At 69.0% G+C, this 226,399-nt stretch carries 238 protein-coding genes and 1 pseudogene (2 of these 239 only partly in view); 98 read left to right on the forward strand and 141 right to left on the reverse strand.

All coding sequences use genetic code 11. The features are described 5' to 3' along the window. On the forward strand, positions 1-189 hold the end of the coding sequence (locus NTM_RS23690) for an NAD-binding protein (RefSeq protein WP_179963983.1). 486 nt of this gene lie to the left of the window's left edge; 189 of the gene's 675 nt are visible here — the last part of the coding sequence; its start codon lies beyond the left edge, outside the window; it ends in the stop codon at positions 187-189. Positions 190-208: 19 nt separating this feature from the next. Beyond that, positions 209-877 carry a potassium channel family protein gene (locus NTM_RS23695; protein WP_104861435.1) on the forward strand — a complete coding sequence of 223 codons (669 nt, stop codon included), beginning with the start codon at positions 209-211 and terminating at the stop codon, positions 875-877. Here NTM_RS23695 and NTM_RS23700 read toward each other — a convergent pair. Then, complete coding sequence (locus NTM_RS23700; protein ID WP_163768394.1) at positions 874-1,584, reverse strand: DUF3159 domain-containing protein; 711 nt, start codon at positions 1,582-1,584, stop codon at positions 874-876. The genes NTM_RS23695 and NTM_RS23700 overlap by 4 nt on opposite strands. Continuing rightward, positions 1,581-1,952 carry an OB-fold nucleic acid binding domain-containing protein gene (locus tag NTM_RS23705; protein ID WP_104861433.1) on the reverse strand — a complete coding sequence of 124 codons (372 nt, stop codon included), beginning with the start codon at positions 1,950-1,952 and terminating at the stop codon, positions 1,581-1,583. The genes NTM_RS23700 and NTM_RS23705 overlap by 4 nt, the downstream gene beginning before the upstream one ends. Before the next feature lie 143 nt (positions 1,953-2,095). On the opposite strand from NTM_RS23705, the gene NTM_RS23710 reads away from it, so the two are divergent. After that, on the forward strand, positions 2,096-2,815 hold the full coding sequence (locus tag NTM_RS23710; RefSeq protein WP_163768396.1) for an alpha/beta hydrolase: 720 nt from the start codon (positions 2,096-2,098) through the stop codon (positions 2,813-2,815). A gap of 3 nt (positions 2,816-2,818) precedes the next feature. Here NTM_RS23710 and NTM_RS23715 read toward each other — a convergent pair whose 3' ends face one another. Together NTM_RS23715 and dut are read right to left on the reverse strand one after the other, a co-directional pair. Next, the gene (locus tag NTM_RS23715; protein ID WP_163768399.1) at positions 2,819-3,562 is read right to left on the reverse strand and encodes a DUF3710 domain-containing protein; all 744 of its coding nucleotides are present in this window, start codon (positions 3,560-3,562) and stop codon (positions 2,819-2,821) included. A 29-nt stretch (positions 3,563-3,591) separates the two neighbouring features. Next, entirely contained in the window at positions 3,592-4,056 is a 465-nt protein-coding gene (gene dut, locus NTM_RS23720; protein WP_104861430.1) for a dUTP diphosphatase, read from the reverse strand. A 25-nt stretch (positions 4,057-4,081) separates the two neighbouring features. On the opposite strand from dut, the gene NTM_RS23725 reads away from it, so the two are divergent. Continuing rightward, positions 4,082-4,564: a DUF3093 domain-containing protein gene (locus NTM_RS23725; protein ID WP_083146295.1), complete on the forward strand. Its 483-nt coding sequence runs from the start codon at positions 4,082-4,084 to the stop codon at positions 4,562-4,564. 28 nt (positions 4,565-4,592) lie between these two features. Here NTM_RS23725 and NTM_RS23730 read toward each other — a convergent pair whose 3' ends face one another. After that, positions 4,593-4,895, reverse strand: coding sequence for a DUF4193 domain-containing protein (locus NTM_RS23730; RefSeq protein ID WP_003933994.1), 303 nt, complete (start codon positions 4,893-4,895; stop codon positions 4,593-4,595). A 175-nt stretch (positions 4,896-5,070) separates the two neighbouring features. Here NTM_RS23730 and cei point away from each other — a divergent pair, with 175 nt between their 5' ends. After that, positions 5,071-5,727, forward strand: a complete 657-nt coding sequence (gene cei, locus NTM_RS23735; protein ID WP_161499444.1) for an envelope integrity protein Cei — start codon at positions 5,071-5,073, stop codon at positions 5,725-5,727. Between the two features lie 15 nt (positions 5,728-5,742). On the opposite strand, the gene NTM_RS23740 is transcribed toward cei, so the two are convergent. Further along, complete coding sequence (locus NTM_RS23740) at positions 5,743-6,612, reverse strand: inositol monophosphatase family protein (protein ID WP_163768402.1); 870 nt, start codon at positions 6,610-6,612, stop codon at positions 5,743-5,745. Positions 6,613-6,720: 108 nt separating this feature from the next. Between NTM_RS23740 and ppgK the strand changes: the two genes are divergently transcribed. The 3 genes from ppgK to NTM_RS23755 all read left to right on the forward strand — a co-directional run bounded on the left by ppgK (position 6,721) and on the right by NTM_RS23755 (position 10,327). Then, positions 6,721-7,536 (forward strand): polyphosphate--glucose phosphotransferase, encoded by an 816-nt coding sequence (ppgK, locus tag NTM_RS23745; protein ID WP_163768405.1) that lies wholly within the window; start codon positions 6,721-6,723, stop codon positions 7,534-7,536. A 220-nt stretch (positions 7,537-7,756) separates the two neighbouring features. Then, positions 7,757-9,160: an RNA polymerase sigma factor gene (locus NTM_RS23750; RefSeq protein ID WP_232079824.1), complete on the forward strand. Its 1,404-nt coding sequence runs from the start codon at positions 7,757-7,759 to the stop codon at positions 9,158-9,160. Positions 9,161-9,199: 39 nt separating this feature from the next. Beyond that, complete coding sequence (locus tag NTM_RS23755; RefSeq protein WP_163768411.1) at positions 9,200-10,327, forward strand: methyltransferase; 1,128 nt, start codon at positions 9,200-9,202, stop codon at positions 10,325-10,327. Positions 10,328-10,333: 6 nt separating this feature from the next. Here NTM_RS23755 and NTM_RS23760 read toward each other — a convergent pair whose 3' ends face one another. Together NTM_RS23760 and NTM_RS23765 are read right to left on the reverse strand one after the other, a co-directional pair. After that, on the reverse strand, positions 10,334-11,116 hold the full coding sequence (locus NTM_RS23760; RefSeq protein WP_104861424.1) for a hypothetical protein: 783 nt from the start codon (positions 11,114-11,116) through the stop codon (positions 10,334-10,336). Between the two features lie 87 nt (positions 11,117-11,203). After that, positions 11,204-11,563, reverse strand: coding sequence for a DUF952 domain-containing protein (locus NTM_RS23765; RefSeq protein WP_163768413.1), 360 nt, complete (start codon positions 11,561-11,563; stop codon positions 11,204-11,206). Positions 11,564-11,696: 133 nt separating this feature from the next. Here NTM_RS23765 and NTM_RS23770 point away from each other — a divergent pair, with 133 nt between their 5' ends. Together NTM_RS23770 and NTM_RS23775 are read left to right on the forward strand one after the other, a co-directional pair. Next, positions 11,697-11,888, forward strand: a complete 192-nt coding sequence (locus NTM_RS23770) for a DUF7455 domain-containing protein (RefSeq protein ID WP_083146903.1) — start codon at positions 11,697-11,699, stop codon at positions 11,886-11,888. 29 nt (positions 11,889-11,917) lie between these two features. After that, entirely contained in the window at positions 11,918-12,892 is a 975-nt protein-coding gene (locus NTM_RS23775; RefSeq protein WP_104861422.1) for a YihY/virulence factor BrkB family protein, read from the forward strand. Here the strand turns inward: NTM_RS23775 and NTM_RS23780 are convergent. Next, positions 12,882-13,118, reverse strand: a complete 237-nt coding sequence (locus tag NTM_RS23780) for a DUF3039 domain-containing protein (RefSeq protein ID WP_083146905.1) — start codon at positions 13,116-13,118, stop codon at positions 12,882-12,884. The genes NTM_RS23775 and NTM_RS23780 overlap by 11 nt on opposite strands. A 106-nt stretch (positions 13,119-13,224) precedes the next feature. Here NTM_RS23780 and NTM_RS23785 point away from each other — a divergent pair, with 106 nt between their 5' ends. From NTM_RS23785 to NTM_RS23795, 3 genes are all read left to right on the forward strand, one after another. Then, on the forward strand, positions 13,225-13,623 hold the full coding sequence (locus NTM_RS23785) for a DUF3099 domain-containing protein (RefSeq protein WP_104861421.1): 399 nt from the start codon (positions 13,225-13,227) through the stop codon (positions 13,621-13,623). Positions 13,624-13,770: 147 nt separating this feature from the next. Beyond that, positions 13,771-14,730, forward strand: a complete 960-nt coding sequence (locus NTM_RS23790; RefSeq protein ID WP_104861420.1) for a sigma-70 family RNA polymerase sigma factor — start codon at positions 13,771-13,773, stop codon at positions 14,728-14,730. A 145-nt stretch (positions 14,731-14,875) separates the two neighbouring features. Next, the gene (locus tag NTM_RS23795; protein WP_083146908.1) at positions 14,876-15,568 is read left to right on the forward strand and encodes an iron-dependent transcriptional repressor DtxR; all 693 of its coding nucleotides are present in this window, start codon (positions 14,876-14,878) and stop codon (positions 15,566-15,568) included. A gap of 4 nt (positions 15,569-15,572) precedes the next feature. On the opposite strand, the gene NTM_RS23800 is transcribed toward NTM_RS23795, so the two are convergent. Together NTM_RS23800 and NTM_RS23805 are read right to left on the reverse strand one after the other, a co-directional pair. After that, a complete protein-coding gene (locus NTM_RS23800) occupies positions 15,573-16,631 on the reverse strand; it encodes a DUF4192 domain-containing protein (protein ID WP_163768416.1) in 1,059 nt (352 codons plus the stop codon). A gap of 122 nt (positions 16,632-16,753) precedes the next feature. Next, on the reverse strand, positions 16,754-17,536 hold the full coding sequence (locus NTM_RS23805) for a trypsin-like serine peptidase (RefSeq protein ID WP_104861419.1): 783 nt from the start codon (positions 17,534-17,536) through the stop codon (positions 16,754-16,756). Between the two features lie 212 nt (positions 17,537-17,748). On the opposite strand from NTM_RS23805, the gene NTM_RS23810 reads away from it, so the two are divergent. From NTM_RS23810 to NTM_RS23820, 3 genes are all read left to right on the forward strand, one after another. Beyond that, positions 17,749-18,741 (forward strand): proteasome assembly chaperone family protein, encoded by a 993-nt coding sequence (locus NTM_RS23810; RefSeq protein ID WP_104861418.1) that lies wholly within the window; start codon positions 17,749-17,751, stop codon positions 18,739-18,741. 69 nt (positions 18,742-18,810) lie between these two features. After that, positions 18,811-19,833 (forward strand): alpha/beta fold hydrolase, encoded by a 1,023-nt coding sequence (locus NTM_RS23815; protein ID WP_104861417.1) that lies wholly within the window; start codon positions 18,811-18,813, stop codon positions 19,831-19,833. Positions 19,834-19,868: 35 nt separating this feature from the next. After that, complete coding sequence (locus tag NTM_RS23820; RefSeq protein WP_104861416.1) at positions 19,869-20,558, forward strand: PhzF family protein; 690 nt, start codon at positions 19,869-19,871, stop codon at positions 20,556-20,558. Between the two features lie 5 nt (positions 20,559-20,563). Here the strand turns inward: NTM_RS23820 and nrdR are convergent, their stop codons facing one another. Both nrdR and NTM_RS23830 read right to left on the reverse strand, forming a co-directional pair. After that, positions 20,564-21,028 carry a transcriptional regulator NrdR gene (gene nrdR / locus NTM_RS23825; RefSeq protein ID WP_104861415.1) on the reverse strand — a complete coding sequence of 155 codons (465 nt, stop codon included), beginning with the start codon at positions 21,026-21,028 and terminating at the stop codon, positions 20,564-20,566. A gap of 164 nt (positions 21,029-21,192) precedes the next feature. Beyond that, positions 21,193-21,660 carry a LysM peptidoglycan-binding domain-containing protein gene (locus tag NTM_RS23830; RefSeq protein WP_104861577.1) on the reverse strand — a complete coding sequence of 156 codons (468 nt, stop codon included), beginning with the start codon at positions 21,658-21,660 and terminating at the stop codon, positions 21,193-21,195. A gap of 210 nt (positions 21,661-21,870) precedes the next feature. On the opposite strand from NTM_RS23830, the gene lexA reads away from it, so the two are divergent. Further along, positions 21,871-22,569 (forward strand): transcriptional repressor LexA, encoded by a 699-nt coding sequence (gene lexA, locus NTM_RS23835; protein ID WP_104861414.1) that lies wholly within the window; start codon positions 21,871-21,873, stop codon positions 22,567-22,569. Positions 22,570-22,578: 9 nt separating this feature from the next. On the opposite strand, the gene NTM_RS23840 is transcribed toward lexA, so the two are convergent. After that, complete coding sequence (locus tag NTM_RS23840) at positions 22,579-24,756, reverse strand: LGFP repeat-containing protein (protein WP_163768419.1); 2,178 nt, start codon at positions 24,754-24,756, stop codon at positions 22,579-22,581. A 175-nt stretch (positions 24,757-24,931) separates the two neighbouring features. Here NTM_RS23840 and NTM_RS23845 point away from each other — a divergent pair, with 175 nt between their 5' ends. After that, the gene (locus tag NTM_RS23845; protein WP_163768422.1) at positions 24,932-27,220 is read left to right on the forward strand and encodes a molybdopterin guanine dinucleotide-containing S/N-oxide reductase; all 2,289 of its coding nucleotides are present in this window, start codon (positions 24,932-24,934) and stop codon (positions 27,218-27,220) included. Here the strand turns inward: NTM_RS23845 and NTM_RS23850 are convergent. The 6 genes from NTM_RS23850 to NTM_RS23875 form a co-directional block, all read right to left on the reverse strand. After that, a complete protein-coding gene (locus NTM_RS23850; protein ID WP_435405132.1) occupies positions 27,193-28,566 on the reverse strand; it encodes a DEAD/DEAH box helicase in 1,374 nt (457 codons plus the stop codon). The genes NTM_RS23845 and NTM_RS23850 overlap by 28 nt on opposite strands. 220 nt (positions 28,567-28,786) lie before the next feature. Beyond that, positions 28,787-30,199, reverse strand: a complete 1,413-nt coding sequence (gene hflX / locus NTM_RS23855) for a GTPase HflX (RefSeq protein ID WP_197746369.1) — start codon at positions 30,197-30,199, stop codon at positions 28,787-28,789. Positions 30,200-30,274: 75 nt separating this feature from the next. Then, positions 30,275-31,144 carry a diaminopimelate epimerase gene (gene dapF / locus NTM_RS23860; protein WP_163768427.1) on the reverse strand — a complete coding sequence of 290 codons (870 nt, stop codon included), beginning with the start codon at positions 31,142-31,144 and terminating at the stop codon, positions 30,275-30,277. Positions 31,145-31,148: 4 nt separating this feature from the next. Beyond that, a complete protein-coding gene (gene miaA, locus NTM_RS23865) occupies positions 31,149-32,075 on the reverse strand; it encodes a tRNA (adenosine(37)-N6)-dimethylallyltransferase MiaA (RefSeq protein WP_179963984.1) in 927 nt (308 codons plus the stop codon). Beyond that, positions 32,072-32,761 (reverse strand): class III extradiol ring-cleavage dioxygenase family protein, encoded by a 690-nt coding sequence (locus NTM_RS23870; RefSeq protein WP_104861575.1) that lies wholly within the window; start codon positions 32,759-32,761, stop codon positions 32,072-32,074. Before NTM_RS23870 ends, miaA begins: the two co-directional genes overlap by 4 nt. Before the next feature lie 13 nt (positions 32,762-32,774). After that, on the reverse strand, positions 32,775-33,656 hold the full coding sequence (locus NTM_RS23875) for a DMT family transporter (protein WP_163768430.1): 882 nt from the start codon (positions 33,654-33,656) through the stop codon (positions 32,775-32,777). 203 nt (positions 33,657-33,859) lie between these two features. Between NTM_RS23875 and NTM_RS23880 the strand changes: the two genes are divergently transcribed. Beyond that, complete coding sequence (locus tag NTM_RS23880; protein WP_163768433.1) at positions 33,860-35,272, forward strand: DUF349 domain-containing protein; 1,413 nt, start codon at positions 33,860-33,862, stop codon at positions 35,270-35,272. A gap of 26 nt (positions 35,273-35,298) precedes the next feature. Here NTM_RS23880 and NTM_RS23885 read toward each other — a convergent pair whose 3' ends face one another. Together NTM_RS23885 and NTM_RS23890 are read right to left on the reverse strand one after the other, a co-directional pair. Further along, a complete protein-coding gene (locus NTM_RS23885) occupies positions 35,299-35,940 on the reverse strand; it encodes an Rv2732c family membrane protein (protein WP_163768435.1) in 642 nt (213 codons plus the stop codon). Beyond that, positions 35,937-37,532: a MiaB/RimO family radical SAM methylthiotransferase gene (locus tag NTM_RS23890; protein WP_163769605.1), complete on the reverse strand. Its 1,596-nt coding sequence runs from the start codon at positions 37,530-37,532 to the stop codon at positions 35,937-35,939. Before NTM_RS23890 ends, NTM_RS23885 begins: the two co-directional genes overlap by 4 nt. A 163-nt stretch (positions 37,533-37,695) precedes the next feature. Between NTM_RS23890 and NTM_RS23895 the strand changes: the two genes are divergently transcribed. Genes NTM_RS23895 through NTM_RS23920 form a run of 6 tightly spaced genes read left to right on the forward strand, consistent with a single transcriptional unit; the run spans position 37,696 to position 41,602 of the window. Beyond that, the gene (locus NTM_RS23895; protein ID WP_104861406.1) at positions 37,696-38,424 is read left to right on the forward strand and encodes an amino acid ABC transporter ATP-binding protein; all 729 of its coding nucleotides are present in this window, start codon (positions 37,696-37,698) and stop codon (positions 38,422-38,424) included. Positions 38,425-38,465: 41 nt separating this feature from the next. Beyond that, positions 38,466-39,305, forward strand: a complete 840-nt coding sequence (locus NTM_RS23900) for a glutamate ABC transporter substrate-binding protein (RefSeq protein WP_104861405.1) — start codon at positions 38,466-38,468, stop codon at positions 39,303-39,305. Between the two features lie 26 nt (positions 39,306-39,331). Then, positions 39,332-40,012 carry an amino acid ABC transporter permease gene (locus NTM_RS23905; protein WP_104861404.1) on the forward strand — a complete coding sequence of 227 codons (681 nt, stop codon included), beginning with the start codon at positions 39,332-39,334 and terminating at the stop codon, positions 40,010-40,012. Next, complete coding sequence (locus tag NTM_RS23910) at positions 40,012-40,887, forward strand: amino acid ABC transporter permease (RefSeq protein ID WP_104861403.1); 876 nt, start codon at positions 40,012-40,014, stop codon at positions 40,885-40,887. The genes NTM_RS23905 and NTM_RS23910 overlap by 1 nt, the downstream gene beginning before the upstream one ends. A 26-nt stretch (positions 40,888-40,913) precedes the next feature. Next, a complete protein-coding gene (locus NTM_RS23915) occupies positions 40,914-41,306 on the forward strand; it encodes a DUF1622 domain-containing protein (RefSeq protein WP_163768438.1) in 393 nt (130 codons plus the stop codon). Then, positions 41,303-41,602, forward strand: a complete 300-nt coding sequence (locus tag NTM_RS23920) for a hypothetical protein (RefSeq protein ID WP_163768440.1) — start codon at positions 41,303-41,305, stop codon at positions 41,600-41,602. The genes NTM_RS23915 and NTM_RS23920 overlap by 4 nt, the downstream gene beginning before the upstream one ends. Here NTM_RS23920 and recX read toward each other — a convergent pair. The 4 genes from recX to NTM_RS23940 form a co-directional block, all read right to left on the reverse strand. After that, entirely contained in the window at positions 41,540-42,094 is a 555-nt protein-coding gene (recX, locus tag NTM_RS23925) for a recombination regulator RecX (RefSeq protein ID WP_163768444.1), read from the reverse strand. The two genes, NTM_RS23920 and recX, sit on opposite strands and share 63 nt — an antisense overlap. Beyond that, a complete protein-coding gene (gene recA, locus NTM_RS23930; protein ID WP_163768446.1) occupies positions 42,063-43,115 on the reverse strand; it encodes a recombinase RecA in 1,053 nt (350 codons plus the stop codon). The genes recX and recA overlap by 32 nt, the downstream gene beginning before the upstream one ends. A 179-nt stretch (positions 43,116-43,294) precedes the next feature. Then, entirely contained in the window at positions 43,295-43,768 is a 474-nt protein-coding gene (locus tag NTM_RS23935) for an OsmC family protein (protein WP_163768450.1), read from the reverse strand. Positions 43,769-43,778: 10 nt separating this feature from the next. Next, positions 43,779-43,973: a DUF3046 domain-containing protein gene (locus NTM_RS23940; protein WP_104861397.1), complete on the reverse strand. Its 195-nt coding sequence runs from the start codon at positions 43,971-43,973 to the stop codon at positions 43,779-43,781. Positions 43,974-44,116: 143 nt separating this feature from the next. On the opposite strand from NTM_RS23940, the gene NTM_RS23945 reads away from it, so the two are divergent. The 16 genes from NTM_RS23945 to NTM_RS24015 all read left to right on the forward strand — a co-directional run bounded on the left by NTM_RS23945 (position 44,117) and on the right by NTM_RS24015 (position 58,115). Further along, on the forward strand, positions 44,117-44,446 hold the full coding sequence (locus NTM_RS23945; RefSeq protein WP_104861396.1) for a hydrogenase maturation nickel metallochaperone HypA/HybF: 330 nt from the start codon (positions 44,117-44,119) through the stop codon (positions 44,444-44,446). 2 nt (positions 44,447-44,448) lie between these two features. Then, positions 44,449-45,201, forward strand: coding sequence for a hydrogenase nickel incorporation protein HypB (gene hypB / locus NTM_RS23950; RefSeq protein WP_163768454.1), 753 nt, complete (start codon positions 44,449-44,451; stop codon positions 45,199-45,201). A 107-nt stretch (positions 45,202-45,308) separates the two neighbouring features. Further along, a complete protein-coding gene (locus NTM_RS23955; RefSeq protein ID WP_104861394.1) occupies positions 45,309-46,364 on the forward strand; it encodes an NADH-quinone oxidoreductase subunit B family protein in 1,056 nt (351 codons plus the stop codon). 68 nt (positions 46,365-46,432) lie between these two features. Next, positions 46,433-48,229 carry a nickel-dependent hydrogenase large subunit gene (locus NTM_RS23960; RefSeq protein ID WP_163768459.1) on the forward strand — a complete coding sequence of 599 codons (1,797 nt, stop codon included), beginning with the start codon at positions 46,433-46,435 and terminating at the stop codon, positions 48,227-48,229. 3 nt (positions 48,230-48,232) lie between these two features. Further along, positions 48,233-49,126: a NifU-related iron-sulfur-binding protein gene (locus NTM_RS23965; protein ID WP_163768462.1), complete on the forward strand. Its 894-nt coding sequence runs from the start codon at positions 48,233-48,235 to the stop codon at positions 49,124-49,126. After that, positions 49,126-49,755, forward strand: a complete 630-nt coding sequence (locus tag NTM_RS23970) for a DUF5947 family protein (RefSeq protein WP_163768465.1) — start codon at positions 49,126-49,128, stop codon at positions 49,753-49,755. Before NTM_RS23965 ends, NTM_RS23970 begins: the two co-directional genes overlap by 1 nt. Next, entirely contained in the window at positions 49,752-50,390 is a 639-nt protein-coding gene (locus NTM_RS23975) for a DUF6084 family protein (RefSeq protein WP_104861390.1), read from the forward strand. Before NTM_RS23970 ends, NTM_RS23975 begins: the two co-directional genes overlap by 4 nt. Beyond that, positions 50,387-51,724, forward strand: a complete 1,338-nt coding sequence (locus NTM_RS23980) for a hypothetical protein (protein WP_163768467.1) — start codon at positions 50,387-50,389, stop codon at positions 51,722-51,724. Before NTM_RS23975 ends, NTM_RS23980 begins: the two co-directional genes overlap by 4 nt. Continuing rightward, a complete protein-coding gene (locus NTM_RS29140; protein ID WP_435405107.1) occupies positions 51,715-51,834 on the forward strand; it encodes a DUF6893 family small protein in 120 nt (39 codons plus the stop codon). Before NTM_RS23980 ends, NTM_RS29140 begins: the two co-directional genes overlap by 10 nt. A gap of 12 nt (positions 51,835-51,846) precedes the next feature. After that, positions 51,847-52,338, forward strand: coding sequence for a hydrogenase maturation protease (locus NTM_RS23985; RefSeq protein WP_104861388.1), 492 nt, complete (start codon positions 51,847-51,849; stop codon positions 52,336-52,338). A gap of 1 nt (position 52,339) precedes the next feature. After that, positions 52,340-52,594 carry a HypC/HybG/HupF family hydrogenase formation chaperone gene (locus NTM_RS23990; RefSeq protein ID WP_104861387.1) on the forward strand — a complete coding sequence of 85 codons (255 nt, stop codon included), beginning with the start codon at positions 52,340-52,342 and terminating at the stop codon, positions 52,592-52,594. After that, a complete protein-coding gene (gene hypF / locus NTM_RS23995; RefSeq protein ID WP_163768470.1) occupies positions 52,591-54,864 on the forward strand; it encodes a carbamoyltransferase HypF in 2,274 nt (757 codons plus the stop codon). Before NTM_RS23990 ends, hypF begins: the two co-directional genes overlap by 4 nt. Before the next feature lie 13 nt (positions 54,865-54,877). Further along, the gene (locus tag NTM_RS24000) at positions 54,878-55,192 is read left to right on the forward strand and encodes a HypC/HybG/HupF family hydrogenase formation chaperone (protein WP_104861385.1); all 315 of its coding nucleotides are present in this window, start codon (positions 54,878-54,880) and stop codon (positions 55,190-55,192) included. Continuing rightward, positions 55,189-56,289 (forward strand): hydrogenase formation protein HypD, encoded by a 1,101-nt coding sequence (hypD, locus tag NTM_RS24005; RefSeq protein ID WP_163768473.1) that lies wholly within the window; start codon positions 55,189-55,191, stop codon positions 56,287-56,289. Before NTM_RS24000 ends, hypD begins: the two co-directional genes overlap by 4 nt. 7 nt (positions 56,290-56,296) lie before the next feature. Beyond that, positions 56,297-57,364 carry a hydrogenase expression/formation protein HypE gene (gene hypE / locus NTM_RS24010; RefSeq protein WP_163769606.1) on the forward strand — a complete coding sequence of 356 codons (1,068 nt, stop codon included), beginning with the start codon at positions 56,297-56,299 and terminating at the stop codon, positions 57,362-57,364. 1 nt (position 57,365) lies between these two features. Next, on the forward strand, positions 57,366-58,115 hold the full coding sequence (locus NTM_RS24015; protein ID WP_163768475.1) for a DUF6390 family protein: 750 nt from the start codon (positions 57,366-57,368) through the stop codon (positions 58,113-58,115). A gap of 358 nt (positions 58,116-58,473) precedes the next feature. Here NTM_RS24015 and NTM_RS24020 read toward each other — a convergent pair whose 3' ends face one another. Then, positions 58,474-59,646, reverse strand: coding sequence for a glycosyltransferase (locus NTM_RS24020; protein WP_163768509.1), 1,173 nt, complete (start codon positions 59,644-59,646; stop codon positions 58,474-58,476). 43 nt (positions 59,647-59,689) lie between these two features. Here NTM_RS24020 and NTM_RS24025 point away from each other — a divergent pair, with 43 nt between their 5' ends. Further along, positions 59,690-60,160 (forward strand): limonene-1,2-epoxide hydrolase family protein, encoded by a 471-nt coding sequence (locus NTM_RS24025; protein ID WP_104861379.1) that lies wholly within the window; start codon positions 59,690-59,692, stop codon positions 60,158-60,160. Between the two features lie 4 nt (positions 60,161-60,164). On the opposite strand, the gene pspM is transcribed toward NTM_RS24025, so the two are convergent. The 4 genes from pspM to pgsA form a co-directional block, all read right to left on the reverse strand. Continuing rightward, on the reverse strand, positions 60,165-60,977 hold the full coding sequence (pspM, locus tag NTM_RS24030) for a phage shock envelope stress response protein PspM (protein WP_179963985.1): 813 nt from the start codon (positions 60,975-60,977) through the stop codon (positions 60,165-60,167). 33 nt (positions 60,978-61,010) lie between these two features. Next, a complete protein-coding gene (gene pspA / locus NTM_RS24035; RefSeq protein WP_163768515.1) occupies positions 61,011-61,841 on the reverse strand; it encodes a phage shock protein PspA in 831 nt (276 codons plus the stop codon). 130 nt (positions 61,842-61,971) lie between these two features. Then, positions 61,972-62,298, reverse strand: a complete 327-nt coding sequence (clgR, locus tag NTM_RS24040) for a transcriptional regulator ClgR (RefSeq protein WP_104861376.1) — start codon at positions 62,296-62,298, stop codon at positions 61,972-61,974. A gap of 96 nt (positions 62,299-62,394) precedes the next feature. Beyond that, positions 62,395-62,994, reverse strand: coding sequence for a CDP-diacylglycerol--glycerol-3-phosphate 3-phosphatidyltransferase (gene pgsA / locus NTM_RS24045; RefSeq protein ID WP_104861573.1), 600 nt, complete (start codon positions 62,992-62,994; stop codon positions 62,395-62,397). A 42-nt stretch (positions 62,995-63,036) separates the two neighbouring features. Here pgsA and NTM_RS24050 point away from each other — a divergent pair, with 42 nt between their 5' ends. Then, positions 63,037-63,558, forward strand: a complete 522-nt coding sequence (locus NTM_RS24050) for an amino-acid N-acetyltransferase (RefSeq protein WP_163768518.1) — start codon at positions 63,037-63,039, stop codon at positions 63,556-63,558. A gap of 21 nt (positions 63,559-63,579) precedes the next feature. Here the strand turns inward: NTM_RS24050 and NTM_RS24055 are convergent, their stop codons facing one another. Together NTM_RS24055 and NTM_RS24060 are read right to left on the reverse strand one after the other, a co-directional pair. Continuing rightward, complete coding sequence (locus NTM_RS24055; protein WP_163768521.1) at positions 63,580-64,632, reverse strand: type III polyketide synthase; 1,053 nt, start codon at positions 64,630-64,632, stop codon at positions 63,580-63,582. Then, positions 64,619-65,452 (reverse strand): UbiA family prenyltransferase, encoded by an 834-nt coding sequence (locus NTM_RS24060; RefSeq protein WP_104861374.1) that lies wholly within the window; start codon positions 65,450-65,452, stop codon positions 64,619-64,621. Before NTM_RS24060 ends, NTM_RS24055 begins: the two co-directional genes overlap by 14 nt. A 123-nt stretch (positions 65,453-65,575) precedes the next feature. On the opposite strand from NTM_RS24060, the gene NTM_RS24065 reads away from it, so the two are divergent. Further along, positions 65,576-66,616 carry a class I SAM-dependent methyltransferase gene (locus NTM_RS24065; protein ID WP_163768523.1) on the forward strand — a complete coding sequence of 347 codons (1,041 nt, stop codon included), beginning with the start codon at positions 65,576-65,578 and terminating at the stop codon, positions 66,614-66,616. Here the strand turns inward: NTM_RS24065 and NTM_RS24070 are convergent. Then, the gene (locus NTM_RS24070; RefSeq protein ID WP_179963986.1) at positions 66,613-69,171 is read right to left on the reverse strand and encodes an FtsK/SpoIIIE family DNA translocase; all 2,559 of its coding nucleotides are present in this window, start codon (positions 69,169-69,171) and stop codon (positions 66,613-66,615) included. The genes NTM_RS24065 and NTM_RS24070 overlap by 4 nt on opposite strands. Before the next feature lie 181 nt (positions 69,172-69,352). Here NTM_RS24070 and NTM_RS24075 point away from each other — a divergent pair, with 181 nt between their 5' ends. From NTM_RS24075 to NTM_RS24090, 4 genes are all read left to right on the forward strand, one after another. Next, entirely contained in the window at positions 69,353-69,667 is a 315-nt protein-coding gene (locus NTM_RS24075; protein WP_104861371.1) for a putative quinol monooxygenase, read from the forward strand. A 36-nt stretch (positions 69,668-69,703) separates the two neighbouring features. Next, positions 69,704-70,522 carry a mycofactocin-coupled SDR family oxidoreductase gene (locus tag NTM_RS24080; RefSeq protein WP_104861571.1) on the forward strand — a complete coding sequence of 273 codons (819 nt, stop codon included), beginning with the start codon at positions 69,704-69,706 and terminating at the stop codon, positions 70,520-70,522. After that, positions 70,519-71,391 (forward strand): SAM-dependent methyltransferase, encoded by an 873-nt coding sequence (locus tag NTM_RS24085; protein ID WP_163768528.1) that lies wholly within the window; start codon positions 70,519-70,521, stop codon positions 71,389-71,391. The genes NTM_RS24080 and NTM_RS24085 overlap by 4 nt, the downstream gene beginning before the upstream one ends. A 139-nt stretch (positions 71,392-71,530) precedes the next feature. Continuing rightward, positions 71,531-72,193, forward strand: coding sequence for a response regulator transcription factor (locus NTM_RS24090; protein WP_104861369.1), 663 nt, complete (start codon positions 71,531-71,533; stop codon positions 72,191-72,193). 412 nt (positions 72,194-72,605) lie between these two features. Here the strand turns inward: NTM_RS24090 and NTM_RS24095 are convergent, their stop codons facing one another. The 8 genes from NTM_RS24095 to NTM_RS24130 all read right to left on the reverse strand — a co-directional run bounded on the left by NTM_RS24095 (position 72,606) and on the right by NTM_RS24130 (position 80,575). Next, positions 72,606-74,282, reverse strand: a complete 1,677-nt coding sequence (locus tag NTM_RS24095) for a ribonuclease J (protein WP_163768531.1) — start codon at positions 74,280-74,282, stop codon at positions 72,606-72,608. A gap of 10 nt (positions 74,283-74,292) precedes the next feature. Then, positions 74,293-75,201, reverse strand: coding sequence for a 4-hydroxy-tetrahydrodipicolinate synthase (gene dapA / locus NTM_RS24100; protein WP_179963987.1), 909 nt, complete (start codon positions 75,199-75,201; stop codon positions 74,293-74,295). A gap of 43 nt (positions 75,202-75,244) precedes the next feature. Beyond that, a complete protein-coding gene (gene thyX / locus NTM_RS24105; RefSeq protein ID WP_163768534.1) occupies positions 75,245-75,997 on the reverse strand; it encodes an FAD-dependent thymidylate synthase in 753 nt (250 codons plus the stop codon). Between the two features lie 39 nt (positions 75,998-76,036). Then, positions 76,037-77,026, reverse strand: coding sequence for a GGDEF domain-containing protein (locus NTM_RS24110; RefSeq protein WP_232079825.1), 990 nt, complete (start codon positions 77,024-77,026; stop codon positions 76,037-76,039). A 145-nt stretch (positions 77,027-77,171) separates the two neighbouring features. Next, the gene (locus NTM_RS24115; protein ID WP_163768542.1) at positions 77,172-78,080 is read right to left on the reverse strand and encodes a haloalkane dehalogenase; all 909 of its coding nucleotides are present in this window, start codon (positions 78,078-78,080) and stop codon (positions 77,172-77,174) included. A gap of 4 nt (positions 78,081-78,084) precedes the next feature. Beyond that, positions 78,085-79,299, reverse strand: a complete 1,215-nt coding sequence (locus NTM_RS24120; protein WP_163768545.1) for a winged helix-turn-helix domain-containing protein — start codon at positions 79,297-79,299, stop codon at positions 78,085-78,087. Next, positions 79,296-79,778, reverse strand: a complete 483-nt coding sequence (locus NTM_RS24125; protein ID WP_163768548.1) for a dihydrofolate reductase — start codon at positions 79,776-79,778, stop codon at positions 79,296-79,298. Before NTM_RS24125 ends, NTM_RS24120 begins: the two co-directional genes overlap by 4 nt. Next, positions 79,775-80,575, reverse strand: a complete 801-nt coding sequence (locus NTM_RS24130) for a thymidylate synthase (RefSeq protein ID WP_104861570.1) — start codon at positions 80,573-80,575, stop codon at positions 79,775-79,777. Before NTM_RS24130 ends, NTM_RS24125 begins: the two co-directional genes overlap by 4 nt. Before the next feature lie 43 nt (positions 80,576-80,618). Between NTM_RS24130 and NTM_RS24135 the strand changes: the two genes are divergently transcribed. Then, complete coding sequence (locus NTM_RS24135; protein ID WP_104861361.1) at positions 80,619-81,353, forward strand: dienelactone hydrolase family protein; 735 nt, start codon at positions 80,619-80,621, stop codon at positions 81,351-81,353. Positions 81,354-81,372: 19 nt separating this feature from the next. On the opposite strand, the gene NTM_RS24140 is transcribed toward NTM_RS24135, so the two are convergent. From NTM_RS24140 to dapB, 4 genes are all read right to left on the reverse strand, one after another. Next, positions 81,373-81,837, reverse strand: a complete 465-nt coding sequence (locus tag NTM_RS24140) for a hypothetical protein (RefSeq protein WP_104861360.1) — start codon at positions 81,835-81,837, stop codon at positions 81,373-81,375. 74 nt (positions 81,838-81,911) lie between these two features. Then, complete coding sequence (locus NTM_RS24145) at positions 81,912-82,367, reverse strand: flavodoxin family protein (RefSeq protein WP_163768550.1); 456 nt, start codon at positions 82,365-82,367, stop codon at positions 81,912-81,914. Further along, positions 82,364-82,831 carry a tetratricopeptide repeat protein gene (locus NTM_RS24150; RefSeq protein ID WP_163768553.1) on the reverse strand — a complete coding sequence of 156 codons (468 nt, stop codon included), beginning with the start codon at positions 82,829-82,831 and terminating at the stop codon, positions 82,364-82,366. The genes NTM_RS24145 and NTM_RS24150 overlap by 4 nt, the downstream gene beginning before the upstream one ends. Then, positions 82,828-83,565 (reverse strand): 4-hydroxy-tetrahydrodipicolinate reductase, encoded by a 738-nt coding sequence (dapB, locus tag NTM_RS24155; RefSeq protein WP_104861357.1) that lies wholly within the window; start codon positions 83,563-83,565, stop codon positions 82,828-82,830. The genes NTM_RS24150 and dapB overlap by 4 nt, the downstream gene beginning before the upstream one ends. 167 nt (positions 83,566-83,732) lie before the next feature. Here dapB and NTM_RS24160 point away from each other — a divergent pair, with 167 nt between their 5' ends. Then, on the forward strand, positions 83,733-84,089 hold the full coding sequence (locus NTM_RS24160; protein WP_163769607.1) for a hypothetical protein: 357 nt from the start codon (positions 83,733-83,735) through the stop codon (positions 84,087-84,089). A 1-nt stretch (position 84,090) separates the two neighbouring features. On the opposite strand, the gene aldR is transcribed toward NTM_RS24160, so the two are convergent. Beyond that, positions 84,091-84,567, reverse strand: coding sequence for an HTH-type transcriptional regulator AldR (gene aldR / locus NTM_RS24165; protein ID WP_435405108.1), 477 nt, complete (start codon positions 84,565-84,567; stop codon positions 84,091-84,093). Positions 84,568-84,700: 133 nt separating this feature from the next. Here aldR and ald point away from each other — a divergent pair, with 133 nt between their 5' ends. Further along, on the forward strand, positions 84,701-85,816 hold the full coding sequence (gene ald, locus NTM_RS24170; protein ID WP_163768558.1) for an alanine dehydrogenase: 1,116 nt from the start codon (positions 84,701-84,703) through the stop codon (positions 85,814-85,816). Positions 85,817-85,824: 8 nt separating this feature from the next. Here ald and NTM_RS24175 read toward each other — a convergent pair whose 3' ends face one another. The 6 genes from NTM_RS24175 to NTM_RS24200 all read right to left on the reverse strand — a co-directional run bounded on the left by NTM_RS24175 (position 85,825) and on the right by NTM_RS24200 (position 92,468). Then, entirely contained in the window at positions 85,825-86,199 is a 375-nt protein-coding gene (locus NTM_RS24175; protein WP_163768560.1) for a YchJ family protein, read from the reverse strand. Next, a complete protein-coding gene (gene bla / locus NTM_RS24180) occupies positions 86,189-87,103 on the reverse strand; it encodes a class A beta-lactamase (protein WP_163768563.1) in 915 nt (304 codons plus the stop codon). The genes NTM_RS24175 and bla overlap by 11 nt, the downstream gene beginning before the upstream one ends. A gap of 18 nt (positions 87,104-87,121) precedes the next feature. Continuing rightward, on the reverse strand, positions 87,122-88,468 hold the full coding sequence (locus NTM_RS24185) for a M16 family metallopeptidase (protein ID WP_104861352.1): 1,347 nt from the start codon (positions 88,466-88,468) through the stop codon (positions 87,122-87,124). Next, positions 88,446-90,704, reverse strand: a complete 2,259-nt coding sequence (locus NTM_RS24190) for a polyribonucleotide nucleotidyltransferase (protein WP_104861351.1) — start codon at positions 90,702-90,704, stop codon at positions 88,446-88,448. The genes NTM_RS24185 and NTM_RS24190 overlap by 23 nt, the downstream gene beginning before the upstream one ends. A gap of 368 nt (positions 90,705-91,072) precedes the next feature. Then, positions 91,073-91,342 (reverse strand): 30S ribosomal protein S15, encoded by a 270-nt coding sequence (gene rpsO / locus NTM_RS24195; protein WP_083145738.1) that lies wholly within the window; start codon positions 91,340-91,342, stop codon positions 91,073-91,075. 151 nt (positions 91,343-91,493) lie between these two features. Next, positions 91,494-92,468, reverse strand: a complete 975-nt coding sequence (locus tag NTM_RS24200; protein ID WP_163768566.1) for a bifunctional riboflavin kinase/FAD synthetase — start codon at positions 92,466-92,468, stop codon at positions 91,494-91,496. A gap of 87 nt (positions 92,469-92,555) precedes the next feature. Between NTM_RS24200 and mntR the strand changes: the two genes are divergently transcribed. Both mntR and NTM_RS24210 read left to right on the forward strand, forming a co-directional pair. Continuing rightward, the gene (mntR, locus tag NTM_RS24205; RefSeq protein ID WP_163768568.1) at positions 92,556-93,263 is read left to right on the forward strand and encodes a manganese-binding transcriptional regulator MntR; all 708 of its coding nucleotides are present in this window, start codon (positions 92,556-92,558) and stop codon (positions 93,261-93,263) included. Positions 93,264-93,271: 8 nt separating this feature from the next. Beyond that, complete coding sequence (locus NTM_RS24210) at positions 93,272-93,703, forward strand: type II toxin-antitoxin system Rv0910 family toxin (RefSeq protein ID WP_163768571.1); 432 nt, start codon at positions 93,272-93,274, stop codon at positions 93,701-93,703. Positions 93,704-93,775: 72 nt separating this feature from the next. On the opposite strand, the gene truB is transcribed toward NTM_RS24210, so the two are convergent. Genes truB through pptH form a run of 3 tightly spaced genes read right to left on the reverse strand, consistent with a single transcriptional unit; the run spans position 93,776 to position 96,308 of the window. Continuing rightward, positions 93,776-94,666: a tRNA pseudouridine(55) synthase TruB gene (gene truB / locus NTM_RS24215; RefSeq protein ID WP_272955241.1), complete on the reverse strand. Its 891-nt coding sequence runs from the start codon at positions 94,664-94,666 to the stop codon at positions 93,776-93,778. A gap of 20 nt (positions 94,667-94,686) precedes the next feature. Then, positions 94,687-95,364: a 4'-phosphopantetheinyl transferase PptT gene (pptT, locus tag NTM_RS24220; protein WP_104861347.1), complete on the reverse strand. Its 678-nt coding sequence runs from the start codon at positions 95,362-95,364 to the stop codon at positions 94,687-94,689. Beyond that, positions 95,361-96,308 (reverse strand): ACP phosphodiesterase PptH, encoded by a 948-nt coding sequence (gene pptH / locus NTM_RS24225; RefSeq protein WP_083145733.1) that lies wholly within the window; start codon positions 96,306-96,308, stop codon positions 95,361-95,363. The genes pptT and pptH overlap by 4 nt, the downstream gene beginning before the upstream one ends. Before the next feature lie 141 nt (positions 96,309-96,449). Between pptH and NTM_RS24230 the strand changes: the two genes are divergently transcribed. Both NTM_RS24230 and NTM_RS24235 read left to right on the forward strand, forming a co-directional pair. Beyond that, entirely contained in the window at positions 96,450-97,034 is a 585-nt protein-coding gene (locus NTM_RS24230) for a DUF3558 domain-containing protein (RefSeq protein ID WP_104861346.1), read from the forward strand. A 16-nt stretch (positions 97,035-97,050) separates the two neighbouring features. Further along, entirely contained in the window at positions 97,051-98,667 is a 1,617-nt protein-coding gene (locus NTM_RS24235) for a CocE/NonD family hydrolase (protein WP_232079826.1), read from the forward strand. On the opposite strand, the gene NTM_RS24240 is transcribed toward NTM_RS24235, so the two are convergent. Together NTM_RS24240 and NTM_RS24245 are read right to left on the reverse strand one after the other, a co-directional pair. After that, positions 98,656-99,228 carry a DUF1802 family protein gene (locus NTM_RS24240; RefSeq protein ID WP_163768575.1) on the reverse strand — a complete coding sequence of 191 codons (573 nt, stop codon included), beginning with the start codon at positions 99,226-99,228 and terminating at the stop codon, positions 98,656-98,658. The genes NTM_RS24235 and NTM_RS24240 overlap by 12 nt on opposite strands. Next, positions 99,225-99,491 carry a DUF2277 domain-containing protein gene (locus tag NTM_RS24245; RefSeq protein ID WP_163768577.1) on the reverse strand — a complete coding sequence of 89 codons (267 nt, stop codon included), beginning with the start codon at positions 99,489-99,491 and terminating at the stop codon, positions 99,225-99,227. Before NTM_RS24245 ends, NTM_RS24240 begins: the two co-directional genes overlap by 4 nt. Before the next feature lie 46 nt (positions 99,492-99,537). Between NTM_RS24245 and NTM_RS24250 the strand changes: the two genes are divergently transcribed. Together NTM_RS24250 and NTM_RS24255 are read left to right on the forward strand one after the other, a co-directional pair. Continuing rightward, positions 99,538-100,311, forward strand: coding sequence for an enoyl-CoA hydratase (locus tag NTM_RS24250; RefSeq protein ID WP_163768581.1), 774 nt, complete (start codon positions 99,538-99,540; stop codon positions 100,309-100,311). A 128-nt stretch (positions 100,312-100,439) separates the two neighbouring features. Continuing rightward, positions 100,440-100,916 (forward strand): annotated as a pseudogene (locus NTM_RS24255) (class I SAM-dependent methyltransferase); the annotation flags it as partial. 163 nt (positions 100,917-101,079) lie between these two features. On the opposite strand, the gene NTM_RS24260 reads toward NTM_RS24255, so the two are convergent. The 7 genes from NTM_RS24260 to rimP form a co-directional block, all read right to left on the reverse strand. Then, the gene (locus tag NTM_RS24260) at positions 101,080-102,399 is read right to left on the reverse strand and encodes an MATE family efflux transporter (RefSeq protein WP_104861564.1); all 1,320 of its coding nucleotides are present in this window, start codon (positions 102,397-102,399) and stop codon (positions 101,080-101,082) included. Next, complete coding sequence (locus NTM_RS24265) at positions 102,392-103,357, reverse strand: DHH family phosphoesterase (protein ID WP_435405133.1); 966 nt, start codon at positions 103,355-103,357, stop codon at positions 102,392-102,394. Before NTM_RS24265 ends, NTM_RS24260 begins: the two co-directional genes overlap by 8 nt. A 19-nt stretch (positions 103,358-103,376) precedes the next feature. Continuing rightward, positions 103,377-103,865, reverse strand: coding sequence for a 30S ribosome-binding factor RbfA (gene rbfA, locus NTM_RS24270; RefSeq protein WP_104861342.1), 489 nt, complete (start codon positions 103,863-103,865; stop codon positions 103,377-103,379). Between the two features lie 101 nt (positions 103,866-103,966). Continuing rightward, a complete protein-coding gene (gene infB / locus NTM_RS24275) occupies positions 103,967-106,750 on the reverse strand; it encodes a translation initiation factor IF-2 (RefSeq protein ID WP_163768583.1) in 2,784 nt (927 codons plus the stop codon). 102 nt (positions 106,751-106,852) lie between these two features. Beyond that, a complete protein-coding gene (locus NTM_RS24280; protein WP_435405109.1) occupies positions 106,853-107,275 on the reverse strand; it encodes a YlxR family protein in 423 nt (140 codons plus the stop codon). After that, positions 107,253-108,317, reverse strand: coding sequence for a transcription termination factor NusA (nusA, locus tag NTM_RS24285; protein WP_104861340.1), 1,065 nt, complete (start codon positions 108,315-108,317; stop codon positions 107,253-107,255). The genes NTM_RS24280 and nusA overlap by 23 nt, the downstream gene beginning before the upstream one ends. A 2-nt stretch (positions 108,318-108,319) precedes the next feature. Further along, positions 108,320-108,844: a ribosome maturation factor RimP gene (gene rimP, locus NTM_RS24290; RefSeq protein ID WP_163768586.1), complete on the reverse strand. Its 525-nt coding sequence runs from the start codon at positions 108,842-108,844 to the stop codon at positions 108,320-108,322. A gap of 182 nt (positions 108,845-109,026) precedes the next feature. Between rimP and NTM_RS24295 the strand changes: the two genes are divergently transcribed. Both NTM_RS24295 and NTM_RS24300 read left to right on the forward strand, forming a co-directional pair. Next, positions 109,027-109,557, forward strand: coding sequence for a twin-arginine translocation signal domain-containing protein (locus tag NTM_RS24295; protein ID WP_163768588.1), 531 nt, complete (start codon positions 109,027-109,029; stop codon positions 109,555-109,557). Then, entirely contained in the window at positions 109,554-110,039 is a 486-nt protein-coding gene (locus NTM_RS24300) for a ferritin-like domain-containing protein (protein ID WP_163768590.1), read from the forward strand. Before NTM_RS24295 ends, NTM_RS24300 begins: the two co-directional genes overlap by 4 nt. Positions 110,040-110,042: 3 nt before the next feature. Here NTM_RS24300 and NTM_RS24305 read toward each other — a convergent pair whose 3' ends face one another. Together NTM_RS24305 and NTM_RS24310 are read right to left on the reverse strand one after the other, a co-directional pair. Then, the gene (locus tag NTM_RS24305) at positions 110,043-111,800 is read right to left on the reverse strand and encodes a proline--tRNA ligase (protein WP_104861337.1); all 1,758 of its coding nucleotides are present in this window, start codon (positions 111,798-111,800) and stop codon (positions 110,043-110,045) included. A 27-nt stretch (positions 111,801-111,827) separates the two neighbouring features. Further along, on the reverse strand, positions 111,828-112,667 hold the full coding sequence (locus NTM_RS24310) for an SDR family oxidoreductase (protein ID WP_163768593.1): 840 nt from the start codon (positions 112,665-112,667) through the stop codon (positions 111,828-111,830). 122 nt (positions 112,668-112,789) lie between these two features. Between NTM_RS24310 and NTM_RS24315 the strand changes: the two genes are divergently transcribed. After that, positions 112,790-113,698, forward strand: a complete 909-nt coding sequence (locus NTM_RS24315) for a LysR family transcriptional regulator (RefSeq protein WP_104861335.1) — start codon at positions 112,790-112,792, stop codon at positions 113,696-113,698. On the opposite strand, the gene NTM_RS24320 is transcribed toward NTM_RS24315, so the two are convergent. The 7 genes from NTM_RS24320 to mqo all read right to left on the reverse strand — a co-directional run bounded on the left by NTM_RS24320 (position 113,695) and on the right by mqo (position 122,593). Then, positions 113,695-115,323, reverse strand: a complete 1,629-nt coding sequence (locus NTM_RS24320) for an MFS transporter (protein ID WP_104861334.1) — start codon at positions 115,321-115,323, stop codon at positions 113,695-113,697. The two genes, NTM_RS24315 and NTM_RS24320, sit on opposite strands and share 4 nt — an antisense overlap. Positions 115,324-115,356: 33 nt before the next feature. Then, positions 115,357-116,592, reverse strand: a complete 1,236-nt coding sequence (gene cobA / locus NTM_RS24325; protein WP_163768595.1) for a uroporphyrinogen-III C-methyltransferase — start codon at positions 116,590-116,592, stop codon at positions 115,357-115,359. A gap of 9 nt (positions 116,593-116,601) precedes the next feature. Beyond that, positions 116,602-117,957: a cobyrinic acid a,c-diamide synthase CobB gene (locus NTM_RS24330; RefSeq protein ID WP_163768598.1), complete on the reverse strand. Its 1,356-nt coding sequence runs from the start codon at positions 117,955-117,957 to the stop codon at positions 116,602-116,604. 91 nt (positions 117,958-118,048) lie between these two features. Continuing rightward, complete coding sequence (gene cobO, locus NTM_RS24335) at positions 118,049-118,663, reverse strand: cob(I)yrinic acid a,c-diamide adenosyltransferase (protein ID WP_104861331.1); 615 nt, start codon at positions 118,661-118,663, stop codon at positions 118,049-118,051. A 12-nt stretch (positions 118,664-118,675) separates the two neighbouring features. Then, entirely contained in the window at positions 118,676-120,580 is a 1,905-nt protein-coding gene (locus tag NTM_RS24340) for a magnesium chelatase subunit D family protein (protein WP_232079827.1), read from the reverse strand. Then, the gene (locus tag NTM_RS24345; RefSeq protein WP_083145716.1) at positions 120,577-121,023 is read right to left on the reverse strand and encodes a GNAT family N-acetyltransferase; all 447 of its coding nucleotides are present in this window, start codon (positions 121,021-121,023) and stop codon (positions 120,577-120,579) included. The genes NTM_RS24340 and NTM_RS24345 overlap by 4 nt, the downstream gene beginning before the upstream one ends. 13 nt (positions 121,024-121,036) lie before the next feature. Beyond that, entirely contained in the window at positions 121,037-122,593 is a 1,557-nt protein-coding gene (gene mqo, locus NTM_RS24350) for a malate dehydrogenase (quinone) (protein ID WP_163768601.1), read from the reverse strand. 116 nt (positions 122,594-122,709) lie between these two features. Between mqo and NTM_RS24355 the strand changes: the two genes are divergently transcribed. After that, the gene (locus tag NTM_RS24355) at positions 122,710-123,738 is read left to right on the forward strand and encodes an alpha/beta hydrolase (protein ID WP_163768603.1); all 1,029 of its coding nucleotides are present in this window, start codon (positions 122,710-122,712) and stop codon (positions 123,736-123,738) included. Continuing rightward, positions 123,731-125,143 carry a mycothione reductase gene (mtr, locus tag NTM_RS24360; protein ID WP_104861328.1) on the forward strand — a complete coding sequence of 471 codons (1,413 nt, stop codon included), beginning with the start codon at positions 123,731-123,733 and terminating at the stop codon, positions 125,141-125,143. Before NTM_RS24355 ends, mtr begins: the two co-directional genes overlap by 8 nt. 24 nt (positions 125,144-125,167) lie before the next feature. Here the strand turns inward: mtr and NTM_RS24365 are convergent, their stop codons facing one another. Continuing rightward, positions 125,168-125,758, reverse strand: coding sequence for a sigma-70 family RNA polymerase sigma factor (locus tag NTM_RS24365; protein ID WP_163768606.1), 591 nt, complete (start codon positions 125,756-125,758; stop codon positions 125,168-125,170). A 148-nt stretch (positions 125,759-125,906) separates the two neighbouring features. Between NTM_RS24365 and NTM_RS24370 the strand changes: the two genes are divergently transcribed. Both NTM_RS24370 and NTM_RS24375 read left to right on the forward strand, forming a co-directional pair. Beyond that, positions 125,907-126,674 carry a response regulator transcription factor gene (locus NTM_RS24370; protein WP_163768609.1) on the forward strand — a complete coding sequence of 256 codons (768 nt, stop codon included), beginning with the start codon at positions 125,907-125,909 and terminating at the stop codon, positions 126,672-126,674. Beyond that, positions 126,671-128,176: a sensor histidine kinase gene (locus NTM_RS24375; RefSeq protein ID WP_163768612.1), complete on the forward strand. Its 1,506-nt coding sequence runs from the start codon at positions 126,671-126,673 to the stop codon at positions 128,174-128,176. The genes NTM_RS24370 and NTM_RS24375 overlap by 4 nt, the downstream gene beginning before the upstream one ends. Here NTM_RS24375 and NTM_RS24380 read toward each other — a convergent pair. The 12 genes from NTM_RS24380 to NTM_RS24435 all read right to left on the reverse strand — a co-directional run bounded on the left by NTM_RS24380 (position 128,127) and on the right by NTM_RS24435 (position 138,828). Beyond that, positions 128,127-128,909, reverse strand: coding sequence for an energy-coupling factor ABC transporter ATP-binding protein (locus NTM_RS24380; protein WP_163768614.1), 783 nt, complete (start codon positions 128,907-128,909; stop codon positions 128,127-128,129). The genes NTM_RS24375 and NTM_RS24380 overlap by 50 nt on opposite strands. Continuing rightward, positions 128,894-129,673, reverse strand: coding sequence for a cobalt ECF transporter T component CbiQ (cbiQ, locus tag NTM_RS24385; protein ID WP_163768617.1), 780 nt, complete (start codon positions 129,671-129,673; stop codon positions 128,894-128,896). The genes NTM_RS24380 and cbiQ overlap by 16 nt, the downstream gene beginning before the upstream one ends. Positions 129,674-129,675: 2 nt before the next feature. Beyond that, a complete protein-coding gene (locus NTM_RS24390) occupies positions 129,676-130,041 on the reverse strand; it encodes a PDGLE domain-containing protein (RefSeq protein ID WP_104861322.1) in 366 nt (121 codons plus the stop codon). Next, positions 130,038-130,745, reverse strand: a complete 708-nt coding sequence (locus tag NTM_RS24395) for an energy-coupling factor ABC transporter permease (RefSeq protein WP_104861321.1) — start codon at positions 130,743-130,745, stop codon at positions 130,038-130,040. Before NTM_RS24395 ends, NTM_RS24390 begins: the two co-directional genes overlap by 4 nt. Positions 130,746-130,799: 54 nt before the next feature. Then, a complete protein-coding gene (locus tag NTM_RS24400; RefSeq protein ID WP_163768620.1) occupies positions 130,800-131,765 on the reverse strand; it encodes an amidohydrolase family protein in 966 nt (321 codons plus the stop codon). A gap of 131 nt (positions 131,766-131,896) precedes the next feature. Next, positions 131,897-132,217 carry an ArsR/SmtB family transcription factor gene (locus NTM_RS24405; protein ID WP_420872533.1) on the reverse strand — a complete coding sequence of 107 codons (321 nt, stop codon included), beginning with the start codon at positions 132,215-132,217 and terminating at the stop codon, positions 131,897-131,899. 104 nt (positions 132,218-132,321) lie between these two features. Beyond that, the gene (locus NTM_RS24410) at positions 132,322-133,797 is read right to left on the reverse strand and encodes an HNH endonuclease signature motif containing protein (protein ID WP_163768623.1); all 1,476 of its coding nucleotides are present in this window, start codon (positions 133,795-133,797) and stop codon (positions 132,322-132,324) included. A 36-nt stretch (positions 133,798-133,833) separates the two neighbouring features. Further along, positions 133,834-134,550, reverse strand: a complete 717-nt coding sequence (locus NTM_RS24415; RefSeq protein ID WP_163768626.1) for a FadR/GntR family transcriptional regulator — start codon at positions 134,548-134,550, stop codon at positions 133,834-133,836. A 6-nt stretch (positions 134,551-134,556) separates the two neighbouring features. After that, a complete protein-coding gene (locus NTM_RS24420) occupies positions 134,557-135,330 on the reverse strand; it encodes a 3-oxoacyl-ACP reductase (RefSeq protein WP_163768628.1) in 774 nt (257 codons plus the stop codon). Continuing rightward, entirely contained in the window at positions 135,331-136,698 is a 1,368-nt protein-coding gene (locus NTM_RS24425) for an aldehyde dehydrogenase family protein (RefSeq protein ID WP_104861317.1), read from the reverse strand. Beyond that, entirely contained in the window at positions 136,695-137,447 is a 753-nt protein-coding gene (locus NTM_RS24430) for a gamma-glutamyl-gamma-aminobutyrate hydrolase family protein (RefSeq protein WP_435405134.1), read from the reverse strand. The genes NTM_RS24425 and NTM_RS24430 overlap by 4 nt, the downstream gene beginning before the upstream one ends. A 16-nt stretch (positions 137,448-137,463) precedes the next feature. Further along, entirely contained in the window at positions 137,464-138,828 is a 1,365-nt protein-coding gene (locus tag NTM_RS24435) for a glutamine synthetase family protein (RefSeq protein ID WP_179963989.1), read from the reverse strand. Positions 138,829-139,101: 273 nt separating this feature from the next. Here NTM_RS24435 and NTM_RS24440 point away from each other — a divergent pair, with 273 nt between their 5' ends. Together NTM_RS24440 and ngg are read left to right on the forward strand one after the other, a co-directional pair. After that, positions 139,102-140,907, forward strand: a complete 1,806-nt coding sequence (locus NTM_RS24440) for an N-acetylglutaminylglutamine amidotransferase (RefSeq protein ID WP_163768635.1) — start codon at positions 139,102-139,104, stop codon at positions 140,905-140,907. Next, a complete protein-coding gene (gene ngg / locus NTM_RS24445; protein WP_163768638.1) occupies positions 140,904-142,673 on the forward strand; it encodes an N-acetylglutaminylglutamine synthetase in 1,770 nt (589 codons plus the stop codon). Before NTM_RS24440 ends, ngg begins: the two co-directional genes overlap by 4 nt. Before the next feature lie 13 nt (positions 142,674-142,686). On the opposite strand, the gene NTM_RS24450 is transcribed toward ngg, so the two are convergent. The 3 genes from NTM_RS24450 to map all read right to left on the reverse strand — a co-directional run bounded on the left by NTM_RS24450 (position 142,687) and on the right by map (position 144,862). Beyond that, on the reverse strand, positions 142,687-143,250 hold the full coding sequence (locus NTM_RS24450; RefSeq protein ID WP_104861312.1) for an alpha/beta fold hydrolase: 564 nt from the start codon (positions 143,248-143,250) through the stop codon (positions 142,687-142,689). Between the two features lie 63 nt (positions 143,251-143,313). Further along, positions 143,314-143,985 carry a hypothetical protein gene (locus NTM_RS24455; RefSeq protein WP_163768641.1) on the reverse strand — a complete coding sequence of 224 codons (672 nt, stop codon included), beginning with the start codon at positions 143,983-143,985 and terminating at the stop codon, positions 143,314-143,316. A gap of 19 nt (positions 143,986-144,004) precedes the next feature. Continuing rightward, positions 144,005-144,862, reverse strand: a complete 858-nt coding sequence (map, locus tag NTM_RS24460) for a type I methionyl aminopeptidase (protein ID WP_163768643.1) — start codon at positions 144,860-144,862, stop codon at positions 144,005-144,007. 23 nt (positions 144,863-144,885) lie between these two features. Between map and NTM_RS24465 the strand changes: the two genes are divergently transcribed. Continuing rightward, positions 144,886-145,272, forward strand: coding sequence for a PaaI family thioesterase (locus NTM_RS24465; RefSeq protein ID WP_104861300.1), 387 nt, complete (start codon positions 144,886-144,888; stop codon positions 145,270-145,272). A gap of 9 nt (positions 145,273-145,281) precedes the next feature. On the opposite strand, the gene NTM_RS24470 is transcribed toward NTM_RS24465, so the two are convergent. Continuing rightward, a complete protein-coding gene (locus tag NTM_RS24470) occupies positions 145,282-145,884 on the reverse strand; it encodes a TetR family transcriptional regulator (RefSeq protein ID WP_104861299.1) in 603 nt (200 codons plus the stop codon). A 19-nt stretch (positions 145,885-145,903) separates the two neighbouring features. On the opposite strand from NTM_RS24470, the gene NTM_RS24475 reads away from it, so the two are divergent. Both NTM_RS24475 and NTM_RS24480 read left to right on the forward strand, forming a co-directional pair. Beyond that, the gene (locus tag NTM_RS24475; protein WP_104861559.1) at positions 145,904-146,995 is read left to right on the forward strand and encodes a DUF1214 domain-containing protein; all 1,092 of its coding nucleotides are present in this window, start codon (positions 145,904-145,906) and stop codon (positions 146,993-146,995) included. Continuing rightward, on the forward strand, positions 146,992-148,173 hold the full coding sequence (locus tag NTM_RS24480; protein WP_104861298.1) for a sulfotransferase family protein: 1,182 nt from the start codon (positions 146,992-146,994) through the stop codon (positions 148,171-148,173). Before NTM_RS24475 ends, NTM_RS24480 begins: the two co-directional genes overlap by 4 nt. On the opposite strand, the gene NTM_RS24485 is transcribed toward NTM_RS24480, so the two are convergent. The 7 genes from NTM_RS24485 to dxr all read right to left on the reverse strand — a co-directional run bounded on the left by NTM_RS24485 (position 148,166) and on the right by dxr (position 155,938). Beyond that, on the reverse strand, positions 148,166-148,771 hold the full coding sequence (locus NTM_RS24485) for a DUF1707 SHOCT-like domain-containing protein (protein ID WP_104861297.1): 606 nt from the start codon (positions 148,769-148,771) through the stop codon (positions 148,166-148,168). The two genes, NTM_RS24480 and NTM_RS24485, sit on opposite strands and share 8 nt — an antisense overlap. A gap of 61 nt (positions 148,772-148,832) precedes the next feature. Then, positions 148,833-150,647 (reverse strand): penicillin-binding transpeptidase domain-containing protein, encoded by a 1,815-nt coding sequence (locus tag NTM_RS24490; RefSeq protein ID WP_163768646.1) that lies wholly within the window; start codon positions 150,645-150,647, stop codon positions 148,833-148,835. An 82-nt stretch (positions 150,648-150,729) separates the two neighbouring features. Next, complete coding sequence (locus NTM_RS24495; RefSeq protein WP_104861295.1) at positions 150,730-151,389, reverse strand: GNAT family N-acetyltransferase; 660 nt, start codon at positions 151,387-151,389, stop codon at positions 150,730-150,732. Between the two features lie 25 nt (positions 151,390-151,414). Continuing rightward, positions 151,415-152,269 (reverse strand): GNAT family N-acetyltransferase, encoded by an 855-nt coding sequence (locus NTM_RS24500; protein ID WP_104861294.1) that lies wholly within the window; start codon positions 152,267-152,269, stop codon positions 151,415-151,417. A 54-nt stretch (positions 152,270-152,323) separates the two neighbouring features. Further along, a complete protein-coding gene (ispG, locus tag NTM_RS24505) occupies positions 152,324-153,499 on the reverse strand; it encodes a flavodoxin-dependent (E)-4-hydroxy-3-methylbut-2-enyl-diphosphate synthase (protein ID WP_104861293.1) in 1,176 nt (391 codons plus the stop codon). Positions 153,500-153,509: 10 nt separating this feature from the next. Then, positions 153,510-154,748 (reverse strand): M50 family metallopeptidase, encoded by a 1,239-nt coding sequence (locus tag NTM_RS24510; protein ID WP_104861292.1) that lies wholly within the window; start codon positions 154,746-154,748, stop codon positions 153,510-153,512. Between the two features lie 14 nt (positions 154,749-154,762). Then, positions 154,763-155,938 (reverse strand): 1-deoxy-D-xylulose-5-phosphate reductoisomerase, encoded by a 1,176-nt coding sequence (gene dxr / locus NTM_RS24515; protein ID WP_163768649.1) that lies wholly within the window; start codon positions 155,936-155,938, stop codon positions 154,763-154,765. Positions 155,939-156,098: 160 nt separating this feature from the next. On the opposite strand from dxr, the gene NTM_RS24520 reads away from it, so the two are divergent. Then, positions 156,099-156,785 (forward strand): fasciclin domain-containing protein, encoded by a 687-nt coding sequence (locus NTM_RS24520; RefSeq protein WP_104861290.1) that lies wholly within the window; start codon positions 156,099-156,101, stop codon positions 156,783-156,785. 29 nt (positions 156,786-156,814) lie between these two features. Beyond that, positions 156,815-157,396, forward strand: coding sequence for a fasciclin domain-containing protein (locus NTM_RS24525; RefSeq protein ID WP_104861558.1), 582 nt, complete (start codon positions 156,815-156,817; stop codon positions 157,394-157,396). Positions 157,397-157,416: 20 nt separating this feature from the next. Here the strand turns inward: NTM_RS24525 and puuE are convergent, their stop codons facing one another. Beyond that, a complete protein-coding gene (gene puuE, locus NTM_RS24530) occupies positions 157,417-158,343 on the reverse strand; it encodes an allantoinase PuuE (protein ID WP_232079829.1) in 927 nt (308 codons plus the stop codon). A gap of 128 nt (positions 158,344-158,471) precedes the next feature. Here puuE and NTM_RS24535 point away from each other — a divergent pair, with 128 nt between their 5' ends. Next, positions 158,472-159,815, forward strand: a complete 1,344-nt coding sequence (locus tag NTM_RS24535) for a cryptochrome/photolyase family protein (protein WP_163768653.1) — start codon at positions 158,472-158,474, stop codon at positions 159,813-159,815. 13 nt (positions 159,816-159,828) lie between these two features. Here NTM_RS24535 and NTM_RS24540 read toward each other — a convergent pair whose 3' ends face one another. Next, positions 159,829-160,677: a mycofactocin-coupled SDR family oxidoreductase gene (locus NTM_RS24540; protein ID WP_104861289.1), complete on the reverse strand. Its 849-nt coding sequence runs from the start codon at positions 160,675-160,677 to the stop codon at positions 159,829-159,831. Positions 160,678-160,790: 113 nt separating this feature from the next. Here NTM_RS24540 and NTM_RS24545 point away from each other — a divergent pair, with 113 nt between their 5' ends. Beyond that, complete coding sequence (locus tag NTM_RS24545) at positions 160,791-161,045, forward strand: DUF2631 domain-containing protein (protein WP_104861288.1); 255 nt, start codon at positions 160,791-160,793, stop codon at positions 161,043-161,045. Here NTM_RS24545 and NTM_RS24550 read toward each other — a convergent pair. Next, positions 161,042-161,632: a hypothetical protein gene (locus NTM_RS24550; protein ID WP_104861287.1), complete on the reverse strand. Its 591-nt coding sequence runs from the start codon at positions 161,630-161,632 to the stop codon at positions 161,042-161,044. The two genes, NTM_RS24545 and NTM_RS24550, sit on opposite strands and share 4 nt — an antisense overlap. 133 nt (positions 161,633-161,765) lie before the next feature. Next, positions 161,766-163,196: a WS/DGAT/MGAT family O-acyltransferase gene (locus NTM_RS24555; RefSeq protein WP_163769614.1), complete on the reverse strand. Its 1,431-nt coding sequence runs from the start codon at positions 163,194-163,196 to the stop codon at positions 161,766-161,768. A 156-nt stretch (positions 163,197-163,352) separates the two neighbouring features. Between NTM_RS24555 and NTM_RS24560 the strand changes: the two genes are divergently transcribed. Genes NTM_RS24560 through NTM_RS24575 form a run of 4 tightly spaced genes read left to right on the forward strand, consistent with a single transcriptional unit; the run spans position 163,353 to position 166,337 of the window. Further along, positions 163,353-164,024: a DUF427 domain-containing protein gene (locus NTM_RS24560; RefSeq protein WP_163768656.1), complete on the forward strand. Its 672-nt coding sequence runs from the start codon at positions 163,353-163,355 to the stop codon at positions 164,022-164,024. Continuing rightward, positions 164,021-164,509 carry an SRPBCC family protein gene (locus NTM_RS24565; protein WP_163768659.1) on the forward strand — a complete coding sequence of 163 codons (489 nt, stop codon included), beginning with the start codon at positions 164,021-164,023 and terminating at the stop codon, positions 164,507-164,509. Before NTM_RS24560 ends, NTM_RS24565 begins: the two co-directional genes overlap by 4 nt. 12 nt (positions 164,510-164,521) lie before the next feature. Then, positions 164,522-165,316 (forward strand): acyl-CoA thioesterase, encoded by a 795-nt coding sequence (locus NTM_RS24570; RefSeq protein ID WP_163768661.1) that lies wholly within the window; start codon positions 164,522-164,524, stop codon positions 165,314-165,316. A gap of 10 nt (positions 165,317-165,326) precedes the next feature. Further along, positions 165,327-166,337 carry an NADP-dependent oxidoreductase gene (locus tag NTM_RS24575; RefSeq protein ID WP_163768664.1) on the forward strand — a complete coding sequence of 337 codons (1,011 nt, stop codon included), beginning with the start codon at positions 165,327-165,329 and terminating at the stop codon, positions 166,335-166,337. On the opposite strand, the gene NTM_RS24580 is transcribed toward NTM_RS24575, so the two are convergent. Next, complete coding sequence (locus NTM_RS24580; RefSeq protein ID WP_163768667.1) at positions 166,327-167,244, reverse strand: LLM class F420-dependent oxidoreductase; 918 nt, start codon at positions 167,242-167,244, stop codon at positions 166,327-166,329. The genes NTM_RS24575 and NTM_RS24580 overlap by 11 nt on opposite strands. Before the next feature lie 84 nt (positions 167,245-167,328). Here NTM_RS24580 and NTM_RS24585 point away from each other — a divergent pair, with 84 nt between their 5' ends. Next, complete coding sequence (locus NTM_RS24585) at positions 167,329-168,261, forward strand: LLM class flavin-dependent oxidoreductase (RefSeq protein WP_163768671.1); 933 nt, start codon at positions 167,329-167,331, stop codon at positions 168,259-168,261. An 85-nt stretch (positions 168,262-168,346) separates the two neighbouring features. Continuing rightward, entirely contained in the window at positions 168,347-169,999 is a 1,653-nt protein-coding gene (locus tag NTM_RS24590; RefSeq protein ID WP_163768674.1) for an HNH endonuclease signature motif containing protein, read from the forward strand. On the opposite strand, the gene NTM_RS24595 is transcribed toward NTM_RS24590, so the two are convergent. Further along, positions 169,996-171,135 carry an acyl-CoA dehydrogenase family protein gene (locus NTM_RS24595; protein ID WP_163768677.1) on the reverse strand — a complete coding sequence of 380 codons (1,140 nt, stop codon included), beginning with the start codon at positions 171,133-171,135 and terminating at the stop codon, positions 169,996-169,998. The genes NTM_RS24590 and NTM_RS24595 overlap by 4 nt on opposite strands. Before the next feature lie 94 nt (positions 171,136-171,229). Between NTM_RS24595 and NTM_RS24600 the strand changes: the two genes are divergently transcribed. Next, a complete protein-coding gene (locus tag NTM_RS24600) occupies positions 171,230-171,715 on the forward strand; it encodes a polyketide cyclase (protein ID WP_104864790.1) in 486 nt (161 codons plus the stop codon). Here the strand turns inward: NTM_RS24600 and NTM_RS24605 are convergent. The 7 genes from NTM_RS24605 to NTM_RS24635 are packed head-to-tail and all read right to left on the reverse strand — an operon-like array spanning position 171,707 to position 178,511. Then, complete coding sequence (locus tag NTM_RS24605) at positions 171,707-172,636, reverse strand: alpha/beta hydrolase (RefSeq protein WP_170311996.1); 930 nt, start codon at positions 172,634-172,636, stop codon at positions 171,707-171,709. The genes NTM_RS24600 and NTM_RS24605 overlap by 9 nt on opposite strands. Then, the gene (locus NTM_RS24610) at positions 172,636-174,147 is read right to left on the reverse strand and encodes a flavin-containing monooxygenase (RefSeq protein ID WP_163769615.1); all 1,512 of its coding nucleotides are present in this window, start codon (positions 174,145-174,147) and stop codon (positions 172,636-172,638) included. The genes NTM_RS24605 and NTM_RS24610 overlap by 1 nt, the downstream gene beginning before the upstream one ends. Positions 174,148-174,155: 8 nt before the next feature. Continuing rightward, the gene (locus tag NTM_RS24615) at positions 174,156-174,881 is read right to left on the reverse strand and encodes an SDR family NAD(P)-dependent oxidoreductase (protein ID WP_163768683.1); all 726 of its coding nucleotides are present in this window, start codon (positions 174,879-174,881) and stop codon (positions 174,156-174,158) included. Continuing rightward, the gene (locus NTM_RS24620) at positions 174,881-175,636 is read right to left on the reverse strand and encodes an HpcH/HpaI aldolase family protein (RefSeq protein WP_163768686.1); all 756 of its coding nucleotides are present in this window, start codon (positions 175,634-175,636) and stop codon (positions 174,881-174,883) included. Before NTM_RS24620 ends, NTM_RS24615 begins: the two co-directional genes overlap by 1 nt. 1 nt (position 175,637) lies before the next feature. Continuing rightward, positions 175,638-176,606 carry a zinc-binding dehydrogenase gene (locus tag NTM_RS24625; RefSeq protein ID WP_163768689.1) on the reverse strand — a complete coding sequence of 323 codons (969 nt, stop codon included), beginning with the start codon at positions 176,604-176,606 and terminating at the stop codon, positions 175,638-175,640. 1 nt (position 176,607) lies between these two features. Then, positions 176,608-177,807 carry a cytochrome P450 gene (locus tag NTM_RS24630; RefSeq protein WP_170311997.1) on the reverse strand — a complete coding sequence of 400 codons (1,200 nt, stop codon included), beginning with the start codon at positions 177,805-177,807 and terminating at the stop codon, positions 176,608-176,610. After that, entirely contained in the window at positions 177,807-178,511 is a 705-nt protein-coding gene (locus tag NTM_RS24635; RefSeq protein WP_163769616.1) for an NIPSNAP family protein, read from the reverse strand. Before NTM_RS24635 ends, NTM_RS24630 begins: the two co-directional genes overlap by 1 nt. 75 nt (positions 178,512-178,586) lie before the next feature. Between NTM_RS24635 and NTM_RS24640 the strand changes: the two genes are divergently transcribed. Beyond that, positions 178,587-179,426 (forward strand): SMP-30/gluconolactonase/LRE family protein, encoded by an 840-nt coding sequence (locus tag NTM_RS24640; RefSeq protein ID WP_163768694.1) that lies wholly within the window; start codon positions 178,587-178,589, stop codon positions 179,424-179,426. Positions 179,427-179,448: 22 nt separating this feature from the next. Continuing rightward, positions 179,449-180,255, forward strand: coding sequence for a thioesterase family protein (locus tag NTM_RS24645; protein WP_104864783.1), 807 nt, complete (start codon positions 179,449-179,451; stop codon positions 180,253-180,255). Here the strand turns inward: NTM_RS24645 and NTM_RS24650 are convergent, their stop codons facing one another. Beyond that, positions 180,256-180,447, reverse strand: coding sequence for a ferredoxin (locus NTM_RS24650; protein ID WP_104864782.1), 192 nt, complete (start codon positions 180,445-180,447; stop codon positions 180,256-180,258). A 44-nt stretch (positions 180,448-180,491) separates the two neighbouring features. Here NTM_RS24650 and NTM_RS24655 point away from each other — a divergent pair, with 44 nt between their 5' ends. Then, positions 180,492-181,034, forward strand: coding sequence for a TetR/AcrR family transcriptional regulator (locus NTM_RS24655; RefSeq protein WP_104864781.1), 543 nt, complete (start codon positions 180,492-180,494; stop codon positions 181,032-181,034). Between the two features lie 10 nt (positions 181,035-181,044). Here the strand turns inward: NTM_RS24655 and NTM_RS24660 are convergent, their stop codons facing one another. After that, positions 181,045-182,235 carry a CaiB/BaiF CoA transferase family protein gene (locus NTM_RS24660; protein ID WP_163768697.1) on the reverse strand — a complete coding sequence of 397 codons (1,191 nt, stop codon included), beginning with the start codon at positions 182,233-182,235 and terminating at the stop codon, positions 181,045-181,047. 95 nt (positions 182,236-182,330) lie between these two features. On the opposite strand from NTM_RS24660, the gene NTM_RS24665 reads away from it, so the two are divergent. From NTM_RS24665 to NTM_RS24680, 4 genes are all read left to right on the forward strand, one after another. Next, positions 182,331-183,446, forward strand: coding sequence for a phosphotransferase (locus tag NTM_RS24665; protein ID WP_163768700.1), 1,116 nt, complete (start codon positions 182,331-182,333; stop codon positions 183,444-183,446). 97 nt (positions 183,447-183,543) lie between these two features. Then, positions 183,544-184,089, forward strand: a complete 546-nt coding sequence (locus NTM_RS24670; protein ID WP_104864778.1) for a TetR/AcrR family transcriptional regulator — start codon at positions 183,544-183,546, stop codon at positions 184,087-184,089. Positions 184,090-184,140: 51 nt separating this feature from the next. After that, positions 184,141-185,628, forward strand: a complete 1,488-nt coding sequence (locus NTM_RS24675) for an aldehyde dehydrogenase family protein (protein WP_163768703.1) — start codon at positions 184,141-184,143, stop codon at positions 185,626-185,628. Positions 185,629-185,632: 4 nt separating this feature from the next. Continuing rightward, entirely contained in the window at positions 185,633-186,064 is a 432-nt protein-coding gene (locus NTM_RS24680; RefSeq protein WP_163768706.1) for a nuclear transport factor 2 family protein, read from the forward strand. A 4-nt stretch (positions 186,065-186,068) separates the two neighbouring features. Here the strand turns inward: NTM_RS24680 and rlmN are convergent, their stop codons facing one another. Genes rlmN through pyrH form a run of 4 tightly spaced genes read right to left on the reverse strand, consistent with a single transcriptional unit; the run spans position 186,069 to position 189,413 of the window. Further along, on the reverse strand, positions 186,069-187,166 hold the full coding sequence (gene rlmN / locus NTM_RS24685) for a dual-specificity RNA methyltransferase RlmN (RefSeq protein WP_163768709.1): 1,098 nt from the start codon (positions 187,164-187,166) through the stop codon (positions 186,069-186,071). 33 nt (positions 187,167-187,199) lie between these two features. Beyond that, positions 187,200-188,078 carry a phosphatidate cytidylyltransferase gene (locus NTM_RS24690; protein ID WP_163768712.1) on the reverse strand — a complete coding sequence of 293 codons (879 nt, stop codon included), beginning with the start codon at positions 188,076-188,078 and terminating at the stop codon, positions 187,200-187,202. A 2-nt stretch (positions 188,079-188,080) separates the two neighbouring features. Beyond that, positions 188,081-188,638: a ribosome recycling factor gene (gene frr / locus NTM_RS24695; protein WP_104864774.1), complete on the reverse strand. Its 558-nt coding sequence runs from the start codon at positions 188,636-188,638 to the stop codon at positions 188,081-188,083. Positions 188,639-188,669: 31 nt separating this feature from the next. Continuing rightward, positions 188,670-189,413 (reverse strand): UMP kinase, encoded by a 744-nt coding sequence (gene pyrH, locus NTM_RS24700; protein WP_104864773.1) that lies wholly within the window; start codon positions 189,411-189,413, stop codon positions 188,670-188,672. Positions 189,414-189,646: 233 nt separating this feature from the next. On the opposite strand from pyrH, the gene NTM_RS24705 reads away from it, so the two are divergent. Next, positions 189,647-190,102, forward strand: a complete 456-nt coding sequence (locus NTM_RS24705; RefSeq protein WP_163768715.1) for a carboxymuconolactone decarboxylase family protein — start codon at positions 189,647-189,649, stop codon at positions 190,100-190,102. A gap of 19 nt (positions 190,103-190,121) precedes the next feature. Here NTM_RS24705 and NTM_RS24710 read toward each other — a convergent pair whose 3' ends face one another. The 9 genes from NTM_RS24710 to rpsB all read right to left on the reverse strand — a co-directional run bounded on the left by NTM_RS24710 (position 190,122) and on the right by rpsB (position 201,551). Then, positions 190,122-192,092, reverse strand: a complete 1,971-nt coding sequence (locus tag NTM_RS24710; RefSeq protein WP_163768718.1) for a primary-amine oxidase — start codon at positions 192,090-192,092, stop codon at positions 190,122-190,124. Beyond that, positions 192,089-193,600: an APC family permease gene (locus NTM_RS24715; RefSeq protein ID WP_163768721.1), complete on the reverse strand. Its 1,512-nt coding sequence runs from the start codon at positions 193,598-193,600 to the stop codon at positions 192,089-192,091. The genes NTM_RS24710 and NTM_RS24715 overlap by 4 nt, the downstream gene beginning before the upstream one ends. A 23-nt stretch (positions 193,601-193,623) precedes the next feature. Beyond that, complete coding sequence (locus NTM_RS24720; protein WP_104864770.1) at positions 193,624-194,349, reverse strand: ABC transporter ATP-binding protein; 726 nt, start codon at positions 194,347-194,349, stop codon at positions 193,624-193,626. A 2-nt stretch (positions 194,350-194,351) separates the two neighbouring features. Further along, positions 194,352-194,921 (reverse strand): ABC transporter permease, encoded by a 570-nt coding sequence (locus NTM_RS24725; protein WP_163769617.1) that lies wholly within the window; start codon positions 194,919-194,921, stop codon positions 194,352-194,354. 62 nt (positions 194,922-194,983) lie between these two features. After that, the gene (locus NTM_RS24730) at positions 194,984-196,159 is read right to left on the reverse strand and encodes an ABC transporter permease (RefSeq protein WP_163768724.1); all 1,176 of its coding nucleotides are present in this window, start codon (positions 196,157-196,159) and stop codon (positions 194,984-194,986) included. A gap of 413 nt (positions 196,160-196,572) precedes the next feature. After that, entirely contained in the window at positions 196,573-197,979 is a 1,407-nt protein-coding gene (locus tag NTM_RS24735; protein WP_163768727.1) for an amidase, read from the reverse strand. Positions 197,980-197,999: 20 nt separating this feature from the next. After that, positions 198,000-199,352, reverse strand: coding sequence for a sugar transferase (locus tag NTM_RS24740; protein ID WP_232079830.1), 1,353 nt, complete (start codon positions 199,350-199,352; stop codon positions 198,000-198,002). A 519-nt stretch (positions 199,353-199,871) separates the two neighbouring features. Continuing rightward, positions 199,872-200,699, reverse strand: a complete 828-nt coding sequence (gene tsf / locus NTM_RS24745; protein ID WP_104864765.1) for a translation elongation factor Ts — start codon at positions 200,697-200,699, stop codon at positions 199,872-199,874. 33 nt (positions 200,700-200,732) lie between these two features. Then, positions 200,733-201,551, reverse strand: coding sequence for a 30S ribosomal protein S2 (gene rpsB, locus NTM_RS24750; RefSeq protein WP_104864809.1), 819 nt, complete (start codon positions 201,549-201,551; stop codon positions 200,733-200,735). Between the two features lie 298 nt (positions 201,552-201,849). Between rpsB and NTM_RS24755 the strand changes: the two genes are divergently transcribed. Both NTM_RS24755 and NTM_RS24760 read left to right on the forward strand, forming a co-directional pair. Next, positions 201,850-202,338, forward strand: a complete 489-nt coding sequence (locus NTM_RS24755) for a M23 family metallopeptidase (protein WP_163768732.1) — start codon at positions 201,850-201,852, stop codon at positions 202,336-202,338. Positions 202,339-202,365: 27 nt separating this feature from the next. Next, positions 202,366-203,328 carry a TIGR03621 family F420-dependent LLM class oxidoreductase gene (locus tag NTM_RS24760; RefSeq protein ID WP_163768735.1) on the forward strand — a complete coding sequence of 321 codons (963 nt, stop codon included), beginning with the start codon at positions 202,366-202,368 and terminating at the stop codon, positions 203,326-203,328. Here NTM_RS24760 and NTM_RS24765 read toward each other — a convergent pair. From NTM_RS24765 to NTM_RS24795, 7 genes are read right to left on the reverse strand one after another with little or no spacing between them, the layout of a single operon-like run. Beyond that, complete coding sequence (locus tag NTM_RS24765) at positions 203,312-204,190, reverse strand: alpha/beta fold hydrolase (protein ID WP_163768739.1); 879 nt, start codon at positions 204,188-204,190, stop codon at positions 203,312-203,314. The two genes, NTM_RS24760 and NTM_RS24765, sit on opposite strands and share 17 nt — an antisense overlap. Continuing rightward, positions 204,187-205,089, reverse strand: a complete 903-nt coding sequence (locus NTM_RS24770; protein WP_163768742.1) for a tyrosine recombinase XerC — start codon at positions 205,087-205,089, stop codon at positions 204,187-204,189. Before NTM_RS24770 ends, NTM_RS24765 begins: the two co-directional genes overlap by 4 nt. Before the next feature lie 32 nt (positions 205,090-205,121). Continuing rightward, positions 205,122-206,282 (reverse strand): lactate 2-monooxygenase, encoded by a 1,161-nt coding sequence (locus tag NTM_RS24775; protein WP_163768745.1) that lies wholly within the window; start codon positions 206,280-206,282, stop codon positions 205,122-205,124. Positions 206,283-206,318: 36 nt separating this feature from the next. Then, complete coding sequence (locus NTM_RS24780) at positions 206,319-207,164, reverse strand: siderophore-interacting protein (protein WP_104864759.1); 846 nt, start codon at positions 207,162-207,164, stop codon at positions 206,319-206,321. A 33-nt stretch (positions 207,165-207,197) separates the two neighbouring features. Further along, positions 207,198-208,355 carry a DNA-processing protein DprA gene (gene dprA / locus NTM_RS24785; RefSeq protein WP_163768746.1) on the reverse strand — a complete coding sequence of 386 codons (1,158 nt, stop codon included), beginning with the start codon at positions 208,353-208,355 and terminating at the stop codon, positions 207,198-207,200. Further along, positions 208,355-209,863, reverse strand: a complete 1,509-nt coding sequence (locus NTM_RS24790; RefSeq protein ID WP_163768749.1) for a YifB family Mg chelatase-like AAA ATPase — start codon at positions 209,861-209,863, stop codon at positions 208,355-208,357. Before NTM_RS24790 ends, dprA begins: the two co-directional genes overlap by 1 nt. Beyond that, the gene (locus NTM_RS24795) at positions 209,863-210,234 is read right to left on the reverse strand and encodes a YraN family protein (protein WP_104864757.1); all 372 of its coding nucleotides are present in this window, start codon (positions 210,232-210,234) and stop codon (positions 209,863-209,865) included. Before NTM_RS24795 ends, NTM_RS24790 begins: the two co-directional genes overlap by 1 nt. Before the next feature lie 189 nt (positions 210,235-210,423). Here NTM_RS24795 and NTM_RS24800 point away from each other — a divergent pair, with 189 nt between their 5' ends. From NTM_RS24800 to NTM_RS24830, 7 genes are all read left to right on the forward strand, one after another. Next, positions 210,424-210,720 (forward strand): hypothetical protein, encoded by a 297-nt coding sequence (locus NTM_RS24800; protein ID WP_163768752.1) that lies wholly within the window; start codon positions 210,424-210,426, stop codon positions 210,718-210,720. A gap of 25 nt (positions 210,721-210,745) precedes the next feature. After that, positions 210,746-211,315: a hypothetical protein gene (locus NTM_RS24805; RefSeq protein ID WP_163768754.1), complete on the forward strand. Its 570-nt coding sequence runs from the start codon at positions 210,746-210,748 to the stop codon at positions 211,313-211,315. Continuing rightward, entirely contained in the window at positions 211,306-212,136 is an 831-nt protein-coding gene (locus NTM_RS24810; protein ID WP_163768756.1) for an HTTM domain-containing protein, read from the forward strand. Before NTM_RS24805 ends, NTM_RS24810 begins: the two co-directional genes overlap by 10 nt. A 126-nt stretch (positions 212,137-212,262) precedes the next feature. Then, positions 212,263-213,039, forward strand: coding sequence for an aquaporin Z (gene aqpZ / locus NTM_RS24815; protein ID WP_163768758.1), 777 nt, complete (start codon positions 212,263-212,265; stop codon positions 213,037-213,039). 315 nt (positions 213,040-213,354) lie between these two features. Beyond that, entirely contained in the window at positions 213,355-213,915 is a 561-nt protein-coding gene (locus tag NTM_RS24820; protein WP_161499480.1) for a DUF4344 domain-containing metallopeptidase, read from the forward strand. A gap of 100 nt (positions 213,916-214,015) precedes the next feature. After that, positions 214,016-214,861 carry a DUF1206 domain-containing protein gene (locus NTM_RS24825; protein WP_104864807.1) on the forward strand — a complete coding sequence of 282 codons (846 nt, stop codon included), beginning with the start codon at positions 214,016-214,018 and terminating at the stop codon, positions 214,859-214,861. A gap of 37 nt (positions 214,862-214,898) precedes the next feature. After that, positions 214,899-217,400 (forward strand): AMP-binding protein, encoded by a 2,502-nt coding sequence (locus NTM_RS24830; RefSeq protein ID WP_163768760.1) that lies wholly within the window; start codon positions 214,899-214,901, stop codon positions 217,398-217,400. Here the strand turns inward: NTM_RS24830 and NTM_RS24835 are convergent. From NTM_RS24835 to NTM_RS24855, 5 genes are read right to left on the reverse strand one after another with little or no spacing between them, the layout of a single operon-like run. Next, complete coding sequence (locus tag NTM_RS24835) at positions 217,355-218,167, reverse strand: acyl-CoA thioesterase (RefSeq protein WP_104864806.1); 813 nt, start codon at positions 218,165-218,167, stop codon at positions 217,355-217,357. The genes NTM_RS24830 and NTM_RS24835 overlap by 46 nt on opposite strands. An 8-nt stretch (positions 218,168-218,175) precedes the next feature. Continuing rightward, positions 218,176-219,384 carry a CoA transferase gene (locus tag NTM_RS24840; protein ID WP_163768762.1) on the reverse strand — a complete coding sequence of 403 codons (1,209 nt, stop codon included), beginning with the start codon at positions 219,382-219,384 and terminating at the stop codon, positions 218,176-218,178. Between the two features lie 23 nt (positions 219,385-219,407). After that, on the reverse strand, positions 219,408-220,181 hold the full coding sequence (locus tag NTM_RS24845) for an HAD-IIA family hydrolase (RefSeq protein ID WP_104864749.1): 774 nt from the start codon (positions 220,179-220,181) through the stop codon (positions 219,408-219,410). Positions 220,182-220,228: 47 nt separating this feature from the next. Next, a complete protein-coding gene (locus NTM_RS24850) occupies positions 220,229-221,422 on the reverse strand; it encodes a cytochrome P450 (RefSeq protein WP_163768764.1) in 1,194 nt (397 codons plus the stop codon). A 13-nt stretch (positions 221,423-221,435) separates the two neighbouring features. Further along, the gene (locus NTM_RS24855) at positions 221,436-222,224 is read right to left on the reverse strand and encodes a spirocyclase AveC family protein (RefSeq protein ID WP_104864747.1); all 789 of its coding nucleotides are present in this window, start codon (positions 222,222-222,224) and stop codon (positions 221,436-221,438) included. A gap of 151 nt (positions 222,225-222,375) precedes the next feature. Here NTM_RS24855 and NTM_RS24860 point away from each other — a divergent pair, with 151 nt between their 5' ends. Continuing rightward, positions 222,376-223,035 (forward strand): TetR/AcrR family transcriptional regulator, encoded by a 660-nt coding sequence (locus NTM_RS24860; protein ID WP_104864746.1) that lies wholly within the window; start codon positions 222,376-222,378, stop codon positions 223,033-223,035. 9 nt (positions 223,036-223,044) lie between these two features. Here the strand turns inward: NTM_RS24860 and NTM_RS24865 are convergent, their stop codons facing one another. The 3 genes in view from NTM_RS24865 to NTM_RS24875 are tightly spaced (at most 3 nt apart) and all read right to left on the reverse strand, a layout consistent with a single transcriptional unit that may run on beyond the window. Then, a complete protein-coding gene (locus tag NTM_RS24865; RefSeq protein ID WP_104864745.1) occupies positions 223,045-223,923 on the reverse strand; it encodes a mycofactocin-coupled SDR family oxidoreductase in 879 nt (292 codons plus the stop codon). Then, positions 223,920-225,203: a cytochrome P450 gene (locus NTM_RS24870; protein ID WP_163768766.1), complete on the reverse strand. Its 1,284-nt coding sequence runs from the start codon at positions 225,201-225,203 to the stop codon at positions 223,920-223,922. Before NTM_RS24870 ends, NTM_RS24865 begins: the two co-directional genes overlap by 4 nt. Before the next feature lie 3 nt (positions 225,204-225,206). Next, positions 225,207-226,399, reverse strand: the 3' portion of a protein-coding gene (locus NTM_RS24875) for a cytochrome P450 (protein ID WP_163768768.1). 28 nt of this gene lie beyond the right edge of the window; 1,193 of the gene's 1,221 nt are visible here — the last part of the coding sequence; its start codon lies beyond the right edge, outside the window — the gene reads right to left on this strand; its stop codon occupies positions 225,207-225,209.

Genomic DNA, 226,399 nt, shown 5'->3' on the forward strand with positions numbered 1-226,399 from the left:
CCCGAACTGGAGGCCGCCACCGCCGGGCGGGTCGCGTTCATGATCCGGTTCGGCGCGGGCCTGCTGCCCGACGCCAAGACCGTCATCCAGGCCGGCGACCAGGTCTACCTCGCCGCGATCTCCGGCCACATCGCCGAGGCGCTGGCCATCGCGGCGCTGCCGCCGGCCGAGGACGCGGAGGACCGATGACACGGGAGGTGACGGTCGCATGAAGGTCGCCATCGCCGGCGCGGGCGCAGTCGGACGCTCCATCGCCCGCGAACTCGTCGATGCCCACGAGGTCACGCTGCTGGAGCGCGATCCCGACCACATCGACGTCGACGCGATCCCGGCCGCGCACTGGCGCCTCGGGGACGCGTGCGAGCTCAGCCTGCTGGAGTCGGTGAACCTGCAGGACTTCGACGTGGTGATCGCCGCGACCGGCGACGACAAGGCCAACGTCGTGCTCAGCCTGCTGTCGAAGACGGAGTTCGCGGTCCCGCGGGTCGTCGCGCGGGTCAACGACCCCCGCAACGAATGGCTCTTCGACGAGGCCTGGGGTGTCGACGTCGCGGTGTCCACGCCACGGATGCTGGCGTCGCTGGTCGAGGAGGCGGTCTCGGTCGGAGACCTGGTGCGGCTGATGGAATTCCGCAAGGGGCAGGCCAACCTGGTCGAGATCACGCTGCCCGACGACACCCCGTGGGGCGGTAAGCCCGTCAAACGCCTGGAATTGCCGCGCGACGCGACACTGGTCACGATCCTGCGGGGTCCGCGGGTGATCGTGCCGGAGCGCGACGAGCCGCTGGAGGGCGGTGACGAGCTGCTGTTCGTGACAGCCGCCGAGGCCGAGGAGGACTTGCGCACGCTGCTGCTGAACCCGCAGCAGCGTTCCTAGGTCGTTCTGCGCGCCGCGTCGTCGGCTTCAGGGTCGGCCGCCTCAGAGTCGGCACTGGCGTCGAGGCCGGCCGCGCGGACGGCCCGCTGGGCCCGCCGGATGGCCAGGTAGGTCACCAGCGCGGCGACCGCCGTCAGCGGCCATCCCATCGCGATGCGGGCGACGCCGAGCCAGCCCGTCTGGTCCGCGTCGTACAGGTGGTGTTGCACGACGAAGCGGGCCGCGAACACCGCCACCCACACCAGCGTCGCCGCGTCGAACGCGAGCACCGCACCGCGGACCTCACGCCAGCGGCGGTCATGGGTGGCCACCCAGCCCCAGATGTAGCCGACCACCGGCCTGCGGATCACGACGGACAGCGCGAACACCACCGCCCAGAGCAGCGACGTCCAGATGCCCAGCAGGAAGTAGCCTTTCGAGGCGCCGACGAGGTAGGCGATGAGCGCGCTGATGCCGACACCGAAGAATCCGGACACGGCGGGCTGGACGGTGTCGCGGCGGTAGAGCCGCCAGATCAGGATCAGGGTTGCCACGCCCAGTGCCGCGCCGATGGCGGGCATCAGGCCGAATGCCGAGGAGACCGGGACGAACACCAGGACCGGCAGGGACGAGTAGATCAGGCCGCTGATGCCGCCCATCTGTTCCAGGACGGCCGCGCCTCGCGGCGGTGGGGTCTGGGTGCCCGGTTCGGTGCCGGGGTCGCTCACTTCTGAATCTCGTAGTGGGGGTTGTAGATCGCCTTCGAACCGTTGTCGAGCTTGCCGACCCGGCCGTGCACCTTCAGGGTGCGCCCTGACTCGATACCGGGGATGCGGCGCTGGCCGAGCCACACCAGCATCACCGAGTCGGTGCCGTCGAACAGTTCGGCCTTGACGCCGCCCGCGCAGCTCTTGCCGTTGCACTCGACGCTGCGCAGGGTGCCGATCATGGTGACTTCCTGCCCGCGTTGACAGTCGATCGCCTTCTGAGCGCCTGTGCTGGCCGCCTCGTCGCTGAGTTCCGCGACGTCGAATTGTTCCGGATCTTCGGTGAGCCGGCGGGTGAGCCGTCGAAGATATCCCTCGGCCGTAGCCATGGCCTCTCCACCTTCTGCCAAGCCTCTGTGGCTTCCCTTTGACCAACGCCACGGTAGACCTGTTGGTTCCGAAGTGCTAACTACGTCAGGGGTGTTGCGTGGGTCTCGGCGAGCGGGCTTCCCCGACCAGGCACGATCAAAACATGGCGGTCAATCTTCGCGGTGTCACCACGGTGCTGCTGCCCGGTACCGGATCCGACGACGACTTCGTCTACCGGGCGTTTTCCACAGCTTTGCACCAGGAAGGCGCGGTAGTGGTGGCGCCGCGACCGCAGCCCGACCGGTTGCTCGACGGCTATCGGGAGGAGCTGACCGACGCGTGGCTGGCCGGTGACCGCGCGCCGATCGCCGTCGGCGGAGTGTCGATCGGCGCCGCGGTGGCGGTGGAATGGGCGTTGCGCCACCCCGGCCACGCGCTCGCCGTGCTGGCGGCGCTGCCCGCCTGGACCGGCGAACCCGATACCGCCCCTGCGGCGCACGCCGCCCGATATTCGGCGGAGTTGCTGCGCCGCGACGGCCTGGTGTCGGCGACCGCGCAGATGCGGGCGAGCAGCCCGCGCTGGCTGGCCGACGAGCTGTCCCGGTCGTGGCTCGGGCAGTGGCCGTCGCTGCCGGACGCGATGGACGAGGCGGCGAGCTACACGGCGCCGACCGCCGTGCAGTTGGAGACGCTGACCGCCCCGCTGGGTGTGGTGTCGGCAACCGACGACGCGGTGCACCCGCTGGAGATCGGGGTCGAGTGGGCGTCCGCGGCGCCCTGCGGAGCACTGCGCACCGTCACGCTCGACGAGATCGGCGCGGACCCGGGCATCCTTGGAGCGATGAGCCTGGCCGCGTTGCGGGAGGCCCAGAGCCGGGCCTGACCGTCAGCCGCCGGTAATAGTCCTCAGCTGCTGCATCGCCGATCCCTCCGTGGTGCGGCGGGCATTCGGCTGCGGCGGCTCCTGCTGCTGCTGGGCGGCCATCTGCTGCTGCTGCGCGGCCGCGGCCTGCTGCTGCGCCGCGGCCAGCTGGGCGGCCATCGGCTCCGGCAGCTGCACCGGCAGCGGCGTACGCACCGGCAGCGGCGTATCGCCACGGCGTACCACGGTGTCGGCCAACGCATCTCGCGCCTGCTCGGACAATACGTCGATCTGCTCGAACGCACCGTTGACCACACAGCGGACCATCCAGCGGTAGCCGTCGACCCCGATGAACCGCACGACGGCGGATCCCTCACCGGCCGAGCCGACGACCTCGCGGCCCCACGGCCCGTCCTCGATGCTGACCTTCGGGGCGTCACGGCGCAGCGAGTCGGCCAGCTCCCCGGCAACCTCGCGCCACAGCCCGGCCGACTTCGGCGCGGCGTATGCGGCGATCGTGAAGCGCCCGTACGGCGTCACCACCCACACCGCGCTCGGTGTGCCCGCTTCGTTGAGTTCGACCTGAACCTGGCCGCCCTCGGGCATCGGAATCAGTACCGAGCCCAGGTCGAGCCGCGCGACCGCGGCATCCGCCGGGTCGTCGAAGTCCTCGATGTCGAACGGGCCTTCCAGCACCTCATCGGTGTCCACCGACGTCACCTCCTCGGGCATGTCCGCCCTCTCGCTCTCGCTCCGGTGTCTACCCATCGTTCTTCCTGGCGCGCTGTCGCCGCTACCTACAGACTGGCATGTCCGCCCGAGGACCCGTAGCCACCGTCGCCGCGAGTCGTATCGGCCAGCCCCGCCTCGTCGAACGAGGTGACCTCGACCAGCTCCGGCAGTTCGACGCGCTGCACCACCAGCTGCGCGATCCGGTCGCCGCGGCTGATGTGGATCGGGGCGGCGGGATCGAGGTTGATCAGGCACACCTTGAGCTCACCGCGGTAGCCCGCGTCGACGGTGCCCGGGCTGTTGACGATCGAAAGCCCAACGCGCGCAGCCAGTCCTGAGCGCGGATGAATGAGTCCCACCATGCCGTGCGGAATCGCCACCGCGACGCCGGTGGGTACCAGCGCCCGCTGCCCCGGGCCCAGTTCGACGTCCTGGGCGCTGTAGAGATCGACGCCCGCGTCGCCGTCATGCGCCCGGCTGGGCATCGGAAGGTCGCGGTCGAGACGAACGACCGCCAGAGAGGTGGACACGACGTCAGAGATTACTCTGAACCGCGTGTCCGAGACGCGCGCCACCGCCCAATCCGTCCGCTACCGCGAGCGATTGTGGGTGCCGCTGTGGTGGTGGCTGCCCGGCCTGGGCATGGCCGCGTTGATCGCGCTGGAGGTCGACCAGGGCGTGAGCGCGCTGCCGGACTGGCTGCCCTACGCCGTGCTGCTGCCTGTCGCCGCGGTCGTGCTGGTCGCGCTCGGCAGGACCGAGGTGCGCGTGGTGTCCGGTGGCGACGGCGCGGAAACGGAACTGTGGGTGGGCAACGCCCATCTGCCCGCCTCGGTGGTGTCGCGGTCGGCGGTGGTGCCCAAATCGGCGAAATCGGCGGCCCTGGGGCGCCAGCTGGACCCGGCCGCGTACGTGGTGCACAAGAGCTGGATCGGCCCGATGGTTCTGCTGGTTCTCGACGATCCGGATGACCCCACGCCGTACTGGTTGATCAGCGCGAGACATCCGGACAAGGTTCTCGCCGCGCTCATCAGCTAGCGCAGCGAGAACCCGGCGGAAGCCGCCGTCAGGCGGCGCAGTCGGTGCAGATCATCATGCCGTTCTTCTCGCTGGCGAGACGGCTGCGATGGTGCACCAAAAAGCAGCTCGAGCAGGTGAACTCGTCCGCCTGCTTGGGAATCACCCGGACCGAGAGCTCCTCACCGGAGAGATCGGCTCCCGGTAGTTCGAAGTTTTCCGCGGATTCGGATTCGTCGACGTCGACGACAGCTGACTGCGCTTCATTGCGCCGTGCCTTGAGTTCCTCTAGGGAATCCTCAGAGACGTCATCAGTCTCAGTGCGCCTTGGGGCGTCGTAGTCGGTGGCCATACCTGTCCCCTCCATGAAGCGTTGCAGCAGTGCTTTGTACCAGCGTCGAACGCTGCCGCCAAATGATTCGTGCCCGGAATGACACCCATTCTACTGTGATTTACATCACAGTACAGATCTCGATGGTTGTAGAGCCGGTCGGTGCCCTGGTGGGGCGGGCTCTAGAGTGCTGGACGTGGTCGCGCAAATCACCGAGGGCACGGCGTTCGACAAACACGGACGCCCGTTCCGCCGTCGCAATGTCATCCCCGGCATCGTGATGTTCGGGTGCCTGGCGGTCGCCGCCCTGATGGTCTGGATGATCGCGCTGTCGCGGCCACCCGAGGTGCCCCAGGCCGCGGTCTGCAACCCGCCGCCCGCACCCACCGAGCCCAACGCCCCGGTGCCCGACCTCGGCGAACAGGTCTCCCGGTCGACGATGCTCGACGTGACGCCGGCCAAACTGGCCGACACCAGGATCCGCGTGCTCAACGCCAGCGGCCAGGGCGGGCAGGCCGGCGCGGTCGCCGGTGAGCTTCGCGATCTCGGGTTCACCGATCCGGAGGCGGCCAACGACCCGATTTACGCCTCCGCGCGGCTGCAGTGCCAGGGCCAGATCCGGTTCGGTCCGGCCGGGCGGGCCGCGGCGGCCTCGCTGTGGCTCGTCGCGCCGTGCACGGAGCTGTTCCAGGACGGCCGTACCGACGACACCGTCGATCTGGCCATCGGCACCGACTTCACCGAGCTGACCCACAGCGACGACATCGACGCGGTGCTGTCGAGCCTGATGCCGGAGGCGACCCAGCCCGCCGATCCCGATCTGCTCGTCAAGGCCCACACCGGCACCTGCTGAGCTCAGCCGGCGCCGCTAGACGTCCAGCGCTCCGGCGCGCGCCAGCGCGGCCTCGAACTGCTCGCGGATCCCCGGCGCGGCCGCGACCATCCGGCCACCGCCCTGCGTCGATTCCGGGGGGCGAACCTGCGCGCCCGCCTCGGCGGCGATCAGCGCGGCTGCGGCCCAATCCCAGACGTGGACGTCGTCCTCGAAGTACGCGTCCAGCCGGCCTGCGGCCACCGAGCACAGATCCAGTGCGCACGAACCGATCCGGCGCAGATCCCGCACCTGCGGCAGCAGCTCCGCGATGATCTCGCCCTGACGCCGACGGTGCTCGCGGTCGTAGGAGAACCCGGTACCGACCAATGCGGTCGACAGATCGGCCGCATTGGAGCACCGCAGCTCGGTGACCACGTCGCCGTGCCGGACCCTGGCCCCGCCACCGAGCGCGGCGGAGTACACCGACCCGGCGGCGACGTCGGCGACCGCGCCCGCGACCGAGGCGCCGTCGCGCCGCACCCCGACCGACACCGCGTACGCGGGGATCCCGTACAGGAAGTTCACCGTGCCGTCGATCGGGTCGAGAACCCAGGTGAGCTGCCCGGGTGCGGCGCCGACGGCGCCGCCCTCCTCCTCACCGAGGATCGCGTCGCCGGGACGCAACTGCGCCAGCCGGTCGCGCAGCAGCCGCTCGGTCTCGGTGTCGACGACGGTCACCGGATCGGTCGAACTGCTCTTGACCCGTACCGCCCCGTCCGTGTCCGCCGAGCCCCGGCCGAACACCTCACCGCGACGGCGGCGCACGAACTCGGCGGCCTCGGTCGCGAGTTGCTCGGCCACCTCACGGAGCAGCGCGGGATCTGTGCCGGGGTTCGTATCGCTCACCGGTCCATCGCAGCACATCCGGGGGCCGGTGGGCGCCGCAGGGGATGCGCGACCGGCCCCCATGACAATTGGTCAGCCGATAGGGTTGGCATCGCGTTCGTCGCCCACCTGCGCAGAGGAGCCCGCATGACCGCCGACGAGTCATCGACCGCAGCTGCGGCCACCGAACCAGGGTCCACCGGTCACCGCCGAGCATTCGGGGTCGACGTCGGCGGCAGCGGCGTCAAGGGCGGCATCGTCGACCTCGACACCGGGGCGCTGATCGGCGAGCGGTTCAAACTGCTGACCCCGCAGCCGGCCACCCCGGAAGCTGTCGCGAAGACCATCGCCGAGGTCGTCCGGCACTTCGGCTGGACCGGCCCGCTCGGGGTCACCTACCCGGGCGTGGTCTCCGACGGGATCGTGCGCACCGCCGCGAACGTCGACAAGGCCTGGATCGGACGCAGCGCCAGGGACGTCATCTCCGCCGAGCTCGACGGGCAGCCGGTCACCGTGCTCAACGACGCCGACGCGGCGGGACTCGCCGAAGAGAAATTCGGTGCCGGACGCGACAACACCGGCGTGATCGTGCTGCTCACGTTCGGCACCGGGATCGGCTCGGCGGTGATCCACAACGGGGTGCTGTTGCCCAACACCGAGTTCGGCCACCTGGAGGTCGGCGGCAAGGAAGCCGAGCATCGCGCCGCGAGCTCGGTGAAGGAACGCAAGGAATGGACGTACGAGCGGTGGACCCGTGAGGTCACAAAAGTGCTGGTCGCCATCGAGAACGCGATCTGGCCGGACCTGTTCATCGCCGGTGGGGGGATCAGCCGCAAGGCCGACAAGTGGATTCCGCTACTGCAGAACCGGGTGCCCGTGGTCGCGGCCACGCTGCAGAACACCGCGGGCATCGTCGGTGCGGCGATGGCCGCCGAGTTCGACGTCACGGCAACCGGTAAGTAGTCGTTTCGGCGTGCTCGCACAGCGGTCAGATTTGCCGCTGTGGTCAGCCGCAACCCAGACTGTCGTTACAATGGTCGACGGCGGCCAACGACCAGACAGCGACGGGGAGATTCAGCCGACCCCGACATGACGCTTTGAGATCGACGCCGACAATCGACATAGCCGAACTTTCGGTGGCGCACGCGTGCGCGCCGAGACCCGCACGACCGAAAGGGTGTACGTGGCAGCGACCAAGGCAAGCCCGGCAACCGACGAGCCGGTGAAGCGCACCGCCGCCAAAGCCCCCGCCAAGAAGGCAGCCGCCAAGAAGGCGCCTGCGAAGAAGGCCGCCAAGGGCGCGCCCGCCAAGGCCACCAAGCCTCGCGCCAAGAAGGCCACCTCCGCCGAGCCCGGTGCCGTCGACGACGATCTGGCCACCGACGACGTCGAGGCCACCGAGGACATCGAACCCGGCGACGACCTGGTCGACGACGGCGACCTGGAACTCGACGACATCGAGGTCGAGGACGACGCCGCCGAGGAGTCCGACGACGACGCCGACGAGGGCGAGGCGGCGCCGAAGGCCGCGAAGGCGGCCAAGGCGACCGACGAGGACGACTCGCTGCCGGAGCCGTCCGAGAAGGACAAGGCCTCCGGCGACTTCGTCTGGGACGAAGAGGAGTCCGAGGCGCTGCGGCAGGCCCGCAAGGACGCCGAGCTCACCGCCTCGGCGGACTCGGTGCGCGCCTACCTCAAGCAGATCGGCAAGGTCGCGCTGCTCAACGCCGAGGAAGAGGTCGAGCTCGCCAAGCGCATCGAGGCCGGCCTGTACTGCACCCAGCTGATGGCCGAGATGGCCGAGCGCGGCGAGAAGCTCACCACCGCCCAGCGCCGCGACTACATGTGGATCTGCCGCGACGGTGACCGCGCGAAAAACCATCTGCTGGAGGCGAACCTGCGACTGGTGGTGTCGCTGGCCAAGCGCTACACCGGCCGCGGCATGGCGTTCCTGGACCTGATCCAGGAGGGCAACCTCGGCCTGATCCGCGCGGTCGAGAAGTTCGACTACACCAAGGGCTACAAGTTCTCCACCTATGCCACCTGGTGGATCCGTCAGGCCATCACCCGCGCGATGGCCGACCAGGCCCGCACCATCCGCATCCCGGTGCACATGGTCGAGGTCATCAACAAGCTCGGCCGCATCCAGCGTGAGCTGCTTCAGGACCTGGGCCGCGAGCCCACTCCCGAAGAGCTGGCCAAGGAGATGGACATCACGCCGGAGAAGGTGCTGGAGATCCAGCAGTACGCGCGTGAGCCGATCTCGCTGGACCAGACCATCGGCGACGAGGGCGATTCGCAGCTCGGCGATTTCATCGAGGACTCCGAGGCGGTCGTGGCCGTCGACGCGGTGTCGTTCACGTTGTTGCAGGATCAGCTGCAGTCGGTGCTGGAGACGCTGTCCGAGCGCGAGGCCGGCGTGGTCCGGCTGCGGTTCGGCCTCACCGACGGCCAGCCGCGCACCCTCGACGAGATCGGTCAGGTCTACGGCGTGACGCGCGAGCGCATCCGTCAGATCGAGAGCAAGACGATGTCGAAATTGCGCCACCCCAGCCGTTCTCAGGTGCTGCGCGACTACCTGGACTAGTCCAAGAATTAATTAAGGCGGCCGCCCTACGGTCGCCGCATGACACAGCAACTGGTCGCCGCACCCGCGTCGGCGCCGTCGGCACCGAAACGGGTTCCGCCCGCCCGGCTGATCCGTGCCCTGGATATCGCGCGGGCCGGGCTGGCCCGCATCCACCGCTCGATGGTTCCCGGGAACATCGCCCTGCTGGAACTCGCCACCGGCGCGTGGACCACCCAGGTGCTCTACGTCGCCGCCAAGCTCGGCATCCCGGACTGTCTGGCCTCGGGCCCGATGCGGGCCGCCGACGTCGCGGTGCGGGTGGGTGCCGATCCCGACGCCGTGCACCGGCTGCTGCGCGCGATGGCCAGCCGCGGGGCGCTGCGGGAGCGCCGCGACGGTCGCTTCGCCCTCACCGCCGTCGGTGACGCGTTGCGCTCCGACAGCGAGGGATCCCTGCGCGACATGGTGCTGTTCATCGGCCATCCGGCCCGCTGGGCGGACTGGGGCGCGCTGTCGTACTCGGTGCAGACCGGCCAACCCGCCGCCGACATGCTGCGCGGCATGCCGTTCTTCGAATACCTCGACACCGACCCGGAATTCGCGGCGGTGTTCAACGATGCGATGACCGCCGTCAGCGGCTTGTCCAACGAGATCGCCTTGCAGGCCTACGACTTCACCGCGGCCCGGCTGATCGTCGACGTCGGTGGTGGACACGGCGCGGTGCTGAGCCGCATCCTGCAGAGCGCGCCCGCGGCTGCAGGGGTCCTCTACGACCTGCCCGCTGTCGTGGCGGGAGCGCCGCCGCTGCTGACCGCGGCCGGTGTCGCCGACCGGTGCACGGTCACCGGCGGCTCGTTCCTGGACTCGGTGCCCTCGGGTGGCGACCTGTACGTGATGAAGAACGTCATCCACGACTGGAACGACGCGGACAGCGCGACGATCCTGCGCAACATCCGCGCCGCGATCGCCGACGGCGGAACCCTGCTGCTGTTGGAGATGGTGCTTCCGCCCCGGGCCACGTCGTTCATCGGGCACATGCTCGACCTGGAGATGCTGCTGATGCTGCACGGCAAGGAACGCACTCGAGCTCAGTACTCGGAATTGTTGCGCGCCAATGGTTTCGAGCTGCGCCGGGTGATCCCGACGGTGAGCCCGCTGTCACTCCTGGAGGCCCGCGCGATCTAGCCCGGGTCAGCGCTTCCGCTCGCGCACCTTGTAGGTCGACGGCCAGGACTCGCGGGTCTCGTCGCCGACGAGTGGCACGCCCTTGGAGCCGATCCTGATGTCGTAGGCCTCCTTGCCCGCGCCGACCTCACGGTTGGCGTGCTCGGTGGCCAGGTATATCAGCTGGTCGATCTCGGCTTCGGCGAACGCGACGAAGGTGGTCTTGCGGACGATCTCCTCCGCAGGCGGCACCATCCGGTCCGGCAGGATCCGCGTCAGCAACGCCGCGACGGCCAGCAGCGCGAACGGCACCACCCAGTAGCAGACGAACGACAGCGGCGTCTCGGTGTCCAGGATGGTCGCGTCGCCGTCCACGATCGGTGGAATCGCCGACGACAGCGTCATACCGGCGAACGCGGCGATCCAGATCCACGTCAGCACCGACGTGATGCGTTGGAAGGTCTCGTTCTCGATGACCTCCTTGGGCTGACCCACCACGGCGAACTCCCGGATGAAGGGTCGCCCGATGAGCGCACCGACCAACGCGACGACGAAGATGCCCGCATTGCTCAGCGGCTGCAGCCACTGCTCCATGAACGACGCGCTGACGGTGAAGGTGAGCACCGTGAGGATCGCGAACACGACGACGGCGCCGGCCTCCAGCGTGCGCCCCGGCGATCCGGAGACCCGCGCCGCGACCACCGCGGCCACGGACACCGCGAGTGCGATCAGCACGGCGGTGGGGAACGGGACGTTGCCGACGAGAACCCAGTAGACGAGCCACGGCGCGAAACCAAAGATGATGCCCACGGCAGGCAGTGTATTGAGTCACGCCGCGCCGTGGCAGCGTCCTATGTCACAAATGAGAATGCCACTCTTTACCCGCGGCGCCGCGGATCACGCGTCGAGCGGCGCGAATCGGCCGTCGTCGTCCGGCCGGTATGTGGTGACACTGATCACAGCTTCGGCAGGTAGAGAACCGTACAGATGTGGGAACACCATGCCATCGGGATCGGTCGGGACCCCCGGCTCCCAGCGGACAGGAGAGCCCACGCGTGCGGGATCGATGCGTAGCAGCACCAGATCGGAACGGCCGGCGTAGAGCCGGTTCGCCGGCAGGTGCACCTGCGCTGGACTCGACAGATGCACGAAACCGACGGTCCGCAGCGAGTCCGGTTCGTGAGATCCGGTGCGCTGGGCGGCAGCCCACTCCTGTTCGGTGCACAGGTGGACGAGGACGTCTGGCTGCGAACCCATTTGCGTGCACCCCTGTCTCGGTAACGCCGGCATCCGTGAGACACGACACACCGGTAAACCCCCGGGGAACAAGGCTGGATCCCCAAGCGTCTGACAGAGTAGATGTACGTCGCTACCACCCAATGGAGGTGCCATGACCGCAACGCTCACCAGCCCTGAATTGACCAAGGCTGATCGCTGCGACCGTTGTGGGGCCGCGGCCCGGGTACGGGCCAAGCTTCCCTCGGGTGGTGAGTTGCTGTTCTGCCAGCATCACGCCAACGAGCACGAGGCCAGGCTCATCGAGCTCGCCGCGGTCATCGAAGTGAGCCCGCTGCAGCCGTAGTCCCACCCATCGGCAATGCTGTTCTGGTCATGAGTGACCAGACAGCGTTGCCGCCGGGACGGCCTCCCGCGAAAGCCAGGCCATCGCGCCACCACATCCGGCACATCACCGCCCGAACGTTGGGCAAAAGCTGGGACGATTCGATTTTTTCCGAGTCGGCTCAGGCTGCCTTCTGGTGCGCGCTGTCACTGCCACCACTGCTGCTGGGCATGCTCGGCAGCCTCGCCTACATCGCCCCCCTGTTCGGCCCGGACACACTGCCGACCATCGAGAACCAGCTCATCAGCCTCGCGGGAAGGTTCTTCTCCCCCAACGTCGTCGGCGAGATCATCGAACCGACGGTGCGCGACATCGTCCAAGGCGCCCGGGGCGAGGTGGTCTCGCTCGGTTTCGTGATCTCGTTGTGGGCGGGCTCATCGGCGATCTCGGCGTTCGTCGACTCGATCACCGAAGCCCACGACCAGACACCGCTGCGACACCCGGTCCGGCAGCGCTTCTACGCGCTCGGCCTCTACGTGGTGATGCTGATCGGCGCCATCATCACCGCGCCGTTTCTGGCACTCGGTCCGCGCAAGGTCGCGGAGTTCATCCCCGACAGCTGGGACACCGGCCTGCGCTTCGCCTACTACCCAGTGCTGTTCGTCGCGCTGGTGATCGCGGTGAACATCCTCTACAGGGTGTCGCTTCCGAAACCGCTGCCGACGCACCGGCTTCTGCTCGGATCGGTGCTCGCCGCGGTCGTCTTCCTGATCGCGACCTGGGGCCTGCGGGTGTACCTGACGTGGATCACCAGCACCGGATACACGTACGGCGCGCTCGCGACGCCGATCGCTTTCCTGCTGTTCGCGTTCTTCCTCGGCTTCGCGATCATGATCGGCGCCGAACTGAATGCCGCCATCGAAGAGGAATGGCCCGCGCCCGACACCCACGCCACCCGGCTGCGGTTCTGGCTCAAGGCCAAAGCCGAATCACGCAACGGGAATGGCAGCGGCGCTACGTCTTGAGCTGTTCGTAGATCCGCTTGCAGTCGGGGCACACCGGGGAACCCGGCTTCGCCGAACGGGTCACCGGGAACACCTCGCCGCACAACGCGACGACGTGGGTGCCCATCACCGCGCTTTCGGCGATCTTGTCCTTCTTGACGTAGTGGAAGAACTTGGGAGTGTCGTTGTCAGTCCCGTCGTCGACGCGTTCGTCGGTGTCGGTGCGTTCGATCGTCTGGGTGTCCATGGCCCCTATTCTGCCTGGCCATCAATCGGTAAGAAACGCGATGGGCACACCTGCGCCGACATGTGGAACAGTGGAGGTATGAACGCCGGATTGAACCACTGATCTAGTGCGTGACTCCGAACTGAGTTTCGACGACGAGGGCCGCCCGGTTCTGATCACCCGGGCCGCGCTCGCCTACGAGGAACAGCACCGCCAACGGGTCCGGAAGTACCTGACGCTGATGGCGTTCCGGATCCCGGCACTGGTGCTGGCCGCCGTCGCCTACAGCATCTGGCACAACGGCTTGATCTCGCTGGCGATCATCGTGGTCTCGATCCCGTTGCCGTGGATGGCGGTGCTGATCGCCAACGACCGGCCGCCGCGCAGCGCCGAGGAGCCCCGCCGCTACGACGCACCCCGCAGGATCCCGTTGTTCCCGACGGCCGAGCGCCCCGCTATCGAGCAGCACCATCCCGGCGCGCCGCAACCAGGCAGCCGCGATGCGCGCGGTGAGACCGCCGGCTGAGCGGCTTCTGGGCCTATTCTCAGCACATTCTCAGGTCAGGGTCTGAAAACCGCAGATCAGGACGTGTGAACCTCCGAAAAGGTGGGAACTCTTTGCCCGCTCCGGGCGTTGTAGCTCGTGAAAGTTCCACCCGATCAGGAGGCCGTCATGGCAAATGCCACCACCAGCCGCATCGACCAAGATCTGGATGCTCAAAGCCCCGCCGCTGACCTGGTGCGCGTATACCTGAACGGCATCGGAAAGACCGCTCTGCTCAACGCCGCCGACGAAGTCGAGCTGGCCAAGCGGATCGAGGCCGGTCTCTACGCGCAGCATCTGCTGGCGACGAAGAAGCGATTGGGCGAAAACCGCAAGCGTGACCTCGCTGCGGTGGTTCGAGACGGTGAGGCGGCGCGGCGGCATCTGCTGGAGGCGAACCTCCGGCTGGTGGTGTCGCTGGCCAAGCGCTACACCGGGCGCGGTATGCCGCTGCTGGATCTGATCCAGGAGGGCAACCTGGGCCTGATCCGCGCGATGGAGAAGTTCGACTACGCCAAGGGATTCAAGTTCTCGACGTACGCGACGTGGTGGATCCGACAGGCCATCACCCGAGGCATGGCCGACCAGAGCCGCACCATCCGGCTGCCCGTCCACCTGGTCGAGCAGGTCAACAAGCTCGCGCGGATCAAACGCGAGATGCATCAGAACCTGGGCCGTGAGGCCACCGACGAGGAACTCGCCGAGGAATCCGGCATCCCGGTGGAGAAGATCACCGACCTGCTCGAGCACAGCCGCGACCCGGTGAGCCTCGACATGCCCGTCGGCAGCGACGAGGAGGCCCCGCTGGGCGACTTCATCGAAGACGCCGAGGCCATGTCGGCGGAGAACGCGGTGATCTCCGAGCTCCTGCACACCGACATCCGCTACGTGCTGGCCACGCTCGACGAGCGCGAGCAGCAGGTCATCCGGCTGCGCTTCGGCCTCGACGACGGCCAGCCGCGCACGCTCGACCAGATCGGCAAGCTGTTCGGGCTGTCCCGTGAGCGGGTCCGCCAGATCGAGCGCGAAGTTATGGCCAAGCTCCGCAACGGTGAGCGCGCCGACCGGCTCCGCTCCTACGCCAGCTGAGCGACCCGCCGGCATCGACTGCGAAAGGCCCGCCGAGAACTTCGGCGGGCCTTTTCCGTCGCCCGTGGTGTAACCCGTGTCGCGTCAGGAAGGACCGCTGTGGGCCTGCGCGGCCGGTAGACTCCTGTGGGACGGAGGGTGTGCAATGAACGATCTAGTCGATACCACCGAGATGTATCTGCGGACGATCTACGACCTCGAGGAAGAGGGCGTGATCCCACTGCGCGCGCGCATCGCGGAGCGTCTCGAGCAGAGTGGCCCCACCGTCAGCCAGACCGTCTCCCGGATGGAACGCGACGGCCTGCTTCACGTCGCCGGTGACCGGCATCTCGAACTGACCGACAAGGGCCGCGCGCTCGCGGTCGCGGTGATGCGCAAGCACCGGCTCGCCGAGCGCCTTCTCGTCGACGTCATCGGTCTGCCGTGGGAGGAAGTGCACGCCGAGGCCTGCCGCTGGGAGCACGTGATGAGCGTCGACGTCGAACGGCGCCTCGTGCAGGTCCTCAACAACCCCACCACCTCTCCGTTCGGCAATCCCATCCCGGGCCTGTCCGAGCTCGGTGTCGGCGACGATCTCAGCGACGAGGCACTGAGCCTGGTCCGGCTCACCGAACTACCCGCCGGCATGCCCGTCGCGGTGGTGGTGCGCCAGCTGACCGAGCACGTGCAGGGCGACGTCGAGCTGATCGCCCGGCTCAAGGACGCCGGCGTCGTGCCGAATGCCCGTGTGACGGTGGAGACCAACGACCACGGCGGCGTCATGATCGTCATCCCCGGCCACGAGCAGGTCGAGTTGCCGCACGAGATGGCCCACGCGGTCAAGGTCGAAAAGGTCTGATTCGCTAGCCTGCCCGCCGCCCGAACATCCGGCGCGCGGGCAGTTGCACGCCCAGCTGCTTGGCGAGCCGATAGCCGGTGGTTGCCAGTTCGCGGATCTGCTCGGGCCGCATCCCGGCCTGCAACGCCTGGTCGAGCATCGCGGCCATCCTGTTCGGTGCTCCCCGCAGTGCCGCGTCCAGCGAGATACCCGCGAGCGGGCCGTCACCGCGCGCATACGCCGAAAAGGCAAGCAAAACCAGCGCTTCCACCCGCCACGGCTCCGGCAGGGTGCGCGACAGCTCTGCCCACAGCGACTCGGCCGGCCCCGCACCGTCGCCGACCGCCAGCGCGTAGAGAGTGTCGCGCACCCGCGTGTCGGTCAACGCCCAGGCGAGCCGGCCGAGGTCGGTGTCGGTCAACGGCTCCCCCGCCTCGTAGCGCCGGGCGCAGGCCAGCGCGTGTTCGATGTCGCGGCGCGCCGCCGAGTCCGGCCGCATCCGGTCCGGCGGCCGCGCAGACCCGATGACGGTCTCCAGCATCGCGGTACGCGCGGGATCTCTGGTCGCGACGACCTCCACCAGATCCTCGCGCCGGGTGTAGAGCCGGCGACCGTCCAGTACCGCGGCCAGCGCCGTGGGCGACGCTGTCGGGTCGTCGACCACGCCCGACCGGCCACAGCCGTCCACGCAGTACCAGCGCGCCCCGGCCGCGACCTCGGGGACGACGTGGGCCGCCACCAATTCGACGCCGCGGCGCGCCAATTCGGCGCTCAGCGTCCGGGTCAGTCCGCGGTGCTCGTCGACGCACGACGGGCACCCGGCGCCCTCGTCGTCGACGACGACCGCGATCGCGATCTCAGCCCCCGACGCCGCGGCCAGCTCGGCCAGCTCACGAAGCCGCTGCGGCGACTGTTCGGACAGGTCGCCGCGCAGGACCGCGCCCAGCTCGCCGTCGGCGGCGGTGAGCACGACCAGTGAGGCCACCGGTATGAAGCCGAGAACCGCGGGCAGCGCCGCGATCAACGCGCCGGGACAGTCGAGCGAGGTGTCGGGATGATTTCCGGGGTGATGTGGTGAGGACATACCGCCAACCTCGCAACCGGTGCCGACGTCGGCGGCCCGACTGCTGCGCCGCGCCGCGCATCTGGGGATGAATTCGGATCTGGGGATGGCGACCGACACTCCCGGGCGCGGCCGCGGGTGCGTCAATTGCAGCCGTCGTCGAACGAGTCGGGTGGTGTGTCGCCGGGCCCGCCGGCTTCAGCCCTCGACAGCAGCAGGTCCAGCGCCGCGCCGAACGGCGGCGAGTAGGAGGTCTCCTCGACGCAGCCCCCGCCGTCGAGACCGCCGACCAGACCCGACACCGTGGATCCCGAGACCCACGGTGCGCCCGAGAATCCCGCGACCACCCCGTCGCAGTGCAGTTCAGGGAATCCCTCGCGCGCACCGGCTGTCGCGGCCGCGCATGCGACGGGCCCGCCCCCGACACCGGCCGGGTAGCCCGTCACCGTGAACTCACGTCCCGGCCCTGGCGCGGTACCCAGCCGGAACCCGCTGCCGACGACGGTGTCCAGCCGCGCTCCGTCGTCGCGGCTGACCCGCACGACCGCGAAGTCGGCCGCGGGATCCTGGTCGGTGACCCAGCGCGGGTCCAGGTACACGGCGTCGACGCGCCATCTGCCGGCGTCGCCGGCGTCCTCCTCCTCGGTGTAGCCGGGGACGAACGTGGTGTCCACGCCCTCGGCGACACAGTGCGCGGCGGTCAGGATCACATCCGCCGACGCCGCCAGCACCGCGCCGGTGCACACGTGCACGTCGTCGCCGATGAACAGGGCCCCGATGCGGGGATCGGGGCGGGCAGCCTGCGCCGTCGGCGGCGCAGGCGACGGTACCGCCGGTGGCGCCTCGGGACCGGCGCAACCGGCGAGCACGGTCAGCAGCGTGGCGCCGGCGATCAGCCGCAGTGCGGCGCGGAGGGCTCGTCGCATGTATCCATCGTGCCCGCGGCCTGTTTCCGCACGGTTGCGGCGGGGAATGCCGAACCACTGCGGAAATTCACGTCTGCGTGCGGGCGTTCGAACACATGGGTGACACCACACGCCATCCAGCGGCGGCCACGTCAGGGGCGTGCGGGACACTTGTGGTTCGCGGCCCCGGTCGAGCACCAGATCTGGGACGCGTCGAGGCGAGGAGACGAAAGATGGCAGACGAGGTTCACGATCCCGGTCAGCAGTATCAGCCGGAGCAGACCGGCATGTACGAGCTCGAGTTCCCCGGCCCGCAGCTGTCCGCCCCCGACGGCCGCGGCCCGGTCCTGATCCATGCCCTGGAGGGCTTCTCGGACGCCGGCCACGCCATCCGGCTGGCCAGCCAGCACCTGAAGAACACCCTCGACACCGAGCTGGTGGCGTCATTCGCCATCGACGAGCTGCTCGACTACCGGTCACGGCGTCCGTTGATGACGTTCAAGACCGACCACTTCACCCACTATGACGAGCCCGAACTGAAGTTGTACGCGCTGCGCGACACCGTCGGCACCCCGTTCCTGCTGCTGTCGGGCCTGGAGCCGGACCTGCGGTGGGAGCGTTTCATCACCGCGGTGCGGCTGCTCGCCGAGCGGCTCGGGGTGCGCCGGGTCATCGGTCTCGGGTCGATCCCGATGGCGGTGCCCCACACCAGGCCGATGACCCTGACCGCGCATTCGAACGACAAGGAGCTCATCGCCGAGCACCAGCCGTGGATCAGCGAGGTGCAGGTGCCCGGCAGCGCGTCGAATCTGCTGGAGTTCCGGATGGCGCAGCACGGCTACGAGGTGGTCGGTTTCACCGTGCACGTGCCGCACTACCTGGCGCAGACCGACTATCCGACCGCCGCCGAGACACTGCTCGTCGAGGTCGCCAGAAACGCTTCGCTGGAAATCCCGACCACCGACCTGACCACGGCGGCCGCTGCGGTGTTCGACAAGATCAACGAGCAGGTCGGCGCCAGTCCCGAGGTCGCTCAAGTGGTGGAGGCGTTGGAGCGACAGTACGATGCCTACGTTGCCGCACAGGAGAATCGATCTCTGCTCGCGCGCGACGAGGATCTGCCCAGCGGAGAGGAGCTCGGTGCCGAATTCGAGCGATTCCTCGCCCAGCAGGCCGGCGAGAAGAAGCGCAAGGACGGAGACGACAGCCCGCGCGACGGCGTCTGACGTCCTGCGGCACAGCGCCGGCCCGACGACGAGGCTGGCGTACATGACGAGTAGCCCGGGGCGTACGCGGTGAGCGAACGCAAACCCAACCTGCAGCCGGTGCGCGATCTCACCCCGACGCTGCAGTACCGCACCATCCACGGATACCGGCGCGCGTTCCGGATCGCCGGGTCCGGCCCGGCGATTCTGCTCATCCACGGCATCGGCGACAACTCCACGACGTGGAGCAGCGTGCAGACGCAACTGGCCCAACGGTTCACCGTGATCGCCCCCGACCTTCTCGGCCACGGCAAGTCCGACAAGCCTCGTGCCGACTATTCGGTGGCCGCGTACGCGAACGGCATGCGGGATCTGCTCAGCGTGCTGGGCATCGACAGCGTGACCGTGGTCGGCCATTCCCTCGGCGGCGGCGTCGCGATGCAGTTCGCCTACCAGTTCCCGCAGCTCGTGGAACGGCTGATCCTGGTCGGTGCCGGAGGTGTCACAAAAGACGTCAACATCGCGCTGCGGGTGGCGTCGTTGCCGCTGGGCAGTGAGGCGCTGGCGGTGTTGCGCCTGCCGATGGTGCTGCCCGCGCTGCGGCTGCTCGGACGGCTCGGCGCGCCGGTGCTGGGCTCGACGGGCGTCAGCCGCGACATCCCCGACATGCTGCGCATCCTTGCCGACCTGCCCGAGCCGACGGCGTCGTCGGCGTTCGCCCGCACCCTGCGCGCGGTGGTGGACTGGCGCGGCCAGGTGGTGACGATGCTGGACCGGTGTTATCTCACCCAGTCGGTGCCGGTGCAATTGATCTGGGGCAGCCACGATTCGGTGATCCCGATGAGCCACGCGGAGATGGCGCACGCCGCGATGCCCGGATCCCAGCTGGAGATCTTCGAGGGTTCGGGCCATTTCCCGTTCCACGACGACCCGGACCGGTTCGTCGAGCTCGTCGAGAAGTTCATCGATTCCACCGAGCCCGCCGTCTACGACCAGGACTTCCTGCGCGACCTGCTACGCACCGGCATCAGCGAGAACACGATCACCGGCGACGTCGACACCCGGGTCGCGGTGCTGGACGCGATGGGCTCGGACGAACGCAGCGCAACCTGACCAGGACGAACGTCCGGCCACGTAGCATCTGGCGCATGGCCATCGATGTGACGGTGCTTCGCGTATTCACTGACCAGGACGGCACATTCGGCAACCCGCTGGGCGTGGTGGACTCCGCCGCCGTCGACCCGCGGGATCGGCAGCGCATCGCCACCGAGCTCGGCTACAGCGAAACCATCTTCATCACTTTGCCTCCGGAGGGCACGCACAGCGCGCAGGCGCACATCCACACCCCGACCACGGAACTTCCGTTCGCCGGGCATCCGACGGTCGGGGCGGCATGGTGGCTCAGGGACCGCGGGATGCCGGTCAAGACGCTGCAGGTGCCCGCCGGAATCGTGCAGGTCACCTACCGCGGCGACGTGACCTCGGTCAGCGCCCGCGCCGATTGGGCACCCGCCTTCTCGATCCATGACGTAGCCACCGTCGATGAGCTCGCCGCTGCCGACCCCGACGACTATGACGACGACGGGGCCGAGCATTACCTGTGGACCTGGCTCGACAAGGAGGCCGGCACGATCCGGTCCCGGATGTTCGCACCGAGCCTGGGAATCCGTGAGGACGAGGCGACCGGGGCGGCCGCGGTACGCATCACCGAATACCTCAGTCAGGACCTGACCATCGTGCAGGGAAAGGGTTCGGTCATCGAGACGACCTGGACCCCGGAGGGTTGGGTGCAGGTCGCGGGCCGCGTGGTCGACGACGGCGTGCGGCAGATCGACTGACCCGCTCAGTTCGGGGCGGATACCTCGCGGTGCGCGCGCAGCGCCTGGATCTCGCGCTCGAAGTCCTCGGCCGAGGAGAACGAGCGGTACACCGACGCGAATCGTAGGTAGGCGACCTCGTCGAGATCGCGCAGCGGCCCGAGGATGGCCAGTCCCACTTCATGGGCGGGCACTTCCGGGGATCCGGTGGCCCGCACCGCATCCTCGACCTGCTGGGCGAGCAGATTGAGCGCGTCGTCGTCGACCTGGCGCCCCTGGCATGCGCGCCGGACCCCGCGGATCACCTTCTCGCGGCTGAACGGTTCGGTTACGCCGCTGCGTTTGACCACCGCGAGTACCGCGGTCTCCACCGTGGTGAACCTGCGACCGCACTCCGGGCAGGACCGGCGCCGGCGGATGGCCTGCCCCTCATCGGTTTCACGGGAGTCGACGACCCGGGAATCCGGGTGACGGCAGAACGGACAGTGCATCGCCGCTCCTTCCCCACGCCGACAGACAACGGTCTCGAACGTCTTCGAGCGTACCTGCGTCGCCCGCGGGCGGCCGAAGGCCGGACCCGATAACGCGTATCGCATCGGCGACATCCTCGAAGTGGTTGGGCAGCAGATTCTTTGGTTCCTGGGCCGCGGGCGGCTCAGGCCACCGGGGCGATCAGCGTCTGTCCGGCGTCCAGCGCCGCCGACTCCAGCTGGTTCAGTTCCCTTATCCGCGAGACGACCTCGGCGACCGGGGCATCGGGCGCCACCCGTCGCGCGACGTGCTGCAGCGACTCGCCGCTCTGCACCTGGACGACGGCGAGCCGACCCGGCATCTCCGTCTCCGCGGCCGTCGCGCCGCCGACCTGCGCGATCAGCCCGAGCCACAACGTGATCGCCCCGGCGACCAGCGCCAGCGCGACGGTGGTCAGCGGGGTGATCGGGCGACGCCGGTGCGGGGCCCGGGACACCAGGACCCCGGTTCCGCGATGGCGCACCGCCGCGCCGGCCGGGCGTCGGGAGGCCGGACGCCGCGACGCCCGGACCGGGCGGATCTGCCCGCCCGCGATCTGCAGCGGCGCGCGCTCGAACTCGTTCCAGATTTCGCGATCGTCGAGAATGGTCATGGCGTTGCCTTTCACTCCGGGTCATTCGCTCTTGTGTTCGAACTTTACTCGATCAGGTGTTCGATGAATAGAACACGTGATCGAACTGTTGCGAACGCTAGCGGCAGCCACCGACAAGTCCGGGTCGCGTTTCGGATCCGCCGCCTGGAGACCCGACACGCCTCGAACACATGTTTGATTAATCGTTGTCGCCGGGTTACATTCGGGCACATGAGCGACGACAGCAGTGACAGCACCGAAGGCCCCGGCGCTGGCCGCGGCCGTGATTCCGGCCTGACAGAGCGTCAGCGCACCATCCTCGACGTCATCCGCGCCTCGGTGACCCAGCGCGGCTATCCCCCGAGCATCAGAGAGATCGGTGACGCGGTCGGCCTGACGTCCACCTCATCGGTCGCACATCAACTGCGCACCCTGGAACGCAAGGGCTACCTGCGGCGTGACGCCAACCGGCCGCGCGCGGTCGACGTGCGCGGCGCCGACGAACAGGTGACCCCGATCGTGGCCACCGACGTCGCCGGGTCCGACGCGCTGCCGGAGCCGACCTTCGTCCCGGTCCTGGGCCGGATCGCCGCCGGCGGCCCGATCCTGGCCGAAGAGGCCGTCGAGGACGTGTTCCCGCTGCCGCGCGAACTGGTCGGCGAGGGGTCGCTGTTCCTGCTCAAGGTCGTCGGCGAATCGATGGTCGACGCGGCGATCTGCGACGGCGACTGGGTGGTCGTCCGGCAGCAGAGCGTCGCCGACAACGGCGACATCGTCGCGGCGATGATCGACGGCGAGGCCACCGTGAAGACCTTCAAGCGCACCAAGGGTCAGGTCTGGCTGATGCCGCACAACCCGGCGTTCGACCCGATTCCCGGTAACGACGCCCAGGTGCTGGGCAAGGTCGTCACCGTGATCCGCAAGATCTGAGACCGGGCGTCACTCGCCCCGGACGAACCCGTTCGTGATCGCGATCTCCTCGGTGGCGAACCACAATTCGACCGGCGCCTCGTGATAGTCGGCGCTGTCCGGCGTCCAGTACAGGCCGGTCTTGGTGTCGGCCTTGACCGGATAGCCCTCTGGCACCTCGTTCGGGTCGTCGAAGGGCATGTGCAACGCGGTGCCGAGCGGCATCGGCTCGTCGATGTCGATGCGTGCGTGGCGACCGGTGTCGGTCAACGCGTTGCGCGGCGCCACGAGCGGTTCGCGGTCGGCGTCGACCTCCGCATCGGCGAACGGGGCGCCCTGCGCTGACGGTGCGTCCTCGTAGGGTGCGTCCTCGAACGTTTCGACGTCGATGTAGGAGACCTCCTCGACGTAGACCGTGTCATCGGGGACCGCGTCATCGGAGAACTCGGCATCATCGGAGAACTCGGCGACATCACTGAATTCGGCGTCGTCGGGCACGTCAGGCGCCGTCAGCACGCGGGTCGGCGCCGTATCCACCGCATCGGGATCGGCGTCGGGATCCTCAGCGCCTTCGCGCTGCCCGACTTCGTCGCGCTCGACGCCATCCCCCTCGGCCGACTCGGCCTCGCTGCCCACCGGCGCACCCCAGAAGCCCATCGGCTCGGGCGTGAAGTCCTCGGCGGGCAACGACGCCGCCGACGGCGAGGCGGCAGTCAACGATCCCAGACCCTCACGGGCGTACCGATCGCCGAACAACGCATCCTCGGCACCGTCGTCGCCACCACGTGCGGTGTCCCCCGCAGGGGCGGGCGCGTCACCGCGACCCGAACCGGCGGAGGTGTCTTCGGCACCGGGGCGAGACCGCTTGTGCGACAGCGCGAGCCCGACCAGGCCCGCCAGCAGCACGAGCGGCACGATCGCCAGCAGCCACCACCGCTTCCACTTGCTGCCCGCGTTCTCGGAGTTCTCCGAGGCCTGCGGTGACGGCAGGGCCGCAGCGGGCGCCTCGGCGCCGGGCACCTCCACATCGCTGAGCTGCGAGGCCAGCGCGGCGGGTTCGGTGCTGAACTTCCTGCTGGAGGTGTCCCAGGAGATGACGCCGCCGCTGAAGCGCTGCGAGATCACATTGCCGCTCTCGTCCTGATCGGCGACCGGGGCGCCGAGCTCACCGGTGGCGCCACCGAGCTTCTCCCAGGCCGCGTTCATCGGCCCACGCACGATGAACGCACCGTGGTCCGGGGTCCAGAAGATCACCGGTTTGTCGGGCGCGGCGAACTCGCTCTTGCGGCTCGACGGTGCGAGTCCGCCGTCCTCCTCCCCGGTGACCGGGAAGCCGAGGTCGCCCTCGGGTCCGCCGACGCTCTCGTATTTCGCGAGCACCTGGCCGGTGACCACATTGGCGCCGGTGTCCGGGCTGTAGAAGATGGCTCCGTTGGCGAAGTCCTGGCCCATGCCGTCATCGCCGATCTCATACGGCTCGCCCTCGGCGGCGCCGAGCGGGCCCAGCGGCCCGCCCGCAGCGCGGCGTGCGGCATTGATGGCGACGATGGGATCGTCGGGGATCGTCAGGTCGCCCAACTGCCCGGCGAGCTCCGGCGGCACCGTGGTGAACGTCTTCGCGCGCGAGTCGTAGGAGATCTCGCCGTTGGTGAACTTCTGGGTCACCACGGCGCCGTTGTACGTCTCATCCTCGGCGGGCACCCCGAGTGCACCCGCGGAGCCGCCCAGCTTGTCCCACGCCGCGTTGATCGCACCGCGGACCACCCGGGCGCCGGTCGCCGGGGTCCAGAAGATCACCGGGTTGTCGGGCGCCGAGAACGTGCTGTTGCGGCTGTCGGGCGCGCGACCCGGGCCCTCGTCGATCTTCGGGAAGCCCAGATCGCCGTCGGCGGGCCCGCCCAGCGACTCGTACTTGTCCAGGATCGCGCCCTGCATGAAGTGGGCGCCGGTGGCGGGGGTGAAGAACATCTTTCCGCCGGCGAAGTTCTGCGCGAAGCCCTCGCCGGCCGGATACACGTCACCGTTTCGGGGACCGAGTGGTCCGGTGTCCCCGCCGCTGGCCTCCCAGGCGGCGGTGATGGAGTTGTTGGCGTCGACCTCGGGTTGGGCCACCGCGGCGGGTGCCAGCAGCAGCGCCGTGGCCACCCCCAACAACCCGACGGTCAACCGACCGACCACACGTAGGCGCAGCTTGGGCTGCCGGATCATTCATCCTCCCCGCGGTCGGTGACAGGTCCTTCGTTCCTCGTGCAAGTTTTCTTGCAAAAGGCTGAGAAAAGCTACCGCGTCCGTTCACTTTGCGTCAGTTGACGTCGATAACCAAGTCACCTCGCCGAATCGATCACAAAAGAAGTGCCCGGAGACCGTCCGTAGACTCGACCGCGTGGCGCCCTCGAAGACCAGCCTGACGCACTGGGGCGCGTTCACCGCGACCGTCCACGCAGGCGATATCGCCTCCGTCGCACCCTGGGCCGGTGACGCCGATCCGTCACCGGCACTGGCGAACCTGCCCGGTTCGGTCCGGCACCGGTCGCGGATCACCACCCCCGCGGTGCGCCGCGGTTGGCTCGACGACGGTGCCGGCCCCACCACACGCCGCGGCGCAGACGAGTTCGTCGCGGTGACGTGGGAGGAACTGGTCTCGCTGCTGGGCGACGAACTGCGCCGCGTCGCCGATCGCCATGGCAACGAGGCGATCTACGGCGGCTCCTACGGGTGGTCCAGCGCCGGCCGATTCCACCACGCCCAGAGCCAGGTGCACCGGTTCCTGAACTGCATTGGCGGCTACACGTATTCGCGTCACTCGTACAGCCTCGGCGCCACCGGTGTGATCATGCCGCGCGTCGTCGGCACCCACGACGATCTGTTCAAGCGATCCACCCAGTGGGACGTCATCGTCGAAAACACCGATCTGATCGTGTGTTTCGGCGGCCTGGCGCTGAAGAACACCGCTGTCAACGACGGCGGCACCACAGCCCACCCAGCGCGCCACGCGCTGAACAGGTTTCGGGACCGGGGCGGGACCATCGTGTCGTTCTCACCGTTGCGCGACGACGTCGAAGGCCCGTGCGACTGGTACGCCCCGGTGCCGGGCACCGATGTCGCGATCATGTTGGCGCTGGCGCACGTCCTGGCCACCGAAAAGCTGGCTGACCGCCGGTTCCTGGCCACGTACTGCACCGGATACGACCGCTTCGAGCGCTATCTGCTCGGCGTGGACGACGGGACACCGAAATCCCCGCAGTGGGCCGCGTCGTTGTGCGGGCTCGCCGCCGAGGAGCTGACGGCGCTCGCGCGCAGGATGGCCGCGGGCCGGACCCTGGTGACGGTGAGCTGGTCGCTGCAGCGGACCCGCTACGGCGAGCAGGCGCCCTGGATGGCGATGACGCTGGCCGCGATGCTCGGGCAGATCGGGTTGCCGGGTGGCGGGTTCGGGCACGGCTACGGCTCGATGAACGAGCCGGGGCTGGCCCCGATCCGGTGCGCACTCCCCCGGCTGCCGCAGGGCATCAACCCGGTGTCGACGTTCATCCCGGTCGCGGCGATCAGCGACATGCTGCTGCATCCGGGGGAACCGTTCGACTACAACGGCCTTCGGCTCACCTACCCGGACATCCGGCTGGTGTACTGGGCCGGCGGCAACCCGTTCCACCACCATCAGAACCTGCCCCGGCTGCGACGCGCGCTGTGCCGCCCCGACACCGTGGTGGTGCACGACCCGTACTGGACGGCGATGGCCAAGCACGCCGACATCGTCGTGCCGTCCACGACGTTCGCCGAGCGCGACGATCTGTCCGGGTCACGCAACGATCCGCTGCTGATGGCGATGCCGAAGCTGACCGAACCGTATGCGCAGGCGCGCGACGACTATGACACCTTCACCGCGCTGGCCCGCCACCTCGGGGTCGAGGATGCCTTCACCGAGGGCCGCACGTCCTGGCAGTGGTTACGCCACATCTACGAGAAGTGGAGGGTCACACTCGATTTCGAGGTGCCGACGTTCGACGACTTCTGGGCGGATGGACAGCTTCGGCTGCCCACCGACGACGGGCTGACGCTGCTGGCCGACTTCCGCGCCGACCCGGCGGCACACCGGCTCGCCACGCCGAGCGGCAGGATCGAGATCTTCTCCGCCGAGATCGACGGCTTCGGATACGACGACTGCAGGGGCCATCCGACGTGGTTCGAGCCCACCGAGTGGCTGGGCGGCCGGCGCGCGACGGACTATCCGCTGCACCTGGTGGCCAACCAGCCGGCGAACCGGCTGCACGGCCAACTCGACGGCGGCGCGGCCAGTCAGCGCTCGAAAGTCGCTGGGCGAGAGCCGATCCGAATGAACCCGCACGACGCGCACGAGCGCGGCGTGACCGCGGGCGATGTGGTCCGGGTGTACAACGACCGCGGCGCCTGCCTGGCGGGCGCGGTCCTCGACGACGGCGTGCGCCGCCACGTGGTGCAGTTGGCCACCGGGGCGTGGTTCGATCCTGCCGATCCCGCGGACCTGGATTCGATGTGCGTGCACGGCAATCCGAACGTGCTCACCGACGACGTCGGGACGTCGTCACTGGCCCACGGCTGCACCGGCGCCCATGTGCTGGTGCAGGTCGAGAAGTACACCGCGCAACCGCCCGCGGTACGCGCGCATCAGCCTCCGGTGCTGGCGCCGCGCTGAGCTTGGGCACCCTGGCGCGGCCGACGGCGCCGGGGACCACGCGACGTGCGGTCCTGGTGTCCACCCCGCGGAGCGCGGTGGTGGTCGGGACGCTTGGCGGCCGGTTTGGCCGCGGGCGCGACCGTCGGGGCCGGGGCGCGCAGCGGCGCGATCTCGCCGACGAGCGCGACCACCTCAGGGGAGTCGGCACGGACGTCGCGAGGACGAACCGAGATCCCGGCCTTGCGCAGCAGCGCCTGGGTGTCGCGGCGCTGTTCGGGCAGCACGACGGTCACGACGTCGCCGTCGCTGCCAGCGCGGGCGGTCCGGCCGGACCGGTGCAGGTAGGCCTTGTGCTCCATCGGCGGGTCGACGTGCACGACCAGCTCGACGTTGTCGACGTGCACACCGCGCGCGGCGATGTCGGTGGCGACCAGCACCCGGGCCTCGCCGCTGGAGAACGCCGCGAGGTTGCGCTCACGGGCCGGCTGGGACAGGTTTCCGTGCAGATCCACCGACGGCACACCGGCCTCGGTGAGCTGCTTGGCGAGCTTGCGCGCCTGATGCTTGGTGCGCATGAACAGGATCCGGCGTCCGGTGCCCGATGCGAGCCGGTGCACGAGATCCTTCTTCTCCTGCACACCACCGACATGGAACACGTGGTGGGTCATCTGCGCGGGCGCCTCGGCGGCCTCGTTGACCGAGTGCAGCACCGGGTTGTTCAGGAATCGGCGCACCAGCTTGTCCACCCCGTTGTCCAGGGTGGCCGAGAACAGCAGCCGCTGGCCGCCGTTCGGGGTCGCGGCCAGGATGCGGGTCACGCCGGGCAGGAAGCCGAGATCGGCCATGTGGTCGGCCTCGTCGAGCACGGTGACCGTGACGTTGTCGAGGCTGATCACCTTCTGCTGCATCAGATCTTCGAGGCGGCCCGGGCACGCGACGACGATGTCGACGCCGGCGCGCAGCGCGGAGACCTGCCTGCCCTGTGAGACACCGCCGTAGATGGTGGTGACACGCAGACCTGCTGCTGCCGCAAGGGGTTCCAGCGTCGCGGTGATCTGGGTGGCCAGCTCGCGGGTCGGCGCAAGCACCAGGCCGGTGGGCCGCGACGCCTGCCGGCGACCCCCGGACAGGGCGGCCACCAGCGGGATGGAGAACGCGAGAGTCTTTCCGCTGCCGGTCTTTCCGCGGCCGAGCACGTCACGCCCGGACAGCGAGTCGGGCAGCGTGGCCTCTTGGATCGGGAACGGTGCGGCGATGCCCTGCGCGGTCAGTGCGCGCACCAGCGGTGCGGGCACGCCGAGGTCGGCGAAGGTCGCCGTGGTGGACGACGCTGTGGCTGCCTGAGTGGCGGTTTCGGTGGAGATGATGGAGTCCTGTCTTTCACGGTCTTGTCGGGCAGCGTGTGCCCGGCAGCCGCGACGGAGGTCCGTCCAGCGGAAGTGCGCACACAATGGTGGCGATGGCGCCACACAAGAGCTGTTGGGTGTGTCGGCGGGTCTGAATGCGGGACCTACGTTGGCCGTGCACGGCCGACATCGGGTCCGACTCTACCGGACCGGGGTCCGAACGTCGCATTCACCCTGTTCAGAATGTCGCGAACTCGGCCAGGCCGGCCGCCAGCGCGATCGGCACCCGCGCTTTGATCCGGGTGCCCGCCTCCAGGTGGTCGACCGCGTCGACCCGCCCCTCGGCGTGCACACGGTTCACCAGATCGCCTCTGCTGTAGGGGATCGTGACGTCGATCACCGCGTCGCGCGGGGCGATCATCTCGGCCAACCGCGCCTGCAGCCGGTCGAGGCCCTCCCCGGTGTGCGCCGAGACGAACACCGCATCCGGCAACGCGCGCCGCAGCTGAGCCACCGCGAGATCGTCGGCGGCGTCAATCTTGTTGACCACCAACAACTCCGGCGGCAATGGCGCGTCTGAATCGGTGGCCACCTCGCGCAGCACGGTGCGTACCGCGTTGATCTGGGCGAGCGGGTTGGCGTCGGCGCCGTCGACGACATGCAGGAGCAGTTCGGCGTCGACGACCTCTTCCAGTGTCGAGCGGAACGCCTCGACGAGCTGGGTGGGCAGATGCCGCACGAACCCGACGGTGTCGGTCAGCACGAACTCCCGCCCGTCGGCGAGTTCGCCACGGCGCGTGGTGGGTTCGAGGGTGGCGAACAATGCGTTCTCCACCAGCACACCGGCGCCGGTGAGCGCGTTGAGCAGGCTGGACTTGCCTGCGTTGGTGTAGCCGACGATGGCGACCGACGGCACGTCACTGGCGAGCCTGCGGCTGCGCTGGGTGTCGCGGACCTGCTTCATGTCACGAATCTCGCGGCGCAGCTTCGACATCCGCTCACGGATGCGGCGCCGGTCGGTTTCGATCTTCGTCTCACCGGGTCCGCGGGTACCGACGCCGCCGCCCGCACCACCGGCGCGGCCGCCTGCCTGACGCGACATCGACTCGCCCCAGCCGCGCAGCCTCGGCAGCATGTACTCCATCTGTGCGAGTGACACCTGCGCCTTGCCCTCGCGGCTGGTGGCGTGCTGGGCGAAGATGTCGAGGATCAGTGCGGTGCGATCGATGACCTTGACCTTGACGACCTTCTCCAGCGCGTTGAGCTGAGCGGGGCTCAGTTCGCCGTCGCAGATCACGGTGTCGGCGCCGGTGGCGAGCACGATCTCGCGCAGTTCCACGGCCTTGCCGGAGCCGATGTAGGTCGACGGGTCGGGTTTGTCGCGGCGCTGGATCAGCCCTTCGAGTACCTCGGAGCCGGCGGTCTCGGCCAGGGCGGCCAGTTCGGCGAGGCTTTCGTCGGCGTCGGCGGCGGTGCCGTCGGTCCAGACGCCGACCAGCACCACGCGCTCGAGGCGCAGCTGCCGGTATTCGACCTCGGAGACGTCGTCGAGTTCGGTGGACAGCCCGGCGACACGGCGCAGCGCGGTACGGTCTTCCAGGGCCAGCTCGCCGACGCTGGGAGTGTTGTCGGGGAATTCGGGATGGGTCATAGGCGAATAAAGATTCGCACGAACATCACTTCTCATGCACCCCGATTAACGCGGCGGCCGTCGCGACCATTCCCGTCATGTCTGCGCCGCCCACCATCGGTCGGCGAGTTCGCCGCGGGCCACCAGCACCGACGGGCCGCGCAGATAGCTGTTGGCGTCGGTGATCGTGACGGTGACCTCACCGCCGGGGATACGCACCTGCAGCGCACCGGTCTGCGCGCCCTCGTGCGCCAGGGCCGCGACCGCCGCGGCCACCGTGCCGGTACCGCAGGACCTGGTCTCGCCGACTCCGCGCTCGTGCACCCGCATCGAGACCGCGCCGTCGCGAGGGGCGGTGAGCACCTCGACGTTGACCCCGTCGGGGAACTGCGCGGCGTCGAAACTCACCGGCGCCGCCACATCGAGCGCGATCAGCTCGTCGGGAGTCAGGGTGGCGTCGACACACGCCAGGTGCGGGTTCCCGACGTCGACGGCGAGCCCGGTGAACGTCCGGCCGCCGACGGTCGCAGCACCGGCGCCGTGCTGGTTCGCCTTGCCCATCTCGACGGTGACCTCGGCCGTGACGTCGTCGACCGAGTGCAGCACGACCGGCCGCGGGCCGGCCAGGGAGCCGACGACGAACTCGGCGCGCTGCTCCAGGCCGCTGGCGCGCAGGTAATGCGCGAATACCCGCACCCCGTTACCGCACATCTCGGCGACCGAACCGTCGGCGTTGCGGTAGTCCATGAACCAGTCGTCGGCGGCGACGCCGTCGGGCAGCCGCTCGAACACGCCCGCGGCCAGCGCCGCGCCGGCGGTGGTGACCCGCAGCAACCCGTCCGCGCCGAGCCCGCGCCGACGGTCGCACAGCGCGGCGACCGCACCGGGGGTCAGCGTCAGCGCTGCGGACAGGTCGGGCAGCACCACGAAGTCGTTCTGCGTGCCGTGCCCTTTGGCGAACTCCACCTGGTCAGGATACGGCGCGCAAGATGCGCAGGACGTCGTCGACCTTGCGGTCCGACCCACCGTCGAGCCAGTGGATGCGGTGATCACGGCGGAACCACGACCGCTGCCTGCGCACGTAGCGGCGGGTTCCGATGAAGGTGGGTTCGCGGGCGGCGCTGCCGTCGCCACCGGCGTCCAGGTCGGCCAACACCTGCGCGTAGCCGAGCGCGCGGGCCGCGGTGACGCCGTCGCGCAGCCCGCGCCCGAACAGCATCTGCACCTCCTCGACCAGGCCGCGCTCGAACATCAGGTCGGTGCGGCGCCGCAGTCGGTCGTCGAGAACCGCGGTGTCCCAGTCCAGTCCGATGATCACGGTGCCCCAGCGCGGCGCGCCGATGGTGGGCGCCGACGCGGCGAAGGGCCGGCCCGTGAGTTCCACGACCTCCAGCGCCCGCACGATGCGGCGGCCGTCGGTCGGCAGGATCGACGCCGCGGCGGCCGGGTCGACCGCTGCCAGCTCACCGTGCAGCGCGGCGACCCCGACCTCGGCGAGGCGTTGTTCCCAGCGTGCCCGCACCGCCGGGTCGGTGGCCGGGAAGGACCACTGATCCAGCAGCGACTGCACGTAGAGCATGGAACCGCCGACCATGACCGGCAGCGCGCCGCGCGCGGCGATGGCCTCGACGTCGGCGGCGGCGGCCTGCTGGTAGCGGGCCACGCTCGCGGTTTCGGTGACTTCGAGGACGTCGAGCTGGTGGTGTGGCAAGCCGTGCCGTTCGTGTACCGCGAGCTTCGCGGTGCCGATGTCCATACCGCGGTAGAGCTGCATCGCGTCGGCGTTGACCACCTCGACCGCGAGGTCACCGGCGAGCGCATCGGCCACTGCCAGCGCCAGATCCGACTTGCCGGTGCCGGTCGGGCCGACGATCGCCAGCGGACGCACCGCAGTCATGGCGTCCAGACGCCGACGAAGTAGCCGACGCCGTACGGGGCACCGCGGTAGAGCTCCTCGGCCCCCTGCGGCCGCGATCCGGTGAGCCCGGCCAGCACCTGGTAGGCGGGCCGCCCGAGGACACCGTCGGGCAGCTGGGTCAGCGCCGCCGGGTCGCCGGCGGCCAGCGCGTCGTCGAGCGCGGCCTGGACGGCCGGGGAGTGTTCGTCGTAGCCCCCGGGCGCGGCCGGGGTCAGCGTGTTGGCCCCGTCGGCGACGATCAGCACACCGACCGCGTCGGCGTCGGCGTCCAGCCGCTCACGCAGCGCCTTGCCGTGGTCGACCGCGGCGGCCGACGGCAGGTCGCCACGCAAGGTGTGCACCTCGACCGTCGCATCCGGGCGTGCCTGCCCGCGCAGCCAGCCGGCGATCAGCGCGCACAGCGGCAGCGCGACCGGGTCCGCGCCCGCGGCCTGCGGGGACAGCGCGACCCGGACGTCGACGCCGTAGCCGCCGAACGTTCCGGCCGCCGCCGGACCGTAGACGCCGTCGTCCTGCGCGACACCGACGGCGATCCACCGAGACGGCAGCCCGGCGGCCGCGGCGATCGCGGCGGACCGCGCATCCTCGGTCTCACCGGCCGCCGACGAGGCCAGTTCCGGGACCAGCAGCGGTGCCGACGGAACGATCGCAATGGCGCTCAGCACGGTCACCAACTAATCACACGGTCGTCGGGTCGTGGCTGCTCGCCTCGCCGCGGGCCAGGGCCGCGGTGGCCACCACCATCACGATCACCGAGACGACCAGGGTGACCCAACCGGTCTCCCCCGGATTGAGCGTCTCCCCCAGCACGACGACGCCGAGAATGCAGCCGACCATCGGTTCGACCACGGTCATCGTCGGCAGCGACGCGGTCAGCGCACCGGCCCGGAACGCGGCCTGCTGGGTGGAGGTGCCCAGCACCGCGACGATCACCCACGCGTACACCTCCGGGGTGCGGGCCAGCTCCAGTACGCCGGCGAGACTGGTCACGTCGAGCCGGTGCACCACGCCCTTGGTCAGCACCGCGAACACGCCCCACAGCGCGCCCGAGACGATGCCCATCGACACCGCGGCGGCCGGGCCCGACCACCGGCGCGCACCCCACAGGCACAGCGCCAGGATCGGGCCGAGCACGCACGCGACCCCGGCCCAGGTCTCCAGTGAGGCCCGCGAGGACCCCTCGGTGGGGTTGCCGACGGTGACGATCACAGCGACCGACGAGGCCAGCAGCACCGCCCACACCCATTCCCACCGGGTCACGCGTCGGTGTTCGAGCCGCGCGTGGATCGGCAGCGCGAACAGCAGCGACGTCACCAGCAGTGCCTGGACCAGCAGCACCGAACCGAACCCCAGCGCCGCCGCCTGGAAGACGAATCCGCCCGCGGCGATCCCGCTGCCCAGCCACCATGTGCGGTCCTTGAGCAGGCGCAGGAACAGCGCGAGGTGACCGACCGGTTCGTCGGTCACCTCGTGCGCCGTGCGCTGGTGGATCACGTCGCCGACGGCGATGAACAATGCGGCCAGCAGGGCCAGCAGTGCGGCGATGTCCGCCTGCGCCATCGGTGGTCTCCGTCCTGCGGTGGGAATTCCGGACAGAGCCTAGGCACCGGCGATGCCCAACGCGTGGGCGCAGCGCCGGGCAACCTGTTTCAATAAGGTCTGGGCAACCGTGTGCAACGGTTGGTCGACGACGAAACAGCTACCGGCGCCGCGATGCGCGGCACGTGCGTGGGTGACCGCGCGGAGGACACGAGGTAACGGATATGACGATCACAGAGTCGGGCGGATCCCAGGAAGCCGGCCAGCAGACTTCGGAGGCCGGGCAGGACACGTCAGCCCCGCAGACTCCGTCCGCCCCGCGCCCGAAACCGTCAGCGGCCGCCAGGCCCAAACCCGGACCCGTCCCGCGCCCGGGCGCCCGCCCGGCTGCTGCCGCGGTGGTCGCACCGCCGGTCACCGCGGTGCCCACCAGTGATCCGCACCGGTTCGGCCGCGTCGATCCCGACGGCACCGTCTGGTTGGTGACCGCCTCCGGTGAGCGCACCATCGGGTCCTGGCAGGCCGGCGACGCCGAGGCGGCGTACGCACACTTCGGCCGCCGGTTCGACGACCTGCAGACCGAGGTGGTGCTGCTGGAGACACGGCTGGCGTCGGGGTCCGGCGACGCGCGCAAGATCCGGTCGGCGGCCACGTCGCTGGCCGAGACACTTCCCGAGGCTCACGTGCTCGGCGACGTCGATGCACTCGCCGCCCGGCTGGCCGCGATCATCGAGCAGGCCGACAGCGCGACGCAGGAGGAGAAGGCCCGCCGCGAGGAGATCCGCGCCGCGAACACCGCCCGCAAGGAGGCGTTGGCCGCCGAGGCCGAGGACCTGGCCGCCAACGCGACGCAGTGGAAAGCCGCCGGCGACCGGATGCGGGCGATTCTCGACGAGTGGAAGACGATCACCGGGCTCGACCGCAAGGTCGACGACGCGCTGTGGAAGCGCTACTCGGCGGCCCGGGAGACGTTCAACCGCCGCCGCGGCTCCCACTTCGCCGAACTGGATCGCGAACGCGCGGGCGCCAAGCAGGCCAAGGAGGCGCTGTGCGAGCGCGCCGAGGAGCTGTGCGATTCCACGGAGTGGGGCCCGACCTCGGGTCTGTTCCGCGATCTGCTGGCCGAATGGAAGGCCGCGGGCCGGGCGTCCAAGGACGTCGACGATGCGTTGTGGCAGCGGTTCAAGGCCGCCCAGGACAAGTTCTTCTCGGCGCGCAACGCGGCCACCGCCGAGCGCGACGCGGAGTTCCGCGCCAACGCCGAGGCCAAGGAAGCGCTGCTGGCCGAGGCCGAGCGGATCGACACGTCCGATCTCGACGCGGCGCGGGCAGCGCTGCGGGCGATCGGCGACCGGTGGGACGCGATCGGGAAGGTGCCGCGGGAGCGCGCGGCCGACCTGGAGCGCAGGCTGCGGGCGGTCGAGAAGAAGATCCGCGACGCCCCGACCGGCGGTGTCGACCCGGAGGCCCAAGCCCGTGCCGACCAGTTCCGCGAGCGCGCCGAACAGTTCGAGCGGCAGGCGGAAAAGGCGGCGGCGGCCGGTAAGACCAAGGATGCCGAGAAGGCACGCGCGAGCGCCGAGCAGTGGCGTCAGTGGGCCGACGCGGCGGCGGACGCGGTCAGCCGCAAGCGCTGAGCGCTACTTCCGCACAGCGCCCAGCGCTACTTCGGCGCAGCGCCGGGCTCGTCGCCGCCCGGGGTGTCCCCGCCGGGCTTGTCACCGCCCGGCTTGTCGTCGATGAAGGTCTCCAGCAGACCCTTGCCGTGGTTCTCGGCCATGGCGCGGCGGCGATGTTCCTCGGCGGCCAGCTGCACCGCGGTACGCGCCGCGACCACGCGAGCCCAGTAGTAGCTGAGCACGATGACGGTCAGCCACGCCACGATCAGCCCGATCCCGGGCCCCGGATAGGGCTCGGGCGCGGTCTGGCGCGTCCACAGCGCCAGGATGCCCAGGAACGCCGCCACGGTGCACCCGGCCAGCGAGATCCAGGCCAGCGCCCACCGCCGGGTGAGCAGGGCCAGCATCGAGAAGCCGATGCCGAACACGACGGACAGGATCGTGAACACCCGGTGCGGCAGGATGACGCCGTTGTCGGCGGCGACCTGCGAACCGGTCAGCACGTCGAGACCCTTGGCCGAGCCGGTGTGCGGCAGCAGCAACGAGCCCAGCAGCACGAACACCAGCACCGCGATCACCAGCGCCCATCCGCCCGGGTCGATCTCGCGGGCCACCCGCTTCTCGGCCGCGTCGATGTCCCTCTTGAAGTTCTCGAATCCGTTCTCCGGAGCTCTGTCGCCGCTCATCGCGAACACCCCGACGCCACCGGCTCCGGCGCGGGTGCACCGACCGACGGAATCCCGAGTCCGACGCCCGTCTTGGGCTTGCGCCCGGCCGCGTGGGCGTCCCCGGCACGGGTGCGCCGGTGCTCCAGGACGCCGGCATCGGCGATCAGGTGATGCGGCGCCGCACCGGTCACGGTGGTCACGACGATGTCGCCGGGCCGGATCGCCTCGGCGTGTGCGCCCGGGGCGAAGTGCACGAGCCTGCCGTCGCGGGCCCGCCCCGACATCCGGGCGGTCGCCGCATCCTTGCGACCCTCCCCGGTGGCGACCAGTAGTTCTACGCGCCGGCCCACCTGGGCCGCGTTCTCTTCCAGGGAGATCCGCTCCTGCAACTCGATGAGTCGTTGATAACGTTCGGAGACAACAGCTTTCGGGACTTGATCGGCGAGATCAGCGGCGGGGGTGCCGGGCCTCTTCGAGTACTGGAACGTGAACGCGCCGGCGAACCGGGCCGCCTCGACGACATCGAGGGTGGCCTGGAAGTCCTCTTCGGTCTCGCCGGGGAAGCCGACGATCAGGTCCGTGGTGATCGCGGCGTGCGGGATCGCGGCCCGGACCCGGTCGATGATGCCCAGATAACGCTCGGCGCGGTAGGACCGACGCATCGCCCGCAGGATCCGGTCCGAACCGGACTGCAAGGGCATGTGCAGCGTCGGGCACACGTTGGGCGTCTCGGCCATCGCCTCGATCACGTCGTCGGTGAACTCGGCGGGGTGCGGGGAGGTGAATCGCACGCGTTCCAGCCCGTCGATGGTGCCGCATGCGCGCAGTAGCTTCGCGAACGCGCCACGGTCGCGGGGCAAGCGCTCGTCCCGGCCCGTCGGGTCCTCGCGCAAACGCTCGTCCCGGCCCGTCGGGTCCTCGCGCAAGCGCTCGTCCCGGCCCGTCGGGTCCTCGCGCAAGCGCTCGTCCGCGAACGACACGCCGTACGCGTTCACGTTCTGCCCGAGCAGCGTGATCTCCAGGACACCCTGGTCCACCAGGGTCTGCACCTCGGCGAGCACATCGCCGGGGCGGCGGTCGACCTCTTTGCCGCGCAGGGACGGCACGATGCAGAAGGTGCACGTGTTGTTGCAGCCGACCGAGATCGAAACCCAAGCGGCGTAAGCGGATTCGCGGCTGGCCGGCAGGGCCGACGGGAATTCGCGCAGCGCCTCTTCGATCTCGACCTGAGCGACCCGGTTGTGCCGGGCGCGGTCGAGCAAAGCGGGCAGCGAACCGATGTTGTGGGTACCGAAGACCACATCGACCCAGGGTGCCTTGCGCAACACCATGTCCCGGTCCTTCTGCGCAAGGCAGCCGCCGACGGCGATCTGCATGCGCGGGTCCGCGGCCTTGCGCGGTGCGAGGTGGCTGAGGTTGCCGTAGAGCTTGTTGTCGGCGTTTTCACGCACCGCGCACGTGTTGAACACGACGATGTCGGCGTCGGCACCCTCACCGGCGCGCTGATATCCGGCCTCCTCCAGCAGGCCCGCGAGCCGCTCGGAGTCGTGCACGTTCATCTGGCAGCCGTACGTGCGGACCTCGAAGGTGCGCACGCCCACCTGCTGCATCACCGGGGAAGTCACCGGACCATTCTACGAAGCGGAGGTCCCCGCCCCGAAATCGCGCGAATGGGCCCGACAGAATCACGATCACCGACTATCGGGCGAGGCGAGCGCGCGCTGGGTAAGGTCATCACGCATGGAGAGCCCCAGGGAGTCCCCTGCCGTGCCGATGATCTCTATGAAAGCGGTCAACAAGCACTTCGGCTCACTTCACGTTCTCAAGGACATCAACCTCGACGTCGGCAAAGGCCAGGTCGTCGTCGTGCTCGGGCCGTCGGGTTCGGGCAAGTCGACGCTGTGCCGCACCATCAACCGGCTGGAGACCATCGATTCGGGCACCATCGAGATCGACGGGCAGCGACTGCCCGCCGAGGGCCGCAAGCTCGCGCAGCTGCGCTCCGATGTGGGCATGGTGTTCCAGTCGTTCAACCTGTTCGCGCACAAGACGATCCTGGAGAACGTCACGCTCGCGCCGATGAAGGTGCGCAAGGCGTCCAAGGAAGAGTCCCGCGAGGCGGCGATGGCGCTACTGGAGCGCGTCGGGGTGGCCAACCAGGCCGAGAAGTATCCGGCCCAGCTTTCCGGCGGGCAGCAGCAGCGCGTCGCGATCGCGCGTTCGCTGGCGATGAACCCCAAGGTCATGTTGTTCGACGAGCCGACCAGTGCACTGGACCCGGAGATGATCAACGAGGTGCTGGCGGTGATGGCGGGTCTGGCCTCCGACGGCATGACGATGCTGGTGGTGACCCACGAGATGGGGTTCGCACGCCGGGCCGCCAACCGGGTGGTCTTCATGGCCGACGGCGCCGTCGTCGAGGACGCCGAACCTCACGAGTTCTTCGACAATCCCCGAAGCGACCGCGCCAAAGACTTTCTCGGCAAGATCCTGCACCACTGACTCAAAACCCCACCGGAGCTCGGCGAAAGGAAACCCACCCAATGTTCCCGAAGTCCATGTCCAAGCGCGTCATCGGTGCTCTCGCCGCGGCGGCTGTGCTGCCGCTCGCGATGACGGCGTGCGGCGGGGGTGACTCCGGAGGCGGAGGCACCGGCGGCGGCGACACGATCGTCATCGGCACCAAGTTCGACCAGCCGGGTCTGGGCCAGAAGAACCCCGACGGCACCATGAGCGGCTTCGACGTCGACGTCGCGACCTATGTCGCCGGCGAGCTCGGCTACACCCCGGACCAGATCGAGTGGAAGGAATCTCCGTCGGCGCAGCGCGAGAATCTGATCCAGAACGGTCAGGTCGACTTCATCGCGGCGACGTACTCGATCACCGACGCCCGCAAGGAGAAGGTGTCGTTCGCCGGGCCGTACCTGATCACCGGGCAGAGCCTGCTGGTGCGCTCGGACAACACCGACATCACCGGTGAGGCCTCGCTGGAGAACAACAAGATCCTGTGCTCGGTGTCGGGTTCGACCCCGGCCCAGAAGATCAAGGACAAGTACCAGGGCGTGCAGCTGCAGCAGTACGACACCTACTCGGCGTGCATCGACGCGCTGAAGAACGGCGCGGTGGACGCGGTCACCACCGACGAGGTGATCCTGGCCGGCTACGCCGCGCAGACCCCGGGCGCGTTCAAGATCGTCGGTGAGCCGTTCTCCGAGGAGCGCTACGGCATCGGCCTGAAGCGGGACGACGCCGAGCTGAAGACCAAGATCGACGACGCGCTGCAGAAGATGTTCGACAGCGGCGCCTGGAAGGAAGCGTTCGACAAGAACCTCGGCCCCGCCGGGATCACCGCCCCGGCTCCCCCGGCGCTCGACAAGAACTGAGCCGCGGATAGCCACCGGAGCCGCCCGTGGAGGTATTCACCGAGTATCGCGAGGAGATCTTCGCCGCGTTCTGGACGACCGTCCAGCTCACGGTTCTCTCGGCGATCGGTGCGTTGGTGCTCGGCACGGTGCTGGCCGCGATGCGGCTGGCCCCGGTGCCGATGCTCAACTGGATCGGCACCGCCTACGTCAACATCGTCCGCAACACCCCGCTGACGCTGATCATCCTGTTCTGCTCGTTCGGGTTGTCGCAGACACTGGGGTTGACGCTGGCCGACCGGCAGTCGGCGACGTTCATCGCCGACAGCGGGTTCCGGCTGGCCGTCCTCGGGTTGACGGTGTACACCGCGTCGTTCGTGTGTGAGACGGTCCGCGCCGGGGTGAACACCATCCCGCTCGGCCAGGCCGAGGCGGCCCGTTCGCTGGGGCTGTCGTTCGGGCAGAACCTTCGGATCGTGTTGCTGCCGCAGGCTTTCCGCGCGGTGGTGATCCCGCTGGGCTCGGTGCTGATCGCGCTGACCAAGAACACCACGATCGCGTCGGCGATCGGTGTCGCCGAGGCGGCGCTGCTGATGAAGGAGATGATCGAGAACACCGCGGCCGTGCTGGTGGTGGGCGGCATCTTCGCGCTCGGGTTCGTGATCCTCACTCTGCCGATGGGGCTGCTGTTCGGGTGGCTGGGTAAGCGATTGGCGGTGGCGCGCTAGTGGCGGGCTCAGTGCTCTTCGATGCGCCGGGGCCGCGCGCCATCGTGCGCAACCGGGTGATCTCCGTGGTCACCCTCGTCGCGCTCGCCGCGGTGATCTGGGTGGTGTACTCGCGGCTGAACAGCCGCGGCCAGCTGACCGCCGAGAAGTGGGAACCGTTCCTGACGCCGGACCTGTGGCGCACCTACGTCCTGCCGGGCATCGAGGGGACGCTGACGGCGGCGGCGGTGTCGATCGTGCTGGCGTTGGTGCTCGGCCTGGTGCTCGGCGTCGGGCGGCTGTCGACGCATACCGCGATCCGGTGGGTGTCATCGGTGGTGGTGGAGTTCTTCCGCGCGGTGCCGGTGCTGATCATGATGATCTTCGCGTACTTCCTGTACGCGTTCTACGACGTGTTCCCGTCCAAGCATCTGGCGCTGGCCGGTGTGATCACCGGTCTGACGCTGTACAACGGCGCGGTCATCGCCGAGATCGTCCGCGCCGGGGTGCACGCGCTGCCGCGCGGCCAGAGCGAGGCCGCTTCGGCTTTGGGACTGACGTGGGGCCAGACGATGCGGTCGATCCTGCTCCCGCAGGCCATCACCTCGATGCTTCCGGTACTGATCTCGCAGCTGGTGGTGGTGCTCAAGGACACCGCCCTCGGTTACCAGATCACGTTCGTCGAGATGGTGCGTCAGGGCACGGTGATCGGGTCGGCCTACGGCAACTACATCCCGGCGCTGATCGTGATCGCGTTGCTGATGATCGCATTGAACTTCTCGCTGTCGTGGTTCGCGACCTGGATCGAACGCAGGATGCGCCGCTCCCGCAAGGGGCCGTCCCCGATGGAGGCCGAGCCGATGGACATGATCCCCGACCGCAGCCGCGGCGTGTGACGCGCCCTGGTGATGCACCGTTACCGATGACCGAAACCCTGCGCGCATTCGAGATCCTGCCTGAGCACACGCTGCGCGAGATGGTCGACCTGATGGTCCGGCTGATCGAAGCCTGCGGCGCCGTGGTCATCATGATCGGCGCACTGGTCGCGATCGTGAAGTTCGCACTGGCGCTGGGCCGGCGCGATATCAATCAGTTCTCGTCGGTCCGGTTGACGATGGCCCGGTTCCTGGTGCTGGGCTTGGAGTTTCAGCTGGCCGCCGACGTACTGCGCACCGCGATCTCGCCGTCGTTCGAGGAGATCGGCAAGCTGGCCGCGATCGCGACCATCCGGACGTTGCTGAACTATTTCCTCAATCGCGAGATCGCCCAGGAACAGCGCGAGATCGAGGCGGCCAGGACTTCGCGCGCACCGTGAGCCTCATCGACACGCTGGCCGCAGCCCTGGTGCTGGTCGGCATCATGGTGGGGCTCGCCGGGTGGGCGCGGTTCCGTCAGCCGTTGGTGGGCCTCGGCCCGATGCTCGAGTTCTTCACCGCCGCCGGGCTGCTTCGACTGTCCACCGGGCTGACATGGCCGGCGATCGTCGGTGTCACCGCGCTGATCGTGATCCGGCGTCTGGTGGTCGCCCGCCTGACGGCGGACCTGACGTCAAACCCGGCGTCGTTCCCGTTCGTTCGCAAGCTCCGTCGTCACCACGTCGACAGCCAGTGACTGGCTGTAGCCGCGGCGGGCCAGCATCCCCACCAGCCGGCGGATCACCTTGTTCTCCGCATCCCGATCGCCCGGGTCACCGAGCTTCTCGCGGCGCAACTTGTCGCGGACGAGTTGTTCGGCACGGGCGCGTTCGGCGTCCGCGTCGATGTCGGCCAGCGCCGCGTCGATCACCTCGCCGTCGACGCCCTTCTTGCGTAACTCGGCGGCCAACGCGCGCTTGCCTTTTCCGGCGTTGAGCCGCCGTGACCGCACCCACTGCTCGGCAAAGTCCTCGTCGTCGACGAGACCTACCTGGGTCAACCGGTCGAGGACCGCGGCGCTGACGTCGTCGGGATATCCCCGCTTGGCCAACTGAGCCTCGAGCTCGGCCCGAGTCCTCGCCCGCGAGGTGAGCAGGCGCAGGCACACGGCCCGCGCCTGCTCAGCACGCTTATCGAAGTCGTCGCCTGCGGCGGGGTCAGAAGTCGACGGGAGCGGGAAGAGCGTCATCGGCTGCCTCATCGGTCAGCTGTGCCCCGATACCGAGCTTCTCTTTGATCTTCTTCTCGATCTCGTTGGCCACGTCGGGGTTCTGCAGCAGGAAGTTGCGTGCGTTCTCCTTACCCTGGCCGAGCTGCTCACCGTCGTAGGTGAACCAGGAGCCGGACTTGCGGATGAAGCCCTGCTCGACACCCATGTCGATGAGCGAGCCCTCCCGGCTGATGCCGCGGCCGTAGAGGATGTCGAACTCGGCCTGCTTGAACGGCGGCGACACCTTGTTCTTGACGACCTTGACGCGGGTCCGGTTGCCGACGGCGTCGGTACCGTCCTTCAGGGTCTCGATGCGGCGCACGTCCAGGCGCACCGACGCGTAGAACTTCAGCGCCTTACCGCCCGTCGTGGTCTCGGGCGACCCGAACATCACGCCGATCTTCTCGCGCAGCTGGTTGATGAAGATCGCGGTGGTGCCCGAATTGTTCAGCGCACCGGTCATCTTGCGCAGCGCCTGGCTCATCAGGCGGGCCTGCAGGCCGACGTGGCTGTCGCCCATCTCGCCCTCGATCTCGGCGCGCGGCACCAGCGCCGCGACCGAGTCGATGACGATGATGTCGATGGCACCCGAGCGCACCAGCATGTCGGCGATCTCCAGCGCCTGCTCACCGGTGTCGGGCTGGGAGACCAGCAACGCGTCGGTGTCCACGCCGAGCTTCTTGGCGTACTCGGGGTCGAGTGCGTGCTCGGCATCGATGAACGCGGCGATACCGCCCGCGGCCTGGGCGTTGGCGACGGCGTGCAGCGCGACGGTGGTCTTACCGGAGGATTCCGGACCGTAGATCTCGATGACGCGGCCGCGGGGCAATCCGCCGATACCGAGCGCGACGTCGAGGGAAATCGAGCCGGTGGGGATGACCGAGATCGGCGGGCGGACGTCCTCGCCGAGCCGCATCACCGATCCCTTGCCGAAACTCTTGTCGATCTGCGCGAGCGCGAGTTCGAGGGCTTTCTCGCGATCGGGGGCCTGCTGAGCCATGGTGATACCTCTCCGGTAGTCGTTGTTGACCGGTTCTCGGTCGGTTGGCCACGAGGCTAGGTGAGGCCTCCGACAAATCCCGACAAGTCCTTCGTGCGATGTACGCGGTCGAACTCCACCCACAGTAGACGAACAGGTGTTCGACTCAAGCGGACACGCCGACGACGCGCAGTTTTGAGCTACGCGGTCGCGGTGCGGATCGTCGCGTGGTGATGGATCGGGGTGTTCACCGACCGGGCGATGAAGCAGTAGTCCCCGACCCGGTGGTGCAACCGTTCGGCCAGTTCGGCGTCCCCGCCGGCCACGATCGTGACCACCGGGTTGAGCGTGACGCTCTCGAACCGCCCTGCCCCGCCGGGTTCTTCGACCATCACCGCGGTGGACCGGTCCTCGTACCCGATGACCGTGACGCCCGCCGCGGCGGCAAGGTGCAGGTACCACAGCATGTGGCACTGGGCGATCGACGCGACGTAGAGCTGCTCGGGGTTCCACCGCGCCGGGTCACCGCGGAACGCCGGGTCCGACGACGCGTCGATGGGCGCGCGCCCGTCCGCGCCGACCACGTGGTCGCGGGAGTAGGACCGGACGTCTTCGGTGCCGGTCCCCTGGTTTCCCGTCCAGGTCACGGACACCTCATAGGAGTGCCGGGTCATCGCGGCGCCCTCACCACTGATCCTTGGGGACGTCGAAATCCGCGCACAGCGCCCGCCAGACGTCACGGGGGTCGACGCCGTCCTCGATGGCCTGCGCGGGCGTACGGCCGCCGATGCTGGTGAGCACGTGGTCGACGAGCATCGACGACGCCCGCACCGCACCGAACTGCCCTTCGACGAGTTCCTGGAATTCCGTCAGCCGCACAGGCACAACTTACGCCGGGCCCACCACGGCGGCGTGGCACACCCGCACCGCGTCCGGGTCCGCGGACCCGGCTCTCCGCGCGTCCTGGACGCGCCGCGCACCCCGGTTCTATCGTGGATCAACCGCCACGGAAACGGACCGGCATGCACGAGATGGCGATCACCCAGAGTGTCGTCGATGCCGTCTGTGAGCACGCCGCCGGGCGCCGGGTGCACGGCGTCCGGCTGGAGGTCGGCGCCCTGTGCGCGGTGGTGCCGGATTCGATGCAGTTCTGCTTCGAGCTGGCCACCGAGGGCACCGCGGCAGCGGGCGCACGGCTGGACATCGACGTGCGCCCCGGGACCGGACACTGCCGGACCTGCGGCGACGACTTCGTCCTGGCGGACCTGATCCTGCTGTGCGGGTGCGGCAGCGCCGACATCGAGGTCACCGCCGGACGGGACATCCTGATCCGGTCGATGGAGGTGAGCTGACCATGTGTGCGACCTGCGGCTGCGGCGACGACGGAGCGACGGTCACCGTGCCCGGCGCCCCACCCGATAACCCGCATCCGCACCACCACCCACACCCACACACCGTCGAGCTGGAGCAGCGCGTGCTGGCCAAGAACGACGGCATCGCCGAACGCAACCGGCAATGGCTGGCGTACCGCCGGATCACCGCGCTGAACCTGACCAGTTCGCCCGGCGCGGGCAAGACCACCCTGCTGGAGCGCACCGTGCGCGAGCTGGGTGCCCGTCATCCGGTCGCCGTCATCGAGGGCGACCAGGAGACGCTGCTGGACGCCGAACGCATCCAGGCGACAGGGGCGCCCGCCGTCCAGATCAACACCGGGGCCGGGTGTCACCTCGACGCCCAGATGATCGCCGACGGACTGGCCGCGCTCGCGCCCGCCGAGCACTCGCTACTGTTCATCGAGAATGTCGGAAACCTGGTGTGCCCGGCCATGTTCGACCTCGGCGAGCAGGCCAAGGTGGTGGTCATTTCGGTGACCGAGGGCACCGACAAACCGCTGAAGTACCCGCACATGTTCGCCGCCGCCGGCTTGGTGCTGATCAACAAATCCGATCTGCTGCCGTACGTCGATTTCGACGTCGAACGGTGCGCCCGTCATGCGAGGTCGGTCAACCCCGGCGTCGAGGTCCTGGCGGTGTCGGCCAAGACCGGGGAGGGTACGGCGGACTGGTACCGCTGGCTCGAGGCCCAGACCCGGCCGGGACCCCGTTGACAACCGACATCGGAAGCGAGTAAACCGAACTCAGCGGCGCGCAAGTGGGCCGAGCGTCGACTCCGGCGCCGCAGGGGCCTCAGCCCGGCCCCGGAGAGCTGTGGCACATGCCGACCGAGGCAGCAGTCAAAGCAGAAGAGACGTTGATCCACATTCTGTGGATCAACGCCGGTTTGAGTTGTGACGGCGATTCGGTGGCGCTGACTGCCGCCACCCTCCCGAGCATCGAGGAGATCGCGCTCGGCGCGCTCCCGGGTCTGCCCAGGGTCGCCATCCACTGGCCCCTGATCGACTTCGAATGCGGACCCAACGGCGGCGCCGACGATTTCCTCGAGTGGTTCTTCAAGGCCGACAGAGGCGAACTGGAGCCGTTCGTGCTGGTCGTCGAGGGTTCCATCCCCAACGAGAAGATCAAGGACGAAGGCTACTGGTGCGGCTTCGGTAACGACCCCGCCACCGGCCAGCCCATCACCACCAGCGAGTGGCTGGACCGGCTCACGCCGAAGGCCACCATCGTGGTCGCGGCGGGGACGTGCGCGACCTACGGCGGCATCCACGCGATGGCGGGCAACCCCACCGGCGCGATGGGCGTGCCCGACTACCTCGGCTGGAACTGGAAGTCCAAGGCCGGTGTCCCGATCGTGTGCGTGCCTGGTTGTCCGGTGCAGCCGGACAACCTGTCGGAGACGCTGACCTACCTGCTCTACATGGCCACCGACCAGGCGCCGATGATCCCGCTCGACGACGCGTTGCGGCCCAAGTGGCTGTTCGGGGCGACGGTCCACGAGGGCTGCGACCGCGGCGGCTACTACGAACAGGGCGACTTCGCCACCGAGTATGGATCGCCGAAGTGCATCGTGAAACTGGGATGCTGGGGCCCGGTCGTGAAATGCAATGTGACCAAACGCGGTTGGATGGACGGCGTCGGCGGGTGTCCGAACGTCGGCGGTATCTGCATCGGCTGCACCATGCCCGGCTTCCCGGACAAGTTCATGCCGTTCATGGACGAACCGCCCGGCGGCAAGCTGTCGTCCACGGGCTCCGAGCTCTACGGCTCGGTGATCCGTACCCTGCGCCACATCACCGGCCGCACGCTCGACAAGGAGCCCCACTGGCGGCGCCGGGGCACAGAGCTGGCCACCGGAGTCACCCGCACCTGGTGACTGCGGCGGCCTCGTACGTCGCCACAAGTGTTGCACCGCTGAGCATCACAGGAGAAAGAAGAAGGCCGATGACCACGACCACGCCCAAACCGTCCTCTGCAGGGCGCGACCCAGGCCAGCTCGTGGAGATGGCGTGGGATCCGATCACCCGGATCGTCGGTAGTCTCGGCATCTACACCAAGATCGACTTCGAGAACCGGGAAGTGGTGGAGTGCCACAGCACGTCGTCGATCTTCCGCGGCTACTCGATCTTCATGAAGGGCAAGGATCCGCGCGACGCGCACTTCATCACCAGCCGCATCTGCGGTATCTGCGGGGACAACCACGCGACCTGCTCGTGTTACGCGCAGAACATGGCCTACGGCGTGCAGCCGCCGCACCTGGGCGAGTGGTTGATCAATCTTGGTGAAGCTGCGGAATACATGTTCGACCACAACATCTTCCAGGAGAATCTGGTCGCCGTCGACTACTGCGAGAAGATGGTCGCCGAGACCAATCCCAGCGTGCTGGCCAAGGCCGAGAACACCGCCGCGCCGCACGCCGACACGCACGGCCACCGCACGATCGCCGACATCATGCGGGCGCTCAACCCGTTCACCGGGGAGTTCTACCGGGAGGCACTTCAGGTCAGCCGGCTGACCCGGGAGATGTTCTGTCTCATGGAAGGCCGCCACGTCCACCCGTCGACGCTGTACCCGGGCGGGGTCGGCACCGTGGCGACCGTCCAGTTGATGACCGACTACATGACGCGGTTGATGCGCTACGTCGAGTTCATGAAGAAGGTCGTGCCGATGCACGACGACCTGTTCGATTTCTTCTACGAGGCGCTGCCCGGATACGAACAGGTGGGCCTGCGCCGCACCCTGCTGGGTTGCTGGGGGTCGTTCCAGGATCCCGAGGTATGCAACTTCTCGTACCGCGACATGGAGGCCTGGGGCCGCAAGATGTTCGTGACCCCCGGTGTGGTGGTCGACGGCAAACTGGTCACCACCTCGTTGGTGGACATCAATCTCGGTATCCGGATCTTGTTGGGGCACAGCTTCTATGAGGACTGGACCGACCAGGAGATGTTCGTCAAGACCGATCCGCTGGGCAACCCGGTGGACCGCCGCCACCCGTGGAACCAGCACACCAATCCCAAACCGCAGAAGCGGGACTTCGACGACGGCTACAGCTGGGTGATGTCGCCGCGGTGGTTCGACGGCAAGGACAACCTGGCGCTGGACACCGGCGGCGGCGCGCTGGCCCGGATGTGGTCGACGGCGCTGGCCGGGCTCGTCGACATCGGGTACGTGAAGTCGACCGGCCGCAGCGTCCAGATCAACCTGCCCAAGACCGCGCTGAAGGGACCGGTGGAGTTCGAGTGGACCATCCCGGTGCACGGCAGCAACACCTTGGAACGCAATCGGGCCCGCACCTACTTCCAGGCCTACGCCGCGGCGTGCGCGCTGCATTTCGCGGAGAAGGCGCTCGTCGAGATCCGGGCGGGACGGACCAAGACGTGGGAGCGTTTCGAGGTGCCCGACGAGGGCATCGGCTGCGGCTTCACCGAGGCGGTGCGCGGGGTGCTCTCGCACCACATGGTGATCCGCGACGGCAAGATCGCCAACTACCACCCCTATCCGCCGACGCCGTGGAACGCCAGCCCGCGGGACAGCTACGGCACGCCGGGCCCGTACGAGGACGCGGTGCAGGGCCTGCCGATCTTCGAAGAGAACGACCGAGATCACTTCAAGGGCATCGACATCATGCGCACGGTGCGCAGTTTCGACCCGTGCCTGCCGTGCGGGGTGCACATGTACCTCGGCGGGGGAAAGGAACTGGACCTGCTGCACTCCCCCACCCAGTCGGTGACCGGGGAATAGCGCATGGCCCCGCCGACGCCGCGACACGACGACGGCCGGTGGCGCGCGGCCGGCGAGCGCATGGAGACGCTGATCGACGGGATCGGGGCGAGCGGGGCGGCGGCGCGGGAGCGCGCGGAGGACCTGGTCCGGGAGATGACCGACCTGTACGGCGCCGCGCTCGAGCGGATGACCGACCTGGCAATGACCGCGGAACCCGAACTGGCGCAGGCGTTCGCCGACGACGAGCTGGTCGCCAGCCTGTTGCTCGTGCACGGCCTGCATCCGCACGGCGTCGAGCGTCGGGTCGCCGACGCGCTCGCGGGTGTGCGGCCGTATCTGGGCTCCCACGGCGGGGACGTCTGTCTGCTCGGGGTTTCCGACGGGGTGGTGCGGTTGCAACTGCTGGGCAGTTGCAAGAGCTGTCCGTCCTCCTCGGTGACGCTGGAACTGGCGGTCCAGGCCGCCGTCCGCGCGGCGGCGCCGGACATCGAGTCGATCGAGGTCGTGGCGGCCGAGCCCGAGCCCGAGCCGGCATCGGCGACGATCCCGGCGGATTCCCTGATGAGCCGGGTGCGCACGGTCTCCGCGCCGGCACGGTGGATTCCGGTTCCGCAACTGGCCGAGCTCGCCGAGGGCGAGGTCGGCGGGTTCCTCGTCGCGGACACACCGGCGCTGGCCTGCCGGGTCGGCGGGGCGGTGTTCGCCTACCGCGACCGGTGCCCGGCCTGCGCCGGTTCGCTGGCCGGGGCGGGGCTGATCGGGCCGGTGCTGCGCTGTGGCCGCTGCATGGCCGGATTCGACGTGGTGCACGCCGGTTGCGGCGTAGGCGGCGACGGGCATCTGCAGCCCATCCCGGTCCTGGAACGCGACGGCGTGCTCTGCCTGGCAGTGCCCGCGTCCGCGGAGGTGGTCTGATGCCAGGGACGTTCGACGTGCTGACCCGCATCCGAGCCGACCGGCCCGCCGAGCAACCCGCCGGTGAGCTTTGCGAGATGTGCGCCGAACAGGTAGGCGCCGAACACGGGCATGTGGTCGACATCGACGGCAGACGGCTGATGTGCGTCTGCCGGGGCTGCTATCTGTTGTTCACCGACGCGACCGCGACGTTGCGGTATCGCGCCGTGCCGGACCGCTATCTGGTCTTCCCGGAGTTCGCGTTGGACCGGGCGCTGTGGGAAAGCCTGCAGATTCCGGTCGGCCTGGCGTTCTTCCTGCACAACTCCGCACTGGGCCGCACGGTCGCGCTCTACCCCGGGCCGGCGGGCGCCACCGAGTCGGAGCTGGATCTGCAGGCGTGGAACGATGTTCGCGCCGCCGACCCCCGGGTCGACACTCTGGCCGCCGACACCGAAGCGGTGCTGGTGCGCACCGACGCGCCGCCGGCGCCGCGCGGGTACCTCGTCCCGGTCGACGCCTGCTACGAGTTCGTCGGACGGCTGCGCACGCTGTGGAAGGGATTCGACGGCGGTCAGGAGGCCCGGGATTTCGTCGACGGGTTCTTCACCCTCCTCGACGAACGCGCCGCGGTGGTGCCACGCCCATGACCGAGGTGCATTTCAGCGTCGTCGACATCGCCCCGGAACCCTATGCGGTGACACCGGTCCTGACCGCCCGCATCGCCATCTCCGCCGACGGCCCCGATCCAGTGCACGCCGTCGCGCTGCGCTGTCAGGTCCGGATAGAACCGCTGCGGCGCAGCTACTCTGAGGCCGAGGCGGACGGGCTGACCGATCTGTTCGGCACCCGCGACCGTTGGGCGGCGACTCAGCAGACGTTCCTGTGGCAGCACACGTCGGCGGTGGTGCCCGGGTTCAGCGGGGACACCGTCGCCGAACTGCCGCTGGAATGCACCTACGACTTCGAGGTCAAGGCGGCCAAGTATCTGCTCGCCCTCGACGGGGGCACGGTGCCGCTGCGATTCCTGTTCAGCGGCACAGTATTCGGGCGGGGCAGCCAGAACTTCAGCGTCCAGCAGGTGCCGTGGGACCGGGAGCAGCGTTTCGACATGCCGGTAGCGGTGTGGCGTGATCTCATCCGGCTGCACTACCCCGGCACCGGGTGGGTGCGCCTGACCCGGGAGGCCATCGACGCGCTGGCCGCCTACCGCTCCGCACGCGGACTGCTCGGCTTCGACGACGCGATCACCGAACTGCTCGCCTCGGCCGCGGAACTGCGATGAACACCGGATGGGAACGCGCCCGTGCCGTCGCAGACGCCGTGCTCTACGAGGGCTACCTGCTCTACCCCTACCGCGCCACCTCAGACAAGAACCGATCCCGTTGGCAATTCGGCGTTCTCGGCCCGCCCGGGGCCGAACAGGCCGGGCTCGGCGAGAACGCGTCGCTGAGTGCGCAGATCCTCATCGAGCGCAACGGTGAGCCGCGGCTGTCCGGGGTGGTGCGCTTCCTGCAGCTGCAACACCGCGCCGCACAGCGATACGCCGACGGCCGCCACCACGATGTGGAGGAGCTGCGGGCCGGCGCGCACCGGTGGCTGAGTTGGGACGAGGCGGTCGAATGCGAGATCACCCTCGATGCCGCGCCGGTGACGGGCCCTCCTCGCACCGTGGACATCTCGGTGCCGGGGGGCACCGATGTCGAAACCGTCACCGGTGGCAGGCTGGTACGGCAGCGCCGCGCGCTGCACGGACGGCTGGTCCTGAGCGCCGAACCCGACGAGTCCGCAGAAGGTCTGTTGCGACTGAACGTCGAGGTGCACAACACCGCGGCCACGGCGACCGACCGGGCCGAGGCCATCGCGACCTCGCTGATCGGGACGCATCTGCTGCTGGAGGTCACCGGCGGCGAATTCGTCTCGCTGCTGGAACCGCCCGACGAGGCTGCCGGCGCGGCCGCGCGGTGCCGTCAGCACCGGTGCTTCCCGGTCCTGGCCGGCCCACCCGGTGACCACCGCCTGGTGCTGGTCTCACCGATCATCCTCTACGACCATCCCGAGATCGCCGAACAGAGCCGCGGCGAGCTCTACGACTCCTGCGAGATCGACGAGATCCTGACCTTACGGGTGATGACGATGACCGACCAGGAGAAGGCGCAGGCCCGCGCGACCGATCCACTGGCGGCCCGGATCATCGACCGCTGCGACGCGATGTCGCCCGAGGCGATGCTCGAGCTGCACGGCGTGCTGCGCGATCCGCACGCCGAGGCGCCGTCGCCGATCCCGGAGATCCCCGCGGGCACGGACTGGTGGGATCCGGAGGCCGACAACGCCGTTCGTCCTGAACTGGACTCGGTACTGGTCGACGGCACCCGGGTGGCCCGGGGCAGCCGGGTCCGGCTGCACCCGTCGCGCCGCGCCGACGCCCAGGACCTCTTCTACGCCGACCGGACCGCGCGGGTGGCCTCGGTGCACGCCGACGTCGACGGCGGCACCCACATCGGCGTCATCCTCGACGACGACCCGGCCGCCGAGCTGCACGACTGGTACGGCCGCTACCTGTACTTCGCCCCGGATGAGGTGGAACCGCTGGCCGGAAGGAGTTCGCCATGGAGGTAATCGGTCGGATCACGGTGGGAGTGCTGGTCGTCGCGGCGGTGGTCGCGGTGCTGATCGGGGTGCAGTCGGTCCCCGACGTCCAGCGCTATCTGAAGATGCGCCGCATGTGAGCTGAGGCAGAACTGACCACGCCACGGATCCTGGTAGCCGGTATCGGCAACATCTTCCTCGGGGACGACGGCTTCGGCCCCGAGGTCATCCGCCGCGTCCCGGCCCGGCTCGCCGGACCGGACATCCGGTTGACCGACTACGGCATCCGGGGCATGCACCTGGCCTACGACCTGCTCGACGACTGGTCGGCGCTGGTGCTCGTCGACGCCGTCCCGGACCGCGGCGCACCGGGCACGCTGCACGTGTTCGAGGCCGACCCCCGGACCCTGTCCGCCCGGTCCGGTCTGGACGCGCACGCGATGGATCCCGGCGCGGTGTTCGCCGGCCTCACCGCGCTCGGCGGGTCGGCCCCGCGCACCGTCGTCGTCGGGTGCGAAGTAGCCGTCGTCGAGGACGGGATCGGCCTGTCGGCGCCCGTCGCGGCGGCGGTGCCCGCGGCCGCACGGATGGTCGAGGACGTGCTGGCCGTGCTGCGCGCGGAGCCTGCGGCGGAGGGAGTCTGACATGTGCCTGGGCATCCCGGGACGGGTCGTCGGCATGGTGGCCGGCTACGGCGACCAGCTCGCATGGGTCGACGTCGCAGGCCGGCAGCGCAAGGTCAACGTCGGCATGCTCCCCGAGGAACGCTTCGCGCCCGGGGACTGGGTGATCATCCACATGGGGTTCGTGGTCGAGAAGACCGACGCCGACGGTGCGGCGGCGGCGCTGGCGGGTCTGGAGCTGATGGGCCGGGGCGGGCCCGACGAGGACGCGCCGTGACCGGCCGGCGGCGGGTGCGCGTCGACGTGCGCGGTGTCGTGCAGGGCGTGGGGTTCCGGCCTTTCGTCTACACCCGCGCCACCGCGCTGGGATTGTCTGGCTCGGTGCGCAACGACAGCACCGGGGCCGTCGTCGAACTGGAGGGCGCCGCCGACGACATCGACGCATTCCTGGCCGGTCTGGGCGAGCATCCCCCACCACTGGCCGTCCTGGATTACGTTGCCGTGCAACATGTTCCGATCACCGGAGGTACCGGCTTCACGATCGCGGGCACGTCGCGCACCAGCGGTGGCCGCACGCTCGCCGCACCGGACGTCGCGATGTGCGCCGACTGTGCCGCCGAACTGCGCGATCCTGCGAACCGTCGCTACCGGCACCCGTTCGTCAATTGCACCAACTGCGGTCCGCGGTTCACCATCATCGCCGCGCTGCCCTACGACCGGTCCTCGACCACCATGGCGGATTTCCCGATGTGCCCCGACTGTGTCCGCGAGTACACCGACCCCGCCGACCGCCGGTTCCACGCCCAGCCGGTCTGCTGCCCGGGCTGCGGACCGACCCTGCGGTACCGCGGCAGCGACGGGCACGAGACGCCCTCGGCGGCCGGGTTGCGTGCGGCGCGGCGACTGTTGCGCGACGGCGGGGTGCTCGCGGTCAAGGGCATCGGCGGGTATCACCTCGCGTGCGACGCGGCCGACCCGGCGGCGGTGGCGGCACTGCGCGCCCGAAAACGCCGCGGCGACAAGCCGTTCGCCGTGATGGTGCCCGATCTGGCCGGCGCGCGCGCCGTCGCCGACGTCGACGACGCGTCCGCGGCGCTGCTGGACAGCCCGGCTCGACCGATCGTGCTGATGCCCAGCCTGTCGGGCGCCCCGGTGGCCGACGCGGTGGCGCCGGGCAACCCCGATCTGGGAGTGCTGCTGGCTTACACCCCGCTGCACACACTGCTGTTCGGGATCGACGGCGACGAGCCAGGCCCGCAGGTTCTGGTGATGACATCGGGCAACCTCGGCGGCGAACCGATCTGCTTCACCGACGATGCGGCGCGGGAACGCCTTTGCGGCCTGGCCGACGGCCTGCTGTGGCACGACCGGGCCATCCTGACCCCGTGTGACGACTCGGTGGTGCGCGCCGACACCCCCGTGCGGCGCTCCCGCGGCTACGCACCGCTGCCGATCGCGCTGCCGGTCGCGGTGCCGCCGACGCTGGCTGTCGGCGCCGACCTGAAGAACACCATGGCCGTCGCCGAGGGCCGGTACGCGTGGCTGAGCCAGCACATCGGCGACATGGACGACCTGGCCACGCTGTCCGCGTTCGACTCCGCGCAGCGGCACCTGGGCCGGCTCACCGCGGTCGAGCCCGAGGTGCTCGTCGCCGACGCGCACCCCCGGTACCGCTCGACGGCGTGGGCGCAGCGCCACGCGGCGGGTCGCCCGGTACGCCTCGTGCAGCACCATCACGCGCACATCGCCGCGGTGATGGCCGAGCACGGCCGCGACGGTTCGACCCCGGTGCTCGGATTCGCCTTCGACGGAACGGGTTACGGACCCGACGGGGCGATCTGGGGAGGCGAGCTCCTGCTGGCCGACTATAAGGGCTACCAGCGGCTGGCCCGGCTGCGCTACGTCCCGCTGGCCGGCGGCGACGTCAGCGTGCGGCGGCCCTACCGGATGGCGCTGGCGCACCTGTGGGCCGCGGGCCTGCCGTGGACGCCCGACCTGGCGCCGGTGCGGGCCTGCCCCGCCGACGAGCAACGGGTGCTGCGTCACCAGCTCGAGACGGGCCTGGGGTGCGCGCCGACATCGAGCATGGGCCGGCTGTTCGACGCGGTGTCAGCGCTGGCCGGGGTGCGCCAAAGCGTCGACCACGAGGCGCAGGCCGCGATCGAGCTCGAAGGACTGGCCCGCGGCAGCGACCCGGGCGGCGACGCGCGGTACCGGTTCGCCGTCGATGATGGAGATCCCACCGCGCTGATCGACCCCGCGCCGGTGCTCGGCGCGGTGGTCGACGACGTCCGCTCCGGGGTGAGCCCGGGCGTGATCGGTGCCCGCTTCCACCGCGCCGTCGCGGCGCTGATCCTCGACCTCGCCACCGCGAACGCCGGCTACACGGTGGCGCTGTCCGGCGGGGTGTTCCAGAACGCCCTGCTGCTGCGCACCACTCGGACCCTGTTGGGCGACCACGGGTTCGAGGTGATCACCCACCGCAGGGTTCCGCCGAACGACGCCGGCATCGCGCTGGGACAACTACTGGTGGGCAACGCCGTCTGAAAGGAGCAGGCCGATGTGTCTTGCGGTACCGGGCAGGATCGTCAGCATCGAGGAACGGGACGGCACGCTGATGTCGGTCGTCGATTTCGGCGGCGTCCGCAAGGACGTGTGTCTGCAGTACCTCCCCGACGCCGAGATCGGCCAGTACGTGGTGGTGCACGTCGGGTTCGCGATCCAGCGGCTCGACGAGGAGTCGGCGACGCGAACGCTGGCCGAGTTCGCCCATCTCGGCGTGCTCTCCGAGGAGTTCGGCGACGGCTTCGAGGCGGCTGCCCGGCAGGCCGGCGTCGCCAACCCGGCACGCAACGGGTCGGAGGTGAGCTCATGAGGTACCTGGACGAGTTCAGCAATCCGGAGCTGGCGAGGCGCTTGATCGACCAGATCAAGTCGGCCGCGACCCGGCGCTGGTCGATCATGGAAGTCTGTGGCGGCCAGACGCATTCGATCATCCGGCACGGCATCGACCAGCTGCTCCCGGACATCGTCGAGATGATCCACGGGCCGGGCTGCCCGGTCTGCGTCACCCCGCTGGAGGTGATCGACAAGGCACTGGAGATCGCGTCCCGCCCCGAGGTGATCTTCTGTTCGTTCGGCGACATGTTGCGGGTGCCGGGCAGCGAGAAGGACCTCTTCCGCGTCAAGAGCGAGGGCGGCGACGTCCGCGTGGTCTACTCGCCGCTGGACGCGCTGACCGTCGCCCGCGAGCACCCGGACAAGCAGGTGGTGTTCTTCGGCATCGGCTTCGAGACCACCGCGCCGGCCAACGCGATGACCGTGTACCAGGCCAGGCGGCTGGGCATCGAGAACTTCTCGCTGCTCGTCTCGCACGTGCTGGTGCCGCCGGCGATCGCGGCGATCATGGAATCCCCGTCGTGTCGCGTGCAGGCGTTCCTGGCCGCCGGCCACGTGTGCACGGTGATGGGCACCGACGAATACCCGCCGCTGTGCCGCAGATACGGCATCCCGATCGTGGTCACCGGGTTCGAACCGCTCGACATCCTCGAAGGCATCCGGCGCACAGTGGTGCAGCTCGAATCCGGCCGCCACGAACTGGAGAACGCCTATCGGCGAGCGGTGCAGGACGACGGTAATCCGGCCGCCAAGGCGATGCTGCTCGACGTGTTCGAGGTGACCGACCGGGCCTGGCGCGGCATCGGGGTGATCCCGGGCAGCGGCTGGCGGCTGTCGCAGGCCTACCGCGACTTCGACGCCGAGCAGCGGTTCGCCGTCACCGACATCCACACCGAGGAGTCCGCGGTGTGTCGCTCGGGCGAGGTGCTGCAGGGTCTGCTCAAACCGCACGAGTGTGCGGCGTTCGGCACCCGGTGCACGCCGCGGAACCCGTTGGGCGCCACCATGGTCTCGTCGGAGGGCGCGTGCGCGGCCTACTACCTGTACCGGCGCCTCGAGGTGACCCATGCCTGATCGACCCATGCCTGAGCCGCGGCCGGCTGTTGATCCGGCCGCGTGGGTATGCCCGGTCGCGCTGCGCGACGCGCCCAACATCGTGATGGGCCACGGAGGCGGCGGCGCGATGTCGGGAGAGCTCATCGAGCACCTGTTCCTGCCCGCGTTCGGGCCGGCGGCCGACGCCGGGCTCGGGGATTCGGCGGTCGTCGACATCGGCGGTGCCCGGCTGGCGTTCTCGACGGACTCCTTCGTCGTCAAACCGATGGTGTTTCCGGGTGGCACCATCGGCGATCTCGCAGTCAACGGGACCGTCAACGACCTCGCGATGGCCGGCGCGGTCCCCAAGGTGCTGTCGACGGCGTTCATCCTCGAGGAGGGCACCCCACTCGACGAACTTGCCCGCCTCGCCCAGGCCGTCGGGACCGCGGCGCTGGCGGCGGGGGTCAAACTGGTCACCGGCGACACCAAGGTCGTCGACTCCGGTCACGGCGACGGCGTGTACATCAACACCGCGGGTATCGGCCTGATCGACGAACGCACCGACATCCGCCCGCAGCGCGCCCGGCCGGGAGACGCGGTCATCGTCAGCGGTGACCTCGGCGTGCACGGGGTGGCCGTGCTGAGCTGCCGCGAAGGACTGGAGTTCGGCACCACGGTGGCCAGCGACACCGCTCCGCTGAACGGCCTGGTGGCCGCGATGATCGCCACCGGGGCCGACCTGCACGCGCTGCGCGACCCGACCCGGGGCGGGCTGGCCGCCACGCTCAACGAGATCGCCAGGGCCGCTGCGGTCGGAGTGTCGATCGACGAACGCGCGCTTCCGATTCCGTCGCAGGTGCGCGATGCGTGCAGCATGCTCGGCCTGGACCCGCTCTATGTCGCCAACGAGGGCAAACTCGTCGCGTTCGTGCCTGCCGAGGACGCCGAGCGGGTGCTCGCCGCGATGCACGCGCACCCACTGGGCGCCCACGCCGCGATGATCGGCAACTGCGTCGGCGATCACCCCGGCATGGTGGTGGCCCGGACGGCGCTGGGCGGCACCCGCGTGGTCGACCTGCCCATCGGCGAGCAGCTGCCCCGGATCTGCTGACGTGCCCCCGACAACCGGACACCCGGCCGGGCGCAGGCACACCGGCCACGCGCTGTTCGCGCGGTTCGCCTACCCGCCCAACGAACTCGGGTACTGCGGGCCGCAGGACACGCAGGCGCTGCTGGGCGGCGGTGACCGGATGGCGGCGGTGGCGCGGGAGTTCGACGGCGCGTGGCCGTACCTGCAGGCGATCGCCGACGCGACGGGCACCGCCGATCCGCTCGACGTCGACGTGGTGCGCAGCTACTGGGTGGGCGGCCCGTCGCTGGACGCGGTGGACGCGGTGACGCTGCTGGCACGGCTCCGGTCGGCGTTCGCCGGGCAGGTGACGGGCCTGCTCGGCGATTTGCCGGCCGCGGCGCCGGCGTCGGCGCACCACAGCTTCCACGTCCTGGTGGTGTACCCATGGGTGCGTTTCCTGGATCGGGACCCGGGCACCGCGCTGGGCGTGCTGCAGAACTGCCGGATCCGTTGGGGCACCGTGGTTTCGGTGGACAGTGAGCATGTGGTGCTGAACAGCCGGCCGCTGGCGCGCCACGACGGCGGCCTGACGCTGGCAGAGCCTGTCGCCGAGCGGGTGCGGTGGCGTCGCGGGGCGACGGCGCTGACCACCGCGCCCGAGGCCGGTGATGTCGTCGCCGCCCACTGGGACTGGGTGTGCGGACCGCTCACCGCCGCGGACACCGCGGCGCTGACGGCGGCGACGCAGGCCACGCTGACGCTGGTGAACGCGACCAGAAACCGATCATGAACTGCGAAAACGGCAGGCAGGACGGTTTCGGTGAGCACCGCCGGGGTACCCGCCCCGGCAGTCGTGGCCGTCCACACGGCGGCCGGTGAGGAGTGAGTCCCATGAACGCGAGCGGATCCCGCGACACCGGGTCAGATCAACCATCCGGCGGACCGACGAACCGGCCCTCTGGCGCGATCGAAGACGCCGAGTCGGTTCCCAGTCACGGCGAACCCGGCCAGCGAGATTTCGAGACAGGCTTCACGACGGACCCGCCGCGTGACGTCGAACCGGAAGTGCCGCCCTACGCCGGGCGCAAGGAATCGGCCGACTCGGGGCCGGACACCGAGCCGAAACACTGACCGAACGCCGGACGGAACTACGCCGGGGCCCCGATCGCGGCATGGCACACCTGTACCGGATCTCCGACCCCGGCCACACCGGCACCGGCCCGCCTGGCCGCCTCCCGGTAAGCCTGCGACCCCAGGACCTCGCGCACCGCGGCCACCAGCGCGTCGGCGGCCAGCGGCCGGACGAGCTGCGCACTACCTTGGCGCACAACGCGGTTGGCGATCTCCCACTGGTCTCCCCCGCCCGGGACGACGACCATCGGCACGCCGGCCAGCAGCGACTTCGCGACGGTGCCGTGCCCGCCGCCGCAGATCAGCAGATCCGCCCGGGCCAGCAGTTCGTCCTGGCGGCCGAGCCCGACGACCGCCCACGGCGGTACCTCGGCGTCGCCGGCGTCGAGCCGGGACACCACCACCCGGGCCCCCTCGGGGAGTGTCCGGCCGGGCACCAGCGCGCTGAGCGCCACCTCCGCCATGCCGTCGGCGCCGGTAGTCGCCGTCGACGGGGCCACCACCACGACCGGACCGTCACCCGGGGGCAATTCCAGCACGTCGGTGGTCGGCTCGAAGTGCAGCGGACCCACCACGACCGCCTCTGCCGGCCAGTCCGGCCGCGGCACCTCCAGCGCCGGCAGCGTGGCGATCAGCCGGCGCAGCGGTCCGGGGTCCTCGGCCGGCAGCCCGATCTCGACGCGGGCGGCGGATCGCTGGCGCAGCCCGGCCCGCCACGACCGGGCGCTCAGCGCGCGCAACACGGCATCACGCACCCGGCCGCGAACTCCGACGCCGGGGGCGAGCCCGCTGCCGATCGGCGGGAGTCCCTTCGACGGGCGATACAACGGGTGGGTGTTGAGCTCCACCCACGGCACCCCGAGCAATTCGGCGGCCAGCCCACCGCACACGGTGATCGAATCCGAGACCACCAGATCCGGCCCGAGATCAGCGATGCGGTCCCGGTTCAGCACGGCCATCCGCGCGGCGCGCCGGTGGATCTTGTCGCCGGCGTCGGTGTCGTCGTCGAACGCGGTCGGATCCAGACCGTCCAGTTCGATCGCGTCGAGGCCCTCGGCGCGCGCCGTGTCCAGCCACCGCGTGCCGGTCAGCAGGGTCGGGACATCCCCGGCGGCCAGGAACTTCAGGCACAGGGCGATCGCCGGAAAGGCGTGGCCCGGATCAGGTCCAGCGACCACGGCGACACGCATGCGGGCTACCCTGCCACAGCCTGCACGGTTAGGCTCGGGCGATATGACCGATGAGGCTTCCGAAGACATCACACAGGCCCCCGCAATCAGGGCCGGCACAGACGCCAAGGAGATCGTTCGCCGGTTCCTGATCGCGCTGGAAGCCGACGACATCGACACCGTGGAATCGCTTGCGGCGCCCGAGCTGGTCTGGCAGAACGTCGGCCTGCCCAGCATCCGCGGCCGCAGCAGGATCGTGCGGCTGCTGCGGCGGGCTCAGGGCAAGTACGGGTTCGCGGTGAAGTTCCACCGCATCGCCGCCGAGGGCGGCACCGTGCTGACCGAGCGCACCGACGCCATCGTCATCGGCCCCCTGCGCCTGCAGTTCTGGGTGTGCGGCGCATTCGAGGTCAACGACGCCGGTCAGATCACGCTGTGGCGGGACTATTTCGACATGCTGGACTTCCTGCTGAAAGCCCCGCTGCGCGCGGTGGTCGGCGTCGCGGTGCCGTCGCTGCGCCCGAAGTTCGGCTGACGCGTCAGGCTCGGCGCAGGTGTCCCAGCTCGTCGAACGCCTGCGCCCAGCCCATCAGCCGGTCGGTGGCCGACTCGAGTTCGTCGCGGTAGCGCCGCTGCGTCATCGGTGAGCTCGACAGCGCGCCGGAGTTGGCTGCCGACACCAATTGCGCTGCCGCCGAGACCATTTCGCCGTACTGGCGGGCGCCCTGCTGAAGCTGCCCGGTGAACGCGGCGATGGTCGGGGTGAGATGGGCCCGCGACTGCGGGGACGCCTTGACGGCGTTCTCCATCGACACCACCTCGATGGAGGTGGCGGCCATGGTGGCGGCGGTCCGTTCCGCGGCGACCCGCAACTCCCCCAGTTCGTGGGCGGGCAACATCGCCCCGCGTTCCATCACCCCGAGCAGGGAGAACAGGCCGCGCTCGGAGGCCTGCAGCGCCGCCATCGGCTCCCGCGCCGCCGAGCCCCACGGCGGTAACCGGTGCGAGACCCGCTGCGGTGGAAGGGGTTCGCGGCGCAACCAGCGGTAGCGCAGGAAGGCCAGCGTGGCCAGGAACGCCGCGCCGACCGCGATCGGCGACGGGATGAACAGCGCCCACACCGGGGTGTCCCACGCCGCCACCAACGCGGTCATCGCGATCCAGAACAGCGCGGACACCGTGAAGAACACCGCAAGCCGCAACGCCCAACGCCGCTTGCGCAACAGTTTGGCGCGCGGATCGGCAGCGGCGCTGAGCCTGTCGGCGAGTACGTTCGACCATTCGGCGGCCGTGTCGACGCCGCGCTGCGTCACGGAGCGCCACATCTGCGGCCTACCGGTCCTGGTACTCACCACTGCCCTGCCTTCCTCATGGCTGCATCGCGGTCACTGCGACAGCGGGTTTTCCGGTGTCGGATCGGCGGCCGGGGTGGCCTGGGTCGGGTTCGGTGCCTGCTGCGGGGATGCGGGCGTCGCGCCGCCGGCGGGCAGCTGCTCGCCACGCATCGACGCGCGGATCTGCTCCAGCCGCGAGTGGCCGGCCATCTGGACGCTGGCCTGCTGGACCTCCATCATCCGGCCCTGCACCGAGTTCTGGGCGAGCTCGGCCTGACCGATGGCGTTGGCGTAGCGGCGTTCGATCTTGTCGCGGACCTCGTCGAGGCTGGGCGTGTTGCCCGGCGCGGCCAGCTCACTCATCGAGCGCAGGGAGTTGCTCACCTGCTCCTGCATCTTGGCCTGCTCGAGCTGGGACAGCAGCTTGGTGCGCTCGGCGATCTTCTGCTGCAGCATCATCGCGTTCTGCTCGACGGCCTTCTTGGCCTGCCCGGCGGCCTGCAGCGCCTGGTCGTGCAGCCCCTTGAGGTCCTCGACGCTCTGCTCGGCGGTGACCAGCTGCGCGGCGAACGCCTCGGCGGCGTTGTTGTACTCGGTGGCCTTGTTGGCGTCGCCGTTGGCGACGGCCTGATCCGCCAGGGTCAGCGCCTGACGCACGTTGACCTGCAGCTTCTCGATGTCGGCGAGCTGACGGTTCAGCCGCATCTCCAGCTGGCGCTGGTTGCCGATCACCTGCGCGGCCTGCTGGGTCAGGGCCTGGTGCTGGCGCTGCGCCTCCTCGATCGCCTGCTGGATCTGCACCTTCGGGTCGGCGTACTCGTCGACCTTGGAGCTGAACAGCGCCATGAGGTACTTCCACGCCTTGGTGAACGGATTGGCCATGACTTCATTCCGCCTTACGTCTGTCGTCTGTACCGGGATCGGGTGTCCGCGGCCTGTGCAAACCCGGCCGCGGCGCGTGAACCCAACTTAACGGGTCGGCGCACCTCGCCACACCCCGCGGCGGCAACTGTCAGGCCACCGCCATGGACGCGACCTGCGGAATGACGACCTTGGTGGACACGTCGATGTTCGGGACGCCGACCGGCACCGCGGCGCGGGACTCCTCGGCCGCGAGTTCGCTGCCGGCCTCGGTGAGCACCCGTGACAACGGGATGTCGAGCGCGGTGCAGATCGCGTTGAGCAGCTCGCTGGAGGCCTCCTTGCGGCCGCGTTCCACCTCGGACAGGTAACCCAGGCTGACCCGCGCGGAATCCGAGACCTCACGCAGGGTGCGCCCCTGCTCCACCCGGGCTCGACGCAGAACGTCGCCGATCACTTCACGCACCAATGCCGCCATCGCGCGTCCTCCTTGCCTCGACTATGTAGAGCAACGCCCGACATCGCCGAGATGGTTCCCGAAAAGGACAGGGATCTTTCGCGTCGGTGGCGCCGGTCACGCCTGCCGTGCGGGGCGCGCCCGCCAGTCCCGGAACGCGGAGACGAAGTAGTCGACGCCGGTCACCACGGTCAGCACGACGGCGACGAGCATGATGACCCAGGCGGTGGTCAGCCAGGCCCCGGACAACGGCATCACGAACAGCCCGATCGCGACCGCCTGCACCAGCGTCTTGAGCTTGCCGCCCCGGCTGGCCGGGATCACGCCGCGACGCAGCACCACCAACCGCAGCACCGTCACCGCGACCTCACGGACCAGGATCAGCACGGTCACCCACCACGGCAGGTCGCCGAGCACCGACAGCCCGACGAGCGCGGACCCGATCAGCGCCTTGTCGGCGATCGGATCGGCCAAGGTGCCGAACTCGGTGACCATCCCGTAGCTGCGGGCCAGCGCGCCGTCGAAGTGGTCGGTGATGACGGCCACCGCGAAGATGATGAACGCCACTGTTCGCCAATAGGTTTCGTGGCCGTCGCCGACGAACAACACGACCAGGAAGACCGGAACCAGCACCATCCGGAACGCGGTCAGCGCATTGGCGACGTTGGCGACGCGGGCACGGGGAACCACAGGATCGGTATGTGGTTGGCCCGGCACCGCCACAGAATACTGGTTGCGGCTGCCGATACTCTTCGGAGCATGAGCGCAGATGCGGAGGCCACCGCCGACGAGTTCGTGGTGCGCCGCGCACGGACCTCGGATGTGCCGGGTATCAAAGCGCTCGTCGACATCTACGCGGGCAGGATCCTGCTGGAGAAGAACCTCGTCACGCTCTACGAGTCCGTCCAGGAGTTCTGGGTGGCCGAATTGGCCGGCGAGGTGATCGGCTGCGGTGCGTTGCACGTGCTGTGGTCGGACCTCGGCGAGGTGCGCACCGTCGCGGTGCATCCGAAGGTGCGCGGCAAGGGTGTGGGGCACGCCGTCGTCGAACGTCTGCTGGAGGTCGCCGCGGAGTTGCGGCTGCAGCGGATCTTCGTGCTCACGTTCGAGGTGGAGTTTTTCGCGCGCCACGGCTTCAAGGAGATCGAGGGCACCCCGGTCACCGCGGAGGTGTACGAGGAGATGTGCCGCTCCTACGACACCGGTGTCGCCGAGTTCCTGGACCTGTCCTACGTCAAACCCAACATCCTCGGCAACACCCGCATGCTGCTGTTGCTGTGAGCCGCCCGGAAAAGACAGCGGTCACCACCGCAACAACACCAGTTCCGCGCTGACGCCGGGCCCGAGCCCGATCACCAGGCCCAGCGATCCCGGCGGCGGCGGCGCGTCGAGCGTGCGTCCCAGGATGTCCAGCACCGACACCGACGACACGTTGCCGATCTCGGCGAGCGAGCGCCGACTCGGCGCGACGGCGGCATCGGCGAGCTTCAGGCTGTTCTGCACGGCGTCGATGACCTTCGGGCCGCCGGGATGGCACACCCACGCGGTGATGTCCTCGACGGTCAGGTCGTGTTCGGCCAGGAATGCGGTCACGGTGCCCGCGAGGTGCCGTTCGACCACATCGGCGAGTTCTGCGGTGAGCACGATCCGGAACCCGTCGGAGGCCAGCCGCCAGCCCAGCATGTCGCCGCTGTCGGGGTAGACCTCGCTGCGCGTGGCGACGATGCGCGGGCCGCGCCCGGCCCCGGCCACCAGCGCGGCCGCGCCGTCGCCGAACAGGCCGGTGACCACCAGGTCGGCCGTGGTGATCCGGGTGGTCGGCCAGCTCAGCGAACACAGTTCGACCGCGACCAACGCGGCGTGGTGATCCGGCCAGGCCAGCAGGTAGTCGTGCAACCGGGCCAGCCCGGCGGCCCCGGCGACGCAGCCCAGCCCGAAGATCGGCAGTCGTTTGACGTCGGGGCGCAACCCCAGCCGCGGGATCAGCCGCGCGTCCAGCGACGGCACCGCCACGCCGGTCACCGAGGTGACGATCAAAAGGTCGAGCTCGTCGGGGGCCAGTCCCGACGCCGCCAGCGCGTCGCGCAGCGAGGTCTCGGCGAGATCGAGCGCGGCGTCGATGTAGCGGTCGTTGGCGGCCGCCGGCGTGCTCACGTCCACGTAATCGCTCAGCGGCAGCACGGTGTGGCGGTGCTCGACACCCGCGGCGGCGTGCAGCCGCTCCAGCGTCGCTTGCTCGGCGGGGCCGATGCCGCAGAGTTCGGCGACCTTGGCGGTCAGTTCGGACTGGGTGTGGCGGTACGGCGGGAACGCCGCACGCACGGCCAGGATCGCGCCGGTGTCAGGCCTGGACATAGCCGACCACCATCAGCAGCACGACGTCGACGGCGGCGATGCCGAACGCGGCGGCGAACGGCACCCGCCCGGAGCCGACCGCGGCCACCACCGCGAGCAGGACCGCGACCACGAGCCCGGCCACCGCGACCGGGTGGAATCCCGACGCGACCAACAGCAGCACCGACGCGGCCAGCAGCAGCACCAGCGCGCTCGCCCGCACCGCGCCGGCACCCCACCGTGCCCCCACCCGCTGCGGCAGCCCGGCCACCCCGGTCGCCCGGTCGGCGGCCAGATCGGGCAGCACGTTGACGAAGTGGCCGCCCAGGCCGACCAGCGCCGCCGCGGCGGTGGCGTACCAGGTCGGCAACGGCTGCCCCGGGAGGGTGCTGGCGGCGTACGCGGGCAGCGGCCCGAACCCGAGCAGGTAGAGCAGCCCGGAGGCCGGTGTGGCCTTGCCGCCCAGGTTGTAGAGCCACCCGGCGCCGATCACGACCACCAGCAGGATCGAGGTGAGCACGCTGACGGCCAGCGCCATCGCGACGGCCGCGGCCAGTGCGGTCAGCGCCGCGGTCCACACCGTCCGCACCCCGATCGCCCCGGTGACCACCGGCTTGTCGGTACGGCCCGCCGCGGCATCGCGTGCGGCATCGAGCGCGTCGTTGGACCACCCGATCGACAACTGGCCGGCCAGCATCGCGGCGACGGCCCAGGCCGGTGCGGCGGCGGACGGCGCGGCGGTCGCGGCGAGCACGGCGACGAGCCCGGTGATCGCCAGCGACGGGCCGGGATGACCCGCGGCGATCAGCGCCCGCACGCGGCGCGCCGGGGCGGGCGTCATTCGTGTGTGGACCGTGATCGTCGGTCTCCCCTCATGACGCCACCGGACGGCAGAAGCAGGTGAAACGCCGCGCGATGGCCAATTGACATGGTAGTTAAATGCGGACGGGAAGGTCAGCGAACGATGAGGCTTTCTCTGCGCGGCGCCAACCCCGCCGAATGGCTCGCCCTGCGTACCGGTCTGGTCCCGACCGCCGCCGCCGAGGCGTGGGGCGGGATGGCACTGTCGGCGGTGCTGATCACCGCCGTGCGCACCGGCATCACCGCCCGCCTGGCCCAGGGGCCCGCGTCTGCCGACGAGCTGGCCGCCGAACTGGGCCTCGATCCCGTGCCGACCCGACTGCTGCTGGACTGCCTGCGTTCGGGCGGTCACGTCAAGGCCCGGTCCGGCCGCTACCGGCTCAGCCGGTCGTCACGGCGCTGGCTGGACCCGGCATCCCGGTTGTCGGTGGCGCAGTACGTGGCGGGCACCTCCGACTACTGGGCATGGTGGTCGGCCCTGGACGAGGTGACGCGCACCGGGCGGCCCGCCGGCCATCACGACGCCCCGCCCGACGACGAATACTGGCACCGCTACATCCACGGCCAGTTCGAGCTCGCGCGACTCAGCGCCGCCGAGGTGGCGGGCAAGCTGCGACTCCCCGCCGGGGCACGATCGCTGCTCGACATCGGCGGCGGCCACGGCTGGTACTCGGCGGCCCTGTGTGAACGCCATCCCGGGCTGACCGCGACCGTGCTCGACCTGCCGGGCAGCGCCCGGGTCGGCCGCGAGATCATCGCCGCCGCAGGTCTGTCCGACCGGGTTTCCCACCGCGACGGGGATGCGACCGTCGACGATCTCGGCAGCGGGTACGACGCGGTGCTGTGCTTCAACCTGCTGCACCACCTGACCGCCGAGCAGACGGTCACGCTGTTCGGCCGGATCCGCGACGCGCTCGCCCCGGGCGGCACGTTCGCCGTGATGGATGCGTTCGCCGAACCGCACCGCCGCACCTCGGCGCAGGCCAACGTGCTGGGCCTGTTCGTCTACCTGAGCTCGGGGGCGCAGGTGCATCCCCCGGCGCAGCTGCACGACTGGCTGCGTGAGGCCGGGTTCGGCGTACCCCGCCGAATCCCGATCCTGCGGATCCCCGGGCAAGCCATGTACGTCATCGAGAAGCCCTAGAAATCCGGCTCGTCGTCGTCGGCATCGGCGCCGTTCGCGTCGCTGCCGCCGCGGATCAGCGCCAACGTGCCGGCCAGCTCGTCGGGTTTGACGAGGACCTCGCGCGCCTTGGACCCCTCCGACGGGCCCACGATGCCGCGGGTCTCCATCAGGTCCATCAGGCGGCCGGCCTTGGCGAAGCCGACGCGCAGCTTGCGCTGCAGCATCGACGTCGAGCCGAACTGCGACGACACCACGAGTTCGACGGCCTGCAGCAGGACGTCCATATCGTCGCCGATGTCGGGGTCGACGTCCTTGCGCTCGCCGGCCTTGACAGCGGTGACGCCCTCGACGAACTCGGGTTCGGCCTGTTCCTTGGTGGCCGTGACGACCGCGTGGATCTCCTCGTCGGTGATGAACGCACCCTGCAGACGCAGCGGCTTGTTCGCGCCCATCGGCAGGAACAGCCCGTCGCCCATGCCGATCAGCTTTTCGGCGCCCGGCTGGTCGAGGATGACGCGGCTGTCGGTCAGCGACGACGTCGCGAACGCCAGCCGCGACGGCACGTTGGTCTTGATCAGACCGGTGACGACGTCGACCGACGGCCGCTGCGTGGCCAGGACGAGGTGGATGCCCGCCGCCCGCGCCTTCTGGGTGATGCGCACGATCGCCTCTTCGACGTCACGCGGGGCGGTCATCATCAGGTCGGCGAGCTCGTCGACGATGGCCAGGATGTACGGATACGGCTTGTACACGCGGTTGCTGCCCAGCGGCGCGGTGATCTCGCCGTTGCGCACCTTCTCGTTGAACACGTCGATGTGGCGCACCCGGGACGCCTGCATGTCCTGGTAGCGCTGTTCCATCTCCTCGACCAGCCAGGACAGCGCGGCGGCGGCCTTCTTCGGCTCGGTGATGATCGGCGTGATCAGGTGCGGGATGCCTTCGTACGGCGTCAGCTCCACCATCTTCGGGTCGATCAGGATCATCCTGACCTCGTCGGGGGTGGCGCGCGCGAGCAGCGAGACCAGCATCGAGTTGACGAAGCTGGACTTACCCGAGCCGGTGGAGCCGGCCACCAGCAGGTGCGGCATCTTGGCCAGGTTGGCCGAGATCATCTCGCCCTCGATGTCCTTGCCGAGGCCGATCACCAGCGGATGGTGGTCCGACCGGGTCACGGGGTCGGTCAGCACGTCGGCCAGGCGCACCATCTCGCGGTCGGTGTTGGGCACCTCGATGCCCACCGCGGACTTGCCCGGGATCGGGGCGAGCATGCGCACGCTCTCGGTGGCCACGGCGTAGGCGATGTTGCGGTGCAGCGCGGTGATCTTCTCGACCTTCACGCCGGGGCCGAGTTCGACCTCGTAGCGGGTGACTGTCGGACCGCGGGTGCAGCCGGTGACGGCGGCGTCGACCTTGAACTGCTGCAACACCGAGGTGATCGCATCGGTCATCGCCTGGTTGGCCGCGGTCAGGCGCTTCGGCGGGTCGCCGGCGACCAACAGGTCCAGCGACGGCAGCACGTAGGACCCCTCGACCACACGGTCGACGACGAGCTTGGCCGCCTCCTCCTTGCGAGGCTTCTTGCGCGGCTTGGCGACCGGGGCCGGGACGGGTGCCTCTTCGGCGTCCTCCTCGTCGAGGGGGTAGTTGTCCATCGGCGTGCCGACGGGGCCCGCGAAGCGGGTGAGCGGAACGGTCGGCTGGGCGGCCGACGGCCATGCCTCGGCCGCGTCATTCGCGTCACCGACGGGCTCGTCGTAGTAGCCGTCGGAGAAGTCGTCAGCGTCGGCCGCGACCTGCTCGTCGTACTCGTCATCGTCGTATTCGTCGTCGTACTCGTCGTCGTAGTCCTGCCAGCGCGTGGCGAACATGTCGCGCACGGTCTCGGGCAACTCGCGGATCGTGGTGCCCGACATCAGCAGCAGGCCGAACAGCACGCCGATGATCAGCAGCGGCGCCGCGATCCACACGGTGAGCCCGTCGGCAATCGGACCGCCGATCACGAATCCGAGGAATCCGCCGGCCTGCCGACGCGCCACCGGGTCCAGCGGCGCGCCGGACCACATGTGCCACAGCCCGAGGACGGGCAGCGCGATCATCGCGAAGCCGAGGATCAGCCGGGGCCGCGCCTCCGGGTGGGGCTCGCTGCGCATCAGCGTGACACCGATGACGGCGAGCACCACCGGTACGAGCACCACGGCGCCGCCGACCAGCATCCGAACCACGGTGTCGATCCATTCACCGACCGGGCGGGCGGCGTCGAACCAGGAGCTGGCGGCGATCACCACGGCCAGTCCGAGCAGCGCCAGCGCGACGCCGTCGCGGCGGTGCCCCGGCTCGAGATCGCGGGCGCGGCCCACCGAGCGGGCGGTGCTGCCCGCACCCTTGGCCAGCATCAGCCAGCCGGCGCGCACTCCCCTGCCGACGGCGTTGCCCGCGGACGCGACCGGCGACGCGGTGCGCCGAGCCGGTTTGCGTCGCGGCGCGGCGGGGCGCGCCGACCTGCCCTTGCCCCGCGCGGGGGTTTTCGACCTGGTCTGACGTGCAGTAGAGCGGGCCGCGGTCTTACTCGCCATGCCGACCAGCCTAGTCGCATCAACCTCAGATGCACCATCTGCCACACTAGTCACAGATTGATCTCAACGCCCTGACCAGCGACCTCCGCCGCCCTGACCAGGCGGGGCGACGCGGTGTGACGGGTGCCACGCCGCCGAAGTAAGGTGGACAGCTGTCCAGCCGAGCTCACGAGGAGTCCGAATGCCGATCGTCGTCGTCGCCACCCTGACCGCCAAGCCCGAGTCCGTCGAGACGGTGCGAAACGCCTGTAAGCAGGCCATCGAGGCGGTCCACGACGAGCCGGGCTGCCAGCTGTATTCGCTGCACGAATCCGAGAACACCTTCGTGTTCGTCGAGCAGTGGGAGGACGCCGACGCGTTGCAGAAGCACAGCGCCGCCCCCGCGGTCTCGACCATGTTCGGCGCGATCGGTGACCACCTCGACGGCGCCCCCGACATCAAGGTGCTGCAGCCGGTCGTCGCCGGCGATCCGGCCAAGGGCCAGCTGAGGGCCTGACGAGCGCTCGCGCGAGGAAGCGAAGAAGATATGCAGATGGGTGAGCTCAGCGGGAAAGTCGCGTTCATCACCGGCGCCGCACGCGGCCAGGGCCGCGCGCACGCCGTCAAGCTCGCCTCCGAGGGCGCCGACATCATCGCGCTCGACCTGTGCGCGCAGATCGACTCGGTGCCCTACCCGCTGGCCACCCCTGAGGACATGGCCGAAACGGTCAAGCTCGTCGAGGAGACCGGCGCGCGCATCGCGACGTATGAGGCCGACGTCCGCGACCGCGACGCGGTCAAGGCCGCCGTCCGTGACGGCACCGAGCGCTTCGGTAACCGGCTCGACATCGTCGTCGCCAACGCCGGCATCGCGCCGATGGCCGCGCCCGACGCGTGGCAGGACGTCATCGACGTGAACCTCACCGGCGTGTACAACACGATCGACGTCGCGATGAAGCCGATGGTGAAGTTCGGCAACGGCGGCGCGATCGTGCTGACCAGTTCGGTCGCGGGGCTGGTCGGCATCGGCGCCCCGGTGGGCGGTTCGGTCGGCTACGCCGCGGCCAAGCACGGCATCGTCGGCATCATGCGGGTGTACGCGAACGTCCTGGCCCAGTTCAACATCCGGGTCAACTCCGTGCACCCGGCCGGGGTGAACACCCCGATGATCGACAACGAGTTCACCCGGTCCTGGCTGGACGGGATGGCCCAGCTGAGCGAGGGCGGCCCCGATATGGGTAACGCGCTGCCGGTGCAGGCGCTCGAACCCGAGGACATCGCCAATGCGGTGTTCTGGCTGGTCTCCGACGCGGCGCGCTACGTCACGGGCGTCACGCTGCCGGTCGACGCCGGGTTCGTCAACAAACGATGACGGCTCGAGACGCCGCCGCCGACACGGCCTTCGGGCCGATGCTGCTGGCGGCGATCGAGCACAACGAACCGCCGCAGCGCCGCCTGGTCGACGACGATCTCGCAGAGTCGTTCCTACCCAGGCGATTTCGTGCGGTCGTCGCACTGACCCGGGTCGGGGCGATCCGGTCGGCGGTCAGCGCGCTGTCGGACCGGTCCGGCCCCGGGTTGTGGGCCGGCATCGCATGCCGTAAGCGCTTCATCGACGAACGGCTCTCGGATCCGCTCACCGACATCGACGCGGTCGTGGTGCTCGGCGCGGGTCTGGACACCCGCGCCTACCGCATCGCCCGACACGGGGACATGCCGGTGTTCGAGGTCGACCGGCAGGTCAACATCGACCGCAAGGTGGCCGCCGTCGAGCGCGCGCTGGGTGCGATCCCGCCGTCGGTGCGCCTGGTGGCCTTCGACTTCGAGAGCGATGCGCTGCTCCCGACGTTGGAGGCACACGGGTACCGCGCCGAGCACCGGACGTTCTTCATATGGGAAGGCGTCACCCAGTACCTGAGCGCCGACGCGGTGCGCGCCACATTGGGCCGGCTCAGCTCCGCCGCACCGGGAAGCAAGCTGGTGTTCACCTACATCCGTCAGGATTTCGTCGACGGCACCGAGCTCTACGGCGCCGAGTCGGTGTACCGCCGGTTCCGCGGCCGCAACCCCGTGTGGAAATCCGGCCTGGTCCCCGAGGCCGTCGCAGAACTGCTCGCCGACCACGGCTGGCGGCTGGTCGAACAGGCCGGACCGAGCTATTACCGCGACACCTACATCCGCCCGACCGGCCGGTCCGTGGCCGCCTCCCCCATCGAATGGACCGTGCTGGCCGAGCGCTGAAATCCTCTCACCAGGAGCGATCCCGCGATCGGCGTAGAATCGCAGGCATCGGACGACCGGCTGAGCCGAGGTTTCCGCTTTGACCGGTTTCGCCCGCGTGAGCAGTCGCAGCGCACACGACAGGGGGACGTAAGCCGCCATGGCAGCCATCCTGGTCGCGGACGACGAGCCCCGCATTTCCTCGTTCGTGCGGAAAGGATTGTCCACCAACGGCTTCTCGGTCACTGTGGTCTCCGACGGGCCCTCGGCGTACGGATATGCGCGCACCGGTGATTTCGACCTGCTGGTGCTCGACATCGGACTCCCCGGAATGGACGGGTTCACGGTGCTGCGCCGCCTGCGCTCCGAGGGCAACCTGGTCCCGGTGGTGGCGTTGACGACGCGGGCGGGCGCGGCCGAGGCGGCCTCGAAGCTCGGCAGCGGTGACGGCCATCTGGCCAAACCGTTCCGGTTCGAGGAGTTGCTCGCCCGCGTGCGCCTGGCACTCGCATCGGGCCGGGCGACCGAGATGGCCACGCTGTCCTACGGCGGCCTGCGGTTGGACCGGCGCACCCGCCGGGCCCATGTCGGGGATTACGCGGTGGACCTGTCCGCGCGCGAGTTCGCGCTGGCCGAGACGTTCCTGCGGCACCCGGGGCAGGTGCTGACGCGCGAGGAGTTGCTGCGCCAGGTGTGGGGCGACGACTACGAACCGGGATCCAATGTGGTGGACGTCTACGTCAGGTACCTGCGCCGCAAGCTCGGCGCGAGCCGGTTCGCGACGCTGCGCGGCATGGGGTACCGGCTGGAAGCCGGACGCTAGCAAATTCTTCAAGATCAATTCGCAGGATTCATCCAGCAATATCCCGGGGAACCTGTGCCATTTACGGAAGCGATCTGTTGCGTATTTATCTGCAAGTGCAATCAAGTGTGCTGACTGTAGGCAATGTAGCCTTACTACCAGCAAGTTCAGAGAATTAAGCTCGTCTATAAATTCGCTGTATCAGCACAAGGCGAAAATTTACGCACATTCATATTTGGGCCCGGTTCATGAAATGTGCGGAAATATTGCGATCATCATTGCGGCGTGCCTACTATTCACGGAGCAACGACAATGAGGTCCGCGTTGGTTCGGCCGCCGCGCCACGATTGACGAGGGGTAATCGTGACAGCTCGACGGGTGGGGTCCCGCCGCAGCGCGGCGCGCCGAACACCAACGGAACGCGTCGGGTCTCTCAGATCTCGATGACGGTCGGCACGATCATCGGTTGGCGACGATAGGTCTCGCCGACCCATTTGCCCACCGTGCGCCGCACCGCCTGCGCGATGCGGGTCGGGTCGGTGACGTTCTGCGAAGCCAGGTTCTCCAATTCCACCTCGACCTTGCGGGCGGCCGGTTCCAGCGCCTTGGGGTCCTCTGAGAAGCCCTTCGCGTACAGGTGTGCCGGGGCCGCGGCCTTTCCGGTGCCGCGCCGCACCACCACGGTGACCGCGACGAACCCGGACGACAGGATCAGCCGCTCCCCCAGCGTGGCATCCCCGACGTCACCGGTGACCAGCCCGTCGACGAACATCTTGCCGACCGGGACCGCGCCGGCGATGCTGACCCGGCCGCCGACCAGGTCGACGCTGACGCCGTTCTCGGCGAGCACGATGTTCTCCTCGGGCACACCGGTTCTGGCCGCCAGTGCCGCGTTGGCCCGCAGCATCCGCCAGGTCCCGTGCACGGGCATCACATTGCGTGGGCGTACCCCGTTGTAGAGAAAGAGAAGCTCGCCGGCGTATGCGTGGCCCGAAACATGAACACGCGCTTGCTGATTGGTCACGACACGGGCGCCGATCTTGGCCAGCGCGTCGATCACCCCGAACACCGCCTCCTCGTTACCGGGGATCAACGACGACGACAGGATCACGAGATCTCCGGCCGTCAGCGTGATGCTGCGATGCTCGCCGCGCGACATCCGCGACAGCGCGGCCATCGGCTCACCCTGGGTTCCGGTGGTGATCAGCACGACGCGGTCCGCGGGCATCATCTCGGCGGCCGCGATGTCGAGCACGTCCTCGTCGGCGACCTTCAGGTAGCCGAGCTCGCGGGCGATGCCCATGTTGCGCACCATCGACCGGCCGACGAACGCGACCCGCCGCCCCAGCGCGACCGCGGCGTCGATGATGGACTGCACCCGGTCGACGTTCGACGCGAAACACGCGACGATGACGCGGCCCTCGGCCCCGCGGATCAACCGGTGCAGTGCGGGACCGACCTCGCTCTCCGACGGGCCGACACCGGGGATCTCCGAGTTCGTCGAATCGCACAGGAACAGGTCGACGCCGGCGTCGCCGAGCCGGGACATCCCGGGCAGATCGGTCGGTCGGCCGTCGGGTGGGAGCTGGTCGAGCTTGATGTCGCCGGTGTGCAGCACCGTGCCGGCGCCGGTGTGGATACCGATGGCCAGACAGCCCGGGATGGAGTGGTTCACGGCGAAGTACTGACATTCGAAGACACCGTGGGTGCTCTTGGTGCCTTCGGAGACCTCGACGAGCTTCGGGCTCAGCCGGTGCTCCCGGCACTTCTCCGCCACCAGTGCCAGCGTGAACTTCGAGCCGACGATCGGGATGTCCGGCCGCTGCTTGAGCACGAACGGGATCGCGCCGATGTGGTCCTCGTGGGCATGGGTGACCACGATGGCCTCGACGTCGTCGAGTCGGCCCTCGACGTGACGCAGATCGGGCAGGATCAGGTCGACGCCGGGCTCGTCGTGCGTCGGGAACAGCACGCCGCAGTCGACCACCAGCAGCCGACCCAGGTGCTCGAAAACGGTCATGTTGCGGCCGATTTCGCCGATGCCGCCGAGCGCGGTGACCCGCAGGCCGCCCGGGGCCAGCGGTCCCGGCGAAGTGTGTCCCGAATCCACTAGTCGACCACTACCTCAACACCGTGGCGGCGCGCATGTCGGCGGCCAGCTCCTGCATCTGATCCTCGGAGGCGGGGATCTGCGGCAGCCGCGGATCGCCGACCTCGAAACCCTGCAGCCGCAGCCCGGCCTTCGACAGCGTGACGCCGCCCAGCCGTGCCTGCGCGGCAGCCAGCGGGCCGAGCGTGACGTTGATCTTGCGGGCGGTCGCGACGTCGCCGGAAGCGAACGCGCTCAACATGTCTCGCAGCTGACCGGCCGCGAGGTGGCCCCATACGCTGATGAAACCGATCGCGCCCATCGCCAGCCACGGCAGGTTCAGCGCGTCGTCACCCGAGTAGTAGGTCAGGCCGGTCTCGGCGATGATCTGGCCGCCGCCGTGCAGATCGCCCTTGGCGTCCTTGATCGCGACGATGTTCGGGTGCTCGGCCAGCGTCCTGATGGTGTCCCATTCGATCGGGACGACCGAGCGCGGCGGGATGTCGTAGAGGATGTTCGGCAGGTCGGTCGCATCGGCGACGGCGGTGAAGTGCGCGACCAGGCCCGCCTGCGGCGGCCGCGAGTAGTACGGCGTCACCACGAGCAGACCGTGTGCCCCCTCGGCGGCGCAGGCCTTGGCCAGATGGACGCTGTGGGCGGTGTCATAGGTGCCTGCGCCGGCGACGATCCGTGCCCGGTCCCCGACCGTGTCCAGCACGGTGCGCAGCAGCTGGATCTTCTCGTCGTCGGTGGTGGTCGGCGACTCGCCGGTGGTGCCCGACACGACAAGTCCGTCGCAGCCGGCGTCGACGAGGTGGGTGGCCAGCCGGGCCGCGGTTTCGAGGTCCAGTGAGCCGTCGGGCTTGAACGGAGTCGCCATCGCGGTCAACAGGGTGCCCAACCGGGCCGGGGCGTCGAATCCGCTGGTACTCACGGGCACCAAGGTTACCCCGTCGCTGTTTCGCGACACGAATGCCTTTCGGCTACACCTCGGTTGCCAGCGGGCTGGTCGCCACCTCGGTGCCGTCGGCCAGCGCGGTGATCTCGAAGTCGGAGAACACCTGGGGCGCCACCGCGACAAGCTCGCGCAGGCAGGCGATCGCCAGCCTGCGGATCTCGACGTCGGCCTGTTCGCTGGCTCGCATCGCGATGAAGTGCCGCCAGGCGCGGTAGTTGCCGGTGACGACGATGCGCGTCTCGGTCGCGTTGGGCAGCACTGCGCGGGCGGCCTGGCGGGCCTGCTTGTGACGCAGCGTCGACATGCCCTGCTCGGCGAGCTTCGCTTCCAGCCTGTCGAGCAATTCGATGTACGCGGCGCGGCTGGCGTCGGCGGCCGCGGTGAACAGTTCCAGCAGCTCCGGATCGTCCTCGATCCCGGGCGGGGCCACCACCTCCGCGTCGTGCTCGGGCACGTAGCGCTGCGACAGCTGCGAGAACGAGAAATGGCGGTGCCGGACCAGCTCGTGGGTGCAGGACCGGGACAGCCCGGTGATGTAAAAGCTCACCGACGCGTGCTCGAGCACCGAGAAGTGCCCGACGTCGATGATGTGGCGGACGTAGCCGGCGTTGGTGGCGGTCCGCGGGTTGGGCTTGGACCAGCTCTGATAACAGGCGCGGCCGGCGAACTCCACCAGCGCGGCGCCGCCGTCGGCGTCGGTGCTCCACGGCACGTCCGGCGGTGCCGAGAACTCGGTCTTGGCGATCAGCTGCACCCGCAGCGGCGCGATCTCGGCCACCGGCTGAGCCTAGAGGGTGATCAGGCGATCGCGCGGAACCTAGGCCTCGGCGAAGTCGGCTCCGTCGAGATCGCTGTGCACCACACGGTTGCCGCCCGCGCGCTTGGACACATACATCGCGGCGTCAGCGGCCTCGATGAGCCGGTCGATGTAGTCGTTTTCGATGCCGGACCCCCAGTCCATCCGCGCGCTGCACACGCCGATGCTCGCGGTGATGGCGAACGGGCTGTCGTCGATGCCCTGGCGGATCAGCTCCGCGGTCCTGCGCTGCAGCACGGGCAGGTCGACGTCAGCGATGACGAACTCCTCGCCGCCGAGCCGCCCGATCACCGCACTGACTCCGGTGTGCCGGCGCAGGACGTCGGCGACGTCGACCAGCGCGGCGTCACCGATCGCGTGGCCTCGGGTGTCGTTGAGACTCTTGAACTTGTCGAGGTCGATGACCATCACGTTGATCGCGGCGTCGACCGCGTGGGTGTCGGCGAGCAGCTTGTTGACCGCGCTGTAGAACGACCGCCGGTTCGCCAGCCCGGTGAGCGGGTCGCGGTCGGCGGCGCGCAGGTCGGTGTGCAGCGAGTGCAACAGCGAGTGGATACCGAACGGCACGCCGGCGTTGAGCGCGATCACGTTGACCGCGGCGGCGGCCGTCAGCGCCACGTCGCCGGTGTCGGCGATCAGCCGTGCCGCCGTGATCGCCGCGCACGTGACGGCGACCAGGAAGTTGGCGGCGACGTGCCGGACCGAGTGGAAGTACGCGAGGAATCCGCCGATCACCGCGAACAGCGTGCAGCCCATCAGCCCCGAGTACGGGTTCGACAGCGCAAGGCAGCCCGCCGCGATCCCTGCGCAGCACAGCACGTTGTACACCAGCGCCTGCCGTCGGCTGGGCCAGCGGAACAACCAGAACAGTGACGCACCCGCCCCGGCGGCCGCCGATGCGCTCACCGCCGCCCGGCCCAGGGTGGTGTCCGGACCCGACGGGCTGGCCATCATCATCAGCGGCAACATCGCGAGCAGCACCGTGAACACGAAGGTCGCCCACCTCCAGGGGGCCTGGATACCACGCTCCCGAAGGTAGTTACTGAACCAATCGAATTGATCCGTCTGTCGCCACCATTGGCGATCCGACCCAGGCACCCCGTCAGTTTGCCCGTTTTTGACTTCTACGTCATTTCTACCTCGGCGGGGCAACCGGGGTGGCGCTCACGAAGTCGGCGACGACGCGTGCGAGCTCCTCGCCCTTGTCCTCTTGAAGGAAATGCCCGCCCCCGGCGATCGTCACCTCGGGTTGCCCCTGCGCCCCCGGGATGAGCTTGCGCAGCGCTGCGTCCGCACCGCGGGTGATGGGATCGGAATCGGAGAACGCGCACAGAAACGGCTTGTCGAAGCCACGCAGTACGTCCCAGGCCGCCCGGTTGGCGGGCGCGGCGGGATCGTCGGGGCTGGTCGGCACCAGCGTCGGGAACTGTCGCGCCCCGGCCTTGTAGGTGTCGTCCGGGAACGGGGCGTCGTAGGCCGCGATCACCTCGGCGGGCAGCGTCGACACGCACCCGCCGTCGACGATGTGCCCGACGGCGAAGTCCGGGGTCTCCTGGCTGAAACGTTGCCATGCCAGGAACGCCTCGCCCGGATGCTGATCGCCGGTCGGCAGCGTGGTGTTCGCCGCGACCACCCGGGCGAACCGGTCGGGGTGCTCGCCGACCAGGCGCAGCCCGATCAGCCCGCCCCAGTCCTGGCAGACCAGCGTGATGCCGGTCAGCCCGATCGCCTCGACCGCGGCCCAGGTCCAGTCGACGTGCGCCTGGTAGGTGTAGTCCTCGCGGCGGGCGGGTTTGTCGCTGCGGCCGAAGCCGACGAGGTCGATCGCGACCGCCCGCAACCCGGCGTCCGCAAGCACCGGGATCATCTTCCGGTACAGGTAGCTCCACGACGGTTCCCCGTGCAGCAGCAGGACCACCTCACCGTCGGCGGGGCCCTCGTCCAGGTAGTGCATCCGCAGCCCGTCGGCCTCGACGTAGTGCGGGGCGAAGGGAAACCCGGGAAGGTCGGCGAAGCGTTCGTCAGGGGTGCGCAGGACGTCCATGGCTTCAGCTAACCAAGGCGGAGCGCAACTCCGGCATCAAATCGCCACGCTCGCCCGCGACCACGTCGCCGAGGCCGAGCCAGCCGGCCATCGCGCGCAGTTCGGCCGCCAGCGCGCAGGCCACGTGTGCCCGGTCTACACCGTCCTCACCGAACGCGCCGAGGACCTGCAGCGCGCCTGCGGCCCGGTCGGCTTTCAGGTCGACTCGCCCCACCAGATCACCGTCGAGCAGGAACGGCCACACGTAGTAGCCGTACCGCCGCTTGTCCTGGGGCACGTAGATCTCGATCCGATAGTGGTAGCCGCCGAACAACCGTTCGACCCGCGGCCGGAAGAAGACCAACGGATCGAACGGGCAGAGCAACGCGGTTCCGCGGTCACGACGCGGAATGGCTTGGCCCGCACGCAGATAAGCCGGCGCTGACCACCCCTCGACCTCGACCTGCTCGAGGTCGCCGGAGTCGAGAAGATCTGCGATGGCGGGTTTGACCTGCCGTGCGCCGAGCCGGAAGTAGTCGCGCAGATCGGCCTCGGTGGCCACCCCGAGCGCCGTCGCCGCCCTGCGGGTCAACTCACGCACCGCGTAGGGCCCGTCCACCTGGCGCGCCACCACCTCGGCGGGCAGCACCCGCTCGGTCAGGTCGTAGTGCCGGGCGAAACCGACGCGCGTCGCGGTGGTCAGCACGCCCGCCGACCACAGCGCCTCGGCGACCCACTTGGTGTCGCTGCGATCCCACCACGGACCCTTGCGGCCACGTGGCTCGGCTTCGAGGTACTCCTCGATCTGGCCCGCCGTCGACGGACCGAGAGCCGCGACGGCTTCGATCACGGACTCGGCGAGTTTGGCGTTCTTCTTGACGATCTCGCGTCCCCAGCGGCCGTGCTCGTACTCCCGCATCCGCCACCGCATCAACGGCCAGTCGTCGACGGACATCAGGGCGGCCTCGTGCGCCCAGTACTCGACCAGCAGCCGCGGCGCGCGCGCCGAATGGCTCCACGCCGCCCGGTCGAGGATGTCGCGGTCGTAGGGCCCCAGCCGGCTGAACACGGGCGCGTAGTGCGCGCGCACCGAGACCGACACCGAGTCCAGTTGCAGCACCTGCAGCCGGGCGATCAGCCGCTTCAGGTGCGCACGCGTGACCGGCCCCGCAGGTCGGGGCTCGTGGAAGCCCTGGGCCGCGACCGCCACCCGCCGCGCCTGCGCAGCGGAAAGTCTCATCGCCTCAGATAGGTATAGAACCGGTAGCGCAGCCCCGATGAACTGTCGCGCCACTCCCCCGCGGTTCCGGCCCATGCGTCGTCGAGGACGGGCGCGAGCGCGTCGTCGTCCTCTCTGCGCAGGTCGACGTCCACCTCGGTGACCTCACATCGCGTCGCCAACGGTAGCGCCAGCCCGTAGACCTGGGATCCGCCGATCACCCACGCGTCGTCCAGCGGTGCATCCTCCAGCGAGGTGACCACCTCTGCTCCGTCTGCCATGTAGTCAGCTTGGCGGGTGAGTACGACATTTCTGCGGCCCGGCAGCGGCCGGAACCGTGCGGGCAGTGTCTCCCAGGTCAGCCGGCCCATGATCACGGTGTGGCCCATGGTCAGGTCCTTGAAACGGGCCATATCCTCCGGAACGTGCCACGGGATCCCGTTGTCGCGGCCGATCACCCCGGAACTGGACTGCGCCCAGATCAGGTTCAGTTCGCTCACACTGCCACCGGGGCCTTGATGGCCGGGTGCGGGTCATAGTTGTTGATGACGATGTCCTCGTAGGTGTAGTCGAAGATCGAATCTCGCTGCGCCAAAACGAGTTCCGGATATGGACGGGGATCGCGGGACAGCTGCTCGGTGACCTGCTCGACGTGGTTGTCGTAGATGTGGCAGTCCCCGCCGGTCCAGATGAACTCCCCGACCCCCAGGCCGGCCTGCGCGGCCATCATGTGGGTCAGCAGCGCATAGCTGGCGATGTTGAACGGGACCCCGAGGAACAGGTCCGCGCTGCGCTGGTAGAGCTGGCAGCTCAGCCGTCCATCGGCGACATAGAACTGGAAGAACGCGTGGCACGGTGGCAGCGCCATCTGCGGGATCTCGCCGACATTCCAGGCCGAGACGATGTTGCGCCGCGAGTCCGGATCACGTTTGAGCAGCTCCAGCGCGGCACTGATCTGATCGATGTGGTCACCCGACGGGGTCGGCCACGAGCGCCACTGAACCCCGTATACCGGTCCGAGATCGCCTGTCGGAGAAGCCCATTCATCCCAGATGGTGACACCGTGCTCCTGCAGCCAGCGCACATTGGAGTCGCCGCGCAGGAACCACAGCAGCTCGTAGACGATCGACTTGGTGTGCACCTTCTTGGTGGTGATCAGCGGGAAGCCCGCGTTCAGGTCGTAGCGCATCTGGTGCCCGAACAGGCTGCGGGTGCCGGTTCCGGTGCGGTCGGATTTCGGGACGCCGGTGTCGAGCACCAGGCGCAACAGATCCTCGTACGGGGTGGCGATCGGCACGTCGCTCAGCTTACGTGCAGCGCCGCGGAGTAGAACGGAACCCATGCCGACGATCACCGATCACGTCACCACCACCGACGGGACCTGCCCCGTCAGCCTGCACACCCCCGACGACGGGCCGTGGCCCGGCATCGTGATGTATCCCGACGCCGGCGGTGTGCGCCCGACGTTCCGCGCGATGGCCGACCGGCTCGCCGGTGACGGCTATGCGGTGCTGCTGCCCGACGTGTACTACCGCGAGGGCGACTGGCAGCCGTTCACGATGGCGACCGTGTTCGGGGACGCCTCGGAGCGGCAACGGCTCTACGGGATGATCGCGAAGGTCACGCCCGACCGGATGGCGGGCGATGCGACCGCGTTCTTCGACTACCTGGCGTCGCGCCCCGAGGTCACCGGCGACGCGTTCGGGACCACGGGATACTGCATGGGCGGGCGCACGTCGCTGGTGGTGGCCGGCCGGGTGCCCGAGCGCGTCGCGGCGGCGATGTCGTTCCACGGCGGCGGACTGGTCGCCGACGAACCCACGAGCCCGCACCTGCTGGCCGAGCAGATCCGCGCGGCGGTCTACGTCGGCGCGGCCCGCCAGGACAAATCGTTCACCACAGCCGACGGTGAGACGCTCGACAAGGCACTGACCGCGGCCGGCGTCGAGCACACCATCGAGTGGTATCCCGCGCTGCACGGGTTCGCGGTGCCCGACAACGCGCCGTACGACGAGGCCGCGGCCGACCGTCACTGGGCCGCGACAAAGAGTTTCTTCGGCGCCCACCTGCACTGAACCCCGTTGCCGGAACGGACTATTCAGCAGCCCCGGCGCGCCTGGACCGCAGCAACGACGACAGCCCGCGCAGCAGCCCGCGGGCGGCGTAGACGCCGGCGAGGATGGACAGCACGATCAGCACGACGAACATCAGTACCCAGTTGGCGCGTTCGTGTTCGACGTTCCACCACACGATGGTGAACAGCACCGCGCAGATGAAGACCACGATGTCGCGCCAGTTGCCCTGGTAGGAGGCCGCGAGCGCGCGGAGCTCGCGGTTCTTGTCGACGGCGGTGATCAGGTCGTCGATGCGCATATCGATCACCCGCTGCAGTTCGGCGCGACGCTCGACCTGGTCCGGTGGAATCCGCTCGAGCAGGTCCATGTCCTTGGCGATCATGCCTCGAATATCAGGGGCCTTCAGGTTGCCTGCCGCGATGCCGAGCAGCGCGCCACCGGCAATCGGCGCACCGGCGAGGGCGAATTCGGCGATACCCGGCATGTGGATTCTCCGTCCGTTGCTGCTTGGTGAACACGGGCGGGCCTCAGCCTAATGTCGCCAGGTGCCGAATCGGCCTAACCCATCAGTTGCGCCGCGACGGTCGCGCCGAGGTTCCAGCAGGCTTCCAGGTCGTCTTTGGTCGGCTTGCCCGCCACGATGACGGTTTCGGCGGCCCTCTCCCAGCCGAGTCCGCCGGTGATGCCCGCGAGGGCGCGTTCGGCGCCCTCGGTGCCCTCGTTGCCGTGCAGATACATCCCGAACGGGCGACCTTTGGTCGCGTCCAGCAATTGATAGTAGGCGCAGTCGAACGCGTGTTTCATTGCGCCGCTGATGTATCCGAGGTTGGCCGGGGTACCGAGCAGGTATCCGTCGGCGTCGAGCATCTCGGCGGCCGAGACGGTCAGCGCCGGGCGGCGGACGACGTCGACGCCCTCGATCTCCGGGTCCGTCGCCCCGGAGAGCACCGCCTCGAACATCTCGTGGCAGTGCGGCGAGGGCGTGTGATGGACGATCAGCAGCGTCGCGCTCATCGCGCGGCCTCCTCCATCTGGACGGCCTTCTTCATCGTCTCCCTGGCGCGCGACCGGTCACCGGCGTAGTCGTATGCGCGCGCGAGCCGGTACCAGCGCACCCAGTTGTCGGGGTCGTTCTCCAGTTCGGTGCGCACCGTCGCGAACAGTTCGTCGGCGGCGTCGCGCCGGATCCGGCCCGACGCGCGGCGCGGCAGCTCGCTGACGTCGAGTTCCATTCCGGTCTCGCGCGCTTTGCGGGCCAGGCGCTGATGTGCCAGACCGGCTTTCAGCGTCGCGACCAGGACCCACAGCCCGATGAACGGCAGGATCAACACGGCCACGCCGAGCCCGATCGGGGCGGCCTCCCCGGAGGAGATCAGCACGACGGCCGTGCGGCCGAGCAGGACGAAGTACACGACGAGCGCGACGCACATGAAGCCGATCACCAGCTGTGTGCGCAGCGCCCGCCCGTCACCGCTCATGCCAGGTCGAGCAGCGGTTCGATGCCGATCGTCAGGCCCGGGAACTCGCGGATCTTGCGCACGGCGAGCAGGACGCCGGGGACGAAGGACGTGCGGTCGAAGCTGTCGTGGCGGATGGTCAGCGTCTCCCCCGTGGTGCCGAACAGCACTTCCTGGTGGGCGACGAGGCCGGCCAGCCGGACCGAGTGCACGGGAATGCCGTCGACGTCTGCGCCGCGGGCGCCGTCGAGCCCGGTGCTGGTGGCATCGGGATTGGGCGGCATACCTTTTCGCGCCTCGGCGATCAGACGCGCGGTGCGCGCGGCCGTGCCGGACGGGGCGTCGGCCTTGTGCGGGTGATGCAGTTCGATGACCTCGACGGACTCGAAGTACTTGGCGGCCTGCTGCGCGAAATGCATGGACAGCACCGCGCCGATGGCGAAGTTCGGTGCGATCAGCACCGAGACGTCCGGCTTGGCCGCAAGCCATTCCCGGACCTGCTCGAGGCGTTCGTCGGTGAAGCCGGTGGTGCCGACGACGGCGTGAATGCCGTTGTCGATCAGGAACTTCAGGTTGTCCATGACGACGTCCGGGTGGGTGAAGTCGATGACGACCTCGGTGCCGCTGTCGACGAGATCCGACAGCGCGTCACCGGCATCCACCCCGGTGGTGAAGGTGAGGTCCTCGGCGGCTTTGACGCCCGCCACCATCGCCGCGCCCACTTTGCCTTTGGCGCCCAGCACTCCGACTCGCATGGGCTCACCCTAGCGGTCGGGCTGCGGCCTCGGTTTCGCCGGACCAGACCGAACGGCTACCACCACCCCGAACGCCACCTCCTCCACGACGACAACGACGAAGACGATGATGATGACGCCCCGTAGCCGGGTAACCTCTGGCAATGCGCACACACCGGGGGTATTCGATGCTCGCCGCAGCCGTGGGCTGCGCGGTCTTCGGCGGGACGCTGGCGGCGCCCGCGCACGCAGCACCGTCCTACGGAAGCAACGGCGTCTTCGGCGTCACAACGCAGGCGCGCGACGGCTGGGCGACGACGTTCATCCCACCCGGCCGTTACCGGGTCGACCAGTCGCCGAGCATGCAGCCTTACCAGAGCCCGCCCGGAATGTGGTTCCGGTGCAACAACTTCCCCTGCGCCGCAACGTTTCCGGGCAACATCATCGCGACCGGAGCAGCATTGCGCGACGCCCCCACGTTCGTCGACATCCTGCCGACCGACGTCGCGGTGTCACTGCTGAACGTCACCCTGACGCCGGCCTGACCTACAGCGGCGACGCGCCGCGCAGATGCTCGAAGATCAGCGACGTCTGCGTCCCCGCGACGTCGGCGTCGGCGTTCAGGTTCTCCACGACGAATGCCCGCAGGTCGTCGGTGTCGCGCGCCGCGACGTGCAGGATGAAGTCGTCGGCGCCGGCCAGGAAGTACACGTCCATCACCTGCGGCTTGCGCCGGATGGTCTGGATGAAGTTGCGGATCTTGCCCCGCGAGCTGGCCTGAAGGCTGACCGAGATCATCGCCTGCAGGTTCAACCCGATCGCCGCCGGATCGATGTCGGTATAGAAGCCACGGATCACCCCGAGCTCCTGCAGGCGGCGCACCCGGCCGTGACATGTCGACGGCGCGATGCCGACCAGCTCGGCCAACGCGTTGTTGGCGATCCGGGCGTCGGCGTGCAGCGCCGTCAGGATGCGCCGGTCGACGTCATCGATCGGAACCGGCCGAACATCCTTCGGCGCCACCGACCGTACAGGCTCATTACCCGATGATATTTCTGTCACATCCGAATCATATTGAATCTTTGTCGCAAATATTGCGCTGGATTTCTCTTTTCTTCACACTCATAACCAACCGATTCCTAGCTGAGGAGCGATCATGCGTGTCGGCATCCCGACCGAGATCAAGAACAACGAATACCGCGTCGCCGTCACCCCGTCGGGCGTCGCCGAGCTGGTCCACCGCGGCCACGAGGTGCTGGTCCAGGCCGGAGCCGGCGACGGATCGGCGATCTCCGACGCCGACTTCAAGCGCGCCGGCGCGCAGATGATCAGCACCGCCGACGAGGTGTGGGCCGAGGCCGACCTGCTGCTGAAGGTCAAGGAGCCCATCGAGGCCGAATACGCGAAGATGCGCAAGGGCCAGACCCTGTTCACCTATCTCCACCTCGCCGCATCCAAGCCGTGCACCGATGCGCTGATGGCCTCCGGCACCACGTCGATCGCCTACGAGACCGTGCAGACCGCCGACGGCGCGCTGCCCCTCCTGGCCCCGATGAGCGAGGTGGCCGGCCGGCTGTCGGCCCAGGTCGGCGCCTACCACCTGATGCGCAGCCACGGCGGACGCGGCGTGCTGATGGGCGGTGTCCCCGGCGTCGCCCCGGCCGAGGTCGTCGTCATCGGCGGCGGCGTGGCCGGCTACAACGCCGCCCGCATCGCCAAGGGCATGGGTGCCCACGTCAACGTCTTCGACGTCAACATCAACACCCTGCGCAAGATCGACAACGAGTTCAACGGCAGCATCGAGACCCGCTACTCGTCCTCGCTCGACCTGGAGGATGCCGTCAAGGGCGCCGACCTCGTCATCGGAGCGGTGCTCGTGCCCGGCGCGAAGGCCCCCAAACTGGTCACCAATTCGACTGTCGCCGCGATGAAGTCGGGTGCTGTGCTGGTCGACATCGCGATCGACCAGGGCGGCTGCTTCGAGGACTCGCGTCCCACCACGCACGACGATCCGACGTTCGCGGTGCACGACACGGTGTTCTACTGCGTCGCCAACATGCCCGGCGCCGTGCCGCGCACGTCGACCTACGCGCTGACCAACGCGACGCTGCCCTACGTGATCAAGCTCGCGAACCAGGGCTGGCAGGACGCGTGCCGCGCGGACGCGGCTCTGGCGAAGGGTCTGTCGACGCACGACGGTGCGCTGCTCTCCGAGCAGGTGGCCTCCGATCTCGACCTGCCCTACACCGATCCCGCGAGCCTGCTGGCCTGATCGACTACTCAGTCGAAGAGATCGCCGTCGACGTAGAACCACCGCCCGGCGCGCCGCGCGAAGCGTGACCGCTCGTGCAGCGCTCCGGCGCGGTGGTACGCGCGGAACTCGACCTCACCGGTGTCGTCCCCCGGCCCGCCGCCGACCCGGTCGAGGATCTCCAGCCGCGACCAGGTGACCGTCAGGTCCGAGACCTCGTCCGGACGGGTACGGGGGTGCCATGTGCGCCATACATATTCGGAGTCACCAACCACGTACGCGCTGTAGCGCGACCGCATCAGTTCTTCGGCCGTCTCGGCCTGCCGGTCGCCGACGTGCAACGGCCGGCAGCAGGATCCGTACACCTCGCCGCTGCCGCACGGGCACGGTTCGTCAGCGCGCACCGGTGGACGGTCCGTCCAGCTCCGCCAGCACCAGCGCCGCCAGCTCCCCGATCAGCGGCCGCAGGCTCGGCGCGTCGGGATCGTCGGTGATCGACCGGGTCATCACCGCGACCACCAGCCGCTGACCGTCCGGCCCGAACACGACGCCGACGTCGTTGGTGGTGCCGTAGTCGCCGCTGCCGGTCTTGTCGGCGCTCGTGAATCCCTGCGGCAGCCCGGCGCGCATGCTGGAGGTCTGGTTGGCCAGCATCCAGTCGGTGAGTTGCTGTCGCCCCGCGGGCTCCAGCACATCGCCGGTCAGCAGCGCCTGAAACCCCGTCCCCAGCGCCCGCGGCGTGCTCGTGTCACGCGGATCGCCGGGCACCGCCGAGTTCAGCTCGACTTCCCAGCGGTCCAGGCGGGTCTGGTCGTCGCCGATGCCGCGGGCGAACTCGGTGATCGCGGGCGGTCCGCCGAGCACGCCGAGCAACGCGTTGGCCGCGGCGTTGTCGCTCTGCTGCAGCGCGGCCTGACAGAGCTCGGCCAGCGTCATCGCGGTGCCGACCCGCGGTTCGGTGACCGGCGAGTGCGGGCGGATGTCCTCGGCCCGGATCGGCACCGTGTCGCGCAGGTGCAGCGCGCCCTGTTGCACTCGCTGCAACACCGCACCGGCGGCGTAGGCCTTGAAGGTCGAGCACATCGCGAATCGCTCGGTGTCGCCGAACGCGAGGCTCTCTCCGGTATCGAGATTGGCTGCGTACAAACCGATTTGCGCATTGTGCCGCTGGCCCAGCGCAGCGATCCGGTCCTGCGGCGGGGGCAGCGGTTCGGCGGGCTCGGCGAGAACGGTCTGTGTGGAACACGCGGTCAGCGCGAACAGGGACAGCCCGCCGAGAAGTACGTGTCGTCGGGTGAGTTCCGTCATCGCCCGCCAGGCTACCGGTCAGCCCGTGATTTGTTGAAGTGGTCTGGGCAGCGCGCGTTTCGAGCGCACCGGTCCGAGCACCGCGGCCCCGAACGGCCGGGTGAGCAGTTGGCGCGCCACCGCGTTGACCTCGTCGAGGGACACCGCGTCGATGCGCGCCAGCGTCTCGGCGATGGTGTGGTGCTCGCCGAAGTTGAGCTCGCTGCGGCCGATGCGGTTCATCCGCGAGCCCGAATCCTCCAGGCCCAGCACCAGCCCGCCCCGCAGCGACCCCTTCGCGATCCGGCATTCGTCGGCGGTGATGCCGTCGCGGGCGACGGCGTCCAGCACGTCGGTGGTCACACGCACCACCTCGTCGAAACGTTCCGGTAGACACCCTGCGTAGATCGACAGCGCACCGCTGTCGGCGAACGTGTCGACGGTCGAATACACCGAGTAGGCCAGTCCCCTGCTCTCCCGGATCTGTTGGAACAGACGCGAACTCAGGCCTCCGCCGAGCGCGGTGTTCAGCACCGACAGCGCCCACCGATGCTCCCAGTGCCTGCCCGGCGTGCGCACCCCGAGCGACAGGTGGGTCTGCTCGGCGTCGCGCTTGACCAATTCCAGCGTCGGGCGTCCGGTGACGCGGCCGGTGCCCTTACGCGGGGGCACCGGGGCACGGCCACGCACCAGGTGCGGACCGAAGTGTCGCCGCACCAGCCGGACCACCTCGTCGTGCTCGACGTTTCCGGCCACCGCGACGACCATCCGGTCCGGGGTGTAGCGGCGCACGTGGAACGAATGCAGTTGCGAGCGGGTCATCCCCGAGATCGACTCGACGCTGCCGATGACCGGCCTGCCGACGGGGTGGTCGCCGAACATCGCCGACAGGAACACGTCGCCGAGGGTGTCCTCGGGGTCGTCGTCGCGCATCGCGATCTCTTCGAGCACGACGTCGCGCTCGACCTCGACGTCCTCGACCGCGCAGCGTCCGTTGAGCACCACGTCGGACACCAGGTCCACCGCCAGCGCGAGATCCGAGTCGAGAACGTGCGCGTAGTAGCAGGTGTGCTCGCGTGAGGTGAACGCGTTCAGCTCACCGCCGACCGCGTCCACCTCCTGGGCGATCTGCACCGCGGTGCGCGTCGGAGTCGACTTGAACAGCAGGTGTTCGAGGAAATGCGCGGCGCCGGCCACACTGCGGCCCTCGTCGCGCGACCCCACGTTCACCCAGACGCCGACCGACGCCGAATGCACCGACGGGATGTGTTCGGTGACCACACGCAGGCCACCGGGTAACCGGGTGCGGCGCACCGCCAGGGACGTGTCGTTGCCTCGACGTCCCCGGCGGAGCGCCCCAGAATCAGCTGCTGGCGGTCGCGGCATCAACCGGTGCGGACGCGTCGGCGGGAGCCTCGGCAACCTCGTCTTCGGCGACCAGGACCAGCGAGATCTTGCCGCGGTTGTCGATGTCGGCGATCTCCACGCGGATCTTGTCACCGACCTTGACGACGTCCTCGACCTTGTTGACCCGCTTGCCACGGCCCAGCTTCGAGATGTGCACCAGGCCGTCGCGGCCGGGCAGCAGCGACACGAAGGCTCCGAAGTCGGTGGTCTTGACCACCGTGCCGAGGAACCGCTCGCCGACCTTGGGCAGCTGCGGGTTCGCGATCGCGTTGATCTTGTCGATCGCGGCCTGTGCGGCCTCGCCGTTGGAGGCGCCGACGAACACGGTGCCGTCGTCCTCGATCGAGATCGACGCGCCGGTCTCCTCGGTGATCGAGTTGATCATCTTGCCCTTGGGCCCGATGACCTCACCGATCTTGTCGACCGGCACCTTGATCGTGGTGATCCGCGGCGCGTACGGGCTCATCTCGTCGGGCTCGTCGATGGCCTCGGCCATCACCTCGAGGATGGTGATCCGGGCGTCCTTGGCCTGGGCCAGGGCACCGGCCAGCACCTGGGAGGGGATCCCGTCCAGCTTGGTGTCGAGCTGCAGCGCGGTGACGAAGTCCTTGGTGCCTGCGCACTTGAAGTCCATGTCGCCGAACGCGTCCTCGGCACCGAGGATGTCGGTCAGCGTGACGAAGCGCCTTTCGACGCCACCACCCTCAACTTCCACGTCGTCGGACACCAGGCCCATCGCGATACCCGCGACCGGTGCCTTCAGCGGCACACCGGCGTTCAGCAGCGACAGCGTCGAGGCACACACCGAACCCATCGACGTCGAACCGTTGGAGCCCAACGCCTCCGACACCTGCCGGATCGCGTACGGGAACTCCTCGACGCTCGGCAGAACCGGCACCAGCGCGCGCTCGGCGAGCGCACCGTGGCCGATCTCGCGGCGCTTCGGCGAGCCGACCCGGCCGGTCTCACCGGTCGAGTACGGCGGGAAGTTGTAGTGGTGCATGTAGCGCTTGGAGGTCTCCGGGCCCAGCGAGTCGATCTGCTGGGCCATCTTGACCATGTCGAGGGTGGTGATGCCCATGATCTGGGTCTCGCCACGCTCGAACAGCGCGCTGCCATGCGCCCGCGGGACGACCGCGACCTCGGCGGACAGTGCGCGGATGTCGGTGACGCCACGGCCGTCGATGCGGAAGTGGTCGGTCAGGATGCGCTGGCGCACAAGCTTCTTCGTCAGCGAACGGTACGCCGCACCGATTTCCTTCTCACGTCCGGCGTACTGCTCGGCGAGGCGCTCGACGACCTCGGCCTTGATCTCGTTGGTGCGGTCGTCGCGCTCTTCCTTGCCCGCGATGGTCAGCGCCTCGGACAGCGCGTCGGTCGCGACCGACGCGACGGAGTAGTAGACGTCCTCGGCGTATTCCGGGAAGACCGGGTACTCGGCGGTCGCCTTACCCGCGGCGCCCGCCAGCTCGGCCTGTGCGTCGCACAGCGCGGCGATGAACGGCTTGGCGGCCTCCAGGCCCTCGGCCACGACCGTCTCGGTCGGCGCGGTCGCACCGCCGGAGACCAGTTCGATGACGTTCTCGGTGGCCTCGGCCTCGACCATCATGATCGCGACGTCGTTTTCGACCTTGCGGCCCGCGACGACCATGTCGAACACGGCCCGCTCGAGCTGCTCGACGGTCGGGAACGCGACCCACTGGCCGTCGATGAGGGCGACGCGCACGCCGCCGACCGGGCCGTTGAACGGGATGCCCGAGATCTGGGTCGACGCCGACGCGGCGTTGATGGCCAGCACGTCGTACAGATCCTTGGGATCCAGGCTCAGCACGGTCACCACGACCTGGATCTCGTTCCGCAGGCCCGAGATGAAGGTCGGGCGCAGCGGCCGGTCGATCAGGCGGCAGGTCAGGATCGCGTCGGTGGACGGACGACCCTCGCGGCGGAAGAACGAGCCGGGGATGCGCCCGGCGGCGTACATCCGCTCCTCGACGTCGATCGTCAGCGGGAAGAAGTCGAAATGGTCCTTGGGCTGCTTGCTCGCGGTGGTCGCGCTCAGCAGCATGGTGTCGTCGTCGAGGTAGGCGACGACAGCGCCGGCGGCCTGCTTGGCCAGCCGGCCGGTCTCGAAACGGATGGTGCGGGTGCCGAAGCTCCCGTTGTCGATGGTGGCGGTCGCCTCGAACACGCCCTCTTCGATTTCAACTACAGACATAGACGTCCGTACGGCCTCTCTGATCATTCAGCTGTTTCGCGTGGACACGCGCAGGTGAAAGCGGGCCCGGGTAATCCCGTCAGCCCGGCCTTGATGCGTCGACGGCCGTCGATCGAAGCTGTCGGAGATCTCTCCGGCAGCCACTACCGAAGACCGCGCGATCAGGCGGTTCATGTTCGTGTCTACGCGGGAACGGTGCGCGCGGGTCTGCGAGGACCGCACCCGGTGTGTTCGTGCCAAAGGCAGCCGAACGAACCTCATGCTACATCCCGGTACCTGCGAAACCCCTAATCCGGGCCTCTCGGCACAAACGAGTCCGCCCCGCTGCCGTGCGGCAGCGGGGCGGATCGCAGACGACGAGCGCCGTGTCAGCGGCGCAGGCCCAGGCGCTCGATCAGCGAGCGGTAGCGTGCGACGTCGACCTGGGCGACGTACTTGAGCAGCCGGCGACGGCGGCCGACCAGCAGCAGCAGGCCACGACGCGAGTGGTGGTCGTGCTTGTGCTGCTTGAGGTGTTCGGTGAGATCCGTGATCCGCTTGGTCAGCAGGGCGACCTGAGCTTCCGGGGATCCGGTATCGGTGTCGTGCAGGCCGTACTGGCCAAGGATTTCTTTCTTCTGTTCGGCAGTGAGCGCCACGAAACAACTCCATCGATTCGGTCCGCGAACATTGGGGCCCGGTTGAGATCGGACCCCGAAAAAGCGCGGCCACCGCGAACTGCAGCACGCGCCGGGTCGGCAGGGAGTCTAGCAGCGGGCCCCACCCACCGACGAATCGCCGAATGCGCAGCTAGTGGGCCGACAGGATGGTGCGGGCGCGGTCGGTGTCGGCGCCCATCGCGACGATCAGATCGTCGACCGAGTCGAACTTCTCCTGGCCGCGTAACCGGGCGACGAAATCGACGGCGACGTGCTGGCCGTACAGATCGGCCTCGGTGTCGAGCACGAACGCCTCGACCGTGCGGGTGCGCCCCGAGAACGTCGGGTTGGTGCCGACGGACACGGCGGCCTGGTATCTCTCCCCCGGCATGACGGTGCCGACGACGGGTCCGTGCCCGAGGACGGTGAACCATGCGGCGTAGACGCCGTCGGCCGGGATCGCCGAGTACATCGGCGGTGCGACGTTGGCCGTCGGGAACCCCAGCACCCGGCCTCGGCCGTCGCCCCGGACCACCACACCCTCGACGCGGTGCGGGCGGCCCAGCGCCTCGGCGGCGGCGACCATGTCGCCGGCGTCGACGCAGGAGCGGATGTAGGTCGACGAGAACGTCACCGTCTCGTCCTGGTGATGTTCGGCGACCAGGGAGAGCGAGTCGACGGCGAAGCCGAACCGGTCGCCGGCCTTGCGCAGCAGGTCGACGTTGCCTGCGGCCTTCTTGCCGAACGTGAAGTTGTCCCCGACGACGACCTCGACGACGTGCAGTCGTTCGACGAGCAGTTCGTGGATGTAGCGCTCCGGGGTGAGCTTCATGAAGTCGGCGGTGAACGGCACCACCAGGAAGACGTCGATGCCGAGTTCCTCGACCAGTTCGGCGCGCCGCGTCAGGGTGGTCAGCTGCGCCGGGTGACTCCCCGGGAACACGACCTCCATCGGGTGCGGGTCGAACGTCATCAGCACCGTCGGCACCCCGCGGGAGCGACCGGCCTTCACGGCGCGGTTGATCAGCTCCTGGTGGCCGCGGTGCACCCCGTCGAAAACCCCGATGGTGACGACACATCGACCCCAGTCTGTGGGGATGTCGTCCTGCCCCCGCCAGCGCTGCACACCCGCTAGCCTACGACCCGCGCCCGGCTCTGGTCTAAACACCGGGCGAGCGACACCACCGGATCAGGTGATGATTGCCTAAACTCAATGATCGTGAGTCCTGACGCCGCCCACCCCACCGATCTGTCGACGGTCGCCCAGGACTATCTGAAGGTCATCTGGACTGCCCAGGAGTGGTCCCACGAGAAGGTCAGCACCAAGCTGCTCGCCGACCGGATCGGCGTCTCGGCCAGCACCGCGTCGGAGTCGATCCGCAAGCTCGCCGACCAGGGCCTGGTGGACCACGAGAAGTACGGTGCGGTGACGCTGACCGACGCCGGCCGTCGCGCCGCGCTGGCGATGGTGCGCAGGCACCGGCTGATGGAGACATTCCTCGTCAATGAACTCGGCTACGGCTGGGACGAGGTGCACGACGAGGCCGAGATCCTCGAGCACGCCGTCTCGGACCGGATGCTCGACCGCATCGACGCCAAGCTCGGCTATCCGACCCGCGATCCGCACGGCGATCCGATCCCCGCGCCCGACGGCCGGGTCCCGACTCCCCCGGCGCGCCAGCTCTCGGCGTGCCAGGACGGCGAGTCCGGCACCGTCGCCCGGATCTCCGACGCCGACCCCGAGATGCTGCGCTACTTCGACACCGTTGGCATCAGCCTGGATTCCCGGCTGCGGGTGGTGGCCCGGCGCGACTTCGCCGGCATGATCTCGGTGGCGATCGAGGATCCGGCGACAACCGGGGCCGAGACGACCGTCGATTTGGGAAGCCCGGCCGCACAAGCGATCTGGGTCGTAGCGTAAGGAGTCGCGTGGCCAAGCTGGAGTTGTCCCGATCGTTGAAGATGCCCGCCGAGGATGCCTGGGCGCACGCATCGGACCTGTCCTCGCTGGGCGACTGGATGCCGATGCACCAGGGCTGGCGCTCCGATGTCCCCGACGAGATCACCGTCGGGGCGACGATCGTCGGCGTGGCCGGCGCCAAGGGCATGCGCAACCGGGTGACGTGGACGGTCAAGGAGTTCACCCCGCCGTCGTCGCTCGCGGTGCACGGTGAGGGCGTCGGCGGCACCCGCTACAAGTTGACGATGAAGGTCGACTCGACCGGTGACGGCTGCACCTTCACGGTGCGGATGGACCTCGGCGGCGCGCCGCTGTTCGGACCCATCGGCGCGGCAGCCGCCCGCGCGGTCAAAGGTGACATCGACAGGGCCATCGAGGAATTCGAGCGGCTCTACGCCTGACCGACTGCGCCGAGTGCACGCTTTCTGCCGTGATTCGGCCGAAAACCCATCAACAACCGTGCATTCGGCGACTCACAGCGTCGCCGGGCGGATCACCACCACCGACTTGGTGCGCGCGCCGGCGTCCTGCAGCAGCGCCATGACGCGTCCGTCGGGAGCCGTCGCGGCGTAGATACCGTCGAGGCCCGCGGCGGCGAGCGGCCTGCCGTGCGCGGCGTCGACCGCCTCCTCCTCGGACAGGTCACGCCGCGGGAAGCCCTGCAGGCATGCCTCGTCGAGCGAGTAGCTGAGCTCGGCGTGGTCGGCGAGCTGCTCCAGCGTGCGGGCCTGATCGAGCCCGAACCCGCCGACGCGGGTGCGCCGCAACGCGGTCAGATGACCACCGACCCCGAGCGCGGCGCCGACGTCACGCGCCAGCGCGCGGATGTAGGTACCGCTGGAGCAGTCGACCACGACGTCCACGTCGACGAACTCGCCGTCCCGGCGGACGTCCAGCACGTCGAACCGGTCGATACGCACCGCGCGCGCCGGCAGCGTGACCTCCTCGCCGTCGCGCACCATCTGGTAGGCGCGCTTGCCCGCCACCTTGATCGCACTGACCGCCGACGGCACCTGCCGGATGTCGCCGCGCAGCGGCGCGATCGCGGCCTCGATCTCCGAATCGTCAATGTGCGCAGCCGAAACCTGATGCAGCACTTCGCCTTCGGCGTCCTCGGTGGAGGTGGTCTGCCCCAGCCGGATCGTCGCGTCGTACGACTTGTCGGTCGCGGTCAGCAGGCCGAGGATCTTGGTGGCCCGCTCGATGCCGACGACCAGCACGCCGGTGGCCATCGGATCCAGCGTTCCGGCATGGCCGACCTTGCGGGTGCCGAACAGGCGCCGGCAGCGGCCGACGACGTCGTGGCTGGTCATTCCGCCGGGTTTGTCGACCACGACCAGACCGGGGGTTGGATTGCTCCTCACGTGCGCGGGAGCAGGTGCGCTCACAGCACGATCGCGGTCAGCGCGATGCCGTTGCGCACCGACCACCGCCCGGCCAGGGACTCCAGCGGCGGGCCGAACTCCGCGGCGGGGTCGATCAGGATCCGCGACGTGAACGTCCCCGCCTGCCCGGATTCGTCGACGGCGAACGTGATGTGGGCGTCCTCGAAGCCCAGCCACCGGTGCGTCAGCGGATACCACGCCTTGTAGGTGGCCTCCTTGGCGCAGAACAGCACCCGGTCCCAGTGCACACCGCCGGGCATCCCGCCGAGCTCATGACGTTCCACCGGCAGGCTGATCGCGTCGAGCACACCGTTGGGGAGCACGTCGTGCGGTTCGGCGTCGATACCGAGCGAGCGCACCTGTTCCCGGCGCCCGACCGCCGCGCCGCGGAACCCGTCGCAGTGCGTCAGGCTGCCGACGACACCGTCGGGCCAGCACGGTTCGCCCTTCTCCCCCTTCAGGATCGGCACCGGCTCCATGCCGAGGTCGACGAGCGCCTGCCGCGCGCAGTAGCGCACGGTGACGAACTCGTTGCGCCGTTTGGCCACCGAGCGCGAGATCAGCGGCTCCTCCTCCGGCAGCGGTGCGAGTTCGGTGGGGTCGGTGTACAACTCGGCGGCCGCCAGCGCGTCGATCTCGCCCGGCAGCACACCGGCGAGCAGGGGTGCAGCGATCACGCGCGGTCCTTGATGCGCTGCTGGATCCGCGCGGCGTTGTCGCGCATCTCCTGGGTGATCTGGAAGTGCCCGCCGAACTCGTTGAGGTAGCCGGGCGCGTACTTGGGGTCCGGCAGGATCTGCCGCAACCAGCGGTAGGGCCTGCGCCGGCGCCACTCTCGCGGATACCCGACCGACACCTCTTCGAAGCGCACGCCGTCGTACCAGGTGGTGCGCGGAATGTGCAGATGCCCGTACACCGAGCAGATCGCGTTGTACCGGGTGTGCCAGTCGGCGGTGGCGGTGGTGCCGCACCACAGCGCGAACTCCGGGTAGTACATCGCGTCACACGGTTCGCGCACCATCGGGAAATGGTTGACCTGGACGGTCGGCATCATCCAGTCCAGATCCTCGAGGCGCTTGCGGGTGTAGTTGACCCGGTCGCGGCACCATGCGTCACGCGTGGCGTAGGGCTCCGACGACAACAGGTATTCGTCGGTGCCGACGATGTTGCGCTCCTTGGCGATCGCCAGTCCCTCGGCCTTCGTGCCCGCGCCCTGCGGCAGGAACGAATAGTCGTAGAGCAGGAACATCGGCACGATCGTCGCGGGGCCACCCTCCTCGGTCCACACCGGATAGGGATGTTCGGGGGTGATGACACCCATCTCGTCACACATGTTGACCAGGTAGTCGTAACGCGATTTCCCGTAGATCTGCATCGGGTCGCGCTGAGTGGTCCACAGCTCATGGTTGCCGGGGATCCAGATCACCTTGGCGAAACGCTTGCGCAGCAGGTCCAGTGCCCACCGGATCTCGTCGGTGCGCTCGGCGACGTCGCCGGCGACGATCAGCCAGTCGTCGGGCGAGGCCGGGTACAGCGACTCCGTGACCGGCTTGTTGCCGGTGTGTCCGGTGTGAAGGTCACTGACCGCCCACAAGGTGGGGCGTCGTTCGTCAGTGCTCACAACCCGTCAGCCTACTGGTGGACCGGCGCGGGGCACCGTCCGGCAACTAGAACAGGTTCTAAGTTCCTGTCCGCGCGCTGAGTGCCGCCCGTTACACTCCCGGGACGAGCCCGATCACGAACCGATGACTCTGGAGGTGTCATGGTCGCCAAGCTGCGACTGTTCTCGGCGCTGTGCGCGCTGGTCGCAGCGGTGGTCGTGGTCTGGCAGGTGGAACCCGCGGCGACCGCCGGGCCCGACCGGGTCGACCTGCGGTCGACGCATGCGCCGCTGCCACTGCAGACGACGACGATCAAATGGCCGGTGCTCGATCTGACCGACCCCGATCCGTTCGACCCGTGCCGTGACATCCCGCTCGACGTGATCGAGCGCCTCGGGCTGGCGTTCACCCCGCCGGCGCACGAGGACAGCCTGCGCTGCAAGTACGACGCCGGGAACTACCAGATGGCGGTCGAGGCCTTCGTGTGGCGCACCTACGAGGAGACGCTGCCGCCCGACGCCGTCGAACTCGACATCAACGGCCACCGGGCCGCCCAGTTCTGGATCATGAAGCCGACGGACTGGAACAACCGCTGGTGGATCACCTGCATGGTCGCGTTCAAGACCAGCTACGGGGTGATCCAGCAGTCCCTGTTCTATTCGCCGGTCTACTCCGAGCCCGACCCCGACTGCATGCAGACCAATCTGCAGCGCGCCCACGAGCTCAGCCCGTATTACGTCTACTGACACGTAACCTCGTGTCGTGACCCGCCTGCAGCAGGCCGCGCTGACCAAGCTCGGCAGCGTATTGCGGCTCCCCCCGGCAACCACCGAGTTCGCCGTGCACCGGCATCTGCCGGTGCCGATGCGCGACGGCGTCGACCTCGTCGCCGACCACTACGCGCCGCACACCACCACGCCCGCGGGCACGCTGCTGGTGCGCGGCCCGTACGGGCGAGGCTGGCCGTTCTCGGCGCTGTTCGGCGCGGTGTACGCCGCGCGCGGCTACCACGTGGTGGTGCAGAGCGTGCGCGGCACGTTCGGTTCCGGCGGCGAGTTCGACCCGTTCGTCAACGAGGCCGCCGACGGCGCCGACACCGTCGGGTGGCTTCGGACCCGACCGTGGTTCACCGGCACCTTCGCGACCCTCGGGCTGTCCTACCTGGGCTGGACGCAGTGGGCTCTGTTGTCCGATCCGCCGCCGGAGTTGAAGGCGGCCGTGATCACCGTCGGCCCCCACGACATAAGCGGACCTCGTTGGGGCACCGGGTCGTTCGCGCTGAACGATTTCCTCGGCTGGAGCGATCTGGTCTCCCGCCAGGAGGATCCGCGACGGCTGCGGGTGCTGCTGCACCAACTGCGGGCGCAACGGCTGGTCACCCGGGCCGCGCTGGGCACACCGCTGGGCGAGTCGAGCCGGGCGCTGCTCGGCGACGGCGCACCGTGGTTCGAATCCTGGCTGGAGCATCCCGCCCCCGACGACCCGTTCTGGACCCGGCTGCGCGCCGACGACGCGCTCGACCACAGCGAGGTGCCGGTGCTGTTCCTGACGGGATGGCAGGACCTGTTCCTTGAGCAGACGCTCGAGCAGTACCGCCGGCTGCGCACCCGCGGGGTGGCCACCGGCCTGACCATCGGACCGTGGACGCACGGTCACATGATGACCAAGGCCGCACCGACAGTGCTGCGCGAGACGATGGACTGGCTCGGCACTCATCTCGCCGGGGCGCCGGCGGGCAGGCCGGCACCGGTCCGCATCCACGTCCACGGCGCGGGGTGGCGTGAACTGCCCGACTGGCCGCCGGTCACCGACGAGCAGGTGCTCTATCCCGTGTCCGGCCGCCGATTGACCTCGCACGCAGGCGAATCCGGTCAGGTGACGTTCGTGTACAACCCGGCCGATCCGACGCCGACGGTCGGCGGCCGGCTGTTGTCCCCGGTGGGCGGCTATCGCGACGACACCGAACTGGCCCGCCGCGCCGACACGGTGACGTTCACGAGCACCCCGCTGCCTGCCGATCTTCGGGTGATCGGGGCACCGGTGGTAGAGCTGGCGCACGAATGCCCGAACCCGCACAACGATCTGTTCGTCCGGATCAGCCAGGTCGAATCCGACGGCACCTCACACAACGTCAGCGACGGCTACCTGGCCTCGGCGCCGGTGTCGGGCACCGCCCGCGTCGACCTCGACGCGACCGGGTGGACGTTCCCCGCCGGGTCGCGGATCAGGCTGCTGGTCGCGGGCGGATCCCATCCGAGGTTCCTACGCAACCACGGGACCAGTGAATCAGCTTCCACAGCAACGAGTTTCGCGACGGCCCGGCACACGCTCCGGTTGGGTGGGCAGACCCGTGTGACGCTGCCGGTGTCAGCCGACTGAATCGCGTACCCGCGCCGCGATCGACTCCAGGGTCGCGTCGTCGTGCACCGGTGCCCCCCAGGCCGGGCTGACCGGCAGCTGCACCCAGCTCGAACAACCCCGGTACTCCGGGGTGCGCGCGAGCCGCACCGGCGCCTCGAGCGGGGCCGCCGACACGACGAGCACGGTCAGACGGTGCCGTGGCCGGAAATCGAGGCGATCCTCCTGCACCGACTGCGCCGTCCAGATATGCAGCGGCGCAATCTCTTCCAATCCGTCGGGGCGTTCCACCGAGATCGCCGCGACCACCCGGGCACCGGCCCGCAGCACGACGGCGTCATCGGTGCTGTCGCAGGCCGCAGTCTCCAGTAGGTCGCGGTGTTCGGCGCGGACCCGCTCGGCGTGGCTGTGTGCGACCGTCGGAAACAGCAGGAACCGCGACCGGGCCACCTCGGGGGCGACCTCGAATCGTTTCTCGTGGATGCCGCCCTTGCGCAGCAGCACGGTCTGTCGGCCGTCGAGCAGCGCGTGCACCGCGGCGCCCCACTCCTTGAGCGCGGGGTGGGTCGGCGTCGCGGTCACGCGAGATTCAACCGGGCACGCACCTCGGGGCGGCGCAGCGGCGGAACGGTTTTCGGTGGCTGTCTGCGGGGCTGCAGGCCGGCCAGCAGCCGGCGGGTGGAGTCGGTGACCTCGGCGACCGCGGCCTCGAACGCCTCGACGTTGGCCCCCGACGGCCGGGTGATCCCGCTGACCTTGCGGACGTACTGGCGGGCAGCGGCCTCGATCTCGTCGGCCGTCGCGGCCGGCTCCAGGCCCCGCAGCTCGGTGATGTTTCGGCACATGGACACCACGATAGGCGCGCGTCCGTGCTCCGGTTACGGTGTGGCGATGAGCACCGAGAACTCCGCCGCCGATGTCCTGCTGGTCGACACCACCGACCGTGTCCGCACGCTGACGCTGAACCGGCCCGGTTCGCGCAACGCGCTCTCGGCGGCGCTGCGCCACGAGCTGTTCGGGGCGCTGCGGCAGGCCCAGACCGACGACGACGTCGACGTGGTTATCCTGACCGGCGCCGATCCGGTGTTCTGCGCGGGCCTGGACCTCAAGGAGCTCGGCGACACCACCGAACTGCCGGACATCTCGCCGAAGTGGCCGCCGATGACCAAGCCGGTGATCGGCGCGATCAACGGGCCCGCGGTGACCGGCGGGCTGGAGATCGCGCTGTACTGCGACATCCTGATCGCGTCGGAGCACGCCCGATTCGCCGACACCCACGCCCGGGTCGGGCTGCTTCCGACCTGGGGTCTGTCGGTGCGGCTGCCGCAGAAGGTCGGTGTCGGGATGGCGCGGCGGATGAGCATGACCGGCGATTACCTGTCGGCCGAGGATGCGCTGCGCTGCGGTCTGGTCACCCAGGTGGTGCCGCATGCCGAGCTGCTCGACACCGCCCGTTCGATCGCCGCGTCCATCGTCGGCAACAACCAGAAGGCCGTGCGCGCGTTGCTGGCGTCGTACCACGACATCGACGACGCGCAGAACGGGGGCGCGCTGTGGCAGGAGGCCTCGGCGGCCCGCGAGTGGATGAAGAGCACCAGCGGCGACGACATCGCGGCCAGCCGCAGCAGCGTGATCGACCGCGGCCGATCCCAGGTGCGGCCGTAGGGCGGTCACCCCGGCACCGCGAACGCGCGGGTCTGCACAGCGACACTCCGTGTCGAGGAGTGCAAGACCGCGCGCTCATCCCCGTTGACAGCGCCCCCGGGGTACTTGGCACAGTCGAGAGATGACCGGTCTCGCCCGCCGACCACGTCCTCGACATCGGCTGCGGCCCGGGCAATGCCGCCCGTATCGCCGCTGCCCGCGGCGCCCAGGTCACGGGCGTCGACCCGTCCGCGTCGATGCTGCGGGTCGCGCGCGCCGTCACCCGCGACCCATCGGTCACGTGGGTGCGGGGCGGCGCGGAGGCACTGCCGGTCCCGGACGCGGTGGCGACGGTCGGGTGGGCGCTGGCCACCGTGCACCACTGGCCCGACGTCGACGCCGGTTTGGCCGAGATACGCCGGGCGCTCGCCCCCGGGGCCCGGTTCCTGGCCGTCGAACGACAGACCGAACCCGATGCGACCGGCTTCGCCAGCCACGGCTGGACCGGCGCTCAGGCCGAGACGTTCGCCGCGATCTGTGAATCCGCCGGGCTCACCGATGCCCGCGTCGAAAGCCATCGCGCCGGCAAGCGGCAGGTCTGGACGGTCCACGCGACCCGCCCCTAGCTGCCGATCGCGGTCGGTCCGCAACCCCTGAGGGCCCGGGCCCAGAAGCCTGGGGCACTTGAGGCGCATTCACTCCCCGCGAATGCGCCGTCCTGCACGGCAGACACGGAGTGTCGCCGTGCAGACGTGCGCGCTCGGCGAGCGACGCGCCCACGTCACGACCTCAGCGGGTTCCCGGGATCAGCCAGCGGCCCGACAGCGCGCGCCACCCGACGAAGACCAACCGCAGCACCATGAACGTGCTCAGCCCGGCCCAGATCCCGAGCAGACCCCACCCGAACGCCAGCGACAACCAGATCAGCGGCAGGAACCCGAGCAACGCGCTGGCCAGCGTCGCGTTGCGCATGAACGTCGCATCGCCGGCGCCGAGCAGCACGCCGTCGAGTGCGAACACGATCCCGGCGACGGGAAGTTGCGCGACCAGGAACCACCACGGCACGCCGATCTCGTCGAGCACCGACTGATCGGAGGTGAACACCGTCGGGAACACCGACGACCCCAGCGCGAACACCGCGGCCAACACGAACCCGGCGACCGTGGAGAAGATCGTCACCCGCCACGCGACCGCCTTGGCGTGCGCGAGCTGCCCGGCGCCGAGCGCGGCACCGACCAGTGACTGCGCGGCGATCGCCAGCGAATCCAGCACCAGCGCAAGGAAACTCCACAACTGCAGCACGACCTGGTGGGCGGCGACCGAAGCGGCTCCGAACCGGGCCGCGACGGCACCCGCGGAGATGAAGCAGGCCTGGAAGGCCATGGTGCGCAACACCAGGTCGCGTCCCATCATGACCTGGGCGCGCACCACCGCGGGCTGCAGCCGCAACGGGACCTTCTCGACCACCAGGGCCCGGCAGAACAGCGCGGCGGCCAGCCACTGCCCCACCACGTTGGCGACCGCCGACCCCGGCAGCCCCAGCTCCGGCGCGCCGAACCAGCCGTAGACCAGCACCGGACACAGCACCGCCGACAACGCGAATCCGACGACCACATAGCGCAGTGGCCGCACGGTGTCCTGCACACCGCGCATCCAGCCGTTCCCGGCGGCGGCGATCAGGATCGCGGGCACCGCCAGGCTGGCGATCCGCACCCACGGCAGCGCGGCATCGGCGATCTCCCCGCCGGCGGCCAACGCCGACACCAGCGGCACCGCCGTCAGTTGCACCGCGGCCACCACGGTCACGCCGATCCCCAGCGCCAGATATGTCGCCTGCACGCCCTCCTGCACCGCGGTGGCGCGGTCACCGGCACCGTAGAACCGGGCTGCGCGTGCCGTCGTGCCGTAGGACAGGAACGTCAGCTGCGAGCTCAGCACACCCATGATCAGCGCCCCGATCGCCAGCCCGGCCAGGCTGAGCGCACCCAGCCGGCCGATGACGGCCAGGTCGAACAGCAGGTAGATGGGTTCTGCGGCAAGCACTCCCAACGCCGGCAGCGCCAACCCGGCGATGCGCCGGCTGGTGGCCGGAGCGACGCCGTCAGCCAAGGGCCGCACGCAGGGCCGCGACGACGTCGGCCGCAGATCCGGTCGCCGAGTACCCGGCGGCCACGCGATGCCCGCCCCCGCCGAAGGTGCCCGCGACCGCGGCGACGTCGAATGTCTTGGCGCGCATGGACACCGACCAGCGTGCCGGCCCGATCTCCTTGAACACCGCGGCCACCTCGGCCTGCGCGGTGGTGCGCACGATGTCGACGATGCTCTCGACTTCCTCGGGGCGCGCATTCGCCAGCTCGTCGTGGTCGACGACGGCGTAGACGAAACCGCGCCCCCCGGCCGCGTCGGTGACCAGCTCGGCCGATCCGAGCACCCGCGACAGCATCGGCAGCCATGCGAACGGATGCGTGTCGAGCAGCGTGCGACTGATCGCGGCGTTGTCGACACCGACCTCGACCAACCGGGCCGCCAGCCGGTGCGCCCGCGCACTCGCCCAGCGGAACGATCCGGTGTCGGTGGTCAATCCGGCGTAGAGGCAGTGCGCCACCGCGAGATCGATCGGCTTGCCCCATGCGTCGAGCAGCTCGGCGACCAGCATCGTCGTCGAATCCGCGGTGGGGTCGACGAAGTTCGCGGTACCGAACAACTGATTCGACGCGTGGTGGTCGATGACGAGCACGTCTGCCGCGCGCTCGGCGATCTCGGCCAGCGCGCCCAGCCGGTTGACGCTGGGGATGTCGACGGTCACGACCAGGTCGGCGTCGCGTCGCATCCGCGCCGGTGGCACCAGAAGATGCCCACCGGGCAGCGAATGCAGCGAGTCGGGCAGGGTGTCCGGCTCGGCGAAGCTGACCTCGACCGACGTGCCCGCGGCGTCGAGTACCAGCGCCAGCGCCAGCCCGGCACCGATCGTGTCGGCGTCCGGGAAGACGTGGCAGACGATGCTCACGCGTTCCGCCCGGGTCAGCAGTTCCGCCGCACCGCAGGCGTCCACGCTCACGCCCGGGATGCGGACGTGAGCCGTCGGATCAGTTATCGAGCGTGTCGGCGCCACCCTTGTCCTCAGCGTCCCCGGTTGCCTCGTCCTCCCCGACTACACGGTAAGGGTCGGCATCGCCCGCGTGCTTGGCGCCCTCGCGAACTCTCGCCAAATCCTCATCAGCCGCGCGGGCTTTCGCCAGGAGCGCCTCCATATGATGCGCGGCGTCGGGCACGGTGTCGCGGGCGAACGCCAGCGTCGGGGTGAACCGAACCCCCAACGAGGCCCCGACCCGGGTACGCAGCACGCCTTTGGCCTTCTCCAGGCCGGCGGCGGCGCCCTCGTAGTCGGGTTCCTCGTCGAGGGACCGGCCCAACACCGTGTAGTACAGCGTGGCGTCATGCAGGTCGTTGGTGACCTTGGCGTCGGTGATCGTCACCCCGGCCAGCCGCGGATCCTTGATCTCGTACTCGATGGCCGAGGCGACGAGCGTGGAGATCCGCTTGGCGAGCCGCTTGGCCCGTGCGGGATCAGCCATGACGCTCCTCGCGCAAGCGCTCGTCAGCCATCGCTACCGCCCTTTGCTCTTCGCGCAAGCGCTCATCCGCCTGCCGATGCTCTTCGCGCAAGCGCTCATCGCTACGTCCGTGCCTTCTCGACCAGCTCGTACGTCTCGATGATGTCGCCTTCCTTGATGTCGTTGTAGGTCAGCGTCAGACCGCACTCGTAGCCCTCGCGGACCTCGGTGGCGTCATCCTTCTCCCGCTTGAGCGACGAGATGGTGAGGTTCTCGGCGACCACCACGTTGTCACGCAGCAGGCGTGCCTTCGCGTTGCGGCGCATGATCCCCGACTGCACGAGACAGCCGGCGATGTTGCCGACCTTGGACGACCGGAAGATCGCCCGGATCTCGGCGCGGCCGAGTTCCTTCTCCTCGTAGATCGGCTTGAGCATGCCCTTGAGCGCGGCCTCGATCTCGTCGATCGCCTGGTAGATGATCGAGTAGTAGCGGATCTCGACGCCCTCGCGGTTGGCCAGCTCGGTCGCCTTGCCCTCGGCGCGGACGTTGAAGCCGATGATGATCGCATCCGAGGCCGACGCCAGGTTGACGTTGGTCTCGGTGACACCACCGACACCGCGATCGATGACTCGCAGCTGCACTTCGTCGTCGACCTGGATGCCCAGCAGGGCCTCCTCGAGGGCTTCGACCGTACCGGCGTTGTCGCCCTTGAGGATCAGGTTCAGCTGGCTGGTTTCCTTCAGCGCCGAATCCAGGTCCTCCAGGCTGATCCGCTTGCGGGTGCGGGCGGCCAGCGCGTTGCGCTTGCGCGCGCTGCGCCGGTCGGCGATCTGGCGGGCGATGCGGTCCTCGTCCACGACGAGGAAGTTGTCGCCTGCGCCCGGCACCGACGTGAAGCCGATGACCTGCACCGGACGCGACGGCAGCGCCTCGGTGACGTCCTCGCCGTGCTCGTCGACCATGCGACGGACGCGGCCGTAGGCATCGCCGGCCACCACCGAGTCGCCGACCCGCAGCGTGCCGCGCTGGATGAGCACGGTCGCCACCGGGCCGCGGCCACGGTCGAGGTGGGCTTCGATCGCGACGCCCTGGGCCTCCATGTCGGGGTTGGCCCGCAGGTCCAGCGATGCGTCGGCGGTCAGGATCACCGCTTCGAGCAGCTGCTCGATGTTGGTGCCCGCCTTGGCCGAGATGTCGACGAACATCGTGTCGCCGCCGTACTCCTCGGGCACCAGGCCGTACTCGGTCAGCTGACCGCGGATCTTGGCCGGGTCGGCGCCTTCCTTGTCGATCTTGTTGACCGCCACCACGATCGGCACGTCGGCGGCCTGCGCATGGTTGACCGCTTCCACCGTCTGCGGCATGACGCCGTCGTCGGCCGCGACCACCAGGATCGCGATGTCGGTGGCCTTCGCACCGCGGGCACGCATGGCGGTGAACGCCTCGTGACCCGGGGTGTCGATGAAGGTGATCGGCCGCTCGTTGCCGTCCAGGTCGACAGTGACCTGGTAGGCGCCGATGTGCTGGGTGATACCGCCGGCCTCACCCTCGCGCACGGTCGCGTTACGGATGGTGTCGAGCAGTCGGGTCTTGCCGTGGTCGACGTGGCCCATGACGGTGACGACCGGCGGACGGAACTCCAGATCGTCCTCGTCTCCGGAATCCTCGCCGTAGGAGAGGTCGAAGGACTGCAGCAGCTCGCGGTCCTCGTCCTCCGGGGACACGACCTGCACGACGTAGTTCATCTCGCTGCCGAGCAGCTCGAGGGTCTCGTCGCCGACGGACTGCGTCGCGGTGACCATCTCACCGAGGTTGAACAGCGCCTGCACCAGCGAAGCCGGGTTGGCGTTGATCTTCTCGGCGAAGTCGCTCAGCGATGCGCCGCGGGCCAGCCGGATGGTCTCGCCGTTGCCGTGCGGCAACCGCACGCCACCGACGACCGGCGCCTGCATGTTCTCGTATTCGGCGCGTTTCGCCCTCTTCGACTTGCGTCCACGCTTGGGCGCGCCGCCGGGACGACCGAAGGCACCTGCGGCACCACCGCGCTGGCCGGGACGGCCACCGCCGCCACCGGGACGGCCGCGGAAGCCACCGGGAGCCGCGCCGCCACCGCCGCCGGCACCGCCGCCGCGGTAGTTACCGCCGCCACCGCCACCACCGGGACGTCCTGCGCCACCGGGGGTGGGCCGAGGACCGGCACCCGGACGCGGGCCGCCACCGGGACGGGGACCGCCACCGGGCCGTGCGCCCTGCGGGCGCGGAGGCATGTTGCCGGGCGTTGCGCCGGGACGCGGGCCGCCGCCGGGGCGGGGGCCGGCGGGACCCGGGCCGGGACGCGGGCCGCCGGGACCGGCAGCCGGACGGGGCGCGGGACGCTCGACCGGCTGCTGCGACGAGAACGGATTGTTGCCGACGCGCGGGGTGCGCGCAGCGGGCTTGGGCGCACCGGGGCGCGGGCCACCGGGACCGGGACGCGGTCCGGGTGTGGGCCGTGCGGCCGGAGCCTCGGGGGATGCGGCCGACGCGGCCGGCGCCGCAGGCGTAGGGGCGGGCGGCGCAGCCGGCGGAGGCGTCGGGGCCGCCGGGGTCGGCGCAGCCGCAGCGGGTGCCGCCGGTTCGGGGGCCTTGGGCTGCGCGGGTGCCGGGGGGCCCGGCCGCGGGCCGGGGCGCCTCTCGGGGGCGGACGGCTTCGCGGGGGCGCCGTTGGATGCCTCGGCGCCGGGCTTCACCTTGTCGGTCTTGCCGCCACCGAACGATTCCCGCAGACGGCGCGCGACGGGGGCTTCCACCGTCGACGATGCGGACTTGACGAATTCACCTTGCTCGCCCAGGCGGGCGAGTACTTCCTTGCTTGTGACACCGAGTTCCTTGGCCAACTCGTGCACGCGGGCTTTACCTGCCACTACATCTCCTGTCTGAGAGGCGACAGCGGTGGTAGGCGCCGCGCCTCGGTTTAGCTATGACGCATGGTCATCGGGACTTCACGGTGTGCTCATGTTCTTCGCTTACCTGTTCTCTTGACCGGGTATGTCGAGCGCCTCCCCGCTGGAGAGACGGTCCGACACCGCGGTGATGTCCGGTGAACCGGTGATACGCAACGCTCGGCCGAACGCTCGCCGGCGAATCGCTGCCTGCAGACACTCCGGATCGGGATGCAACCAGGCACCCCGCCCCGGAAGCTTTCCCGCTGCATCGACAGTGACGACACTGTCGACCGCGACAACCCGAAGCAGTTCGACGGCCAGCTCTCGCCTCCGACATCCGATACATGTCCGCACCGGTCCCCCGGAGGGTTCCTTGGTGTTTTCACGCATCCGAGCCGATGCCTCGTGCTGGATCACAGGTGAGTCTACCGCCAGGGCCGCGTGGAGAAGAAAACCGGTGCGCAATGCGTTCGGTGTCGCCTCAACCGGCGCCGTGAGCGGCATCGGGACGCGGAGCAGGCCGCGTCCCGGGGTGCGGGCTCCCGTCGTCGCCGTCGCGGGACGCGTCGTCGCTGCGGATGTCGATCCGCCAGCCGGTCAGCCGTGCCGCCAGCCGGGCGTTCTGGCCTTCCTTGCCGATCGCCAGCGACAGCTGGAAGTCCGGCACGATCACCCGGGCCGCGCGGGCAGCCTCGTCGATCACGGTCACCGACACCACCTTCGCCGGCGACAGCGCGTTGGCGACGAACTTCGCCGGGTCCTCGTCGTAGTCGATGATGTCGATCTTCTCTCCGGAGAGCTCGCTCATCACGTTGCGCACGCGCTGCCCCATCGGGCCGATGCAGGCGCCCTTGGCGTTCAGGCCGGGCGCGCGGGACGCGACCGCGATCTTGGAACGGTGCCCGGCCTCGCGCGCGACGGCGACGATCTCGACGGACCCGTCGGCGATCTCGGGAACCTCGAGCGAGAACAGCTTGCGCACCAGGTTGGGGTGCGTCCGGGACAGTGTGATGAGCGGTTCCCTGGCGCCGCGGCTCACGCCGACGACGTAGCAACGCAGCCGGTCACCGTGCTCGTACTTCTCGCCGGGGACCTGCTCGGCGGCGGGGATCACGCCCTCGGAGCCCTTCGTCTCGCTGCCCATCCGGACCACCACCAGGCCGCGGGCGTTCGCGCGTGCGTCGCGCTGGATGACGCCGGCGACGATGTCACCCTCGCGGGCGGAGAACTCGCCGTAGTTCTTCTCGTTCTCGGCGTCGCGCAGCCGCTGCAGGATGACCTGGCGGGCCGTGGTCGCCGCGATCCGGCCGAACCCCTCGGGGGTGTCGTCCCACTCGTGCAGCACGTTGCCGTCTTCGTCGGTCTGCCGGGCGATCACCTTGACGACACCGGTCTTGCGGTCGATGTCGATGCGCGCGTCGGGCTCGTGCCCGTCGGTGTGCCGGTAGGCGGTCAGCAGGGCCGACTTGATGGTGTCGACGACGACGTCGACCGTGATTCCCTTGTCGGCCTCGATCGCGTGCAGGGCCGCCATGTCGATGTTCATGCTCAGGCTTCCTCTCCGGAGATGCCGGCCAGTTCCAATTCCCGCGGACTAGGCGGCGAAAACTCCACCTGGACAACGGCTTTGACCACCGTGGTGAGTGTGATGTCGCGGACGGTCAGATTCGCGCGCTTCTCCCGGACGATCACGTCGACGGCGCCGTCGTGCACCTGACCGATGCGTCCGGTCACCGTGGAGCCGTCGTCGAGGGTCAGCTCGGCGAGCCGCCCCTGCGCGCGGCGGTAGTGCTTCTCTGTCGTCAGCGGGCGGTCGACGCCCGGGGAGGTCACCTCGAGCACATACGGCGGGCTGTCGAGGGCGTCGAGGCGCTCCGAGGCGATGCGGGACAGCTCGGCGACCGCGTCGAGGTCCAGGCCGCCGTCGGCATCGGCGGTCACGGTGATTCGCGGTGGACGGACGGCGGTGTCGACCACCACGTCCTCGATGTCATAGCCGGCGCGCGCGAAGTCCCCGTCGAGCAGTTCGACCACCTGTCGTTGCGACGGTAATCCCGCAGACCGCTCCGCCACGGTGAAGCTCCTCGTCTTGAGTTGTCCGGACACGGTTCGCGAGGAATACCCCGCGAACACGACTCCCCACGATACGCCAGCGTCGGCAGGACAAATCACGGAAAGCAGGACCGCGGCCCGGCAGCACGTTCGCGGCCCGCCGCAGGTCCACATTCGCGGCCCGCCGCGGTAGGGATGGCAGGATGTGGCACGTGCCGAGCCGACCGCCGACCCTGAGCCGTCGACGTGTGCTCGCCGGCGCGGCCGCCCTGGCGGCCCTCGGGGTCGCCGGCGCCGGCTGCGGGACACCGCCCCCACCGGCCGACCTGGACGATCTGACCACCGCACTGGACCGGTCCCGTTCGGACAGTGACCTGGCCGCCGACGTCGCCGGCGCCGCGAAGGGCAAGCTGGCCGCGGTGCTGACCGACATCGCCGCGCAGCGGGCCGCGCACGCCCAGGCGCTGGCCGACGAGATCGTGCGCCTGACCGGCCACGAAGCACCCACCGCGAGCACCGAGCCGTCCGCCGCGCCGACGTCGACCCCGACACCCGCTTCGGTGCCCCCACCGACGGTCGACGATGTGATCGGCGCGCTACGGACGTCGGCCGACAGCGCGGCGAAGTCCGCCGGCGTGCTGTCGGGCTACCGCGCCGGACTGCTGGCGTCCATCGCGGCGTCGTGCACGGCGGGCTACACCGTCGCGCTGGCCGGAGCGGGGCGAGGCCGATGACCTCCCCCGAGAACGCTTCGACCGACGACGCGATGCCGACCCGACCCGACGACGCCGGTGCCGGCGCGCTGTTCGACGCCATCGGTGTCGAACACGCGACGATCTACGGGTACGGCGTGGTCTCGGCGCATTCGACCCCGGAACTGAACTACCTGGTGTCGGATGCGATCGCCGAACACCGGGCACGCCGCGAGGCCGCGATCGCGCTGATCGAAGCCCAGGGCGCCGAGGCGGCGATGCCCGCCGCGGGCTACGCGATGCCGATGGAGATCGACTCCCCGACCGATGCGGAGAACCTCGCCGTCCGGATGGAGGAGGACACCGCGACCGCGTGGCGGGCGGTGGTCGAGCAGACCGCGGACCAGCAGGTGCGCGCGTTCGCCGTCACCGCGCTGACCGAGTGCGCGGTCACCGCGGCCCGGTGGCGGGCCGCCCGCGGCGACGCGACGGTGACCGTCGCGTTCCCCGGCGGATCCGAGTGACGCTCAGCCGGTGATCGCGGCGCGGATCTGCTCGGCGGCGCCCTCGACCGGAATCTCGCGCTTGTCCCCGCTGAACCGGTCGCGCAGCTCGACCACGCCGTCGGCCCAGCCCCGCCCGACGACGACGATCCACGGCACACCCAGCAGCTCGGCGTCCTTGAACTTCACGCCCGGCGAGGAGGTCCGGTCGTCGAGCAGCACGTCGGCGCCGGCCAGGTCCAGCGCGGCGGCGAGTTCGGTCGCGCCGGCGCGCGCGTCGGCGTCCTTGTTCGCGATGACGACGTGCACATCGAACGGCGACACCGACGACGGCCAGCGCAGCCCGAGTTCGTCGTGCTGCTGCTCGGCGATCACGGCAACCAGCCGCGACACTCCGATCCCGTAGGAGCCCATGGTCAGCCGCACCGGCTTGCCGTTCTCGCCGAGCACGTCGGCGCCGAACGCGTCGGCGTATTTGCGGCCCAGCTGGAACACGTGGCCGATCTCGATGCCGCGCGCGGCGACCAGCGGTCCGGCCCCGTCCGGGGACGGGTCACCTTCGCGGACCTCGGCGGCCTCGATGGTGCCGTCCGGGGTGAAGTCGCGTCCCGCGACCAGGTCGACGACATGCTTGTTCTTCTCGTCGGCGCCGGTGATCCAGCGGGTGCCGTCGACGATCCGGGGGTCGACCAGATAGCGAACCCCGTTGGCCAGCAACCCCTTCGGTCCGATGTAGCCCTTGACCAGGAACGGGTGCTTCGCGAAGTCGGCGTCGTCGAGCAGCGCGTACTCGGCCGGTTCGAGCGCGGCGCCGAGGCGTTTGTCGTCGACCTCGCGGTCGCCGGGCACACCGATCGCCAGCAGCTGCCACTCGCCGCCCGGCTCCCGGACCTTCAGCATCACGTTCTTCAGCGTGTCGGCCGCGGTCACGGTGCGGCCGTCGAAGCTGGGCAGGTTCTTGCTGTTGGCCCAGTCCACGAGCGTCGCGATGGTCGGGGTGTCCGGGGTGTCGTACACGACCGCCTCCGGCAGCCCGTCAAGCGGGATCGGGTCCGGCGCGGTGGTGACGACGGCTTCGACGTTCGCGGCGTAACCGGACTGCGGGCAGCGCACGTAGGTGTCCTCGCCGACCTCGCTCTCGGCGAGGAACTCCTCGGACGCGCTGCCGCCCATCGCGCCGGACACCGCCGAAACGATCACGTAGCGGACCTTCAGCTTGTCGAAGATCCGCTGATAGGCCTCACGATGCGCGTCGTAGGCCTTCTTCAGGCCGTCGTCGTCGACGTCGAACGAGTAGGAGTCCTTCATCAGGAACTCGCGTCCACGCAGGATGCCGGCCCGCGGCCTGGCCTCGTCGCGGTACTTGTTCTGGATCTGGTAGAGCCGCAGCGGGAAGTCCTTGTACGACGAGTACTCCCCCTTCACGGTCAGCGTGAACATCTCTTCGTGGGTGGGCCCGAGCAGGTAGTCGTTGCCGCGGCGGTCCTGCAGCCGGAACAGCGTGTCGCCGTACTCGGTCCAGCGGTTGGTCGTCTCGTACGGCGCGCGCGGCAGCAGTGCGGGGAACAGGATCTCCTGCCCGCCGATCGCGTTCATCTCGGCACGGACGATGTTCTCGATCTTGCGGAGCACCTTCAGGCCCAGCGGCAGCCAGCTGTAGAGCCCGGGGCCGACGGGGCGGACGTAGCCGGCGCGGATAAGCAGCTTGTGGCTCGGCACCTCCGCGTCGGCGGGGTCGTCACGCAGGGTGCGCAGGAACAGCTCGGACATGCGGGTGATCACAGCGGACCACCTTACTGACCGGCACGGTCATCCCTCGAGCGCCTGCGACGGCGCCGGGAAGTCCGCGGTGGCCGCGGTGTCACGCTGGCCGGCGACGTCGGCCAGCCGCTCGGTGAGCGCGTCGGTGATCAGCGTGTACGCGTCGGTGCCGAGCACCAGCCGCCGGGGCGGAACGTCGGCGTCGGCGGCCCGGATTATGGCGGCGACCACCCGGACGGGGTCGACAGCCATCTCGTCGGCGGTGGTGGGCGCCCGGTCGGCAGGCCCGCCGCGGTAGGGCGCGCTGAACGGGACGCGGGTGGCGGCGTCGAAGAAACCGGTACGCACGATGCCGGGGGCAACCAGCGTGGTGCGGATGCCGAACGGCTCCACCTCGGGGCTCATCGCGTCGTAGAAGCCCTCGATGCCCCACTTGGTGGCGTGATAGAGCGAGAAGGCCGGGAAAGTCATGTACCCGCCCATGCTCGACATCTGCATGAGCAGTCCCCCGCCCTGTGCCCGCAGGTGCGGCAGCGCCGCGCGGGCCAGCTGGATGGATCCGGTGAGGTTGGTGGCGATGACCTCGTCGATCTGCGTGTCGGAGAGATCCTCGGCCGCGCCGAAGATTCCGTACCCCGCGTTGGAGACCACGACGTCGATGCGGTCGTGGGCGGCGAACGCCTCGGCCATCGCGGCGCGGATGTCGTCGGCGTCGGTGACGTCGAGCGCGCGACGCCACAGCCGGTCGCCGTACCGCTCGGCGAGATCGTCGAGCTGTGCGGGGCTTCGCAACGTCGCGGCGACACGATCGCCGCGGGCCAGCAGTTGCTCGACGAGTTCGCGGCCCATGCCACGGGAGGTGCCGGTGACGAACCAGGTCTTTGTCATGAGCTTCCTTCTCTCGGTTGTCCTACGCCGGGGCGTTCCTACGTCTCGGTCAACCGGGGTCGGGACCTCCATCAGTCCATACGCGCCATGCGTGTTTCAGGGAAGAGCCATACGATCAGCGCATGGCGGAGCTGTCGCTGGAAGGCCTTCGGGTGTGCCGCGAGGTCGCGCTGCTGGGATCGTTCACCGCGGCGGCGCGATCTCTGGGGTACTCGCAGCCTGCGGTTTCGCGGCAGGTCGCGGCGATGGAGGCGGCCGTCGGTTACCGGTTGTTCGCCCGCGCGGTGCGCGGGGTCAGCCTCACCCCGGCCGGCACCGTGGTGATCGAGCATGCGGCCCGCATCCTCGGTGCGACCGCGGCGCTGCGCCACGACGTGGACGGCCTCGGTGAACGGCTGGCCGGACGGGTGGCGGTGGGCGCCTTCCCGGCGGCCATGTCGGTACTGGTGCCGCGCACCGCGGCGCAGCTGGCGGGCGACTACCCGGCGTTGGCGATCGGGCTGACCGAGGGACCGTCGCGGACTCTGGTGCGCGATCTGCGGGCCGGCCGACTCGACATCGCGGTCATCGCGACCGGCCCCGGACTCCCCGACTACGACCTCGACGGCCTGGTTCAGCACCGCATCTATGCCGGTGACATGTGCGTCGCGGTGCCCGCCGACCACCGACTGGCCGGATTGGGCCGGGTCCCGGTGCGCGAACTCACCGACGAGCAGTGGATCGCCGGGGCGGGATCTGCGGGCGACCCCCAGTTCACCGCCTGGCCGACGCTGGACGAGCCGAACATCCGCCACCGCGTCGTCGGGTGGCCGGCCCGCTTGGGACTGGTCGCCGCTGGACTGGGCATCTGTGTGATGCCGGAGCTGGCGGCGCTGTCGGTGCCCGCGGGCGTCGTCACGATCGGCGTGGACGATCCGGTGTGGCCGGGACGGGCGTCGGTGGCGCTGACGCCCGCCGCGCCGAGTGAGGAAGTGCGGGCCGTCGTGACCACACTGCGCGCGGTCGCCGACGGTTTACGGCCGTCGGATTAAAGCTCTCCGGCGTCGATCGCGTCCTTGACCTCTTGCGCATGCGCGACCTGTTCGGCGGTGTACCCGATGAACAGCGCCACACCGCCGACGATCACCGCGACCGCCGCGACCCACAGCAGGCCGTACGAGTAGCCCTGGTCGAGCGCGTGCATCTGAGCGGCGTTCATGTCCTTGACCGGGCCGGTGGTTCCGCCGAGGTACAGCGTGCGCGAGGTGATGACGGCCTGGATCACGGCCAGCACGACGGGTCCGCCGAGGTTCTGCAGCATCAGCGCGATCGCCGAGACGGGACCGATCTGGTCGAAGCCCACACCGGCGATCGCGGAGATCATCAGCGGCACCACGATCATCCCGATGCCCAGGCCGCCGATCGTGATCGGCAGCACCAGGTTCGGGAAGTACGGGATGTTCGCATCGAGTGTCGAGCCGTAGATCATCGCGGCCAGCACGAGGACGCCACCGCCGATCACCAGCACCCGCGGCGGGTACTTCGAGACCAGCCCCGAGGACACCCCGAGGCCGATGCCCAAAGCGATCACGAACGGGATGAAGCCGACGCCGGCCCGCAGCGCGCTATAGCCCATGATGTCCTGGACGTAGAGCCCGATGGTCACGGTCAGCGTGAACATCACGCCACCGGCCAGGAACACCGCGGCGAAGGTGGCGACCCGGTTGCGGTCGAGGAAGAGGCTGAACGGCACGACCGGGTTCTCGGCGGTGCGCTCGACCCACAGGAACGCGAGCAGACAGCCGACCGCGGCAACACCGGAACCGATGGTCACCGGCGACGTCCAGCCTGCCTCCGGGCCCATCGAGAAGCCGAACACCGCTGCGGTACAGCCCATGGTGGCCAGCAGCGCGCCCGCCGCGTCGAGCTTGAGCCGTTCGCGACTGGTCTCGCGCAGCGTCTTGCGCGCCAGATAGATCATGATCAGGCCGATCGGCACGTTCACCAGGAATGCCAGCCGCCACGACACTTCGGTCAGCGCGCCGCCGACGACAAGACCCATCACCGATCCGACACCGGTCATCGCCGCGAACACCGCGGTCGCGGCGTTGCGGGCCGGCCCCTTCGGGAAGGTCGTCGCGATCAGCGCCAGCGCGGTCGGGGATGCGATCGCCGCGCCCACGCCCTGCAACAGCCGCGCGATCACCAGCGTTGCCTCGTCCCAGGCGATACCGCACAAGATCGACGCGATGGTGAACAGCGTGACGCCGACGATGAAGGTCCGCTTGCGCCCGATGGTGTCGCCGAGGCGACCGCCGAGAAGCATCAGACCGCCGAACGTCAGGACGTAGGCGGTGATGACCCAGCTGCGTCCGGCATCGGACAGGGACAGTTCGTCCTGGATCTTGGGGAGCGCGACGATCGCGATGGTGCTGTCCATCGTCGCGAGGAGCTGCATGCCGCCGATCGCGATGACCGCGGCGAAGAACCGGCGCGACGGCACCCAGGCCGGGGTCTTACCCCGTGGTCCCGAGTCACCTCCGCGGCCACCCGCCGTCTCACCCGGCGCCGTGACGCGGGCCGGCAGGGCTCGGCCTGAGGCCTTCGAGCCCTGTCGTCCTTTACCTTTAGCATCACGTTGGATGGCGGCACGCTCCGCATCGTTGAGAGCCGTCATACCGGGTTACCCTACAGTAATCTTAAGAACTCTTTAAGCGCCGAAGGCCGCCACTGCGCCGATCACGATGATCGCCGGCGGCCGAATCCCGTCCGACCGGACCTTCTCCGGCGTTTCCGCGAGGGTCGCCCGCAAACTCCGCTGCGCCGACGTCGTTCCGTGTTGCACCACCAGAACCGGTGTATCTGCAGGTCGGCCGCCATCCAGCAGTGCCTTGACGAACAGCTCGATGCGTTCAACCGCCATCAGCAAAACGATGGTGCCGTTCATTGCGGCGAGTGCGTCCCAATTCACTAACGATTCGGGGTGGTCGGGCGCCAGATGGCCGCTGACCACCACGAACTCGTGCGTGAGACCGCGGTGGGTCACGGGGACGCCGGCCAATGCGGGCACCGCTATGGCACTCGTCACACCGGGTACCACGGTGACCGGTATCCCGGCCTCGGCGCACGCGATCACCTCTTCGTAGCCGCGGGCGAACACGAACGGATCACCGCCCTTGAGCCGGACCACGAACTTGCCCTCTTTGGCCCGGTCGATGAGCACGCTGTTGATCGCGTCCTGCGCCATCGCCCGGCCGTACGGGATCTTGGCCGCGTCGATGACCTCGACCTCGGGAGACAGTTCGGCGAGCAGTTCCTGCGGCGCGAGCCGGTCGGCGACGACGACGTCGGCGTGTGCGAGCAACCGCCTGCCGCGCACTGTGATCAATTCCGGATCGCCGGGCCCGCCGCCGACCAGTGCGACGCCGCCCTTGACGACACCGGCCGCCTCGCCCGCGTCCTCGGCGATCACACCCTGTTGCAGCGCCTCGCGGATCGCGGTGCGGATACCTGCCGAGCGCCGGTGCTCCCCGCCGGCGAGCACGCCCACCGCCAGCCCCTCGTACTCGAAGGTGGCCGGGGTGACCGCGGTGCCCTCGACGGCGATGTCGGCGCGCACACAGAACACGCGGCGCCGCTCGGCGCCGGCCACGATGGCCGCATTGACGTCCGGATCGTCGGTGGCGGCGATCACATACCAGGCGCCGTCGAGGTCATCATCACGAAACTCCCGCAACGTCAACGTGATTCCGTCGATGGCCTCGACCACCGGGGTGGCGGCCAAGGTCACGACGTGGACGTCGGCGCCGCTGGCGACCAGCAGCGGCAGGCGCCGTTGCGCGACGGTTCCGCCGCCGACGACGACCACTTTCTTACCTGCCAGGCGCAGCCCCACCAGATAGGCGTTGTCCGACGCCCCATTGCTGCTCGCGTCCGCAGAAGTCACCCGCCGAGCCTAGTGGTTTGCCGCGGCCGCGACGAAGCGGGCGACGGCCTGCGGATGCGCGGCGGCGTGGGTGTGCAGGTAGCCGGCGTGCACGCCGCGCTGCACCGCGCCGTCCTCGACGGTGCGCCCGCCGCGGCCGCCGTAGCGCCACGCCGGATTCCGGTCGGGTGCGAATCGGACTGTGGTGCGGTGGAATTCGTGGCCGGTGACACGTTCGCCGATCGTGTGCAGCGGCGACTCGGTGACCGCGACGGCGTCGCGGTAGCCCAGCGTCAGCGAGTCGGTGAACGACGCCGACCCGGCCAGCACGCCGCACATCGGGTGGCCGTCGAGGTCGTCGACCAGGTAGGTCAGCCCCGCGCATTCGGCGTGCACCGGCGCACCGGCGGCGGCGAGCGCCTTGATCTGGCCGCGCACCGTGTCGTTGGCCGACAGCTCGGTGCCGAACTCCTCGGGGAAGCCGCCCGGCAGCACCAGCGCGGCGGCGCCGGCGGGCAGCGGGTCGCACAGCGGGTCGAACTCGACGACGTCCGCGCCGGCCGCGCACAGGATCTCGCGATGCTCGGCGTAGCCGAACGTGAACGCCTTGCCCGCGGCCAGCGCCACGGTGACGGGTTCGGCGGTGGTGGCGACCTGAGCCGGGGTCCACGGTTCGTCGGGCACCCGGCTCGCGGCGACCGCGGCCACCGCGGCCAGGTCGACGTGGCGGGCCACCAACTCGGTCATCGCGGCGACGGCGGCGGTGGCGCGGCGGCCGTGTTCGGTGGCGGTCACCAGCCCGAGATGCCGCGACGGCACCGCCAGTTCGTCGGCGCGGGGAATCGAACCGAGAACCGCCACCCCGGCGTGATCGCAGGCCTGGCGTAACACCTCGTCGTGGCGTGCGGAGCCGACGCGGTTGAGGATCACCCCGGCGAGCCGCACGCCGCGGTCGAAGGTCGCGAACCCGTGCAGCAGCGCCGCGACGCTGTGGCTCTGACCGCGGGCGTCGACGACGAGCACGACCGGGGCGCCCAGCAACGCGGCGACGTGGGCGGTGGAACCGCGTGCCGGCCCGGTCGTCGCGTCGCTGATGCGGCCGTCGAACAGGCCCATCACGCCCTCGACGACCGCGATGTCGGCGTCGTCGCTGCCGTGCCGGAACAGCGGGCCGATAAGCGGCTCGCCGACCAGCACCGGGTCCAGGTTGCGGCCCGGCCTGCCGGTGGCCAGCGCGTGGTAGCCGGGGTCGATGAAGTCGGGGCCGACCTTGAACGGCGCGACCCGGCGCCCGGCCTGGCGCAGCGCGCCCATCAGCCCGGTGGCCACGGTGGTCTTGCCGCTGCCCGACGCCGGCGCGGCGATCACCACCGCGGGCGTACTCACCGGTTTCCCCGCGAGCGTGCGTGTCTGCGGGCGACACGCCCCAGAAATCGCGAACGTCGCGCACGCTCGCGACGGATGAGCGCACGCTCGCTCACCACTCGATGCCCTTCTGGCCCTTGCGTCCGGCGTCCATCGGGTGCTTGATCTTGGTCATCTCGGTGACCAGATCGGCGGCGTCGAGCAGCGCCTGCGGTGCGTCCCGGCCGGTGATCACCACATGCTGGGTGCCCGGGCGGTTGGCCAGCGTCTCGACCACTTCCTCCGTGTCCACCCACCCCCATTTCAGCGGATAGGTGAACTCGTCGAGCACGTAGAAGTCGTGACGCTGCTCGGCGAGCCTGCGCGAGATCTCGGCCCACCCGTCGGCGGCGGCGACGGCATGGTCGGTCTCGGTGCCGGGCTTGCGGGTCCATGACCAGCCCGCGCCCATCTTGTGCCATTCGACGGGTCCGCCGACACCGCGTTCGGTGTGCGCGCGACCGAGTTCGACGAGCGCGGTCTCCTCGCCGACCTTCCATTTCGCACTCTTGACGAACTGGAACACCGCGATGTCGAAACCCTGGTTCCAGGCGCGCAGCGCCATCCCGAACGCGGCCGTCGACTTCCCCTTGCCCGGTCCGGTGTGCACCGCCAGCAGCGGGGCGTTGCGCCGGGCTCGTGTCGTCAGGCCATCGTCGGGAACCGTCAGTGGTTGTCCCTGAGGCATGGCATCACCCTTCTACGCGGCGCCCTTCACCAGCGCGGTCAGATTCTCGGCCCGCAGTTCGTCCAGGCGTACGGCGGGGGCGTCGAGCCGGTGGGCCAGCTCCTGGGCGAGATCGAGTCGGATATAGGAGGTTTCACAGTCGACGACGACCGCCGCCGCGCCTTCGGCCACCAGCCGGGCCGCCGCCGCCCTGGCCCGGCCCAGCGGGTCGGGCCCGCCGGTGGCGCGTCCGTCGGTCAGCACCACCACCAGACTGCGGCGTGCGCGGTCGCGCGCCCGTTCCCGCACCACCATGTCGCGGGCGGCCAGAAGCCCTTGCGCCAGCGGTGTTTTGCCACCGGTGGCGAATCGGCTCAGCCGACGGCTCGCGATGTGCACCGAATTGGTCGGCGGCAGCAGCACCTGGGCGTCCTGGCCGCGAAAGGTGATCACCGCGACCTTGTCGCGGCGCTGGTACGCGTCGCGCAGCAGCGACAGCGTCGCGCCGCTGACCGCCGACATCCGGTCGCGGGCGGCCATCGATCCCGACGCATCGACGACGAAGATCACCAGGTTTCCCTCGCGGCCCTCCCGGACCGCGCGGTGCACGTCGTCGGCACCGGGACGCAGCGCGCCGGGCCCGGCCTGCCGGCCTGCCGCGGCGAGCAGCGTCGCGAACACGTGCATACCGTGCCCGGAGTCGGGCTCGGCGGTTGCCGCGATCACCGAACCGGTGCGGTTGCGCGCCCGGGACCGCCGCCCCGGCGCCCCCTCCCCCACCCCGGGCACGACGAGTGTCCTGGTCTTGAACGTCGGCGACGGAGCCGCGCTCTGCCCGCTGCGCGGCGCGCAGCCGCGCCGCGGCGTCTCCTGTTGGGATGAATTCTGCTGCGGCACATCACCGTTCGCGGTTTCCTGCGGCTCACCCCCGCCGCCGGGCGGATCAGGGTCGGGCTCGGGTTCCCGGTCGGCGGATTCACCGGCCTGTTGCATCGCGTCGTCGAGTTGCCCGGGGTCCAGACCCGGGTCGTCGAACGGGTCGCGGCGCCGGCGGTGCGGCAGCGCGAGTTCGGCGGCCACCCGGATGTCGCTCTCGTCCACGGTCGTATCGCCACGCCACGCGGCATGGGCCACCGCGGTGCGCGCCACCACCAGGTCGGCGCGCATACCGTCGACGTCGAACGCCGCGCACAGCGCGGCGATCCGGCGCAGCTCGTTGTCGGGCAACACCACTCGCGACACCAGCGCCCTGGCCTCGGCGATGCGGGCGGAGAGCTCGGCATCGGCGTCGGCGTAGCGCCGCGCGAACGCAACCGGATCGGCCTCATAGGCGAGCCGGGCGCGGATCACCTCGGCGCGCACATCGACGTCGCGGGAAGCCGCCACGTCGACGGTGAGCCCGAATCTGTCGAGCAGCTGCGGGCGCAGTTCGCCCTCTTCGGGGTTCATCGTGCCGATCAACACGAACCGGGCGTCGTGGCTGTGCGAGACGCCGTCACGTTCGATGTGCACGCGCCCCATCGCCGCGGCGTCGAGCAGCACGTCGACGAGGTGGTCGTGCAGCAGGTTGACCTCGTCGACGTAGAGCACGCCGCGGTGCGCCTTCGCGAGCAGCCCGGGTGAGAACGCGTGCTCACCGTCGCGCAGCACCTTCTGCAGGTCCAGCGACCCGACGACGCGGTCCTCGGTGGCCCCGATCGGCAGCTCCACCAACTGGCCGCCGCCGTCGCCCGCGGCCGCATACGCCGCCGAGAGCACCTGCGCCAGACCACGCACCGCCGTCGACTTCGCGGTGCCCTTCTCGCCGCGGATCAGCACGCCCCCGATGTCGGGGCGCACCGCGCACAGCACGAGCGCCAGCCGCAGCCGGTCGTGCCCGATCACCGCGCTGAACGGATAGATCGGCACCGCCGACGACGCGTTGGAAACCCCCGTCACGGCTTGACCATCGCCACGTGCGGGATGCCGTCGTCGAGGAACTCCTCGCCGTCACGCACGAACCCGTGCCTGCCGTACATCTCCGCCAGGTAGGTCTGGGCGTTGATGTGGCACGGATAGTCGCCGACCTCTGCCAGCGCGGCCTGCAGCAGCCGGGTGGTGTGGCCCTTCCCGCGGTCGCTACGCCGGGTACACACCCGGCCGATGCGGAACGCCTTCTGCCCGGCGGGGTGCTCCTCCATCAAGCGCAGCGTCGAAATGACTTCTCCTTCAGCGTTTTCCAGCCAGAAATGGCGGGTCTCTGCGAGCAGGTCGCGGCCGTCGAGCTCCGGGTACGGTGTCGCCTGCTCGACGACGAAAACCTCGACCCGAAGTTTGAGCAGCCCGTAGAGCGTCGCGGCGTCGAGGTCCTTGGCCCAGCTACGGCGCAGCGGCACTGTCATATGAGCAGCCGGATCAAACGGTCGCCGCGGTCGGAGTGTGCTCGGTGCCCGCGGTCGATTCGCCGTCTGCCGTGGCGGGCACCGCCGAGGCGGGATTGTCGAGCTTGAGCACCTTGGTGCCGTGTGCCCACACCTCGTCGAAGAGCTTCGGATTCTCGGACAGCTTGGTGCCCAGCGACGGCACCATCTCCTTGAGCTTGGGCTCCCAGGACGGGTAGCGGTCGGCGAAGCAACGCCGCATCACGTCGAACATCGCGGGCACCGCGGTCGACGCCCCCGGCGACGCGCCGAGGAGTCCGGCGATGCTGCCGTCGGCGGCCGAGAGCACCGTGGTGCCGAACTCGAGAACGCCGCCCTTGCCCTTGGCCTTGCGGATCACCTGCACACGCTGGCCGGCGATGTCCAGCTCCCAGTCGGAATTCTTTGCGGTCGGCGCGAATTCGCGAAGGTTCTCCACCCGAGCGGCCTCACTGAGCAGCAGCTGGCCGATCAGGTACTTCAACAGACCCATCTCGGTCAGGCCGACCCCGAGCATCGAGACCAGGTTGTCGGGCCGCACCGAGAACGGCAGATCGGTGATCTTGCCCTGCTTGAGGAACTTCGGCGACCAGCCGGCGAACGGCCCGAACAGCAGCCAGGACTTATCGTTGATGACGCGGGTGTCGAGGTGCGGCACCGACATCGGGGGCGCCCCCAGCGGCGGCAGACCGTAGACCTTGGCCTGGTGCCGGGCGGTGAGGTCCGGGTTGCCGGTGCGCAGCCACTGGCCACCGACGGGGAACCCGCCGAATCCCTTGGCCTCCTTGATGCCCGCCTTCTGCAGCAGCGGCAGAGCCCCGCCGCCGGCGCCGACGAACACGAACTTGGCGTTGAACACCCGCTTGTGGCCGGTGCGGCCGTTGACGACCTTGACGTTCCAGGTGCCGTCCGACTTCTGGTCGAGGTCGGTCACCGAATGACCGAACAGCGTGGACAGCCCTTGTTTGGCACCGAATCCGAGCAGCTGACGCGACAGCGACCCGAAGTCGACGTCGGTGCCGTCCTGCGTCCAGTTCAGTCCGACGGGCTCGCGCAGGTCGCGGCCCTCGGCCATCAGCGGCAGCCGGCGGGCGAACTCGTCGGTGTCGTCGATGAACTCCATCGTCGCGAACAACGGGTTGGTGACCAGCGCGTTGTAGCGCTTGCGCAGGTACTGCACGTTGTCGGCGCCGGTGACGAAGCTGACGTGCGGGATCGGGTTCAGGAAGCTGCGCACCTCGGGCAGCACGCCGTTCTCCACCGCATAGGCCCAGAACTGTCGCGACACCTGGAACTGCTCGTTGACGTTGATGGCCTTGCTGATGTCGATCGAGCCGTCGGGCTTGGCGGGCGTGTAGTTCAACTCGCAGAGGGCGGAGTGGCCCGTGCCCGCGTTGTTCCATGCGTCGCTGCTCTCGGCCGCGACCCCGTCGAGGCGCTCGACCAGCGTCATCGTCCAGTTCGGCTCGACCAACCGCAGCAGCGCGCTGAGGGTGGCGCTCATGATGCCGGCGCCGACGAGCAGGACGTCGGTCTTCTCTGCTTCTGACACCTTTTCGTGGGTCCTTCGTGGTCGCTGCCCGTTACTCACGGCTTACCGGTGTTCAGGTTATCCCGCCACGGTCGGGGTCAACCCGCCGACCGTGTCACACGATTAGGGTGGCAGGCGTGTCTGGATGGGAGCCCGACGTGCTGCCCGGATACCGGCAACGCACCTACGCCCTCGGGCCCGACCCGGACGGCGAAGGCGATCTGGTGGCGACGCTGGTGCGTCGAGGGGAACCGGACCCCGACGCGCGGCACGCGGTGCTGCTGGTGCACGGCTTCACCGACTACTTCTTCCACACCGAACTCGGTGACCACCTCGCGGCCCGCGGCTTCGCCGTCTACGCCCTCGACCTGCACAAATGCGGGCGATCCCACCGGAACGGACAGACCCCGCACTTCACCACCGACCTGTCGCGCTACGACGCCGAACTCGGATTGGCCCTCGACGGGATCGCCGCGGAGTCCCCGCGCGCACAGGTGATGGTCTACGGGCATTCGGCCGGCGGGCTGGTGGTGTCGCTGTGGCTGGACCGGCTGCACGCCAACGTGGGCACCGCCACCGACCGGGTGGCCGGCCTTGTGCTGAACGCGCCGTGGCTGGATCTGCAGGGGCATGCGATCTTGCGCACACCGGCGGCTTCGGCGGCGATCATGGCGATCCGCAGGTTCCGCAAGAACGCGGTGATCCGGCGGCCCCATCCCGGCGGTGGTTACGGCGCGACGCTGCACCGCGACTTCTTCGGGGAGTTCGATTACGACCTGCGCTGGAAGCCGGTCGGCGGGTTCCCGGTCACGTCCGGCTGGCTGCACGCGATCCGCCGCGGGCAGGCCCGGCTGCACCGCGGTCTGGACGTCGGTGTGCCGAACCTGATCCTGCGTTCGGACCACAGTGTCCGCGAGACCGTCGACCCGGAACGGATCCAGCGCGGTGACGCGGTGCTGGACGTGGCCCAGATCGCCCGCTGGGCGGGTTGTATCGGGAACCGGTCGACGGTGGTGCCGATCGTCGACGCCAAACACGACGTTTTCCTGTCCCTGCCCGGTCCGCGCGCCGTCGCCTACGCCGAGCTGGACGCCTGGCTGGACTGGTACCTGACCGACCGGCCGACCACCGCGACATCATCCGACGGGAGCACTGACCATGGCTGACTTCGACATCGCCATCATCGGCACGGGGTCGGGCAACTCGATCCTCGACGAACGCTATGTGGACAAGCGGGTGGCGATCTGCGAGAAGGGCGTCTTCGGTGGCACCTGCCTCAACGTGGGCTGCATCCCGACCAAGATGTTCGTCTACTCGGCAGGGGTGGCCGAACAGATCAGGGAGTCAAGCAGATTCGGCGTCGACGGACGCATCGACGCGGTGCGCTGGCCTGACATCGTGTCCCGGGTGTTCGGCCGGATCGACCCGCTGGCCGCCGGTGGCGAACAGTACCGGCGCTCGTCACCGAACGTCGAGGTGTTCGACAGCCACACCCGCTTCGCCGGGCCCGACGACGGCGACGGCTACCGGCTGCGCACCGACGACGGCGACGAGTTCACCGCCGCGCAGGTGGTACTCGCCGCCGGGGCCCGCGCGACCGTGCCGCCGGCGATCCTCGACTGCGGCGTCGCCCATCACACCAGCGACACCATCATGCGGATCTCGGAACTGCCCGAGCATCTGGTGATCGTCGGCGGCGGTTTCGTCGCCGCGGAGTTCGCACACGTGTTCTCCGCGTTGGGATCCCGCGTGACGATCGTGCTGCGTGGCACAACAATGCTCACCCATTGTGACGACACGATCTGCGAGCGTTTCACCGACATCGCGGGCAAGAAGTGGGAGATCCGTAGCCGCCGCAACATCGTCGGGGGTAGTTCCGACGACAGCGGGGTCACGCTGCGCCTCGACGACGGTGCCACGTTGCGGGCCGACGCGCTGCTGGTCGCGACCGGCCGGGTGCCCAACGGCGACCTGCTCGACGCGCATCTGGCCGGGGTCGAGGTCACCGATGGCCGGGTCACCGTCGACGAGTACCAGCGCACCACCGCCCGCAACGTGTTCGCGCTCGGCGACGTCAGTTCCCCGTTCCAGCTCAAGCACGTCGCCAACCACGAAGCCAGGGTCGTCAAGCACAACCTGCTGCAGGACTGGGACGACACCGAGAACCTGATGCCGGCCAATCACCGCTTCGTGCCGTCGGCGGTGTTCACCGAACCCCAGATCGCATCGGTCGGGCTGACCGAGAACGAGGCGCGCGCGGCGGGCTACCGGATCCGGTCCAAGGTGCAGGACTACGCCGACGTCGCCTACGGGTGGGCGATGGAGGACGCCACCGGTTTCGCGAAGCTGATCGTCGACGACGACAGCGGGTTGCTGCTCGGCGCTCACATCATGGGTCATCAGGCGTCGTCGATCATCCAGCCGCTGATCCAGGCGATGGCGTTCGACCTGCCCGCCCAGGATATGGCGCGCGGGCAGTACTGGATTCATCCGGCGCTGCCCGAGGTGGTCGAGAACGCGCTGCTGGCGCTGTGTGGGGAGCCGCCCTGGCCGCCGGGACGGCGGCATTAGGCAGAAGCCGCCGGGACGGCGGCATTAGGCACAAGCCGCCGGGTCGCGCCGGTAACCGCGGTCGGCCGCGACGTCGGCCAGCAGGCTGCGCAGCGCGCGCCTGCCACGGTGCAGCCGCGACATCACCGTGCCCTTCGGGATGTCGAGGACGTCGGCGATCTCTTGATAGCTCAGCCCCTCGACGTCGGCGTAGTACACGACCAGGCGCTGCTCGGTGCGTAGCGCACCGAGCGCGTCCCTGACCTCGTCGTCGCCGAGCGCTTCGAGCGCCGCGAGCTCCGCTGACGCCGATCCCGTCGACGAGTGGTTCAGCTGCGCATGCAGTTGCGCATCGGTCAGCTCGTCGGAGAGCACCTCCTTGGGTCGACACTCGGCGCGCCGATGCGACTTGATCCAGGTGTTCGTCATGATTCGGAACAGCCACGCCCGAACGTTGGTGCCGTCCTCGAACTGATGAAATGCCCTGTAGGACTTCATCATCGTCTCCTGCACCAGGTCCTCGGCGTCGATGGCGTTACCGGTGTAGCGCCGGGCCGCGCGGTAGAGCTGGTCGGTCAATGGCAGCACGTCACGCTCGAAGCGTTGCAGCACTGGGTCTTTCACTGTCGCGGTCATGTCGTAACCTCCAAAGCCGCTGTCTGGGCGTTGGTTCCAACTGTATGGATGTCGCGGCGGGACGCCAGATGTGCATAGAAAACTCAAACACATATGAAATCTCTATGAGGTGCTGACGCGGGCCGCCGGAAGGGGCGACAATGGGCTGATGACGTCCGCGCCGGTCGAGGATCAGGGACCCCGCCGTGCGATCCTGGGCAAACTGCCCCGGATGTACCGCGCCGACGGGTCCGCCATCCGCGTGCTGCTCGTCGACGACGAGCGCGCGCTGACCAACCTCGTCAAGATGGCGCTGGCGTACGAGGGGTGGGAGATCGATGTCGCCCACGATGCCGCCGAAGCCGTCGCGAAGTACCGCGAGAACACCCCTGACCTGCTGGTCCTGGACATCATGCTGCCCGATATGGACGGCTTGGGTGTGCTGGAACAGCTGCGCGCCTCCGGCACGTACACCCCGACGCTGTTCCTGACCGCGCGCGATTCGGTGGCCGACCGCGTGACCGGACTGACCGCGGGCGGCGACGACTACATGACCAAGCCGTTCTCGCTCGAGGAACTCGTGGCGCGGCTGCGGGGACTGTTGCGCCGGTCGGCCTTCCTGACCCCGGCCGACGACGAGACCCTGACCGTCGGGGACCTCGTCCTGGATGCGGCCAGCCGGGAGGTGACGCGCGACGGTGAGGCGGTGGCGCTGACCTCCACCGAATTCGAACTGCTGCGCCTGCTGATGCGAAATCAGCGAAAGGCGCTGGACCGCAACGAGATTCTGCGTCAAGTGTGGAACTACGATTTCGGCGGGCGCTCGAGCATCGTCGACCTGTACGTGTCGTATCTGCGGAAGAAGGTCGACGCGGGCCGGGCGCCGATGATCCACACCGTGCGCGGGGTCGGGTACATGTTGCGGCCCGCGCAATGAGGCGCCTCTGGCAGAGCTGGACGCTGCGGCGCCAACTGGTCATCGGCGTCTCGGCCGTGGTGGGCGTCGTCCTCATCACCGTCGGCACCCTGTCGGTGGTGAGCCTGCGGAGCTCCGTGCTGGGCATGATCGACGTCCAGCTCGCCGCCGCCGCCGACGGCGGGATCAAATCGGTGGCGAAGTACCGCAGCACCCCGGGCCCCGGTGGCGCACTGCCCCCGCCGGGCACGATGAAACCGCTGACCCAACTGGTCGGGCAGGCACCCGACAACGTCGTGGTGCTGATCCGCGACGGCGAGGCGGTGGATTCCGCGGTGTTCGGCGACGGCGACGCCCAGCAGGCGGCGCCGGATGCCGTCGCCGCGATCGCCGGGCTGGACTGGACCGATCCGACGGTGCGCACCGTCAAGGTGCCCGGGCTGGGCTGGTACCGGATGGTGAGCCGACCCGGCGACGGGGACGAGTTCCTGGTCACCGGGGTGTCGCGGGCGCCCGCGTGGGATGCGATGGTGCGCGAGACGGTGGTGGTGTCCGCAATGACGGTGCTGGCGCTGGTGATGACGGCACTGGGCACCATCGCGATCGTCCGGTTCGCGCTTCGGCCGCTGAGGAGGGTCGCGTCGACGGCCGCGGAGGTGGCCGCGCTGCCGCTCGACCGTGACAACCATTCGATCACCCCGCGGGTGCCGAACGGTGACACCGACCCGCGCACCGAGGTCGGCTTGGTCGGCGACACCCTGAACCGTCTTCTCGACCATGTGGAGCAGGCGTTGTCGGACGTCGCCGCGTCCGACCGGCGGATGCGCCAGTTCATCACCGACGCGAGCCACGAACTGCGCACGCCGCTGGCCGCGATCCACGGCTACGCCGAACTGACCCGCCAGGACAGCGCGGTGCTGCCCGAGACGACCGAATATTCGCTGGCACGCATCGAGGCCGAGGCGCGCCGAATGAACGCCTTGGTCGCCGACCTGCTGCTGCTGGCCCGCCTCGACGAGGGGCAGGATCTGCAGAGCTGCGAAGTGGACCTGGCCGAGCTGGTGGCCGACGCGGTCAACGACGCGGCGGTGTCCGCACCGACCCACCGGTGGTCGGCGCACGTTCCCGGGAAGCCCGTCTGGGTGCGCGGCGACCGCGCCAGGCTGCACCAGACGCTGGCGAACCTGTTGTCCAACGCCCGGGTGCACACGCCGGAGGGCACCACGGTGACGACGTCGGTGCGCACCGGCAGGGGCGATGACGGCATCGGCTATGTCGAGATCACCGTGGCCGACGACGGGCCGGGCATCGATGCCGACCTGCTGCCGCATCTGTTCGAGCGGTTCGTGCGCGCCGACAAGTCCCGCTCCAGCCGCACGGGCAGCTTCGGGCTCGGCCTGTCCATCGTGGCGTCGATCGTCGAATCCCACGGCGGCACGATCACCGCCCGCTCGGCGTCGGGCACCACCGCGTTCAGCATCCGCCTGCCGACGGTGGCCGCGCCGGCGCCGGCGCGACGCTGAAACCCCACGGCAGTTCGAGCCGGTGCGCGGCGAGCAGGTCGGCGTCCGACAGCACCTCGGCCACCGGCCCGTCGGCGACGATGACGCCGCCGTCCATCACGATCGCGCGATCGCACAGCTGCGCGGCGTAAGGCAGATCATGGGTGACGATCAGCATCGTCGCGTCCAGACCGGCCAGCGTCTCGGCCAGCTCCCGCCGCGCGACCGGGTCCAGGTTGGCCGACGGTTCGTCGAGCACCAGCACCTCGGGTTCGCAGGCCAGCACGGTGGCCAGCGCGGCTCTGCGCCGCTGGCCGCCTGACATGTGTGCCGGGCTGCGGTCGGCGAGCTCGGTCATCGACACGACGGCGAGGGCGTGTGCGACCCGGGCGTCCAGCTCGGCGCCGCGCAGGCCGAAGTTGGCCGGGCCGAACGCGACATCCTGCGCGAGCGTCGGCATGAACAGCTGGTCGTCGGGATCCTGGAACACCAGCCCGACCCTGCGCCGGATGTCGCGGATCGTGTTGCGCGACAGCGTGTGTCCGCCGATCTCGACGGTGCCGGCCGTCGCGGTGAGCACTCCGTTGAGGTGCAGCATCAGCGTGGTCTTGCCCGCGCCGTTGGGTCCGAGCAGCGCGACGCGCTCCCCTGCGGCGATGTCGAGGTCGATGCCGCCCAGCGCCTCGTGTCCACCCGGGTAGCTGTACCGCAGCCCGCGGATCCCGATGGCGGGGACGGTCACAGCGTCGCCCATGCGCTCGCCGCCACCGTGACCGCGGCCGCCGCGGGCAGCAGGGCCACGGCCCATTGTCTCGGTGTCGCGGTAGCGACCCCACCGGCGCCGACCGCCAGATGCGGGACGTGGCCGTCGAATCCGCGGGACAGCATCGCCAGGTAGACACGTTCGCCGCGTTCGTAGGAGCGCAGGAACAGCGATCCCACGCCGCGCGCGGTCGCCCCGACCTGGTGCAGCATGGTCGGCGAGTCGCCGCGCGAGATCCGCGCCATCCGCATGCGTCTGGCCTCGGCGGTGAGCACGTCGATGTAGCGGATCATCAGGGTCAGCACGCTGACGACCAGCGCCGGTACGCGCAGCCGGCTCAGCGCGACCGGCAGCTCACGGGCTGTGGTCGTCGCGGCGACGGTCAGCGATGCCGCGACACCGAGCGTGCCTTTGACCACGATGCCCCACGCCGCGTACAGACCGGCGACGGACAGCTGCATCCCGGCCACCGTGACGCGCTCGCCGCCCTCGGAGAACGGCAACAGCAGCGCCAGCACCACGAACGGCGCCTCGATCAGCATGCGCGGCAGCATCCAGCGCAGCGGGATCCGCGCCGCGCGCCAGACGGCGAGGATGATCAGCCCGTAGACCGCGAAGGGCCAGAACAGCTCTCGCGGAGTGGCCACGACGGCGAGCACGAACGCGGCCAGACAGACGATCTTGACCTCGGCGGGCAGCCGGTGCACCCGGGAGTCGCCGTCGCGGTAGAGCGGATGGGAATGTCCGCCACCCACCGTCAATCCCCCACTGCGGACTTCGGTTTCGCAGCCTTCGGTTTCGCGCGGGCGATGAGCCAGAACGCGCCGCCCGCGACGGCCACGGTGACGAGCACACCGACGATGCCCGCCCATCCTCCGGTGCCGTCGCGGCCGTCCACCGCGTAGTCGGCGAGCGGCGATCCGGCCAGCGGATGCTCCTGGGCGTGCTGGGCGATGCAGTCACCCTCGAGCAGTTCACCGTCGGAGGTTTCGACGACCTCGCACCCGCGCAGCGTCGCCGAATCCAGCCCGTCGGGGCTCGAGCTCGCGAACGAGGACACCACACCCGCGATCAGCAGGGTGGCCGCGGCGAACGCGGCCCAGAACCACCAGCGCCGCGTCATGCCGGGACCGCCTCTGCGGCATGCTGGGTGCGTAACAGGTACACCAGGTCGGGCCGGGCCCGCACCACCGCGACCACGGTCAGCGCGGTGATCACGCCCTCGCCGATACCGATCAGCACGTGGGTGCCGAACATGTAGGCCGCGACGGTCCCCAGCGAGGTCGTCGCCGCCCCACCCAGGGCGTACTGCAGCACGAATCCCATGGCCGCGCACACCGTTCCGATCAGAGCGGAGAGGAACGCGATGGCGCCGACCACGGGGACGGGCACCGCGGGGCGGCCGCGCCGCAGCAGCCGGTAGAGCAGAACCGCGGCGCCGTAGCCCGCCGCGACCCCGATCACGGCCATGTTGGTGATGTTGGTGCCCAGCGCGGTGACACCGCCGTCGGCGAACAGCAGCGCCTGCACGATCAGCACGATCGAGACGCACAGCGCGCCGGTGTACGGGCCGACCAGGATCGCCGCGAGCGCACCGCCGAGCAGGTGGCCGCTCACGCCGGGCAGGATCGGGAAGTTCACCATCTGGACGGCGAAGATGAACGCCGCGACCAGGCCGGCCAGCGGTACGGTGCGCTCGTCGAGTTCCGCCCGGGCGCGCCATGCGCACAGGCCCACCGCGACGACGGCGACGGCGACGAACAGCAGCGAGATCGGCGCGTTGATGATGCCGTCGCTCATGTGCATAGCGACGTAGTCGACGGTCATTCCGGGAGCCTATTCCTCCATGTGAACACCTGTCTAGCTGAACAGATGGCAGGTTTACCTGTCGATGTGCAGCAGGCGCTCGGCGTTGAGGTGGCTCAGTTTGGCGCGGTCGTCCTCGGAGATCGGGGCGCCGGCCAGGAACGCCGTCGCCGTTGCGATGTCCTCGTAGGGATAGTCGGTCGCGAACAGGACGTGGTCGGACCCGAGGGCCGACAGCGCACACAGCAGGGGCGCCGCGTCGCAGACGCCGCTGGTGGTGACGTAGAGGTTGCGCCGGAGGTACTCCGACGGGTGCCCCAGGTCGAGTTCGATGCCGTGATGGCGATGCCAGTCCCAGCGCGAGTCCAGCCGCCACAGTGAGTAGGGCAGGCTTTCGCCCATATGCCCCAGCAGCAGCTTCGCACCCGGGAAGTCGTCGAAAACCCCGCCGAACACCATGCGCAGGGCGTGGGTGGCGGTGTCGGTGCCCCAACTCCACATCGGCCCGATCAGCTCGGGATGTCCGGCGATGACGTGCGGGGTGTCGAATCCGATCGCCGGGTGCAGGTACAGCGGGACGTCCAGTCGCTCGGCGGCCTCCCACACCACCCGCAGCGGCGGCGCATCGAGGTAGACACCCAGGGTGTGCGCATTGACCAGCGCGCCGCACAGTCCTAGTTGCTCGACCGCGCGCTCCAACTCCTTCGCCGCGGCGTCCGGGTTCTGCAGCGGCAACGCGGCGAAACCGCGGAACCGGCCCGGGTTGGCCGCGACGACGCCGGCGACGAAATCGTTGACCTCACGGGCCCGCTCCACCGCCAGCTGCGGATCGGGTTCGGCCTGGATACCCGGCGCGGTCAGCGACAGCACGGCCACGTCCACCCCGGCGGCGTCCATATCGGCCAGCCGCAGCTCGGCGAGGTCGGCCAGTCTGCGCTCCGCTTCCTTCCAGATCTGGGGCTGGGCGAGTGAGCGGGTCGGGTCGCTGTAGTGCGCCAGGTCGGCGGTGAGGAAGTGCTCTTCCAGTGCGATGGTGCGCATGTTCGTCCCGCTCTCGCCGACTCCTACCCGTGGACTCGACACTACGCGCAGCGGCGCCCGCCGGGGTCGACGATCGCGCGCTCGTGTGGAGAACCGTTGCGCTCAAGACGCTTTCGGTTTGTCAACGACGATCAGCCGTGCCGGGCGCCGATCCAGTGCAGCAGATCGTGGACGACTTCATCCTCCAGCCGGTAGGTGACCGACCGGCCCGCGCGGGTGCTGTTGACCCAGCCCTGCTGGCGCAGCACTCGAAGCGCCTGCGAGACGGCGTTCTCCGAGCGGCCGAGCGCCGCGGCCAGGTCGCTGACGCAGATGCCGGGCGCGCGGTGCAGGCACAGCAGGATCTCCAGGCGGTGCGGGTCGGACACCAAGTCGAACCGCTGCGCCCAACCCGAGGTATCGACTTCCGCCAGCGCCGACGACGCCCGATCTACCAGCTGCTGATCCTCCACACGGCAAATGTAGTCCCCACCGGCCGCGCAGCAGCCGACATGTACTGCGTGGCGGTCACCGTAGGTGCTCCACGTCGGCCCTGCGGTACCCGAGTCGCCGGCCGTCAGGCCGCGTGGTCTTCGGGTGGTGCGGGTCCGCCGGGTTCGCCGGGTTCGCCGGGGGTGTCGGGTTCAGCCGCCGCGCTGTCGTTTTCGGGCTCCTCGGGTGGGCGCAGGAGTCGTTCGGGGCGGTGGTAGGTGTTCACGCGAGCCTGTCCGGTGTCGAGAAGCTCCGGTGGAATCCACTCGACCTCGCCGCGGGTGTTCATCCGGGTGGTCCAGGCAGTCGGGTCGTCGGGATTGACGCTGCGGTTGTCGGGTCCGCAGGCCAGGCCGAGTTCGTCGATGTTGGTGAGCCCGCCGCGCGCCCAGTCGGTGACCACGTGATGGACTTGGCTGCCGTAGGCGCCGACGGTGCAGCACGGCTTCGTACAGCCGCCGTCGCGGGCGATCAACATGATCCGCTGCTCAGGGGTGGCGATGCGTTTGGTGCGGAACAAATCCAGCGCCGCCCCGGTGGCCTTGTCGAACACCGCCAGGTAGTGATTGGCATGCCCGCCCATCCGGATCACGTCTTTAATGGGCATCTTGGTGCCGCCACCGGTGACCCCGATCCCGGCGCGGGATTCGAGGTCTTGCAGCGTGGTGCGGATGATGATCGACACCGGCAGCCCGTTGAGTGTGCCCAGTTCGCCGCTCATCAAAGCGATGCGTCCGACGGCGATCAGCGCGTCGTGCTGGCGCTGGGCCAGGCTGCGATCGTCAGAGTCGATCTGGGCTTGTGACGGGGTGCCCGAGGTGCAGGGTTCCGGATCAGCGGGGTTGCACATGCCGGGGGCGGCGTATTTGGCGAAGATCACCTCCAGCACCGCCCAGGCTTCCGGTGTCAACGTCGCGGTGAGGTCGACCATCCCATCGGCACGCTGCTGGTGCTTGGTCACCCCGCGCTGGCGGGCGCGTTCGGTGTCATCGGGTTCGGGGCCGTCCTGATCCAACAGAAACAGGATCAGCTCCGCGGCGTCCTTCAGCTCTTTCGGTCCGGCCCCGACCGCGGTGCGGACCAGGTCGACCTCGAACTGCTCGCGCGTGGCCGTATCCACCCAGGACGGGAGTTTGGCCACCGATTTGCGGATGACGTCGACGTGTTCAGGGTTGATCAGCCCGCGTTCTTGGGCGATCGCGGTGGCCGGCAGCAGCGGCGGCAGCGCCGGCCCGGTCACCGACGGGCGCGGCGCCAACAGGCAAGCTTCGGTCAGGCGCCGATTCGCTTCGGTGACCGATAGCCGCCACCGGATCCGCAGCACGTCTTTCCAGGATCTGGCGCCCATCTCCCGGGCGGTGGTCTCGGTCTGCAACCGCGCCAATAGCCGGTGCCCCAGCCCGGGCAGTCGGCAGCTCAGGGTTTCGAGCTCGTCGAGGGCTTCGAGGAGTTCGTCGCGGGTCAGCAGCTCCAGATCGCAGGCCGCCACAGTGTCGAACGCGGCCCGCAGCGCGCTGACCGCGTCCTGCAGGCCCGTCCTCGACATGACTCGAACATACATTCGACCCCCGACAAATCCGGCGGGCCGAGAGAACCCTCAGTCCAGGAAGCCATGCAGCAGCGCCGCCGACGCCCAGACATGGGCGGCCATCATCGCTGCGGCGGTGTCGGCGTCGCCGGCCAGGATCGCGGACACGATTGCCTCGTGCTGCTCGTCGGAGTGGGTGATGTTGCGCCGCAGCAGCGGTATGCAGTCGAGCATCTCGTTGAGGCGCATCCGGTTCTGCGCGACGAGCGGCACCAGCGACGGCACACCGGCAGCCTCGGCGATCGCGAGATGTAGACGCGAGTCCAGCCGGCGGAAATCGTCGGCGGCCGCGGTGCGCACGTCGATCAACCGCGCCCGCAACGCTTCTCGATCCGCGTCCGTCAGCGTGCGTCCCGCCGCCATCCGCGCGGCACCGACCTCGAGGATCTCCCGCAGCCGCAGAACGTCGTCGATGTCGGCGCGGTCGAACTCGACATGGTCGGGCCGCGGCGGTGGCAACTCGTCGGCCAGAAAGGTGCCGCCGTAGCGGCCACGGCGTGACACCAGATAACCCGCCTCCGACAACGACTTGATGGCCTCGCGCACCGTGTCACGGCTGACGCCGAGCCGGGTCGCCAGCTCCCGTTCCGGGGGAAGCGACTCCCCTGGTTCCAGCACCCCGAGCCGTATCGTCTGCAGCAGCCTCTCGACGGTGTCCTCGAACGCGTTGAGCGGCCGCACCGGGCTCAGCAGTGCCTCGGAAGCCGTCGGCTCCGGTGCGCTCATCGCCGACTACAGCGGCGTGACGTAGTGGCCGGTGATACCGCCGTCGACCAGGAACGTCGACCCCGTGATGAACGACGCGTCGTCACTGGCCAGGAACGCCACCGCAGCGGCCAGTTCGTCGGGCTCGGCGAACCGTCCCATCGGCACGTGCACCAGCCGGCGTGCGGCGCGCTCCGGATCCTTGGCGAACAACTCCTGCAGCAGCGGGGTGTTGACCGGTCCCGGGCACAGCGCATTGACCCGAATCCCCTGGCGCGCGTACTGGATACCGAGTTCGCGCGACATCGCCAGCACACCGCCCTTGGACGCGGTGTAGGAGATCTGCGAGGTCGCCGAGCCGTTGACGGCGACGAACGACGCGGTGTTGACGATCGACCCCTTCTGCGCGGGCACCATGTGCCGCAGCGCCGCCTTACAGCAGAAGAACACCGACTTGAGGTTGATGTCCTGCACCCGGTCCCACGCGTCGATCCCGGTGGTTTCGATCAGGTCGTCCTCAGGCGGGCTGATGCCGGCGTTGTTGAACGCGATGTCCACCCCGCCGTGCACCTCGAACGCGGTGTCGAACAGGTTGTCCACCGCGACCTGGTCGGACACGTCGACCTGCACGAAGGTCACGTTCAGGTCGTTGGCGACCGACTTGCCGGTCTTCTCATCGAGATCCCCGATGACGACGATGGCGCCTTCGGAGCGCATCCGCTTCGCGGTCGCGAGCCCGATACCGCTGGCGCCGCCGGTGATGACGGCGACCTTGCCCGCCAGGCGCTGGGTCAGATCCATTTAGTGAGCCTCCTCTACGGCGATGAAAACGTTCTTGGTCTCGGTGAACGACAGCGGGGCGTCCGGTCCGAGTTCGCGACCCAACCCCGACTGCTTGAAGCCGCCGAACGGAGTGCTGTAGCGCACCGACGAATGCGAATTGACCGACAGGTTCCCGCCTTCGACCGCCCGCGACACCCGTAGCGCACGGGACAGGTTGTCGGTCCAGATCGATCCCGAGAGCCCGTACACGGTGTCGTTGGCGAGCCCGATCGCGTCGGCCTCGTCGTCGAAAGACTGCACGGTGACGACGGGACCGAAGATCTCCTCGACGACGGTGCGGTCGCCGCGCTCGGGTGTCAGCACCGTCGGCGGGAACCAGAACCCCGGACCGCTCGGCGCGGATCCCCGAAATGCGACGGGCGCGTCGTCGGGCACGTAGGACGCCACCTTCTCCCAGTGCGCCCTGGCCACCAGCGGACCCATCTCGGTGCTCTCGGCCTTCGGATCACCGACCACCACACCCTTGACGGCCGGTTCGAGAAGCTCCATGAAACGGTCGAACACACTGCGCTGCACCAAAATCCGACTGCGCGCGCAGCAGTCCTGACCCGAGTTGTCGAACACCCCGTACGGTGCGGTCGCCGCGGCCCGTTCCAGGTCGCAGTCGTCGAAGATGATGTTGGCACTCTTGCCGCCCAGCTCGAGGGTGACACGCTTGACCTGGTTCGCGGCCTGCGCCATCACCCGGGTGCCGGTCGCGGTGGATCCGGTGAACACGATCTTGCGGACGTCGGGGTGGCTGACGAACCGCTCGCCGACCACCGAGCCCCGCCCGGGCAGCACCTGGAGCAGGTCGGCGGGCAAACCCGCTTCGAGCGCGAGCTCGCCGAGCCGCAGCGTGGTCAGCGGGGTCCACTCGGCGGGTTTGACGAGGACCGCATTGCCCGCGGCCAGCGCGGGTGCGAAGCCCCACGCCGCGATCGTCATCGGGAAGTTCCACGGCGTGATCACCCCGACGACGCCGAGCGGCTCGTTGAACGTGACATCGATGCCGCCGGCCACCGGGATCTGCTTGCCGGACAACCGTTCCGGGGACGCGGCGTAGTACTGCAGCACGTCGCGGACGTGGCCGGCCTCCCACCGGGCGTTACCGATCGGGTGCCCGGAGTTCGCGACCTCCAGCTGTGCGAGTTCCTCGACGTGCGCGTCGACGACCGCGGCGAACGCACGCAGCGCGGCGGCCCTTTCGGCGGGCGCCTGCCGCGCCCACAGGCGTTGGGCGGCTTTGGCTCTGGCGACCGCGTCGTCGACGCCGGCCTCGTCGGTGTGCGCGACCGTGCGCAGCAGCTCCTCGGTCGCGGGATTGATCACATCGCAGGCGGTCATACCTTCACTTTCTGTGCCGCTTTACTTGTCGCGAACTGAGCCGCGGCGCCGACCAGCCCCGCGAACAGCCGCAGATCGTCGAGCCGTTCCTCGGGATGCCACTGCACCGCGACCGCCCAGCGGTCCGGGTAGCGCGCCGGGTCGACCTCGACGGCCTCGATCACCCCGTCGGTGTCGGAGGCGCTGACGATCAGCCCGTCGCCGAGCCGGTCGATGGCCTGGTGGTGGTAGCACTGCGCCGACGTGTCAGACCCGACGAGCGAGGCCACCCTGGTGTTGGGGGTGGTCCTGATCGACGACGTGGTGAACACCGCATTGCCCTGTTGATGCCGGGTGTGCCCGACGACGTCGGGTAGGTGCTGATGCAGGGTACCGCCCAGTGCCACGTTGAGAACCTGTGCGCCGCGGCAGATCCCGAGCACAGGCGTGCCGCGGCGCAGCGCCGCACGAAGCAATGCGAACTCGAACGCGTCGCGCATGCGGGTGTCGGCATCGGGCACGTCGGTGGCCGGGTGCGGGTCGGCGCCGTAGGTCGCCGGGTCGACGTCGCGTCCGCCGGTGATGATCAGGCCGTCAAGGCGGTCGAGTATTTGCCCGGCGATCGCGTCGTCGACCGGCTGCGGCGGCAACAGCGTCGCGATCCCACCGGCCATGCCGACACCCTGGAAGTAGATGGCGGGCAGAAAGCTCGCCTTCACATCCCACACTCCGGTCTGCGCCCGCTGCAGGTACGTGGTCAGCCCGACCACGGGCCGCACCGCGTCGCTAGAGGCGTTCAAAGCCACGCATCCTCTCCCAGTCGGTGACGACCGCGTTGAACGCGTTGAGCTCGACCCGCGCATAGTTGACGTAGTGGTCGACGACGTCGTCGCCGAACGCGTCGCGGGCGATCGTCGAGTTCTCGAACAGCTCCATGGCCTCGGTCAGCGTGGTGGGCAGCCGGTCTGCGCCGCTGGTGTACGCGTTGCCTTCCAGGGCGTCTTCGAGCTCGAGCTCGTTCTCGATGCCGTAGAGCCCGCCGGCGATCAACGCCGACACCGCCAGGTACTGGTTGACGTCGCCGCCGGGCGCGCGGTTTTCCATCCGCATGCCCTGGCCGTGGCCGACCACCCGCAGCGCGCAGGTGCGGTTGTCCAGGCCCCAGGCGATCGCGGTCGGGGCGAAGCTTCCTTCAGCGAAGCGCTTGTAGGAGTTGATGTTCGGCGCGTAGAACAGGGTGAAGTCGCGCATGGTGGCCAGCTGCCCGGCGATGAAACTGCGGAACATCGACGACATCCCGAGTTCGTCGCCGTCGTCGGCGAACACCGCCTCGCCGTCTTTGCCGCGGAACGAGATGTGGATGTGGCAGCTGTTGCCTTCGCTCTCGTCGAACTTGGCCATGAACGTCAGGGATTTGCCGTGCTGGTCGGCGATCTCCTTGGCACCGTTCTTGTAGATCGTGTGGTTGTCGCAGGTGACCAGCGCCTGGTCGTAGCGGAAGCCGATCTCCTGCTGGCCCAGGTTGCACTCGCCCTTGACGCCTTCGCAGTACATGCCGGCGCCGTCCATCCCGATGCGGATGTCGCGCAGCAGCGGTTCCATCCGCGTGGAGGCGTGCATCGCGTAGTCGATGTTGTAGTCGGTGGCGGGCCTGAGATTTCGGTATCCGGCTGCCCAGGCGTCGCGGAATCCGGTGTCGAACACCATGAACTCCAGCTCGGTGGCGGCGACGGCGTCGAGGCCGCGCTCGGACAACCGGTCCAGCTGGGCGCGCAGGATGCCGCGCGGCGCCTGGGCGACCGGACGCCCGTCGGTCCAGGACAGGTCCGCCATCACCAGCGCGGTGGCGGGCTGCCACGGCACCTGCCGCAGCGTGGACATGTCCGGGGTCATGACCATGTCCCCGTAGCCGGTCTCCCAGCTGGAGATCGCATAACCGTTGACGGTGTTCATGTCGACGTCGACGGCCAGCAGGTAGTTACAGCACTCGGCGCCGTGGTCGGCGACTTCCTCGACGAACAGCCGCGCCGAGATCCGCTTGCCGGTGAGCCGGCCCTGCATGTCGCAGAACGCGACGATGACGGTGTCGATATCGCCGTCGGCGACCTTACGTTCCAGATCCGCCTTCGACAGCATTCCGCGCTTGGTCATCAGTTCACGTGCCCTTCGCCGGTGGTGGGGCTTTCACGATTCCACGATCACGCCATCCTGTCCAAAGGTAGGGCATCAGACCAATAGGCGACTCGATGGGGTGCCCCGCTCCGCGTGCACTCTCAGGCGCTGTGACGACGGTCTCGATCTTGATCGCCGAGAAGGGTTTGGACGGGTTGCGCTGGGGTAATCCCACTCGGCGCGCCCGGGCCCGGGTCTCCGGCCGCAGAACGAAACAGCAGGTTCGCTCGTAACAGAGATAGGGTCGGTCACGTGTGTGGAGCCACCGGCGAGGTCCGCCTCGACGGAAACAATCCCGATGTCCGTGCAGTCTCGGCGATGGCCGAGGTTCTCGTCCCGCGCGGCCCCGACGCCGCGGGCACGTGGTCGCAGGGCCGGGTCGCCCTCGGTCACCGGCGCCTGAAGATCATCGATCTGTCCGAGGCCGGCGCCCAGCCGATGGTCGACTCCGACCTCGGTCTGACGATCGCCTGGAACGGCTGCATCTACAACTACGAGCAACTGCGCGACGAACTCGCCGGGCACGGCTACCGCTTCTTCTCCCACAGCGACACCGAGGTGCTGCTGAAGGGTTACCACCACTGGGGTGACCGCTTCGTCGATCACCTCAAGGGCATGTTCGCGTTCGCGATCGTCGAACGCGACAGCGGACGCGTGCTGCTGGGCCGCGACCGGCTCGGCATCAAGCCGCTGTATCTGGCGCAGACCCCCGACCGGATCCGCTTCGCGTCCTCCTTGCCCGCACTGGTGGCCGGTGGCGGAATCGACACCCGGATCGACCCGGTCGCGCTGCACCACTACATGTCGTTCCACTCGGTGGTCCCGGCGCCGCGCACCATCTTGCGCGGTGTCACCAAGCTGCCGCCCGCGTCGCTGATGGCGATCGAACCGGACGGCGAGGTCACCACCACGACGTACTGGGAGCCCGACTTCACCCGCCGCGCCGACCGCGCCGACTGGTCCGACAAGGACTGGGAGGACGCCGTCCTCGATTCGCTGCGCACCGCCGTGAAGCGCCGGCTGGTCGCCGATGTGCCGGTCGGCTGCCTGCTGTCGGGCGGCGTCGACTCCAGCCTGATCGTCGGACTGCTCGCCGAGGCCGGCCAGCACGGCCTCAAGACGTTCTCGATCGGCTTCGAATCCGTCAACGGTGTCGCCGGCGACGAGTTCAAGTACTCCGACATCGTCGCCGACCGTTTCGGCACCGATCACCACCAGATCCGCATCGACACCGCACGTATGCTGCCCGCGCTCGACGGCGCGATCGGCGCGATGAGCGAACCGATGGTCAGCCACGACTGCGTCGCGTTCTACCTGCTGAGCCAGGAGGTCGCCAAGCACGTCAAGGTGGTGCAGTCCGGCCAGGGCGCCGACGAGGTGTTCGCGGGCTACCACTGGTATCCCCCGATGGGTGAGCCCGACGCCGCGTCGGTGGCGGGTTCGGTGGCGCGCTACCGCACCGCGTTCTTCGACCGCGACCAGGCCGGCTACGCCGATCTGGTGGCACCGGCCTACCTGTCCGACGAGGATCCCAGCGAGCTGTTCGTCACCGAACACTTCGCCCGGCGCGGCGCCGAGACCGGGGTCGACCGCGCGCTGCGGCTGGACACCACGGTGATGCTGGTCGACGACCCGGTCAAACGGGTCGACAACATGACGATGGCGTGGGGACTGGAGGGCCGCGTGCCGTTCCTCGACCACGAGCTCGTCGAACTCGCCGCGACGTGCCCGCCGCACCTCAAGACCGCCCACGAGGGCAAGGGTGTGCTCAAACAGGCTGCCCGGCAAGTGATTCCGTCCGAGGTCATCGACCGACCCAAGGGCTACTTCCCGGTGCCCGCGCTGACCCACCTCGAAGGGCCGTACCTGGACATGGTCCGCGACGCGCTCTACGCCCCGGAGGCCAAGGAGCGCGGACTGTTCCGTCCGGATGCCGTCGAGCGACTGCTGGCCGATCCGAACGGGAGGCTGACGCCGTTGCGCGGCAACGAGTTGTGGCAGATCGCGCTGCTGGAGATGTGGCTGCAGCGCCATGGCATCAACGGTGGGGCCGCATGACGGCTGATCCGACGGCAGACAACCCCGAGGCCATCACGCTGGCGCTGCACGAGGCCGCCAGCCAGGATGTGCTCGACACGATGTCAGACGACGTCGTTCTCGAACTCGGTTGGGGGCGGCTGATTTTCGGGCAGACGTTCGCCGACCCGGAGAAGCTCGCCGACGTGCTGCGGCAGGAGACGCAGGGCCGTCGGGACATCTGCATCTACGCGCGGGAGCCCCACGTGCTGGTCGCCAAGGCGCCCTCGGAACTGTTCATCGATCCCAGCCACACCTACCGGCTGCGATTCGCCGACGTCGCGGCCGACGCCCCTGCGCCGAGGGGGTTCCGGGTGCGCACACTGGAGGCCCGCACCGACGCCGACGAGATGAACCGGGTCTATCTCCGCTGCGGGATGGTCGCCGCACCGTCCGATGTGCTGTGGGACAACCACCGCGACCGCAACGCCGTCGACTATCTGGTGGCGGTCAGCGAGGAGGACGGCTCGGTGTTGGGCACCGTCACCGGTGTCGACCACGTCGCGCTGTTCTCCGACCCGGAGAACGGCTCGAGCCTGTGGACGCTCGCCGTGGACCCGGCCGCATCGGTCCCCGGAGTCGGTGCCGCACTGACCCGGGCATTGGCGGCGTTGTACCGCGACCGCGGCCGCGCGTACATGGATCTGTCCGTCGCCCATGACAACGAGGCTGCGATCGCGCTGTACGAGAAGCTGGGATTCGCGCGCGTCCCGGTGATGGCGGTCAAGCGCAAGAACGCCATCAACGAGCCGCTGTTCACCCATCCCCCGGAGACCGTCGACGACCTGAACCCGTATGCCCGGATCATCGCCGACGAAGCGATGCGGCGCGGTATCTGGGTGGAGGTCCTCGACGCCGAGGCCGGGGAGATGAAGATGTCCCACGGCGGGCGCAGCGTGATCACCCGCGAATCACTGTCCGAATACACCTCTGCGGTCGCGATGGCCCGCTGCGACGACAAACGGCTGACCCGGCGCATCGTGTCCGAGGCGGGCATCAAGGTGCCGAAGGGCAGGCTCGCCACGTTCGACCAGGCCGACCACGAATTCCTCGCCGAGGTCGGCGACGTCGTCGTCAAACCCACCCGCGGCGAACAGGGCAAGGGCATCACCGTCGGCATCGACAGCCCCGAGGAACTCGACGCGGCCCTCGCCCGCGCCCGCGAGCAGCACCCCGAGGTGCTCATCGAGGAACGCGCCCCCGGCGACGATCTGCGGCTGGTGGTCATCGACGGCAGGGTCGTCGCGGCCGCGCTGCGACTGCCCGCCGAGGTCACCGGCACCGGCAAGCACACCATCCGCGAGCTGATCGAGGCGCAGAGCCGTCGGCGCGCCGCCGCCACCGGCGGTGAGTCCCGGATTCCGATGGACGCGGTCACCGAGAACACGGTCAGGGAGGCCGGATTCTCGCTGGACGACGTGCTCAGCGAGGGTGAGCGGCTCCGGGTTCGCCGCACCGCCAACCTGCACCAGGGCGGCACCATCCACGATGTGACTTCGACGGTGCATCCCGAGCTGTGCCGGGTGGGGGTGGCCGCCGCCGCGGCAATCGGCATCCCGGTCACCGGAATCGATCTGCTCGTACCCGACGTGACCAAACCCGAGTATGTGTTCATCGAGGCCAACGAACGCCCGGGGCTGGCCAATCACGAGCCCCAGCCCACCGCAAAAGCGTTCGTGGACTTCCTGTTTCCGAATCAGCCCGGACTCCCCCAGGCCTGGACCCCCGACGAGGCGCCCTCGGGTTAGCGCCTGGCGGCGCTCACCACGTGCTGGACCGCATCACGATCTCGGCGGCCAGTTGCGCGGTCGAATCGGCGGCGTTTCGCCGGCCGAGCAGTTCGACGATGCGGTACTCGCCGTAGACGAAACGCTGGCTGGCCTTGGCCACCGCGCGCGCGGCGCTGCTGCTGACCAGCGCCGTGGTGTTCAGTTCCACCGGCGGGCATCCCTCGTCACGCACGGCGCCGGTCAGGTCGGGAACCTTCGGGTGACCCCGGTCGATCGCCACCAGGCCGATGAACCGGTCCAGCCGGGTGGCCGCCAGCTCCCATGCCAACTCGCCGCCGGCCCGGTCGCCGACCAGCAGCGCCCACCGGATCTCCAGGCTGTCGAGGACGCTGATGACGGACTTGGCGGTCAGGCGTGGATCCGCGCCGACGACGACGGTCTTCAGCGATGCGGTGTGCAACCGCTGGCACACCCCGTCGTAGGCGGCGGGGTTCTGCTGCGCCGCGGCCAGCATCACCACGACCGAACCCTTGTCCGGTCCGGCGACCGAGACGGGCACGCCGAAGCCGTCCACGGTGACCATGGGAGTGGGCATTGCGTCACGCTACAGGGCGCAGCGGCTTCGGTGCGGGGCTTTTCACGCTGTTCACCGGAGGCGTCAAACCGATTGCGCGCGCTCGGCCTGTTTGCCCGTCACGTCCAGAAAGGTCTGCGGCAGCGTGCCTTTGACCGGAATCGACGGGTCCGGCGTCGGAAACGCGATGCCGAACACGGCCATGGTGCCGACGTTCTCGAACGAGAAGTACACACTGGTCTGCCCGCCGCCGAGATGCATCGTCTGCTCGTAGACCAGGGCGCCGTCACGCGGCGCCGGGATCTGCGTCGTGGTCATCGCGATCCCGGGATCGGACGGGTCGAAGAACGTGCGGTACTCGGCGCACCGCTGCGCGGTGGCGGCGAGGCGCTCGAGATCGAGATGCCAGGTGAGCACGGTGACCACCATCCGGACCCCGTCGTAGGCGGCGACGTACTCGCCCGCGCTGCCGGGCCCGCGCTCGGCGGTGCGGGCGATGTCCCGGGTCAACCCGTCGGCGCAGCCTTCCGGCCGGGACAGCATCGGCGGCGGCCCGTCGGCGCCGTCGGCCTCCCCGCGGTCACGGGTGATCCGCTCGAACTGCACGCCGGGCGGGAAGTCGGCGGCGGTCAGCAGCGCCGCGTCGAGTCGGGCGCCGGGCCAGGTCGCGGTGCCGGTGACGGGCTTGCCGCAGCCGACCGACAGGCATGCCGACAGACAGGCCACCGCCGTCACGGCGAGCGCCGGTCTGATCATGGACTCAGGCTACCCAGGTTCAGACCTGGGTCAGGATCTCCGCGCCGGATTCGGTGACCACCAGCGTGTGCTCGAACTGCGCGGTCCACTTCTTGTCCTTGGTCGCGACGGTCCAGTCGTCGTCCCAGATCTCGTAGTCCAGGCTGCCGAGGTTGATCATCGGCTCGATGGTGAACGTCATCCCCGGCTCCAGGACCGTCTCGACCGCGGGCTGGTCGTAGTGCAGTACCACCAGCCCGTTGTGGAACGTGGTCCCGATCCCGTGCCCGGTGAAATCCCGAACCACGTTGTAGCCGAACCGGTTTGCGTACGCCTCGATGACCCGGCCGACGACCGAGAGCGCGCGGCCGGGCTTGACCGCCTTGATCGCGCGCATGGTCGCCTCGTGGGTGCGCTCGACCAGTAACCGGTGCTCCTCGGAGACGTCACCGGCCAGGAAGGTCGCATTGGTGTCGCCGTGTACCCCGTGGATGTACGCGGTGACGTCGATGTTGACGATGTCGCCGTCCTCGATCACGGTGGAGTCCGGGATGCCGTGGCAGATGATCTCGTTCAGCGATGTGCAGCAGGATTTCGGGAAGCCCTTGTAGCCGAGTGTCGACGGGTAGGCGCCTTGGTCGACCATGTACTCGTGGGCGATCCGGTCCAGCGTGTCGGTCGTGACGCCGGGAGCGACGGCCTTGCCGGCTTCGGCGAGCGCGCCGGCGGCGATCCGGCCCGCGATCCGCATCTTCTCGATGACCTCAGGGGTCTGCACCCAGGGCTCGCTGCCCTCCTGCGCGGTCGGCCGACCGACGTATTCCGGGCGGGCGATCGACTTGGGCACGGGCAGCATCGGTGAGACGGTGCCGGGCCGGAGGGCGGTCCGAACTGACATGCAGCAATGCTAGCGTTCCGCGGATGCAGGTCACCCCCGGTCATTTGTTCGCCCAGATGAACTTCCGCGACGTCGAGGACACCGACGAGCGGATGGTGATCGAGCTGGACAACCGGCCCGACCTGGTGAACCGGCGCGGCGCGTTGCAGGGCGGTCTCGTCGCGACGCTGATCGACATCGCGGCGGGGCGGTTGGCCGACCGGCACGTCGGTCCCGGCCAGGACGTCACCACCGCTGATATGACCATCCACTATCTCGCCCCCGTCTTGGAGGGGCCCGCCCGTGCCGAGGCCACCATGGTGCGCGCGGGGCGCCGGATCTCGGTGATCGCGGTAGACGTCGTCGACGTGTCCCGGGACCGGCTCGCGGCGCGTGCGACGGTCAGTTTCGCGGTGCTCGACCCACGCTGACCGGACCGGTCAGGTCACCTGTAGCGCGCTGAGCGCGGTGCGCACCCGGTCCGGCAGCGAGCCGCCGTGTACCAGCCAGTCGTCGAGGGCGATCCGCACCGACGCCATGGTCAGCGCACCCAGCAGCCGTGGGCGCGGGTCGTCGGTCGGCACACCCGGAATTCTCGGGCTCACCAGCTCGGCGATGGCGGCCTCGTAGCGCAGGTACAGCTGCAAGGTCCACGCGCTGAACACCGGCGAGGACCGGGTCAGCATCGCGAGCTCGCGCACCTGCTCGCTGACCGCATCGAACCCGTCTCCGAGGTCGTCGAACGCCGCGACGATCGCCGCATTCGCGGTCAGTTCCTCCGGCTGCGCCGCCACGGCGGCCGTGATCGCCTCCAGCCAGTGCGTGGTCATCCCCTCGGCGACCGCATCTTCTTTGGCGCTGAAGTACCGGAAGAACGTCGCCCGGCCGACCTCGGCGGCGGCGGCGATGTGTTCGATGGTGGCGCCGCCGAGTCCGTGATCGGCCACCGCCTGGGCAGCCGCGGCGGCGATGCGGGCCTTGGTGGCCCGTTGCTTACGGACCGTCAGCGATTCCGGCAAATCCCGCCCTGAGACTGCGTCCATGGTGAAACTATGTCTCACCATGGATGCGAAAGGCAACGGATGGGCGCCCGCCGGCCTTGAGGCGTGGCGATTGGTCCAGCAGATGCTCGCCGATCTCACCAAGACGGTCATCGAGGATTCGGCCAGCGAGCGCGAACTCCTCGAGGGGCTCACCGTGGTCGCCAAGGCCACCGCGCTGTGCACCGAGATCTCGGTCGAGGCCGACCCGGAGAATCCCCGGTTCTTCGACATGTGCACCGACAACCGCCTCATCGCCGGCTCCAACCCCGACGGGCGCTATCTGCTGGCCATGATCCGCGGCGACCGCACCTACCGGGTAACCGGCCACCGCGGCGATACCGCCTACCTCGGCTTCCAGGTGCTCGCCGGCACCGGCCTGACCCCACGACGCATGGCGGCTTACCTCGGCGACCGCGAACTGCGCTGCTACGGGGGAACTTTCAGCTTCATCCTGTCGGCGGTCGAACCCACGCCCGAGGTGCTGGGCAACTCACAGTGGGTGCAGATCCCCGAGGACGCGTCCTCGATCGTGGTGCGCGAGTACATCGCCGACGCCGACAGCGAGCTGGCGGCGATGATGACCATCGAGTGCCTCGACCGCGCGCCGCTACAACCCCTCTCGGATGACGCGGTGGCCCAGGCGTTCACCGCGATGGCATGGACGATCGTGAAGCTCACCACGCTGCACCGCACCATCAAGCCCGAGCTGCTGGACCAGCCCAACGTCCTGGTCACCGCGCAGTCCGCCGAGATCGGCGGCGATGTGAGCACGCCGGACAATCTCTACATGATCGGGTCGTTCGAACTCGACCCCGACGAGTCGCTGGTCCTGGAGTTCACCCCACCGGACACCCGCTACTGGAACGTCACGCTGGAGAACGTATGGCACGAATGCCTGGAACCGCGGCGGCGGCACAGCTCGGTGACCAACAAGGGGGTGCGGCCGAACCAGTTCGGCCGGGTCCGGATCGCGATCGGCGCCAACGACTTCGGGCACGGCCACTGGCTCGACACCGGCGGCAGGCAGCGCGGGTTCGTCGTCATACGCTGGCTGGACAACCCCGAACCGCCTGCCCTGCACAGCGAGGTGGTCCGCGGGAGCGCGGATTGACCGCCGACCGGTTCCGCCCGGATCTGCTGGTCGAGCAGGCCTGCGAGAGCACCGGACTGGACGACTTTGGCGAGGACACCACATGGCGCGACGGCCTGGACCGGTTGTGTCACGGCCTCGTTCACGACGCCCGCCTCAACGCGATCGGCGTCGAGATCGCCGCGCTGGACATCGCACGCGCGATGACCAACCGCTTGCGCATCGTCGACTGGCGCAGGCAGCACCCCGAGATCGGCGCCGCCGCGGTCCCCCGGCCGATCTTCATCGTCGGCCAGCCCCGCACCGGAACGACCATCCTGTTCGACCTGCTGGCCCAGGACCCGGCGCTGCGTCCGCCCTTGACGTGGGAGGTCGACGAGCCGTTCCCGGTGCCCCGGCCCGAGACCTATACCACCGATCCGCGAATCGCCCAGACCCAGGCGAACATCGAGGCTTCTGAGCTGATCGTGCCCGGGCTGCTGGTGCACCACCCGATGGGCGCGTTGGTCGGGCAGGAATGCGTGCGGATCTTCTCCGGTCAGTTCTGCTCGATGATCTTCCCGACCCAGTACCGGCTGCCCGACTACTACCGCTGGCTGCTCTACGACGCCGACCACGGACCGGCGTACCGCTATCACCGGATGTTCCTGCAGCACCTGCAGTCGGGCGTGGGCGGCGAGTCCTGTCAATGGCTGCTGAAATCGCCCGCGCACCTATGGCAGTTGGACGCGCTGATCGCCGAGTACCCGGACGCGCTGATCGTGCAGACCCACCGGGATCCGTTGAACGTGATCTCGTCGATCAGCGCGCTGATCCACCATCTGCGCCGGCTGGCCTCCGACGAGTCCTCGATCCCCGACTGCGCCGCGCAGTCCCACGAGCAGATCGTGGTCGGGCTGCAGAAGGCGGCGGAGCTGCGCGACTCCGGCGCGCTGAACCCGGATCAGGTGGTGGACGTGCAATTCCGCGACTTCATGCGGGATCCGTTCGACACGATCCGCACGTTGTACGCCCGGCTGGGCCGTGAGCTGGAACCGCTCGCCGAGCAACGGATGCGGGAGTTCCTGGCGGCCCACCCGGGCGATCACGGCGGCGACCGCTATCGCTGGTCGGACACCGGTCTGGATGCCGCCGAGGTCCGCGCGCAGATGCGCGGCTACCAGCAGCGCTACGGCGTACCCGACGAAGCGCTCAGGTAGTCGGCCGGAACGGATTCGGTCGCCACGAGCGGCGCGGGCCCCGGATGTCGACGGAGCCGCACACCACCTTGCCGGTCAGGATCACGTGCGGATTGCCCTCGGCCGGAGCGTCTTTGCGATGGTCGTGGGCGCTGCCGACGTTGACCTCGACATCGTCGATGGACGCGCTGGCCCCGTCGGGCAGGCGCAGCTCCAGCCCGCCGAACTTCATGTCCAGTTCGATGACCACGATGGGGCCGGCGAAGCGGGCCCGGGTCAGGTCGAGGTCGACCGAGCCCATCCGGCGGTGCAGTGCCAGCCGCGACGGCACCGTCCACTCCCCTTGCCGCTTCAGCGATCCCAGCACGCCACGCAGTTCGACGCGGTCGGCCGCGGAGGTCACGATCGCGCCGGGACCGGGCAGATCGCCGACCAGCAGGTCCAGTTCGGAACGCTGCCGCGCAGCCGACACCAGCGCCGAGCGCTCCTCGAACTCTCCGATGTCGATCAGGCCGAGTGCGACCGCGTTGTGCAGGCGGCGCAGCGTGCCGTTGCGGTCGGCATCGGAGATCCGCATCTCGGCCGGTTCGACGGATCGCCCGTGATTGATGTCGGTCATGGCAGTTCCACGGTACCCCGGCAGGGACCGCCGTCCGGACGGCGATCAGCTGTGATGTCAGCTAAGCCTGGTAGTCGGGAGGCAGCGCGTCGAGCATGCCCTTGAGCATGCGCACCGCGTACTCCGAACTTCCGCCACCGACGATCAGCGCCGAGAACGCCATATCGCCGCGATACCCGGTGAACCACGAGTGGGAGCCGCCGGCGAACTCGGCCTCACCGGTCTTGCCGCGCACGTCGCCGGCACCCTGCAGATCCTTCGCGGTGCCGTTGGTGACCACCAGCCGCATCATCGGCCGCAGGCCTTCCACCACGCTCTGCGGGATCGGTTGCCGCTCACCGTCGATCGCCGTCTCACGGCCCCGGATCAGCTGCGGCACCGGGGTCTGCCCGGCCGACACCGTCGCGGCGGCCAACGCCATCCCGAACGGGCTGGCCAGCACCTTGCCCTGGCCGAACCCGTCCTCGGTGCGCTCGGTCAGATTGACCGTCGGCGGCACATCGCCGGTGACCGTGGGCAGCCCGGGGATCACGAAGTCGGCGCCGAGTCCGTATTGCGAGGCGGCCTGGGTCAGCCCGCGCGGCGGCATCCGGCTGGCCAGTTCGGCGAAGGTGGTGTTGCAGGAACTCGCGAACGCCCGGGACATCGGCACGGTGCCGAGGTCGAACCCGCCGTAGTTCGGCACCTTGCGGTGACCGATGTCCATCGTGCCGGGACAGCCCAGAAGTGTGTTGGGCGTGGCCATCTGACGTTCGATCGCCGCGCCGGCCGTCACGATCTTGAACGTCGACCCGGGCGGGTAGAGGCCCATCGTGGCCACCGGGCCCTCACGGTCGGCGGCCGCGTTCTGCGCGACCGCCAGGACCTCCCCGGTGGACGGCTTGATCACGACGATCATCGCCTGCTTGTCGGTGACGTCGACCGCGTTCTGCGCCGCGGTCTGCACCGAACGGTCCAGCGTGATGCCCACCGACGGGGCAGGCGTACCGGGCACCTCGTTGAGCACGTCGACGTCGACACCGTTCTGGTTGACCGTGACGACCCGCCAGCCCGGCTCTCCGTCCAACTCCTCGGCGACGGTCTTCTTCACCTCGTTGATCACCGCCGGGGCGAACCCCGGGTCGGTCGGCACCATCTCCGGATGCGGGGTGATCACCACTCCGGGCAGGTCCCGCACCGCGGCGGCGACGGCGTCGTGGTCGGCCTTGTTCAGCGTCACCAGACCCAGCGGCCTCTTACTCGAGCTGGCCAGTTCCGCCAGCCGCTGCGGCTCCAGTGTGTTGTCGAAACGGTGCAGTGCGCCGGTCAGCGTGCGGGCGGTGGACATCAGGTCGACGCCGGCGGCGCGCGCGTCCAGCGCGAAGTGGTACTTGTAGCCGGGCACCAGCACGTTCGTGCCGGTGCGCTCGTGCACCGAAGCCCGCGGCGGCGAATCGGCCCGCAGCGCGAAGGTCTGGTTCTCCCCCAACCGCGGATGCAGACCGGTGGCGTTCCAGCGCACCTCCCAGCGTCCCTCGTCACGGACCATGTTGAGCCGGCCGTCGTAGGTCCAGGTGCGGTCCTTGGGCAGGTGCCAGGTGTAGCGGTAGGCGATGCTGCCGATGTCCTCGGCGTACTTGGAGCTCAGGATCTGCGCGTCCAGCCCCTTGGCCTGCAGACCGGCCCACGCCTCGTTGAGGTCAGCCCGGGCCTCGTCGGGGCGGTCGGCCAGGCGCGCCGCCGCTTCGGTGTCACCGGTGGCCAGAGCCGCGAAGAACTCCTCGGCGACCGGCTCTGGACCGTTGGGTCGCGGCGTGCACGCCGCGACCGGCGCGACAAGGGCGACCGCGGCAGCCAACGCCGCGATGCGTGTTACGGATGTGAGCAGTGATGCCATTGGGACTGATGTTAAGAAGTCACGGTCCGGTTTCGGTGCAGGCGCACCGTGATCACGGTGACCTGTTCTCCGGAATCCTGGGTCAGGAGCCGGCAGCCGGGGCGCGCACCACCAGCGGCACCGCGGGGAAGTACGCCGCCATCTCCGAACGCGAGGCGCGCAGGGCCGCCGTGCCGTAGCCCTGCTTGCGGTGGTCCGGGTGGATCCAGATCCGCACGTCGACCTCGCCACCGGCCAGTTCGCCGAACACCATGCCCACCTTGGTCGCGCCGACCTCGGCGACCAGCCACGCGGCCTCCTCGGCCGCCATCCGCGTGACCGCGCTGCGGATCTCGTCACCGAGATCGCCTGCGGGCGCCGCGGTCCCGTCTCCGGCCGATCGCACGTCGGCGGTGCGGGCGGCGAAGACGTCACGGTCGTCCTCGGCGGAGAACGGCCGCAGCATCAGGCGCCGGGCCGAACCCGGGGTCGGCTCGGACTCAGAGAAGGGCGGCACCTTGCTGGTGAGGTTCTCCAGTTCGGCGGCGATCCGGCGCCGGGACACCTTGGTGAGCCGGTCGAAAGACAGCCGTAGCACCGCCTCGGCGGCCTCCGGCGACGTGTCGAGAAGGTCGGCGATCGCGTCGATCGCGGCGTCGTAGTCGTCGGAGTCCACCACCGCGTCGAGCACCTCGTGCCGGCGTTCCAGCGCGCGGACCAGGGCGTCTGCGATCACGCGGCGATCCGCCTCCTGCTCGGTCATATCGAGAGCGTAGGCCGTGGCGAGGTCAGTCGAGCAGCACGGTCGCGAACGACGCGATCTCGGCGAATCCGATGCGCGCGTACGTCGCCCGCGCCACGGTGTTGAAGCTGTTGACGTACAGGCTGGCGGTGCGCCCGCCGGCGACGACGGCGGCCGCGACCGCGGCGGTTCCGGCCGTGCCGAGCCCAGCGCCCCGTCGGTCGGGATGCACCCACACACCCTGGATCTGGCCGACGGCGGGCGACTGGGAACCCACCTCGGCCTTGAACACCACCTCGCCACGTTCGAAACGGGCCCAGGCGCGGCCCGCGGCGATCAACCCGGCGACCCGGCGCCGGTAACCGCGGCCACCGTCGCCGACACGGGGGTCGATGCCGACCTCACCGATGAACATGTCGACCGCTGCCACCAGGTACGCGTCGAGTTCCTCCATCCGCACCTGCCGCACCGCGGGGTCCGCGGCGCACGCCGGCGCGGTGTTCAGTGCCATCAACGGCTGATGGGCGCGCACGTCACGGGCGGGACCCCAGACCGGTTCGAGACGCTGCCACATCGGCAGCACCAACTCGGCCCGGCCGACCAGCGATGAGCACCGCCGGGCACTGCTCATCGCCTTGTCGGCGAACGCGTTCAGGTCACCGGGGCCGCCGCGCAGCGGGATCAGATTCGCCCCGGCGAAACACAGGGATTCGTTGGCGCGCCTGCGGGTCCACAACTCGCCGCCGATCGCCGACGGTTCGATGCCGTGTTCGGCCACGCGGGCGGCCACCATGCAGGAGGCGACCGGATCGTCGTCGAGGACCTGCCGGACGGCGTGGACGTCACGCACCACCGACACTCTTCGCTCGTCTACAAGCCGAAAAAGCGGAGGAGCCGACATCTGAGTTCTTTCTGCGACTGACCCGATGGGGACCCCACCCCCGGGGTCACGTCTTTAGCTTACGGTCACAACAGGCGAACCGGAGGCTTCATCCGAACCTCGCGTGGCTTCCATTTCGGAGGCGAGCCGCATCGCCTCTTCGATCAAGGTCTCCACGATGAGCGCTTCGGGCACGGTCTTGATGACCTCGCCCTTGACGAAGATCTGTCCCTTGCCGTTTCCGGAGGCCACCCCGAGGTCGGCCTCGCGTGCCTCGCCGGGTCCGTTGACGACACAACCCATCACCGCGACGCGCAGCGGCACCTCCATGCCCTCCAGTCCGGCGGTCACCTCGTTGGCGAGGGTGTACACGTCGACCTGGGCGCGCCCGCACGACGGGCACGACACGATCTCCAGGCCCCGGGGCCGCAGGTTCAGCGACTCCAGGATCTGGTTGCCGACCTTGACCTCTTCGGCAGGCGGCGCTGACAGCGACACCCGGATGGTGTCGCCGATGCCTTTGGACAGCAGGGCACCGAACGCGACCGCGGACTTGATGGTGCCCTGGAACGCCGGGCCGGCCTCGGTCACGCCGAGGTGCAGCGGGTAATCACACTGGGCGGCCAGTTGCTCGTAGGCCGCGACCATGATCACCGGATCGTTGTGCTTGACGCTGATCTTGATGTCGCCGAAGCCGTGCTCCTCGAACAGCGACGCCTCCCACAGCGCCGACTCCACCAGCGCCTCGGGGGTGGCCTTGCCGTACTTTTCCATGATCCGCTTGTCCAGTGAGCCGGCGTTGACGCCGATGCGGATCGGGATGCCCGCCGCACCGGCGGCCTTGGCGACCTCGCCGACCCGGCCGTCGAACTCCTTGATGTTGCCCGGGTTGACCCGGACGGCGGCACAGCCCGCGTCGATCGCGGCGAAGATGTACTTCGGCTGGAAGTGGATATCGGCGATCACCGGGATCTTCGACTTCTTCGCGATGATCGGCAGCGCGTCGGCGTCCTCCTGACGCGGGCACGCGACCCGGACGATGTCGCATCCGGACGCGGTCAGCTCGGCGATCTGCTGCAGGGTCGCGTTGATGTCGTGGGTCTTGGTCGTGCACATCGACTGCACGGCGATCGGATGGTCACTGCCGATGCCGACGTCGCGGACCATCAGCTGGCGCGTCTTTCGGCGCGGCGCCAGCACGGGGGGCGGCGGCGCAGGAGGACCTGGCATGCCAAGGCCTACAGAACTCATCAGAAGTCTCCTACTGGAACAACGTGATCGGGTTGACCACGTCTGCGGTCACGGTCAGCAAGGTGAAGCCCACCATCACGATGATCACGACATACGTGACGGGCATCAGCTTGAGGTAGTTCACCGGGGCGGCGGCGACCTTGCCGCGGGCTTCCCGGATCTTGTTGCGGGCCTTCTCGTACAGCGCGATGGAGATGTGACCGCCGTCGAGCGGCAGCAGCGGGATCAGGTTGATGCCACCGAGCACGAAGTTCAGCTGCGCGAGGAAGAACCAGAACGCGACCCACACGCCGTGCTCGACGGTCTCGCCGCCGATGCGCGACGCCCCGACGACGCTCAGCGGCGTCTCCGGGTCGCGTTCGCCGCCGGTGATCGACTCCACCAGCGCCCCGATCTTGGTCGGGATCTTGACGATCGCCTTGCCGAGCTCGACGCCGAGGTCCTTGGTGAACACCAGGGTCCCGGGTACGGCGGTGAGCGCGTTGTACTGCGTGGGCCCGAACTGGGCGGCCGTCACACCGATGCTGCCGACGTCCGCGGGCACCGCGGGACCGCCGTCGGCGCCCGCGACGAAGCGCTGGCTCGGGGTGACGTCGACGATGGTGGTGAACTCGCGGGACTGACCGTTCTCGTCGCGCTGCACCGTCAACTCGGTCGGCCCGCTCTCCTTGCGCACGGCCTCGACCAGCGCGTCGAACGTCGCGACCTCGGTGTCTCCCACCTTGGTGATCACGTCACCGGCCTGGATACCGGCCGCGGCGGCCGGGCTGTTGGCGATGCAGTCGCCCAATTCTCCTTGCGCCACTTCGGATTTGATGCACGAGGTCTCGCCGACCACGGCGGTCGTCGGCGCTGTGATGTTCGGCAGGCCCCAGGTGACCGCGATGCCGTAGATCAGCACCAGGCCGATGATGAAGTTCATCGCCGGGCCGGCGAACAGCACCGCGACGCGCTTCCAGGTCTTCTGCTTGTACATCGCGTACGGCCGGTCGGCGGGGTCGAGTTCCTCGACCGCGGTCATCCCCGCGATATCGCAGAAACCACCGAGGGGCACGGCCTTGACGCCGTATTCGGTGTCGCCGAGTTTGTTGGGCCGCCGGGTCGACCACAGCGTCGGGCCGAACCCGACGAAGTAGCGGCGAACCTTCATCCCTGTGGCGCGCGCCACCCACATGTGGCCGCATTCGTGCAGCGCCACAGACACCAGAATGGCGAGCGCGAACAGCGTCACGCCAAGCACGTACATCATCGTGGCGGCCAGTCCTAACTTCTACTACCTGCGGATTCCCGCTCGACCGCGCTCCGCGCCCGGTCACGGGCCCAGTCCTGTGCGTCGAGCACCTCATCCACGGTAGCTGGTTCGGCCCGCCATTGGTCGGCAGCGCGCAGCACCTCGGCAACAGTGCGCACGATCGCCGGGAAACGGATCCGGCCCTGCAGGAACGCCTCGGCGGCCTCCTCGTTGGCCGCGTTGTACACCGCGGTCATGCAGCCCCCAGCCCGGCCGGCCTCGCGGGCCAGCGTCACCGCCGGGAAGACCTCGTCGTCGAGGGGTTCGAAATCCCAGCGTGAGGCGGTGCTGAAGTCGCAGGCCAGGGCCGCTCCAGCGACCCGTGACGGCCAGCCCAGCGCCAGCGCGATGGGCAGCTTCATATCGGGCGGACTGGCCTGAGCCAGCGTCGAGCCGTCGGTGAAGGTGACCATCGAGTGCACGATCGACTGCGGGTGCACCACCACGTCGATGCGGTCGTAGTCGATCCCGAAGAGCAGGTGCGTCTCGATCAGCTCGAGACCCTTGTTCACCAGCGACGCCGAGTTCAGCGTGTTCATCGGGCCCATCGACCACGTGGGGTGCGCCCCGGCCTGTTCCGGGGTGACGTCGTCGAGCTGTTCGGCGGTCCAGCCGCGGAACGGTCCGCCCGAGGCGGTGAGCACGAGCCTGGCGACCTCGTCGGCGGTGCCGCCGCGCAGGCACTGCGCCAGTGCCGAGTGTTCGGAGTCCACCGGCACGATCTGGCCCGGGGCGGCGGCCTTCTGCACCAGCGGCCCGCCGGCAACCAGTGACTCCTTGTTCGCCAGCGCCAGCCGCGCGCCGGTGGCCAGCGCGGCCAGCGTCGGCTTCAGACCGAGCGCGCCGACGAGGCCGTTGAGCACGACGTCGACGCCGGTGGTCTCGGCGGTGGCCTCGACCAGGCGGGTGACCGCATCCGGACCCGAGTAGGTCACGTCGCCGATCGCCGCCGCGGCGGCCTCGTCGGCGACGGCGAGATTCGACACCCCGGTCTCGGCGCGCTGCCGCGCCAGCAGGTCACGGTTCCCGCCGCCGGCGGCGAGGCCGACGACCTCGAAACGGTCGGGGTTGGCCGCGATCACCTCAAGTGCCTGGGTGCCGATGGACCCGGTGGAGCCCAGGATCAGGACCCGCAGTCTTTCGCTCACCGACCCATTGTGCCGCCCCCTGCGGATGTGACGTGAATGTGACACCACGGTCTTGGACCCATCCGGCGCGGCGACGGCTCGGAATCACCGGTGTGCCAACTCCGGAGTCGGGCAACGGTGTCCGGCTCTCGAAAGAGATGGGATCGAAAGGGATGAGGAAATGATGACAACTCGACGGAAGACAGCCGCGGTCGCGGGAATCGCCGCGGTGGCCATCTTCGGTGCCGCGTGCTCCAGCGAAGAAGCCGGGAACACCGCCTCGTCGGCCACGAGCTCGGCGGCCTCGGCGATGGAATCGGCCACCAGCGAGATGACCACGTCCTCGGGTGCCCCGATGGCTGATCCCGCGTCCGGCCTCGTCGGCGCCGGGTGCGCGGCCTACGCCGAGCAGGTTCCCGAGGGTCCGGGTTCGGTGGCGGGCATGTCGGCCGAGCCGGTCACGGTGGCCGCGTCCAACAACCCGATGCTGAAAACCCTGTCCCAGGCGCTGTCCGGCCAGCTCAACCCGGACGTGAACCTGGTCGAGACGCTCGACGGCGACCAGTTCACCGTGTTCGCGCCGACCGACGACGCGTTCGCCAAGCTCGACCCGGCCACGATCGAGACCCTCAAGACCGATTCGGCCATGCTCACCGACATCCTGACCTACCACGTCGTCCCGGGCCAGGCCGCTCCCGACGCCGTCGCCGGCGAGCACACCACGGTGCAGGGCGCGCCCCTGACCGTGACCGGCGCCGGAAACGACCTGATGGTCAACAACGCCGGACTGGTGTGCGGCGGCGTCAAGACCGCCAACGCCACCGTCTACATGATCGACACCGTCCTGATGCCCCCCGCCGCCAATTGATCACTGCTGGAAAGGATTCCATTCACATGATGTTCTCGAAGATCTCACTGGCAGGTGCGGGCCTGGCCGTCGCGGCGGCCGCCGGCTTGTCGTTCGGCACGGCGGCGACGGCCTCGGCCGCTCCCGTCGGACCCGGCTGCGCGGCCTACGCCCAGCAGGTGCCCGACGGCCCGGGTTCGGTGGCGGGCATGTCGACCTCACCGGTCACGGTGGCCGCGTCCAACAACCCGCTGCTGACCACGCTCACCCAGGCGGTGTCCGGTCAGCTCAACCCTGACGTGAACCTGGTCGAGACGCTCGACGGCGGCCAGTTCACCGTGTTCGCGCCGACCGACGAGGCGTTCGCCAAGCTCGACCCGGCCACGATCGAAGCCCTGAAGACCGATTCGGCGCTGCTCACCGACATCCTGACCTACCACGTGGTCCCGGGTCAGGCAGCTCCCGACGCCGTCGTCGGCGAGCACACCACGGTGGAGGGCGCACCCGTGACGGTCACCGGCGGTGGGGACCATCTGATGGTCAACAACGCGTCGGTGGTGTGCGGCGGGGTACAGACCGCCAACGCGACGGTCTACCTGATCGACACCGTGCTGCTTCCTCCCGCGCGGTGACAGCGGCCTTCCCGCCCGGCTCAGTGCGAGCCGGGCGGGAAGTGCTCGATCCAGTGCCGGGCGATGTCGACGCGGCGCGCGATCCATACGCCTTCGTGCGACTGCACATGGTCGAGGAAACGTTCCAGTGCCGCGGCGCGCGCCGGCCGGCCGGCCAGGCGGCAGTGCAGTCCGACCGACAGCATCTTCGGTGCGCCGTCTGTCCCCTCGGCGTAGAGCACGTCGAACGCATCGCGCAGATGCGCGAAGAACTGCTCACCGCTGGGGAATCCGCCCGGGCTCGCGAACCGCATGTCATTGGTGTCCAGCGTGTAGGGCACGACCAGGTGGTCGGTGTCGGCCACCCGGGTCCAGTAGGGCAGGTCGTCGGCGTAGGAGTCCGAGTCGTAGAGGAACCCGCCGTGTTCGACGACCAGTTGCCGGGTCTGCGGAGAATCCCGTCCGGTGTACCAGCCCAGCGGCGTCGAACCGGTCAGCTCGGTGATCAGCGCCACGGCCTCGGCCAGGTGGGCGCGTTCGACCTCGGGTTCGACGAGTTGGTAACTGATCCAACGCAACCCGTGACAGGCGATCTCGTCACCGCGGTGACGGAATGCCGCGACGGCCTCCGGGTTGCGGGCCAGCGCCATCGCGACGCCGAAGATCGTCAACGGCAGGCCGCGGCGGTCGAATGCGCGCAGCACCCGCCACAACCCGGCCCGCGAGCCGTATTCGTACAGCGATTCCATGCTCATGTGCCGGTTGGGGAAGGCTTGGGCGCCAACGATTTCCGAGAGGAAGGTCTCCGATGCCGGGTCGCCGTGCAGGACGCTGTTCTCGGCGCCCTCCTCGTAGTTCAGGACGAACTGGACCGCGATCCTCGCGCCGCCCGGCCAGCACGGATCGGGGGGATTGCGGCCGTAGCCGACCATGTCCCGTGGGTAGTCGTCGGCCGGCCGGTCGGTCATCCAGGCATTGTGGCAGTTCATCGGTCGACTTTCGCGATGACGGTTTCGGTGTGACGTAGAGGATGACCCTTTCGTCAGAATCCACCGACCGGGGTTTCTCCGACGGGGATCGCGGGCAGCTTCATGGCATGCCCGCCGTGCTGTGGTTCCGCCGCGATCTGCGGCTCGCCGACCTGCCCGCGCTGCTGGCGGCCGCTGACGAGGACGGCGACGTGCTGGCCTGCTATGTGCTCGACCCACGGCTGGAAGCGTCGGCGGGGGCGCGGCGGCTGCAGTACCTCTACGACGCGCTGCGCGACCTGCGCGACGGTCTGGACGGGCGCCTGCTGGTGACCCGGGGGGATCCGCGGACACGGATCCCCGAGGTGGTCAGGTCGGTGGGCGCGGCGTCGGTACATGTGTCAGAGGACTTCACGCCGTTCGGGATGCGCCGTGACGAGCAGGTGCGCGACGCGCTCGGTGACGGCGTCGACTGGGTGGCGACGGGATCGCCCTACCTGGTGTCCCCGGGGCGGGTCACCAAAACCGACGGGACCCCGTACAAGGTGTTCACGCCGTTCTTCGACGCATGGCGCCGGCACGGATGGCGCTCCCCCGCCGAGTCGGGCCGCGATTCGGCGCGCTGGATCGACCCCGCCGACGTGTCCGGCGTCGCCGGGGTGGGCGACATCCCCGACGCCGGCGAAACCCTCGACCTGCCTGCCGGCGAGCAGGCCGCGCGCACGCAGTGGCGCGCGTTCGTCGAGGACGGTCTGGCCGGGTACGCCGACGACCGCAATCGGCCCGACCTCGCCGCCACCAGCAGGATGTCGGCACACCTGAAGTTCGGTGCCATCCATCCGCGCACCCTGGCCGTCGACCTGGGCCGGGGCAAGGGCGGGCAGGCGTACCTGCGCGAGTTGGCGTTCCGTGATTTCTACGCCTCGGCGGTCACCCACTGGCCGCGCAGCACCTGGTGGAACTTCAACACCGCGTTCGATGCGATCGAGGTCGACGACGGCTCGGACGCGCAGGCGGCGTTCGAGGCGTGGAAGGCCGGCCGCACCGGCTACCCGATCGTCGACGCCGGGATGCGCCAGCTGCGCGAGTCCGGGTTCGTGCACAACCGGGTGCGGATGATCGTCGCGTCGTTCTTGGTCAAGGATCTGCACCTGCCGTGGCAGTGGGGCGCGCGCTGGTTCCTCGATCAGCTGGTCGACGGCGACATGGCCAACAACCAGCACGGCTGGCAGTGGGCGGCCGGGTGCGGCACCGACGCGGCGCCGTACTTCCGGGTGTTCAACCCCACCACCCAGGGCAAGAAGTTCGACCCGTCCGGGGTGTATGTCAAACGCTGGGTGCCCGAACTCGCCGACGTCGCCGATGTGCACAACCTCGACGCCGACCGGCCCGAGGACTATCCGCAACCGATCGTGGATCACGGCCAGGAACGTGAGGAAGCGCTGCGCCGGTACAACGCCATTCGGGGCTGAGCCTCCGGGACGGCTACTTCAGCGTCTGGCCGGCGTCCACCGGCAGCGCGACGCCGGTCAGATACCGGCCGGTCGGTCCACACAGATAGACCATCGCGTCACTGACGTCGCGCGGTTCCATCATCGGCAGCTGCAGCAGCGCCTGCTGCGCGAGGCTGAACGACGGGTGCGCACCTGCCCACTCGGCCATCGCCTCATTGAGCACCATCGGGGTGGCCACGCCGCCCGGATGCACGGAGTTGACCCGGATGTTCTTTTCGGCCAGCGAGCGCGCGAAGTGCCGCATCAACCCGATCACGCCGTGCTTGGCCGCGGTGTAACCGGCGGCGCCGTGGTTCATCGTGCCGAACTCGGTGCTGACCGAGGTGAAGCCGGCCGCGGAGCTGGTGATCACGATCGCGCCGCCGTCGGGGTTGCGCAACAGGGCGGGCAGCGCGGCGTCGATGGTGAAGTACACGCCGTTGAGCATCACGGCGATCGCGTCGGTGAACGCGGTGATGTCGTTGCCCTGCGAGCCGGCCGCGGGCAGGATGCCGGCGTTGGCGAGGACGTAGTCGAGTCGGCCGAACTGCGCGACACCATCGGCCACCACCGCGGTCAGCCGGTCGCGGTCGCGGACGTCGGCCTGCGCGGCGACGATGCGGCGGCCGGTCTTCTCCACCAGCCGCGAGGTCTCCTCGAGGTCTTCCGGCGTGGCCATCGGGTAGGCGACCGAATCAAGCTGGGCGCAGATGTCGACGGCGATGACATCGGCACCTTCTTCGGCGAAGCGGACCGCATGCGCGCGGCCCTGGCCCCGGGCCGCGCCGGTGACCAGCACGACCTTGCCGTCGAAGATCCCGGGGGAAGACTCAGCCGTCATGAGCGGTCAGCCTACTGGCCGCAAACCCCGGCTCTACGGCGGCGCGTAGTAGAGCTGTGTCAGAATGTCGGCCAGGAACACGCACGACCATCGAAGACCCTGAGGAGCCAGCTGTGGCAAGCACCGAGGTGGAACGACACACCGGCGTCGACGTCGAAGACGTGCCGTCCGCGGAATGGGGCTGGTCGTCGGGCAGCGTGCGGGGCTACCAGATCGGCGGCGTGCTGGCCGCGGCGTTCCTGCTCGCGATGATGCACGGCAACCACACGGGCCGGGTCGAGGACCTGTTCCTGATCGGGTTCGCCCTGTTCGTGCTCGGGTTCGTCGCGCGCAGCGTCTACACCACGCGCAACCCCGACACTCGTTAACGTCCCGCGACCGGCAGCAGGTCGGCGCCGTCGAGTGGGTACCACAGCGCGGCGCTGACGAAGGTCTCGACGGTCGCCTCCGGCGGCGTCTGCCCGATCGCGCGCAGCGCACCCACCTTGAAAGCCCGCGCGGCAGCGCTGGCGCGGTGCCAGACGCGCTCGAACCTGTCGTCTGCGCCGACCCCGGAGACGTCGCCCCATACGGTGATCTCGGTACGTCCCGCTTCGAGGAGCCGATGCAGCTCGCGGCGTATCCCGGCGTCCCGCCGCACCAACTGCGCGTCGACGGCGACCGCCGCACACGGTCGGCGCACCAGATCGGGCGCTGATTCGCTCGGCGCGACCGCTTCGCTGCGCACCCCGAGGATCGTCAGCGGCCGGATGTCGGCCTCGGCGGGAACCAGCACGGTGACCTGCCAGCCGGCCCGAACCCGGTCGCACAGCCAGCCGCCGGCCGCCGCCACCACGGCGCCGACGTCGTCGGCGACCACGGTGAGGTCGTAGGCGTGCAGGGTCTCCCCCGACGGCCGGACACCCGAACCCTTGTTTTCGGACGACCCGAGGTCGTCCACCTCAAACATCGTCATCGCGTCACCCTTCGGCGCGCGTCACGGCGCGCTCCAGACAGCGTGACATTTACGATCTGATCTGTAAAGTATCGAATCGATCTCGGCGGACCGCCGCCACGCGAAACCGAGTTCCGCATAAGCGGTTCCGCTGCTACAGCGCCGGCGCGGGCGGCATCGCCGTCTGGACGGGTGTCAAGTCGTCGGGCAGTCCGGCGGCCTTGCGGATCTCGCGGAACGAGGCGATCAGGGCATCGGTCGCCTCGTGTGGATCCTTCAGCGTCCGGTCGTCGGTCAGCACCGAGATGGAGAGCTGATCGACGTAGCTCCACACGGTGATGTTCATGCCGCTGCCCGCCACGATCGGGCCCACCGAGTAGATCTCGTCGATCACGGCACCCTCCATCCGACCCCGTTCACGTGGGCCGGGAACGTTGGAGATCGTCAGGTTCATGACCATCGCCGACTCCACCCGGCGGCCCTGCATCCGGAAGATCCGCGGAGTGGTGGCCGGCGGCAGATAGGTCAGCCACTGTGGGAGCAGGGTGGGGCCGAGCAGGCTGTGGTTCTCCTTGGCGATCGCCGTCGACGTCGCGGTGAGCTTGACCCGTTCCAACGGGTCTTCGATATGCACCGGCAAAGACGGTGTCATGTAGGTGAATTCGTTTCCGACCAGCCGATCCGGCGAAGGGTTGAAGCTCACCGGCACGCCGGCGATCAACGGGTAGCTGGCATGCCCGTCGTAGGTCATCTGCAGCGCGCGCAGCGCACCGGCCGCGGTGGCCAGGACCAGGTCGTTGAGGGTGACGCCGAGGTGGCGGGCCGTCTCCTTGACGTCGGCCAGCGCGAGCGGCGCGGTCGCGAAGCGGCGACCCGGTGTGACGACGTGGTTGATGAACGTCGGCGGCGGCGCGAAATTCTTGGCCAGATCCGGATTGCGCCCGCGCTCCCTGGCCTTCCGGCGCACCCGCTTCACCGACCTGACGGTCTCGTTCATCAACGACGGCAACCGGCGCAGCTGACGGGCGTGGTCCCGCGCCGCGCCCTTGAGCAGGTTGGCTCGTGCGGTGGAGTCGGGGCGGACCGCCGCGAGCGCACCGCCGATCTCCGGTTCCTGCGGCTGGATCGTCATCGCCAGCTGGTTGGCCGACGCCATCCCGTCGGCGAGCACGTGGTGCACCTTATGGATCACGGCAATTTTATTGCCCGCCAACCCTTCTGCGATGTACATCTCCCACAGGGGACGGTTGCGATCCAGCGGGGTGCCGGCGATCTCACCGATCAGCTGGTCGAGCTCACGCCGCCCGCCCGGGGCCGGAACCTGCGCCCGGCGGATGTGGTAGTCGACGTCGATCTCGGCGTTCTGCACCCACATCGGGTGATGGAACTTCAGCGGAATGTCGACCAGCTGATATCGCAGCGGAGCCAGCGCGTGCAGCCTCGGCAGTGCGGCACGGCGGAACAGTTCGAAGCTGTAGTCCTCGATGTTCGACACGTCGAGCACGCCGATCTTGAGCGTGTGCATGTGGATCTCGGGGGTCTCGCTGTAGAGCATCATCGCGTCCACGCCGTTGAGCCGTCGCACGCTCACCCCCTGTTCCACCGGTGCAACTGATACTCCTTGTTAGCAGAAACCGCGCAGTTGAGCATCACAGCGATACCCGTCAATGACAATTCGCGAACAATTTGTCAGCATGGTCGCGATGACACCGACGAAAGCCGTTGACCCCGGGACTCTTCGATGAGCCTGGTGGCCGGCCGCGGCCCGCTCAGCGGCGACCGGGCCGGGCGGTTCAGCCCGCCGGTCACCGGCGACCTGGTCTACATCGAGCCGCACCCGAGACGGGTGCGGGCGGTGCGCGACGGCCGCACGGTGATCGACACCGAGGCGGTGATGATGGTGCACCGCCGTGGAGCGCCGCTGAGCTACGCGTTCGCCGCGACCGACGTCGGCGACCTGCCCACCTCCCCGGTGCCCGAGGCACCCGAGTTCGTCACCGTGCCGTGGACGGCCGCGGACACCTGGTTCGAGGAGGGACGACAGCTCGTGCATTACCCACCCAACCCGTATCACCGGGTGGACTGCCGGCCTACCAGCCGCACGCTCTGCGTGCGCGCGGCCGACGTCACCCTGGTCGACACCGCCGACACCACGATCCTGTTCGAGACGGCGTTGCCGCCACGACTGTACGTGCACCCGTCGGCGGTGCGCACCGAGCTGCTGCAGCGCTCGGAGACGTCGTCGTACTGCAACTACAAGGGCTACGCGACGTACTGGCACGTGCAGCTCGACGGCACCGTGGTCGAGGATGCGGCCTGGAGCTACGACGACCCGCTGCCCGAGAGCACCCCGATCGGCGGCTTTCTCAGCTTCGACGAATCGAAGCTGACGGTGCGGGCGGAGCTGCCGTGACCCGCTGGCATGCCCTCGACGAGGCGGACGCCGGATTCCTGGACACCGCGCCGCACGTGTTCCGCTACGAGATGCATTACGACGCAACGCCGGAACAGGTGTGGGAATCGCTGCAGTCCGACGAGTCGCTGGCCGCCTGGGGTGACACGATCGGGTCGTTGACCTGGACGTCGCCGCGCCCGTTCGGCATCGGAGCCACCCGCGAGGTCGGCACGGGTCCGATCCGGGTGCGCGAGCGGTTCTTCCGCTGGGACGAGGGGTCTGGCTACTCGTTCTGGGTCTACGAGGCCAACGTCGGCCTGTTCCGCCGCTTCGCCGAGGACTACCGGGTCGAGCCCGACGGTGACGGGACACGGTTCACCTGGGTGATCGCGCTGGAACCCGTCCGCGCGCTGCGCCTACCGCTCAAGGTGCTCGCCCCGCTGGTGAAGGCGGCCTTCGCGCGGCCCGCGGCCGACGGAAAGAAGTACTTCGCCACCCGATAGGGTCGGCACCTGATGACAGGTGTCAAGTCCAGCTGGATCGCGCAGCTTCTCCGGTATGAACGTCGCGGCGACACGTTCGTGACCCACCCACGCCAGGTCGCCCCCGGGCAGCGATTGTTCGGCGGGTTGATCGCCGCCCAGTCGCTGGCCGCCGCGGGCGCCACCGTCGACCCCGGCAAGCTCCCGCAGTCGCTGCACCTGTACTTCGTCCGCGGGGGTCGCTACGACGTCGACGTGGAACTGCACGTCGAACGCACGCGGGACGGGCGGTCCTTCGACACCCGCCGGGTCACCGCCGTGCAGCAAGACGCGGTGATCATGGAGATGATCGCGTCGTTCCATGTGCCCGAACCGGGCGCCGAGGAGTATCCGCCGCACCGGCCGACGGTCGAGTTCGACGACACCGCGGCCCGGGAACCCGATCTCGAGTTCGCCGACCTCTTCGAACTGCGCACCCGGCCCGACGACGACAGGCCGTTCGCGATCCCACCGTTCTGGATCCGGGCCCGCGGCGAGGTCGAGGACGATCCGCTGCTGCGGGCGTGCGCGCTGGCGTTCATGTCCGACATCGGTCCGGTGCCGGTCGCGCATCCGAGCGGCGTGCCACTGCGGCCCGGAGCAGGCCAGGCCGCGAGCCTGGACCACTCGGTGTGGTTCCACCGCCCGTTCGTGCCGCACGACTGGAACTGCTACGAGGTGCATCCGCTCAACGTCGGTGACTCCCGTGGCCTGGTGCACGGGTCGCTGTATGACCGCGCGGGCACGCTGATCGCGACAACCACCCAGGAAGCGTTGTGGCGGGTGTAGGTTCGGCCTCGTGTCGACGCTGACCAACCGCCAGATCCTGTTACGCCGCCGACCGAACGGACTCGTCGCCCCCGACGACACCGAACTCGTCGAGGCACCCGCGCCCGACCCCGCCGAGGGTGAGGCGTTGGTGCGAACCACCTACGTCGGCATCGACGCCGCCGCCCGCACATGGCTCGACGACCAGCCGAGCTACCTGCCGCCGGTCGGACTCGGTGAGGTCATCCGCGCCGCCGGCATCGGCGAGGTCGTCGAATCCCGTTGTGACGCATACGCCGTCGGTGACGTCGTGACGACGCTGACCGGCTTCCAGGAGTACACCCTGGTGCGTGACGACCTGTTCACCACCCCGGTGCCGGGACCCGGCGACCAGGTGGATCAGCTCGCGGTGATGTCGATCTACGGGCCGACCGGCGCGACAGCGTATTTCGGGATGATGGGGATCGGACGGCCCCAGCCCGGTGAGACGGTGGTGGTGTCCGCGGCCGCGGGCGCGACGGGGTCGGTGGCCGGCCAGATCGCCAAGATCGCCGGCGCGAGGGTGGTCGGCATCGCCGGAGGTCCGCACAAGTGCCGGGCGGTGGTGGAGGACTTCGGGTTCGACGCGTGCATCGACTATCGCAACGACGACGTGCCCGCCGCGTTGAAGCAGCACTGCCCCAAGGGGGTCGACGTCTACTTCGACAACGTCGGCGGACCCATCCTCGACGCGGTGCTCGGACGGTTGGCCCACAAGGCGCGAGTGGTGTTGTGCGGCGTGATCTCCAGCTACCTGACCGGCGAGCACCCCGGGCCCGCGAACTACGTGAACCTGCTGGCGAAGACCGCGACGATGCAGGGATTCAATGCGCTCGACGAGTGGGGCCGCTTCGACGAGGCGTTCGCCGCGCTGCGCGAATGGGAGGACAACGGGCTGCTGACGCACCGCGAACACATCTACGAGGGCATCGAATCGTGCGTCGACGCGCTCAACGGTCTGTTCACCGGCGCCAACATCGGTAAGACCCTGGTCAGGCTCTGATCACCGTTTCACCGAAGCTCTCGATCGCCTCCACCGTGTGCGCGAGGCTGTCGCCGGGCACGGTGACCTGAATCCAGGTCACCCCGGCGCGTTCGAGTTCGTGGACCCCCGAGGCGAATTCGTCGGCGTTGAAGTCGTCGGTGCCCGGGGTTCCTCCGACTCCGTTGGTGAACGTGATGTCGATGCCGGCCGGGTCGCGCCCGGCGGCGTCGAGTCGGCGGCGGAGATCGTCGATGCCCTTGACGAGGTGTTCGGTGGTTTCCAGCGCGGCGGTTCGTGCCGTCTGCGCCAGCAGTGCCGGTGCGCGGAAGGGGCACCAGCCCTGAGCGTATTCGGCCACCCTGGCGCGAGCCGCGGCGGTGTTGCCGCCGACCCAGATCGGCGGATGCGGTCTGCTCACCGGCCTGGGGTGCGCGGTGATCCCGCTGGCGCTGAAGTGCTTACCGTCGTAGCTGAGGTTGTCGGTGGTCCAGATTTCCCGGATCACATGCAGGGCCTCTTCGAAGAGGTCGGCGCGCTCGTCGAATTCGACTCCGAGCGCCGCGAATTCGCGCTTCAGATAGCCGACCCCGACCGCGAGGGTGAACCGGCCGTCGGAGATCAGATCCAGCGTCGCACCGGCTTTGGCGACGACGAACGGGTTGCGGTACGGCAGCACGACGATGTTCGGGATGAGCCGCAACGTCGTGGTGTGCGCGGCCGCGAATCCCATTGCGACGAACGGGTCGAGCGCATCGTGCCCGCCCGCTTCCAGCCAGCGCTGCGTCGGCGCCGGGTGGTCGGTGAAGCCGAAGCCGTCGAACCCGGCCTTCTCCGCGGCGACGGCCACCCGCGCGATCCCCGCGCCGGTGACCAGCTCGGGATTGTAGGGATGGCTGTGCATCGGGTGGGTGATCGCGAACCGCAAGGCCGCCTCCTTAGAATTACCTTCTTCAGTTCTGAGAATGTCGTTACCATGCAGGCGGCGGAATGTACAGCGGCAGGAGTGACGATGAGCAGACCGGAGATCGGCGTCTACCTGCCCCAGATGGGCTTCTCGTTCGACGACGTCCTGCATCGGGCGCGGCGCTGCGAGGACCTCGGGATCGATTCGCTGTGGCTCTACGACCACTTGTACGGACCGGGGATGCCGGAGTATCCGTCGATGGAGGCGTGGACGCTGGCCACCGCGCTGCTGAGCCGCACCGAACGGCTGCGCGTCGGGCATATGGTGCTGTGCAACCAGTTCCGGCACCCCGTCACGCTGGCGAAGATGGCGACGACACTGGATCAGATCTCCGGAGGACGGCTGACGCTGGGGATCGGCAGCGGCTCGATCGAGGACGAGCACCGCCGCGCCGGACTGCCGTGGGGGACGGTCGGACAACGCTCCGCACTGCTGGGCGAGACACTGCAGATCTTGCAGCAGGCGTTCACCGCGGAGCGCATCGACTTCGCAGGCGAACACTTCACGGTGACGGACTTCCCCGTCAAGCCGGGTCCGGTACAGAAGCCCGGACCGCCCATCGTCGTCGGCGGGGTCGGCGAGAAGTTCACGCTGCCGTTGGTGGCCCGCTACGCGGACGTGTGGAACGTCCCGACGTACGCACTGGATCAGATCGAACCCAAAATTGCTGCGCTGCGGTCGATCTGCGCCGAGATCGGCCGGGATCCGGACAGCATCGTGCTGTCGATCGAGGCGGTGATGGCGCTCGCCCCGGATGCGTCGTCGTTGCCGGCCGTGCGGGGGCTAGCGGAAAAGCGGTTCGGTGGGCCGGGTTTCGGACTGCACGACACGGGGCTGATCGGGACGGCCGACCAGATCGTCGACCGGCTCGGGAAGCTCGCGGAGATGGGCTTCAGACAGATCGTTCTGTTCACCCACGATCGCTGTTCCGATCAGACCCTTGAACTGCTTGCGGCGAAGGTGGTTCCGCAGCTCTGACCGGGGTTATCCCCAAATCCGAATTGGTCCCCAGCCGCGGTATACCCACTCCGAAATGTCACCCCGCACCGGTAATATCGCACACATGTTCGAAGTGTCGGTGGCCGAGCCCGAGAGTCTTGCCGGGCTCTCCGATGCCGACCTGATCGACGCCGCCCGGGCAGCGAGCCGGGCCGAGAATGCGGTGTGCGCACGCAAGCTGGCGGTGATGGCCGAACTGTTCGGCCGCCGGGTCGACCTCGCCCCGGAGGAGCGGCTGTACTGGTGGGTGGATCCGCAGGCCGCGGTGACCGCCGAGATCGCCGCGGCGTATCGGATCACCCAAGGGTTGGCGCTGCACCAGACCTACCGCGCCGTCGTGCTGCGGGACCGGCTGCCGCGGGTGGGGGCGTTGTTTCTGGCCGGGACGATCGGCGAGATGCTGGTGCGCGCGATCATCACCCGCACCGACCTGATCACCGATGCGGCCCTGATCGCCGCCGTCGACGCCGAACTCGCCGCCACTGTGACTGGGTGGGGGCCGTTGTCGGTGAAAGCCACCCAAGCCCACATCGACGAGATCGTCGAACGCCACGACCCGGACGCGGTGCGCCAGTCCCGCGACGCCGAGATCGGACCGGCCCTGGAATTCGGTGCCCCCACCGACGCGCCCGGGTTCACCACCATCTGGTCGCGGGTCTTCGACGGCGACGCCGCCGCCGGCTGGCGCACCTTGACCGCGATGGCCTACAGCGTCTGTGACGCCGACCCGCGCACCCTCGACCAGCGCCGCAAGGACGCCTGGGCCGCGCTGTTGCACGGCATCACCAGCCTGGCCTGTCGCTGCGGCAACACCGACTGCGAGGCCGCCGTCAACCCCCGGCCCGTCCCCGAAGTCATCGTCTACGCCCTCACCGACCACACCACCACAAACACCCAACAACCCGTACCTCAAGGTGACCGGTCGGCCGCCGAACTGCGCCACGACACCGTCGAGACCGAGATCGACGCGCCCGCCGAGGAGGTCACCCCGGTCGAGGTGTCACGGGAGAGCGAGGACCGCGACACCTCGGCTGACGACCGTCCCGACAGCGACGCCGCGCCCACCCAGCCCAAGCCGCGCCGCAGCGCCCCCGTCCTGCTCCCGGGCCGGTCGGGCTATGTCTTCGGGTCCGGGTTCCTGCCCGCCCCGTTCTTCGACACCATGCTCAACAGCGCCAAGATCCGCGAAATCATCCACCCCGGAGCGGCTGGGCCGGAGCCGCGCTACACCCCCTCAGCCGCGCTCGCCGCGTTCGTCCGCTGCCGCGATCTGACGTGTCGCTTCCCCGGCTGCGACAAACCGGCCACCACCGCCGACATCGACCACACCGTCCCCCACCCGGTCGGACCCACCCACCCCTCAAACCTCAAAACACTGTGCCGTTTCCACCACTTACTCAAAACGTTCTGGACCGGACCCGGCGGCTGGAAAGACCGCCAACACCCCGACGGCACCATCGTCTGGACCTCACCAACCGGACACACCTACACCACCCACCCCGGCAGCCGACTGCTGTTCCCCGCCCTGTGCAAACCCACCGGCACCCTCTGGACCGGCGACCCACCCCAAGTGCCACACAGCGACAACCGCGCAGCGATGATGCCGCGCCGCACCCGCACACGCGCACAAAGCCGCACCGCCTACATCACCCGCGAACGCCAACACAACGCCGACCACCACGGCGACACACCCCGCGGCAACGACCCACCCTTCTAGCGTGCCGGTGAGTAGTTCGGGCGGCCGAGCCCGAGGGCTTGCTGAGCGATCATGTTGCGGAACACGTCGAGTGTGCCGCCGTAGATGCCCGTCGGCAACGAGAGCCGGAACAGGTACTCGGCATTCAACCCCTCGGGCACCGCAGATCCAGTGCCGCCGATGTCCATCAACTCCGGTGTGATGTCCCGCAACGTCTGTGCGATCGCGACCCGACCGAACATCTCCGGTGTGCTCAGCGCCGCCTCGAGGCGGGCGATGCTGCGCCCCAGCCGGTACGCCACGGAGCCATCGTCCAGCCGATCACCGACCGTCCCCGCGATCCGGTCCACTTCCTCGGCGAGCAGCAACGCATGTTCGGTCATGACCGCGAGCTTCTGCAGCCCGTCCGGGGCGCGCTCCCCCGTGCCGTGCTCGGCATTGAGCGCCTCCCGCAACACAGCCCATCCCCCGTTGACCGGCCCGATGCGGTACCGATCAGGAACCTGCACATCGCTGTAGTACGTGATGTTGGTCCGGTCTCCGTCGACCGTGCGAAGCGCCTGAATCTCGACCCCGGGCGAATCGAGCGGAACCAGGAACATCGTCAGGCTCTTGTGCTTCGGCGCGTTCGGATCGGTGTTGGTGATCAGGTACACGTACTGCGCGTGGTGCGCGTTCGACGTGAACATCTTGGATCCATTGATCACCCAACCGTCACCGTCGCGCACCGCGCGCGTCTTGCACGTCGCGATGTCCGACCCGCCCTCGGGTTCGGTGTAGCCCAGACACAGCCGGTACCGACCCGAAAGCACGTGCGGCAACACCTCCGCCTTGAGCTCGTCGGATCCGAAGTGGTCGACCGCGGTCGCCACCATCGCCGTGGTGGGCCAGTGAAACCACGGGGTGTGCGCCCGGCCGACCTCCAACTCGAAAACCCTCCGCTGCACCGCGGTGAACCCGCCGTCGGTCTCCGGGCGCCAGTCCCGCTCCAGGTATCCCGCCGCGCCCAGCGCGAGATGCACCTGCTCGTCGAAGTTGTCCCCGGTCTCGCGATCACGGCGCAGCACGTCCTCCGTGACCACCGACGCGAGAAACTCGCGCACCTCGTCCCGAAACGCGCGATCCTCGTCGGACAGAGTCACTTCCGAGAAGTCCATCGTCACACCCCCGTCGGCACACCCGCTTGGCGCGTACATCGGAGCGTGACATTATGGCGATGCTTTGTAAAGTGACCGCGAAAGGCGGACCAGCGTGGGAATCGTGACGACGACCTCGGAGACAGCGTTCACCCAGGCCCCTGAGGTGATCTATGACTTCGTGACCAACCCGGTCAACTGGACGAAGACGTATCCGGGCAGCGCGCACGTCGGCAAGATTCCCGAGAAGCTGCCCTTGGAGGTCGGCGACACCTGGACCGAGACCGGGCCCGACGGATCCCGCATCTTCACCTGGCACCTTGCGATCGCGATGCGCCCCAAACTGTGGATGTTCAACTCCGTCGGCAACCTCGGCCACGACGCCGACGGCAACGGCGGGATGCCGGGCCGCATCACCGTGCAGTACAAGTTCACCGAGCCCGGCCCCGGCGTCACGCTGTTCAGCCGCACCATGACCGTTGAGGCGTACCGTGATTCGCCACTACCCGACGGGTTCTTCCGCACGGTGAACCCCGCCAACATCGACGCGTACCACGCCGCGGTCGCCCGCGAGCTCGCGGCGCTGGAGAGCTCAGCGTAGGAACGCCCTGCGCAGCGCCGCGCCCTGGATCTCGAACAGCTGGGTGCTGATCTCCCAGTCCGGAACCAGCGAATCGAAACCGTGACAGGTTCCGCTGATCACGTGCAACTCGACGCTCACGCCTTCCCACATCAGCCGCAGCGCATAGTCGATCGCCTCGTCACGCAGCGGATCCAACTCCGAACACGTGATCAGCGCCGCCGGCAGCGACGCCATCTCGGTGGTGCGTGACGGCACCGCGGAGTCGGGCAGCGGAACCTCTCCGGCGTAGTGCCGCCACATCCACGCAACCGCTTCGGCGTCGAAACCCGGCGTGGTGGTGAACTCCTGCTTCGACGGGGTCGCGCGGTCGTCGAGCACCGGTTGGTGCAGCAGCTGAAACACCACCGGCGGCGCCTCCCCCGCCGCCGAACGCTGCGCCAGCCCGGCCGCCAAGGCCGCACCCGCGCTGCTTCCCGCCACGGCGATGGCCGACGCGTCGATGCCCAGTTCGACCGCGCAGCGCACAGCCCATTCCAGGATCGCCGACGCATCCTCCTGCGCAGCCGGATACGGGTGCTCGGGTGCGAGCCGGTAATCCATCGACAGCACGGTGCAGCGGCCCCGCCGGGCCAGCTCGATGCATTGCCGATGGTCGGTGTCGAGGTTGCCCAGCACGAAAGCCCCTGAATGGCAGTAGATCACCGCCGGGGACTGCGGCGGCCCGCCTCGGTAGATCCGCACCGTGACCGAATGGCCGGCGGGCACCGCAACGTCGCGCTGTTCGACCTCGACGCCGATGAGGTCCGCCGTGCGGGCCGTCTCGGCCCTGCGCTGATTCAGCGAGTCCCGCACGGCCCCGAGTACGGGCGGGGACAGATCGGTGCGCGCGGCGACCAGGTGCCGCAGCGCCGGGTCCAGACGTTCGGCGATGTCGCGCATCACTGCTGCCCCGCGGTCTGGGCGCCGACGTCTATCGGCGCGCGCCGGCGGGAGGTCTGGGTGAACTCGTAGTCCCCGGGGCGGAACCATCGGGTCAGCGCCCAGAAGTCCCGCGCGCTTCGGGGCCATTGGGTGACGACGCGGCCGTTGGGTGCCCGGAAGTAGCTGCTGCACCGGGTCAGCCACACGGTGCCCTGCATCCAGGTGTCGATCTTGTCGAGGTAGCGCTTCGTCACGTCCGGCCGCACCTCGATATAGGACTTGTCCCTGCGCCGCATGTGGGTCAGCGCCCGCACGATGTAGTGCGCCTGGGCCTCCAAGATGAAGATCACGCTGTTGGAGCCGACGTTGGTGTTGGGTCCGTAGAGCATGAAGAAATTGGGGTAGCCCGGGACGGTCATCCCGAGATAGGCATATGCGCCGTTGCGCCACGTTTCGCGCAGCGCGACGCCGTCGACGCCGCGGACATCGATCTGCCCGAGGTAATCGGCCGCGGCATATCCCGTGGCGCACAACACCACATCGACGTCGAGTTCGGTGCCGTCTTCGGTGACCAACGTCCGCGACCGCAGCGCTCGCGCCGGGCTGGACACGACCTCGACGTGCGGTTCCGTCAGCGTCTGCAGGTAGTCCGTCGCGAACACCAGCCGCTTGCACCCGAGCGGATGGGCGGGCGTCAGCTTGGCGCGCAGCTCGTCGTCGGGGACGGTCGCCTCCAGCGTGCGCAGGGCGATGTTCTTGAACTCCTCGGTCTTGTCGCTGCCGTGCTCGATCACCGAGATGTTGGACTCGCTGCGCAGCCACAGCCGGGTCCGGTAGATCTTCTTCGCCAGCGGGATGTGGGCGAACATCCATTTCTCCCGCGCGGTGTACGGGCGGTCGGGCTTGGGCAGCACCCACGTCGGGGACCGCTGCACCGAGTACACCTTGGCCGCCTCCTTGGCCACCTCCGGAACCAGCTGGGCCGCGGTGGAACCCGTCCCCAGCACCGCCACGCGGGCTCCGCGCAGATCCACCGAGTGGTCCCATTTCGCGGTGTGCATGATCGTCCCGGTGAACGGCTCCTCCTCGACGAGGTCGGGCATCACCGGCTGGGTGAACAGCCCGATCGCCGACACGACGATGTCGAAACGGTGTTCCTCACCCGACGACGTGGTCAGCACCCACTGGCGCTGTTCGGAAACCCATGCCGCCGAGACGATCTCGGTGTTCAAGCGCAGCTTGTCACCCAGCTCGTAGCGTTGTGCGCACCGCTCGAAGTACGCCAGGATCTCCGGCTGCCCCGACCACAGCCGTGACCAGTGCGGGTTCAGGTCGAACGAGTACGAGTACAGGTGCGACTTCACATCGCAGGCCAGGCCGGGATAGGTGTTGATCCGCCAGGTCCCGCCGACCCCGTCCTCACGGTCGAAGATGGTGAAATCGTCGAATCCCGCCTTGCGCAGGAAGACCCCGAGCGCCAGCCCACCGGGGCCGGCACCGATGATGCCCACGGACAAAGCTCTGGCCATGACGGTCGTCATCCAATCTGCAGGGACTGCCCACCGTCGACGATGAGCTCGGAACCGGTGATGAAGCTGGCGTGCTCGGACAGCAGGAAGGCCACCGCGTCGGCGATCTCCATCGGCTTACCGATCCGGCCCATCAATGCCCGCTCGGCGAGCCGGGTCTGGGTCGCGTCGTCGAGCATCGGCGTCTCGACGGGCCCGGGGAAGACCGCGTTGACCCTGATGCCGGACGCGGCGAGCTCGACGGCGGTGACCTGGGTGAGCCCGCGCAGCGCCCATTTGGACGATCCGTACGCGGCGTGGTTCGGGAACGGGCGCACCGCTCCGGTACTGCAGGTGTTCACGATCGCGGCGCGCTCGGCCTCCCGCAGGTGCGGCAGTGTGGCCTGGATACCGAGGAACGGCCCGAGACAGTTCACCCGCCAGCTTCCCTCGAATCCCGACGGCGTCTCGGCGGAGAGCGAAGCTCGATGCAGCACACCGGCGTTGTTGACCAGCGCGGTGATCTGCCCGAAGTGCCCGACGACCTCGTCGACCGCGCGCGCCCACTGCTCGGCCGAGGTGACGTCGAGTTCCACCGGGACGGCCCGGTCCGTGCCGAGGTCGGCGACGGTGCGGGTGACGTCCTCGACCAGTTGGTCGCACGCCGCGACCTGATAGCCGTCCTGCAGCAGCCTGCGCACGATCGCCGCGCCCTGCCCGCGGGCGGCGCCGGTCACCAGCGCGACGGGGGCCATCAGGGCGTCTCCCCTCGCGCGTCGGCGAGATGCGCGGCGGCGCCGCGGCGCAGTGCCTGTGATTCGGAGGCGAGAGTGATCATCTGGAATCCCTGCTGTGCCATGCGGTTTCCCACCGTGCCCACATTGGCGTGGATCGCGCTGACCAGACCGGCCCCGGCCGCGACCCGCTGGATATGACCGATCGCGTCGAGCATCCCCGGCGCCGAGAACGCCTGCGTCGGGCCGTGTCCCATCGAGAGCGCGAGATCGGCGGGCCCGACGTAGATCCCAGCCAACCCGTCCACCGCGCAGATCTCATCGACGGCAGCGAGTCCGGCGGCTGTCTCGATCATCGCGAACACCGACGTGCGCTGCTGCAACTCCACGGGATCCAGCCCGAGGCTCGCCCGCAACGGGCCGAAGCTGCGGATTCCGTCCGGGGCGTAGCGGCTCGCCGAAACCGCGGCCGCGGCGACAGCGGCGGATTCGACCATCGCGATGATCACCCCGTCGGCTCCGGCGTCGAGCACCCGCCCGATCGGCGCCGGTGCCGCATCGGGCAACCGCACCAGGGTCGCGATCGGCAGGTGTTCGAGCCGGCGCAACATCAGCGCGACGTCGGCATCGTCGAGATATCCGTGCTGTACGTCGAATCCGACGTAGTCGTAACCCGCCGCGGCGTACTCCTCGGGCCCGATCACCGTCGGGCCCACCACCCAGCCGCCCCACACGTGGGGTTTGCCGGCGAGCGCGTCCTGCAGCCTGCTGGTCATGTCACTCCACGATCGCGATCTTGATCCGTCCGGGCACCGGGCGTGACGCCAGCTCGAAGGCGGCCTGCACGTCGTCGACGCCGTAGGTGTGCGTCAGGTAGCGGTCGAGCAGGCCGGGATGCGCGGCGCCGAATGCCCCGGCCTTCTGTAGCACCCGGCGGCGGTCCATCGTGACACCGGACTTCAGGGTCAGATTGTTGCGCAGCATCGTGCGCATGCTGATCGGATACGAATCATCGTCGGGCACACCGAAGTAGAAGACGAATCCGCCGAACGCGGCGGCCTCCACCGCGTGCGAGAGCGTCGCGACCTGATGCCCGACCGCCTCGATCACGACGTCGGGTTTGGCGCCGGCGCTCAGATGACTCACCCAGCGGTCGCTGGTCGCCCGCACGGCGGTGTCCACGCCGAACGCCGGCCCGATGTCGCTGCGGTCCACGGGGTCGACCCCCGTGACGTGCGAGGCTCCGGCCACCTTGGCGACGTAGGAGAACAGCAGGCCGATCGAGCCCTGGCCGAGCACCGCGACGTGGCGACCGGTCAGGTCGGGCATCTGCTCGACGGCGTAGAGCACGCATGCCAGTGGTTGCAATGCGACCGCATGCGCCGGGCTCAGCGACGGGTCGTAGGCGACCAGGCCGTCGCCGTCGGCGGCCACCTGTTCCATCAGCCCGTCGAACCCCGACGCCCAGCCGACAACACGGTCGCCGGGCCGGTGGTCGGGATGCCGGCTGGCCAGTACCTCTCCGGCGATCTCGTGGATCGGAAAGCCGTCCTTCTCGGCGGCCTGCGCGCCGGTGTCGAACGGCAGTCGACCCTTGGCGCCACGGAACCCTGGTAGGTCGCTTCCGCAGATTCCTGCGGCGAGGAACCTCAGCAGCACCTGACCGTCGGCCAGGGATTCCGCAGAGCGTTGCGGCACATCGGTTTTCTCGAACGTATACGGCGCGACGAGTCGGTAGGCCCACATGTCACACCTCCACGGGCAGCGAGTTCCAGCCCCATTGGAAGCTCGACGGCGGCCGTGACGCCGCGGCGGTGTCCACGGTGAAATCCGGTACCCGTTTCAGGAATTCGGTCACCATGGTGGCGATCTCGAGCCGGGCCAGGTGTGCGCCCAGGCAGAAGTGTTGCCCCCGGCCGAACGCCAGCAGCCGCGGGATCGGACGGTTCCACACGAACTCGTCCGGCCGGTCGTATTCGCGCTCGTCGCGGTTGGCGGATGCCAGAAGCGAGATGATCCGCTGCCCGGGCCGCATCGTGGTGCCGTGCAAGGTGAACGGCCGGCGCAGGGTTCGCGCGAACCACTGGGCGGGGGCGCAGTACCGGATCATCTCCTCTCGGGCGACCGCGACGTTGGCGCCGAGGTCGGAGCGGACCTCGGCGAGCTGATCAGGGTGGCGCGTGAGCTCCCACAGCCCGTGCGCGACGATCTTCGGCACGGTTTCGGTGCCGCCGATGAACACGCCCAGCAGTTGCACCGCGGCCTCGGTGTCGGAGAGCTCGGAGCCGTCCGGCAGCCGGTAGGCCAGCAGGTTGTCCACGATGGGCAGACCGCCCGGCCCCTCGGCCCTGGCCCGCTGGACCACCGGGGTGAGGTACTCCAGGTAGCCCGGCCGCGCATTGGCCACCTCCACCCCGCTGCCCGGCTGCGCGAGGCTGCCCGCGTTGACCGTGGACAACACATCGTCAGCCAGATCTGTTGGCAGGCCGACCAGTTCGCACACGATCGACGCCGCGACGATCCCGCCGTAGTCCTGGGTCAGATCGAACCGGCCCTTGGGCAGAAGCTCGTCGAGGCGCTCGTTGGCCAGCACCCGGATCCGCTCGCCGAGCCTGGCGACGTTCTTCGGCCGGAACGGCGCCGCCGTGCAGCGGCGCACCTCGTCGTAGATCGGGGCGTCGAAATTCGCGTGGAACGGCATCGGATGCAGCGGTGGATCCGGCACCGGACCGTCGTTGTGGGTGGCCAGCACCGTCGCGGCGGGCAGCGTCCCTTCCGATGCGACGAACGTCCCGTCGTTGATCTCCAACACATTCCAGATGTCGTCGAACCGGGACAGCGCGTAGGTGTCCCACTTGTCGAGGTGGTAGACGGGATGCTCGTCGCGCAGCACGCGGTAGAACGGCAGCGGGTCCGCCATCACCGCCGGATCGAACGGGTCGTACATCACTGCAGCGGAGAGGGGGGCAGAGCGGCCAGAATCGAGTCCTCCCAGCCGTCCCGCAACGCGGGAGCCACACTCATCCACGTGACGATCTCGGCGGGCGGGCTGTCCTTCCAGGACGGGTAGTGATTCTCGAAGACGTCCCAGTCCCCTTCCAGCGCCCAGTAATGGATCACCTCGTTGAACCGGAACGTGGTGATGAACGAGCCGAGCCAGCGCTTTCCGGTCGACTCCGACCACGGCACGTAGAGGCGTTCGAGCTCGCGGATGTAATCGTCCTGCCTGCCGGATTTGGTCTGCATGATCTCCTGGATCACCAACCCGGCCTTGAAATCCGCGGCCTGCAGTTGGGCCAGCGTCTTGTTGGCCCGCCCGGCGTACATGATGCGGCCTTCACCGCGGGCTCCGGTCTCACGCAGGAAGGTCGACCACTTCGCCGCGGCGGACTCGTGGCTGCCGCCGCGCGCCTGGGCCCGCCCGATCCGCGCGTAGTCGGCGAACGCGTCGATCTCCCAGATGATCGTGGCCTGCGGCCAATGTCCGTTGTAGGGGGTCGTCTCCCAGATCGCGAACAGCCTGGCCCCGAGCTCGCTCATCATCGGGTGGTACACGGCGCTGAACTCGGCGACGAACTCGTCGCCGCGGGCCGATCCGAGATCGACGGTCTCGTGCAGATAGAGCAGAGTGTGGCTGTGGTATTTCTTCATGTTCACGACATGCTCCTGGTTGACAGCTGCACCCAGCGAGCGTGACACTTGTCGCGTGTTTTGTAAAGTCACGAAATGACCTTGACCTCGTTGGCGGACGGTTTCTGCTTCGGTGAGGGCCCCCGCTGGTTCGAAGGCCTGGTGTGGTTCTCCGACATGCTCGGCGAGGCGGTACACACGGTGACCCTCGACCGCGAGATGAGCACCCTGGCGCTTCCCGGGCATGCGCCGTCGGGCTTGGGTTTTCGCCCCGACGGGACGCTGCTGATCGTGTCGACCGAACGCCGACAGATCCTCGGGTACGACGGCGAGTCCGTGGTGACGGTCGCCGACCTGGCCGACGTCGTCCCCGCCGCCCTCGGCGACATGGTGATCGACCGGCACGGGTGCGCCTATGTCGGCTCGCAGGCCCGCGAGGGCGGGCTGATCGTGCGTGTCGACGCCTCGGACGGGACCTTCGAGGTGGTCGCCGGCGACCTGGAGTTCCCGAACGGCATGGTGTTGACGCCCGACGGCACGACGTTGATCGTCGCCGAGTCCACGGGCCGGCGGCTGACGGCCTTCGACGTGGCCGACGACGGAATGCTGGGCGGCCGCAGGGTGTTCGCCGACGGGCTGGACGGCCCGCCGGACGGGATCTGCCTGGACGACGACGGCGGGGTGTGGGTCGGCATGACGCTGGCCCACCAGTTCGAGCGGATCGTCGAGGGCGGCGAGGTCACCGACCGCATCGACATCGGTGAGCGGACCGCGATCGCGTGCGCGCTCGGCGGACCCGAGGGCCGCACGCTGTTCTTGGTGACCACCCCCGACGCGTATCCCGATCGGGTCCGCGGCACGCTGCTGTCCCGTCTCGACGCCACCACCGTCGACGTGCCGGCCGCCGGTTTCGTCGCCGACGCGCATCTGCACTGACCAGGAACTGAAAGGGTTGCCCGTGTCCGACTCCTATTACGAACTCCTCGACACCGACGGCGAGTTCGGCGAGAAGTTCGCCGCGACGGACTTCGTGCGCAGCACGTGGTCAGCGGCCATCCAGCACGCGGCGCCGGTTTCGGCACTACTGGTGCGGGGGCTGGAGCACTGCGAACGTCGCGACGACACCCGGTTGAGCCGGGTGCTGGTCGACCTGCTCGGCCCGGTGCCCGCCGAGGGCGACTTCTGGGTGCGCACCCGCCGGGAACGTGCGGGCAAGCAGATCGAACTCGTCAGCGCCGAGATGCTCGCCCCAGGCCCCGACGGCGCTCCCCGGCCGGTCGCCAAGGCCAGTGGCTGGCGGCTGCAGACCCTCGACACCGCGGCCGCGGAGCACGCCCCGGCCGAGCCGCTGCGCCCCGTCGAGGAAGCCCGCAGCCGAGACATGAAGAAGGACTGGGACAAGAATTACGTCCACAGCCTGGACTGGCGGTGGCTGACCATGCCGATGGGCGATGGGCCGGGTGAGTCGTGGATCAAACCCGAGGTGGACCTCGTCAGTGGCGAGACGATGACGCCGCTGCAGCGGTTGTTCGCCGTCGCCGATGACGCCAACGGCATCGGCACCAAGCTCGACATCCGCAAGTGGACGTTCCTGAACACCGATCTCGCGGTGCACATCCACCGGGTACCCGAGGGCGAGTGGATCGGGATCCGCGCCGAAACCAATTACGGCCCGGACGGAATCGGCACCACGCTGGGCCGGCTCTTCGACCAGACCGGTGCGATCGGGGCGATCCAGCAGTCCGTGCTGGTGCGCCCCCGCTGATTACTCGGTGAGGCTGAGTGCGGCTGCGGGACACTGGGTGACCGCCTGCCGCATGCGGTCGCGATCCGATTCGGGACGTTCGGAGTCGTGGATCACGAGGGTGCCGTCGTCCTGCACCTCGAACACGTCGTCGGCGATGGATTCACAGATGCCATGGCCGGTGCACTTGGCGAGATCTACCACGACCTTCACCCGAACAGCGTGACACTCGGCCGATAATTTGTAAAGCTGTAACCATGCCGCAGTCGGTGCCGGATCCCCGAGATCCGGACAACGCGACGCGCCAGCGCATTCTGGCCGCCACCGCAGAGGTGCTGGGCCGCAACGGCACTGCCAAATTGTCGCTGTCCGAGGTGGCCAGCCAGGCCGGGGTGTCGCGACCGACCCTGTACCGGTACTTCGCCGACAAACGCGACCTGCTCGACGTGTTCGTCGTGTGGGAACGGCAGTACTACGAGCGCGCGATCGCCGAGGCCACCGCGGAGTTGCCCAGGCACGAACGCCTCGACGCCGCGCTGCGGGTCATCGTCGAGAACCAGTTGTCGTACCCCGGGCTGCGCATGATCGACGTGGAACCCGACGAGGTGATCCGGCGGATGGCCGAGGTGCTGCCGCTGATGCGGGAGCGCCTGCAGCGGTTGTGCACCGGCCCCGACGCGCAACTGGCGGCGGCCACCGCCGTGCGCGTCGCGATCTCGCAGTACCTGGTGCGCAGCGACGACACCGACGACTTCCTCGCCCAGTTACGCCACGCCGCGCGGGTCAGGCTCGATCGGTAAGCACTGCCGGTCACGTGGAGCGGTTCGTCCGCTGAGCGATCTCGGTGAGCACCTCGTCGGTGTGTTCCCCGAGTTCCGGTGCGCTGCTGCGCATCTCGACCGGGGTACCGTGAAAGTCCGCCGGGGTGGCCACCATCGGCACACTGCCGGCCTCGTCGTCGGGCACGTAGACGATCCCGCCGGCGGCGTGGAACTGCTCGTCGGCGAGCACGTCCTCCATCGAGTTGATCGGCGCCCAGAACACATCCGGGTGCGCGGCGAACACCTCGGCCCACTCGTCGAGGGTCCTGGTCGCGAAGATCTCGTCGAGCTCGGCGATCAGCGTCTGCGCGTTGGCCGCGCGCGCCCGCCCGGTGGCGAACCGGTCGTCGGCGAGCCAGTCGGTGCGTTGCACCGCGGCACACAGTGCGGGCCAGTGCCGCTCACCTTGCAGGCCCACCAGCCAGAACCGCCTGCCGTCGCCGGCGGTGTAGTTGTTCATGCACGGGTTGCCCATCGACTCGCGCTGCCCGATCGCGATCGGTGCGCCGGTGATCAGGAACGTGGTCAGGTCGAAGCTGACGGTGTAGGCGCCCTGCCGATACAGCGACGTGGTCACCAGCTGCCCTTCCCCGGTGCGCGTGCGCGCGACGAGCGCGGCGCAGATCGCACCCGCCAGTGTCGTGCCCGCGGTGTGGTCGCCCATGCCGCCGCGCTGGAACGGCGGTGTCTGCCCGGGCCGCGTCAGCAGATGGGCCAGACCCGCCCTGGCCCAGAACGCCGCGACGTCGTAGGCCGGCCGGTCGGCGTCGGGGCCCTCCCCGCCGTACCCGGTGATCAACCCGTACACCAGGCGCGGGTTCATCCGCGCGACGGCCTCGAAATCCAGCCCGATGCGTTGCAGCGCCCCGGCCCTGATGTTGGTCACGAACACGTCGGCGTCCTCCAGCAGCGCCCGCGCGCTGTCCCGGCCCGCCGGCGTGGTCAGGTCCAGCACCACACTGCGCTTGTTGCGGTTGTCCATCTGGAACGGCGGGCTCACGTGGTGGCGGTCGGTGGGCGCGATCCCGAGCATCCGGCCGAAGGTGCGGGCCGGGTCACCGGCCGGGGGCTCGATCTTGACGACGTCGGCGCCCCAGTCCGCGAGGATGCCGCCGGCCGCCGGTCCGGCCACCCACACCCCGAGTTCGACGACCCGGACGCCCTCCAGCGGACCCGCCATACCGTGTTCCCTTCCGAAAATGCGAGACGCTTTACAGTTCACCGCTATCTTGTAAAGCATCCCCGTGTTGCCGGCCCAAGCCTAGGAGGCTCGCGTTGCCCGTCCCGACCCACCGGATCGCACCTGCGCTGGGCCTCGCCTCGCATCTTGGTCGCGGAGTGCGCCGAATCGGCACCGACACGCTCATCGGGCGGCTGCTGTCGATGCCGCGCACGGTCGGCGATCTCGACCCGGCGGCGATGTCGGCCCTGCTGGGCCGGCCGGTGACCGAGGTGTCGGTGCTCGACGGAGACGCCGGCACGTCGTCGCGGGCGCGGCTGGCCCTGACCGGACGCGGCGTCCCGCCGACGGTGTTCGTCAAGATGGCCGCCGAGACGGTCGCGACCCGGCTGATGGGCGAACTGGGTAACCTCGCCGAAACCGAGACCCGGTTCTACCGCCTGCTCGCGCCGGAGCTGTCCGGGCTGCCGCACTGCCACGGCGGCCGGTTCAGCCCGGTCACCGGCCGCTACGTGCTGGTGCTGGAGGACCTGGCCGTCAGCGGTTGCGAATTCCCCGACACCCTGCACCCGATCGACGCCGACCGGGCCGCACAGGTGGTCGAGCTGCTCGCGCGGCTGCACGCGACGTTCTGGGGCAGAGTTCCCGGCTGGCTGTACTCGGCGTCGCAGGACAGTGCGTCCCTGCTCACCGCGCCACTGCTGAAGACCTCGGCCCGCAGGCTCGCCGAGCGCACCGACCTGCCGATCGGGCGCGGCCGCTTCATCGACGAGAACTACCGCGCGGCCGCGGCGCTGATCGACCGGGCGCCGCACACCGTCATGCACGGGGACGCCCACCCCGGCAATCTGTACTTCCGGGACGGGCAGCCCGGGCTGCTGGACTGGCAGGCCGTCCGGCGCGGCCACCCCAGCCGCGAACTCGCCTACACCCTGATCACCAGCATGACCACCGACAGCCGACGCGATACCCAGCGCGATCTGCTCGACGTGTACCGCGGCGCGCTGTCGGCCGGCGGCGGCCCCGACCTCGACCGCGACGAGCTGTGGGACCGGTACCGGCAGAGTGCGCTGTACCCGTACGTGGCGGCGCTGATCACCGCGGGCATGGGCGGTATGCAGGACGAGACGATCGCACTCAAGGGACTCGCACGGGCGCTGGAGGCGCTCGACGACCTTGAGACGACCGCACTGTTGCAGAAGAGCTTGTGACCGACACCGCTTGTGACCGACACCGCCCCGCGCGCCGTCCGCCACGGGACGGGCCACGCTTTACGATCGACACCGAACCCGTAAGTGAGGCCGGTACGTGAACCAACCTGTCAGTGACACCAACGGCACCGACGACATCTCGACGCGGCAACGCATCCTGGTCGCGACAGCCGAGGTACTCGGCCGTAGCGGGCAGACGAAACTGAGCCTGTCCGAGGTCGCGCTGCAGGCCGGCGTCTCGCGCCCCACGCTGTATCGCTGGTTCGCCGACAAGGCGGCCCTGCTGGAGGCGTTCGGCGTATACGAGCGCGAGATGTTCGAGACCGGGATCATGAAGGCGACCGCGGGCCTGCGCGGCACCGAACGCGTCGACGCGGCAATGCGGTTCATCGTCGAATACCAGCAGTCCTATTCCGGCGTCCGGCTCGTCGACATCGAACCCGAGGTCGTCATCTCCCGGTTGTCCCACATCATCCCGCTGATGCGCGCGCAGTTGGAGAAACTGCTGCCCGGCGCCAACGGCGCGGTCAAGGCCGCCACCGCGGTCCGGGTCGCGGTCTGCCACTACATCGTGCGCGCCGACGACGACGACCAGTTCCTGGCCCAGCTGCGGCATGCCGTGGGCATCCGCCCCGCTGACTGATCGATCGACCAACTGGCTGACAGTCAGCCCAAAATTTGTAATGCTGTGGCGATGACGACAACGGAGACCGAGACCGGGGTGCTCGCCGGCGACGAGCGCATGCTCATCGACGGCGAACTGCAATTGACCGGCAGCGGCGCCACATTCGACGTGATCCACCCGGCCAGCGAACAGGTCGCGGGCACGGCGACCGACGGCACCGTCGACGACATGGCCCGCGCCGTCGGGGCCGCGCGCCGCGCGTTCGACGAGACCGACTGGTCGCGCGACCTGGACTTCCGTTACCACTGCCTGACCCAGCTGCACGAGGCGCTGGAGCGCAACAAGGAACGCCTGCGCCGCATCCTGATCACCGAGGTCGGCTGCCCGGTGACGGTGACCGGCAGTCAGATCGAGAGCCCGATCGACGAGGTCAAGCACTGGGCCGAGCACGGCCGCAACTTCGACTACCTCGTCGACAACGGCCTGCACGACACTCCGCTCGGCCCGGCCCGGCGCAAGATCCACTACGAACCCGTCGGCGTCGTCGGCGCGATCACGCCGTGGAACGTGCCGTTCTACCTCAACATCGCCGAGACGGTGCCCGCGCTGATGGCCGGAAACACCGTGGTGCTCAAGCCCGCTCAGCTCACCCCGTGGTCGGGCACCGAGTACGGCCGGATCGTGGCCGAGGAGACCGACATCCCCGCCGGGGTGTTCAACGTCGTGGTGTCCAACGCCAACGAGGTCGGAGCCGCGCTGTCGGCCGACCCCCGGGTCGACATGATCACGTTCACCGGCTCGACAGCGACCGGGCGGGCGATCCTGGCCGCCGGCGCGCCGACGGTGAAGAAGACGCTGCTCGAGCTCGGCGGCAAGTCCGCCCACATCGTGCTCGACGACGCCGACTTCAACACCGCGCTGTCGATGGCCGCGATGATGGCGTGCGTGATGTCGGGCCAGTCCTGCATCCTTCCGAGCCGGATCCTGTTGCCGCGCAGTCGTTATGACGAGGGCATCGAGATCCTGAAGACGATGATGGAGAATTTCGCCGTCGGCGATCCGTGGACCCCGGGCATCATGCAGGGCCCCCAGATCAGCGATACCCAGCGCCAGAAAGTGCTGGGCCTGGTCAAGTCCGGCATCGACTCCGGCGCTCGCCTGGTCACCGGCGGCGGGATTCCGGAGAACCTCCCGGTCGGCTACTACACGCAGCCGACGCTGCTCGCCGACGTCGACCCCGACTCTCAGGTGGCCCAGGAGGAGATCTTCGGCCCGGTGCTGACCGTGACCCCCTACGGCACCGACGACGAGGCCGTCGCGATCGCCAACAACACGATCTACGGCCTGTCCGGCGAGGTCAGCGGCGGCGATCTGGAGCGCGCCTTCAACATCGCGACCCGGATGCGCACCGGCAACGTGACCATCAACAGCAAGAGCCACTTCGGCATCGGCAGCCCGTTCGGTGGCACCAAGCAGTCCGGTCTGGGCTACCGCAACGGCGAAGAGGGCTACAAGGAGTACCTCGACGCCAAAACCATTGGCATGCCGGATCAGTGACGCGATGAGCGAGGTTTCGACGGTCGCCGACGAGCTGGAGATCCGGGCACTGCTGAGCCGCTACGCCCGCGGCGTGGACACCAAGGACTGGGAGCTGTACCGCTCGGTGTTCACCGAGGACGCACGGATCGACTACTCGTCGGCCGGTATCCCGCCGGGTTCACGCGACGAGATCGCCGACCTGTTCAGCAAGGCCTTCGCGGCGATCCCGTGGACGATGCATTACATCACCAACGTCGAGACGGAGATCGACGGCGACACCGCCACCGTGCGCGCGATGTTCTACAACCCGATGCAGCTGCCCGGAATGACCGAGCAAAGCTGTTGTGGCGGTTATTACTTCCATGATCTGGTGCGCACGCCCGCCGGCTGGCGCAGCCGCCATCTGCGCGAGGACAACGTGTGGTTCGTCAACAGGCCGGGCACGCCGTCGTGATGCGTCAGCCCTGAGCGGCCAACTGCCCGCATGCGGCGGCGATCTCGCGACCGCGGGTGTCGCGCACGGTGCAGGACACGCCGCGCTCGCGGACCCGGCGGACGAACTCACGCTCGACCGGTTTGGGACTGGCGTCCCATTCACTGCCCGGGGTCGGGTTCAGCGGGATCAGGTTCACGTGCACCAGCGGGCCCAGCTTGCCGTGCAGCTTCTTACCGAGCAGATCCGCGCGCCACGGCTGATCGTTGACATCGCGGATCAACGCGTACTCGATCGACACCCGGCGCCCCGTCACGTCGGCGTAGTAGCGCGCCGCGTCGAGCACCTCGTCGACCTTCCAGCGGTTGTTCACCGGCACCAGCGTGTCACGCAGCTCGTCGTCGGGGGTGTGCAACGACAGCGCGAGCGTCACGTTGAGCCTCTCGTCGGCGAGCTTGCGGATCGCCGGAGCCAGCCCGACCGTCGAGACGGTGACCGAGCGCGCCGAGATTCCGAAGCCGCTGGGCGGTGCGGCGGTGATCCGCCGGACCGCGGCGACCACCCGGTTGTAGTTGGCCAGCGGTTCGCCCATGCCCATGAAGACGATGTTCGACAGCCTGCCACCCTCGCGGTCCCTTAGTTCCGCGGCGGCGAAGCGGACCTGTTCGAGGATCTCGGCGGTCGAAAGGTTGCGCTTCAGGCCGCCCTGGCCGGTCGCGCAGAACGGGCAGGCCATCCCGCAGCCGGCCTGTGACGAGATACACACGGTGTTGCGGTCGGGATAGCGCATCAGCACCGACTCGAACGTCGTCTTGTCGTTGGCTCGCCACAGCACCTTGCGGGTCTCGCCGCGGTCGCATTCGATCTCGCGGGCCGGCTCCAGCAGCGCCGGGAACAGCGCCGCACCCACCTGGTCGCGGACCGCCGCCGGCAGGTCGGTCATCTGCTGCGGATCGGCGATCAGCCGGCCGAAATACTGGTTGGCCAGCTGTTTGCCTCGGAACGCCGGCAACCCGAGGTCGGCGACGGCCGATGCGCGCTCGGCGTCGGTGAGGTCGGCGAAGTGCCGCGGCGGCAGCGCGCGGCGCGGGGCATCGAAGACAAGCGGCAGTGGATTCGGCATGACTGCCGTCCAGTATCCCCTGCTGACGGCCGCTCAGGCCAACAGCGCGAGCACGATCCAGGTGGCGACCGCCGACGGCAGCATCGCGTCGATGCGGTCCATCATGCCGCCGTGGCCGGGCAGCAGGTTGCTCATGTCCTTGATGCCGAGATCGCGCTTGAACTGCGATTCCACCAGGTCGCCGAGCGTTCCGGTGATCACCAGCATCAGACCGAGTGCGACACCGGCCCACCACGGCTTGTCGAGCAGGAAGACCACGGCCACCACCGAGGCCGTGACACCGAACAGCAGCGATCCGGCCAGCCCCTCCCAGGACTTCTTCGGGCTGATCGCCGGGGCCATGGTGTGCTTTCCGAACAGCACCCCGGCCACGTAACCGCCGATGTCGGAGAACACCACGCCGAGCATCAGGCAGAAGACCCGGTTGGCGCCGTCGTCGGGATAGATCAGCAGCGCGCCGAAGCTGGCGAACAGCGGCACCCAGGTGGCGAGGAACACCGTCGCGGAGATGTCGCGCGTGTAGTTCTGCGGGGTGTGGTTGAGGCCCTGTCCGACCAGCCGCCAGATCATGCACACCACCACGGTGGCCGCGAAGGCGCCCAGCGCGCCGGCCGGGCCGAACGGCCAGGTCAGCCACAGCGTGGCCTGCCCACCGACCAGCAGCGGGATCATCGGAATGCGGTAGCCGGCCTCACCCAGGCGGCTGCAGACCTCGAAGGTGGCGATCGCGACGGCTGCCGCGACCAGGGCCAGCCACAGGTACGGCGCGAAGAGCAGGATCGCGATGAGACCGCCGCCGAGGGCGACACCGACGGCGATCGCTGCGGGCAGATTGCGGCCGGCGCGCGACGACTTCTTCGGCGGCTCGTCGACCGGCTTGGCTTCCACGGGAGTCGAGTGCTGGTCGGTCATCCTCAGACCTCCAGCAGCTCGCCTTCCTTGTGCTTGACCAATTCGTCGACCTGGCTGGTGTACTGGTGGGTGCTCTTGTCGAGGTCCTTCTCGGCGCGGGTGACCTCGTCCTCGCCGGCGTCGCCGTCCTTCTTGATGCGCGCCAGCTCCTCCATCGCCTTACGGCGGATGTTGCGGATCGACACCTTGGCGTCCTCGCCCTTGGACTTGGCCTGCTTGACCAGGTCACGGCGGCGTTCCTCGGTCAGCTGCGGAATGGACACCCGGATGATGTTGCCGTCGTTGGTCGGGTTGACGCCCAGGTCCGAGTTGCGGATCGCGTCCTCTATGGGGCGCAACTGGCCGGCTTCGTAGGGCTTGATCACCACCATGCGCGCCTCCGGCACGTTGATGCTGGACAGCTGGGTGATCGGGGTCGAGGCACCGTAGTAGTCGATGTGGATCCGGTTGAACATGCCAGGGTTCGCGCGGCCGGTACGAATCGACGCCAGGTCGTCCCGTGCCACCGACACGGCCTTCTCCATCTTCTCCTCGGCATCGAAGAGGGTTTCGTCGATCACTGTGTAATCTCCCGTCGCTGTCGCCCGCCGGTCACGTGGTGACCAGCGTTCCGATCTTCTCACCCGCGACCGCGCGAGCGATATTGCCATCGGTGAGCAGGTTGAACACCAGAATCGGCATTCCGTTGTCCATGCACAAACTGAACGCCGTCGCGTCGGCCACCTTGAGGCCGCGGTCGATGACCTCACGGTGGGTGATCGCGGTGAGCATCTCCGCATCCGGGTTGATCCGCGGATCGTCGGTGTAGATGCCGTCGACGGCCTTGGCCATCAGCACCACCTCGGCACCGATCTCCAGCGCGCGCTGCGCCGCGGTGGTGTCGGTGGAGAAGTAGGGCAGGCCCATGCCTGCACCGAAGATGACCACGCGACCCTTCTCCAGATGCCGCACCGCGCGCAGCGGGATGTACGGTTCGGCGACCTGCCCCATGGTGATGGCGGTCTGCACGCGGGTGTCGATCCCTTCCTTCTGCAGGAAGTCTTGCAGTGCAAGGCTGTTCATCACGGTGCCGAGCATGCCCATGTAGTCGGAGCGGGTTCGCTCCATACCGCGCTGCTGCAACTGGGCGCCCCGGAAGAAGTTCCCGCCGCCGATCACCACCGCGACCTGGGCACCGCTGCGCACCACCTCGGCGATCTGGCGCGCGACCTGGGCCACCACGTCGGGGTCGAGTCCGACCTGGCCGCCGCCGAACATCTCACCGCCCAGCTTGAGCAGCACTCTGGAAAAGCCGGGCCTGTGCTCGGGGGTCTGGTCGGCGACTGGGTCCGCCATCGGGCTCCTTCCGGTCCGCAGACGAGGTTGCCCTCGACAAGACGACCCCCCAATCCTGCCAAACCCGGCGCCATCCGCTGGCGATTGGGGCCCGTTGCACCGCGACCGCGCGTGTCTGTGCGCCGACACGCCGCCGCGGCTGGCATCCGACGCACGCTCGCCGCCGACCACCGTCACATTCGCGGCGCCTGTCTCGTCTTCTCTGAGACCGACGCCCCCCCGAGGAGACCGTAATGGCGACGACCCGGACCACGCTGAACAAAGCCGCACCCGATGCGTACAAGACCACCATCCTGCTGTCCGAGCAGGCTGACGCGGCCGCGCTGGACGCCGGCGTCGCCCCGTTGACCCTGGAGCTGGTCCGGATCCGCGTCTCACAGCTCAACGGGTGCGCGTTCTGTCTGCGGACGCACACGCGCGACGCATTGACCAAAGGTGAGACCACCGATCGGCTGGCCGTGCTGTCGGCGTGGCGGGAGACGGGCTACTTCTCGCCCGCCGAGCGTGCGGCGCTGGCGATCGCCGAGGAGATCACCCACATCGGCGCACCGGCGCACGGCGCCGACGACAACATCAGCGACATCAGCGCCGTGAGCGCACAGCAGGCCGCCACGCTGCGCTGGGTCGCGGTGGTGATCAACGCGCTCAACCGCATCGCGATCTCCAGTCACTACCCGGTCAAACCCTGACCTGGCAGCGCCGGCGTGACTACCCGGCGTGGCAGGACTTCGGCGGGGACGGCGGCAGGTCCAACGCCGGGTTGCCGTCGAAGAACCCGACCGGCTTGAGCTTGAACCCGGTGTAATGGCACGGCATCACCGGCCAGTCCTCCGGGCACACCACGTGATGGGCGCCCACGGTGTACCAGAGCACCACGTCGGTGTTCTCCAGTGGCGCGTCGTCGGCGATGTACTGCGGCAGTCCCTGCGCCTCGGCGCACTGATACATGTAGTCGCCCGCGGCGTACAACTCGTCCGGGTCGTAACGCGTCACCCACAGATTGTGCTGGACGAACCGGGCGCGGTCGTAGATCACCGAACCCTCCTGCACCATCACCGGGACGACGTCCTTGGGCATGATCTTGTAGCCCACCGGACTGCCGAGTTCGTTGCGCTTGTTGGGGTTGACCACCTTCCAGTAGCGGCCCGTCGAATGCTCCCAGTTCCGCGCCCCCTCGGCCTCCGAGGCGACCAGGGTGTCGCGGGTGATCCACGCGTTGTGGTGCGGGTTGAGCGCCGGATCCGGCTCCGGAATCGAATCCACCTCGTACACACTGTTTCCCGGTCCGTCGACGTTCATGTCGAGCCGGAAGTTGAAGAAGTGTTGGTGGTTCGGGCCGTACATGCCGGGGGCCACCATCTTGCCCCACCGCGGTGTCTCTCCGTCGGGCACCGCACCGGTGGTCAGCACGCCGGTGAGCTTGACCTCGACCTCGATCGACGCATCGTTGTAGAAGTACCAGAAGAAGCCGTATTCATAGTTGCCGACGGTGCAGATCATCGAGATCACCAATCGCCGCGAGCGCCGCACCTCGACCTCCCCGGTGCGGAAATCGGTGTGCTTCCAGGAGATCCCGTAGTCCTCCTCGTGCATACAGATCGCATTCGGGATGGTCACCGCGTTGCCGTCGGAGTCGTTGACCGTGGCATCGAAGTAGTGGATCTCACCGAGACAGTCACAGCCCAGCCGCAGCGGGTTGGCGGAAAAGCCCATCCCGACCTCACCCATGTCGAAGACGTTCTTGTTCCAGTGCGTCGGCGACGAATCGCCGTAGGGCACCACCATCTCCGACAGCGCGCCGCGATACATGATCGGGCGGACCGTCCCGCGATCGGTGTAGCTGACGTCATGCAACGTCAGGCCCTCGCGGGGATTGAAGCCGATGCGCAGCGACCACTTCTGCCACGTCACACGCCAGCCGTCGACGGAGAAGCTGGGCCCGTCCGGCTGGATGATCTCCAGAGGTTTGACGCCGTCCCGGAACTCGCCGAACGCGGGCCGGTTGTCGGTGTCGAACATGAACTCCGAGGTGTAGTTGCCCGCCTTCGGGGGCAGCGGCACCACGCCGTGGTCCTCGATGTCCATGACCGACATGGTGTCCAGGTTGAACCTGACGATCAGGCCTTCGACGGGCCGCGCGTAGCCGTTCTCCCCCGGCGCGGCCCGCACGAACGTCAGCGGTCGACAGATCAGCGGTGAGCTCTCGTAATCGTCCTGCTGACCGTAATAGCCTGCGGGCCAGGGGTCGATCATCGCCAGACTGAAGTCGGTGACGCCGCGCCGGCGCATCGCCTCCTGCCACCGCGGGTCTTCGCGGACCTTCTCCTCGACGCCGGTCATGTGCTCGACGAGGTAGGACGGGAACCGTCCCGGCACCGCGGTCCAACTCTCGACGACGCTGGCGCTCAGATCCACGACGGCCTCGTAGATGGTCTTCGCGTCATACATCGACAGGAACGCCCGGCGCGGTACCGCAACGTCCGGATCGAAGGTCAGCGTCGCGGTCTTGGCCGGTTCGGCGAGCTGGATCATCACGAATCGCAACGTCTCCGTGGCATATTCGGAGGACATCACCACAGCAGCCGCCGCCTCGATCTCCGCGCCGGTCAGCGGGTCGAGCGGATGGCGACCATGGCCGGTGGCCGGGTCCGCGCCGAGCCTGGTGTCCTCGAGTGTCATTTCGCTGATTCCTCTGCTTCCTTGTCGATTTCGAAAACCGCGAGGTGAGCGAGCGCGTCCTCCTGGCTCACCTTGTGCGCCGAACGCCTGCCGAAGATGTAGACCGTCAGGCCGAGGGCGAACATGCCCAGGCTGATCAGGCCCACCCAGGTCATCCAGGTGGCCTGCGGCACGTCGATCCACGGCGTGACGAACGAGTAGTAGATGCCGCCGATGGTGGCGAGCGTGCCGACGACCACCGTGATCCAGACCCCGGTCATGCCGCCGGGGATGCGCCAGAACTGTTCGTTGGCATAGCGATCCGCGTACTTCTTGCGCGCGATGACGACCGGGATCAGGAAGAAGAACCCGGAGATCAGCCACACCGTGGACAGACCGCCCTGCAGGTAGACCGTCACGTTGGCCATGCTGCTCTGCGAGTAGAGGCCGACCAGGATCAGCGACGAGATCACGCCCTGGATCAGCACGGCGGTCACCGGGTTACGGGTTCGCGGGTTGAGATGGGTGAAGATGCGCGGCAGATGGCGTTCCAGGCCGGACACGAAGATCAACCGGGAGTACGCGACCTGGTAGGTCATCAACGCCACGACGACGATGAATGCCAGTACGACGGCGCAGATCTCCATCAGGCCGGGGAATCCCGCGACGTCGAGCATGCCGACCACACCGGTCACCGGATCGATCTGGTCGCCGGGCAGCGCCATCATCGTGCCCAGCGTGGTGAGCAGGTAGATGGCCACCAGTGCGGCCGACCCCCACAGGATCATCTTCGGCCCGCTTTTGCGCACCGACAGGAACTCCGCGCCCATGTTGTACGGGGTTTCGACGCCGAGCAGGTAGAGCAGCACCGTGCCGTACAGGAAGCCGGCCACCGCGAAGTTCGGGATGGTCGCCTCGGCCCAGCTGAACGGCGTGGCCGAGCCGTTCTCGACGGCGAACAGCAGCCCCGAGATGAAGATGGTCAGCGTCAGGATGCCGTAGACGACGAAGACGATGTTCATGATCTTCTGGTTGGCCGCCAGTTTCGCCAGCGCCAGCCCGATCACCGTCCACAGGATCACCAGCTGCAGGATGATGCTCACCGTCAGGCCGAGCTCGGCGTGGAAGGCCAGCAGCAGAAACTGCAGCACCACCGCGGGCGAGGATGCGGCGTTGAGGATCACCGGAACCCAGGACAGGTAGCCGCCGATGAAACCCCAGGTCTCGCCCATGGTCCGGGTCGCCCAGATGTACACCCCACCCTGGCCCGGCCACAGGTTGCCGAGCTCGACGACGGCCATGCCCGCCGGGACCAGGAAGGTGAGGATGCCCAGCACCCACATCGGGATCGCGGTCCAGCCGCCGCCCGCCATCACCGAGGAACCGGTGATCCAGCAGATGATGAACACGTACGCGGCGGTGAGCCCGAACGTGGTCATCACCTTGGGCAGGATCTGCTCGGGGACCAGCTCGGTGGTCATCAGCTTGTCACGCTCGGCCGACGGCGGCGCGGGCTCTGTTTGTGTCATGTCGTAACTCCCCTTTTGCTCGGTCAGTTGACGATCTGTCCGTCTTTCATCCGGACGACACGGCTCGCTTCGTCGGCCACCGTGGGGTCGTGGGTGCTCGCGACCACGGTGACGCCCATGGTGGAGCACAGGTCGCGCAGCATGCGCACCACCGTCTCGCCGGTGCGGTGGTCGAGGTTGGCGGTCGGTTCGTCGGCGAGCACGAGGGTCGGGTTGCTGATCAGCGACCGCGCGATCGCGGTGCGCTGTTGCTCGCCGCCGGACATCTTGGTCGGCTGGTGGTTGATGCGGTGTCCGAGGCCGACCAGCTCGAGGAGATCGACGGCCCTCTGGCGCAAAGCTTTCCGGTCATACGGTTCGAACATCAGCGGAAGCTCGACGTTCTCGACGGCCGACAAGAACGGGATCAGGTTGTAGCTCTGAAAGATGAACCCGATGGTGTCGTGACGCAACGCCGCGTATTGACTCTCGGTGAGCGTGGCCGTGTCGGTGCCCGCGATGGTGACGCGGCCCTTGGTGGGGCGGTCGAGTCCGCCGATGATGTTGAGCAGGGTGGACTTCCCGCTGCCGCTCGGACCCATCAGGCACACGAATTCACCCGGCATCACGGTCAGTTCGGCCGCCATCAACGCTTTGACGACCTCGTCGCCGAGTTTGTGCAGCTTCCACACGTCCGAGATCTCGATCACCGGTGCGACTGCGGCACCATCTTCGGTCGGCGTGCGGGCTGAATCGTCGAGCGTGGTCATCGTCAGCCTCCTGCGGCGAGGGATCGGACCGGTGGCCGCGAGGCGGCCCTGTAGGTCGGGATGATGCTGGTGGCGAGTGCGGCGACGATGCTGACGGCGGTCGCGACGGCGGCGCCGTACGCCAGCCCCGGGTAGGACACGCCGCTGGCCACCAGCCCGGTCATTCCGAGCGCCGCACCCGTGCCGACCGCCAGCGCCGCGCCGGCCAGCGCACCCAGGACGGCGGATACGACCGGTTCGACGAGCAGTGCGGCCACGACCGGGGCCCGGGGTACACCGGTGGCCGCCAGCACACCGAGTTCGCGGGTGCGATGGGCGACGGTGCGGGTGGTGGCCACCGCGACCTCGGCGACCCCGACCAGCAGCACGGTGACCGCGATCAGCAGCACGGCCCGCGAGATCTCGGCGGCGTGGCCGAGAGACGCCGACTGGGCGCGGATGCCGGCGGACATCCCGAAGACGAGGACCACCAGGAATGCCCCGGTGGCCGTGGTGACGGCGGGCAGCACCATGTCGCGGGCCCGGCGGCGCGCCGCCAGCCAGCCGTAGGCGAGCCCGCGCCGGGCACTCATCTGCACTCTGTTCTTCGCGCGAGCGCTCATCTGCCCCCCTCTGTTCTTCGCGCGAGCGCTCATCACCGGCACTCCAGCAGTGCCACCGGCCGCTGCTGCAGCAGCCGGTGCACCGGGACCAGCGCACCGACGATGGCCATAGCGGGCAGGAACATCGCCGTCAGCGCGGCGCCCTGCAGCCACGCGCCGAGCGAAGCGATACTCGGAATGACCAGTGCCACAGCGACTCCCGCAGCAACCACACCGATGAGGTAGGCGGCCAGGAAGACCACGGCGGATTCGACGAGGAAGAAGTACAGCACTTCGTCGGCCAGTCCGATGCTGGACATGATGCCGAATTCCCGGCGCCGCTCGGTGACCGCGGCCAGGAACGACGAGACTGCGATGACGAATCCCAGACCCAGCCCGATCGTCGAGATCAGGCCGAGCGTCGACCCGGTCACCTTCCCCGAGAACAACGCGGAGTACTTCTGGGCGAAGGTCAGCGGCCCCGATCCGCCGACCGTGTCGTAGATCAGCCCTTCACCGGCCGGGTCCGGCCGGACGGCGGGATCCGGTGCCGAGGGCAAGCCGACCGCGGCACCGAACATCGAGCCCAGATCGCGACGCTGTTCCAGCCCCGGGGGCGCGTGCACGACCCACCATCCGTTGTCGCCGACGAGCGAGCGTGCCTGCGCCGCGGGGACCGTCATGGACTGGCCTTCGCCGGTGATCGCCGCGGTGAGGTGCTGATCTCCGACGGCAAGCACATCCCCGTCCTGCACCGACAGGCGGTCGGCCAGTGCGCGCCCCAACTCCGCTCGGCCGCTGGGAATCTCGTCGGATCCGCGCAAGGCCACCGCTTCGCCGTCGAGATCGATCACCCCGGAGGCGACCCGGGTCGTGTTCCATCCGTCCGGAGCCGTGATCGCGGGCGCGGGACCGTCAGCGACCAGCGCCTGTGCGGCGGGGTCGTAGCGCACTCCGGCGGCGGGCACCACCCACAGTGCGGCGTCACCGAGGACGTCGGCAACCGACTCCTCCCCTGTCGTCGCGAAGCTCGCCGAGATGGTGCGCACAACCGTCACGCACGCGATCGCCAGCGCGATACCGAGCACGGCCAGCACGAATCGTTCGGGACGGCGCCGAATGTTGGCCAGTGCGAACCGGATCAGGCACGTGAAGGTGTTCCCGGATCCGACCGGGATCTGCGCTGAGCGAATTGCCGTGGGCACGTTTCCGGCCCGACTGGTCTCCACGAGAAGCGATGGTGGGAGTCGAAAGTTTCACCCACAGGAGCGCGCGGTCTCGGCCACGTTAACTCGTAGCGGAGCCGGTTACGTCGGGATGTCACGCTTTTCCGAACACGGCGACCACGGAATCCACGCAGCAAATTCTCCTCAGCTGTGTTCGACCCGCCACCTCAGCGCCGGAACATCCGACATATACACCAAATCTATTATCCATCAACAGTTTTCGGACTGAGCCTGCTCGGCACCGACAGCTCAGAAGACCACGCCCGGGAATCAGGACACATCGGGCTCTTCTATTTTCTGAGCGGTTAATTTAGGCTGTGCTTCGTATCAGCAGCACATGCTCAAGAACCAGCGGCATCTGCGGCCACGTACCGCGCCCTGCGGTCTGACCCCCTCGGGCCGCAGGGCGCTTGGCGTCAGGCGTGCAGGCGCGGCCAGGGTTGCGCCTCTTCGAGTTCGAACGCGAGCTCGAGCAGGCGCGCTTCCCGGCCCACGGGCGCGGCGAACATCATTCCGATCGGAAGCCCCGCGGCCGACTGTGCCAGCGGCAGCGAGATCGCCGGTTCCCCCGTCGCGTTCTGCAGTGGGGTGAACGCCACCCAGTCCACCAGGCGATCGACGATCTGCTCATAGGGTGCGCTCGGATCCAGGTGCCCGACCCGCGGCGGCGGATCGGCCAGCGTCGGGGTCAGAAGTACGTCGTGCGCCGCATACAGCTGCGACGTGACACGCCGCACCCGGGCCAGCCGTGCCGTCGCGGCGGGCACTCGATGCAGGTTGCGCGCGGCGTGCCGGTCGAGTCCGAGCGTGAGGTTATCGAGGCGGGTGCGGTCGAAGCTCGGACCGAAGGTGCGCTTGCCCCCGCGCACCAACGCGAACGCCAGGAACGCCCAATAGAGCAGGAAGTCGTCGATGAAGCGCACCGGCACCGGGTTGTCGATCACGGTCACCCGGTGGCCGAGCCGTTCCAGCAGCGCCGCGGTCTTGAGGGTGGCCTCGACGACCTCGACGCCGGCCTCCCGCGAGATGGACTGGGTGCACACCGCCACCCTCAGCCGTTGCCGCCCCGGACCGGTGACGTCACCGATCGGCGGCAGTGCCCGGTTGGCGGTGATCAGCTCCGTCTCGCGGTAGAAGGCCGCGGTATCACGTACCGAACGGGTCACCACACCGTTGGCGACGATGCGCAACGGCATCCGCCGCACATCGGCGTCCAGCGGCAGACGACCCCGCGACGGCTTGAGCCCGACAAGTCCGTTGCAGGAGGCCGGGATCCGTATCGAACCGCCTCCGTCGTTGGCGTGGGCGAGGGGAACCACACCGGCGGCGACGAACGCACCCGAACCCGACGACGACGCACCCGCGGTGTGATCGGTGTTCCACGGATTGCGCACGGGCCCGAGCCGCGGGTGCTCGGCCGCGGCGCTGAACCCGAACTCCGACAGACGGGTCTTGCCCAACGGCACCAGGCCCGTACCGAGGAACGCGCGGGCGAAGTCGCCGTCGGCACGCTCGGCCACCGGATCCCACGCATCGGTGCCGTTCATCGTCGGCATCCCGGCGACCGCGACGTTGTCCTTGACGAACGTCGGCACCCCGTCGAAGAAACCGCCGAACGGGCGGGGCTGGCGGCTGCGCGCCCTGGCGCGGTCGAACGCCCGGTACGCCAGACCGTTGAGCGCCGGATCGACCTTCTCGACGCGGGCGATCGCGGCCTCGACCAACTCGGCCGCCGAGACCGTTCCCGCGCGCAACGCCTGAACCAGGCCCACGGCGTCGAGATCGGCAAGGGCGTCGTCGTCGAACGCAGCGATACGGGTCATGCCGCGACGGTACCGATTCGTCACTCAGCCGGGCGAAGGACGGCTCCGACAGTCATCGCCAGGATCTTCCAGTCCAGCCACAGCGACCAGTTCTCGATGTAGTAGTTGTCCCATTCGGCGCGGTCGGCGATCGAGGTCTGACCGCGCAGCCCGTGCACCTGCGCCCACCCGGTGATCCCGGCCTTGACCCGGTGCCGGTCGCCGTAGCGGGCGATCTGGATGTTGAACAGGTCGACGTACTCGGGCCGTTCGGGCCGGGGGCCTACCAGGCTCATCTCCCCCTTGACGACGTTGAGCAACTGCGGGAGTTCATCCAGCGACGTCTTGCGCATGAACTTGCCGATCGGGGTGCGCCGGTCCTCGCCCTCGACCCCGCCGGGAGCGGAGTCCGTGCCGCGGACGAACTGCGCATCGGACTCCTTGGGCGGGCGCATGGAGCGGAACTTGAGGCAGTTGAACTCGCGTCCGTCGCGCCCGATCCGGGGCTGGCCGAAGAAGATCGGGCCTGGCGAGCTCAACCGCACCAGCAGCATCAGGGTCAGGAACAGCGGCGAGATCAGCACCAGCCCGACCGTCGCGATCACCCGGTCTGACACGTGCTTGGCGGTGAACTGCCAACCACGAGGATTGGTATGCGCCACCGCGATCAGCGGCAGCCCGCCGATATGGTCGATGCGGGACCGCACTCCGATGGTGTCGTAGATGCGGGGAACGATCCACACCGAGAGCCCGCGCTCGTGGGCCACTTTGACCGCCGCAGCCATCGCATCGTCCCTGGTGCGGGAGAACGCGATGATCATGCACTCGGCGCCGGTCCTGGTGATGGCGTCCTCGAGGTCGCCGAGCTTGCCGAGATACGGGATGGTGGCCGGCTTGTCCCGGTCGATGCCCATCATCGGCTCGTCGTCGTCGATCAGCCCGATGGGCTCCAACCCGTATTCCGGCGTGACCTTGAGGCGGTCGACCACCTTGGCCGCCACCATGCCGTTGCCGACGATCACCGTCCGCGCGGTCAACCGGCTGTTGCGGTAGTGGTAGTTGCGGATCGTGATCCACAGCAGCCGTCCGAGCGGTACCAGGACTGCCGCGCACATCCACAACCGCGCGACAGCGGATCCACGGGAGCCGTCGATGAACGGATTGAGCACCAGGCCACTGAGGAGCAGCATCGCGGCCAGCGAGGTGACTGCCTCCACGGTCGGGAGTTCGTCGAGGAACGTCCGCCGCAGCGACCGCCGGTAGAGCCCGCGCGCCGCACTCAGCGCCACCACCGTCGGGGCGAACAGGAACAGCATCCAGGTCGGCGGGATTTGCAGACCGCCGGCGGTCGCCCACGTCATCCCGACGGCAACGGCGAGCGAGCCGGTCGACAAGTCGATCGCCGCTGCAAGGTACGGCTCCCAGCCGTTGTGCTTGTTTCGCTGGGTCAGCTCAACCGGAGCTACCTCTGGAACTCCCCCGTGACCGACAGTGTTTGCCGATCGGGCGGTGTCAACCGTGTCGGTCACGTTGACCAGAACACTTCCCGCAATCCGCCATGCAGACAGATTAACTCCATGGGGTGGGTATCGATGACGATTGCCTGCCCTACGCATCCGCCGATAGCAGGTGGTGTTAGCTGTACGATTTGCCAAAATTGACCAGTTCGAAAACTGGCACATTCTGGTGGAAGCACTATTGCACGCTTTACAAGGTACTCATCACGGATTGGACAAGTTCAGCAACGACCTACTGCGGTCATTTGACTTGTCCAGATCCTGCGATCGGGGGCATTTTCGCCGCGCCGGAACCCGAGAAAACACGAAGCCCCCGAGACCGGTGGTCTCGGGGGCTTCGCGATGTCCGGTGGCGCCTGCCCCAGGGGGCAGGAACCTCGTCAGGCGACAGGCGGGCTAGGCCTGGCCGACCTCGAAGCGGGCAAACCGCGTCACGGTCACGCCGGCCTCGTCCAGAAGCGCCTTGACGGTCTTCTTGTTGTCGGACACCGACGGCTGGTCGAGCAACACGACGTCCTTGTAGTAACCGGTGACCCGGCCCTCGACGATCTTCGGCAGCGCCTGCTCAGGCTTGCCCTCGGCCTTGGCCGTCTCCTCGGCGATGCGGCGCTCGTTGGCGACGATCTCCTCGGGGACGTCCTCACGGCTGAGGTACTTGGCCTTCAGCGCGGCGATCTGCAGTGCGACCGCGTGCGCGGCCTCTTTGCCCTTCGCCGCGTCCGACGCTTCGTACTCGACGAGTACGCCCACCGCGGGCGGCAGGTCGGCGGCCCGCTTGTGCAGGTAGGTCTCGACCTGGCCGTCGAAATACGTCGCTCGGCGCAGTTCCAGCTTCTCGCCGATCTTGGCCGACAGGTCCGCGATGGCCTGCTCGACGGTGGTGTCGCCGAGCTTGGCGGCCTTGAGGGTGTCGACGTCGGTGGCCTTCGCAGCTGCCGCAGCGGCGACGACCTGGTCGGCGACCGCCTGGAACTCGGCGTTCTTGGCGACGAAGTCGGTCTCGGAGTTGAGCTCGATCAGAGCGCCGTCCTTGGCGGCGACCAGGCCCTCGGCGGTGGCGCGCTCAGCACGCTTGCCGACGTCCTTGGCGCCCTTGATGCGCAGCAGTTCGACGGCCTTGTCGAAGTCACCCTCGGCTTCGACGAGCGCGTTCTTCGAATCCATCATTCCGGCGCCGGTCAGCTCCCGGAGGCGCTTGACGTCGGCTGCGGTGTAGTTAGCCATTGCAGTGTTTCCTTTGAGGCGTCGCGAAACGGATTAGGACTGCTCGGGGGCGGCGGCGGTCTCGCCGGCGGCAGCCTCGGGAGCGGCGGTGGTGGCACCGGCCAGCAGCTCCTGCTCCCACTCGGCGAGCGGCTCGGCGGCAGCAGCCTCCGGCTTGTCGGCACCGGACCGGGCCTGCAGACCCTCGGCGACCGCGGAGGCCACCACCTTGGTCAGCAGCGCGGCCGAGCGGATCGCGTCGTCGTTACCCGGGATCGGGTAGTCGACGAGATCGGGATCGCAGTTGGTGTCGAGGATCGCGATGATCGGGATGTTGAGCTTGCGGGCCTCGGCAACGGCGAGGTGCTCCTTGTTGGTGTCGACGACCCAGATCGCCGACGGCACCTTCTGCATGTCGCGGATACCACCGAGGCTGCGCTCGAGCTTGTTCTTCTCGCGCGTCAGCATCAGGATTTCCTTCTTGGTGCGACCCTCGAAGCCACCGGTCTGCTCCATCGCCTCGAGCTCCTTGAGGCGCTGCAGACGCTTGTGGACGGTGGAGAAGTTGGTGAGCATGCCGCCCAGCCAGCGCTGGTTCACATACGGCATACCGACCCGGGTCGCCTCCTCGGCGATGGACTCCTGAGCCTGCTTCTTGGTGCCGACGAACATGATGGTTCCGCCGTGGGCGACGGTCTCCTTCACGAACTCGTAGGCCTTGTCGATGTAGGTCAGCGTCTGCTGCAGATCGATGATGTAGATGCCGTTGCGGTCGGTGAAGATGAACCGCTTCATCTTGGGATTCCAACGACGGGTCTGATGCCCGAAGTGGGCGCCGCTGTCCAGCAGCTGCTTCATGGTTACAACAGCCATGATGGCCATACCTCTTTGTGTTGTCGGTTGTCGTCCGGCATCGGGTGAGCCGGACCCTGGCGTCTGCTTCGAAGCCGGACCCGTCTCTTTCGAGGCGGGACCACCCGGCTTGCGAGGTCACGTGGCCCTTGAACTACGAGAGCCACGTTTCGCGGACGCGCGAAGTCAGCCCGCGCAAACGAGCTGCGGATAGGAGTTTACACGCTGGACAACGGTGCTTTTACCACCGCGCGAAGGCATCCACAGGAGCCGCCACCGAGGCTACCGCGAACCTGGTCCGGTGCGCTGAACTGGGCAGATGCGGATTCTGGCGGCCGGGGTGCTGCTGAGCGTGCTGTGCGCGGCGCCGGCGGGCGCCGACACCGGGCGTCTGCGGTGGCCGATGCAACCCCGACCGGCGGTGGTACGGGCGTTCAACGCCCCGGCGCCGAACTGGCAGCGCGGACACCGCGGGGTCGATCTGGTGGGGTCCGCCGGTCAGGGGGTCTACGCCGCCGCGGCAGGGACGGTCGTCTTCGCGGGTGACCTGGCCGGCCGGCCGCTCATCTCGGTGGCCCACCCCGGCGGTCTGCGCACGACCTATGAACCGGTGCACCCGTCGGTGCGGGTGGGGCAGGCGGTCTCGGCCGGCACCGCGCTCGGCGGGCTGGCCGCCGGGCATCCCGGCTGCCCGGCATCGGCGTGCCTGCACTGGGGCGCGATGTGGGGTCCGGCCAAGCGCGCCGACTACGTCGACCCGACGAAGCTGGTGGCGACCACCCCGATCCGTCTCAAGCCCCTCGGTTAGCCCGCGAGCGTGCCCTACCGTCGAATCGTGGTCACCGACGCTCACCGCTCCCGAACACCGCGTTTCGGCCTCACGACCGCGACCGCACGCTCCGGCGAGCAGATGCGCCGGTTCGCCCGCGACGTCGAGACCGCGGGCTACGACGTACTCACCTTCGCCGATCATCTGGTGCCGATGGCGCCACCGTTCACCAGCGCGGCCGCCGCCGCGGCAGCCACCGAGCACCTGCACGTCGGAACCCTGGTGCTCAACAACGATTTCCGTCATCCCGTCGACACGGCTCGCGAAACCGCCGGTCTGGCAGTCGTTTCCGACGGCCGGTTCGAACTCGGCCTCGGGGCAGGGCATATGCGCTCCGAGTACGACGCGGCGGGGATCCGGTTCGACGCGGGCGGCGTGCGGGTGTCGCGGCTGGAGGAGGCCACCGAACTGATCCGCGCGCTGCTCGACGGCGCACCGGTGGCCGTCGACGGCGCCCATTACCGCGTGCACGCCGCGCCGTATCAGCTGCTTCCGCCGCCTCCTGCCCGGGTACCGCTGCTGATCGGCGGCAACGGCCGGCGGGTGTTGCGTCTGGCGGGGCGCATCGCCGACATCGCCGGCCTGGCCGGCATCACGCACAACCATGACGCGACCGAGGTGCGGTTGACCCATTTCGGGCCGGAGGGACTGCAGAACCGGATCGCGGTGGTCGCCGACGCCGCCGGTGAGCGATTCGAGCACATCGAGCTCAACGCACTGATCCAGGCCGTGGTCGCGACCACCGAGCCGGTGCGCGCAGCCGAAGAGCTGGCGTCGGCCCTCGGGGTATCCCCTGCCGCGCTGCAGGACTCGCCGTTCGTACTGTTCGGCACCCACGAGCAGATGGCCGAACAGCTCACCAGACGTCAAAGGCAGTTCGGTGTCAGCTATTGGACGGTGTTCGACGAACTGCCGGGCCGGCCGTCGGCGATGTCCGATATCGCCGAGGTCATCAAGCTCCTGCGGTGACCTCACGCAGAAACTCGCGCATGGCCGCGACGACGACGTCGGGCCGGTCCCGTTGGACCCAGTGCGCGGCCCCTGCAACGACTTCCAACCGCGCGTCAGGTATCCGGCCGGCGGCGTCCCGCGCCGCAGCCAGTGGGACGCTGGCGTCGCGATCGCCGTGGACGATCAGCGCCGGACGCGGAAACGACGTGAGCCGGCTGCGGTAGTCGGTGCGCAGGCCGGCGAACCCGACCTGATCGCGCTGCCATTGCTCCCACGCGTCGAAGGCGTGCTCGGCCCGGGCCGCGGCCAGGATCTCGTCGACGAGTTCGGGTGGGCGTCGGGCAGGGTCGTGGATCAGCGCGGGCATCAGTGGCGTCATCAAGGTTCTGCTGCGGCCCGACCATCGCGTCACGGCGCCGAGCACCCCGCCGCGCAGCATGGCGGCCGTCACCGCCTGCCGCACCGCGGACAGTGGCCCGTCGGACAACCGCGACATCAACCCGTAGCTCGCCAACAGCATTGCGCCGCTGACCCGTTCGGGACGGTCGAGGACGTGCCCGATCGTCAGTCCGCCGCCCAGGGACAGCCCGCCGACCGCATAGCAGTCCAGGCCCAGCGCGTCGACGACCTCACCGACGTAGGCGACCAGCCGCTCCTGCGTCGACGGCCACGGCGCGGGCTTGGTGTGCCCGTAGCCGGGATGGTCGGGCGCGAGCACCCGGTAGCCGCCGGCCGCCAGCCGGGGCCCGAGCTCACCCCAGGACAGCGACGCGCTGTCGACCCCGCCGCCGTGCAGCAGTACCACGGCCGGGTCCGCGTCAGCGCCCCACGTCAGGTAGCTGACCTCGCCCCACGGCAGCGAGACGGTCGACCTCGTCACGCGCGGGGGTGGGCCTGATCGTGCACGGCGCGCAGCCGCGCGACCGTCACATGGGTGTAGAGCTGGGTGGTGGCCAGACTGGAATGGCCGAGCACCTCCTGGACGACGCGCAGATCCGCGCCGCCTTCGAGCAGATGCGTCGCGGCACTGTGGCGCAGCCCGTGCGGTCCGATGTCGGGTGCACCGTCGACGACCGCGACGGTCTGGTGCACCACCGTGCGTGCCTGGCGCGGGTCCAGCCGCCTGCCGCGTGCGCCGAGCAGCAGCGCAGGGCCGGAATCCGCGGTGGCCAGGGCGGGCCGGCCGGCGGACAGCCACCCGCTCAGCGCGGTCTGGGCGGGCTCACCGTAGGGCACCGTGCGCTGCTTGTTGCCCTTGCCGAGGACACGCAGCAGTCGTCGGGACTGATCGACGTCGTCGATGTCCAGGCCGCACAGCTCGCTGACGCGGATGCCGGTCGCGTAGAGCATCTCGACGATCAGGCGGTCCCGCAGGGCGAGTGGATCACCTTGCTGGGCACCCGATTTCGCGGCCTCTAACGCATCACGCGCCTGATCTTGGCGTAGCACCGCGGGTAGCGTGCGGCGCGCTTTGGGGACCTGCAGCCGGGCCGCGGGGTCCTCGCTGATCAGGCCGCGGCGCAAGGCCCACGCGGTGAAGGTCTTCACCGACGAGGTGCGCCGGGCCAGCGTCGACCGGGCGGTTCCGGCGCCGGCCTGGGCCGCCAGCCACGACCGCAGCACCGGCAGCGACAGGGCGCGCAGCCCGGCGCCGGGGCTGCGTTCGGCCAGGTAGTCCATCAGCGAGCGCAGGTCGCCGAGGTAGGCGCGCCGGGTGTGTTCGGAACGGCCGCGTTCCAGCGCGAGGTACTGGTCGAACTGTTCGAGCACCGCCTCCACGCCCCTAAGGTGGCAGATCGCGCCGACAACCCTCAGGTGACGCGCCGCAGCGTGTCCGGAGTGAGATCTGCCAGGGTCGGATACCCGTCGACGGCCATGATCAGGTCGGCCTCGGCGAGCAGCGAGCGCAGCACGTGGACGAGGCCGTCCTCTCCCCCGATCGCCAGCCCGTAGGCATATGGCCTGCCGATGCCGACCGCGGTGGCACCGAGGGCGAGGGCCTTGACGATGTCGGCGCCGCTGCGGATGCCTGAGTCGAACAGCACCGGCAGTCCGTCGGCGGCCTCGACGACGCCGGGTAGGCAGTCGAGCGCGGGCAGTCCGCCGTTGGCCTGGCGGCCCCCGTGGGTGGAGCAGTAGATACCGTCGACGCCGCCGTCCTTGGCGCGGCGGACGTCGTCAGGATGGCAGATGCCCTTGAGGATCAGCGGCAGATCGGTCAGCGACCGCAGCCAGGGCAGGTCGTCCCAGGTCAGTGCATTTCCGAACTGCCCGACCCATTGCAGCACGGTGGCCTGGGGGTTCTCGTCGGGCGGCTGTGCCAGCATGCCGCGGAACACCGGGTCGCTGGTGTAGTTGGCCAGACAACGGCCGCGTAGCTGGGGGAAGTTCGAGGTCGACAGGTCGCGGGGGCGCCATCCGGGGATCCACGTGTCGAGGGTGACGATGATCGCCTGGTAGCCCGCTTTCTCCGCGCGGTCGACGAAGCTCGCGGCCAGATCGCGATCGGTCGGGGTGTAGAGCTGGAAGAAGCCCGGGGTGTCACCGAACTGGGCGGCGACGTCTTCGAGCGGATCCTCGGTCAGCGTCGACACGGCCAGCGGCACCCCGGTGCGCGCCGCTGCCCGGCCGGCCTCGAGATCGCCGTGCCCGCTCTGTGCACAGATCCCGGCGACGCCGATCGGCGCCATGAACACCGGGGACGGCAGCGTGAGCCCGAACAGGTCGACCGTCAGATCTCGCTCTTTGGCCCCGACCAGCATCCGCGGCATCAGACCCCAGCGGTCGAACGCGGTGCGGTTGGCTCGCTGGGTGTGCTCGTCGCCGGCTCCACCCGCGACGTACGACCACACCGACGGTGCCATCGCGGCCTGCGCTCTGGCTTCCCAACCCGCGAAGTCCATCGGGTAACCGGGCAGCACACCCGAGAGGCCCTGCAGGTAGATCTCAAGCTGGTAGTTGCCGAACGTCATGGCCTCAGCCTGCCATCGACGCGGCCCGATCCCGGGCTATTTCGATTCGGCTGCGGCGAGTTCGCGCTTCCATTCCCGGAACGTCTCCTCGGTGCGCCCGCGCCGCCAGTACCCCGAGATCGACGACGCCCAGGTGGCGTCCACCCCGCGCTCCTTGCGGATGTAGGGCCGCAGGTTGTGCATCACGGCCTGGGCCTCGCCGTGGATGAACACCTGCACCTGACCGGGCAACCACGGTGCCTGTTTGACCGCGTCGATCAGCGGGGCGTGGTCGCCTGCGAACTCCTCGGGGACCAGGTCGGCGCGACCACCCCGGTAGATCCACGACACCTCGACCCCGTCGGGGGCGGTCAGGTCGATCTGGTCCTCGGGGCCGGCGACTTCGATGAACACCTTGCCGATCGCGTTGGCGGGCAAGGCTTCCAGCGCGGCGCTGATGGCGGGCACCGCGGACTCGTCGCCGGCGAACAGATGCCAATCGGCGTCGGGACGCGGCGAGTACGCCCCGCTGGGACCCATCACGAACAGCCGCCTGCCCGGTGTGGCCGATGCGGCCCAGGGTCCGGCGACCCCGTGCTCACCATGGACGACGAAATCGATCGTGATCTCGCGCCGCTCGGCATCGGCCTTGCGGACCGTGTAGGTACGCACGGTGGGCCGTTGGTGCTGCGGCAGCGTGTTGAAGCTGTCCAGTGTCAGTGGCTGCTCGAGGGTGGACACGTCGATGTCGTCGTCGACGAACACCAGCTTGACGTAGGCGTCGGTGTGGCCATTGGGCGTGAAGGTGTCGAAACCCTTGCCACCCAGCACCACTCGGATCACATGCGGGGTCAACTGCTCGGTGCGTACCACCTCGAAGGTGTGTACGGGACGTCCTGCCACTTGGTTTCCTCCACTGCTCTGCTCTGGGGTCGACTATACGAGCGGCGGTCGCGGCGCAGGGCGCCAGCTTTTGGCGAGCTTCCAGCATCCGTTCTCCTGGGTGGCCAGTCCGCGGACGTTGAGCATGGTCAGCGGTCCGAGCACCTCGGTCGCGGGTATCCCGGCAGTGACGGCGATCTCGTCCACAGTGCGCATCCCGCGTCCGGGCAATGCCTCGAACACCGCCAGTTCCTCATCGCTGAGATCGTCCAACCCGGTGGTCGGACGGTCCAGGTCCGGAGCGAGCTCACCGCACCGCCCTGCCACCTCGACGACGTCGGCGGCCCGGGTGACGAGCGTGACGTCGCGCCGCTTGAGCAACTCGTGGCATCCCACCGAAGACGCCGACGTGATCGGTCCTGGCACCGCGCACACCGGCCGGCCCAGCGCGTGGGCCCAGCCCGCGGTGTTGGCGGCGCCGCTGCGTACCCCGGCCTCGACGACGATCGTCGCCCTGCCCAGCGCGGCGACCAGCCGGTTGCGGGTGAGGAACTGCCGGCGCGTCGGTCGCATGCCGGGCGGATACTCACTGACCAGCAGGCCGTGCTTGCCGACCCGGTGCAGCAGCGCGGAATGCCCTGCGGGATAGGGGACGTCGAGTCCGGCGGCCAGCACGGCGACCGTCTCCCCGTCGCAGGACAGCGCGGCGCGGTGGGCGGCGCCGTCGATCCCGTACGCGCCGCCTGAGATGACCGCGACGTCGCGTTCGACCAGCCCGGCCGCCAGATCGGCCGCGACGAACTCGCCGTAGGACGTCGCCGCGCGCGTCCCGACGATCGCCGCGCTGCGCTCGGCGATGTCACACAGCCGGGAAGGCCCGAGCACCCACAGCACCAGCGGAGCCCGCGCGTCGGGCCGTTTGTCGCGGTCCGCTCCCCGGAACGCGGCGAACGCGCCGTGCGGCCACTCGTCGTCGCGGTCGGTGAGCAGGCGCCCACCCATCCGATCCAGGACGTCGAGATCGGCACGGGCGCAGTCGAGTTCATATCGGGCCTCGGTCGCTCGCAGCAGCTTCGGGTCGGCATCGCGTCGGCGGATGCGCTCAGCGGCCACGATCACTCCCTCGGCGGCGATCAGCTCGGACAGCTTCGGGTTGGGCGGTTCGGCGACGCGGGACAGGTACGCCCAGGCCGTCCGCTCGGACTCGTCCATCACGGCTCCCCCACACCGCGGAAGCTCATCGCGGTGGCGACGTCCTCTCTGGTCGGCGCCACGCGACCGGCGAGATCGCACAACGACCACGCCACCCGCAGGGTGCGGTCGCGGCCGCGAATGCTGAGTCGGCCCCGGTCGACGGCGGTGCGCAGCGGTTTCATCGCCTCGGCTCCCAACCGGAACTCGCGGCGTAGTAGTGCACCGCTGACCTCGGCGTTGGTGCTGAACCCGTACGGGCGCCAGCGTTCTGCCGCGGCGTCCCGCGCGGCCCAGACCCGTTCGCGGACAACAGCGGTGGACTCGCCCTCCTCATCGTTGAAGGTGCCTTCGCGGGACGCGTGCATCTCGACGCGCAGGTCCACCCGGTCGACCAGCGGGCCCGACAACTTGGTGCGGTAGCGCCGCCGTTCGGCGGCGCCACATACGCAATCCCGCGGATCCGGCGGTGCGCACGGGCACAGGTTGGCCGCGAGCACCAGCTGGATGCGGCAGTGGTACCGCGCGACACCGTCGCGGCGCGCCAGCCGGATCTCGCCGTCTTCCAACGGCGTTCGTAGCGCCTCCAGTGCGCCGCTGTTGATCTCCGGGAACTCGTCGAGGAACAGCACACCGCGGTGGGCGCGGCTGAGCGCTCCCGGTCGCGCCATGCCGGAGCCACCGCCGACCAGTGCGACGACGCTGGAGGTGTGGTGGGGCGCGACGAACGGCGGCCGGGTGATCAGCGGGGTGTCACCGGCCAGCAGGCCGGCGACCGAATGGATCGCGGTCACCTCCAACGCATCCTTGTGGGACAGCGGCGGAAGCAGTCCGGGAAGGCGTTGCGCCAGCATCGTTTTACCGACCCCCGGCGGCCCGGTCATCATCAGGTTGTGCCCGCCGGCGGCGGCCACCTCCACGGCGAACCGCGCCTGCGCCTGCCCCACGACGTCGGCGAGATCCGCCGGTACCTCCGGCTCGGGCGGCCGTCCGTCGACACGCCCCGCCAGCCTTCCCTTACCCGCCAGCCAGGCGTGCAACTGCCTCAGCGTGCGCACCCCCCAGACCTCGATACCGTCGACGAGGCTGGCCTCGGCCAGGTTCTCGACCGGCACCACCACCGCGGGCCAGCCCTGATGCGCCGCCGTGAGCACCGCGGGTAACACCCCGTGCACGGGCCGCACCCGCCCGTCGAGCGCGAGTTCGCCCAGCAGCACCGTCTTCTCCAACCGGGGCCAGTCCTCCTTGTCCTGGGCCGAGAGCACCGCCGCGGCCAGCGCGAGGTCGTACAGCGACCCCGCCTTGGGCAGCGTCGCCGGGGACAACGCGAGCGTCAGCCGCGCCTGGGGCCAGCTGAACTTGCAGTTGGTGATCGCCGCGCGCACCCGGTCCCTCGACTCCTTGAGCGCCGCATCGCCCAAGCCGACCAGATGCACGCCGGGGAGCCCGTTGCCGATGTCGGCCTCGATCTCGACCAGCTCCCCGTCGACCCCGCGCACCGCCACCGCGAACGCCCGCCCGAGCGCCATCACCCCACCCCCTCGATGTGGGTGAGCTCAGGAGCACGGCCACGCCCGATCCGGACGGTGACGACGTCGATACGCACCGATTCCCAGGTGACGCTCTGCCCCGCGAGCCACAGCCCGGCCAGTCGTCGTAACCGGCGCACCTTCGCCACCGTCACCGCCTCGGCGACACCGCCGAACCGATCGCTGGTGCGCGTCTTCACCTCGACGAACACCACCGCCCGCGCGGCATCGTCGGCCACGACGATGTCCAACTCACCGTGGCGGCACCGCCAGTTGCGGTCGAGCACCCGCAGCCCCAGCCCTTGGAGGTAGTCGGCCGCCAACCGCTCGCCCAACGCCCCGATCTCGGCGCGACTCTCTGTTCTCGTCATACCGCCACCCTGCGGCAGCGCCCCGACACGACCGGACGTTCATCCCCAAACCCGAATCCGTCCACACCCGCGCCTGGTTGCGTAGCGGCACCGTGAACTTGCGTAGTGCACTACTCAGGCCCTCTCGGGCAGACCTCTTTAGCGTCGGCATGAGAAGTTCGTCGACCACCAAGCGAGGGAGGGACCACCATGTCAGAACCCCAAGAAGGAGTTTCGTTCGATGAGAAGATCGAGATCGATTCGCTGATCGAGTACATGCAAGAGTCCGATCTGGAATCGGTCAACGCGCTGGACCTGATTCGCGGGATCGTGGGAAGCCCGTACGAGCGCTACAAGCAGGCCCAGGCAACGCTCCGGTGGGGCAGGCCAGCCTTCGCGCTTCTGCGGGCAGAGGGCCGGGAAATCGGCAGTGTGACCCTCGGCGAACTCGAAGGCCACGAGGTGTCGCTGGAGCGGCTGCTCGAGCTTCGGCGTGGACTCGAATAGTTGCGCGACACCCTAGGAGCGCGCGGTGGATTCTTCACACCCACTCTGCACGACAATCGATTTCGCGCTTGCCGGATTGTTCACCGCGTGGTTCCTCATCTCGGTGGCGGCTCAGCTCAGTGACGATGTGCAGGCACGTATGCCGGCACTGAGCGGAGCGGGATTGATACCCCGGTGGGCCTTCTTCGCGCCGCGGCCGGCCACCCACGACACCCACCTCATGTGTCGCGACCGGGACTCGTTCGGGACCATCGGAGAGCTGGTACCCGTCACCAGCCCGGAGTCCCGGCGGTGGTTCCATGCGGTGTGGAATCCCAACAAGTTTCACACCAAGGTCGTCGACGACCTGATGGCCGCGATGGCAGTGCAGAAGCGCGATATCGAGCACCATGACTTCGCCGAGCAATCGCTGATGCTGACCGTTCCCTACATCGCGCTCCTGCACATCGTCATGCACGCACGCCGTCCCGAAACGTCGGTGGCGCGTCAGTTCGTGATCGTCAACGACCAGCCGTTCTCGCCTGACCGACATCCCGAGGTCGGTTTCGTCAGCAAGTTTCACGCCTTCTCCAGGGTCGACGAACCATGTACCTAGATGTCGCGCAGGCCGACATCCTGCAGGCCTATCAACTGACGAGCCGCATCGCCGGCATCGCGCTGATCATCAGCTCGTTGGAGGAGATCTCGCTGCACAGGCACTTCGCCGCCGGCGGCGTGTACGACCTCAGCAGAATCGACGCGGCGCTGCGCCGCCACGGTGAAGACTCGCGCCGGCGGACGATCATCGAGCGCCCGGCCTTGCACGTCGCCTGGCCGGTGCTGCGTTTGGCGCCCGCGGGTGCTCTGGTCCTCGGCCCCAACACCTTTGCACAGATGGCGATCTGTTGGGTCCTGGTGGCCCTGACGACCATCGCCGTCCAGGAGAGGCACCGCCTCGGCGGTGAGGACGGGTCCGACCAACTGCTCGCGATCATGTCGATCGCGTTCGCGATCTCCCTGGTCCTCGGATTCTGCGAAGGAGCACTCGTCGCGGGCATGCTGTTCGTCGGAGCTCAGAGCGTTCTGTCGTATGTCACCGCAGGATTTGCCAAACTTCACTGCCCGGTATGGCGTCACGGCGCCGCGGTGTACGGCGTGCTGGCGACGCGCAGTCACGGGATGAGGTCGGTGGCACGCATCGTCGAGAGAGCACCCACCCTGGGCTACGTGTTGTGCTGGGTGACAATCAGTTTCGAATCGTCATTTGTGTTGGCGCCCATTCTTCCGCTGCCCCTCCTGGTGGCTCTGCTCGTGGTCGCGGCAGGGTTCCACGCGACGGTCGCGGTGGTCATGGGCCTGAACGGGTTCTTCTGGGCATTCGTGTCCACCTATCCCGCGGTGATCTTTCTCAACGAGACTGTCCGGTCCTGCCTTTAGGGCGGCGGGTGTTGTAGGAATCGACAGTTTCTGTGAGAGAACGTTTCTTCCCTATCGTGCCCGCCGGCGCTGCGCGGGTGTCACGCTGAACAGATCTGAACCTGCTGGAGAAGATGCGGTGGCACCATGAGCGAGCCCACACTGTTCCATCGATTGTCTGCCGAGTTCATCGGTACGTTCTGGCTGGTCTTCGGGGGCTGCGGCAGCGCGGTGTTCGCAGCGAGTTTCACCAACGAGGCGGGATTCCCGTTGGGAATCGGCTTCGCCGGCGTGGCGCTTGCGTTCGGCCTGACCGTCCTGACCGGCGTCTACGCGTTCGGCACCATTTCGGGCGGCCACTTCAACCCGGCGGTCACGCTCGGGGCGGCGCTGGCGCGCCGCGTGGAATGGAAGGTTCTCGCACCCTATTGGATCGTGCAGGTGCTCGGCGGCCTGCTGGCAGGTGCGGTGATCTATGTCGTGGCCAAAGGAAAGGCCGGTTGGACGGCAGCGGGGAACATGGCGGCCAACGGGTACGGCGCGCACTCGCCCGGCGGATACCCGCTGGCCGCGGTGATCATCGCCGAGATCGTGCTGACGTTCATCTTCCTGCTGGTCATCCTCGGCGCCACCGACGACCGCGCACCGAAAGGGTTCGCCGGGTTGGCGATCGGCCTGACGCTGACACTCATCCACCTCATCTCCATCCCGATCTCGAACACGTCGGTCAACCCGGCGCGATCGACCGGCGTCGCGTTCTTCAACGGCGACGGTGCGCCGGCCCAGTTGTGGGTGTTCTGGCTCGCCCCGTTGGTCGGGGCGGCAATCGCCGGGGTGGCGTATCCGTACCTGTTCGGCCGGCGCGAGGAACTCGCCGACCGACCGGTGCGCGACGACACCCTCGACGACGGCCGGACCGCCTGAGGACTCGACGGACGCCGCGGGCAGACAGCAGCTTCACAGCACATCGCCGGTTTCACTGCGCAAACCCGTTAGCCACCCTATCTTTCCCTTACGTAAGTACTTTTTGGGCGGCGATGACACGACCGTCCACGTTCGGGGGGAACCGAAATGGCTATGACGTTTGCCCGGTGGGCACCAATAACACTGTGCGCGATGGTGGTTGCGGCGTGCGGATCGTCGAATCAGGGTCAACCGCCGTCCGACGGAGCCGGCTCTTCGACCTCGACGACGGCCGCAGCGGCAGGACAGGCCGGCGAGACTACGGGTTCCGGGCAAATGATCGTGCAGTACCAGGACGCGTACTGGAATCCGGAGTTGCAGCAGATGGAGATGTGTTACGAGTTCATCGACGACGCCGAGAAGACGTTCGCCGAGGGCGGAGCACCCGACCCGCTGCAGAGGGCTATCGATGCCACCGACGCGGTGTTCTTCCACGAGATGGGCCACATGGTCGTCGATATCTACGATCTGCCCATCACCGGACGGGAAGAAGACGTGGCCGATCAGGTCGCGGCTTTCATGCTGCTGCAGCCGGGCGAAGACGACCGAGTCGACGCCGAATCCGTCGACGTGTTGTTGGCGATGGCGGATCTGTTCGACATGTGGGGCCAGGCCGCCGGCGACCCCGACGAAGCCGCCTACGCCGACGTGCATTCACCCGATCAGGTGCGGGTGTACAACCTGCTGTGCTGGGCGTTCGGCGCCGACACCGACGGCAATGCGGTGATCGTGGACGAAGGCTGGTTGCCCGAGGACCGGGCCGTCCAATGCGAGGCCGAGTTCGACCAGATCAACAATTCCTGGATCACCCTGCTCGCGCCGCATCTCAAGGAGTAGCGAACCCGCCCCGGAGCCTCCGCGCGCGCCCCGCGGACAACCGGTTTCGTCATCGTCAACTCTGGGGTACCCGGCAGCATCAGCCGACCAGGAGGACATGATGGCCGTCCGGAGTTCAGGCGGGTCGATGCCCCGCTCATTGCACGGCGCCGCCGACCGCGCCACCGACAGCAACGCGCTGGAGAAGCTGGCCCGGGCCGGGTTCGCCGCCAGCGGCGTGCTGCATCTTCTGGTCGCGTTCATCATCGCCCGACTGGCCTTCCTCGGCGCCGGTGCCGGCGGCGGCGGAAACGCCGACCAATCCGGGGCGCTGGCCACCGTGGCCGGTCAAACCGGCGGCGCGGTAATGCTCTGGGTCATCGCCGTGGGTCTGGTCGCGCTCGGGCTGTGGTACCTCGCCGAGGCGATCCTGGGCTCCAAGCCCAAAGAGCGGGGCGAGGACAAGACCGGCTGGAAACGCCTCAAGCCCCTCGGGCTCGCGGTGGTCAACTTCGCGATCGCGTTCTCGGCCGCCAGGTTCGCCATGGGAAGCGGGCAGTCCAACGCCCAGCAGAACGCCGGGATGTCGGCTCAGCTCATGCAATCGGGTTGGGGCAAGGCCCTGCTGATCGCCATCGGTATCGGAGTCGCCGCGGTCGGCGCCTATCACGTGTACAAGGGCGCCTCCGAGAAGTTCCTCGACGAACTTCGCGGATCCCACGGCACGTCCGTGACCGCGATCGGCGTCACCGGTTACGTCGCCAAGGGCATCGTGCTCGGCGGCGCCGGACTGCTGGTCGTCTTCGCGACGCTGAAGGCCGACCCGGCCAAGGCCTCCGGCCTGGACGCCGCGGTCAAGACGCTCGGAGAGGCGCCGTTCGGCAAGTTCCTGCTGATCGCGGCCGCGGCCGGGATCGCCGCGTACGGCCTGTACAGCTTCGTCAGGAGCCGCTACGGCCGGATGTGAACTGGGCGCCCCAGGCCGGTGAGGTTATCCTCACCGAATGAGTTCGCTGGTCGATCACCTGCGCGATCACGGTGACCGCACCGCCGTACTGGCCGAATCGACGCAGCTCACCTACACCGAACTGGCCGAACGCGTGGCCGCGTTCGCCGCCCAGCTGGGACCGCGGCGCCGCCTGGTGCTGCTCGAAACCCGCAACGACGTCACGACGCTGGTCCGCTATCTCGGCGCCCTCGCCGGGCACCACGTGTTGCTTCCCGTTCCGCCCGGACGGGACAACCGCCACATCGTCGAGACCTACCGCCCCGACGTCGTCGCCGACGGCTCGGGCGTCCACGTCCGCACCGACGGCGGCCACCGGCTGCACGACGACCTCGCGCTGTTGATGTCCACCTCGGGCAGCACCGGCTCCCCGAAACTCGTCCGGCTCTCGTACGCCAACCTCGTCGCCAACGCCCGCTCCATCGCCGAATATCTCGACATCCGCGAAACCGACCGCGCGGCAACCACGTTGCCGATGTCGTACTGCTACGGGCTGTCCGTCGTGCACAGCCACCTGTTGGTCGGTGCGGCACTGATCCTGACGGAGCGCTCCGTCGCCGACGACGGCTTCTGGGACCTGTTCCGCGGCCACCGTGGCACGTCGTTCGCGGGTGTGCCCTACACCTTCGAACTGCTCGACCGGATCGGGTTCGCGACGATGGACCTGCCGCACCTGCGCTACGTCACCCAGGCCGGCGGCAGGATGCCGCCGGAACGGGTCAGGGACTACGCCGCCGTCGCCGAGCGCCAGGGCTGGCTGTTGTACGTGATGTACGGCGCCACCGAAGCGACCGCCCGAATGGCGTATCTCCCGGCACATCTGGCCTACCACCGGCCGAACTCGATCGGCATCCCGATCCCCGGCGGCGAGTTCTCGATCGAGCCGCTCGCCGAATGGACCGAGGAAGGCACCGGTGAACTGGTGTACCGCGGGGCCAACGTGATGATGGGCTACGCCCACTCCGTCGCCGACCTCGCCGCCGGACACACCCTCAGCGCGTTGCGCACCGGCGACATCGCCCGGCAGGCCGACGACGGCCTGTACGAAGTCCTCGGCCGCCGAAGCCGCTTCGTCAAGATGTTCGGCCTGCGCATCGACCTGGCGCAGTTGGAGACCACGCTGCGCGCCTCCGGCGTGCGCGCGATGTGCACCGATGCCGGGGAGCGCCTTGCGGTCGTCGCCGCAGGCGCGCACGACGCCACCGAGGTCCGCCGGCTCTGCGCGACGGCGGCAGGCGTCCCGGCAAGCGCGGTGGACACCGTCGTCGTCGACGAACTGCCGACGCTGCCGTCCGGTAAACCCGACTACCCCGCAGGCCGGGCCCTGGCAGCCGCGACCCGGCAACCCGCCCGGGCCGACGGCGATCTGCGCTCGCTGTTCGCCGAGGTGCTGCAGGCCGACCCCGCCCGCATCGACGACGAGGCGAGCTTCGTCGATCTCGGCGGCAACTCGCTGACCTACGTGACGATGTCGCTACGCCTCGAACGCGCCCTCGGCCAGTTGCCCACCGACTGGCCCCGGCGCTCGATCCGCGAACTGCAGAACCTGCCCGCACCGAAGGCGCGCAGGTGGACGTCCTGGGGTTCGACGCTGGAAACCAGCGTCGCCCTTCGCGCGATCGCCATCGTGCTGGTCGTCGGATCGCACGCCGAACTGTTCGAACTGTGGGGTGGTGCCCACATCCTGCTCGGCGTGGCCGGTTACAACTTCGCCAGGTTCTGCCTGACGCCGTTGCCGCGACGAGTCCGTGTCCGCCATCTGCGCAACACGGTCGCGTGGATCGCGATCCCGTCGGTGCTGTGGGTGGCGTTCGCGCTCGTCGTCACCGACGACTATCACGCGACGAATCTCTTGCTGGCCAACAAGATCCTCGGACCCCACGGCAGCATGACCGCGGGCCGGCTGTGGTTCGTCGAGGTGCTGGTGTGGACACTGCTTGCGCTGGCAGTGCTGTTCTGGATCCCGGCGATGGACCGGCTGGAACGGGCGCATCCGTTCACCCTCGCGATGGGGTTCCTGGCCCTGGGTATGGTGCTGCGCTACGACCTGGTCGGGATCTCGATGGGCAACGACGCGATGTTCTCGATGCTGGCATTCTGGTTCTTCGCGGCCGGCTGGGCGGCGGCCAAGGCCCAGACCGTGTGGCAGCGTGCCGCGGTGAGCGCAGTGCTCGTCGTGGGCCTGCTCGGATACTTCGACGACACGTCGCGCCTGGTCCTGGTCCTCGCCGGGCTGGCGCTGCTGATCTGGCTGCCCGCCGTGCGCTGCCCGGCCGGCGTCGCCGTGGTGGCCGGGGTGATCGCCGAGGCGTCGCTGTACATCTACCTGACGCACTACCAGGTCTATCCACTGTTCGGCAGCCACGAACTCGTCGGTGTCGTCGCCGCGATCGTCGTCGGCATCACGGTGTCGGCGGCCGTCACGCTGGCACGGCAGAAGCTGCGCACGCAGGATCAGCCCGTCGGCGCGGGATCGCGCTCGGCGATGAGCCCTTCCTGAACCAGCGTGGCGGCGATGTCGCCGTCGCTGCCGACCAGGTACGCGGTGACGACACCACGTCCGCGCCCCGCCGCAGGCGAGCGGCACTCCAGCAGGTTCCACTCGTCGGCGCGCACCGCGCGGTGGAACCACATCGACGAATCCGTGGTGCCGCTGCGGTGCGTCCGGGCCCGCATCGAATGCCCGTGCACCTGCAGTGCCGGGTCGATCAGGTACACATCGGTGACGTAGACCGCGATCAGGGTGTGCAGCAGCGGGTTCGCGGGGAGGTCCACGACGGCTCGCCACCACAATCGGCGGACGAACGCCTCGCCGGTGCCGTCATCGACGTAGCGCAGGTCGAGCTCGTCGAGCGGCAGCGACGGTGCCGGTCCCGGCGGACCGGTCCTCGGCAACGATTCGGGATCGGCGGGCGGCGTTCGACGGCCGTGCTCGGGACCGGGCAGAGGCGCCGAGAACGACACTGTCGCGGTGGTCAGCAGACGCCCGTCCTGGTGGGCGTCGACGCGGCGCGACGCGGCGGTGCGCCCGTCGTAGACGGCGTCGACGGTGTACTCGATCGGGTCACCGGCGGCGCCGCCACGCAGGAACTGCAGGTGCATCGCCGTCGGCGCCTTCGGAGCGTCCACGGTGCGGGCCGCGGCGGCCAGGCTCTGCGCGGCCAGCTGACCCCCGTACGCCCGCTTGCCCTCCGGGCCACTTGCCGCACCGCGCCAGGTCTGCGCTCCGGTGGCGGTGACGTCGAGCAGCCCGAGCAGCGTGCTCATGCCCGCTCTCATGCCACCGTGCCCGTGGCCCGCAGCTCGTCGATCTGGCTCCGGTCCAGGGACAGCCAGTCCGTCAGCACCGTGTCGGTGTCGTCGCCGAGCGCCGGTGCGGGCACGGCCTTCGGGTACGCGCCGTCGATCGACACCGGAAGGCCGGCGGCCAGATATGACCCGATCCGGGGCTGGTCGAGTTCGGTGAACAACGGGTTGTCGGTGACCCGCGGGTCCGTCGCGGTCTCGGCGAACGTCTGGTAGCGCTCCCACAGCACCGAGGTCTGCGACAGCGCCACGGCGATCTCCGCGCCGGTGTGCGCGGCGAACCATTCCGCGTACAGCGCGCTGAGCGCGTCCCGGTGCCGGAACCGCTCACCCTCGTCGGAGAAGTCCGCTCCCAGCGATTCCGCCAGCGCGGCAACCGATTCCGTGGTGCCGGTCAATGTGTTCAGATCCCGGAAATGCCGGCCGGTCAGCGCCACCACCATGAACGACACCCCGTCGCTGCTGGTGAAGTTCTGCCCGTAGGTGCCGTATACGGCGTTGCCGATGCGCTGGCGCGACGTGCCGTTGATCATCGCCTCGGTGAGCAGGCTCAGGTTGCCCGCGGTGGCGAGCGCGACGTTCTCCAGCGGGATGCTGATGCGCTGGCCGTTGCCGGTTGCGTCGCGGTGCCGCAGCGCGGTGACCACCGACAGCGCGGTGTACAGGCCGCAGGTGACGTCCCAGGCGGGCAGCACGTGGTTGACCGGGGTACTGAGCCCGGCGGGGCCGGTGACGAGGGGAAATCCGATGGCCGCGTTGACGGTGTAGTCGACGCCGGTGCCGCCGTCCCCGCGCCCGGACACCTCGGCGTGGATCAGGTCGGGACGGGTCTCGCGCAAGGCCTCGTAGGAATGCCATTGGCGGCCAGCGACATTCGTGATGAACACACCGGCATCGGCGATCAGCCGGGTGACCAGGGCCTGACCCTGTTCGGAGCGCATGTCGACCGCCAGTGACCGCTTGCCCTTGTTCAGGCCGGCCCAGTAGATGCTGTCGCCGGATTCGGTCAGCGGCCAGCGGCGGTAGTCGGCTGCGCCACCGACCGGGTCGACCCGCAGTACGTCGGCGCCGAGCTGTGCCAGGGTCATGCCGGCCAACGGGACTGCGACGAAGCTGGAGATCTCGATGACCCGGACGCCGGCCAGTGGCCGCGCCGGATCGGGCGCAGGTTCGGTCATCCGCTCAAGCTAGCAAGCGGAATTCATATCAGGTCGATGGCCTCGGCGATCGACGGCAACACCCGGCTCGGCCGGAACGGGTAACGGTCCACGTCCTCGACCGTGGTCGAGCCGGTGAGCACCAGGATGGTTTCGAGTCCGGCTTCGATTCCGGCGACCACGTCGGTGTCCATCCGGTCGCCGACCATCACCGTGTTCTCCGAGTGCGCCTCGATGCGGTTCAGGGCGCTACGGAACATCATCGGGTTCGGCTTGCCGACGAAATACGGTTCCCGGCCGGTCGCCTTGGTGATCATCGCCGCGACGGATCCCGTCGCCGGCAGCGGGCCCTCGGCCGACGGGCCGGTGACATCGGGATTGGTGGCGATGAACCGGGCGCCGCCCAGGATGAGCCGCACCGCCTTGGTGATCGCCTCGAACGAGTAGGTACGCGTCTCACCGAGCACGACGAAGTCGGGGTCGATGTCGGTCAGCGTGTACCCGGCCTCGTGCAGCGCGGTGGTCAGCCCGGCTTCGCCGATCACGTACGCCGATCCGCCGGGCAGTTGATCGGCCAGAAAGGCCGCAGTGGCCAGCGCTGAGGTCCAGATCGCGGATTCAGGTACGCCCAGACCCGATCTGGCCAGCCGGGCCGCCAGATCGCGAGGCGTGAAGATCGAATTGTTGGTCAGCACCAGAAACGGCCGTTCGCGATCGGTCAGGCGCTGCAGGAACTCCGCGGCCCCGGGCAGCGCGTGTTCTTCACGGACGAGCACGCCGTCCATGTCGGTGAGCCAGCACTGCCGTGAGGTGCGCATCCGTCCAGTGTGTCAGGAACCTGACGCCCAGTCATCCATCCCACGCGTCATCCCGTACGCACCGGCATGCGCGCCCACCCGCGCACGCTCGACGTCCTTGCCCTGCTTGCGGTCTGATAGTCGACCTCCCAATCCGACCATCGCTTGAAGACCTCTTCGAACGCGACGCGCGCCTCCAGCCGCGCCAGCGCCGACCCGAGGCAGAAATGTAGCCCCTGCCCGAAGCTCAGGTGTCCGCCCTTGCGGTGGATGTCGTAGCGGTCGGGATCGGCGTAGCGGGCATCGTCGCGGTTGGCGGATCCGTTGAGCAGCAACATGAACGAGCCCTCGGCCACCGTCTGCCCGTAGAGTTCGACATCACGCGCCACATAGCGGGCCTGCACCGGCGACGGCGGCTCGAACCGCAGGGTCTCCTCGACCGCCGACGGGATCAGCGACGGATCGGCGACGAGCTCCCGGCGCTGGTCGGGATGGTTACCGAGCAACTCCCCCATGAACCCGATCAGACGGGCTGTGGTCTCACCGCCGGCGCCCGCGATCATCGCGGTGTAGGCCAGCACCTCGGTGCGTTCGAGTTTGCGAAGCGCGCCGTCGGGTTCTTCGACCTGCGCGTTGAGCAGGTCGGTCATCAGATCGTCCGACGGGTGCGACGCGCGCCACTCGATGTACTCGGCGAACAACGCCAGCGATTCGGCGAACACCGTCGCGCTGACATCGCCTGCCGCATCACCGACCGTGATGTTCTGGTCGGTGCGCTGACGGATCTGCTCCTGCCCCTCCTCCGGGATGCCGAGCAGATAGCCGATCGTGCGCATCGGCATGATCGCGCCGAGATCGGCAACGAAATCGAAGCCGTCGCGGTCCATCAGCGGGTCGAGGGCTCGTGCGCAGAATCCGCGGACCAGGTCCTCGACCGCGAGCATGCGGCGCGGGGTGAACACCCGCGACAGCAGCCGCCGGTGCAGATCGTGCAGCGGCGGATCCTCGAACAGCAGGATGCCGGGCGGCACCTCGATGTTGTTGAACAGGATGTCGGCGGTGGTGCCCTTCCCTGAGCGGTAGGTCTCCCAGTCCGGAAGTGCGCGCGACACATCGTCGTACCGGCTCAACGCGTAGAAACCATACTTGTCGTTGTAGTACAGCGGAGCCTCTTCGCGCAGCCGTCGCCACACCGGGTACGGATCGTCGTCGATCGCGTAATCGTAGGGGTCGTAATACAATTCGACCGCATTGTTGGCCACTCTGACGACTCCCCTACCTCGGCTGGTTCTCGATACCGGGCCACAGCTGTTCGGTGGGGCCGACGGTCACCCAGCCGCCCAGCTTCGTGGCCAGGTGTGGCGCGAATACCGCCAGGTACATGGCGTGCCCGACCACCACCACCGCCGCGATCGACAGCAGCGCCGACCCGAGCTTGCTCGACGAGCGCTTGTCCGACCAGATCTCGATGACGTTGCGGCCCTGCTCGTCGGTGCGACCCAGCAGGTAGGTGAGCACCATCATCTGCAGACCCATCGCGACCGCGTCGTAGATCGGGTACTGATACCTGCTGCCCTGGAAGATCGCCAGACCGTCGATCACGTAGCCGTAGACGAACACCCCGAGCCGCGGACCGAAGAACCCGTTGAACAGCAACGCCCAGCAGAAGCCGACCAGGAACCCGACGATCAACAGTGTCTGCGGCCTGCGCCACCCGAACCGGTGCACCGCCCGCCGGCCCAGCGCCGCGCCGATGACGGCGGGAAGCACGAAGTAGGCGATGTAGCCGATGGGAACTGCCGACGGCAGTCCGCCGCCCCAGGTCATGTTCAGCGGCCACCACGACGGCATCCGGGGCAGTTCCGGTGGGAACTGGGCGTACACGGCCCAGTCGTACGGGGCCTCGATCCACGAGAACGAGATCGCCGAGATCGAGACCAGCAGCAGCGGATGCAACCGCCCACGCCGGACGCTGAGGTACACCCCGAGCACCAGGAACAGGATTCCACCGACGTAGGCGAACGTCAGGCCCGCGAACAGCGCTGGTGAGAGTTCGCCGCTCACCGGTTCCGCGCCTCCGGATCGAAGCAGAGGACCAGGCCGAAGATGAGCGCGGCGATCGCGGCCAGACTGCCGATCATTATGAGTGCTCCCACATTTAATAGTGGACACTATTAAATGGGCCACGGTCAAGGCCCGACTACGCTGAACTCCGGTGCCCCAGCGACATTCACCCAGTAACCAGCCAGACTCCGAGGCCCGCAGCCCCCGCCGGCCCCGCGGAGAAGCGCGCCGTCTCCTGCTCGATGCAGCGCGGGATCTCTTCGCGCGCAGGGATTATCGCGCCACGACGACCCGTGAGATCGCCGAGGCCGCCGGCGTCAGCGAGTATCTGCTGTTTCGCCACTTCGGCTCCAAGGCCGGGCTGTTTCGCGAAGCCCTCGTCACCCCGTTCACCAGCTTTCTCGACGAGTTCCGCGACACCTGGCAAGCCGTCGTCCCGGAGGAGACCGACGAGGAGGAGCTGTCCCGACAGTTCGTCGGTGCGCTCTACGACGTGCTCGTCGAACATCGCGGCCTGCTGCTCACCCTGGTGGCCGCGGACGGACTCAGCGACGAGGACATCGAGGCCCTCGGTATCGCCGATATCCGGCGCTCGCTCAGCGTGCTCGGCCAGATCAGCGCGGAGGGGATGCAGCTGCGCGGGATGCGGTCGAACCAACCAGATCTGCCCGCGCACTCCACCGTGGCCATGATCGTCGGCATGGTGGCGCTGCGGTCCACGTTCTTCGGCAACACTCCCCCGCCGCGCGAGGCGATCGTCGACGAGCTGGTGCAGGCCATCCTGCACGGATTCCTGCACCGGCCCGACTGACCGGTCCGGCTATCCCCCGGGACCGTTGGGCCACTTGAGAAGTGAGCCCGCGTCGACGCGGATCTGCTGGCCGGTGATGTAGCGGCTGTCGTCACTGGCCAAGAAGACCCCGAGGTTCGCCATGTCCTCGGGCTCGATGTACGGGATCGGCATCGCCTGGAACAGTGAGAACAGCGGTTCGGCGTCCTCACGGGTCGGGGTCTTGCCCTCGGCCTTCAGGTCGGGGCGGAATACCCCGTACATGCCCTCGTTCTGCAGCAGATGGGTGTTGCAGTTGGTCGGGTGGATCGCGTTGACGCGGATCATCCGGGTCGCCAGGTGCAGGCTCATCTCCTCGACGTACTCGATGACGACACGCTTGCTCCAGCCGTAACCGGCGCCGCCGGGGCCCATGTCCGGGCTCGTGGTGGTGCCGCGGATCATGCCCGCGGTGGAGCCGGTGACGATGATCGACGCACCGTCGGGCAGGTGCGGGATCGCGACCGCGACGGTGTTCATCACGCCGACGAGGTCGACGTCGGACGCGTCGACGAAGCCCATCGGGTCGGGGTTGCCCATCGCCATCGGCAGGATGCCGGCGTTGGCGACGACGATGTCGATCTTGCCGAAATTGGCGACGCCGGCCTCGACCGCGTCCCGCAGTTCGTGGCGCTCGCGGACATCGGCGACTCTGGCCAGGATCTGGCGGCCGGTTTCCTTGACCGAGCGCTCGGTCTCGGCGAGATCCTCGGGGGTGGCCAACGGGTACGGGTTGGACGGGATGTCACGGCAGATGTCCACCGCGATGATGTCCGCACCTTCCCGGGCCATCGCGATCGCATGCGCGCGGCCCTGCCCGCGGGCGGCGCCGGTGATGAAAGCGACCTTGCCCTCCAGTTTCCCGGTCATTGATTCCCCTTCGTGGTGAACGTGATGTGCAGCTCGGACAGGCCACGCATGATGAACGTCGGCTCGTAGGTGTATCGCCGGTCGTGGGCGGGCCCGTGGTGTTCCTCGGAGATCGCGATGTTCTCCATCCGGTCGAGGATCCGTTCCAGCGAGATGCGGCCCTCGGCGCGCGCCAGCGGCGCACCGGGACACGAATGCGCGCCGCGGATGAACGCGATCTGTTCCCGCACATTGGATCGGTCAGGTTGAAACTCGTTCGGGTTCTCGAACTTTCGCGCATCCCGGTTGCACGCACCGGGCAGCACCATCACCGTGCTGCCCGCGGGCACGGTCACGTCGCCGATGGTCGTCGTCGTGCTCGCCATCCGGAAGTGCGATTTGACCGGACTCTCCATCCGCAGCGTCTCCTCGAGGAACGCCGGGATCTTGCTGCGGTCCGACCGCAGCATCGCCTCGTAACCCGGGTTGCCCCCGAGGAACCGCACCGCCGAGCTGACCAGTTTGGTGGTCGTCTCGGTGCCCGCGGCGAACAGGAACGTCGACAGGTTCATCACGTCCTCGATGTCGGGCGTCGACCCGTCCTCGTGCTTGGCTTGCGCGAGTTCGGTCAGCACGTCCTCGCGTGGACTGCGCCTGCGGTCCTCGATGTAGCCGTGGAACTTCTCGTTGAGCCACTCCAGCGGGTTGTGCGATGTCGGAGCTTCCTTGCCGAGTTCACCGACGGTCTCCAGTGCGAACGCCGCCTTGAACTGTTCGTGGTCCTCGGCGGGAACACCGAGCAGATCGGCGATCACCAACAGCGAGAACGGTTTCGCGTAGTCGGCGAGGAACTCGGCGCTGCCGTTGTCGATGAACGTGTCGAGCTGGCGGTCGGCCAGCCGCCACATGAAGTCCTCGTTCTCCTTGAGGCGCTTCGGCGTGATCAGCCGGCTCAGCAACCCCCGGGTGCGGGTGTGCACCGGCGGGTCCTGGGAGGTGATGTGTTCGGCCATCGGCACCGCGCCGCGGTGCTGCTCGATCAGATCGGTCACGTCGTCGCTCTCGCCCGGCCCGAACGGCATCCCGGCGAAGGGCCCGGCCACCGAGTTGCAGGACGAGAACGCCGGATTCTTGTACACCGACAGCGCCTCGGCGTATCCGGTGACGGCCAGGACCTCGAACGGGGTCGCCTGTGTCACCGGGCATTTCGATCGGAGATGATCGAAATACGGGTACGGGTCAGGAACCAGGGACGCGTCGGTGAAATAGTCGACGGTCTCGTAGTCGATCTGGTCGGTCACTCACTACTCCTTGATGGCATCGAACAAAACCGGCAACGACGTCGGAGACCGGAACACCTGCCCGCGGATGTGCGGATCGTCCCCGTCGGGGTCCATCCGCAGGTTCGGCAGCCGGTCCAGCAGAAGATTGACCGCGGTGCGCATCTCCAGGCGGGCCAGGTGCATACCGAGGCAGACGTGCACGCCGTACCCCCAGCCGAGGTTCGCCTTCGCCGGACGGAAAAGGTCGAAGTCGTCGGGGTTCTCCCAGCGGTCCTCCTGCCGGTTGGTCGAACCCAGCATCGGCAGCACCGAGCACCCCTGCGGGATCTCCACCCCGCCGAGCACGGTGTCGCAGGTGGTGGTGCGGGTGATCGTCAACAGCGGCGGATTCCAGCGCACCGCTTCCTCGATGGCCTGCGGGATCAGCGACCGATCGGCCCGGACGGCGTCCAGTTGCGCGCTGTCGGTCAGCAATGCGAACAGCAGGTTCCCCAGCGAGCGGTACGTGGTCTCGACGCCGGCGGGCAGTAGCAGTCGCAGGAAGGAGTAGATCTCTTCGTCGGTCAGCTTCTCGCCGTCGATCTCCGCCTCGGCCAGGAGGCTGATCAGGTCCTCTTTGGGATCCTCGCGGCGCGCCGCGAGGATCGGGGCGAAGTACTCACACAGCGCGGCCGATGCGGCCAACCCGCGTTCCGGGTTCAGGATCCAGCTCAACAACGAGATGGACCAGCGCTGGAACTGAGGATAGTCCTCTTCCGGCAATCCGAGCAGCCCGGCGATGATGCGGCTCGGGTAGTCGAAGGTGAACTCCTTCACCAGGTCTGCCTTGCCATTGCCCTCGAACGTGTCGATCAGTTCGTTGGCGACACGCCCGACCAGTTCGTTCTCCCAGCGCGACAACGCCTTCTGCGAGAACGCCTTCGACACCAGAGAGCGCAACCTTCCGTGCACCGGCTCGTCCATGCCGAGCATCACCCGGTCGCCGAGCACCGGACCGAACGCCGCGATCACCCCTGAGGACGAGAATGTCTCGTTGTCGCGCAGCATCTGTTGCGCGTCCTCGTAGCGGTACACGATGAAGACGGGTTTGCCTTCCTCACCCGGCATCGCCGACATGTCGATGCGCTGGATCGGCTCCTCGCGCCGGAGCCTGGCCAGTTCCGGGTACGGGTCGCGCACGTCGCCGGATACGGCGTCGTCGAACGACCCGAAAT

This window comes from Mycolicibacterium parafortuitum, from assembly GCF_010725485.1.
GTDB lineage: Bacteria > Actinomycetota > Actinomycetes > Mycobacteriales > Mycobacteriaceae > Mycobacterium.

Coding starts and splice junctions, on each gene's coding strand:
- NTM_RS23695 (WP_104861435.1), top strand. CDS start 209: ATGAAGGTCGCCATCGCCGGCGCGGGCGCAGTCGGACGCTCCATCGCC.
- NTM_RS23705 (WP_104861433.1), bottom strand. CDS start 1,952: ATGGCTACGGCCGAGGGATATCTTCGACGGCTCACCCGCCGGCTCACC.
- NTM_RS23710 (WP_163768396.1), top strand. CDS start 2,096: ATGGCGGTCAATCTTCGCGGTGTCACCACGGTGCTGCTGCCCGGTACC.
- NTM_RS23715 (WP_163768399.1), bottom strand. CDS start 3,562: ATGGGTAGACACCGGAGCGAGAGCGAGAGGGCGGACATGCCCGAGGAG.
- NTM_RS23730 (WP_003933994.1), bottom strand. CDS start 4,895: ATGGCCACCGACTACGACGCCCCAAGGCGCACTGAGACTGATGACGTC.
- NTM_RS23740 (WP_163768402.1), bottom strand. CDS start 6,612: ATGTGCTGCGATGGACCGGTGAGCGATACGAACCCCGGCACAGATCCC.
- ppgK (WP_163768405.1), top strand. CDS start 6,721: ATGACCGCCGACGAGTCATCGACCGCAGCTGCGGCCACCGAACCAGGG.
- NTM_RS23755 (WP_163768411.1), top strand. CDS start 9,200: ATGACACAGCAACTGGTCGCCGCACCCGCGTCGGCGCCGTCGGCACCG.
- NTM_RS23765 (WP_163768413.1), bottom strand. CDS start 11,563: ATGGGTTCGCAGCCAGACGTCCTCGTCCACCTGTGCACCGAACAGGAG.
- NTM_RS23770 (WP_083146903.1), top strand. CDS start 11,697: ATGACCGCAACGCTCACCAGCCCTGAATTGACCAAGGCTGATCGCTGC.
- NTM_RS23775 (WP_104861422.1), top strand. CDS start 11,918: ATGAGTGACCAGACAGCGTTGCCGCCGGGACGGCCTCCCGCGAAAGCC.
- NTM_RS23780 (WP_083146905.1), bottom strand. CDS start 13,118: ATGGACACCCAGACGATCGAACGCACCGACACCGACGAACGCGTCGAC.
- NTM_RS23790 (WP_104861420.1), top strand. CDS start 13,771: ATGGCAAATGCCACCACCAGCCGCATCGACCAAGATCTGGATGCTCAA.
- NTM_RS23795 (WP_083146908.1), top strand. CDS start 14,876: ATGAACGATCTAGTCGATACCACCGAGATGTATCTGCGGACGATCTAC.
- NTM_RS23800 (WP_163768416.1), bottom strand. CDS start 16,631: ATGTCCTCACCACATCACCCCGGAAATCATCCCGACACCTCGCTCGAC.
- NTM_RS23805 (WP_104861419.1), bottom strand. CDS start 17,536: ATGCGACGAGCCCTCCGCGCCGCACTGCGGCTGATCGCCGGCGCCACG.
- NTM_RS23810 (WP_104861418.1), top strand. CDS start 17,749: ATGGCAGACGAGGTTCACGATCCCGGTCAGCAGTATCAGCCGGAGCAG.
- NTM_RS23820 (WP_104861416.1), top strand. CDS start 19,869: ATGGCCATCGATGTGACGGTGCTTCGCGTATTCACTGACCAGGACGGC.
- nrdR (WP_104861415.1), bottom strand. CDS start 21,028: ATGCACTGTCCGTTCTGCCGTCACCCGGATTCCCGGGTCGTCGACTCC.
- NTM_RS23830 (WP_104861577.1), bottom strand. CDS start 21,660: ATGACCATTCTCGACGATCGCGAAATCTGGAACGAGTTCGAGCGCGCG.
- lexA (WP_104861414.1), top strand. CDS start 21,871: ATGAGCGACGACAGCAGTGACAGCACCGAAGGCCCCGGCGCTGGCCGC.
- NTM_RS23840 (WP_163768419.1), bottom strand. CDS start 24,756: ATGATCCGGCAGCCCAAGCTGCGCCTACGTGTGGTCGGTCGGTTGACC.
- hflX (WP_197746369.1), bottom strand. CDS start 30,199: ATGACCCATCCCGAATTCCCCGACAACACTCCCAGCGTCGGCGAGCTG.
- miaA (WP_179963984.1), bottom strand. CDS start 32,075: ATGACTGCGGTGCGTCCGCTGGCGATCGTCGGCCCGACCGGCACCGGC.
- NTM_RS23875 (WP_163768430.1), bottom strand. CDS start 33,656: ATGGCGCAGGCGGACATCGCCGCACTGCTGGCCCTGCTGGCCGCATTG.
- NTM_RS23880 (WP_163768433.1), top strand. CDS start 33,860: ATGACGATCACAGAGTCGGGCGGATCCCAGGAAGCCGGCCAGCAGACT.
- NTM_RS23885 (WP_163768435.1), bottom strand. CDS start 35,940: ATGAGCGGCGACAGAGCTCCGGAGAACGGATTCGAGAACTTCAAGAGG.
- NTM_RS23890 (WP_163769605.1), bottom strand. CDS start 37,532: ATGCAGCAGGTGGGCGTGCGCACCTTCGAGGTCCGCACGTACGGCTGC.
- NTM_RS23895 (WP_104861406.1), top strand. CDS start 37,696: ATGATCTCTATGAAAGCGGTCAACAAGCACTTCGGCTCACTTCACGTT.
- NTM_RS23900 (WP_104861405.1), top strand. CDS start 38,466: ATGTTCCCGAAGTCCATGTCCAAGCGCGTCATCGGTGCTCTCGCCGCG.
- NTM_RS23915 (WP_163768438.1), top strand. CDS start 40,914: ATGACCGAAACCCTGCGCGCATTCGAGATCCTGCCTGAGCACACGCTG.
- recX (WP_163768444.1), bottom strand. CDS start 42,094: ATGACGCTCTTCCCGCTCCCGTCGACTTCTGACCCCGCCGCAGGCGAC.
- recA (WP_163768446.1), bottom strand. CDS start 43,115: ATGGCTCAGCAGGCCCCCGATCGCGAGAAAGCCCTCGAACTCGCGCTC.
- NTM_RS23935 (WP_163768450.1), bottom strand. CDS start 43,768: ATGACCCGGCACTCCTATGAGGTGTCCGTGACCTGGACGGGAAACCAG.
- NTM_RS23945 (WP_104861396.1), top strand. CDS start 44,117: ATGCACGAGATGGCGATCACCCAGAGTGTCGTCGATGCCGTCTGTGAG.
- hypB (WP_163768454.1), top strand. CDS start 44,449: ATGTGTGCGACCTGCGGCTGCGGCGACGACGGAGCGACGGTCACCGTG.
- NTM_RS23955 (WP_104861394.1), top strand. CDS start 45,309: ATGCCGACCGAGGCAGCAGTCAAAGCAGAAGAGACGTTGATCCACATT.
- NTM_RS23960 (WP_163768459.1), top strand. CDS start 46,433: ATGACCACGACCACGCCCAAACCGTCCTCTGCAGGGCGCGACCCAGGC.
- NTM_RS23965 (WP_163768462.1), top strand. CDS start 48,233: ATGGCCCCGCCGACGCCGCGACACGACGACGGCCGGTGGCGCGCGGCC.
- NTM_RS23970 (WP_163768465.1), top strand. CDS start 49,126: ATGCCAGGGACGTTCGACGTGCTGACCCGCATCCGAGCCGACCGGCCC.
- NTM_RS23975 (WP_104861390.1), top strand. CDS start 49,752: ATGACCGAGGTGCATTTCAGCGTCGTCGACATCGCCCCGGAACCCTAT.
- NTM_RS23980 (WP_163768467.1), top strand. CDS start 50,387: ATGAACACCGGATGGGAACGCGCCCGTGCCGTCGCAGACGCCGTGCTC.
- NTM_RS29140 (WP_435405107.1), top strand. CDS start 51,715: ATGGAGGTAATCGGTCGGATCACGGTGGGAGTGCTGGTCGTCGCGGCG.
- NTM_RS23990 (WP_104861387.1), top strand. CDS start 52,340: ATGTGCCTGGGCATCCCGGGACGGGTCGTCGGCATGGTGGCCGGCTAC.
- NTM_RS24000 (WP_104861385.1), top strand. CDS start 54,878: ATGTGTCTTGCGGTACCGGGCAGGATCGTCAGCATCGAGGAACGGGAC.
- hypD (WP_163768473.1), top strand. CDS start 55,189: ATGAGGTACCTGGACGAGTTCAGCAATCCGGAGCTGGCGAGGCGCTTG.
- hypE (WP_163769606.1), top strand. CDS start 56,297: ATGCCTGAGCCGCGGCCGGCTGTTGATCCGGCCGCGTGGGTATGCCCG.
- NTM_RS24020 (WP_163768509.1), bottom strand. CDS start 59,646: ATGCGTGTCGCCGTGGTCGCTGGACCTGATCCGGGCCACGCCTTTCCG.
- NTM_RS24025 (WP_104861379.1), top strand. CDS start 59,690: ATGACCGATGAGGCTTCCGAAGACATCACACAGGCCCCCGCAATCAGG.
- pspA (WP_163768515.1), bottom strand. CDS start 61,841: ATGGCCAATCCGTTCACCAAGGCGTGGAAGTACCTCATGGCGCTGTTC.
- clgR (WP_104861376.1), bottom strand. CDS start 62,298: ATGGCGGCATTGGTGCGTGAAGTGATCGGCGACGTTCTGCGTCGAGCC.
- NTM_RS24050 (WP_163768518.1), top strand. CDS start 63,037: ATGAGCGCAGATGCGGAGGCCACCGCCGACGAGTTCGTGGTGCGCCGC.
- NTM_RS24055 (WP_163768521.1), bottom strand. CDS start 64,632: ATGTCCAGGCCTGACACCGGCGCGATCCTGGCCGTGCGTGCGGCGTTC.
- NTM_RS24060 (WP_104861374.1), bottom strand. CDS start 65,452: ATGACGCCCGCCCCGGCGCGCCGCGTGCGGGCGCTGATCGCCGCGGGT.
- NTM_RS24065 (WP_163768523.1), top strand. CDS start 65,576: ATGAGGCTTTCTCTGCGCGGCGCCAACCCCGCCGAATGGCTCGCCCTG.
- NTM_RS24070 (WP_179963986.1), bottom strand. CDS start 69,171: ATGGCGAGTAAGACCGCGGCCCGCTCTACTGCACGTCAGACCAGGTCG.
- NTM_RS24075 (WP_104861371.1), top strand. CDS start 69,353: ATGCCGATCGTCGTCGTCGCCACCCTGACCGCCAAGCCCGAGTCCGTC.
- NTM_RS24080 (WP_104861571.1), top strand. CDS start 69,704: ATGGGTGAGCTCAGCGGGAAAGTCGCGTTCATCACCGGCGCCGCACGC.
- NTM_RS24085 (WP_163768528.1), top strand. CDS start 70,519: ATGACGGCTCGAGACGCCGCCGCCGACACGGCCTTCGGGCCGATGCTG.
- NTM_RS24090 (WP_104861369.1), top strand. CDS start 71,531: ATGGCAGCCATCCTGGTCGCGGACGACGAGCCCCGCATTTCCTCGTTC.
- NTM_RS24115 (WP_163768542.1), bottom strand. CDS start 78,080: ATGGACGTCCTGCGCACCCCTGACGAACGCTTCGCCGACCTTCCCGGG.
- NTM_RS24120 (WP_163768545.1), bottom strand. CDS start 79,299: ATGAGACTTTCCGCTGCGCAGGCGCGGCGGGTGGCGGTCGCGGCCCAG.
- NTM_RS24135 (WP_104861361.1), top strand. CDS start 80,619: ATGCCGACGATCACCGATCACGTCACCACCACCGACGGGACCTGCCCC.
- NTM_RS24140 (WP_104861360.1), bottom strand. CDS start 81,837: ATGCCGGGTATCGCCGAATTCGCCCTCGCCGGTGCGCCGATTGCCGGT.
- NTM_RS24145 (WP_163768550.1), bottom strand. CDS start 82,367: ATGAGCGCGACGCTGCTGATCGTCCATCACACGCCCTCGCCGCACTGC.
- NTM_RS24150 (WP_163768553.1), bottom strand. CDS start 82,831: ATGAGCGGTGACGGGCGGGCGCTGCGCACACAGCTGGTGATCGGCTTC.
- dapB (WP_104861357.1), bottom strand. CDS start 83,565: ATGCGAGTCGGAGTGCTGGGCGCCAAAGGCAAAGTGGGCGCGGCGATG.
- NTM_RS24160 (WP_163769607.1), top strand. CDS start 83,733: ATGCTCGCCGCAGCCGTGGGCTGCGCGGTCTTCGGCGGGACGCTGGCG.
- ald (WP_163768558.1), top strand. CDS start 84,701: ATGCGTGTCGGCATCCCGACCGAGATCAAGAACAACGAATACCGCGTC.
- bla (WP_163768563.1), bottom strand. CDS start 87,103: ATGACGGAACTCACCCGACGACACGTACTTCTCGGCGGGCTGTCCCTG.
- NTM_RS24185 (WP_104861352.1), bottom strand. CDS start 88,468: ATGCCGCGACCGCCAGCAGCTGATTCTGGGGCGCTCCGCCGGGGACGT.
- NTM_RS24190 (WP_104861351.1), bottom strand. CDS start 90,704: ATGTCTGTAGTTGAAATCGAAGAGGGCGTGTTCGAGGCGACCGCCACC.
- mntR (WP_163768568.1), top strand. CDS start 92,556: ATGATCGTGAGTCCTGACGCCGCCCACCCCACCGATCTGTCGACGGTC.
- NTM_RS24230 (WP_104861346.1), top strand. CDS start 96,450: ATGGTCGCCAAGCTGCGACTGTTCTCGGCGCTGTGCGCGCTGGTCGCA.
- NTM_RS24245 (WP_163768577.1), bottom strand. CDS start 99,491: ATGTGCCGAAACATCACCGAGCTGCGGGGCCTGGAGCCGGCCGCGACG.
- NTM_RS24250 (WP_163768581.1), top strand. CDS start 99,538: ATGAGCACCGAGAACTCCGCCGCCGATGTCCTGCTGGTCGACACCACC.
- rbfA (WP_104861342.1), bottom strand. CDS start 103,865: ATGGCTGATCCCGCACGGGCCAAGCGGCTCGCCAAGCGGATCTCCACG.
- NTM_RS24280 (WP_435405109.1), bottom strand. CDS start 107,275: ATGCCGCTCACGGCGCCGGTTGAGGCGACACCGAACGCATTGCGCACC.
- nusA (WP_104861340.1), bottom strand. CDS start 108,317: ATGAACATCGACATGGCGGCCCTGCACGCGATCGAGGCCGACAAGGGA.
- NTM_RS24295 (WP_163768588.1), top strand. CDS start 109,027: ATGTGGCACGTGCCGAGCCGACCGCCGACCCTGAGCCGTCGACGTGTG.
- NTM_RS24300 (WP_163768590.1), top strand. CDS start 109,554: ATGACCTCCCCCGAGAACGCTTCGACCGACGACGCGATGCCGACCCGA.
- NTM_RS24310 (WP_163768593.1), bottom strand. CDS start 112,667: ATGACAAAGACCTGGTTCGTCACCGGCACCTCCCGTGGCATGGGCCGC.
- NTM_RS24315 (WP_104861335.1), top strand. CDS start 112,790: ATGGCGGAGCTGTCGCTGGAAGGCCTTCGGGTGTGCCGCGAGGTCGCG.
- NTM_RS24320 (WP_104861334.1), bottom strand. CDS start 115,323: ATGACGGCTCTCAACGATGCGGAGCGTGCCGCCATCCAACGTGATGCT.
- cobO (WP_104861331.1), bottom strand. CDS start 118,663: ATGCCTCAGGGACAACCACTGACGGTTCCCGACGATGGCCTGACGACA.
- NTM_RS24345 (WP_083145716.1), bottom strand. CDS start 121,023: ATGACAGTGCCGCTGCGCCGTAGCTGGGCCAAGGACCTCGACGCCGCG.
- mtr (WP_104861328.1), top strand. CDS start 123,731: ATGGCTGACTTCGACATCGCCATCATCGGCACGGGGTCGGGCAACTCG.
- NTM_RS24365 (WP_163768606.1), bottom strand. CDS start 125,758: ATGACCGCGACAGTGAAAGACCCAGTGCTGCAACGCTTCGAGCGTGAC.
- NTM_RS24370 (WP_163768609.1), top strand. CDS start 125,907: ATGACGTCCGCGCCGGTCGAGGATCAGGGACCCCGCCGTGCGATCCTG.
- NTM_RS24375 (WP_163768612.1), top strand. CDS start 126,671: ATGAGGCGCCTCTGGCAGAGCTGGACGCTGCGGCGCCAACTGGTCATC.
- NTM_RS24380 (WP_163768614.1), bottom strand. CDS start 128,909: ATGGGCGACGCTGTGACCGTCCCCGCCATCGGGATCCGCGGGCTGCGG.
- NTM_RS24390 (WP_104861322.1), bottom strand. CDS start 130,041: ATGACGCGGCGCTGGTGGTTCTGGGCCGCGTTCGCCGCGGCCACCCTG.
- NTM_RS24395 (WP_104861321.1), bottom strand. CDS start 130,745: ATGACCGTCGACTACGTCGCTATGCACATGAGCGACGGCATCATCAAC.
- NTM_RS24400 (WP_163768620.1), bottom strand. CDS start 131,765: ATGCGCACCATCGCACTGGAAGAGCACTTCCTCACCGCCGACCTGGCG.
- NTM_RS24410 (WP_163768623.1), bottom strand. CDS start 133,797: ATGTATGTTCGAGTCATGTCGAGGACGGGCCTGCAGGACGCGGTCAGC.
- NTM_RS24415 (WP_163768626.1), bottom strand. CDS start 134,550: ATGAGCGCACCGGAGCCGACGGCTTCCGAGGCACTGCTGAGCCCGGTG.
- NTM_RS24420 (WP_163768628.1), bottom strand. CDS start 135,330: ATGGATCTGACCCAGCGCCTGGCGGGCAAGGTCGCCGTCATCACCGGC.
- NTM_RS24425 (WP_104861317.1), bottom strand. CDS start 136,698: ATGACCGCCTGCGATGTGATCAATCCCGCGACCGAGGAGCTGCTGCGC.
- NTM_RS24435 (WP_179963989.1), bottom strand. CDS start 138,828: ATGACCAAGCGCGGAATGCTGTCGAAGGCGGATCTGGAACGTAAGGTC.
- ngg (WP_163768638.1), top strand. CDS start 140,904: ATGACGGCTGATCCGACGGCAGACAACCCCGAGGCCATCACGCTGGCG.
- NTM_RS24450 (WP_104861312.1), bottom strand. CDS start 143,250: ATGCCCACTCCCATGGTCACCGTGGACGGCTTCGGCGTGCCCGTCTCG.
- NTM_RS24455 (WP_163768641.1), bottom strand. CDS start 143,985: ATGATCAGACCGGCGCTCGCCGTGACGGCGGTGGCCTGTCTGTCGGCA.
- map (WP_163768643.1), bottom strand. CDS start 144,862: ATGTCAGTTCGGACCGCCCTCCGGCCCGGCACCGTCTCACCGATGCTG.
- NTM_RS24465 (WP_104861300.1), top strand. CDS start 144,886: ATGCAGGTCACCCCCGGTCATTTGTTCGCCCAGATGAACTTCCGCGAC.
- NTM_RS24470 (WP_104861299.1), bottom strand. CDS start 145,884: ATGGACGCAGTCTCAGGGCGGGATTTGCCGGAATCGCTGACGGTCCGT.
- NTM_RS24475 (WP_104861559.1), top strand. CDS start 145,904: ATGGATGCGAAAGGCAACGGATGGGCGCCCGCCGGCCTTGAGGCGTGG.
- NTM_RS24485 (WP_104861297.1), bottom strand. CDS start 148,771: ATGACCGACATCAATCACGGGCGATCCGTCGAACCGGCCGAGATGCGG.
- NTM_RS24490 (WP_163768646.1), bottom strand. CDS start 150,647: ATGGCATCACTGCTCACATCCGTAACACGCATCGCGGCGTTGGCTGCC.
- NTM_RS24495 (WP_104861295.1), bottom strand. CDS start 151,389: ATGACCGAGCAGGAGGCGGATCGCCGCGTGATCGCAGACGCCCTGGTC.
- NTM_RS24500 (WP_104861294.1), bottom strand. CDS start 152,269: ATGTCGGCTCCTCCGCTTTTTCGGCTTGTAGACGAGCGAAGAGTGTCG.
- ispG (WP_104861293.1), bottom strand. CDS start 153,499: ATGAGTTCTGTAGGCCTTGGCATGCCAGGTCCTCCTGCGCCGCCGCCC.
- NTM_RS24510 (WP_104861292.1), bottom strand. CDS start 154,748: ATGATGTACGTGCTTGGCGTGACGCTGTTCGCGCTCGCCATTCTGGTG.
- NTM_RS24520 (WP_104861290.1), top strand. CDS start 156,099: ATGATGACAACTCGACGGAAGACAGCCGCGGTCGCGGGAATCGCCGCG.
- NTM_RS24525 (WP_104861558.1), top strand. CDS start 156,815: ATGTTCTCGAAGATCTCACTGGCAGGTGCGGGCCTGGCCGTCGCGGCG.
- puuE (WP_232079829.1), bottom strand. CDS start 158,343: ATGACCGACCGGCCGGCCGACGACTACCCACGGGACATGGTCGGCTAC.
- NTM_RS24535 (WP_163768653.1), top strand. CDS start 158,472: ATGCCCGCCGTGCTGTGGTTCCGCCGCGATCTGCGGCTCGCCGACCTG.
- NTM_RS24540 (WP_104861289.1), bottom strand. CDS start 160,677: ATGACGGCTGAGTCTTCCCCCGGGATCTTCGACGGCAAGGTCGTGCTG.
- NTM_RS24550 (WP_104861287.1), bottom strand. CDS start 161,632: ATGACGATGTTTGAGGTGGACGACCTCGGGTCGTCCGAAAACAAGGGT.
- NTM_RS24560 (WP_163768656.1), top strand. CDS start 163,353: ATGAGCCTGGTGGCCGGCCGCGGCCCGCTCAGCGGCGACCGGGCCGGG.
- NTM_RS24570 (WP_163768661.1), top strand. CDS start 164,522: ATGACAGGTGTCAAGTCCAGCTGGATCGCGCAGCTTCTCCGGTATGAA.
- NTM_RS24585 (WP_163768671.1), top strand. CDS start 167,329: ATGAGCAGACCGGAGATCGGCGTCTACCTGCCCCAGATGGGCTTCTCG.
- NTM_RS24590 (WP_163768674.1), top strand. CDS start 168,347: ATGTTCGAAGTGTCGGTGGCCGAGCCCGAGAGTCTTGCCGGGCTCTCC.
- NTM_RS24595 (WP_163768677.1), bottom strand. CDS start 171,135: ATGGACTTCTCGGAAGTGACTCTGTCCGACGAGGATCGCGCGTTTCGG.
- NTM_RS24605 (WP_170311996.1), bottom strand. CDS start 172,636: ATGCGCGACATCGCCGAACGTCTGGACCCGGCGCTGCGGCACCTGGTC.
- NTM_RS24610 (WP_163769615.1), bottom strand. CDS start 174,147: ATGGCCAGAGCTTTGTCCGTGGGCATCATCGGTGCCGGCCCCGGTGGG.
- NTM_RS24615 (WP_163768683.1), bottom strand. CDS start 174,881: ATGGCCCCCGTCGCGCTGGTGACCGGCGCCGCCCGCGGGCAGGGCGCG.
- NTM_RS24620 (WP_163768686.1), bottom strand. CDS start 175,636: ATGACCAGCAGGCTGCAGGACGCGCTCGCCGGCAAACCCCACGTGTGG.
- NTM_RS24625 (WP_163768689.1), bottom strand. CDS start 176,606: ATGTGGGCCTACCGACTCGTCGCGCCGTATACGTTCGAGAAAACCGAT.
- NTM_RS24630 (WP_170311997.1), bottom strand. CDS start 177,807: ATGTACGACCCGTTCGATCCGGCGGTGATGGCGGACCCGCTGCCGTTC.
- NTM_RS24635 (WP_163769616.1), bottom strand. CDS start 178,511: ATGAAGAAATACCACAGCCACACTCTGCTCTATCTGCACGAGACCGTC.
- NTM_RS24640 (WP_163768694.1), top strand. CDS start 178,587: ATGACCTTGACCTCGTTGGCGGACGGTTTCTGCTTCGGTGAGGGCCCC.
- NTM_RS24655 (WP_104864781.1), top strand. CDS start 180,492: ATGCCGCAGTCGGTGCCGGATCCCCGAGATCCGGACAACGCGACGCGC.
- NTM_RS24660 (WP_163768697.1), bottom strand. CDS start 182,235: ATGGCGGGTCCGCTGGAGGGCGTCCGGGTCGTCGAACTCGGGGTGTGG.
- NTM_RS24675 (WP_163768703.1), top strand. CDS start 184,141: ATGACGACAACGGAGACCGAGACCGGGGTGCTCGCCGGCGACGAGCGC.
- NTM_RS24680 (WP_163768706.1), top strand. CDS start 185,633: ATGAGCGAGGTTTCGACGGTCGCCGACGAGCTGGAGATCCGGGCACTG.
- rlmN (WP_163768709.1), bottom strand. CDS start 187,166: ATGCCGAATCCACTGCCGCTTGTCTTCGATGCCCCGCGCCGCGCGCTG.
- NTM_RS24690 (WP_163768712.1), bottom strand. CDS start 188,078: ATGACCGACCAGCACTCGACTCCCGTGGAAGCCAAGCCGGTCGACGAG.
- pyrH (WP_104864773.1), bottom strand. CDS start 189,413: ATGGCGGACCCAGTCGCCGACCAGACCCCCGAGCACAGGCCCGGCTTT.
- NTM_RS24705 (WP_163768715.1), top strand. CDS start 189,647: ATGGCGACGACCCGGACCACGCTGAACAAAGCCGCACCCGATGCGTAC.
- NTM_RS24710 (WP_163768718.1), bottom strand. CDS start 192,092: ATGACACTCGAGGACACCAGGCTCGGCGCGGACCCGGCCACCGGCCAT.
- NTM_RS24715 (WP_163768721.1), bottom strand. CDS start 193,600: ATGACACAAACAGAGCCCGCGCCGCCGTCGGCCGAGCGTGACAAGCTG.
- NTM_RS24720 (WP_104864770.1), bottom strand. CDS start 194,349: ATGACCACGCTCGACGATTCAGCCCGCACGCCGACCGAAGATGGTGCC.
- NTM_RS24725 (WP_163769617.1), bottom strand. CDS start 194,921: ATGAGTGCCCGGCGCGGGCTCGCCTACGGCTGGCTGGCGGCGCGCCGC.
- NTM_RS24735 (WP_163768727.1), bottom strand. CDS start 197,979: ATGACCCGTATCGCTGCGTTCGACGACGACGCCCTTGCCGATCTCGAC.
- tsf (WP_104864765.1), bottom strand. CDS start 200,699: ATGGCTAACTACACCGCAGCCGACGTCAAGCGCCTCCGGGAGCTGACC.
- rpsB (WP_104864809.1), bottom strand. CDS start 201,551: ATGGCTGTTGTAACCATGAAGCAGCTGCTGGACAGCGGCGCCCACTTC.
- NTM_RS24755 (WP_163768732.1), top strand. CDS start 201,850: ATGCGGATTCTGGCGGCCGGGGTGCTGCTGAGCGTGCTGTGCGCGGCG.
- NTM_RS24775 (WP_163768745.1), bottom strand. CDS start 206,282: ATGACGTTCGGCAACTACCAGCTTGAGATCTACCTGCAGGGCCTCTCG.
- dprA (WP_163768746.1), bottom strand. CDS start 208,355: ATGGACGAGTCCGAGCGGACGGCCTGGGCGTACCTGTCCCGCGTCGCC.
- NTM_RS24790 (WP_163768749.1), bottom strand. CDS start 209,863: ATGGCGCTCGGGCGGGCGTTCGCGGTGGCGGTGCGCGGGGTCGACGGG.
- NTM_RS24795 (WP_104864757.1), bottom strand. CDS start 210,234: ATGACGAGAACAGAGAGTCGCGCCGAGATCGGGGCGTTGGGCGAGCGG.
- NTM_RS24800 (WP_163768752.1), top strand. CDS start 210,424: ATGTCAGAACCCCAAGAAGGAGTTTCGTTCGATGAGAAGATCGAGATC.
- NTM_RS24810 (WP_163768756.1), top strand. CDS start 211,306: ATGTACCTAGATGTCGCGCAGGCCGACATCCTGCAGGCCTATCAACTG.
- aqpZ (WP_163768758.1), top strand. CDS start 212,263: ATGAGCGAGCCCACACTGTTCCATCGATTGTCTGCCGAGTTCATCGGT.
- NTM_RS24820 (WP_161499480.1), top strand. CDS start 213,355: ATGATCGTGCAGTACCAGGACGCGTACTGGAATCCGGAGTTGCAGCAG.
- NTM_RS24825 (WP_104864807.1), top strand. CDS start 214,016: ATGGCCGTCCGGAGTTCAGGCGGGTCGATGCCCCGCTCATTGCACGGC.
- NTM_RS24830 (WP_163768760.1), top strand. CDS start 214,899: ATGAGTTCGCTGGTCGATCACCTGCGCGATCACGGTGACCGCACCGCC.
- NTM_RS24835 (WP_104864806.1), bottom strand. CDS start 218,167: ATGAGCACGCTGCTCGGGCTGCTCGACGTCACCGCCACCGGAGCGCAG.
- NTM_RS24840 (WP_163768762.1), bottom strand. CDS start 219,384: ATGACCGAACCTGCGCCCGATCCGGCGCGGCCACTGGCCGGCGTCCGG.
- NTM_RS24845 (WP_104864749.1), bottom strand. CDS start 220,181: ATGCGCACCTCACGGCAGTGCTGGCTCACCGACATGGACGGCGTGCTC.
- NTM_RS24865 (WP_104864745.1), bottom strand. CDS start 223,923: ATGACCGGGAAACTGGAGGGCAAGGTCGCTTTCATCACCGGCGCCGCC.